This is a genomic window from Micromonospora sp. NPDC005553 (assembly GCF_042871765.1).
In the GTDB taxonomy this organism is placed as follows: Bacteria; Actinomycetota; Actinomycetes; order Mycobacteriales; family Micromonosporaceae; genus Micromonospora.
The window spans coordinates 1-222,112 of the sequence record NZ_JBIAJD010000005.1; the positions used below are offsets into that span (position 1 = coordinate 1).

Sequence of the window (222,112 nt, forward strand, 5' to 3'; positions counted from 1 at the left end):
CCCGCCCCCGGGGGGGGGCCCCCCCCCGCCCCCGGGGGGGGGGGGGGGGGGGGGGTTACCCCCCCCCCCCCCCGGGGGGGGGGGGGGGGCCCCCGGGCGCCCCCCCCCCCCCCGCCCGACGCTGTGCGGTCAGTCAGTCGTTGTCAGGAGGCGGTGCAGGTGGGCGTGATGCCGGCCCCACTGCCCGTGCCCTGGAAACCGAACTCGGTGACCTGACCCGCGCCGAGGCGGCCGTTGTAGTCCACGTTGGCGAACCGCACAGTGCCGGTCGAGCCACTGGCCGTCGCGCTCCAGGTGTTCGTGACACTGGCACCACTCGCGAGGGTGACACCGACGTTCCACCCGCTCGTGCCGGCGGAGCCGGCGGTCACCTTCACGGTGGCCACGAACCCGCCGTTCCACGAGTTCAGTGACACCGACGCCGAGCAACCCCCGGTGGTCGGCGGCGGGGTCGTGGGCGGCGGGTCGGTGGGCGGGGGCGTCGTCGGCGGCGGGTCGGTCGGCGGCGGCGTGGTGGGGATGGCCGGGCCCGCATTGAGGGCGTTCAGAACGTTGGTGTACGCGGCCTTCTTGTTGCCGTTGCAGTCGAACAGCAGCGCGTTGTCCGAACCACGCCACGAGTCACAGTCCCGCACACCCCACACCGTGATGCCGGTGCAGCGCGAGACGTTCATGCAGGCGCGGGTGACGGCGCCGTAGATGTTGGCCTGGTTGCCGCCGGTCATCACGTCCAGCTCGGTGATCTGGACGTCCACGCCGAGGTCGGCGAACCGCTGCAGGTTGGCCTGGTAGTCACCGGCCAGCGAGGTGCCCAGGTGCGACTGGAAACCCACGCAGTCGATCGGCACGCCACGGGACTTGAAGTCCCGCACCATGTTGTAGATCCCGGTCGACTTCGCGTTGACCCCGTCGGTGTTGTAGTCGTTGTAACACAACTTCGCACCCGGATCCGCCGCCCGCGCCGCCCGGAAGGCCGCCTCGATCCAGTCGTTGCCGGTGCGCTGCAAGTTCGAGTCACGCCGCCCGCCGCTGCCGCCGTCGGCGAACGCCTCGTTCACCACGTCCCAGGCGTAGATCTTCCCGCGGAAGTGCGTCGCCACCTGCGTAACGTGGTTGATCATCGCGCTGCGCAACGCGCTGCCCGACATACCCTGGGCCCAACCCGGCTCCTGCTGGTGCCACAAGAGCGCGTGACCCCGCACGCTCATGCCGTTGGCCTGCGCGTGACTGACCAGACGATCACCACCGGTGTAGCTGAACCGACCCTGCTGCGGCTCGGTGGCGTCCCACTTCATCTCGTTCTCGGCCACGACACTGTTGAACTCACGGTTCAGGATGGTCGTGTAGACGCTGGTGGAGAGCTTGTTCGTCGCGACGGCCGCGCCGAAGTAACGGCCCTTCTCGGCCGCCGAGGCCCGGAGGGTCGTGCCGGCGCTGGCCGTGGAGGTCAGCGTCATCGTCATGCCTGCGGCGAGGGCGCCGGTAACGGCGATGGTCACCGCCGCTCGCAGGGCTCTTCTGTGATTCATGCGGATTCCTTCTCTGTGGTGGTGCAGCGATGGAGACGCACGCCCGGAGCCGCTTCTGCGACACGGGGGGATGTCAGCAACGATCGCCGTCGCGGCAGCGGTGCGGGGAGTCCTGACCCGACGTCCGGCATGCCCTGGGCGGACGTCACGGGTCGAGGTGCCACAGCAGGTTCGCCCGGTGAACCACAGGTGCGGCTGCCCTCAACCATCGACTGTGAGCGATAACATGCCGTTCGTCAAGTCGTAACCAACAGCGCCGGGAAACCTGTCGCTCCGTCACGGTGGTCGGCCGGTCGCCGTGCTGCCGGAGCCGTGCCGAGCACGGCCCCGGCAGCGACAGTCACTGCAACGAGGCGTCGTCGACCAGGAGGCTGTCGGTGCCCTCGGCCGTCTCGACGTAGAAGGTGGCGCTGGTCAGCGTGCCGCTCCACGACACTGTCGTGGTGCCGGTGAGCAGGGTCCAGCCGTTGACGTTCACTCCCACAGCCGGCGTCAGCTGGAGGTAGTTCGTCGTGCCGTTCGCGGTCAGCGACAGTGTCGCCTTCGCCGACGGGGTGCCGCCCTGTGCGCGTACCCAGACGTTCGTGGTGTAGCTCCTGCCGTTGGTGAGCTTGGCGGTCACGTCCTGACCGGGACCGTTCCAGGCACCGGTCCGGCCGGTGATCGACAGCGACCCGCTGCCACCGTGCGCCACGCTCGTGTTGCGGGAGAGCGTGCCGCTGCCGTGCACTCCCCAGCCCGTCGTGCCGTTCTCCACGTCGCCGTTGGTGAGCAGGTTGGTGACGGTGCCGCCGGTACCGCCGAACTGCCACCAGTTGATGTTGAACAGGTTGCCGCTGCCGCCGGCGAAGCGCAGGTAGAGATCATGGGTGCCGGTCGCTCCGCTGATCGCGCAGGTGGTGGTGCTCCAGGTCTGCCAGCCGCCGGTGCCCCCCACGGTGCAGGTGCCCACGGTCGGGCCGTTGGCGCTGTCGAGGCGGACCTCGATCCGCCCGCCGCTGGTGGCCGACGCGACCCGGGCGCTGAACGAGGTCGCACCCGCGCCGAACGCGACACCCTTGACCTTGATGTGGTCGCCGTTCTCGATCCAGCCGACGTTCATCCCGCCCTCGCTGGACACCTCGGTCTCGATCCCCGAGCCCCAGGCGATCGTCTCGGCCTCCTGCCGCACGTACGGGTTCAGGGTGCCCACCTGCGGCGCCCCAGTGGTGGTCATGTTGATTGTCGGGAACATGCCGCTGCTGGTGTAGGTGAACTTCTCCACCGCTACCGAACGGGTGTAACCGCTACCACCGGGCAACGCCCCGTTGTGATAGAAGAAATACGAACCGCCCTGGAAGTCGATCACACCCGCGTGATTGGTGAAACTTGCTCCCTGCCGCGGCATGATCGTTCCCCGATATGTCCACGGCCCCGTCGGTCCCGTAGCCGTGGAGTACGCGATGAATTCGGAGCAGCATTCCGCCGCGAACACGTTGTAGTACAACCCGTTGCGTTTGAACACCCACGGCCCCTCCTCGTACAGCGTCGGCCGACTCGCATTACCGTTACGGGTACCGAACCCCGCGGTCGTGAGTGGAATGCGTGTCGCGCTGCCGGAGAACGAAATCATGTCCGGGTTCAACTTCACGTACCACAGACCCGGGTTCCCCCAGTACAGGTACGCCTGCCCGTCGTCGTCGACAAAGACGGTCGGGTCGATCTCGTTGTTGCCGACAAGCGGCCGGCCGAGCGCGTCGCGGAACGGCCCGGTCGGGCTGTCCGCCACACCGACGCCGATGACCATCTGCCCGTTGGAGCGCTGACGCACCGGCACGTACCAGTAGAACTTTCCGTTACGCGCGATAACCTGCCCGGCCCACGCGTTGGCGTCCGCCCACGCGAACGTCGCCAGATTCATCGGCGAGCCGTGATCGGTCCAGTTCACCATGTCGGCGGACGAGTACACCCGCCATTCGCGCATGGTGAAGTAGGTGGATCCGTCCTCGTCGTGTCCGGTGTAGAGGTAGACCCGACCGTTGTGCACCATCGGCGCCGGGTCGGCGGTGTAGATGTTCTGGACGATGGGGTTGTCGGCCCTGGCCGTACCCGGGATCAGTGCGAGGAGGCAGGCCATGCTGGCCAGCCAGGCGACGGCTCGCCTGGTCCGGCGAGCGGCCCGGGTTGCGGTTCGATCCTTCACGTTCACGATTACTCCCACAGAGAGTGCGCGGTGCTTGACGGGGGGAGCCACCGCTGTGGTGGCCGCTCGAACGGGCTTGTGGTTCGCGCGCCGGGAAGCACGACCGGCGGCCGTGTTAGCGCTAACAGCTTTTCGCCAATGCCTCCCTCCCCTATCTGGCCTGGATTTTTTCGTGGCGCTGGATGACCGTCGTAACCCCATCGCAGCATTGAGGTATCAACGTGGACATCGAAGATTTACGATGCACGGTACTGAGCGACCGGACGGGCGTCAACGGAGGGGAAGCCACCGGCAACGGTCACTCACCGCAACGCTTCGATGATCGCGAGCCCGGTGGATGTCCGTTTCGGACCACAACCGCCACCGGACCGGACGACCACGGGCCAGGTCGTCGCGAAAATGGGTCGACCAGACACTCCGGGGGTTGCGGGCGTGTTAACGACGAACTATGTTAGCGATCACATCGATGTGCCGCGATAAGCGCAGGGGTGGGCACCCGGCGTCCACGGCGACCCACGTCCCACCCACCACACCGCACCCGGCGTCGGCCCCTTTTGCCGCCGACGACCCACCGCCATCGATGGCGGCCCCGACGTACCCGGCCACCTGGAGGTTCCCCATGCCATCCCTGCCCCTCAGCCGCCGCCACCTGCTTCAGGCCGCCGGAGCCACCGTGGTGGTCTCCGCGACCGGCGTCGCCGTCTCCCCCGCAAGCGCGTCCGCCGCCATCGTGCCCCCGGCCCGGTCCGACATCGGCGTCTCGGCGTACGGATTCGACCCGGGCCAGGTACGACTCACCGCCGGTCGTTGGATGGACAACCAGACACGAACGCTGAACTACCTGCGGTTCGTCGACGTCGACCGGATGCTCTACAACTTCCGCGCCAACCACCGGCTGTCCACGAACGGCGCCGCCACCAACGGGGGCTGGGACGCGCCGAACTTCCCGTTCCGGACCCACATGCAGGGTCACTTCCTGAGCGCCTGGGCGTACGCGTACGCGGTGCTGGGCGACACCACCTGCCGGGACAAGGCGAACTACATGGTCGCCGAGCTGGCCAAGTGCCAGGCGAACAACGGTGCCGCCGGATTCGGCGCGGGTTACCTCTCCGGCTTTCCGGAGTCCGACTTCACCGCGCTGGAGGCACGGACGCTGTCCAACGGCAACGTGCCCTACTACTGCATCCACAAGACCCTCGCCGGTCTCCTCGACGTCTGGCGTTACATCGGCAACACGCAGGCCCGTACGGTGCTGCTGGCCCTCGCCGGCTGGGTCGACACCCGGACGGCCCGGCTGAGCTCCAGCCAGATGCAATCGATGCTGGGCACCGAGTTCGGTGGCATGAACGACGTGCTCGCCGACATCTACCAGCAGACCGGCGACTCCCGGTGGCTCGCCACCGCCCAGCGGTTCGACCACGCCGCCGTGTTCAATCCCCTGGCCGCCAACCAGGACCAGCTCAACGGGCTGCACGCCAACACGCAGGTGCCCAAGTGGATCGGCGCCGCCCGGGAGTACAAGGCCACCGGGACCACCCGTTACCGGGACATCGCCAGCAACGCGTGGCGCATCACCGTGGGCGCGCACACCTACGCCATCGGCGGCAACAGCCAGGCGGAGCACTTCCGGGCACCGAACGCCATCGCCGGCTACCTCAGCAACGACACCTGCGAGCAGTGCAACACGCACAACATGCTCAAACTGACCCGGGAGCTGTGGCTGCTCGACCCGAGCCGGGCGGACTACTTCGACTTCTACGAGCGCGCGCTGATCAACCACCTGATCGGCGGGCAGAACCCGGCCGACAGCCACGGCCACATCACCTACTTCACCCCGCTGCGGCCGGGCGGTCGTCGGGGCGTGGGCCCGGCGTGGGGTGGCGGCACCTGGAGCACCGACTACAACTCGTTCTGGTGCTGCCAGGGCACCGGCCTGGAAATCAACACGAGGTTGATGGACTCCATCTACTTCTACAACGGGACCACGCTGAGTGTGAACCTGTTCGCGCCGTCGGTGCTGGACTGGACGCAACGCGGCATCACTGTCACCCAGAGCACCAACTTCCCGGTCAGTGACACCAGCACCCTCACCCTCAGTGGCTCGATGAGCGGCTCGTGGAGCATCCGGGTGCGGATCCCGTCCTGGACCAGCGGCGCGACGATCGCCGTCAACGGCACTGTGGAGAACGTGGCCACCACCCCGGGCAGCTACGCCACTGTCACGCGCACCTGGGCCGCAGGTGACACCATCACCGTTCGGCTGCCGATGCAGGTCGCCGTCCGGGCCGCCAACGACAACGCCACCATCGGCGCGATCATGTACGGCCCGGCGGTGCTGGCCGGCAACTACGGCAACACGGCGCTGAGCGCCCCGCCGACCATCACCGTCTCCTCGATCACCCGGACCAGCACCAGCTCACTCGCGTTCTCCGCGAGCGCCAACGGGTCCACAGTGAACCTCGGCCCCTTCCACGACGCCCACGGCTTCAACTACACGGTCTACTGGAACACCAGCGGAAGCGGCGGCACCGGCGGCAGCTACCGACTGGTCAACGTCGGCACCGGGCTGGTCCTCGGTATCCAGAACATGTCCACCGCCGACGGTGGCCTGGCCGTGCAGTGGAGCGACAGCGGCACCGCGGACCACAACTGGGTGGTCATCACCGACGGCAACGCCGTCCGGTTCCGCAACGTCAACAGCGGCAAGGTCCTGGGCGTGGAGAACATGTCCACCGCCGACAACGCCCGGGTCCTCCAGTGGGCCGACAACGGCACCGCCGATCACCGGTGGATCCTGGTGGACAACGGCGACGGCACCTACAAGATCCGCAACGTCAACAGCAACAAGCTGCTCGGAATCCTGAACGGGTCGACCGCCTGGGGAGCGCAGGCCGTGCAGGATCCGGACAACGGCAGCGCGGACAACCGGTGGAGGCTGGTCCGCAACGCCTGACCTCCGCCCCGCTCGACGGGCTCACCGGCGCGGTCACCCGAAGGCCGCGCCGGTGACGCCGGGCGGGCGCCCGCCAGCGGCCGTACAGTGGGGAGGGTCCTGGCCCCAGTGAACGTGGCGGACGTGCCGGCTCGTGCCGCTTCCGCCCGGAAGGAGCACAGTGAACCGCCCCCTCCGCACCACGCTCGGCGGTGCGTTGACCGCTGTCATGCTGGTCACCGTCGCCGTCGCACCGGCGCAGGCGCACCCCGCAGGGCGCCCGCCGGCCGTCCTCGCCCTCCCCGACGGGTTCCAGCCCGAGGGCATCGCCACCGCCGGCCGGTACGCCTACTTCGGCTCCCGCGCCACCGGTGCCATCCAGCGCGTCGACCTGGTCACCGGCCGGGGCACGACGATCGGCGCGGCCACCGGCACGCCGTCGCTCGGCCTCAAGGTCGACACACGTGGCAGGCTCTTCGTCTCCGGTGGCACGGCTGGCGACGCTCGCGTGCTCGACACCCGTACCGGCAAGGTGCTGGCCCGCTACCAGTTCGCCACCGCCCCGACGTTCGTCAACGACGTCGTGCTGACCCGCGACGCGGCATACTTCACCGACTCGAACCGGCCGGTGCTCTACCGGCTGCCGCTCGGTCGCGGTGGCGCGCTGCCGCCCGCCGACGCCTTCACCACGATCGCGCTGACCGGCGCGTACGAGCAGGTCGGCACGGGGGTGAACCTCAACGGCATCGCCACCACACCCGACGGCCGGGCGTTGATCGTCGTCCAGTCCTCCACCGGCACGCTGTACCGTGTCGACCCGGCGACCGGGGCGAGCACCGTCGTGGACGTGCCGGGCCACACCTTCACCAACGGCGACGGGCTTCTCCTGCTCGGCCGCACCCTTTACGTCGTGCAGAACCGCCTCAACCAGATCGCGGTGGTCCGGCTGAACCACGCCGGCACCGCCGGAGCGCTGACCGGCACCATCACCGATCCGCACTTCGACGTACCCACCACCGTGGCCGAGGCGCTGGGCCGGCTCTACCTGCCCAACGCCCGGTTCACCACACCGCCGACCCCCACCACGCCCTACACGGCGGTCGCGGTCCGCGCCCACTGAGCGACCCGAGGGGGCACCCGCCGCACGGGTGCCCCCTCGGCCCACCGCTCCTGGGATCTCGATCGTCGATTCGGCCGCCAGTAGGATCACTGGCACCTCGGCGACGACTGTCGCCTCGTGCACCCCGGAGTTTGTGTGGCCGCCCGTCCGTACCGGTTCCTGCGCCGAACCCTGGCCGTGGGCTGCATCCTCGCCGCCGCCGCACTGCCCGCCAACCCGCAGGCCGCACCGCCGGTCGCACCGCCGGCCGCGCCCACCGGCGTCGCGCAGCCCACGGTCCTGCGGATGCTGCAGATGAACCTCTGCAACAGTGGCCTCGCCGGCTGCTACACCGGCCGCGCGATGGCCAGGGCCGCGGAGGTGATCACCGCCGAGGCGCCCGACCTGGTCACCCTCAACGAGATCTGCGCGGGCGACCTGCCGGCCCTGCGCCGGGTGTTCCAAACCGTCCATCCTGGCCAGCGCGTGGTGGCCGCGTTCCAGGCAGCCGGCGACCGCCCGAGCGGCGACGACACCCGCTGCCGCAACGGCCAACGGTTCGGCATCGGGTTACTGGCCCACCTGCGGACGCCGGGCACACCGAGCACCGTGTACGCCGGAACCCATCCCACGCAGGACCTCGCGGACCCCGAGGAACGCGCCTGGCTCTGCGTCGACGTCGACCGCGCCCTGCTCGCCTGCACCACGCACCTGTCGGCCAGCGGCGGCTACCGCGTCGCGCTCGCGCAGTGCGAGCACCTGCTCGGCACCATCCTGCCGACGATCAGCCGCGACGCCGGGTACGAGCCGACCGTGCTCGGCGGCGACCTCAACCTGCGCGCCGGCCCCGACCGCGACGTGCGGTCCTGCATCCCACCTGGCCATCAGCGGGTCGACGATGGCCGACTGCAACACGTCACGTCGACCGCCGACATCACCCTCTGCTGTCGCAGCCAGGTGCCCATGGACGGGACGACCGACCACCCCGGGCTGCTGGTCACCCTCACGATCAACAGCAGCCGTCCCGTCCGGCGGCCGGCCTGATCCGCCTCCGTCCGGGCACGGGACGGCCGGATCCCCGAGGTCGCCGGCAACGCGGCGCGGGCCGGCCGCACGGCGTCAGCGCGGCGGCGTGTCCCGGCGGGACGGGAACGGGGTGCCGGGCTGGCCGAGGGTGGAGCGGGCGCGCAACCCGACCGGGTCGGGGGCAGGGGTGGGCGCCGGGGCCGGCGGCTCCGAGAGCCGCAGCCCGTTCAGGTACGCGGTGGCGGCCCGGTCGTCGTCGGTCGGAGCGGCGAGCAGCGCGTAGAGCAGACCGACCACCCCGAAGATCACCGCCAGCACGATCGGCACCAGCAGGGTGCTCACCCCGGCGCCGGTCACCTCGCCCGCCCGCTCGTGGCGGTGCACCGACAGGGCGCTCATGCCGGTGAAGTGCATCCCGTTGACGGCGATCCCCATGACCAGCGCGGAGGCGAAGATCGCCAAGCCCCGCCGGACGGTCATCGCGAGCCACAGCGCGACGGTGGACGCCACCACGGCGATGACCACCGAGAGCACGACCCGGACCGTGTCGTAGCCGAGGGTGCCGTTGAGGCGCATGGCGGCCATGCCGGTGTAGTGCATGGAGGCCACGCCGACGCCGGTGAAGACACCGCCGGCGATCAGTCGTACCGGGTTCAGCCGGCCGGTGCCCACGATGGCCAGGCCGATACCGACCGCCACCACGGCGATGACCGTGCTGGCCGCGGTCAGCGGCACGTCGTAGCGGATCCGGGTGTTCTCGACGGCGAAGCCGAGCATGGCCATGAAGTGCATCGCCCAGATGGCGGTGCCGCCCAGCGCCCAGGCCGACAGCAGACCCCACCACGCCCGCTGGCCGTTCGTCCGGGCCGTACGGATGCGCCCGGCGCAGACCAGGCCGAGGATCGAGCCGAGCACGGACAGCGCGTAACTCAACGCGGGCGTGATCCACCCGTACTCAAAGTGATTGATTTCCGCCACGGCGGCTTTCTCCCCATTCGTTACCGATGCGTCAACAAGACGCCCCGGCAATGATCAGGGGTGCTTTGATCAGGCGCAATAGGCCCCCCGGGCTATTCGAGGGGTGCCGTTCAGGTAACCGTCCGCTGCGTCGATTTACCCGACAGAAGTTACTGGGTGTAACTATCACGCTGACGTGTGGTACGCGAGAACGCCTCGATTGACGGCCGCTATAGCCTGTCGAGCTGTCGACCGCAGCTCCGTTGCGGCACCACCCGAGTCGGCAATCTGACCGAGCAGATCGACGACCTGTCGGGCCCACCGGACGAAGTCACCGGCGGGCATCTCACCATCGATCTCGTGACCGCTGCCGAGCACCTTCGCCAGCGCCTCCCCCCGGGCCCACCGGTAGACGGGCCAGGCGAAACCGAGATCCGGCTCCCGGGTCGCCGTCAGCCCTCGCGCAGCCTCGTCGGCCTCGATCTCCCCCCACAGCTTCAGCGTCTCGTCCACCGCGTCGGCCACCGGCCCGCGCGGCAGCGACGCCCTCTCGTCGACATCGCGGCGCGCCTCGAACACCACCACCGACACCGCCGCGGCCAGCTCGGCCGGGGACAGCCCGTTCCACACCCCCCGGCGCAGGCACTCGGCGACCAGCAGGTCCGCCTCGGTCCAGATCCGGCCCAGCATCCGACCGGCGTCGGTGACCGCGCCGTCGCGGGCGAGGTAGCCACGCTCCGTCAGCAGCGCCACGATCCGGTCGAACGTTCGCGCGAGGGACCCGGTACGACCACTGACTCGCTCGCGCAGCTCCTCGGTGTCGCGCTCCAGCCGCCGACGCCGCTCCGCCCAGCGGGCGTGATCCTCGCGCTCCGGGCAGGCGTGGCAGGGGTGGTGACGCAGCTCGCTGCGGAGCTGGGTGATCTGGTGGTCCTCGCCGGTCGCCTCCCGGGAACGGCCCCCGCGTCGGCCCGCGTGCCGATCCAGGCCGGTGCCGCTGACCTCGGCGGCGAGATCCCGCCGGGCGCCCGGGGACCGGTGGTTGAAGTGTTTGGGCACCCGGATCCGGGCCAACACCTCGGCCGGAGTGGTGAAGTCGCCGGGGCTGACCCGCCCGGCCCAACGGTCCTGGGTGAGCACCAACGGACGGGGCTCACCGAACCCACCGGTCGCCGGGTCCAACACCACGGCCAGCCCAGCCCGCCGGCCCGACGGCACCCGGATCACGTCGCCGACCCGCAGCCGCTCCAGCGAGGCCACCGCGGCGGCCTTGCGCTGGGTCTGCCCCTGCCGGGCGATCGCCTTCTCCCGATCGGCGATCGCCACCCGCAGCGCGAAGTACTCGTCGAAGTCGCCGTGGTGGCAGGCCGCCTCCGCGCCGTACGCCTCGATGGTCTCGGTGTTGCGCTGCACCTGCCGGGCCAGGCCGACCACCGACCGGTCCGCCTGGAACTGGGCGAACGAGGACTCCAGCAGCGCCCGGGCCGGCTCCGCGCCGACCGTCCCGACCAGGTTCACCGCCATGTTGTACGACGGCCGGAAGCTGGAGCGCAGCGGATAGGTGCGGGTGGACGCGAGCCCGGCCACGTGCCGTGGGTCGGTCTCCGGGGACCACACCACGACGGCGTGCCCCTCCACATCGATGCCTCGGCGGCCGGCACGCCCGGTGAGCTGGGTGTACTCCCCCGGGGTCAGGTCGACGTGCGCCTCGCCGTTGTACTTGACCAGCCGTTCAAGCACCACGCAGCGCGCCGGCATGTTGATGCCCAACGCCAGCGTCTCGGTGGCGAAGACCGCCTTGACCAGGCCGCGGACGAACAGCTCCTCGACGACCTCCTTGAACACCGGCAGCATGCCGGCGTGGTGGGCGGCCAGGCCGCGTTCCAGGCCGTCGAGCCACTCCCAGTAGCCCAGGACCGACAGGTCCTCGCCGGGAATGGCGGTGACCCGCGACTCGACGACCCGGCGGATCTCGGCCCGTTCCTCCGCCGAGGTGAGCCGCAGCCCGGCGGCGAGGCACTGCTGCACCGCGGCGGCGCAACCGGCCCGGCTGAAGATGAACAGGATCGCCGGTAGCAGACCCTCCCGGTCCAGCCGGTCGACGATGTCCGGGCGCAACGGGCCACGCCAACGCGGGCCGCGCCGGCCGGCGCCGGGTCCGGCGCTGCGCCCCTCACCCAACTCCAGCCGCCGCGCGGTCTCCCGGGTGTAGCGCAGCAATTCCGGGTGCACGTCGTGCTTGCGGGCGGCGTCGGAGTCGTGGAACAGGTCGAACATCCGCTTGCCGACCAGCATGTGCTGCCACAACGGCACCGGCCGGTGCTCACTGACCACCACGGCGGTCTCGCCGCGCACGGTGACCAGCCAGTCGGCGAACTCCTCGGCGTTGGAGACCGTCGCCGACAACGAGACCAGGGTTACCGAAGCCGGCAGGTGGATGATCACCTCTTCCCAGACCCCACCGCGGAACCGGTCAGCCAGGTAGTGCACCTCGTCCATCACCACGTACGCGAGGCCCTGGAGGGTGCTGGAGCCCGCGTAGAGCATGTTGCGCAGCACCTCGGTGGTCATCACCACCACCGGCGCGTCGCCGTTGATCGCGTTGTCGCCGGTCAGCAGGCCGACCTGCTCGGCGCCGTACCGGGCGACCAGGTCGTGGTACTTCTGGTTGGACAGCGCCTTGATCGGGGTGGTGTAGAAGCACTTGCGTCGCACCGGTGGGGTCGTCGCGTCGGCGGCGGGCGCCGGGTCGTCGGGTCGACCCCGCAACGCGAGGTGGACGGCGAACTCCCCGACCACCGTCTTACCGGCGCCGGTGGGAGCGCAGACCAGCACACCGCTGCCCCGCTCCAGCGACTGGCACGCCTCCCGCTGGAAGTCGTCGAGGTCGAACCCCAACTCGAGGGCGAACTCGTCCAGCGCCGGAAACTGTGCGGCTTGTGCGGCCTTGCGGCGCGCCGCTGCGTACCGCTCGGCGGGGCTCGACATGGCACCAAGATTAGTGCGTGCCGCGTCATGTCACCCCACAAGGCCGTCCGGAGGCGCGGTCGGGGGCGGTCGGTAGGGTGCACGGCGTGCCGGACCATGCCGAACCGCCCCAGACCAGTCCGCCGGGCACCACCGAGCGCCGGGCGTCCCGACGCCCTGTCAAGGCGGTGCTCTTCGACTTCCACGGCACCCTGGCTCAGGTGGAGGACCCCCAGCGGTGGGTGTCGGAGGCCGCGGCGTCGTGCGGCGTCACACTGGACCGCGTCCGCGCCACCTCGCTGGCCGACCGACTGCTCACCGCCGGCCGCGCCGGCGGGCCACTGCCGGCACGGGTGCCGCCCCGACTCGCCGAACTGTGGGCCGACCGGGACCTCTACCAACACGCCCACCGGGGCGCGTACACCGGCCTGGCCGAGACCGTCGACGCCGGCATCGACGGCTTTGCCGACGCGCTCTACGAGCGGCTGCTGACCACCGAGGGCTGGCTGCCGTACACCGACACCGCCCCCACGCTGACCGCGTTACGCGATGCCGGGGTGCCGGTGGCGGTGGTCAGCAACATCGGCTTCGACCTGCGGCCACATTTCGACGCCTGGGGGCTGACCGACCTGGTCGGCGCGTTCGTGCTCTCGTACGAGGTGGGGCGCTGCAAACCCGACCCGGCGATCTTCTGGCGTGCCTGCGGCATGCTGGGCGTCGACCCGGAGCAGACCCTGATGGTCGGTGACACCCCGGCGGACGCGGGCGCGGTGGCCGCCGGCTGCTCGGCGCTGGTGCTCCCGGCAGCCGAGCCAGGCCGGGAGAACGGGCTGGGCGCGGTGCTCGACCTCGCCCTGCCAGGCTGACCGGCGGTGTGTGTGCCGTCAGTCGGCAATGTGAATCACCGGTAGCTGGCCATCGCCGTACCGAGCCTCCCCGGTGAGGATCGAAGCGTCGTGGCTCACGCGGCCGGTTGTTCGGTCGTCGCGGCGGCGGTTCCCAGCGCGTGCTGGCGGGCCAGTTCACGAAGGGCGCTGCGGCGCTCCGGCGACCGGTCGGCCTCCACTGCCGCCCGGCGGGCGCGAGCCTCGGCCACACCCTGCTCGGTGATCGGGATGCCCTGGTGGGCCAGCTCCGCGTCCAGGGCGTCCAGCCGCATCCGGTCGCGGACAGCCTGGGTGATGTAGGCGCTGGCGTTGGACTCCCGCTCCAGGCGCTCAGCCACGTCCGGCGACACAGAGATCGATAGTTTCCGCATCGCGCTCGTCATACCAGGGACCGTACGTCGGTAGCACCGTGTCGGCGAACACCACCGCTGTGTCGGCGGGTGGATGCCGCCGCAGGTTGGCCAGGGCGGACGGCCTACCGTCGTGCCCGTGACCGAGATCCTGCTGCCCACGACGGCACCGGCAGAAACGCCACCAGCCCGGGGCGGTGGCGTCGTCGCGGTGGGGCTGGTGCTCGGCGGGGCCCTGTCGGTGCAGTTCGGCGCCGCCGTGGCCGCGCTGCTCTTCCCGCGTACCGGGGTGGCCGGCGCGGTGACCCTGCGGCTGACCATCGCGGCGGTGCTGCTGCTCGTCGTGTGCCGGCCCCGCCTGCGCGGACACGACCGGTCGGCCTGGCTGGCGGCCGGCGCGTTCGGGCTGGCGCTGGCCGGCATGAACTCGCTGTTCTACCAGGCCATCGAACGCATCCCACTCGGCCCGGCGGTGACGCTCGAGGTGCTCGGCCCCCTCGCGCTGTCGGTGTTCTCCGCCCGCCGACTGGCCAGCTGGGGCTGGGCGGGGCTCGCGCTGGCCGGGGTGGCGCTGCTCGGGCAGGGCGGCTTTGACAGGCTGAACCCGGTCGGGGTGGCCTTCGCGTTCGGCGCGGGCGCCATGTGGGCCGCGTACATCGTGCTGAGCGCCCGGGTCGGCGGCCGCTTTCCCGGCGCGGACGGGCTGGCCCTGGCGCTGACCGTCGCCGCGCTGGTCACCCTGCCGCTGGGCATCGTCGACGGCGGCGCGGTACTGCTCGACCCGCAGGTGCTGGCCCTCGGCGCCGCTCTCGCCGTGCTCGCCTCCGGGCTGCCCTACACCCTGGAGCTGATGGCGCTGCGGCGGATGCCCACCGCCACCTTCGCCGTGCTGATGAGCCTCGGCCCGGCCGTCGCCACCCTCGCCGGCTGGCTGGTGCTGCGGCAGGAGTTGACAGTGCTGGAGTGCACCGCCATCGTGCTGGTGATCGCCGCCAGCATCGGCGCGGTACGGGTCAACGCAGCAGCCGCACGGCGCCCGGAACCGCGCTGATCGTCACCGGCAGCTCCAGGGAGCGTTCCCCGTCGGCGTACGACGTGATGCCCTCGGCCGCCAACTCCACGGTGCGGGCCCGGAAGCTGCGCACCAGCGGATGACTGATGTGGGTGCCCTGGTAGATGCGCGGCTTCACCCGGATCAGGGTGCGCCGGTTGACCCGACCCGCCACCACCACGTCGAGCAGCCCGTCGGTCGGGTCGGCGTCGGGGCAGATCCGCATCCCACCGCCGTACGTGGGGCAGTTGCCCACCGCCACGAGCACTGCGTCCAGGTCGTGCGGCACCCCGTCGAGGCGCAGCGTGTAGCGGCGTGGGCGCAGCCGGGCCAGCTCGACCAGGATCGCCAGGTCGTATCGGCGCGGGCTGCGGGGCCAGCGCATCCGGTTGGCCCGCTCGTTGACGATCGCGTCGAAGCCGGCCGCGAGGACCGCCCCGTACCAGCGCTCGACGCCGTCGACTCCCACCATCCGGGCCAGGTCGACCGGTTGACTGCGGCCGTCGCGTACCGCCTCGGCGATCACCGCCGCCGCAGCGAGGGGGTCGGCCGGAAAGCCGGTGTCCACTGCGAAGTCGTTGCCGGTGCCGGCCGGGATCGGGCCGAACGGCACGTCGGTCCCGGCGACCGCCTGCAACGCGCGGTGCACGGTGCCGTCCCCACCGACCGCCACCAGCGCACCCGCGCCGTCCGCGACCGCCTGACGGCAGGCCGCCTCCGCCTCGCCCGGGGTGGACGCCGACAGCACTCGAAGTGGCCGACCCGCGTCGGCCAGCCCGTCCAACAACCGGGGCAGCAGTGCGCTGTACCGTCCCCGACCGGCGGACGGGTTCGTGAGCACTGCCACCGGCCCACCGGCGAGCGGGGCGCGGTCGACGGGTTCGCCGGCGACCGGGCCGGGCAGGTGGTCGTCTTCGGTCACGGGCAGCACCGTACCGGTCGGACAACCGCCGTTCCCCAGGGGCAGGTGCCGTCACCAACAGTTCCGCCGCCTGCGCGGCAGGTGACGCGACGACGCCGCCCCCGAAAGACGGGGACGGCGTCGGTGGACCGGTCGGCGCGGAGCCGTCAGGTCATGTCGTCGTAGCGGCGTTCGATCGGCGCCGGTTTGGCGATCGGCTCGGGTTCGCCGATCGGCGCTGCCGAGTCGACCCGCTGCCCGGCCACGACCGGGTCCGCGTCGAACTCCAACGGCGACACCTCGTCGTCGTCGATGCCGGCGTAGATCTCCTTGCCGCGCCCACGCCGCTTGTCGTTGAGGAAGGCGACGCCCACCGCACCGAAGTAGAGAGCGGAGAGGCAGATCGCCAGGGCCGTCATTCCGAACGGGTCCGGCGTCGGGGTGACCACGGCGGAGAACGCGAAGAACACGAAGATCGCCACCCGCCACCAGCTGAGCAACCGCTTCGCGCTGGCGATGCCCACGAAGTTGAGCATCAGCACGACGAGCGGGAACTCGAAGGCCACGCCGAACAACAGGATCAGGTTGGTGACGAAGGAGATGTACTTGGTGATCTCCAAGGTCGTGCTGATCTCGCTGTCCGAGATGCTGAGCAGGAACTCCAGGCCCTTGGCCGTGACGAAGTACGCCAGCACCGCACCGGCCGCGAACAGCGGCGCGGCGAGGGCAGTGAAGAAGTACGCGTAGCGCCGCTCGTGCCGGTGCAGGCCGGGCGCGATGAACGCCCAGAGCTGGTACAGCCAGATCGGCGCGGCCACGATCAACCCGACCCAGAGCGCGACCTTCAGGTTGAGCAGGAACAGGTCGGCCGGGCCGAGCTGCACGAACTCGCACTTGCCGTCGACATATCGGGCCTGCGGCAGGTCACAGTAGGGCTGCTGGAGCAGGTGCAGCACCGGCTTGGCCAACCAGAAACCGAAGCCGAACCCGATGAGGATCGCCACGGACGCGCGGAACAGACGGTTGCGCAGCTCACGAACGTGCTCGATGAGCGTCATCGAGCCGTCGGCGGCCCGTTCGAACGACTTGGGGCCGCGTTTACGCAGTGCGAAGGCCACGGGAGTGGGGCCCTTCGGTCAGTTGTCGCGGACGCGGTGCACCGGGTCGACGACCGGCTGCTGCGGCGGGGCCTGCTGGTACGGGGCCTGCTGCGGCTGGCCGGTGTACGGCGCCTGCTGGCCGGTGTGCGGCGGCAGCGGCTGGTAGCCGGCCTGCGCGTCGGCCTTCTCGGCGAGGTCGCGGTCGTCATCCTGCAGGCTCTTCGTCTCGGCCTTGATGATCCGCAGCGACCGACCCAGCGAACGGGCCGCGTCGGGGAGCCGCTTCGCACCGAAGAGCAGGATCAGCACAACCACGAGAACAGCGATGTGCCACGGCTTGAGGGCACCCATGAGAAGCTCCAGTCGCTCTGTGTCCGGGGGGTGGTACGCAGCCCATCGTACGTGCGGATCGGCTGCCCGCCACCCGCTGGGTGGTGGTGGTCTGGGCGGAAGGGTGAAGTCTTGACCAACCCGCGATGATCCGTCAACCATCGCCGGGCGCGTACCCGATCAGCCGCGCTTGGCCTTGATCACCGCGAGTCGCTGGGACGTGGTGTCGAGCCGACGTTGGACTTCCTCGGCACGCTGTTGCAGCGCCTCGGCGGTGTCCCGCAGCGCCTCGGCCTCGGCGGCACGCCGCTGCAACGCCACGGCGGCGCGGCGCAGTCGGGGCAGCCGGGCCAGCACTGGGCGAACGGCCAACGCGAGCACCACGAGGGGTAGCAGCACCACCGCGAGCACGATCCAGATCAGCACGGCGGTCAGCCTACTGGGTGCGGCCGGCCACCGCCGGGTCACCCGACGGCGCGCGCTCCGGGTCGACCTCGGGCAGCCGGGGCACGGCCGCGGGCACGGCGTACGCATCCAGCGCGGCGGCCGCCGTCGCCCGCACCTGCTCGGCCAACTCCACCGGGGCGACCACTGTCACCTCCGGGCCGAGGCCCAGCACGAAACGGCGGGCCCACCCCAGGTCGGTGACCCGCAGGGAGACGAGCCACTGGTCGCCGTCGCCGGCCTCGACCCGCTCGCACGGGTAGTACTCGGTGATCCACCGTTCGCCCCGACCGATGCGCAGGGTGATCAACGGTAGGTCGGCCGAGGGGCGGAACACGCCCTCGGTGAGGTCGTGCGGGACGGCCTGCGGCGGCACCGTGCCCGGCTCGTCCAGCTCGGTGACCGCGTCGATCCGGTCTGCGCGGAACAGCCGGACGGCCTCCGCGCGCCGACACCACGCCTCCACGTACGCCCGCCCGCCGACCATCAGCATCCGCAGCGGGTCGATGACCCGCTCGGTGGTCTCGTCCCGGGCGGCCGTGTAGTAGGTGATCCGCAGGGCCCTGCCGCCCTCCACTGCGCCGCGCAGCGCCTCGACCCGCGGGGCGTCCCCGGGCAACCGGACCGCCACCGGCGCACCCACCAGGTCACCCGCGGCCTCGATCTTGGCGAGGGCCCGTTCGACGGCCTCCCGGTTGGCCACCCCGGGCGTCTCGGCCAGCATGCGCAGCGCCACCACGAGGGCCAGGGCCTCGTCGGGGGTCAGTCGCAACGGCCGGTCGATGCCGGCGTCGTAGGTGATGGTCACCCGGTCACCGTCGAACGCCATGTCGATCAGGTCACCGGGGCCGTACCCGGGGAGCCCGCACACCCAGAGCAGCTCCAGATCCTCCCGGAGCTGGCGCTCGGTGACGCCCAGGTCACCGGCCGCCTCGGCGATCTCGATGCCGGGCCGGGCCAGCAGGTAGGGCACCAGGTTGAGCAGTCGGGCCAGCCGGTCGGCGGACGCGCGGGAGCCGTTGCGGGCGGCCGGGCGGCTCACCGGGCACCCCCGCCGACGGCCAGCTCGTCGTGGCGCACGGCGATCTCCTTGAGTCGTTGGATGACCGCCTCGCGGACCTCCGGTGGGTCGATGACCCGCACGTCCGGGCCGTAGCCGACAAGATGACCGGCCAGCCCGTCCGGTTCGGCGTACGGCAGGACCAGCCAGTCGCCGTCCGGCCCAGCGGTCACCTCCACCGCCCAACGGCGCAGCCCGGCGGCCCGCCCGGGTGCGGCCAGCACGGTGGCCCGACCGGTGCGCTCCGCCGGACCCGACCAGCGGGCCACGTGGCTGATCAGGTCGACGTTGGCCGGCGGCTCGTACGCGCCGGGGGCGCCGGTCACCCGGACCGCACCGACGACCCGGGACAGCCGGAAGCAGCGGGTCGCCTCCCGGTCCTGGTCGTGGCCGACCACATACCACCGGCCGCGCCAGCAGACCACGCCCCACGGTTGCAACCGTCGCCGGGTGGGCGCGTCGCGATCGGGCACCCGGTAGTCGAATCCCACCTCGCGGCGGTCCCGGGCGGCGGCGGTCAGCGGCGCGAACGCCGGGTCGACAGTGACCATCGGCTCCAGGCCGAGGGTCGCCTGCGGGTCCACGTCCACTCCGGCGGCGCGCAGCTTGGCCAGCCCCGACGACGCGGCGGCGGCCAACCCGGCGTGCTGCCACAGCCGGGCGGCGATGCCGACCGCGGCGGCCTCGTCCGGTTCGAGGAGGATGTCGGGCAGCGCGTATTCACGGTGGGCGATCCGGTAGCCGGGCTCGGCGTCGAAGGCGCTCGCCGTGCCGGTCTCCAGTGGGACACCCAGCTCGCGAAGCTCGGCCTTGTCCCGCTCGAACTTGCGTTGGAACGCCTCGTGGTCGCGCGCGTCGTCCGGATCGTGCTCGTAACCGGGCACGGTCGCGGCGATCTGCGCGGCGGTCAGGAACCGTCGCGTGGACAGCAGGCAGATCACCAGGTTGACCAGGCGTTCGGTGCGGGTCCGCGACACGCGGTAGACGCTAGCAGCCGACCCGCCCACACCGCGCACCCGCGCGGGCGTGCCGCACACTTGTTCGGATCTGGCCTCCCCCGGCGCGTCGCCGTCAGCGGTCATAGGGTGATCCTCATGTCGCAAGCGGAGGCCAGACCCGAGAGCGAGAGCGTCGGCACCGTCGTCGTCGCCGGGGCGGCCAACCTCGCCATCGCGGTCGCCAAGCTGATCGCCGGGCTGATCTCCGGATCAGCCGCGATGCTCTCCGAGGCGGCGCACTCGATCGCCGACACCACCACCGAGGTGCTGCTCTTCCAGGCGCTGCGCCGCGGCGCCCGCCCGGCCGACCAGCGACACCCCTTCGGGTACGGCAAGGAAAGCTACGTCTGGGCGTTCTTCGCCGCCATGTTCACGTTCGTCGCCGGCGCCGGTTTCGCCGTCACCCACGGCGTCACCACGATCCTGGTGCACAAGCACAGCGGCGACTACCTGATCTCGTACATCGTGCTCGGGGTGTCGTTCGTCATCGAGTCGGTCTCCCTGGCCCGGGCCGTGCGGCAGGTCCGCCGCGAGTCGCGGCGCTGGCGGACCACGCCTCGGCGGTTCCTGCGGTTGACCGCCGACACCACAGTCAAGGCGGTCTTCCTGGAGGACAGCGCGGCCCTGATCGGTCTGGTGCTGGCGGGGCTCGGCGTCGGTCTGTCGCACGCCACCGGCGACGAGGTGTGGGACGGCGTCGCGTCGATCCTGATCGGGCTCCTGCTGCTGACCGTCGCCGGGATCCTCGCCAGCAACAACCTGTCGCTGCTGGTCGGCCGGGCCGTCCCGGAGCGGCTGCGACACGAGATCGAGCAGGATCTGGCCGGACTGCCCGAGGTGGAACGCATCGACACCCTGTTGACCATGCAGCTCGGCCCGCAGGACATCCTGGTCGCCGCGAAGGTCGACTTCCGCGACGAGGCCACCGGCGCGCAGATCGAGGCCAGCGCCGACGAGGCCGAGCGGCGGCTCACCAACCGGTACCCGGAGATTCGCTTCGTCTTCCTCGACCCGACCCGTTCGATGCCGGGCGCCACCGGCACCGCCCGGCACACCCAGGCCGGGCCGAGCCCGGACGCCGGCGGCCCCGAGCCGGCCTGACCCGCACCCGGGCGCGGGCCGCCACGCCCGCGCGGCTAGCGTGCCCGTCATGGTGCGATGGCGTACGGGGACGGTGGCGACGCTGCGACGGCAGTGGACCGGGGCGGTGGAGCTGGACGTCGACCTGCCCGACGGCACGCGGATGCGGGCCCTCGCGTACCCGGAGCTGGTCGGCACGCCCCAGCCCGGCGACCGGGTGCTGCTCAACGCGGGCGCGCTGCTGATGGGGCTGGGCACCGGCGGGTACGCCCTGGTGGTCGCCCTGCCCGACCGACTGCCGCCGGACCCGCCGGAGGTAGCCGACACCCGCGACGCCGGGCATCTGGTCAAGGCCCGCTACACGCCGTTGCAGCCGATCCTCCTCGGCGTCGACGAGGAAGCCTCCCCGCACCGCGACGTGCTGGCCGACGCGGACGACCTGGGCGGCCTGCCGGTGGTCACCGCCGACCTGCACTCCGCGCTCCCGGCGATCCTGGCCGGCATCCGGGCCGACGCCCCGCAGGCGCGGGTGGCGTACCTGCTCACCGACGGTGGGGCGCTGCCCGCCTGGTTCTCCCGTACCCTCGCCGGGCTGCGGGGCGAGTTGGTTGGCACGATCACCGTCGGGCAGGCGTTCGGTGGCGACCTGGAGGCCACCACCCTGCACGGTGGTCTGCTCGCCGCCCGCCACGTGCTCGACGCGGACGTGGCGATCGTGGCCCAGGGGCCCGGCAACCTGGGCACCGGAACCCGGTGGGGCTTCTCCGGCGTCGCCGTCGGCGAGGCGGTCAACGCGATCGCCACGCTGGGCGGGAAGCCGGTCGGCTCGTTGCGCATCTCCGACGCCGACCTCCGCCCCCGACACCGGGGCGTGTCACACCACAGCCTCACCGCGTACGGACGGGTGGCGCTCGCCGCGGCGGAGCTGGTGGTGCCCGACGACCTGGACCCGGCCCTTGCCGCCGAGGTGGACGCGGCGCTGGCGCCCCTGGCGGCCCGGCACCGGATCGTCCGCGTGCTCACCGACGGTCTGGACACCGCGCTGCGGGCCAGCGCGGTGCCGCTGTCCACGATGGGTCGGGGCCTCGACGCCGACCACGCCTACTTCCTGGCAGCAGCCGCCGCCGGCCGCCACGCGGCAACCCTGCTCCCCTGACCCCCGCCCAGTCCGCGTCGATCATGAAGTTATTGCGCTCCGCCTCGGCGTGTCATGGCAATAGCCCCATGATCATCGCGGGCTGAAGAGGGTGCGTCCGGGTCAGGCCAGGAAGATCAGGGCTAGCCAGCCGCCCACGATGAGCGCCAGCGCCAGGGCCAGCACCCACGTCGGCACTGTGTAGTCACCGCGCCGGTTACGGTCGACCTCGGCGCGGATCTTCTCCCGCCGGCGTTCGATCCAGTTCTGCCGCTCGGTGCCGCGCTCGGGGCGGTCGGAAGGTCCAGAAGTCGTCATGGCGCGCTCAGCTTAACCGCTCGGTGCGCCGGGCTGACCGGCCCCGTCGACGCAGCGCGTCGACGGGGCCGGCAACCGGTCACATGCTGGCGATCAGCCGCTCCACCCGTTCGTCGTACGCCCGGAACGGGTCCTTGCAGAGCACGGTGCGCTGCGCCTGGTCGTTGAGCTTCAGATGCACCCAGTCGACGGTGAAGTCCCGGCGCTTCTCCTGGGCGTGCCTGATGAACTCGCCCCGCAGCCGGGCCCGGGTGGTCTGCGGTGGGGTCTCCTTGGCCTCGAAGATCTCCGGGTCGGTGGCCACCCGGTCGACGTCGCCGCGGCGCTCCAGGAGCCCGTAGAGGCCCCGGCCGCGGCGCACGTCGTGGTAGGCCAGATCCATCTGCGCCACCCGGGGGTGCGACAGCGGCAGGTCGTGCTTGCGCTGGTAGCGCTCGATCAGCCGCAACTTGCTGACCCAGTCGATCTCCCGGGAGACCGGCTCCAGGTCGCCGCTCTCCACCGCGTTGAGCACCCGGCCCCACAGCTCGACGACCCGCTTGGCGGCCTGGTCGCCGCCGCGTCGCTCAACGAACTCGGTGGCCTTGGCGAGGTATTCCTGCTGGATGTCCAGCGCGCTGACCTCCTTGCCGTTGGCCAACCGCACCTTGCGCCGGCCGGTGATGTCGTGCGACACCTCCCGGATGGCCCGGATCGGGTTCTCCAGGGACAGGTCGCGCATCACCACCCCGGCCTCGATCATCCGCAGCACGATGTCGGCGGTGCCGACCTTGAGCAGCGTGGTGACCTCGTTCATGTTGGAGTCGCCGACGATCACGTGCAGCCGCCGGTAGCGCTCGGCGTCAGCGTGCGGCTCGTCGCGGGTGTTGATGATCGGGCGGCTGCGGGTGGTCGCCGAGGAGACGCCCTCCCAGATGTGCTCGGCCCGCTGCGAGAGGCAGTAGACCGCGCCGCGTGGGGTTTGCAGGACCTTGCCGGCCCCGCAGATCAACTGCCGGGTGACCAGGAACGGGATGAGCACGTCGGCGAGCCGGCCGAACTCGCCGTGTCGGGAGACCAGGTAGTTCTCGTGGCAGCCGTACGAGTTGCCGGCCGAATCGGTGTTGTTCTTGAACAGGTAGATCTCACCCGCGATGCCCTCGTCGTGCAGCCGCTTCTCCGCGTCGACGAGCAGGCCCTCCAGGATCCGCTCGCCGGCCCGGTCGTGGGCGACGAGATCGGTCACCGAGTCGCACTCCGGTGTCGCGTACTCCGGATGCGACCCGACGTCCAGGTAGAGCCGGGCCCCATTGCGTAGGAAGACATTGCTCGACCGGCCCCAGGACACCACGCGACGGAACAGATACCGCGCGACCTCGTCCGGGGACAGCCGCCGCTGCCCGCGATAGGTACAGGTGACGCCGTACTCGGTCTCGAGGCCGAAGATTCGCCGCTCCATGGTGAGACATTAGCCGCCCGGAGGCCCGGTTCGTCACTGTCAGACCACAGGTCGTGCCCCGAGCGCGGTCACATACCGGTTGAGTGCGACATTCCGTCCGGGCCGAGGCTCGCCGCGAACTGCCGGCAGCTGTCGTACTCCGGGAGCAGGCCCCGCTCGCGGACCTGCGCCAGAGTCGGCGCCGCGTCGTCGCGCGCGGACAGCAGTGGAACGTCGGCGGGCCACTCGATGCCCAACTCCTCGTCCAGCGGGTGCACGGCGTGCTCGCCGGTCGGGTTGTAGGTGGTCGAGCAGAGGTAGCTCAACGTCGCGTCGTCGGTCAACGCGCAGAACCCGTGCCCCAGCCCCTCGCTGAGGTAGACCGCCCGACGGTCGGTGTCGTCCAGCCGGACGCCCTCCCAACGACCGAAGGTCGGCGAGCCGACCCGCAGGTCCACGACCACGTCGAGGACAGCGCCCCGCACGCACGTGACGTACTTGGCCTGCCCGGGCGGGACGTCGGCGAAGTGGACGCCGCGCACCACGCCGCGCGCGGAGACCGACAGGTTGGCCTGGGCCAGCCGGAGCGGATGCCCCACCACCTCGGCGAGCTTGTCGAAGCGGTACCACTCCATGAACATGCCGCGCGGGTCACCGTGCTGCTGGGGGATGATCTCCCAGGCGCCCTCGATGCTCAGCTCCCGGATCTTCACCAGGAACCCCCGTCGTTGCCGGCCTGATCGCTGAGCAGACCGAGCAGGTAGGTGCCGTAGCCGCTCTTGGTCAGCGGCTCGGCGAGCGCGCGCAGCTGCGCGTCGTCGATCAGGCCGGCCCGCCAGGCGACCTCCTCGATGCAACCGATCTTGAGCCCCTGCCGCTCCTCGACCACCCGGACGAACTCGGCGGCCTGCATCATCGAGCTGAACGTGCCGGTGTCCAGCCAGGCGGTGCCCCGATCCAGCACCGTCACCGCCAGCTCCCCGGTCTCCCGGTACACCTCGTTGACCGCCGTGATCTCCAGTTCGCCGCGGGCGCTCGGGGTGAGCTTGCGGGCGATGTCCACCACCCGGTTGTCGTAGAAGTAGAGGCCGGGAACCGCGTAGCGGGACTTCGGCCGGGCCGGCTTCTCCTCGATCGAGAGCACCCGACCATCGGCGTCGAAGTCGACCACGCCGTACTCCTGCGGGTTGGCCACCTGATAGGCGAAGACCCGCCCGCCGACCAGGTCACTGTGGTCCGCGAGCTGCCCGCCCAGACCCACGCCGTGGAAGATGTTGTCGCCGAGGACCAACGCCACCGACTCGGCGCCGATGAAGTCCGCGCCGAGGATGAACGCCTGCGCGATGCCCTCCGGGCGCTCCTGACTGACGTACTCCAGCCGCAGCCCGAACTGGCTGCCGTCGCCGAGCAGCCGACGGAACTGGTCCTGATCGTCCGGAGTCGTGATCACCAGGATCTCCCGGACCCCGGCCATCACCAGGGTGGAGAGCGGGTAATAGATCATCGGCTTGTCGAAGACCGGCATCAGCTGCTTCGAGACCGCCCGGGTGATCGGCCAGAGCCGGGACCCGGTGCCGCCGGCAAGTAGGATTCCGCGCATCGGGGAAGCCTAGCCGCACCCGGACACGTCGTGCGGGGGTCACACACCGGGCGCCGCCCCGTCCGTCGCGTATACTTCCGGACCCGTGAGGATCCTCGTCACCGGCGGAGCCGGATTCATCGGGTCGGAGTACGTTCGCCTGCTGCTGGGCAAGCCCCTCGGCAGCGCGGAGAGCGTGCCGACGCTCGAGCCGGCCGTCGTGACCGTGCTGGACAAGCTGACCTACTCGGGCAACCTGGCCAACCTCGAGCCCGTCCGCGACGACCCGCGACTGCGTTTCGTGCAGGGCGACATCTGTGACCCGGTGGTTGTCGACGAGGCGGTGGCCGAGCACGACGTGATCGTGCACTTCGCCGCCGAGTCACACGTCGACCGTTCCATCGCGGGCGCCGCGCCGTTCGTCACCACCAACGTGCTGGGCACCCAGACGCTGCTCGACGCGGCGCTGCGCCACGGCACCAGACGATTCGTGCACGTTTCCACCGACGAGGTCTACGGCTCGATCGACGAGGGCTCCTGGACCGAGACCTGGCCACTCGCCCCCAACTCGCCGTACTCGGCATCCAAGGCCGGCTCCGACCTGCTCGCGCTGTCGTACCACCGCACCCACGGCATGGACGTGGTCGTCACCCGCTGCTCCAACAACTACGGCCCGTACCAGTTCCCCGAGAAGGTCATCCCGCTGTTCGTCACCAACCTGCTCGACGGTGGCACCGTCCCCCTCTACGGCGACGGCGGCAACATCCGTGACTGGCTGCACGTGCACGACCACTGCCGGGGCATCGCCCTCGTCCAGCAGAAGGGCCGTGCCGGTGAGGTCTACAACATCGGCGGCGGCACTGAGTTGACCAACAAGGAACTCACCGGCCTGCTCCTGGACGCCTGCGGCGCCGGGTGGGACCGGGTCGTCCCGGTCACCGACCGCAAGGGCCACGACCGCCGGTACTCCCTCGACATCACCAAGATCAGCGAAGAGCTCGGCTACCACCCCAGCATCACCCTCGACCAGGGCCTCGCCGACACCGTCCGCTGGTACCGGGACAACCGCACCTGGTGGGAACCCCTCAAGTCCGCGCCGACCGCATGACCCGACTCCTCGTCACCGGCGCGGGCGGGATGCTCGGCCGGGACCTGGTCGCCGTGCTGGGTGCACGACCTGACCTCAAGGTGACCGCCGCCACCCGCGCCGACCTCGACATCACCGACCCCGCCGCGGTCCGCACCGCCGTCGCCGGGCACGACCTGGTGATCAACGCCGGCGCGTGGACCAACGTCGACGCCGCCGAGTCCGACGAGGCCGCGGCGACGGCCGTCAACGGCCACGCCGTGGCCAACCTGGCCGCGGCATGCGCCACCGACGGAACACGGCTGATCCAGATCTCCACCGACTACGTCCTCGCCGGCAACGCGGACACCCCGTACCCGGAGGACGCGCCCATCGCGCCGGTCAACGCCTACGGCCGCAGCAAGCTGGTCGGCGAACAGGCCGTCGCGCGGCTGCTGCCCGACACCGGGTACGTCGTACGCACCGCCTGGCTCTACGGCGCGCACGGCCCGAACTTCGTGGCCACCATGCTCCGACTCGCCACCCAGCACGAACACCTCGACGTGGTCGACGACCAACACGGCCAACCCACCTGGTCGTACGCGCTCGCCGAACGGCTCGTCGCGCTCGCCGACGCGGCGCTGGCCGGTCACGCGCCGCCCGGCGTCTACCACGGCACCTGCGCCGGGCAGACGACCTGGTACGGGTTGGCGCGCGCCGCGTTCACGCTGGCCGGACTGGACCCGGACCGGATCCGACCCACCACCAGCGACCGGTATCCGCGTCCCGCTCCACGGCCTGCGTACAGTGTGCTAGGGCACAGCCGCTGGGCAGCCGTGGGTCTACCCCCGCTTCCAGACTGGCACAGCGCCCTGGTTGACGCGTTCCACTCCCCCGCTCCACCCGCCCCGTGGAAGGTCGCATGAAGCTCACCCTCGTCACCGGCCTGACCGGCCTGCTGCTCCTCGGCACCATCGTCGAGCTGTTGCGCCGCCGTCAGCTGCGCGAGAAGTACGGCATGCTCTGGCTCGCCGTACTGATCATTGTGATTCCGCTGTCCCTTTTCCCCCGGCTGCTCGACAACGTCGCCGAACTCCTCGGCGTCGCCTCCGGTGTCAGCCTGGTGCTCTTCCTCGGCATCGTCTTCCTGCTGTTGGTGTGCGTGCACCTGAGCTGGGAGGTCAGCGCTCTGGAAGAAGAGACCCGCACCCTGGCCGAAGACTTCGCCCTGCTCCGCGCTGAGATCGACGCGGACCGGGCAGCCCGAGACGAACTGGTGTCGACCGATGGTTAACGGCAAGCGCACATTGATCATCATCCCGGCTCTCAACGAGTCGGGCTCGATCGCCGACGTCGTCGGCGAGGTCCGCGGCGAACTGCCCGGCGTCGACGTGCTCGTCGTCGACGACGGCTCCACCGATCGCACCGCCGCCGTCGCCGCCGCCGCCGGTGCCCTGGTCGCCAAACTGCCGTACAACCTCGGCGTCGGTGGGGCCATGCGCCTCGGCTACCGCTACGCCCGTGACCACGACTACGACGTCGCCATCCAGATCGACGCCGACGGCCAGCACGACCCCCGGTACGTGCCGAAGCTCGTCGACCTGCTCGACGACAACGACCTCGTCATCGGCGCCCGCTTCGCCGGTGAGGGCGACTACAACGTCCGCGGCCCCCGCCGCTGGGCGATGGTCATGCTCTCCGCCGTGCTGTCCCGGGTCGCCCGCACCAAGCTCACCGACACCACCTCCGGCTTCCGGGCCGCCAACCGGCGGGTCATCGAGATGTTCGCCAGCTGGTACCCGGCCGAATACCTCGGCGACACGGTGGAGACCCTGGTGCACACCGCTCGCCGCGGCTTCCGCATCCGCCAGGTGCCGGTCGCCATGCGCAAGCGGATGGCGGGCACGCCCAGCCACTCCCCCGCCAAGGCGATGGTCTACCTCGGCCGCGCGTTCGCCGTCCTCACGCTGGCGCTCATCCGCCGGTGATCCGACGGCTACTGAGCCTGGTCCCGCCCGGCACCGTCGCTGTCGGTGCCGGGCTGGCCCTTCTCGGGCTCGCCTCCTACGTTCACCTCGCCGTCGCCGGCCACAGCCTCAGCCAGGCCGACTACTCCTCCCTGTCGGTGCTCTGGTCGATCGTGTTCACCCTCGGCATCGGCGTGTTCATGCCGATCGAGCAGGAGGTCGCCCGGGTCGTCGCCGCCCGACACAGCCAGGGGCTGCCGCCCGGGCCGGTGCTGGCCCGCGGCGTCACCGTCGCCGCCGTGATGCTCGCGGTACTGGTGTTGGCCGTCACCATCGGCCGCCAGCCGCTCGCCGACAAGCTCTTCGCCGGTGACGGCAACCTGGTCACCGTGCTGATCGGCGCACTCGCCGCGATGGCCGTCGCCTACGCCACCCGTGGCGTCCTCTCCGGCCTGCAACTGTTCCCCTGGTACGGCGCTCAACTCGGGATCGACGGCGGCCTGCGGATCATCATGGTGGCCCTGCTCGGGCTGGCCGGAGTGACGTCGCCCGTCTGGTACGGGCTCGTGCTCGTCGCCGCCCCCCTGGTCAGCGTCCTCCTCACCCTGCCACCGGTGCTGCGCGCCATCGGCGGAGGCCCGCCGGTCGCCTGGGCCACGCTGCTACGCGGCCTCGGCCTGCTCACCGCCTCCAGCCTGCTCTCCCAGGTCGTGGTGAACATCGGGGTGATCAACGTACAGCTGCTCTCCCCCTCCGACGCGGCAGCCGCCGGCGCACTGCTCTCCGCCCTCGTGCTGGTCCGCATCCCCCTGTTCGTCTTCGGCTCCCTACAGGCGTCACTGCTGCCCGGCCTGGCCACCACCGCCACCACCGGCGACCAGGAAGGCTTCCACAGCCTGCTGCGTCGGGCGCTCGGCATCGTCACCGCGCTCGGCCTCACCGGCGCCCTCGGCGCCGTGCTGCTCGGCCCATGGTTGGTCGGCACCCTCTTCGACGCACCCGGCGTTCTCGGCCACGGCGACTTCGCCTGGTTGGCGGCCGCCACGCTCGCCTACCTCTGGGCGATGGTGCTCGGTCAGGCCCTGCTCGCCCTCGACCGGCACCGCGCCCAGGCCCTCGCCTGGACCGCCGGCGTCGCCGCCCTGATCGCCGTGACGCTGATCCCGGCTCCGGTCACCCTGCGAGTCGAACTGGCGTACACCATCGGCTCCGTCATCGTGGCCGCCACCATGGCGATGCTGCTGCGCGGCGGCTTCAGCCGACCCACCACCCCCGCCCGGCCGCTCGCCGAGGCCGTTGCCCCTGCCGCATCCGGAGGCATCCGATGACCCGACCCCGGGTGAGCGCCGTCATGCTCGCCTACGGCCCGGAGCCCTACCTCGTCGACGCCGCCCAGGCGGTGCTGGCCAGCACCGACGTCGAGGTCGACCTCATCGTCGTCGACAACGGCTGCACCGGCGACGGCATCGACATCGTCAAGGGCCTGCCCGGGGTGCGGGTGATCCGACCGGAGGAGAACACCGGCTACTCCGGCGGCTGCCGCGTCGGCGCCGCCGAGGCCACCGGTGACTGGCTCGCGTTCGTCAACTCCGATGCCGTCGTCGCACCCGACGCCCTGGCCAAGACCACCGCCGTGGCCGCCGAAGCGGGCGTAGGCGCGGCCATGGCGTCGATCCGGTTGGCAGACACCCCCGAGCTGATCAACACCAGCGGCAACCCGCTGCACTTCACCGGCCTCTCCTGGGCCGGCGGCAACGGCGAGCCGGCCAGCAAGCACGCCGCACGCCGGGCCGTACCCTCCCTCAGCGGCTGCTGCTTCGTGATCAGCCGACAGCTCTGGCGCGAGCTCGACGGCTTCGCCGCCGAATACTTCGCGTACCACGAGGACACCGAACTCAGCCTGCGCCTGTGGCAGCGCGGACTACGACTGGAGTACGTGCCGGACGCCGTCGTGCGGCACCACTACGAGTTCTCCCGCAACGCCCTGAAGCTCTACCTGGTCGAGCGGAACCGGCTGGTCACCCTGCTCACCGCCTACGAGGCGCGGACACTCGTGGTGCTCGCCCCGGCGCTGCTGCTCACCGAGGCCGCCATGCTCACCGCTGCGGTCGCCGGAGGCTGGTCCCGGCAGAAGCTGCGGGGTTGGGGCTGGTTGTGGCGCAACCGCGACTGGGTTCGCGGCCGTCGACGGCAGCTACAGGCTGAACGCCGGGTGCCGGACGGGGTCATCGCGAAGCTGATGACCGGTCGGGTCACGCCCTCCGGGGTGCCGACCACACCCGGCCTGGGAGCGTTCAACGCCGTCGCCGGCGGTTACTGGGCCCTGGCACGGCCCCTGCTGCGCCGAGGATGACCGCTGGTGCCGGCCCCGGAACACGGGGCCGGCACAGGCGGGCAGAACCCTAGCGCTCGCCGCCCTCCGCGGGCCGGTCCTCCAGGTCCGCGGAACCGGCCGACGACGTCGGCTTGTGCCCCTCCGTGGTCGGCACGACCGGCTCGGCGGGACCGCCCGCCGCGTCCGCCGCCTGCCCCTCGGCCGCCGCGTCCCCGTCCAACAGAGCCGTCAGGGCGGCACCGGTGATCCGCCGGAACGTGCGTCCGATCCGCTGACGGTCCAGGACCGCCACCTCGAGCTGGTTCGCGGCGATCGTCCGGGCGGCACCGCCCTCACCACCGACGCTGCTCAACGCCTGCACCGCCACCCTGACCGCCTCGGCCAGGGACATGTCCGCCCGATGCTGCGACTTCAACACACCGGTGATCGCCTCGGCCTGACCACCCATGGCCATCCGCCCCGGCTCGTCGTTCACCGAACCGTCATAGGTCAACCGGTACAGCTCGTCCGCCTCCGGGGTGGCACCGACCTCCGCCACGCAGATCTCCACCTCGAACGGCTTCGACTGCTCGGTGAAGATGGCACCCAGGGTCTGCGCGAACGCGTTGGCCAGCGCCCGACCAGTGACGTCACGCCGGTCGTAGCTGAGCCCGTTCAGGTCGGCCATGCGGACTCCGGCGCGGCGCAGGTTCTCGAACTCGTTGTACCGGCCGACCGCGGCGAACCCGATCCTGTCGTAGATCTCGCTCACCTTGTGCAGGGCGCTGGAAAGGTTCTCCGCGACGAAGAGGACCCCGCCGGAGTAGCTGAGGACCACCGCGCTGCGACCCCGAGCGATGCCCTTGCGGGCCAACTCGGAGCGGTCGCGCATGATCTGTTCGGGAGAGGCGTAGAACTGCATGGCCACGTCGGCGGTTCTCCTTACGGCGCTGTGCTGACGACTGCTGACTGGTGAGGTGCGGGTCTCAACCGCCCGGGTTCTCCATCCGGCCGGCAACCACGCCCTCGGCGATCGCCGCCGTCTCGGGGTCGGTCAACCGGCGGGTGCCCTCGGCGGTCGCGGTCATCACCACGGGGTAGATCCGGCGGGTCAGATCCGGCCCACCGGTCGCGGTGTCGTCGTCGGCGGCGTCGTAGAGCGCCTCGACCGCCAGCCGCGTCGCGTCCTCGACGGACAACCCGGCCCGGAACCGCTTCTTCAACGCGGACTTCGCGAACAGCGACCCGGACCCGATCGCGTCGTAGCCGGTCTCCTCGTACGGGCCACCGGTCACGTCGAAGCTGAAGATCCGACCGGCTCGCGCCGGGTCGGAGGCGGCCAGGTCGAACCCGGCGAAGAGCGGCACCACGGCCAACCCCTGCATGGCCGCCCCCAGATTGCCCCGGATCATCGAGGCCAACCGGTTGGCCTTACCGTCCAACGAGAGCATCGCGCCCTCGATCTTCTCGTAGTGCTCCAGCTCCACCTGGAACAGTCGCATCAGCTCGATGCCGATACCGGCGGTGCCCGCGATGCCGACCAGCGAGTACGCGTCAGCGGGGTGCACCTTCTCGATGTCGCGCTGCGCGATCAGGTTTCCCATGGTGGCCCGTCGGTCGCCCGCCATCACCACACCCTCGGCCGCCGCGATGGCGACGATGGTGGTCGCGTGGGGCGCCAGGTCGGCGGCCATGCCCGGCGGCAGCGGTCGCCGACCGGGCAACATCTCGGGGGCCACCCGACTCAGAAACGTCGTGAAGGAGGACGTCCCCGCGTTGGTGAACACATCTGGAAGACGCCCGGATGGATCAAAGCCCGCTGCCACGTGGTTCCTCTCAGGTACGTGATCGCCCTGGCCAGCCTCATGGGACTGTCACGGAACTGGCCAAGACCACCGTTGCAGTTGAAGCAGAGTATCCCGCGCACCCATCCGGTGCGATGATCGTGGTCCAGATGTTGCGGGTCGGCGCCGCCACAGATCGCGCAGACCCCGCCCTGCTCGACCAGGAGCTCCTGAAACTCCTTCTCACCCACGCCATACCGCCGCTGCAGGTGGTACTCGCGCGTCCCGCCGTAGAGTCGCTGCGCCGTCTCCTTGCCACGGGCATTATGGCAGGGTTTGCAGTAGCTGTGCCGGCCGCTGGCCTTGGTAGTGGTGGTGGGAAAGTCGTCCAGAGCCTTGATCTGCTCGCAGTCCGGACACCACTTGAGACCTTCACCGACGGGCGTGGGCGACTTTCGCTGTGGGGCGATGCCGCGCTTGCGCCGGCTCGCCTCGGACCGGACGGCGGCACAGGCTTTGCAGTAGAAGGCGAGACCATCTACCCGTCGGCGGTCACGGTGGAACTCCGTACCGGCCAGCGTTCTCCTGCACTGCGGACACGTCTTGTCCGGGAGGCCCAGCGAATCGGACATATGCCCCTATTGACCCCCTTTCTGGACGTAGCCCCTCACGAACTCTTCTGCGTTCTCTTCGAGGACGGAGTCGATCTCGTCGAGCAGGTCGTCGACGTCCTCGGTGATCTCGGCGTGCCGCTCGGCCACCTCGGGGTTGGCCTCGGTGGTGACGTCCTCGATTTCCTCGCCCTGACGGGACTTGCCGGACTGCGACTGGCCGCCGCTGTCATGAGTGGCCATGGCTGTCTCCTCCACGATCGTCTGAGAAGAAATCTACCCCGTGCACACGACAGAAAGCCCTCACGTCCGCCGTGTTCGGGTCGGGGGCCTTCAATTGCCGTGGAGCGGTCAGCTCCGAGAAGACGAGGCGTCTGCCGGTGCCGGGCCCGGCACCGGCACCGGGACCCGCTCCGGCTCACGCTGCTCCTCCCCCGACGCCTCCGCCGGAGATGCCCCGCGCCGCAGGCGGGGTGTCCAGTCCTTGAACCGCAACGCCTGCTTCTCCACCAGATGCCAGGACAGGAACGCCAGGACGACGGTGAAGACCATGACCACCGCGAAGTAGCCGACGAACCCCCAGGCAGCCGCCCCCAGCCAGGCCAGCATCTGCTGCACGACGAAGGAGTAGATGTAGATGCCGTACGAGTAGTCGTTCTTCTGGCCCACGCGGTGCAGCAGCCGTGGCAACCGGACCGCGAGGTAGAGGATGGCGTACTCGTAGGCGAGCAACGCCGGGCCGAACAGGTGGCCCTCCAGGGTCTGCCAGCCGGTCACCACGATGGCGAGCACGCCCAGGACGTCGCTGATGGGCAGCTTGTCGCTGTAGAGGTCCGCCACGGCACCCACCAGGAACATGAAGCCGAACCGCAGGAACCAGATCTTGCTGAGTGTGCCGAGCAGCGGCAACGTGCCGACGGAGCCGCTGGTGAAGTACGTCGATCCGCCGAAGCGCAGCGCCTCGTACTGGTTCCACAGCAGCAGACCGAAGACGAGAACGGCGGCCGCGAGCACCAACCAGCGGGCACGGCGCAGCACCGCCACCACGGCCAGCGAAGCCACGATCAGGTAGCAGAAGATCTCGTAACTGAGCGTCCAGAGTGAGCCGTCGAGGACGCTCTTACGCACCAGGTCGCCGTACGGCGTGTCCCGGAAGACGTCCATGATCCCCTGTTGGCGGTAGCCACCCCACCAGTTCGCCTGCAGGAAGTTGACCACGCCGGCCGGGTGCCGCCACAGGCCGTCCAGATTGCCGCGATCGACGTACCAGACGATCGGGGCCACCACGAAGCCGATGAACAGCAGACACACCCAGAGGCCCGGCCAGATCCGCAGGGCACGGTGCCACAGGTAGCGGGGCAGGCTGGCCCGCCGGGCGCTGCGGGTGATGAGGAAGCCGGAGATGCCGAAGAAGCCGGCCACCCCCAGACCGGCCACGTCGACGACCTCGGTCAACGGTCGGGCGTACCCTGATCACCGCGGTGTGCGCGAGAACGACCGCGACGGCGAAGCAGAGCCGCAGGAAGCCGAAGCTGTTGGCACGCCCGGCGTACGCGTTCGACAGCGGTACAACGGTCATCGCACGCAGGCCAACCTGCCGGGCTGAGGGGAGCATCGCATCACCGTGTGGGTCGACGGATCGGGGGACGGCCTAGCATGCCACAGAGCGATTCCCGGCGGAGGCACCGGATCTCAGCCCCCGGTCAACGTCTCCAACAGGTCCTTGGCGCTGGCGCAGCGATCGAACAACGCCCCGACGTGCGCGCGGGTGCCCCGCTCGGGTTCCATCATCGGCACCCGGACCAACGACTCCCGGCCCACGTCGAAGATCACCGAGTCCCAGCTCGCGGCGACCACCTCGGAGGCATACTGGGCGAGGCAGCGACCGCGGAAGTAGGCCCGGGTGTCCTCCGGTGGCTCGGTCATCGCGCTGCGCGTCTCGTCGTCGGTGAGCAGCGTCTTCATCGCCCCCCGGCTGACCAGGCGGTGGTAGAGGCCCTTCTCCGGCCGGACGTCGGAGTATTGGAGGTCGACGAGCTGGAGCTTGTGCGCGCCCCAACCGAGCTTCTCCCGTTCCCGGTAGCCCTCCAGCAGCCGCAGCTTGGCCACCCAGTCCAACTCGTCGGCGCAGAGCATCGGATCCCGGCCGAGCCGGTCCAGGACGCTCTCCCAGCGGTCGAGCACGTCGATGGTCTGCTCGTCGGCGTCGGTGCCGTACCGGTCGTCGACAAAGGACCGGACCCGCTCCAGGTACGCCCATTGCAGGTCGAGGGCGGTGAGCCGGCGGCCGTCGCGCAGTCGCATGCGGTGCGTCAGGGCGGGGTCGTGGCTGACGGCGCGCAGCTCGCTGACCGGGTCGGCGATGCCGAGGTCGGCGCCGAGGGCCTTCTCCTCGATCATGGTGAGGATCAGCGCGGTGGTGCCGACCTTGAGGTAGGTGGAGATCTCGGAGAGGTTGGCGTCGCCGATGATGACGTGCAGCCGGCGGTACTTGTCGGCGTCGGCGTGCGGCTCGTCCCGGGTGTTGATGATCGGCCGCTTGAGGGTGGTCTCCAGGCCGACCTCGACCTCGAAGAAGTCGGCACGCTGGGAGATCTGGAAACCGCTCTGGCCGCCGTCCTGGCCGATGCCGACCCGACCGGCGCCGCAGACGATCTGCCGGGTGACGAAGAACGGCGTCAGGTACGCCACGATGTCGGCGAACGGCGTCTGCCGGCGCATCAGGTAGTTCTCGTGGGCACCGTAGCTGGCGCCCTTGTTGTCGGTGTTGTTCTTGTAGAGGTGGATCGGCTGGGTGCCCGGGATGGTGGCGGCCCGGCGGGAAGCCTCGGCCATCACCCGCTCGCCAGCCTTGTCCCAGCGAACGATGTCCCTGGGGGTGGTGACCTCGGGAGTGGAGTATTCGGGGTGCGCGTGGTCCACGTAGAGCCGTGCGCCGTTGGTGAGTATCACGTTGGCCAGGCCCAGGTCTTCGTCCGCGAGGGCCTCGGCGGGGTCGTACGCGGCACCGGAGTAGGTGAAGCCGCGGGCGTCGCGCAGCGGCGACTCTTCCTCGTAGTCCCACCGGGCCCGGCCGCCCCGGTTGAGTTCCGGGCGTGCCCCGTAGGCGTTGACCACCTGCGATGAGGTGACCATCGGGTTGGCTCCGGCCTGCCCGGGCACGGAGATGCCGTACTCGACCTCGGTGCCCATGATCCGTCTTACGCTCATCGACCTACCCGCTTCGCTCGCCCGACCCGGTCCACCGTCAGGTCGAGCGTAGTCCGCCCTGAGCACCTGCACTCTGTAGGTGAGTGCCGGCGGGCCGCGACAGTTCGCTGGATTCGGTGTCGGAATGCTCAGCGGGCGGCGTCAGGTCGTCGGTCGCGGCGGAGCCGGTGGTCCAGACGAGCCACCCGAACAGCACCAGGCCGACGCTTGCGCTCAGCAGCGGGATCACCGAGCCGACCACCGGGTGCCAGTCGCCGGCGAGGGGGTTGAGGCTGCTCAGCCCGATGTTGGCGGGCAGGCCGTTCTGCCAGCGGACCATCGTGTACGCCAGGCAGAACAGCTGGATCGGCAGGAGCAGCAGCACGGCGAGTCGGGTGAACGAGCGGGCCCGGGCCACCTCGAAGCCGCGTTGTTCGGCGACCCACGCGGCGTAGAGCAGAACGCCGACCAGCATGGGCAGCATGTAGCGGCCCTGGGTGACGAAGCCGCTCTCGTTGACCAGGGCGATCTGCATGAGGGAGGGAACGGCCACGCCGCCGCCGAGCAGCACGAGCAGGCGCCACCGGTCGAGCGTGCTGCCCCAGACGACCCCGATGAGCAGCAGCGCTCCGGCGACGAGCTGCCAGATCAGGTAGGGCGGGGCGGGCATCCGGGTGTCCAGCCAGGAGGTGACCCCGACGATCTGGTCGAGGTATCCCCGCCACCGGTCGGCCTCACGCAGGGCCGCCTGCCCGTAGGTGAGCCGGTCGGCGGAGTAGTTGCCGAGGTCGGAGGTCTGCTGGCGGACGGACCAGGCGAGCACGGCGAGGGTGGACAGGACGATGCCACCTGCCCAGAGCTGCGCGGCCCGGTCCCGTAGTAGGCCGAGGAGGTTGCCGCGGCGCAGCGGGAAGGCGAACGCGATGAAGGCGGTCGCCAGCCAGAGCGGGCCGGTCTGGCGCAGCACCGCGAGGAGTAGCGCGCTGATCCCGACGAGGACGATGAGGCCGCGCCGTGGGCCGGGTGGGCCGAGGAGCAGGGGGATGACCGCGCTGAAGAAGGCGATGCCGGCGGCGATCTCCAGGCCGTTCGGGTTGACCGCGCTGGCCATGTGCACGGCCATCGGGGTGGTGACGACGAGCAGGGCGCCCATCATGAGGCCGCGGCGGGACCGGTTGCGGATCACGACGTACGCGCAGGCGAGCAGCGCGGCGGAGCACAGGGCGCTGATCATGCGGGCGAGCAGGACGCCGGACCAGCCGGGCCAGAGCACAGTGGGTGCGCCGACGAGGGCGTAGTAGGCGGGGAAGTAACGACCGGCCCCGGTGCCGGCGCGAGTCGGTGTGTCGTCGCTGCCGGGGGGCTGGGCGCAGGCCGCCGAGACTTCCTTCTTGAACTGCCAGCACTGCTCGCGGACGAGACCACCGGGAACGGTCTGGAAGGCGCCGGTGCCCTTCTTCGCGTCGGCGGGCGGGGGCGCGATCTGCCCGGCGGCGACGCCGGCCGCTCGGACGATGTGCTCCCGCTCGTCCGGGGTGCCGTCGTACGGGGCGGCCATCGACCAGGCGAAGATGATCAGGAAGAATGCGGCGAAGGCGAGGGCCCAGTGTCGTCGGCCTGTGCTGATGGTGGCCGCCGGGCTTCCGCTGGTGGCCGGCAACGTCACTCTTCCGGGATCAGGCACGTCAACCTCGCGGCTCGCGCGGGCAGGCCCCGCTGGGTAGATGGACAGACGATAGACTCCCTCGTCGTCCTCACCGCTCCGGGTCCCCCCTTGGAGAACTCTTTGCTGTCACCTGTTGCCGAGTCCGTCCGCCACCTGTCCCGACACAGCGCTGTGCGGTTTCTGGTCGTCGGGGGTCTGAGCGTCGCCGTGGACACGGGATCACTCTTCGTGTACCACGGAGTTCTCCGGATCGTCCTGCCGGTTGCGGCCGGGATGTCGTTCCTGACCTCGTTCTGGGTCAACTTCGGGCTGAACCGGGCGTGGTCGTTCGGCTCGTCCGCCCAGATGGTGCCGCAGGTGGGGCGCTACTTCGCGCTGGTCCTCGCGAACCTGACCGCCAACGTGGTGCTGGTGTCCGCGTTGACCTGGGCGGGCACGCCGTACCTGCTGGCAAAGCTGTTGGTGACGGCGTCGCTGTCGGCGGCGAATTACGTGGTGTCGAAGCGGTGGATCTTCGCTGCCTGACCGCCGCTCTGGAATACCCGCAGCGAGGGTGCCCACCGGATGGTGGGCACCCTCGCTGCTGGGGTCAGAGGTACTGGCCGGTGTTGCTGGCGGTCTCGATGGACCGGCCGGCCTCGGCGCCCTTGCCGCCGGAGACGAGCGTGCGGATGTAGACGATCCGCTCGCCCTTCTTGCCGGAGATGCGCGCCCAGTCGTCGGGGTTGGTGGTGTTGGGGAGGTCTTCGTTCTCGCGGAACTCGTCGACGCAGGCGTCGAGCAGGTGCTGAAGGCGCAGCCCCTTGCGACCCGAGGTGAGGAACTCCTTGATGGCCATCTTCTTGCTCCGGTCGACGATGTTCTGGATCATCGCGCCGGAGTTGAAGTCCTTGAAGTAGAGGACTTCCTTGTCACCGTTGGCGTAGGTGACCTCGAGGAATCGGTTCTCCTCGGTTTCTGAGTACATCCGCAGCACCACGGCGTCGATCATCGCCGCGACGGTGGCCTGGGGGTCGGTGCCGTGTTCGGCCAGGTCGTCCGGGTGCAGGGGCAGCCCGGAGAGGATGTACTTGGAGAAGATGTCCTTGGCCGCCTCGGCGTCCGGTCGCTCGATCTTGATCTTCACGTCGAGGCGACCGGGGCGCAGGATCGCCGGGTCGATCATGTCTTCCCGGTTGGAGGCGCCGATGACGATGACGTTCTCCAGCCCCTCCACGCCGTCGATCTCGCTGAGCAGCTGCGGAACGATGGTGTTCTCCACGTCGGAGGAGACACCGGAGCCACGGGTTCGGAAGATCGAGTCCATCTCGTCGAAGAACACGATCACCGGCGTGCCCTCGCCGGCCTTCTCTCGGGCGCGCTGGAAGATCAGCCGGATGTGCCGCTCGGTCTCACCGACGTACTTGTTGAGCAGCTCCGGGCCTTTGATGTTGAGGAAGAAGCTGGTGTGCTTCTCCTTGCCCTGCCGCTCGGCGATCTTCTTGGCCAGCGAGTTGGCCACCGCCTTGGCGATGAGCGTCTTGCCACAGCCGGGTGGGCCGTAGAGCAGGATGCCCTTGGGTGGGCGGAGCTGGTGCTCACGGAACAGGTCCGCGTGCAGGAACGGCAACTCCACCGCGTCGCGGATCTGCTCGATCTGCGACTGGAGGCCACCGATGTCGCCGTAGTCGACGTCGGGCACCTCCTCCAGGACCAGCTCCTCGACCTCGCTCTTCGGGATCCGCTCGTACGCGTACGCCGAACGGGGCTCGATCATGAGCGAGTCGCCGGCCCGGATCGCCGAGCCGATGAGCGTCTCGGCGAGGTGCACGATGCGCTCCTCGTCGGAGTGGGAGACCACCAGCGCCCGGTCGCCCGGCCCGCCGTTCGGCCCCTCCAGGATCTCCTTGAGCATCACCACTTCGCCAACCCGCTCGTAACCGAACGCGTCGACGATGTTGAGCGCGTCGTTGAGCAGGACCTCCTGGCCGCGCCGCAGGTCACCCACATCGAGCGAGGGCGAGACCGCGACCCGTAGTTTGCGGCCACCGGTGAAGACGTCCACCGTGCCGTCCTCGTGCTTGGCCAGGAAGACTCCGTAACCGCTCGGCGGTTGCGCGAGCCGGTCGATCTCCTCCTTGAGCGTCACGATCTGCGTGCGAGCTTCCTTGAGGGTGCTCACCAGCCGGTCGTTGTTCTCGGTCAGCCGCGCCAACTGTGCCTGGGTGGCCGCCAGCCGCTCTTCGAGCTGCCGGACGTGTCGGGGGCTTTCGGTCAACTTGCGCCGCACCAGGGCGAGTTCCTCTTGCAGGAACGCGACCTGCGTGGAGAGATCGTGGGCTTCCTTCTCCCACCGTGCGGCGCGCGAGTCCGCGTCGTCGCTACGTGCTGCCACGTCCCACCTCCCCGGGGGGCTTGAACGTTCTGCCCTAACACTAGCCGCTATGAGGCCGATTCGGTCCCACGCAACACCCTCGTCACCGAACCTTGATCGCCAAGGGTGGCCTGACGGGCCGTTACCGGCGTTCGGGTACCGTCGGAGCGTGGGACGGGAGAACATGGGGGGTGCACAGGTGGCCGAGGTCGCGACCGACGAATTGCAGGTCTGGGTCGACCAGGACCTCTGCACGGGCGACGGGCTCTGCGTGCAGTACGCGCCGGAGGTGTTCGAGTTCGACATCGACGGCCTGGCCTACGTCAAGGGCGTCGACGGTGAGCTGCGGATGGCACCGGGCAGCCGGGTCGACGTCCCCGCGCACCTGCGACTCGAGGTGATCGACTCCGCGAAGGAGTGCCCGGGCGACTGCATCCACGTGGTGCGTGGCGACGGCGTCGAGGTCGCCGGCCCGGACGCCGAGGACGACTGACCCACCGGCCGGGCCGCGCGGCCCGGCCGGTTAAGAACTGGGGTACGCCTCAGAGCATCGGACGGCCGACCACCGAGGCGACCAACCGCGCGAACTCCTCCAACCGGGCGATCTGCCCGGCCCCGCCGTCGTCGAGGGTCTTGCCGAAGCGCAACGCGTCGTGCCGGGGCGTGCCGGGCATCTCCTCACTCGGCGGCGCCTCGTCCAACGAGGTGAGCAGCAGATAGACGTCGATGCTGTCGACCCGGATCTCGCCGCTCTCGGCACGGTTGAGCCGCCGCCGGCAGCCCACCTCGGTCACGGTGGAGACCGGCACCACCCGCAGCGACGACGTCATCGAGCCCGGGGGGCCCTCCTCCGGCGGTACGTCCTCACCGTGCCAGAGGATGAGCCGGCTGCCGTCGCAGACCACGACCTCCTGCCACACCCCGTTGACCTCGTTGACGAAGCGTTCCAGGGTGAAGCCGAGCACCGACGCGCCGCGCAGCACGCCGCCGAGCGCCTCCAGGGCGACGTCCGGGTCGCGCAGGTAGGCCCGCGCCGCCGACTCCAGGTCCTGGTAGGGCGACCAGTCGGGAAAGACCGCGGGGAGGTCTCCACCGCCGTAGCCCGGTCGGCTCATGCCAGCGTCTCCCCCTGCTCGGCGCTGCCGACACCCAGCTCGATGGTCACGGCCTGTCCATCTCCCCCGCACCGTTGGGTTGCGCGCCCGCCGCCTGCGCGGCGGCGGCCTGTCGGGCCGCCTCCGCCTCACGCAGGTCCTGACGGCGCTGCGCGTACGCCTCGGTGCCCTTGCTGGGCTTGCGGCGGCGCGGCGGCGCGGTGACCCCCGGGGCCAGCTTGCGGGCGGACACCAGGAAGGCGGTGTGCGCGATCATCCGGTGGTCCGGACGGACGGCGAGGCCCTCCGCGTGCCAGTCGCGCACCAGGGACTCCCAGGCCCGGGGCTCGGTCCAGCCGCCGCGCTCGCGCAGCGCCTCCACCAGCTCGGACAGCTGCGGTGTGGTGGCGACGTAGCCGATGAACACCCCACCGGGCACCAGCGCCCGCTCGACCATGTCGAGGGTCTCCCAGGGGGTCAACATGTCCAGGATGATCCGGTCGAAGCCGGTCTCCCGGCACTGCGCGACGTCGCCGACGTGCAGGTTCCACGAGGGGTGCGGCCCGTTGAAGAACGCCTCGACGTTGCGCTTGGCGATCTGGGCGAAGTCGTCGCGCAGCTCGAACGAGTGCAGCTCGCCCTCCGTGCCGACTGCTCGCAGCAGGGAGCAGCTCAGCGCGCCGGAGCCGGCGCCGGCCTCGAGGACCTTCGCGCCGGGGAAGATGTCGCCCATCGCCACGATCTGCGCCGAGTCCTTCGGGTAGATCACCTGGGCGCCGCGCGGCATGGACAGCACGTAGTCCGACAGCAGCGGCCGCAGGGCCAGGAAGGCGGTGCCCCCACCGGAGGTGGTCACCACGCTGCCGTCGGGGAGCCCGATCAGCGCGTCGTGGGCCAGGATGCCGCGGTGGGTGTGGAACTCCTTGCCGGGCTCCAGCGTCACGGTGTGCATCCGCCCCTTGGGGTCGGTCAGCTGGACCCGGTCGCCGGGCCGGAACGGCCCACGGTGCACGGGTGTCAGCGCCGGATTGGCGGGGTCGGCGGCGACGGTGGAGGGAGTTGCGGTCACGGTGTCATCTTCCGGTTGGGTTCAAGGAGCTGTGCCAGGTCCGCGATGTGCAGAATGCCGACGACATCTTCGCCTGACGTCACCACGTACTGTGCGCCCGGGTAGGTCTGTACGGCCTCCATCACCCGCTCGCCGTCCCACCCGAGCGACAACGTGGGAAGAGTGCCCAGCGACCGGGCGACGGCGTCGACCGCCAACCACGGTCGGCGCTCGACCGGCACCGCGTCGGCGGCGGCCGGGTCGACCAGCGCCACCGGTCGACCGGTGGAGTCGGTGACCACCAGCGCGGCGTCGGGCTGCACGCTTTCGGCGCGGCGGCGCTGGGCCTCGGCCAGTGGCGTACCGGTGGGCACCGGCCAGACCGGACGGGCCAGCCGGGCGAGGTCGATCAGCGGGAACCGGCGGCTGACCCGGGCCGCCCGGATCGACTGCCCGGCGCCACGCCAGAGGGTGACGGCGACCAGGAGCATCAGCGGCAGCGCCAGCGGCGCCAGTCGCCGCTCGACGGTGAGCAGCACCACCAGGGCCGCGGTGCCGACGGCGACGATCCGGCCGGCCCACCCGGCGACCTCGGTGCCGAGGTGCCGGTCGCGGGTCAGCCCCCACACCGCGGCGCGCAGCGCCCGGCCGCCGTCGAGCGGAAGCCCGGGCAGACTGTTGAACAGGGCCACGATGACGTTGCTGACCGCGAGCTGGAAGGCGAGCTGGTGCGCCACGGTCCCCTCGGGCAGGGCGAGCGTGGCGGCGACCGCCAGGACGCCGAGCACAGCGGAGACCGCCGGGCCGGCCAACGAGACCAGCAGGTCGACGCGGGGCGACGGGGCGTCGCGGTCCATCTCGGTGTAACCGCCGAGCAGCTCCAGGGTGATCCCGCGCACACCGATGCCGTACCGCCGGGCGGTGAGGGCGTGGCCCAGTTCGTGCAGCAGCACCGAGCCGAGCAGCGACACGACGAACCCGAAGCCGATCAGGTAGCCGCTGAGCTGCGACAGGTCCAGTTGTCGGCGGGCGAACTCGCCGTACAGCACAGCGATGAGCACCGCGAGCAGGACCATGGAGCCGTTGAGGTACAGCGGCACCCCGAACACCTTGCCGACGTTCAGGCCGAGACGTCGGTCCGGTCGGCGCGGCGGCCTGGTTGTCTGCTCCATCGCCACGATGCTACGGACCGTCGCTGGGCGGGGCGGGGCGGCGGTCGGTGTCATACCGGTGCCCTAACCTTTGCCGACATGACGGCGGAATCGGTCACCACCCCCCAGCCCTCCCCCGCGGCGCAGGCGCCGCCGACGGTGCGGGCCTCGCTGTCCCCGTCGCGGGCGGCGGATTTCAAGACCTGCCCGCTGCTCTACCGGTTCCGCAGCATCGACCGGCTGCCCGAGCGCACCACCATCGAGCAGGCCCGGGGCACGTTGGTGCACGCGGTGCTGGAGCGCCTGTTCGACCTGCCGGCCACCGGCCGCACGCCGGAGGCGGCCGGCGACCTGGTGGCCCCCCAGTGGGACCGGCTGGTCACCGAGCAGCCCGAGCTGGCCGGGATCTTCGACGGCGCGGAGCCGGCCGGCCCCGTGGAGTTCCTCCGCTCCGCCGCCGGGCTGTTGCAGGGTTACTTCGCGGTGGAGGACCCGACCCGGTTGGAGCCGGCCGAACGCGAGAGCCTGATCTCCGCGGTCGTCGACGAGGAGCTGCTGATCCGGGGCTACCTCGACCGGCTCGACGTCGCTCCGGACGGCGCGCTGCGGGTGGTCGACTACAAGACCGGGGGTGCGCCGCGGGAGGCGTTCGAAGCGCGGGCGCTGTTCCAGCTGAAGTTCTACGCCCTGGTGCTGTGGCGCACCCGGGGGGTGGTGCCCCGGGTGCTGCGCCTGCTCTACCTGCGCGACGCCGAGGTGTTGGATTACACCCCGGACGCCGACGAGCTGGTCCGCTTCGAACGCACCGTGGTGGCGCTGTGGCGGGCGATCGAGCAGGCCACCGCCCGGCAGGATTTCCGGCCCCGGCCGAGCCGGCTCTGCGACTGGTGCAGCCACCAGGCGCTCTGTCCCAGCTTCGGCGGCACACCGCCGCCGTTCCCGGTCGCGGCGGCGGGCGCCGACCCGCTGCGCGACTCCCGGGCGGCCACTCCGGTCGCGCCGGGTGCCGACGAGTGACGGCCTCCTAGGGCCTGCGTCAAAGTCCTCGGTCGAGCCGAGGTGGAGTCCAGGCGGCGGTCCGGCGAGGCGGAGATTCGTTCGGATACCGGTGTTGCATCCGAACGAATCTCCAACGCGGCCGGTCGTCGCCTGGGCCCGCCGCAGGCCGGCCAGGGGCTTTGACACAGGCCCTGAGCGACGCGTACGCCCGGCGCGGCGATTCAGGCCGCCGGGATCGCCTGCCGCACGTGCAACGACCCGACAGCAATGGTGCCGCCGCGGTCGGGACAGGACGACCGGCTGGCCTCTACGGTGATCCGCGACGCACCGGCTCCGGTGCGCGAGGATGACCGGTGCGCGCCAGGACGTCGGCGGGACGGGAGAGCAGATGAGCGATCAGGCGCCCTCGGCGCGGCCGGTGCGGATCCTGCTCGCCGACGACCAGCCGCTGCTGCGGACCGGGTTCCGGATGGTGCTGGGCGCCGAGAGCGACCTGGACGTGGTGGCGGAGGCCGGTGACGGCGTGGAGGCGGTGGAGTTGTCCCGCCGGCTGCTGCCCGACGTCGTACTGATGGACATCCGGATGCCCCGGATGGACGGGGTGGCGGCGACCCGGGCCATCGTCGACGCCCGGCTGCCGGTACGGGTGCTGGTCCTCACCACCTTCGACCTGGACGAGTACGTGGTGGGCGCGTTGCGGGCCGGCGCCAGCGGGTTCCTGGCCAAGGACGTGCCGGCCGAGGATCTGATCGCGGCGATCCGCACTGTCGCCGGCGGGGACGCGGTGGTGTCGCCTCGGATCCTGCGGCGCCTGCTGGACCGCTTCGCCGAACTGCTGCCCGACCCGGCGGCGGCGCCGGCGGCGGCGCTCAACGCGCTCACCGACCGGGAGCGCGAGGTGCTCGTGCAGGTCGCCCGAGGGTTGTCCAACGCCGAGATCGCGACGGTCCTGTCGGTGAGCGAGACCACCATCAAGACGCACGTCGGGCATGTGCTGACCAAGCTGCGGTTGCGCGACCGGGTGCAGGCGGTGGTGCTGGCGTACGAGTCGGGGCTGGTCCGCCCCCGGGCGTAGTTGCGCCGGCTGAGGTACCTCACCCGGCGTACTCGAAGATCCCTCCGTGGGGGGACGGCCGGCGTTGCAGTCGTCACCTACCGTGACCGGAGACGGCCTGGTTCGGTTGACCCTCCTGTGGCGTCAGGTGCAAGTGTCGGTGCTGCCGCCGCTGTGTGGGAAAACGGTCGACCGGCCGTCGACTCAGGGGCAACCCTGATGCGATATGGGGGTGCACCCGCAGCGGGAAATCCGCTCCGGGTCCCCCCAGGGTCGGACGGGGCGGGCGTATTCGGCACCGATGATTGAGCAGTCGCGCCGGACCATCGGGGGGCGGCGTGCATTTTCGGACAGACGGAAGAGGTAGATGACGTGACCGCGACGGTAGGCCAGCAGGCGCAGGCCGCGGCCCGGGCGAACGACGTGTGGAAGGTGTACGGCAGCGGCGAGGCTCAGGTCATCGCGCTGCGGGGGGTCAGCGCGGAGTTCGAACGTGGCCGCTTCACCGCGATCATGGGCCCGTCGGGTTCCGGTAAGTCGACGTTGATGCACTGCCTGGCCGGTCTGGACTCGGTGACCCGGGGGACGGTGTCGATCGGTGAGACGACCGTCACCGGGCTGGGCGACGCGGGGCTGACGAAGCTGCGGCGCGACAAGGTGGGCTTCATCTTCCAGCAGTTCAACCTGCTGCCGACGCTGACCGCCAAGGAGAACATCCTGCTGCCGCTGTCGATCGCCGGACGCAAGCCGGACCCGGCCTGGTACGACACGGTGATTGAGACGGTGGGGCTGAAGGACCGGCTGGATCACCGGCCGGCGCAGCTCTCCGGTGGGCAGCAGCAGCGGGTGGCGTGCGCGCGGGCGCTGGTCTCCCGCCCTGAGGTGATCTTCGCGGACGAGCCGACCGGCAACCTGGACTCGCGCTCCGGCGCGGAGGTGCTCAACTTCCTGCGGAACTCGGTCCGGGAGCACGGCCAGACCATCGTGATGGTCACCCACGACCCGACGGCCGCCGCGTACGCCGACCGGGTGGTCTTCCTCGCCGACGGTGAGATCGTCTCGGAGCTGATCGAGCCGACCGCCGAGACGGTGCTGGACACCATGAAGAAGCTGGACACTCCGGCCGAGGTGGGCAACTGATGTTCCGCGCGACGCTGAAGAGTCTGCTGGCCCGTAAGGTCCGGCTGATCCTGTCCGGCCTGGCGGTGGTGCTCGGGGTGATGTTCGTCTCCGGCGCGTTCGTGCTCACCGACACGCTGGGTCGCTCCTTCGACTCGGTCTTCGCCGACGGTTTCTCCGAGATCGACGTGAACGTCGCGGCGAAGCCGAAGGTGCAGGTCAACGAGCTGGAGGGCGAGCAGACCGCCGCCCCGCTGCCGGCCGCCCTGGTGGACCGGGTGAAGCAGGTGCCGGGGGCGACCTCGGCGACCGGTGTGGTCAACGCCGACGGCGCCCGGGTGATCGGCAGCAACGGCAAGGTCGTCACCTCGTTCGGCCCGCCGCAGTTGGGCGAGAACTGGACCGGCGAGAGCGATCTGCTGAAGCTGCGTGAGGGGCGGGCGCCGCAGGCCGAGGACGAGATCGTCATCAACAAGGCGTTGGCCACGGCAGCGAAGGTGCAGGTCGGCCAGAAGGTCGGCGTGCTGACCGCGTTCGAGTCGAAGAAGCGGGATTTCACACTGGTCGGCGTCTTCGGTTACAGCGGTGACCGGGACTCGATCGGCGGGGTCAACGAGGTCTTCTTCACCACGCCGGTGGCGCAGCGGCTGATGCTGGGCGAGCCGGACGTGTTCAGCAGCATCACCGTTCAGGCCGCCGCTGGGGTCTCGGACGAGAAGCTTCGCGACGACGTGGCCCGCACCCTGGGCGCGGACTTCGAGGTGAAGACCGGCGAGCAGGTGGCAGCGGACGCCTCGGCCAGTCTGAAGGAGGGGCTGTCCTTCTTCAACAAGATCCTGCTCGGCTTCGCCGCGGTGGCGCTGCTGGTGGGCACCTTCCTGATCCTCAACACCTTCTCGATCATCGTGGCGCAGCGGACCCGGGAGTTGGCGCTCATGCGCGCCATCGGGGCCAGCGGCCGGCAGATCATCGGTTCGGTGGTGCTGGAGGCCATCGCGGTGGGGTTGATCGCGTCGGTGCTCGGCCTCGCCGCCGGCATCGGGGTGGGCGCGCTGCTGGCGTTCCTGTTCGGCAAGCTCGCCGGTGGGCTCACCCTGGCCGGGATCGGCGTGCCGGCGGCAGCGGTGATCGGTTCGTTCGCCGTCGGTCTGGTGATCACCGTGGTGGCGGCGTTGCTGCCGGCGCTGCGGGCGTCCCGGATCCCGCCGATCGCGGCCATGCAGGACGTGGCCACCCCGGACCGGCCGTTGACCAAGGTCACGGTGGCCGGGTCGCTGGTCACCGGCATCGGCGCGGTGCTGCTGTTCCTCGGGCTCAGCGGCAACGCCGGCGGTCAGACGCTGTCGACCATCCTCGGTGGCGTGCTGTTCGCCTTCATCGGGGTGGCGCTGCTGACCCCGTTGATCAGCCGGCCGGTGGTGAGCCTGCTCGGGGCGATCTTCTCCTGGTCGGTGCCGGGCAAGCTGGGCCGGCTCAACTCCGGGCGCAACCCACGTCGTACGGCGATCACCGCCGCCGCGCTGATGGTCGGCATCGCGCTGGTCACCGGCGTCACGGTGATCCTCGACTCGGCCAAGGGCAGCATCAGCGCGCTCGCCCAGGACACCATCAAGGCCGAACTCGTGATCGCCGGTCAGCAGGGCGGCCCGCGTCCGCCGACCTTCGACCCGGGTGTGCTGGACCAGGCCAAGACCCTGCCCGGTGTGCGGTTGGTCGACGGCGAGTACGGCGACATGGGGCGGATCGACGGCGAGAGCACCTGGGTCGCGGCGAGCAGCGACATCGCGTCGCTGCGGCAGATCTTCGGCGCGAAGCCGACCGCCGGTGACATCGACCGGCTCGGGCCGACCCAGATGCTCGCCAGCTCGGACACGGCCACGTCCCGTGGCTGGTCGGTGGGCTCGACGGTCAACGTGCAACTGACCCGGGGCGAGGCACGCACCTACACGATCAGCGGCATCTACGAGTCGTCGCAGCTGACCAACCCGGTGACGCTGCCGGCGACCGCGGCAAAGGACTTCGCCATTCCGCAGCCCATCCAGGGCTTCATCCAACTGGACCCGGGCACCCGGGTGTCCGACGTCCAGCCGCAGGTGGAGGCGTTGCTCGCGGACAGCCCCGAGGTGTCGGTGGCCGACCGGGACGCGTTCATCAAGCAGCAGACCAGCTCGCTCGACGGGCTGCTCACGATGATCCAGATCCTGCTCGCGCTGGCCATCGTGATCGCCGTGCTGGGCATCATCAACACACTGGCCCTGTCGGTGCTGGAGCGGACCCGCGAGCTGGGTCTGCTGCGGGCGATCGGCCTGCGCCGGTCCCAGACCATGGGCATGATCACCGTGGAGGCGGTGGTGATCTCGGTGTTCGGCGCGCTGCTCGGCGTGGTGGTGGGCACCGGCCTCGGCGCCGCTGTGGTCGAGGCCCTCAAGGACGAGGGCATCACCGACCTGATCCTGCCCTGGGGGCAGATGGGTGTCTTCCTCGGTCTGGCCGCCATCATCGGCGTGGTGGCCGCGGTGCTCCCGGCCGTCCGGGCGGCCCGGATCAACGTCCTGGGCGCCATCGCCCACGACTGATCGGACAAAAAGGGAGGCCCTGCTGACGCGGTCGCGTCAGCAGGGCCTCTCCTTTCTGTTCAGGCAGCGGCCCGATCGGTCAACAGCGCCGCGAGCAGCGCCAGGTCCACACCGGTCAGGCTCTCCACCTGGTGTACGCCGACAGTGCTCGGCAACGCCACCTCCGCCGGTACGGCCAGGACCGCCGCGCCCGAGGCGAGCGCGCTGGCCACCCCCGTCGGTGAATCCTCGATCGCCACGCACCGCTCGATCGGCACACCCAGCAGCCGGGCGGCGGTCAGGTACGGCTCGGGGTGCGGCTTGGCCGCCACCACCTCGTCGCCGGCGACCACCGTGTCGAAGTTGTCCCGACCGAGGGTGTCCAGGGCGATCTCGACGAGCGCCCGAGGGCTGGAGGTGACCAGCGCGGTGGGGATTCCCGCAGCGCGGACCGCTCCCAACAGGTCGAACGCGCCCGGCTGCCACGGCAGACCGGTGCGGAACAGCTCCAGGATCCGGGCGTTGATCCACGCCGCGCTGATCTCCGGATCCCGTTCGGGCTGCCCCAGGTCGTCGTGCAGGATACGCATCGACTCGGCCATGGCGGTGCCGATGATCGACTGGCGGGCGTCGACGGAGAGTTCCCCGCCGTACTCCTTCGCGAGTTCCTGCAACGCGACGTCCCACAGCTTCTCGCTGTCGACCAACGTGCCGTCCATGTCGAAGAGCACAGCGGCGGGGTGATGGCTGCTCAGCGGAACCTCCAGGGTCGTGACCGACACCGGCGATCCTGCCAGCAGCCGCAGAGGCGGGTGGCGGCAACGGGCGTCGGGGTGATCCGGGCAACCCCGTTCAGCCCAGGTCGCACTCCTTCAGGGAGCCCTCGTAACCCCGGAAGAACCTGTCGGTGCGCTGCTCGGCGGTGCCGTGCGCCCCTTCCGCGAACCACGGCTGGTCCGGGTCGTCGCCGACCGCCGCCACGCCCTCCCGGAACTCGTCCAGGTCACCCTCGGCGAGGGTCAGGGTCCCCGAGCGCACCGAGTCGCCCAGGTACGCCCCGGCCATGCAGTCGGCCTGCAACTCCTGCTGGATGGTGAAGCTGTAGTTGATGCCCAGCCGCACCTGGATGGCGTGCGCGTACTCGTGCCCGAGCAGGTAGAACACGAACGCGTCGCCGACCTCGCGGAACGCCGCCACCGACCAGGCGACGTCGTACGCGATGAAGTCGCCCTGCGAGCAGTAGACGGCGTTGTTGCGGGGCAACGCCTGTCCGCCGCAGGACACCTCGCCGTCACGCTGGTACGGGATGATCCGCCGGATCGGTCGGAACCGCTGCCCGGATTCCTTGAACTGGGCCGCCCAGTACCGCTCGGCGATCGCCTGCGCGTCGGCGACGTCCTGCTCGAACTCGGCGACACTGGTGGTGCTGTCGGCCCGGGTGGTGTCCGGTCCCGGTGACGCTGCCGGCGGGTTCGCCCCGGGGCGCTCGGCCTCCGGCTCGGCCAGCCCACCGCCAGCGCAGGCGAGGGAGACCAGGGCGGCGATCAGCAGGCCCGCCACCGGGCCCCGCGCGTCGCGTCCGAACCGTGCCCCCACTGTGCCTCCCCAGACATCGGTGCTCGCGCTGCGATGTACCCCGACGATACGACCGCCACGCCCATCACCGGTTCTACGCAGGGTGGGGACGGACGGTTCACGCCGATCAGCTCGGTGCTGTTCTGGCGGCGCCGGGGGCGGCGGGTTCGCGCGGGCAGGGCGGCGGGTTCGCGCGGCGAAGGGGCAGCGGGTTTACGTGGCACAGGGCGGCGGATTTGCGCGGCACAGGGGCGGTTGTGTCCTGCTCAGGGGGGCGGTGCCGGGCCGGCACAATGCCAGCAGGCGGGTTGTCTCCGTCCGGGGAGGGAGGGGCCCGGTCGTGGTGCACGAGTTGGGTAGTCGCAGCCGACGTCAACCGGCGCCGGCGCACGTCCTGTGGAGGTCGCTACGCGACCCGTACGAGGCCGGCAGCCGGCCCTGGCTGGAGTTGCGCGACGACGAGGTGCCGCCCCGGGTGGTGACCGGCTACGCGCCCGTGCTGCTCGTGTGGTCGTCGCTGTGGCCGCACCGACCGTTGGACCGGATCCGCTTCGACCTGACGGCCGGGCAGCCCGGCGGGGACTGCACGCTGCGCTGGACGCTCACCACCGACGGGGACCTACCGAGCGAGAGCACCCTCGGGCACCTACGCCACCGCCTCAACTACCTGATCAACGACCGGCTCCGCCGCTCGTACGGCCAGTAGCGTCGCTCAACCGCTCGACTCCCGACCGCGATGCCAGGTGTCACCCTGGTCACCGTGCCGCTCGGCCTCGTACCTGTGCTGGCGACCCCGAGCCTCCCGCCCAGCCGCCGGATCGTCCCCGACGTCCGCTCGCCCTCGCCGAGCCACAACGCCGTACGCCACCCCCGCCGCGACGACGAAACCCCCCAGCACCACCCACACCACAGTCATGCCGCCAACCTAAGCCCCACCCACCACCCCGAACCTCGATGATCATGAAGTTGGCGTCAACCCGCTCGGCGTGTCGTGACGCTAACTTCATGATCACCGGGGTCCGGGGTGGGGTGGTGTGTCCGGAGGGCGGGGGTTGGGTTCGACGTTTCGTCGGGTGCCGGGGTGGTGCCTCGCGGAGGAGGGGAGAGATCGTGAAGTACATGATTTTGCTCTACGGGTCGCAGCAGGACTACGACGTGCTGTCGGGGCGGGCTTCGGACCGGCCGGCGATGTCGGCCGAGCAGATCGCGGCGATGCACCAGCACATGGAGACCTTCCACCAGGCGCTGGCCGAGTCCGGGGAGTTGGTCGACGCCCGAGGCCTGAGCGAGCCGGTGCACGCCCGCCGGGTGCAGGTGCGCGAGGGGGCGCCGGTGGTCACCGACGGCCCGTACCCGGAGACGCAGGAGGTCCTCGCCGGTTACACCATCGTGGAGTGCGCCAGCTTCGACCGGGCCACCGAGATCGCCGCCGGCCTGGTCGACCCGGACGCGCCCGGCGGGTACGTGGACGTGCGCCCGGTGCTCGACGGTGTCGAGGACCTGGCCGGCTGACCGGTGCCGGAGACTCCCGCCGAAGACCTGCTGCGCGAGCTGGCGCCGCAGGTCCTCGGCGCGCTGGTCCGCCGCTACGGGCACTTCGACACGGCCGAGGACGCGGTGCAGGAGGCACTGATCACCGCCGCGCACGGTTGGCCGCGCGACGGCGTACCGGAGAATCCGCGTGGCTGGCTGATCACCGTGGCGTCCCGCCGGCTGACCGACCTGCTGCGTCGCGAACAGGCCCGGATGCGACGGGAGGACACGGTGGCCCGGTGGGTGCTGCCGGAGCAGTGGAACGCCCCCGCCGCCGACCGTCCGCAGGCGGACGCCGACGACACGCTCATCCTGTTGTTCCTGTGCTGCCACCCGGCGCTGTCGGCGGCGTCGCAGATCGCGCTCACCCTGCGGGCGGTGGGCGGGCTCAGCACCGCCGAGGTGGCGCGCGCGTTCCTGGTGCCGGAGGCGACGATGACCCGGCGGATCAGTCGGGGTAAGCAGCGGATCCGTGACAGTGGGCTGCGGTTCGCGCCGCCCACCGGCCCGGAGCGCGCCGACCGGCTCGCCGCCGTGCTGCACGTCCTCTACCTGATCTTCACGGAGGGGTACGCCCGCACCGCCGGGCCCGGTCTGCTGCGCGCCGACCTGACCGCGGAGGCGATTCGGCTGACCCGGCTGGTGCGCCGGCTGGTGCCCGAGGACCCCGAGGTCACCGGGCTGCTCGCGTTGATGCTGCTCACCGACGCCCGCGCGCCGGCGCGGATCGGCCCGCACGGCGAGCTGGTGCCGATGGCCGAGCAGGACCGCTCCCGGTGGCGGGCCGACCAGATCGCCGAAGGGGTCGATCTGATCACCGGGGCACTGCCGCGCGGGGTGGTCGGGGCGTACCAGCTCCAGGCGGCCATCGCGGCCGTGCACGACGAGGCGCCCAGCGCGGCGGCCACCGACTGGGCACAGATCACCGCGCTGTACGAGGTGCTTCTCGGGATGTCCGACAACCCGGTGGTGGCGCTCAACCACGCGGTGGCGGTGGCCATGAGCCGGGGCGCGCCGGCCGGGTTGGCGCTGCTCGCCGACCTGGCCGACGACCCCCGCCTCGCCGACGACCCTCGACTGCCTGCCGCTCGCGCCCACCTGTGGGAGCTGGAGGGTGAGCGGGTCGCCGCGCGGGCGGCGTACCGGATGGCGGCGGCGCGCTCGACGAACCTGGCGCAGCAGCGCTACCTGAACGCCCGCGCGGAGCGCCTCGCGGGCGACCCGCCGCCCGCCGGCTGACCCGCACGGGCTGCGCGGGTCACGGGCTGAGCCGGCGGGCGGTGCGGATCACGGGCTGAGCCGGCGGGCGGTGCGGATCACGGGCTGAGCCGGCGGGCCGTGCGGATCACGGGCTGAGCCGGCGGGCCGTGCGGATCACGGGCTGGCGGCCAGGAAGACGAAGGCGGCCATCAGCACCAGGTGTACGCCGCCCTGCAACACGTTGGCCCGGCCGGGCACCACAGTGAGGACGGCGGTCACGGCGGTGAGCGCGAGCAGCGTGAGCTGGGTGCCGCCGAGGCCGAGCAGCAGCGGGCCGTCCAGCCAGATCGAGGCGATCGCGATGGCCGGGATGGTCAGGCCGATGCTGGCCATCGCGGAGCCGAGCGCGAGGTTCAGGCTGGTCTGGACCCGGTCTCGGCGGGCGGCGCGGGCGGCGGCCAGGGTCTCCGGCAGCAGCACGAGCAGGGCGATTATCACGCCGACGAACGCGTGTGGCAGGTTCGCCGCCGCGACCCCGGCCTCGATGGTCGGGGAGACCGTCTTGGCGTCGCCGACCACCGCGACCAGCGCCACCAGCAGCAGGCCCAGGCTGACCATCGCCGCGCGGGTGGTGGGCGGCTTGGCGTGCTCCTCCGTCTCGATGACCTTGCCCCGGCTGTCGACCGGCAGGAAGTAGTCGCGGTGCCGGCCGGTCTGCACGAGCACGAACAGCCCGTACAGGGCCAGCGACGCGACGGCGGCGAAGACGAGTTGGGCCGGGCTGAACTCCGGGCCCGGGCGGGCCGTGGTGAAGCTGGGGATGACCAGGCTCAGAGTGGCCAGGGTGATCACGGTGGCCAGGGCTCCGCCGGTGCCCTCCGGGTTGAACACCGCGACGCGGCGGCGCAGCGCCCCAAGTAGCAGGGACAGACCCAGTATTCCGTTACACGTGATCATGACGGCGGCGAAGACGGTGTCCCGGGCGAGTGACTGGGTCTTCTCCGGCCCGCTGATCATGAGCGTGACGATCAGGGCCACCTCGATCACGGTGACCGCGACGGCGAGCACGAGGGACCCGTACGGCTCTCCCACCCGGTGGGCGACCACCTCCGCGTGGTGCACCGCCGCGAGCACCGCGCCGCCCAGCAGCACCGCGACAACCACGATGACGGGCCCAGGCAGGCTCCGCCCCCAGGTGACCATCAATATCAGGACGGCGAGCACAGGTACGACGAACGTCCAGTCGGTCAGGCGGGAGCGAAGGAGGGCGGCCATGCCATAAAGAGTGCCAGGTCAAGTGATCATGTGCCCACCATCGATGCGGCGAAATGCGGCGGTCAGTGGGCTTCACCACGCCAACCCGTAACGCCTAGGTTACGCTTTCCGGGTGGACGAGGTGGCCACCGCGATCGCGGACCCGGTACGACGGCACATCCTGACCCTGCTGCGCGACGAGCCGTTGTCCGCTGGTGACATCGCCCAGCGATTCGTGATCAGCCGACCCGCGATCAGCCGCCACCTGCGGCTTCTGCGCGAGAGCGGTCTGGTGCACGACGAGATGGTCGGCCGACAGAGGATCTACCGACTCGATCCGCGCCCGCTCGCCCCGCTGGTCGACTGGCTCGCCGCGCTCGCCGCCACCGACCGGTGGGAGCGGCACCTCAACGCGCTGGAGACCGAGGTCTATCGCACCCGCCGAGAGCGCCGCGGCCGCGGCCCGGCGGAGCACCGAAGGGAGCACACGGCATGACCCGCACACCCGCCGGACGCCTGTTTCACACCGACACCGGCCACGATCTCGTCCTCACCCGAACCTTCCGCGCTCCGGCAGCGGACGTCTGGGCCAGCCTGACCGAGCCCGCGCGTACGGCCCGCTGGTTCGGCCCGTGGGAGGGCGACGCCGGCCCCGGGCGGACCATCCGGGTCCAGATGGCGTACGAGGAGCAGCAGCCCTGGTGCGAGATGCGCATCGACGCGTGCGAACCGCGGCAGCGCCTCGCCGTGTCGATGGTCGACGACCACGGCAGCTGGCTGCTGGAGCTGTCGCTGACCGAGACCGACGGCACCACCGAGCTGCGGTTCGTGCAGCACCTGAGCAGCGTGGAGGGCATCGCCGAGGTGGGCGCCGGTTGGGAGTACTACCTCGACATGCTGGTCGCCTCCCGGGACGGTTCGCCCCGCCCCGAGTTCGACGACTACCACCCGGCGATGCAGCAGTACTACCAGGGGCTGGTCGCCGTGGCCGGCTAGGGGTCGAGGGCCCGCCGCAGCCTGGCGAACTCGGCGGTCAACGCCGGCAGCGGGAAGTGCGCGTTCAGGCCGCTGGGGTTCGGCAGCACCCAGACCTGGGCCGGCCCCAGCCGGTCCGGTCGCGGGCCCAGCCCGGCCTTCGGTCGGGCGAAGGCGATGCGGTACGCGCTCACCCCGAGAATCGCCACCCAGCGCGGCCGGTAGCGCTCGGCCTTCACCGCCAGCCCGGTCACCCCGGCCACCAGTTCCTCCGAGGTCAGCTCGGCGGCGCGGGCGGTGGCCCGGTTGCTCAGGCTGGTGATGCCCAGGCCCTGCCGCAGCAGCTCGTCGCCTTCCCACGAGCGCAGCTGGCGGTCGGTGAAGCCGGCCCCGTGCAGGGCCGGCCAGAATCGGCTGCCCCGGCGGGCGAACGGCTCCCCCACGGCGGCCGAGTAGAGGCCCGGGTTGAAGCCGCAGAACAGCACGCGCAGCCCGGGACCGATGATGTCCGGCAGACCCCGGCCGGCCGCCGCGGCCACCTCCTGCGGGGTCGGCCGCCGCGCCGGCCCCGGTCTCTGCGCGTCCACCCCACCGATCCTGCCGTACGCCCCGGTGCCGGACCCGGCGCACGCTTTGACACCCTCAACGGATGCAGTCAACCGACCACCTCACCGCCAGCCGCTACGCGCGGATGCGCTGGAACACTCCACTCTCGCCGGAGCACGCCGCGTTGCTGCTGGAACGGCTCGACGTCCGGCCCGGCGCGCGTGTGCTCGACCTCGGCTGCGGCTGGGGTGAGCTGCTGCTGCGGGCGGTGGCCGCCGGTGGTGTTTCCGGCCCGGTTCCGACGCGCGGCGTCGGCGTCGACACCGATGAGGCAGCGCTCGACCGAGGGCGGCGGCTGGCCGCGGGGCGGTCGCTGAACCGGCACGTCGCCTTCGTGATGGGGGAAGCGGCGACCTGGCAGGAGCCGGCCGACCGGGTCCTCTGCATCGGCTCGGCACACGCCTTCGGCGGCACCGAGGCCGCCCTCGACGCCCTCGCCGCCGTGGTCCGACCCGGTGGGCGGCTGCTGTTCGGCGACGCGTACTGGGAGCGGTCCCCCACGGCGGAGATCGCCGAGGTCTTCGGCCCGGAGGTCCCGACCCTGCCCGGGCTGGTCGATGCCGCCCGCCAGCGGGGCTGGCGGTTGCTGCACCTGAGCACCGCCGATCAGCGGGAGTGGGACGACTTCGAGTCCACCTGGCTCGCCGGGCGGCAGGAGTGGCTGCTGGCGTACCCGGAGGATCCCCGTGCGGCCGAGGTCCGCGCGGAGCTCGACGACCGGTTGCGCGAGTACGTCGGCGGTTACCGGGGTGTCCTCGGCCTCGGCTACCTCGTCCTCGGCCGCTGACCGTCGACAGTTGACGCCGCTGGCTACGCTGCGCGTGGTGAGCGCCGGACCTCGCCCCGCCCTGCCCTGGCGGATCCTCGTCGTGACCGGCGCCGCCGTGCTGGTGTGGCTGGTCCTGGGCGCTCTGCTCGGCCCGGACTACGACCGACTGACCCATGCGATCGGGGCGGTCCTCACCACCGCTGTCGTCGTACCCCTGGTGGTCGTCGCCCGTCGTGTCCTGGACCGTCGGCCCTGGGCCGGCCTCGGGTTGCCGTCGCTGCGCGCCGGCTGGCGGCGTCTGCTGTTCGGGATGGCCTGCTGGCTCGTCCCCGCCGCGGCGGGGTTCGCGCTCTGCCTCGGTCTCGGCTGGGTGGAGATCGGTGTCCGGACGTCCGTCGCAGACGTGCTGCGGGTGGCGGCGCTGCTGGTCGTGCTGGTCCTGCTCAAGGAGGCGCTGCCGGAGGAGCTGGTCTTCCGTGGGTACCTGCAACACCACCTCGCCACCCGGCTGCCCGCCTGGCAGGCGGTCATCGGGCAGGCGGTGCTGTTCACAGTCTTCGGGTTCCTCATCGGGGCGGCCAGATCCGTCGACCGGCTGGCGCTGTTCTTCGTCTTCGCGTTGCTCTTGGGCGCCTTCCGTGCCGCCACCGGCGACATCTGGGCCGGCATCGGCCTGCACGTCGCGTTCCAGACGGTCGCTCAGCTGTTCGGCGACGTCGGGGCGGTCTTCGACGTGGTCGGCGCGAACGTCCTGGGCGTGGTGGCCATGGGGGTCGTGCCGTTCTCGGTCAGCTGGATCGTCCTGCGACACCGCTACCGCGACCACCTGAACTGGAACGCCCTCGCACCGGAGCCGGCGCAGAGCGGCTGAAGCCTGGGCATTCGACCCACCGGTCCGACCGGCGTGCGGAAGAGTGGCGGACGAGAGCTGTCGACGAGCGAGCGACGGCACGGCGTCGTGCGGAGGTTTTCGGATGAGCGACACGTCTTCGGTCCAGAGGGCCCGCAACGTCGTCCTGGTCCACGGCGCGTACGCCGACGGCTCCTCCTGGTCCGACGTCATCCCGATCCTGCAGCGGGCCGGGCTCACGGTCACCGCTGTGCAGAACCCGCTGACCTCGCTGGCCGACGACGTCGCGGCCACCAACCGCGCCCTCGACCGGCAGGACGGGCCAACGGTGCTGGCGGGCCATTCCTGGGCCGGCACGATCATCAGCGAGGCCGGCAATCATCCGACGGTTACCGCTCTGGTGTACGTCGCGGCCCGCGCGCCGGACGCCGGGGAGGACTACGCCGCGCTCGCCGCGAAGTTCCCCACGCCGCCGGCGAACGCCGGCCTCGTGCACCACGACGGGTACGCACAGTTGAGCGAGAACGCCTTCCTGAGCGATTTCGCCGGTGGCGTCGACGAGGCCCGCGCCCGCGCTCTGTACGCGGTGCAGGGGCCGATCGCCGACGACCTCTTCACGGGCCGCACGACGACGGCCGCCTGGCGGGACAGGCCCTGCTACTACTCGATCTCCACGCAGGACCGCACGACCGCGCCGGAGCTGGAGAGGTTTCTGGCCGACCGGATGAACGCCACGACCATCGAGGTCGAGTCGTCGCATCTCGCCATGGTCACCCACCCGGAGACGATCGCCGACCTCATCCTCATGGCGACCACTGGCACCAGCGGGCCCGCATAGGTGACCGGGGCCAACCGTGCCACGCCCGGTCGTCTGGGCAGGTCAGGTCAGGGCGCACGCGGATCCGCAGTACGGGCAGAACGCGCGCTTGGCGTTCGAGGTGACTTCGATGTCGCACGACAGGCAGCGGCCGTTCTCCCACAGACCCTGGTCGATCCCGAGCCCTCCGTCGTAGTAGTCGCGATCAGGCCAGGCGACCACACGTCCCACCTCCAGCGTGACGTGGGCCGTGCGCGGGCGCACCCGGGCCGCAACCGGTGGGGTTGACGGGGCGCATACATCGGAGGTTTACTGCGTCAGCGATACCAATCGATGAATTTTGACCGTCCACAGTGTTTCGGCGAGGTCATCGACTGTTTCCACCCCACCACTCCTCCATCACCCCACCACCCCGCAGCACCTCAGCCGAGCATCGGCGGCCCGGCTTCCGCACCACCGCCACCATGGCCCCTGGCCTGCCCATGCGCACCGGCCTGAGGTCGACGCTCAGCAGAGGAGCAACACCATGCGTTCCCGTCCCCGCCTGTTGGCACTCGTCACCGGCCTGGCAGTCATGCTGGCCAGTCTGGTCGCCCTGCCGACACCCGCCTCGGCGGCGCCACTGACCAAGGTGCTGGTGTTCAGCAAGACCGCCGGCTTCCGGCACTCGTCGATCCCCAACGGCATCGCCGCGATCCAGCAGCTCGGCTCGGCCAACGGCTTCACCGTGACGTCGACCGAGGACGCTGCCCAGTTCACCACCTCCAACCTGGCCCAGTACCAGGCGGTGGTGTTCATGTCGACGACCGGCGACGTCCTCAACGCCAGCCAGCAGACGGCCTTCGAGTCGTACATCGCCGCTGGTGGCGGCTACGTCGGCGTGCACGCCGCGGCCGACACCGAGTACAGCTGGCCGTGGTACGGCCAACTGGTCGGCGCGTACTTCGACTCGCACCCGGCGATCCAGAACGCGACCGTGCGGATCGAGGACAACACCAACCCGTCGACGGCGCACCTCGGGGCCACCTGGGTCCGCTCCGACGAGTGGTACAACTACCGCACCAACCCCCGGTCCACCGCTCGGGTCCTCGCCAACCTCGACGAGTCGTCCTACAGCGGCGGCAACATGAGCGGCGACCACCCGATCACCTGGTGCAAGGCGTACGGCGGCGGACGGGCCTGGTACACCGGCCTGGGGCACACCGAGGCGTCGTACACCGACCCGAACTTCACCCGGATGCTTCTCGGTGGCCTCCAGGTCGCCGCGGGCTCCGTGACCGCCGACTGCTCGCCGCGCACGACCACCCCGCCGCCCACCGTCAGCGGTTCCACCCTGCGGGCCCGCGCCAACAACCAGTACGTCAGCGCGCCCAACTCGACCACCGCTCTGATCGCCAACAAGACCTCGGTGAACACGAGCGAGCGGTTCGACCTGGTCAACCTCGCCAACGGCAACGTGGCGCTGCGGGCCAAGAGCAACTCGCAGTACGTCGCCGCCGAGAACGCCGGGGCCGCCGCTCTGATCGCCAACCGGGGCAGCGCCGGCGCCTGGGAGACGTTCCAACTGGTCCGCAACTCCGACGGCACGGTGAGCCTGCGGGCCACTGTGAACAGCCGGTACGTCTCGGCCGACAACGCGGGCGCCTCCCCGTTGATCGCCAACCGGACCTCCATCGGCCAGTGGGAGAAGTTCGACCTGGTCACCACCAGCTGACCTGCTCCCCGCCCCTTCTTCACCACCCCCACCTGGTCGTGGTGCGCCCCCGCGTGCCCGCACCCCCGGTCGTCGAGAAAGGACGATCATGCTCTCCTATCCCCGGCGCTGGTCCCGGGCCCTGGTCGCGGCGGTCACCACCGTCGCGAGCGTGGCCCTGGCCGTGGCCGCAGCCCCCACCGCCGCCCAGGCCGTGGTGATTCCCGCCAGCGACTATCAACAGGTCAAACTCGCCACCGGCTCGGCCGAGCTGGGTGAGGCCATGTCCCTGGCCGTCCTGCCCAACCGCTCGGTGCTGCACACCGCCCGCAACGGCGTGCTGCGGGTGACCGACGTGGCCGGCAACACCAAGACCTCCGGCACCCTGTCGGTCTACACCCACGACGAGGAGGGGTTGCAGGGCGTCGCAGTGGACCCCGGCTTCGCCACCAACCGGTGGATCTACCTGTACTACTCCCCCACGCTGAGCACCCCGTCCGGGGACGCGCCGACCACCGGCTCGCAGTCGGACTGGGACCGGTGGAAGGGGCACCTGCGGCTGTCGCGGTTCACCCTCAACAGCGACGACACGCTCAACCTGGGCAGTGAGAAGATCGTGCTCCAGGTCGCCAACGACCGGGGGCAGTGCTGCCACGTCGGTGGCGACCTGGACTTCGACGCCGCCGGCAACCTGTACCTGACCACCGGCGACGACACCAACCCGTTCGAGTCGTCCGGCTACGCGCCGCTTGACGAGCGGACCAACCGCAACCCGCAGTTCGACGCCCAGCGCACGGCGGGCAACACGAACGACCTGCGGGGCAAGCTGCTGAGGATCAAGCCGCAGTCCGACGGCACGTACACCATCCCGTCGGGCAACCTGTTCGCCCCCGGCACGGCCAACACCCGGCCGGAGATCTACGCGATGGGTCTGCGCAACCCGTTCCGGATGAGCGTCGACAAGGCCACCGGAGTCGTGTACCTCGGCGACTACGGCCCGGACGCGGGCAGCACGAACTCCAGCCGGGGTCCGCAGGGTCAGGTCGAGTTCAACCGCATAGCGTCGGCCGGCAACTACGGTTGGCCGTACTGCACCGGCGCCAACACGAGCTCGGAAACGTACAACGAATACACCTTCCCGTCGGGGCCGTCGCAGTCCAAGTACAACTGCTCGGGCGGGCCGACCAACAACTCGTTCCGCAACACCGGGCTCGGCACGCTGCCGGCGGCGAGGGCAGCGTGGATCAAGTACGCCGGCGACTCCGGTTCTCCGTCGGAGTTCGGCAGCGGCTCGGAGTCGCCGATGGGCGGGCCGGTCTACCGGTACGACGCGTCGCTGAACTCCAGCATCAAGTTCCCGCAGTCGCTCAACGGTCAGTTCTTCGCCGGCGAGTACGGTCGCCGTTGGATCAAGGCCATCGCTGTCAACTCCGACGGCTCCCGCGGGGAGATCTCCAACTTCCCGTGGTCCGGCACCCAGGTCATGGACATGGCCTTCGGCCCGGACGGCGCGTTGTACGTGTTGGACTACGGCACCGGGTCGAACAACCAGGCGCTGTTCCGGATCGAGTACATCGGCGGCGGCAACCGCAATCCGATCGCGGTCGCCTCGGCGAACCCGACGTCCGGGGCCAACCCGTTGACGGTCAACTTCTCGTCGGCCGGCAGCTCGGACCCCGAGGGTGGGGCGCTGAGCTACCTGTGGACGTTCGGTGACGGCACCACGTCGACGGCGGCGAACCCGACCAAGACGTACACCACGAACGGCACGTACTCCCCCACGTTGAGGGTCACCGACCCGAATGGCCTGACCGGCACGGCGAGCCTGGTCATCACCGTGGGCAACACGGCCCCGACGGTGACGCTCACCTCGCCCGCCGACGGGCAGCTGTTCAACTTCGGTGACACGGTGTCGTACCAGATCTCGGTGAGCGACCCGCAGGACGGCACGATCGACTGCTCCAAGGTGAGCCTGACGTACGCGCTGGGCCACGACAGCCACGCCCACCAGATCACCTCGAAGAACGGGTGCAGTGGCTCGATCACCCTACCGACCGACGGCGAGCACGACTCGGCGGCGAACATCTACGGGGTCTTCGACGCCGCCTACACCGACAACGGCGGGCTGACCACGCACAGCATCAAGACGCTGCAACCCAAGCACCGCCAGGGTGAGCACTTCGGCGCTCAGTCCGGCGTCCAGGCCACCGACCACACCAGCGCCGAGGGTGGCCGCACCGCCGGATTCATCGAGAACAACGACTGGATCTCGTACCAGCCGTACAACCTGGCCAACGCCAACCGCATCACCGTGCGGGCGTCGTCGGCCGGCGCGGGCGGCACCATCGAGGTCCGGGCCGGGTCGGCCACCGGCTCCCTGCTGGGCACCGTCACGGTGCCGGTGACCGGCAACTGGGAGACGTTCGTCGACGCGTCCGCCACGATCAGCAACCCGCCCACCGCGTCGACGACGCTGTACCTGGTGTTCAAGGGTGGGTCCGGCTACCTGTTCGACGTCGACGCGTTCACCTTCGCGACCGGCACCGGTAGCACCACGCCGGTGAGCACGCTGCGGGCGCAGGTCAACAACCAGTACGTGTCGGCGGTCGGCACCACCGCGTTGATCGCCAACAAGGCCAGCGTCGGTGGCACGACCGAACAGTTCGACCGGGTGGACGCCGGCAACGGCAACATCGCGCTGCGGTCGCGCGCCAACGGGCTCTACGTCTCGGCCGCGAACGCGGGCGCCAACCCGTTGGTCGCCAGCGCCACGGCGATCGGATCGTGGGAGACGTTCCAGCTCATCAGCAACTCTGATGGGACGGTGAGCCTGCGCGCCACGGTCAACAACCAGATCGTGTGCGCCGAGAACGCCGGGGCCGGATCCCTGATCGCCAACCGCACGTCGGTCGGGGCCTGGGAGAGGTTCATCCTCACCACCGGCTGACCGGGAATGTGCACGGGGCCCGGCCTGGTAACCGACCAGGCCGGGCCCTACCGTGTGAAGTAGGCGGCGCTCTCCGCGTCCGCGGGGTAGTAGGACTCGACGGCGATCTCCTCGATCGTGATGTCCGTCGGGGTGCCGAACGTGGTGATGGTCGAGAAGAGCCGCAGCTCTCGGTCACCGACCCGGAGGATCATCGGGAGCACTACGTCGGCGTCGAGGCGGTGGCTCGTCGGCTCCTCGGGCTGGGGGCTGAGCAGCTCCTCGTAGAGCGCGGCGAGCGCCGCGTCCGGAGCTGCGGCGAGCTGGCGTGAGATCCGGCTGCGGAACACCGCCCGCACGTCCGCCAGGTTGACGACCAGCGAGGCGAGCCCGCGCGGGTCCAGGCCGAGCCGGACCAGGTTCACCGGTGGCCGCAACAGGTCGGGGGCCACGTACGCGAAGAACGGGTCGACCGCACGGTTGGTCAGCAGGATGTTCCACCGACGGTCGAAGACGAGCGCCGGATACGGTTCGTGCGCCCGGAGCACCCTGCGGACCGCGCCGAGGGCACCCGACAGGGCGGCGTCGTCGAGCGGGCGCTGCGCGTACCGGGGCGCGAAGCCGGCGGCGAGCAACAGGTGGTTGCGGTCACGCAGCGGGACGTGGAGCTGCTCGGCCAGCCGGAGGATCATGTCGGCGCTCGGCGTGGACTTGCCGGTCTCGACCAGGCTAACGTGCCGAGCCGAGACGTCGGCGGCGATCGCCAGGTCGAGTTGGCTGAGCCCTCGGCGCTTGCGCCACTGCCGCAGGAGTTCCCCGACCGCATACACGATCATGACCCTACTCATCCTCGCTCGGGGCGCCATGAAGTGCGATGTCATCGACAACCGTCCGGGCCGGGGAAACACTTGCGCCCATGACCACCGAGAACAAGAGCATCGTCGGACGTGCGTTGGCGGGGCTTGTCGACACCGGCGACGTAGACACGCTCGCCTCGTACCTGAGCGAGGACTTCACCCATCACCGCTCGGATTCGACGACCTCGACCAGGGCGCAGTGGCTCGCCGCGGTCAGCGCCGCGCTCGGCCCGACCACCGGCATGCGGGTCGACATCCTGCACCTGCTGGCCGACGGTGACCACGTCGTGGTGCACTCGCGACGCCGACTCCCCGACGGAGGGCCGGAGATCGTGGTGGTCGACGTCCTGAGGATCGCCGACGGATTGATCGCGCAGGTGTGGGAAGTCATCGAACCGGCGGCCAAGGCCGCCGCCAACGACGCGTGGTGGGACGCGGATGCCTAGATCGGAAAGCGGCCGTGGCGCCAGTGCCAGTGGCCGCCGGCCCGCAGGTGGTCGATGATCGCGCGCTGGAGCACCGTGCGGCGCGGCAGCTCGTCGAACGGCGTGGTCAGGGTTCGGAACCCGAACCGCAGGACCTCGATGTCGGCGTCCGGCCCCGCGGCCTCGTCGTAGGGCTCCACCTCGAACCGGCGCTGGAACCGCACGATGTTGGAGTCCTCGGGGAGGTACTCCCGCAGCTGTGGGTCGAGCAGCCACGACGCGCAGGAGAACGCGGTGTAGCGCTCGTCGGGGAAGTGCCGGGGAAAGAACGCGCGGGCCTCGTCGAGGGACGACGCCACCGCCTCCGGGGTCAACGGCCCCGAATCGGGGACGTGCAGCCCGATCGCGCCGTCACCGCGCTGGTGCTGTAGCCGGCCCAGCTCGTAGACGCTGCCGCGCGAGTGCAGCGTCAGCCAGCTTTGCATGATCGGCCAGCCCTCGCCGCGCATCCGCCGGTCGATGGCGAGGTTGCGGCCCAGGTCAGCCAGGGTCACCCAGGTCACGGCGTCGGGGATGCCGTGGTCGCTGTGGTACCCGCGCACCACGTCGACAAGGGCCAGGTACGCGTACACGTAGAGGTGCCGCCAGGCAGGCCCGCGCTCCCGGGGCAGCTCGGGACCGGGCGGGAGCCAGTCGTAGCCCGCGAGGTCGGCGCGGACCAGGGCGATCGAGCGGTCGAGCAGCCAGCGCAGCTCCGGAGTCCACAGGGCGGAGCCGGGGTCGGGCCAGCCCGCCAGGATCTCGGCGGCGTCCTCCGGCGGCACGGTGAGCCGGTCGAGGATCGCTGGTGCGTCGGCCTTGGCCGGCAACGGAGCTGACGGACCGTCACCGGCGAGCCGGTGCACGCGGTCGACGTCCTCGACGGGCACTCCGAGCCGGCCGGCGATGTCGTCCAGATTCACGCCGACGACCCTACCGGTGGGCGAGCGTTTCAGGAGCCCGCCGGAACTCCGGCGTCGAGCTGCCCGATCATCGGCGCGAGGAGGTCGTTGAGTTCCCGGGCCAGCACCGCCACGGCCCGGCGCGCCGCCGCGGCAACCTCGTCGTCCGGGCCGTCGGGCGTCGGCGGCAGGTCGTCGAGCGGGACCGGCGCCTCCACCTGGAGCAGCGCGCGCAGATGCGGGCGGCGCGTCTGGTCCTGCTCGGTTGGTGTGGTGAACTGGCCGAACAGCCGGGGCCAGTCCTGCCAACCACGGTCGCGCTGCCACTGCTTGGTCCAGGTCAGCTCGGCCGGCCAGCGGGAGGCCACTGTCACCGCGCAGACCAGGCTGCCGTCCCACGGGCTACGCGCGCAGGTCGCCGAGATGATCCGCCGGTGCCAGCGCACGAAACCCGGCGACAGCTCGGTGGCCAGCCGCCAGGCGGTCACCGCGAACGCCACGGGCGCGAAGTCACCCCAGGTGTCGGCGAACTCGTCGATCCGGCGAAACACCTCGGCCTCGTACCGGCCACGCCCGTCGGTGCCGTGCTCACGGTCGAACTGCTCGTCCAGCCAGAAGGCGCGCGGATCCGGCATCCTCAACCCCCGTTTGTGAGAAATTCTCGGACACACGGTGGCGCATCACCCAGTCAGGCAACCGTCACTGACCGTGTGCAACATGCCTACTGTGGACCCTCCATCCGAGCCTAGCGTCTGTGCCAGGACGCCGGAACGCATCGGCCGCACCGCCCACCGAGGAGGTCCCGTGCGAAGCACGCTCGGATTCGTCTCGGCCGGTGTCACGCTGCTCGCCGCCGTCACCGTCGTGCAGCCGCAGGCTACCGAGGGCGAGCCACTGCACGGCCTGGTCGGCCAAGGAGTTCACCTCGGTGGCACTCTTGGGTTGACAGGACACCGGTTCCAGAGTGGACGATGCCACCGTGCGAATTCTTGTGGTGGGTGGCAGTGGCCTGATCGGCGCGCACGTCGTGGACGTGCTGCGGGAGCGTGGTCAGGCCGCTACCACAGTGGCGCGTACCGCCCAGCCGGGCATCGACCACCTGCTCGACGTCGGGTCCGCCCCGGTCGACGAGCTGCGGCAGTTGCTCGCCGGTCACGACGGCGTCGTCTACGCCACCCGCACCGACGAGCAACGGCCGCTACCCAAGCCGATCTATCCCGAGTTCCGTCGAGACAACGTCGACCCGGTGGTACGCCTGTTCACCGCCGCCCGCCTGGAAGGTCTCACCCGGGGCGTGGTGATGGGCTCCTACTACACCTACTTCGACCGGCTGCACCCCCAGTGGCGCCTCGCCGAACGGCACACGTACATCCGCTGCCGCCTGGAGCAGGCCCGGGAAGGGCGGGCGGCGGCCGGCGAGGGCCTGCCGGTCGCCGTACTCGAACTGCCCTTCGTCTTCGGTCGGGCCGGCGACCGGCTGCCCAACTGGGCCGGTCCGCTGGACCGGTGGGCCCGCGCGCGTACCCCGCTGGTCGCCCCGACCGGCGGCAGCGCCGCGGCCTCCGCGCGCAGCGTGGCCGACGTCGCGGTCGACGCCCTGGAGCAGGCCAGCGGCGCGGACCTCCCGGTCGCCGACGAGAACCTCACCTGGCACGACATGATCGCCCGCATCGCCGCGGCGGTGGGCCGACCCCGCCGGGTCGGTCGTCTGCCGGCCGGCGCGGCGCGGGCCGCGCTGCGACTCGGCGGCGCGGCGCAGGCCCTCGGCCGCAAGGAGTCGGGCATCAACCCCAGCCACCTCCCCGACCTGCTGCTGGCCGACCTGTTCATCGAACCGACCACCGGCCGGCCGCTGGACCCGGCCCTACGTGAGACCTTCCCGATCCGCGCCACCTGACCCCCACTACCACCGGGATGCAGGGGTCTCAGCCGCCCGCGAGGCCCTTAGGTTCCTGAGGTCGCGGGCGGGACCGAGCGGCGACGGCTGATTACGTCGTCAATGTCGTCGATGGCGAACATGATGCGCCGAATGCCAAGCGTGTTCGCCGGCACGTTCCTCGGCTCCGCCCCTGATCGACGACGGTCGGTGGAACATCGCTAACTCGACCCTGCCGTGACCGTCCGGGTCCGCAGCATCGCTCGTCGAAACGGGTGGCTGCCCCTAGTGCTGACGGTCCCCAAACGACGATGATGATACGACGTATATGCGAGGGAGAGCATGGAGATCATCAAGCTCGTGGTGGCTGCGCTAACGCCACTCTCAGTCGCGCTCATCGGGGTGATGCTCACACTCTCAACGCGACGCTTCGAACGCAGCCACTGGCTGAACCAAAAGCTCGTCGAAAAGCGCATCCAGCTGCTAAGCGAGGCACTTCCGAGACTGAATGACTTGTATTCATATTTTTACTTTGTTGGCGACTGGGCAGTCTTTTCTCCATCAACTATGCTACGCAACAAGCGAGAACTCGATCGCCTGTTTTACGGCTATCAAGCATTCTTCACATCAACTGCGGTAGCCGAATACAAGAACTTTATGGATACCCTGTTCACGACATACGTAGCACCGGAATCCGACGCCCGACTTCGGACCAGTAATTCCTCTCGCCACGGCACTCGCAGCAACGTGTATCCCGGGAAGTGGGAGGCAGCGTGGGATCTAATGTTCGTTGACGAGGCGGATCAGAGCGACTTTGATCTTATCAAAGAGCGATACCATAAATTGCTGTCATGCTTAGGCAGTGAGGTTGGCATCACAACTTCAGAGAAGAGCAAGAAATGATCGTTCAGTGGTGCTGCAAAGGCTTCGCTAACATGAGCGATGTCGATGCACGGAGCATCCTCAGCGACGGCACCGGGATTCGCTGCCGGAGTTGGCTGATTATGGATCCTGAACCATTTCCGATAGATGAGAATTTACGACGACTAACTGAAAGAAACCTCGAGCTGCACATCAACAACTACAGCTACCGCGATCCCGTCTCAAATGTGCCATTTCACGATGTGACACCATTTATCTCGCTTTCAGCGGGCTGCGTTGAACGCGACGTTACCCTAAAGACCAACGTGACCCACACAGCACTTCGAACGGCCTTAGATTTTGCTACCACCGATTACACCCAGCCCGGTCGTCCACGATGCCCTGGATGGGTCTTCTACTGCTACGTTCTGGTAAGTGCGAACCGCGCAGTTGCAATCCCGGGCGTTGCCGAGGAATATCGAGAGCTTAATCATAATCGGGCGTTCTCGCAATGGTATTGGCAGGGCGAGGTGGCGGCAAAGATAAACGTTCCATCGGCGCAAATCCTCTGCGCGGTCCACTGGACACCAACTGCCGGAGGTGACCTGATGGCGGATGACACGTTAGTGAACCTTGCGTTCACGCATCCGGCCGCCGTGATCAACGAGCGGAACATGCTGTGAGTTTGCCGCCAGAGTTGTGGGCTGCGTTGCGCCTAGAAGGCGATGTGGTCCGCGCCAGGGCCGCCTTCTTCACCGCCTATGCAAGAAGAGAGTCATTGTTCGATGCCAACATCTTAGTTCAGGCTCTGCAAGACGGGCCAATCGCTACGGGTCACGGTGCGGTCGTAAGTCTTTCAAGCTCAGAAACGGTAGGACCCGTTGCCAAGCTTCGGCAGAAAATCGATGAGGTGGGCGATAGGCCACAATACCCACCCTGGGTGGATGTCGCCGAGCGAGCCGATGCTCTTCGTCAGGCTGCCTTGGCCGAGTTGCTGTACGACACGCAAGCCGGAATCCGGACGTTGCTGCGCTCGGCGGAAGAGTACCTTCGTCTCGGGCTCCCATTTGGCGCCTTCCTCAGGGCCGCTTGCACGGAAGCAGAAGGTGATGCGTTCACGGCTGGACAGCGACTGGGCTTCATTTTAAATCCTCAGATCCCGATCGAGCCACACGAGGAGGGGATGATTTCCCTCGAGGATGCTCTCCGCGCTCCAGCACAGCAGGTTGCCGCCCTCCTGACTGCAATGTCGCTGACAGACGCTATCTACGAGTTTAGAACAATCATTGAAACTCTGCCTGCAGCCGCGCAGTCCGCAAGCTCGGCACCAATCGGTACTACGGCGCAACCGTTGGCCATCTGGTGGGAGTGCGGGCATCGCCTTTTTGAGTTGGCGCTAGGGCGCGCTGAGGCCCGGGAAGATTTCCGGATACTCGTTATGGCAATCGCAGCAGCTCACGGTAACCAGCTAAGGAATGCACAGTACGACGGCTACCACTGGTCCGCGGCAGCCGCTCGGGTGGACCTAGTCGACTTGGACCTAGCCGGGCTTGTAGCGATCTCCGCGCGGCTCCTGCGTCAACTAAGGGAGCCGAGCTGGGACATGCCACAGGACTTCGGTGGCCTACCATTTCTGTCACAGATATCAATTCAGGTGGGGCTCAACATCGCGGACGCAGGCGGTGAGCAAAGCGACCTGTTTGACCCGGACCCTCGGCCCCACCCTGGACCCGGCATTGGCCGACAAGCCACCTCCACACGAGGACAGGATTTCTACTCGTAGTCTTCCTCGTGGTCGATCCGAACGACGATTTGCGAAGTCCTGCCCGACTTTGTGGCTGACCGGGAGCCAGAAGATCCGGAGAGATCATAAGTGCCCTCGACAGCCGCAAGTATTGGCCCAACGTGACGGTGAGCAGCATCAAAACTCAATGGTTTGCCGTCACGCTCGACGTCGAGAAGAACTGCTTTGAGCTCATTGATCATGGGCGAGACCAGATTGTCACTGCCAAGTACCCCCAGCGATTCATCAGCGCACCTATCGAGGGTCCGTAGCTCGGCAGTGTTTAGTGGGTCCGAACGCCGATCTGGATCGTTGAAGTTCTCCTCAAACTTCGCCAACACGCGCACAAGGACCTTGGCACGAGCGCGCTTAGCATGCCAGTCGTCATCTCGTTGCATCGTGCCTCCGCAGTGGAGCGCAGACGGCGAACGGCCATGAACTCATTCAACATCATGGCCGCCACGAGAGGCCTCACGTGAAGCTCGACTGAAGCTGACGTAAAGATGACAGCCGGTTCACTGCTGCCCCAAGTGTTTCTTACCGACGGCACCCTACGGCTACGGGAGCAACGTGGCGTTGTTGGGTAAGAGTTGGTCGCGGATCAGGTCGCTCGGCGGTTGCGCCTGGGCTATCCCGACGGCGAGGCGATGCGGTGTTGGACGATGCAATATACACCTTGGTGTGCGCGTTGCTACTCGGAGGAGGTTGGCGCGGCAGCACCCGCGTTTCGCCTAGTACGTTCGGCCGCTTCACGGGCACCGGAGATCTTGGGAGCGAGATTCATCGATCACAGGTCTGCCGCAGCCCGGGATTCCACGGCTGAGCATGGGGCCGTCTCCGCCGCCCGCGAGGCCCTGAGGTCGCGGGCGGGACCGGGCGGCGGCGGCCCGTCAGCGCAGCTGTTCGGCCAGGCCGACGACGATGCCTTCGGGGCCCTGGACGTAGCAGAGCCGGAAGATGTCCTCGTACCGCTCCACCTCCCCGACGAGTTCGGCGCCGTGGCCGCGCAGCCGCGCGATCACGTCGTCGATGTCGTCGACGGCGAACATGATGCGTCGAATGCCGAGCGTGTTCGCCGGCGCGTTCCTCGGCTCCGCCCTGATCGCCGCCGGTCGGTGGAACATCGCCAACTCGACCTTGCCGTGGCCGTCCGGGGTCCGCAGCATCGCGACCTCCTGCCGGACGTCGTCGATCCCGATCACACGCTCCACCCAGCGCCCCTCGACCGGTCCCCGACCCTCCATCTCCATGCCGAGCTCGACGAAAAACGCGATGACCGCGTCAAGATCGTCGACAACAATGAGGACGTTGTCCATCCGCTGGATCGCCATGCTGGATCTCCCTCGTCTGGTGCGGTCGCCGTTGCCGCATCCTCCCTGAGACGGAGCCACGTCAGCGTTCTCGACATCCGGGCTGACCAACTGTGTGCCGTCCCGCCGACCAGAATCGGAGATCTTCCGCATGGCCATGCACGACGACGAGTTAGCCATCACCGATGACGTCGTCCGCGAGCTGATCGCGGATCAGTTCCCTCGGTGGGAGACGGCACCGGTCCGGCGCGTCGCGTCGAACGGCACCGTGAACGCCATCTTCCGCATCGGCGACGATGTGGCGGCCCGGTTCCTGCTGCGGCCACGCGATGTCGCCGTGGCCGCCGAGCTCCTCGAGCGGGAGGCCGAGGCCTCCCGACGCTTCGCCGGACACAGCCCATTCCCGGCTCCCCGGCCCATCGCGATCGGCAACCCCGGGAAGGACTACCCCCTGCCGTGGTCGGTGCAGTCGTGGGTACCGGGAAGCATCGCCCCCGTTGACATCGACGGGTCCGTGGAACTCGCCCGTGACCTGGCCCACCTGATCAGCGCGCTTCGGGCCACCGACACCCAGGGCCGCCGGTTTCAGGGCGACAACCGTGGTGGCGACCTACCCGACCACGACGAGTGGGTCGAGGAATGTTTCGGAAAGAGCGAGGGTCTGCTCGACGTCCCGACGCTTCGGCGTCTGTGGAGTCACTTCCGGGAACTGCCGCGCACGTCGGCCGACGTCATGTCCCATGGCGACCTGCAGCCGCTGAACGTCCTGGTGGCCGACGGCCGGCTGGTGGGTGTGCTCGACACCGGCGACTTCGCGCCGGCCGATCCCGCCCTTGATGCCATGTGTGGCTGGTACTTCTTCGACGATGCGTCCCGAGCGGTGTTCCGTGACAAGTTGGGTTGCGACGAGCTGGAGTGGGAGCGCAGCAAGGCATGGAGCTTCCAGCAGGCTCTCGGTGCCATCTGGTACTACGTCGAGACCAACCCCGTCATGTACCAGATGGGCCGTCTCGTCCTTGACCGGGTCGTGGCGAACACAAAGGTCTGAGGCGGTCAGTTGGCTGGGATCCCAAGCATCACTGCGAGCCCTTCCTGAGCCGCCAGTACTGCGCCCTCGAACTCCGCCTGCGCCGCCGCCACTGCGGCTGCCCGGTCATTGCCTGGCCAGAAGTGGGTGAGCATCAGGCGGCGGGCACCCGCCCGGCGTGCCCACAGCCCGGCCTCGGTGGAGGTCATGAGGTTCCGGCGGGAACGACCGCTCTCGCCGTCGTGGTCCGTCGCCTCGACAATGAACAGGTCGGCGTCGCGGCCCAGTTCGGCAAGCGCGGGAGTCGGCCCCGTATCCCCGGAGTAGGCCACCACGATTCCGTCGGCCACAAGCCGGATGCCGGCGTTGGGCACGAAGTGCGGCAGAGACAGCCCGGTCAGGTCGAACGGCCCGACCCGGTAGCTGCCGGGTAGTGGGTGCAGGTCGAAAACCGTGCGCAGGTCGACATCGGGCTCCAGGCCGCTGAGCCGGTCAAGCACACCGGGCGGGCAGAACAGCGGCAGCCGTGGGCCGGCGGGCTGACCGTAGAACCGCATCCTGAACAGACCGTGCAGGTCGACGCAGTGATCCGGGTGCTCGTGGGTGATGACGACGGCGTCCACCGCACCATCGGGCCAGTGCCGGAGCAACCGCGGCAGTGTGGCGTAGCCCAGGTCGAGCACCACGCGGTAGCCGTTCCAGTCCACAGCGAAGCCGCTACAGGCACGGCCTGGCTCGGGAAAGGCACCGCAACTGCCGAGCACAGTGACCTGTCGCATCCGCACAGCTTGTCATCGCCTCAGCTGGGATGGGCACCGCTGGTATGGGATGCCGCCCGCCGTGAGCTTCCGGGAGACGCACCGGCTGAACGGCGACTCTGGTCCCGGACCAGCATCGCCGTGACCTGCTGTCGGCCCGCTACGGCGTAGCTCTTGGTAACTAGTGATCTGAGCGCTGACGCCGACGCAGCAGCACGGCTGTCACCAGGTAGCCAACGCCAAGCAGTGCTGCCAGCACGGCGATGATCGCGGACCAACTGATCGGCTCCCCGATGGCGAACACCCAGTACGCCACAGCAAGTAAAGACCAGACGCCCCCGAGGATGAACCCCTGCCTGGGCGTTTTGGCTGTCTGCCACCACGGGCTACCGATCGCTCCCACGTATTGAATCCTGCCCTTGGTACGGCGAATGGCACAAGGCAGGACGGCTTCGGCGGCTGCTCGCAGCCAGGGGCCGACGTGCCCCTCGTCCGCGTTGCAACGCGCTGACCCGATGACGTCATGGTGCCAAGCCCCGACGCCAGGCCGGATAAAGCCTGAGCCCGCAGCCCTTGACCCCCATGCAACAAGCAGGCCGGAGCCGCCACCTCTCCATCACCTGGAACACCATCAACCCGTCCCGCGCAATCGAGGATCCCTACTTCCGCGAACGCCGACGAACTGCACCCGAGACCGACGATCGTCTAGCCGGAAGTGTCGGTGCGACAGTCGTCCGCCAGGTGATCTACGACAGCCGAGAGCCCGGGTCGCGGCTTGATCACCGTGCTCGACCACCGTGTGCGTTAGGTTACGTCGTCCAGTTTGTCGAGCGCGCCGTCGTGCTGGTCGTCGTATCGGTGCGGGCGCGTCCAGCAACCGCCGGCACGGGCCACAGGAGGAGACATGTCGGACGAGATCAGGCTCAGTGCGGTCACCCTGGACTGCCCGGACGCCGTCGCCTTGGCGGGGTTCTACGCCAGCATCACCGGCGGAACCCTGACACACGCCGGGGACGGCTGGGCATGCGTGCTGAGCCCGGCCGGACGGATCAACTTCCAGACTATGCCCGGATACACGCCACCCACCTGGCCCGACCCCACCTCGTCGATCATGATGCATCTCGACTTCATGGTCGTGGACCGAGACGCCGCCGAGGCCCGCGTGCTCGCTGCCGGAGCAACAAAGTACGACTTCCAGCCCAACAGCGAACAGTGTTACGTCTACGCCGACCCGGCGGGCCACCCGTTCTGCCTGACCACCTGGGAGGCCACCGCTACGCCAACTCAGCTCGGCTGACCGACCGGGCTCGGTGAGACCCTGGCCGCCGAGTTCCCTCGGGAAGAAACCGCGGTCACCGACGCCATCTGCTGCGCAGACATGGAGGCCGGACCGTCCCCACCTGGGACGGCTCCTCCACCGCTGCCGGCTACCTGCGTCTCGTCCGCTGGCGTCCATCCCGATCGTCACTCAGATCAGTCACCAGGGCGAGTTGCAAGATCCTTGCATCAGTCGTCGTCGGTGACTGTGAAGGGCGCGTAGCCCTCCCCCACCTCCGTCACGTCAAGGTCACTGAAGATGAGAGTGACGACGTGAGCGTTCATTCTGAGGCGGACCTCGTGAAAGGGGATGCCGATCTTTTCAGCCCACGACCGGGCACGCTCGGAGTCTGCCACCACCTCCGCACCTGGGTAGAGCGGCTGCCAACGCACCGCCCACACGAAGCCGTCCAGGTCCGGGCCGATCTCCCGGTCAGTCAGTCGCTCGTCGAGCGAGCAACGCCAGGTATCGGGACTCACCTCCGTATGCACCTCGGCTGCAACGCAGTACTTGAAGAGGTAGCGGAGGTGGACGGGTGGGATGCCGGTATGCGGGTCCGCGGTGACGTAGGCGATGACTTCGTAATCGCGGATGTAGTCGGTGTACCCGTGATGCACGATCGCGTCGTCGAAGATGTCATCCAACGCCTGGCTGAGCTGCGCGAACTCCATGCCCCGTTCTACCACCCGACGGAACACCGTCCTGGCCGGGACGGTCGAGCAGAGGAGTTGAACCACGTGGTCGGCAGCTCGGCTGTGATCGGACAGTTGACATGCAACGCGGTTTCGCCAGGTGATGTACGACAGGCGTGCCCGTCATCCAGGGGCGACAGTTTGCCGACGACGAAACGTCCTGCTCGGACTACCCTCGTCGGCGTGCCGGTTGATGATCTTCCGCTGCCTCCCGCGTTCGAAGCGGTGGCGGCCTGGGCTGGTACCGGGCGGGTGGTGCGTGCCACCGAGCTGGATGTGGCGAAGTGGTGGCTTCCCGACCAGCAGAAGGCCGCACTGGTCTCCTGTGGTGTACCGCTGATCGATGGCCTTGTCGGCGCGGTGTCATTCAACGCAGAACCGACGATGTACCGGTTGGCGAACTCCGACGACCCGCTCTCGGTGTACGGTGCCGCGCCGGGGACCGGCGAGGTGCAGATATGGTCGCCGGACGGCAGCGCCGAATTCGTCAACTCCACGATCGTCCACTGGCTGTGTTCGCTGCACATAGTGGGTATGTGGCTCACCAACTCAACCGTCATCGACCGCTGGGACGAGGACGGACAGGCCGAAGAGCAGGCGCTCACGGAGCTCGCCGACCTGTTGGAACGCATCAGGGACCTTGACCCGCCCGCGTTCGGGGACGGCGACCACACAACCCACTTCTGGCCCGGCGTGCTCGACCGGTGGCTCTACTGATCGATTACTGCAATAGGTGACCTGTCACGACACTGCGGGTAGCGTGGTCCACGGTGGTGCCGCCGGTAGCGGTCGGCGGCCCACCACCCAGACCGCTACCTGGGAGCACAGCCATGACGTCCCACGTCGACCCGCGCTTCGGTGCCATACTCCGGCAGCTCCGTGAGGAAACCGGCCTGTCCCTGCGGGCACTCGCGCAACTCACTCACCGGGGTAAGAGTCACCTTCACGAACTCGAAATCGGCAGCAAAGCGCCCACCGTCGACACCGCCCAACACCTCGATCAGGTGCTCAACGCCGGTGGTGCGCTCGCCCGGCTGGTCACCGCGCCCATCGACCACGAAGCTGAAGCCGACGACCTGCTGCAACGCATTGCTGCCAGCGACGTCAGCAACCACACCCTTACCCGCATCGAACAAGGCGTCGACGACCTCGCCAGCCTGTACCCCACCACCGCCCCGGCCGACCTGCTGCCCATGGTGCGCCAACACCTCGCTTACGTCGGCAGGCTGCTCGCCGGACGAGTCACCCTCGCTCAACAGCGGCGCCTCGTCGTCGCCGGTGGGTGGTTGGCCGTGCTGCGGGCCACCGTGCACATCGACCTGCAACAGCCCGGCGCCGCCAGCGCCCACCTCACCGCCGCTTCCGGGCTCGCCGACCACGCCGATCACCCGGAGATCCTGGGCTGGTGCCTCGAAACCAGGGCGTGGGAGGTGCTGACCATCGGCGACTACCGGGGTGCCCTCCGCCTGGCCCAGCAGGCGCAGGAAGTGGCCCCCGTCGGTAGTTCCGCCCATATCCAGGCGACAGCGCAGGAGGCGCGGGCGTGGGCGCGAATGGGCGACGTCCGTAAGACACGGCAGACGTTGGACCGGGTTGAACGGTTGACCGCGAACCTGCCGACACCGGAGAGGGCGGAGCACCACTACCGGTACGACCCGTCCAAGGCTCAGGCGTACATGGCCACCACGTTGGCGTGGGCGGGTGACCCGGGCGCGGAGCGGGTGGCTCGGCAGGTTCTGGCGCATCTGGATCCGCGCGGTGACGGTGGAGAACGGCCGCGACGGTCGGCGTCGGCTCGCCTCGATTTGGGGTTGGCGCTCGCCTCCTCCGGTCGCCCTGATGAGGCGTCCGTGTTCGCCGCGGAGGCGGTGGCGTCGGGGCGTGTGGTGCCGTCGAACTGGTGGCGGGCGCGGGAGGTGTTGCGCCGGGTGGAGCAGTCGGGCGCACCGGAGGCTACCGACTTGCGGGACGTGTTGGAGCAGTTCAAGCCCACCGCTGGCAGGTAGCGGACAGGTTCGGCGATCAGCGGACAGCCGTCGCCTTCAAGTCATCATTGACCGCCCGTAACGTCCCGTTTACGGACGGCGGTGACGAACATCCGAACCCGACGCGATGTGTGCGACCGTCGCCGCCGTTCCGCCGAGAGGCGGGGGCGTCCGTGCCGGGAGTGACCGGGCGCCCTCCAGCCAGTGACAGAGGGGGCAGCGTTGATGTCGGAGGTACCAACAACCGTGCGGGCGGGCAGCGCCCTTCACGCGGAACGGTCGGTGGCGGCACTGGACAGTCGACTGGGTGGCGAGCACATGCCCCGCCGGCCGCAGTGGGACTGTCAGGCATGCGAGCAGTCTTGGCCGTGCGACCCGGCGCGGGTACGCCTGGCAGAGGAATTCGGCACCAACCGGGTCAACCTGTCCATGTACGTCAGTGGCCTGCTCGATGTGGCCTTGGAAGAGTTGCCGACCGTCGCCACCGCCGACCTGTACGACAGGTTCGTGGCCTGGACCCGCTGACCTGAGCCCCGCCAGCCTGGTGAAGGGCTGGCGGGGGGTCTCGTTGCGGCCTGCTGCTGGGGAAGGGCAGGCCGCCTCGGCTGGCCTGTCCCGTCACAGGACATGCCCTCGCCTGGCGTTCCACCAGACGCCTGACATGATCGCGACACTCGCGTGAAGAGAAGTCGCCCCGTTTCCTGGCGCACCGGTCAAGGACAGTCGAGGAGGTCATGGTGCAGCCGGACAAATTCGACACTGCTCGCCGTCGCTTTCCAGTGGGCGAGCACATCAGGGGCGAGGTCGTCCTCATACCGAAGCCCGGAGCGATCGGGTTGATGGTGGACGTGGGCCAGGAAGCAGAGGGCTTCGTCGACGTCCTGGTCCTGCCGCACGAGCCGGCTGACTGGCCTGCGGTGGGCACGGTGACCACGTTCGAAGTTCTCGAACACCGAACGGGTCAGGTTCGCCTACTCCCCCTCGACGAGCGATTCCGTTCGCAGACCTACCTGCCCAGCAGCCTGAGCCACCAGCAGTGGACGTCGATCAAAGCACGATTTCCGATCGGCTCCGTGGTGACCGCGACCGTCACTCACGTCTTCGTGTCGAACAGGGAGTGCGTGGTGAGGTTCGAGGATTGCTGGTCATCCCTGGAATGGAACGGCGACGCTCCGAAGATCGGCGACACTGACAGGTACACGGTCACCCGGCACCTGGACGTCACCCGACGGGTCATTCTCACACCAAGCGCCGCAGAGCCTGGTTGACCCACTGCCTCCGCCAGGCGACCGAGACGTCGAGCACGAGGCGACGAGACACGCTGGCAACCCGGCCAGACGCCGAGCGCCGACCGACGCTCGTCGCACGACCGGGCTGCGACTGCCCACGGGGACCGCATACATGGCCACCGCGCCTAGTGACGGCCGCCCTTACTTGGCGTTGAAGTAGTTGGCCTCCGGGTGGTGGACGACAATCGCGTCGGTGGCCTGCTCCGGCATGAGCTGGAACTCCTCGGACAGCTCGACCCCGATCCGGTCCGCGCCGAGCAGATCCATGATCTTCGCCCGGTCTTCCAGGTCGGGGCAGGCCGGGTAGCCGAACGCGTACCGGCAGCCCCGGTAGTCGTTGTGCAGGATGCCGGCCAGGTCCGCCGGGTCGTCGTGCCCCAGCGGGCGGCCGTCGGGCAGTGTCATCTCGGCGCGGATGCGCTGGTGCCAGTATTCGGCAAGGGCCTCGGTGAGCTGCACAGAGAGGCCGTGCACCTCCAGGTAGTCGCGGTACTCGTTGCGGGCGAACAGCTTCGCCGCGTACTCGCTGACCGGCTGGCCGACGGTGACCAGTTGCAACGCGACCACATCGAGCTGGTCGCCCTGGGGCCTGAAGAAGTCCGCCAGGCAGAGCCGCCGCTCCTGCCGCTGCCGCGGGAAGGAGAACCGGGCGCGCTCCGCGTGCCCGTTCTCGTCGAGCACCACCAGGTCATTGCCCTCGGAGTACGCGGGGAAGTAGCCGTACACCACGGCTGCCTCAAGGACCTGGTCGGCGATCAGCCGGTCCAGCCAGTACCGCAGACGCGGCCGGCCCTCGGTCTCGACCAGCTCCTCGTAGGAGGGTCCGCTGCCACCCCGGGCGCCGCGCAACCCCCACTGCCCGGAGAAGGTGGCCCGCTCGTCGAGCAGCGCCGCGTAGTCGGCCATCGGCACGCCCTTGACGACGCGGGTGCCGAAGAACGGCGGGGTGGGCACCGACACGTCGCCGGCCACGTCGGAGCGGACCGAGGAGTCGTGCAGCTCCGGCAGCGACGTGGTGACCATGGAGCGCTGCCGTTCCCGGCGCGCCCGCCGGGCCGCGAGAGCCGCCTCCCGCTCCGGGTCGATCACCGGGGCGCCGCCGCGCTTGGCCGTCATCACCCGGTCCATCAGGGACAGACCCTCGAACGCGTCCCGCGCGTAGTGCACCTGCCCGGGGAACGTCGACCGCAGGTCGTCCTCGACGTACGCGCGGGTCAGCGCCGCCCCACCCAGCAGGACCGGCCAGCGTTCCGCGACCCCGCGCGTGGCCATCTCGGCCAGGTTCTCCTTCATGATGACAGTGCTCTTGACCAGCAGCCCGGACATGCCGATCGCGTCGGCGCGGTGCTGCTCTGCGGCGTCCAGGATGGCGCTGATCGGCTGCTTGATGCCGATGTTCACCACCTCGTAGCCGTTGTTGGACAGGATGATGTCGACCAGGTTCTTGCCGATGTCGTGCACGTCGCCGCGCACTGTGGCGAGCACGATGCGGCCCTTGCCGCCGTCCTCGATGGTCTCCATGTGCGGTTCGAGGTAGGCCACCGCGGTCTTCATCACCTCGGCGGACTGGAGCACGAACGGCAGCTGCATCTGGCCGGAGCCGAACAGCTCGCCGACCACCTTCATGCCGTCCAGCAGGATGTCGTTGATGATCGACAACGGGGACCGGCCGCCGGCCATCGCCTCGTCCAGGTCGGCCTCCAGGCCGTTGCGCTCACCGTCGATGATCCGCCGCTTGAGCCGCTCGTCGAGCGGCAACGCCGCCAACTCCTGCGCCCGGCTGGCCCGGGCGCTCGTCACGTCAACACCCTCGAAGAGTTCGAGGAAGCGCTGCAACGGGTCGTACCCCTCGCGGCGTCGGTCGTAGACCATGTCCAGCGCGACCTCGCGCTGCTCGTCGGGGATCTTCGACATCGGCAGGATCTTGCTGGCGTGCACGATCGCGGAGGTCAGGCCGGCCTGCACGCACTCGTGCAGGAACACCGAGTTGAGCACCTGCCGGGCCGCCGGGTTGAGCCCGAACGAGATGTTCGAGATGCCGAGGGTGAAGTTGATACCGGGGTAGCGGCGGGAGATCTCCCGGATCGCCTCGATCGTCTCGATGCCGTCGCGGCGAGTCTCCTCCTGCCCGGTGGCGATCGGGAAGGTCAGTGTGTCGATCAGGATGTCGGACAGGTCCATCCCCCATCGGCCGGTCAGGTCGTCGATGGTGCGCGAGGCGATGCGGACCTTGTCCGCTGCGGTGCGCGCCTGCCCTTCCTCGTCGATGCACATCACCACCACTGCGGCACCGTGCTCCCGGATCACCGGCATCACCCGCCCGTAGCGGGACTCCGGGCCGTCGCCGTCCTCGAAGTTCACCGAGTTGACCACGCAGCGGCCGCCGAGCATCTCCAAGCCGGCCTCGATGACGTTCGGCTCGGTGGAGTCCAACATGATCGGCAGGGTGGACGCGGTGGCGAACCGACCGGCCAGCTCCCGCATGTCCTGCGTGCCGTCGCGGCCGACGTAGTCCACACACAGGTCGAGCAGGTGCGAGCCGTCCCGTGCCTGACTGCGGGCGATCTCCACACAGGCCCGCCAGTCGCCGGCGAGCATCGCCTCCCGGAACGCCTTCGAGCCGTTGGCGTTGGTCCGCTCCCCCACCATCAGCACCGACGCGTCCTGGGCGAACGGCACCGGGTGGTAGACCGAGGAGACGCCCGCCTCGTGCCGCGGCTCCCGGACCGGGGCGGTGACGCCGTGCAGCCGCTCGGCCAGCACCCGGATGTGCTCCGGGGTGGTGCCGCAGCAGCCGCCGACCAGCCCCACGCCGTACTCGTTGATGAACCGCTCCAGGGCCTCGGCCAGCTCCACGGGAGTCAGCGGGAAGTACGCCCCGTCGGCGGTCAGCACCGGCAGGCCGGCGTTCGGCATCACCGACAGCGGGATGCGGGAGTGCTGCGACAGGTAACGCAGGTGCTCGCTCATCTCGGCCGGGCCGGTCGAGCAGTTGAGCCCGATCAGGTCCACGCCGAGCGGCTCGATCGCGGCGAGGGCCGCCCCGATCTCGCTGCCGACCAGCATGGTGCCAGTGGTCTCCACCGCCACGTGGCAGATGATCGGCACCGTCTGGCCCAGCTCGGCCATCGCCCGCTTCGACCCGACCACCGCCGCCTTGACCTGGAGCAGGTCCTGACAGGTCTCGATGATCAGCGCGTCCGCGCCGCCGACGATCAGACCCGCGGCGTTCTCCTGGTAGGCGTCACGCAGGGTCGAGTAGGCGGCGTGCCCGAGGGTGGGCAGCTTGGTGCCCGGCCCGATCGAGCCGAGCACGAACCGGGGCCGCTCCGGGGTGCTGGCCGCGTCGGCGGCCTCCCGGGCGATCCGGGCGCCCGCCTCGGACAGCTCGCGGATGCGGTGCGGGATGTCGTACTCGGCGAGGTTGGCGAGGTTGGCCCCGAAGGTGTTGGTCTCCACGCAGTCTGCGCCGACGGCCAGGTAGGCGTCGTGCACCCCGCGCACCACGTCCGGGCGGGTGACGTTGAGGATCTCGTTGCACCCCTCGAGCCCGTCGAAGTCGTCGAGCGTGAGGTCCGCGGCCTGAAGCATCGTGCCCATCGCGCCGTCGGCGATGAGAATGCGATCAGCCAACACATCCATCAATGAAGTCCGCACCCGTTCAGGTTAGTGCGATTCCGCCGGACTCCACGACCATCCTCGTGCGATCCCCTATTGTGTCACGGGGATCACGCTGTCTGGTTCGTTCGGGTATGACCTGCTGCCGGAGCGGCCGACCGGCGCGGCCGACGGGCCGCACCCTCGCCCTGCACGTAGGCTGGCGGACGTGAAGGACAACAGGGACGCCACCGTGCCACACGGTATGACGACCGGGCGCGGTCCCGGCGCCAGCCGCGACGAGCAGGGTGAGGTGACGGCGTGACCGAGTTCGACGGACTGCCGGTGCTGCGGTCCCCGGTAGCGATCGCCGCGTTCGAGGGCTGGAATGACGCCGCCGACGCGTCCACCGCCGCGGTCGAGCACCTGGAGCAGGTCTGGAACGCCCGGCAGATCGCCGAGCTGGATCCGGAGGACTTCTACGACTTCCAGGTCAGCCGGCCCACCATCACCATGGCCGACGGGGAGACCCGGCGGGTGGAGTGGCCGACGACCAGGTTCATGGTGGCCAGCCCGGAGGGCACCGACCGTGACGTGGTGCTGATCCGCGGCATCGAGCCGAGCATGCGCTGGCGGACGTTCTGCGAGCAGGTGCTGGAGATCTGCCACAGCCTGGAGGTGGAACGGGTGGTGCTGCTCGGCGCGTTGCTGGCCGACGTGCCGTACACCCGGCCGCTACCGATCAGTGGCAGCGCCTCCGACGCGCAGGCCGCCGAGCGCTACCAGCTCACCCCCACCCGGTACGACGGGCCGACCGGCATCGTCGGCGTGCTGCACGACGCCTGCACCCGCGCCGAGGTGGACGCCGTCTCGTTCTGGGTGCACGTGCCGCACTACGCCAACAACCCGCCCTGCCCGAAGGCCACCCTCGCCCTGCTGCACCGGGTCGAGGAGGTCGTCGACCTGCCGGTGCCGATGGCCGACCTGGCCGAGGAGTCCGCCGAGTGGGAGCAGCGGGTACGCAGCGCCGCCGAGCAGGACGCCGAGCTGGGCGAGTACGTCCGCGAGCTCGAAGAGCGGGTCGGCGACGAGGGGATCACGCCGTTGACCGGTGACGAGATCGCCCAGGAGTTCGAGAAGTACCTGCGCCGCCGGGGCGGTTCGGCCGGCCCCACCGCCGGCTCCTGGTAGCACCGTTTTCGCTGCGGGCCTTCGGACCTTCTGTGGTCCGAAGGCCCGTTTTCGCGTGTCCGGGGTGGCGCCGTCACACCCCCTAGGGCATCCTAGGAACCTAGATGTGATCAAGGAGGCGGGTGTGCAGATCAATCCCGGGGCCGCCGAGTTCCCGCACCGACAGATCGCCGCGCAGCTCAAGGTCCAGGTCCGGCGCGGGGACTGGGGGCCGGGCGAGCGGCTGCCGTCCATCCCGGCCATCGCCGAGATGTTCGGCGTCGCCAAGCAGACCGTGCAACGCGCCGTCGACCAACTGCGGGTCGAGGGCATCCTGATCACCAAACCCGGCTCCGGTACGTACGTCCGGGGCACCCGCCGCCGCCTCAACCGCCTCTCCCGAGGCCGGTACGGCGGCTTCCGCGGCTACCACACCGACCTGGCCGCCCGATACCGTCAACAGCTCGTCTCCGTGGGGCACGCCCCCGCCCCCGCCGAGGTGGCCGACGCCTTCGGCGTCTCCGACGGCACCAACCTGCTCTGCCGGCGGCACCTCGTCCGCACCGACGACTCCCCCGTCGAGGTGGGCGCCTCCTGGTTCCTGCCCCGCGACACCGCCGGAACCTCGCTGGAGCGCACCGAGGCGTTCGGCCGGCCGCTCTACCAGGAGGCCGAGGAAGCCACCGGACGACGGTACGTTTCAGCAACCGACACGATCAGCGCCCGTCAGCCGAGCCGGGAGGAGGCCGAAACGCTCCAGATCCGGCCGGACACCCCAGTGCTGCACCTGCTGCACGTCGCGTACGACGCGCACCGCAAGCCGATCGAGGTCTCCCAGGCGACCTGGCCCGGCCCGATGACCACCCTCACCGAGGAGTACAAGATCCCCGGCCCAACCCCCGACCCGGAACCCGACCCCGGCCTGGTCCTGGGCTAGCCAGCACCGCCCCGCCCGCCCCGCCCTGCCCTGCCCGGGCCCCGGCCCAGCCCCGGCCCAGCCCCGGCCCAGCCCCGGCCCAGCCCCGGCCCTGCCGGCCCGGCCCTGCCCGGCCCGGCGATCTTGCGCTTACGGTTGCACTTTTGCCCGTTCTGCACTTTTTGCTGGGACAGAAACTGCAAGATCGGCGCGATGGTCGCGCCTGGGCGACCCCTGAGAGCTCACCCGTTGTCGAAACTCATCGCCGTCGTTGCATCTATACACTCGGTATATATACTGCGGGTATATCGATGGTCGGGCGGCCTGGTTCCGGCGTCGAGCAACCCAGGGGAGGATCAATGCCAACCGTGAAACCTGTTGGTGCACGGGGGATCACGCGCCGTGGCCTTGTCGGAGCCGCGCTGGCGGTCGGGGCCGGCGTACCGTTGGGCATCGCTGGCCGCGCCACGGCGGCAACCGCCGATGCGGGCCCGGCCCGGCTCACTCTCCCCCGGCCGACCGGGCCGTACCGCGTGGGTGTGGTGTCGCTGCATCTGGTCGACCGGTCGCGGCCGGAACCGCTGGCCGGGCCGGGGCGGTATCGGGAACTGATGGTCAGCGTCTGGTACCCCGCCCGGAACGAGCGGCGCTACCCGCGCTCCCCGTGGATGACGGCCGCCTCGATGCGCGTGCTGCTGGAATCCGCAGGCTTCGACCCCCACGCCGCGCTGGCGCCGTTGACGGCCGGGCACGAGGGCGCCCCGGTGCGGCACCCGGGCCGGCGGTTGCCGGTGGTGCTGTACTCACACGGCGCCGGCAGCCACCGTTCGGACACCACCATCGTGGTGCAGGAACTCGCCAGCCACGGGTACGCGGTGGTCACTGTGGACCACACGTACGACGGGTTCAGCGAATTCCCCGACGGCCGAGTCACCGTCCAGGAGGATGACGTCGATTCCACCCCGTGGACCTACACCAGCGACGTCCGATTCGTCCTCGATCAGATCTTCGACCTCGCCGCCGGGGGCAACCCCGACGTCGACCACGCGCCACTGCCGACCGGGCTGGGTGCCGCCCTCGACCTGAGTCGGATCGGCATGTTCGGCTGGTCGAAGGGTGGCACCGCGACGGCCCTGACCATGGGCACCGACCGACGGGTCCGGGCGGGGCTGAGCCTGGACGCCCCGATGGTGTCGCAGCCGATGCCCACCACCGACCTGTACCGGCCGTTCATGCTGATGACGGCGGAGTACACCCGGGCCGCGGAGCCCGCCGTCGCCGAGTTCTTCAGGCACCTACGGGGATGGCGACTCAACGTCCAGGCCGCCGAAGCGATCCACTCGTCCTACGGCGACAACCAGTGGCTCGTGCCGCAACTGGCGAAGCTCATCGGCATGAGCGACGAGGAACTCGTGCGTTGGGTCGGCACGCTCGACCCCGCCCGCGCGGTCCGCATCGGGCAGGCGTACCCGCTGGCGTTCTTCGACCTGCACCTGCGGCACCGGGACGGCCACCTCCTGAACGGCCCGAGCCGGTCCTTCCCCGAGGTGGCGTTCATTCCGTGACCCGGCCGACAGAGCCTCTGTCGATCATGGAGTTGTGGTGCCGCGCGTAAGGGGCACAGCACCGCTTATCGCCCACCACAACTCCATGATCGACGCGAGCGGGGCGGGGCCCGGCTTGCGAGGGACTAGAGGCGGATGCCCAGGAGGGCGTCGACAGTGGTCGCGAAGAGAGCGGGGGCCTCCGGGTCGTCGGTGGCGCCGGCGAGGGTCGCCTCGGCCCAGCGGTCGGCTGCGGCCAGGGCTCCGGGGGTGTCCAGGTCGTCGGCCAGGCGTGCGCGTACCTCGGCCAGCAGCTCGGCCCCGGACGGCCCGGCGGGCGCGGCGGCGGCCCGCCGCCAACGGTCCAGGCGCTCGTGCGCGGCGGTGAGCAGGTCGTCGGTCCAGGTGCGGTCGCTGCGGTAGTGCCCGGAGATCAACGCCAGCCGGATCGCCATCGGGTCGACCTTGTCGGCACGCAGCCGGGACACGAAGACCAGGTTGCCGCGGGACTTGGACATCTTCTCGCCGTTCAGACCGATCATGCCGGCGTGGACGTAGTGCTCGGCGAACGGCGCCTGGCCGGTGAGCCGCTCGGCGTGCGCGGCGGACGCCTCGTGGTGCGGGAACAGCAGGTCGTTGCCGCCGCCCTGCACGTCGATCCGGTCGCCGAGCAGGTTGAGCGCGATCACCGCGCACTCGATGTGCCAGCCGGGGCGGCCCGGGCCCAGCTCGCCGCCCGGCCAGGACGGCTCGCCCTCGCGGGCGCCGCGCCACAGCAGCGGGTCCAGTGGGTCCCGCTTGCCGGCCCGGTCGGGGTCGCCGCCGCGCTCGGGGAAGATCTCCAGCATCTGCTCGCGGGTCAGGTTCGACTCGTAGCCGAAGCGGGGCGTGGCGGAGATGTCGAAGTAGACGTCGCCCGTGCCGTCGTCGAGCCGGTACGCGGCACCGTCCTTGAGCAGCACCTCGACCTTGTCGGCGATGTCCGGGATCGACTCGACGGCACCCACGTAGTGCGCCGGCGGGATGATCCGCAGCGCCTCCATGTCCTCCCGGAACAGCGCCGTCTCGCGCATCGCCAGGACCACCCAGTCCTCGCCGTCGCGGGCGGCCCGCTCCAGCAGCGGGTCGTCGATGTCGGTGACGTTCTGCACGTAGCGCACCGGGCGGCCGGCGTCACGCCACATCCGCTGCACCAGGTCGAACGTGATCATGGTGGCGGCGTGGCCGAGGTGGGTGGCGTCGTACGGGGTGATGCCGCAGACGTACATGCTGCCCGCGTCGGCCGGCTCACTCGGGTGGACACCCTGCCGCGCCGAGTCGTACAACGCCAGTGGCTCGCCCCTGCCCGGCAGCCGTGGCACCTCGTGTCCCGCCCAAGACTCCATGGGATCAGCCTAGCCAGCCCGCCGGCAACGCCGGAGCGCCCCACGGGTGATCAAGATGACAGCGGGTCACATGGGCGGCCAGGGCATCGCCGGCCAGTCCTCCGGAGGCTGCGGGAAGCAGCCGGTCTGGCGCAGCCGGTCGACCCGGGCGGCCACCTCGGCCACCTCGCTGATGGTCAGATGGTCGGCCAACTCCGCGCCGAGCGCACCGGCGACCTGACCGGCCAGCGCGTCGAGCATCTCCACGGCGTCCGCGGGCAGGCGCTTACCGGCCCAACCCCAGAGCACCGTGCGCAGCTTGTCCTCCACGTGGAAGCTCACCCCGTGGTCCACGCCGTAGATCCGGTCGTCGGCACCGACGAGCACGTGACCGCCCTTACGGTCGGCGTTGTTGAGCACCGCGTCGAGCACCGCGAGCCGGGCCAGCCGTGGGTCGTCGGCGTGGGCGAGGGCGTACGCGGCGCCGTCGTCGTCCCGGGCCGCGGCGATCGGGATCCAGCGTGGCGGCAACTCCCCGGCGGGCAGGAAACCGACGAGCGGTTCCGCGTCCTCCGGCTCGTCGATCCACAGCTGGCAGGAGCCGGGGCCGAACGGGCCGTCGCGCAGGACGGTGGGCGGCACCAGGTCCCATCCGGTGGCTCGGGAGACCAGGTACGCCGAGACCTCCCGACCGGCCAGGGTGCCGTCGGGGAAGTCCCAGAGTGGGCGCTCGCCCCGGACCGGCTTGTAGACGCACCGGGCGGTGGCCCCCTCCAGGGTCAGGATGCCGCGCAGCGTCGTGTTGGACGCGTCGACCAGCCGACCTTCCAGGTCGAGCACGCCGTCACGCAGCAGCCGCAGCGCGGCGTCGCCGTCCTGGCGAGGCTGGAGGCCGGACGAGGTCACCGGTGATAACCGTTGTGCCGCGGGCAGAGGTGCCCGGCGGGGTCCAACGGTTGGCCGCAGAGCGGGCACGGTGGCCGGCCCGCGTTGACCACTCGCCGGGCCCGCTCGATGAACTGGCGGGTCGCCTGCGGGGTGAGCCGGACCCGGAGCCGGTCCAGGTCCTCGTCCGGCTCTTCGTCCTCGTCGTCGTCTTCGTCCTCGTCGTCCTCGTCGCCCAGCTCGACCTCGGGCTCCACCTCACCCGCGGCGATCGCCTCGATCACCACGGTCGCGGTGTCCACGTCGAAGGCCAGCCCGAGCGTCCCGACCCGGAACTCCTCGTCGACCGGGGTGTCCAGCGGCTCGTTGTCGCCGATCACTGGTGCCAGCTCGGGCAGGTCCACCCCGAAGCGACGCTGCGCCTCGGTGAGCAGCTCCTCAAGCTTCTCGGCGAGCAGGGACACCTGGACCTTCTCCAGCGCGACGCTGACCAGCCTGCCGCCGCCGCGGGCCTGCAGGAAGAACGTGCGCTCCCCCGGCGGCCCGACAGTCCCGGCGACGAACCGCTCCGGCGGTTCGAAGGCGTGCACCTGGTGGGTCATACCCACGACCCTATCCGGCCCGCCTTGGCATCGCGCACCCCACCGACGTGAATCGCCGCAGCGGCGGCGCGCCCGGCGTACGAGGGGCTAAACCCGGGCGTGGCGGCCTTTCTGACGTGCGCCGCTCCGGTCGGGGGCGGTGTCGTGACGTGACTCACCGCGACCCGCCCGCCCCACCGCCGACGGCCGCGTCCGAGTCGGCGACGCGGTTCGCGCGCCGACGCCGCTTGGCTGGCGGCGGCACCAGCGCCGCCAGGTCGCCGCCGGTGTCGTTGAGTCGCACCAGAAACGGACGCAGCGGCGTGAACCGGATCGCCGTCACCGACGCCGGGTCGGCCACGATCCGCTGAAAGGCATCCAGGTGTACGCCGAGCGCGTCCGCCACGATGGCCTTGATCACATCGCCGTGGCTGCACGCCAACCAGACCGCCTCGGGCCCGTGCTCGGCGGTGACCCGCGCGTCCCAGGAACGCACCGCCGCGACGGCACGGGCCGCCATCGCCGCCATCGCCTCGCCACCCGGGAAGACCGCGGCGCTGGGGTGCTGCTGGACCACCGGCCAGAGCGGCTCCTTGGCGAGTTTCTTCAGCGGCTGCCCCTCCCAGCTGCCGTAGTCGCACTCGATCAGCCCGTCCTCGACCACCGGGGTGGCCTGCGGAAGCGCCAACTCCAGGGTCTGCCGGCAGCGGATGAGCGGGCTGGTCACCACGGCGGCCAGCGGCACCGGCCGCAGCCGCTCGCCGACCGCGGCGGCCTGGGCGCGCCCGGTGTCGTCCAACTCGACCGGCTGGCGGCCGGCCAGGCCGCCATCGGCGTTCGCCGTGGTACGGCCGTGTCGCAGAAGCAGAAGGGTCGCCACGGGACCACCCTATGACCTGGCCCCCGGGCCGGGCCGTCGCGGGCGGCGACCTGACGACTGCGGCCCTCGTCCCCACCCGCGGGCGCAGACGAGGGCCGTCGGCAGACCGGTCAGGTGGCGTCGATCGTGCCGGTCAGCAGCAGGGCCAGGACCAGGGTGCCCAGCGCGACCCGGTACAGCACGAAGACGTACAGGGTGTGGTGGGCGACATAGCGCAGCAGCCAGGCGATGGCCGCGTAGCCGATGCCGAACGCGATCAGGGTGGCCACGATCGTCTGGGCCACGGTGGGCACGGACGTGCCCGGGGCGGACGGTTCGAAGACGTCCCCGAGGCTGAACACGCCGGACATCACCACCGCCGGGATGGCCAGCAGGAACGAGTACCGTGCCGCCGCCTCCCGGGTCAGGTTGAGCAGCAGGCCGGCGGTGAGCGTGCCGCCGGACCGGGACACACCGGGGACCAGCGCCATCGCCTGGGCGAAGCCCATCACGATGCCGTCCTTCATCCGGAAGTTCTCCAGGGTGCGGGTCTGCCGCCCCCAGTACTCGGCGAACGCCAACACGAACGCGAACACGATCAGCGTGGTCGCCACCACCCACAGGTTGCGCCCGGCCGTCTTGATCTGGTCCTTGAACAGGAAACCGAAGAGCCCGATCGGGATCGAGCCGACGATCACGTACCAGCCCATCCGGTAGTCGAGGCTGGAGCGGACCGACTTGTCCCTGATGCCCACCAGCCAGGTGCGGGTGATCCGCCAAATGTCCTTGGCGAAGTAGATCAGCACTGCCGCTTCGGTGCCGAGCTGGGTGACCGCGGTGAACGACGCGCCGGCGTCACGGTCGAAGAAGATCGCCGAGGTGATCCGCAGATGCCCCGACGAGCTGACCGGAAGGAACTCGGTCAGTCCCTGGACGATGCCCAGGACGATGGCCTCGACCCAGGTCACTCGCCGACTCCCGAGAGGTCGAGAGCCTCGGCGACGGTACGCAGAGTCTGCACACCGCTGTCCCGGTCGGCCACGAAGAGGGTCACCGACAGCGTGGTGACCCCGGCTGCCGCGTACTCCCGCATCCGTTCGGCGATGCGCTCCTTCGGGCCGAGCAGCGAGGTGCGGTCGATGAACTCCATCGGCACGGCGGCGGCAGCGTCACGCTGCCGCTTGGCCAGGTACAGGTCCTGCACCTCGCGGGCGGCGTCGCCGTAACCCATCCGGGTGGCGAGCTGGTTGTAGAAGTTCTGCTGCCGGCTGCCCATACCGCCCACGTAGAGCGCGGCGTACCAGCGGACGAGTTCGGCGCAGGAGGCCACGTCGTCGCCGATCACCACGGGCACCGACGGCACCACGTCGAACCCGGCCAGCTCCTTGCCGACCTTGGCCCGCCCGGCGCGCACCGAGGCGAGCTGCTCCTCGGCGAACTCCGGGGCGTAGAACACGGCCAGCCAGCCGTCGGCGATCTCGCCGGCCAGCTCCAGGTTCTTCGGGCCGACCGCCGCCAGGTAGATCGGAATGTGCTCGCGCGGTGGGTGGAAGCCCAGCCGCAGGGCCTTGCCCGGGCCGTCCGGCAGCGGCAGCGTGTAGTGCTCGCCGTCGTACGCCACCTCCTTACGGGCGATGGCCAGCTTGACGATGTCGACGAACTCGCGGGTCCGGGCGAGTGGCTTGGCGAACCGCACACCGTGCCAGCCCTCGGACACCTGCGGACCGGAGACGCCCAGGCCGAGGCGGAACCGACCACCGGAGAGCGCGTCGATAGTGGCGGCGGTCATGGCGGTGGCCGCCGGCGTACGGGCGGGGATCTGCATCACCGCTGCGCCGACGTCGATCCGTTCGGTCTGGCCGGCCATCCAGGCGAGCATGCTGGGCGAGTCGGAGCCGTAGGCCTCCGCCGCCCACACCACCGAGTAACCCAGCCGGTCGGCCTCCTGGGCCAACGCCAGGTGGTCGGCCGGTGTGCTCCACGCCGTCTGATATCCGAGACTGAGCCCGAGTCGCACTGGTCCTCCCCCATCCGTGGCACAGGTCGCACCAGGTTACGCAATGCCGATAACTGACTCGATCACCGGCTCGACACCTTTGATCCCCCCTCCATCACGGCAGCCCTGGACGGCGGAACCGGCAGAACCGGCAGAGATACGGGAGCGAGGATATCTCTGACGGCAGGTTCGAAATAAGGTTCACCCATGCAACAGCGACCGCTCGGCCGAAGCGGGCTGGCGGTTTCCCGGCTCGCGCTCGGCACCATGACCTGGGGCCGGGACACCGACGCCGACGATGCGGCCGCCCAGCTGAAGAGTTACCTGGACGCGGGCGGCAACCTGATCGACACCGCCGACGTGTACGGCGACGGCGACGCCGAGTCGGTGATCGGTTCACTGCTGGGCTCCCTGGTGCCCCGCGAGGAGCTGCTGATCGCCACCAAGGCCGGGTTGCGCCCGGGCAGTGGCCGGCGCCGCGACGGCTCCCGGGGGCACCTGCTGCGGACGTTGGACGCGTCACTGCGCCGGCTCGGCACCGACCACGTCGACCTGTTCCAGGTCCACGGGTACGACCCGGACACCCCCCTCGAAGAGACCCTGGCCGCCCTGGACCACGCGGTGGCCAGCGGCAAGGTGCGCTACGTCGGGGTGTCGAACTTCTCCGGCTGGCAGACCGCGCGGGCCGCCGCCTGGCAGACCGCCTGGCCGGGGCGGGCGCCGGTGGTCGCGTCCCAGGTGGAGTATTCGCTGCTGGAGCGGGGCGTGGAGCGGGAGGTGCTGCCCGCGTGCGACGCGCTCGGCCTCGGCGTACTGCCCTGGTCGCCGCTGGGCCGGGGCGTGCTCACCGGCAAGTACCGGCACGGCCGTCCGGCCGACTCCCGGGCCGCGTCGCCGCACTTCGAGCGGTTCGTCTCGACCTACCTGGAGCCGCGCTGCTCCAGCATCGTGGAGGCGGTGGCGACCGCGGCCGGTGGGCTGGGGGTGTCGCCGCTGGAGGTGGCGTTGGCCTGGATCCGGGACCGGCCGGGTGTGACCGCGCCGATCCTCGGCGCGCGCACGGTCGGGCAGCTCCTCGGCGCGCTCGCAGTGGAACGGATCACCCTGCCCGAGGAGATCACCACCGCGCTGGACGACGTCTCCGCGGTGCCGGTCGGCTACCCCGAACGCGACGGCTGAGCGGGCTGCCGCGCCAGGGCTGGCTCCGCGCGCCGGGTCAGGTCTCAGCGGTCGTCGCGCCACCTGCCCCGGCCACATCATCAGGTGCCGCTCTCGATCTTGGCGCTCTGAGGACTGAGACTTCGTGCGTCAGGCGCCTAGGCCGGCGATGACGATCTGAACGAGAATTGTGGAGCCGCGGTGACGCGCGGTCGCGACGCAGCCGGTCACGAGAGCGTTGATGTCGTCGGCCGTGACGTCTGGACGGATGGTTCCGCGTTGCTGCGCCTCGTGCAGGAGTTCGGCGAAGGCTGCGGTGAGGGCGGCGTCAGCGTCGGCGGGTATGTGGTAGCCGCCGCCGGCCAGAGCATCCGCGATGGCGCGATTGGTGAGGCCGGCGTCCACCATGACGGTGAAGAACTCGGCGAAGTCGATGCCGGAACGGGCCTTCTCGGTCAGGGCGTGGAGGCGGTCGAGCACCACGGCCTGGATGAGCGACTCCTTGGTCGGGAAGTGCCGATACACGGTGCCGGCGCCGACGCCTGCGCGGCGGGCGATCTCGTCGATCGGCACGCCCAGGCCCTCGGTGGCCAGGATCTCGTAGGCGGCATTCAAGACGCTCTGGCGATTGCGGCGGGCATCGGCACGCATGGGGTTCTCCGGCCTGTCGACAAACGGGGCGATCGTTCCGTATAGTCAAACGGGGCGACCGTTCCGATTATAGGAGACGCCATGTGGAGTGCGCGTGACATACCCCGGCTCGACGGCACCACCGCGCTGGTGACCGGAGCCACCGCCGGCATCGGCCTGGAAATGGCAAAAGCTCTGAGCGCACAAGGAGCTCACGTGGTGATCGGCGCTCGCGACGCGGCACGCGGTGCGGAGGCCGTGCGTGCGTTGCCCGGCAGAGGCAGCGTCCTCGCACTCGAACTCGCCAGCCTCCGCGCCGTGCGGCAAGCGGCAAGCGACCTCCACAAGCGCTTCGAGCGGCTCGACATCCTGATCAACAACGCCGGTCTGTGGTGGCAGCCGGCACAGCTTACGAAGGACGGCTTCGAGTCTCAGATGGGAGTCAACCACCTCGGCCACTTCGCGCTGACCGGCCTGCTCCTCGACATGCTTGAGCGATCACCGGCCGGACGGATCGTCACGGTCAGCAGCAAGGCGGCCGCCGCAGGCTCCGTCACGGCCCTCGACCCCAGGAGCCTCGACGGGTACCGGCCAACCACGGCCTACAACGCCTCGAAACTCGCGAACCTACTGTTCGCGTTCGAACTGCAGCATCGACTCGCCGCGGCCGACTCATCGACGATCAGCCTCGCGGCTCATCCGGGCGGAGCGCGCACCAGCCTCTTTCGTGACGCATCCTCAGGCTTCCGCGTGGCCAACGCGACGCTTGGGTGGCTGTTCACCCAGCCTGCTCGGGCCGGTGCACTGTCCGTACTCCGGGCGGCCACCGATCCGCGAGCCGTCGGCGGCGAGTACTACGGACCGGGCGGTCCCGGGCAGTTCAGGGGCAACCCGAAACCGCACCGGGCCCCGGACCGTGCCTGCGACCCGGCCGCACGGCGCCGATTGTGGGCGATGTCCGAAGTGGCGACAGGCGTCGCCTACCCCTTGCCTGCCGAAGCTGCGCTTTGATCTATTCCTGCGACCCAGCGTACTGCTGGTCACGCCGACGGGTCACGGCTGAGGGCGCTGCCCGGGGAGGTCGTGGATCGCGGTAAGGAAGCGCGACTGGTCGTCGCGGAGCGCGGGCTGGGTGAGCCGGATCCAGGAGCCGTCGTTGAAGACGATCGTGGACGTCAGCTGCACGAGCCCGGTCGCGCCGCGCTCCGAGTCGACCCGGGCCACCCGGTCGCGTCGCATACTCCACAGCACCCGCGGCTGCCGTCGGTCGGGCCGGTCGGCGTCCGGGCGGGGGCCCATCCGCAGCAGGTGCAGGTGGGTGTCGGTCACCGCCAGCGGGGTGCCGCTGTAGCGCTCCAGGAAGAGCAGCAGGCTGCCGGCGAGGGTGGCGAGGTCGCCGCTGAAGACGTACCGGCGGCGATGGGCGATCTCGGCGAGCTGCTCGGCCAGCGGCCGGTACTGGCTCAGTCGGAACAACGCCCGGAACGCCTCCTGCTCCTCGGTGAGCGGGATGGGATCCCGCTGCACCCGCTGCTGTGGTGGGGCCGGCTCCGGTTCGGCTGCCTCCGGCACACCGGCGGCGATGGCGCCGGCCTTGCCCGGCAGCAGCAGCACGCCCGCGGCCAGCCGGACCGGCGTCAGCACCGCGTCCACCCAGACCACCGGGTTGACGATGTTGAGTGGCCCGAACAGCACCTTCGGATCGAGCGAGTCGACGAACTCATCGGCCATCACATCGGCGAGCTGCCGACCGGCCTTGTGGGTCTGCGGGGCGCGAACCGGGCCGAGCCCCACATAGCGCAGCTCCTGCCCGGGCAGCAGTGGCGCGACGAGAGCGCGTTCGGGTTCGTCGCTGGTGCGGAACTCGTCGCGCAGCACACGGGTCTTGTCCCGGGCGGCCCGCGCGCCGCCGAGCACCGCATCGGTGAACCGACCGAGCCGGCCACGCTCCCCTGACGTCACGCGTTCCTCCTAGCGGCCCGCCGGCTGACCCGCCGGCGGCTGCCCCAAGACATTCTGGTCGATCCAGCCCGCCCCGCCCCGTCTGGTCGATCTGGAGTCCGGCACATTGCGATCGCGGCCAGGGTGAGCGTCCGGGCGCTGCCCAGGGCGACCCAGGACGGGCCTGGCCAGCCCGTCGATCATGGAGTTGTGGTGCCCGATTGAGCTTAATAACGAGCCTTTTGTTACCCACCACAACTCCATGATCGACGGGAGTCTGCGGGAAGACGCGCGCGGCGGGGTGGGGTTTGGGGGTCCAGCGCTCGATCTTGCAGTTTCTGTTGCCGTTATGGTGCGATGTGGCTGTTTTGCCGGGACAGGAAGTGCAAGATCGACGCGGCTAGGGGGTTGGGCGGGCGCGGGGCGGTGGGAACCGGTGGGGGCGGCGTTGTTGGTCACCCTGGAGGGGGTGGCAAACGGTCGCTGGGCTGGGCAGCATGGAGGGCATGGACTACGAGTACGCGCCACTGCGGCTGCCGCCGAACGTCGACCGGTTGACCGCAGCGGCGCAGTTGGCGATCCAGGCGGAGTTCTCCGGATGGGAGTTGGCCCGGGTGCGGCTGTACCGGGACGGCACGCGGCAGGTGGTGCTACGTCGGCGGCGGGTCAACCAGCCGCAGCCGGGTCTGTCGTACTGACGACCGGGCGGTGCCGCCCGAGGCCGGAGTCGGCCCCGGGCGACACCCGGCCTAGTGCTGGTGCCCGGCGTGGTCGTGGTCGTCGTCGAGCTCCAGGAACGGGTGCTCGTCGAGCCGACCGACCAGCCGGTCGTCGGCAGCCGGCTGGAACGGGCCGACCGCGTCGTCGTCGTCGAACGACTCCAGGTCGACCGGGGTGCCCACCTCGCTGACCATGACCACCCCGTCGAGTGGCTCCAACTCGGGGACGTCCAACGCGCCGAGCGAGCCGTCACCACTCTGCAGCAGCTCCAGCACCGCCTCGCCGACGCCCTCCACCGGCGCCGGCTCGTCGTCCTCCGGGGTGCCCTCGCGGCGGGCCGCCTCGGCCACCCGCAGCAGCGCGGCGACGCTCGGCACCCGGTAGTCGCGACGCTGACGCACCGAGATCACCCGGGGGTGCGGGTCGCTGGCCTCGGCACCCTCGCCGCCGCCGAAACGCTCGTCCGCCTCGTCCGGGTCGATCGAGTCGACATCCCACGGCGTCACCTCGCCGAAGGCGTCGAGCAGTCGCTCGTCGTACGCGAAGGAGGCGTTGTTCAACGCCACGTACGCCTGCCAGACGTCGTCGTCGTCGACGCGGCCCTGCGCGGCGCGTACGGCGGCCAGGTGGTGGCGGGCCGCTTCGATCACCCGCTCGAGAGCGGCGTCCAGCTCACCATGCTGGTCGGTCATGTGGGGCAGTCCCTTCACGATGGGGAGGTTGCGCGCCGGCGGCCACCGCCGGACACGACTAGCAGGTGCGGAGGAACCGGTCGAGAACCCGCACGCCGAACTGTAGTCCGTCGACCGGAACGCGCTCGTCGATGCCGTGGAACAACGCGGAGAAGTTCAGGTCGGCGGGCAGTTGGAGCGGGGCGAACCCGAAGCAGCGGATGCCGAGCTGCGAGAACGCCTTGGCGTCGGTGCCCCCGGAGAGCATGTACGGGACGGGCCGCGCCCCCGGGTCCTCCGCGCGCAGGGCCGCCGACATGGCCTCGACCAGGTCACCGTCGAAGGTGGTCTCCAGCGCCGGCTGCCGCTGGATGTACTCGATCGCGATGTCCGGGCCGACCAGCTCGCGCAGTTGCCGCTCCAGCAGCTCGGACTGGCCGGGGAGGCTGCGGCAGTCGATGGTGGCGGTGGCCCGGCCGGGGATGACGTTGTCCTTGTATCCGGCGCTCAACCGGGTCGGGTTGGCGGTGTTGCGGATGGTCGCGCCGATGATGTTGGCGATGGGGCCGAGCTTGGCGATGGCCGTCTCCGGGTCGTCCGGGTCCAGCTCGATGCCGAGCAGGTCGGAGACCTCGGTGAGGAAGGCTCGCACGGTGTCGGTGACGACCACCGGGAAGCGGTGCCGGCCGATCCGGGCGACCGCCTCGGCGAGCGCGGTGACCGCGTTGTCGTCGTGCATCATCGAGCCGTGCCCGGGGCGGCCCTTGGCGTGCAGCCGCAGCCAGTCGATGCCCTTCTCGGCGGTCTCGATGAGGTAGAGCCGCTGACTGTCGTTGACCGAGTAGGAGAAGCCGCCGACCTCGCCGATCGCCTCGGTGCAGCCGTCGAAGAGGCCCCGGTGGTTGTCCACCAGGAAGTGCGCGCCGTACTCGCCGCCGGCCTCCTCGTCGGCGGTGTAGGCCAGCACGATGTCGCGCGGCGGGCGTACGCCGGTGCGCTGCCAGTGCCGCACCACGGCGAGCACCATCGCGTCGAAGTCCTTCATGTCGATGGCGCCCCGGCCCCAGAGGTAGCCGTCGCGAAGCTCGCCGGAGAACGGGCCCACCGACCACTCGTCGGCGTCGGCGGGCACCACGTCCAGGTGGCCGTGCACCAGCAGCGCGCCCCGGCTCGGGTCGGTGCCCGGGATGCGGGCCACCACGTTCGCCCGGCCCGGCACGGACTCGTGCACGACGGACTCCACGCCCACCTCGGCGAGCTTCTCCGCCACGTACTCGGCCGCGCGGCGCTCGCCGGCGCTGGTGTCGTTGTCACCGGTGTTGGTGGTGTCGATGCGCAGCAGGTCGCGGCAGAGGTCCACGACCTCTGCGGTGGGGTCGGGCAGGGCGGAGGCGGCGTCGCTCGTCATCGCCTCTTCATACCAGCCCGGGCCGCTCGACAGGCCGGCGCGGGTGGACGCATCGACGGGTCGGTTTCGCGTCGGCCGTGTTCGGGTACCGCCGCCCACGACCGAACGTCCCTGCCGGAGCTTCCGCCCGCCAGTCGAGGAGGGCACCATGTCCGCTGTTCCCCTGCCGCCGCTGCCGCCCGCGCCCGCACCCGAGGAGGGCTACCGACCCGCCGGTCGTAGCATCGCCGACATCGTCGACGGGGAGCACCGGCAACTGCTGGCGCTGCTGGACCAGCTCTCCGGCCCGGACACCACGCCGCAGGAGGGGTTGGCGGTGCTCACCGCCGCGCTGTCGCGGCACCTGTCCGCCGAGGAGCAGTACCTGCTGCCGGCGGTCCGCGCGGCGCTGCCGGCGGCCACCGAGCGGGTCGATGCGGAGATCAGCGCCGACGCGGCCCTGCTGAGCGCCCTGAAGGGGCTGACGGAGGAGGCGCTGACCGAGGTCGCCGAGCGGGTCCGCCGGCATGTGGAGGGCGTGGGCGCGCTGGTCACCGAGCTGCGCGCCGTCGCTACCGATGAGGAGCTGATCCGGCTGGGCAACCGGTTGGAGATCGCCGAGGAGGCCGCGCCGACCCGACCGCACCCGGGCACGCCGGCCACCCCTCCGTGGAACCGGATCGTGGAGCCGGCGGTCGGGGTCGTGGACAAGGTCCTCGACGCGGTGACCCGGCGGCCGACCTACCTGGCGGACCTGCCGGAGCCGCCGCGCGACCGGTGACCGGCAATCGCCGGCAGTGCATTCATTATCACCGATCCGCTCAGGCTATTCCGCCAGCAGACGCCTAGTCCTACCGTCACCCTATGAACCTGGAGCTGCGTCACCTGCGGGTGGTCTGCGCGATCGCGGAGACGGGAAGTGTGACGAAGGCGGCCTCGGCGCTCGGCCTGGCCCAGCCGGCGCTCACCGCCCAGCTCCAACGCATCGAACGGACGCTGGGCGGCCCGCTGTTCGATCGGGACCGGCGCGGGGCTCGACCCACAGCGCTCGGTGAGTTGGTGCTGGCCCGCGCCCGGGTGCTGCTGCCGGCGATGAAGGGGTTGCAGGACGAGGCCGCCCGGCTGGCCGGGGCGGGCGACACGCCGCCGTGCTACCGGTTCGGCGGAGTGAACAGCCCGATCCTGGGTCGGCTGGTGCACCGGTTGGCGGCCGAGCAGCCGCCCGCCCAGATCACCACGTACGCGTCCTGGTCGGTGGACGAGTTGGCGCAGTTGGTGGCCGGCGGTCGGCTGGACTTCGCGCTGGCCGGCGTGTGCGGCGACGCAAGTCCGTCGGCCGGGTTCGGGTTGAGCTGGCAGGAGGTGGCCGTCGACCCGGTGCTGGTGCTGCTGCCGGAGACCCATCCCCTCGCGGAACAGGAGGAGGTCCGCCTGGCCGACCTGCGCCACGAGCAGTGGGTCGCCGCGCCGGGTGACGGCTGCTTCGCCGACTGCTTCGCCGCCGCCTGCGCCCGCGCCGGCTTCACCCCCCGCAAGGTGTACGAGACCGACATCCGCGGCTGCGTCGACCTGGTGGAGGCCGGCGTGGCGGTGGCCCTGTGCCAGGCGACGTTCCGTCCGGTGAGTGGTCTGGTCACCCGTCAACTCGCCGGGACGCCGCTGCGCTGGCGACTGCTGCTCGGCTGGCATCCGGACTCCCCCGCTGCCCAGGGCGCGGAGCTGGTGCTGGAAACGGCGAAGGCGGCGTACGTCGACTCGTTGGCGCCGCACCCGGCGTACCTGGCCTGGCTGCCCCGCAACCCGGGGTTCGGCGTCCGGCACCCCACCGGGGTACGGCTGGGCTGAGCTGCCGGTATTCCGGGCCGCTGGCGGTGCGAACCGCCGTGGGCCGGGTATCTGGCGGACATGACCGACCTCTACCCGCCCGCCGACGACCGCGAACTGCTGCGCCAGGCGGCTGCCGCGCACACCGCCGCCACCCGTGCGGTGGAGGCGTTCCTGCGCCGCCTGCCGACGGTGCCCGACCCGGCCGACGTGACCGAGTACGCGAATCTGCTCACCCGGGAGGACCAGACCCGGGGCGACCGGGACGCCGCAGCCGACGCGGCGGGTCTGACCATCGCCAGCCTGGAGCCCGACCAGGGCCAGTAGCGCGCCGCGACGGTGCCGTCCCGGGTTCGGGACGGCACCGTCGCGGGTGAACCTCTCTCAGCGTTCAATGAGCGGGTCGTGACCCAGGTCCAGCAGGGAGTGCCGCCAGTTGTCGTCGGCGTTGCCGCGCGACGGTTTGGCGTCCATCAGCTCGCGGATCCGCTCGACTGCCTCCCGCATCACCTCGATGTCCTCCGGGGTGAGGTCCACCTTGCGCTTGTTGAGCACCTTGAGGATCTCCCGGCCGGGCTGGGGCAGGTCGAGGTTCGGGTTCGGGCTGAACGACTCCTCCCCCGAACCCCGGGTCAGCAGCCAGGTCCGCAGCTGCTCCGACGGGACGTTGACCTCGGCGTGGAAGTCCTCCCAGAGCACTTCCACCTCGGGGTCGAGCCGCGCTTCGCGTACCATCAGGTCTCCTCTCCGGGCGGCGGCCCGGACGTCTCCGGGTCGTCCTGGTCGGTCTTCGGATGCAGGCCCTCCGCGGGCACCCGCGTCCGGCGGGGGTTCGCGGTGGGCGACGCCAGGATCGGGTCGGGATGGTCGTCCTCGTCCCGGGGTTTCGCGGACTCCGCGGGCTGGTGCGGGTCCTCGTGTTCGTCCCTTCGCGCCGGCCCGCTCATCGCGGGTGTGTGGTCGTGGCGGCGGTGTACCCCCGCTCGCCCGCTGTCACGTCGAAGGTGAGCGCCCCGTCGCGGACGTCCACAGTGACCTTCTGCCCCGGCGAGATCGCCGACTCCAGCAGCATCCGGGACAGGTGGTTGTCCACCTCCCGCTGGATCACCCGGCGCAGCGGGCGGGCGCCGAACTCCGGCTGGTAGCCGTGCTCGGCGAGCCAGTCGATGCCGGCGGTGGTGAACTCCACCTGGAGGTCCTGGGCGTGCATCCGGCGGCGGGTCTCCTCCAGCAGCAGCGCGGTGATGTCGCGCAGCTGCTCGGCCTCGAGCCGGCGGAAGATGATGACCTCGTCGATGCGGTTGAGGAACTCCGGGCGGAAGTTCTCCTGCAGGCGGCGCATGAGGCGCTCGCGCAGCTCGTTGCTCTCCTGCTCGCTGCCCACGTCCCCGGTGCCGAAGCCGACCGAGCGCTGGGCGCCGGTGATCAGTTCGGAGCCGAGGTTGCTCGTCATGATCAGGACGGTGTTCTTGAAGTTCACAGTGCGACCCTGACTGTCGGTGAGCCGCCCGTCGTCGAGCACCTGGAGCAGGATGTTGAAGACGTCCGGGTGGGCCTTCTCGATCTCGTCGAGCAGCACCACCGCGTACGGGCGGCGACGCACCGCCTCGGTGAGCTGACCGGCCTCCTCGTAGCCGACGTATCCGGGCGGCGCGCCGACCAGCCGACTGACCGTGTGCCGCTCCTGGAACTCGCTCATGTCCACCCGGACCATCCGGTCCGCCTCGCCGAACAACGCCTCGGCCAGGGCCCGCGCCAACTCGGTCTTGCCGACACCGGTCGGGCCGAGGAACAGGAAGCTGCCCATCGGTCGCTCCGGGTCGGCCAGCCCGGCCCGGGAGCGGCGCACCGCCTCGGCGACCGCGGTGACCGCGTCGTCCTGACCGACCACCTTCTGGTGCAGGTGACCCTCCAGGCGCAGCAGCCGGTCGCGTTCCTCCTCGGTGAGCTGGCTGACCGGAATGCCGGTGGCCCGGGAGACCACCTCGGCGATCTCCTTGGGGCCCACCTCGGGCACCTGGGATCCGGACGAGCCGTCCTCGCCGTTGGCGCGTCGGATGTCCTCCTCCAGCTCGGAGATCCGGTCACGCAGCGCGGAGGCCCGCTCGTACTGCTCGTCGGTGACGGCCTGTTCCTTGTCCCGGCGTACCTCGTCGAGTTCCTGCTCCAGCTCGCGCACGTCGGACGCGGGGGTGCGGGTCCGCAGCCGCACCCGGGCGCCGGCCTGGTCGATGAGGTCGATCGCCTTGTCCGGCAGGAACCGGTCGGTGACGTACCGGTCGGACAGCTCGGCGGCCGAGACCAACGCCTCGTCGGTGAAGCGCACCTGGTGGTGGGCCTCGTACCGGTCGCGTAGCCCGCGCAGGATGGCGATGGTGTCGTCGACGCTGGGCTCGGGCACCAGCACCGGCTGGAACCGCCGGGCCAGGGCGGCGTCCTTCTCGATGCTCTTGCGGTACTCGTCCAGCGTCGTCGCGCCGATCACCCGCAGCTCGCCGCGGGCGAGGGCGGGTTTGAGCATGTTCGACGCGTCCATTCCGCCCTCGCTGCCGGCGCCACCGGCCCCGACCAGGGTGTGGATCTCGTCCATGAAGATGATCAGCTCGTCCCGGTGCGCCCGGATCTCGTCGATCACCTTCTTCAGCCGTTCCTCGAAGTCACCCCGGTAACGGGTGCCGGCGACCAGACCGGCCAGGTCGAGCTGGACGACCCGCTTGCCGAGCAGGGTCTGCGGTACGTCGCCGTCGCAGATCCGTTCGGCCAGCCCTTCGACGATGGCGGTCTTGCCGACGCCCGCCTCGCCGATCAGCACCGGGTTGTTCTTGGTCCGCCGGGACAGGATCTCCACGGCCTGCTCGATCTCGTCGGCCCGCCCGATCACCGGGTCGATCTGGTCGTTGCGGGCCAGGTCGGTGAGGTCCTGCCCGTACTGGTCCAGGGTGGGGGTGCCGCGGTCCGGCTTCGGCCCGGTCATCGGCCCTCGCTCGGCGTTGGCGGCCTGCAACGACTCGGGTTGGATCCGGCCGGCGGCCAGCATCCGCCCGGCCGGCGACTCCGGGTTGAGCGGCAGCGCCATCAGGATGTGCTCGGGGCCGATGTAGTTGGCGCCCATCGCGCGGGACAGCTGATGGGCGTCGAGCAGCGCCCGCTTGGCGGCGGGGGTCAACGAGAGGTTGGGCGGCACCTCCCCGCGTGGCGCGCCGTCGCCCTTTCCGCCGAGGGCGTTGAGCAGGGTGTCCGGGTCGGCCCCGGCCCGGCGTACCAGGTCACGCAGCGGTTCGCGTTGCAGCGCCGCCCAGAGCAGGTGGTCGGTGTCCAGGTCGCTGCTCTGCCGTTGCGCGGCCCGTCGGGCCGCGTCGGCCAGCATCTCCCGGGCGTCGGCCGTCATCAGTCGGGTGATGTCGACCCGGTGCGGCGGTCGGCGCCCTCCCTCGCCCCGGCCGAAGTACCTGGCCAGGAATTCGTCCCACGGGTCGGAGCCGATGTCACCGGGTCCCATCATGTCTGTCCTCCGCAGTAGGGCTCGGCACGGTCGGCAGGGGCTACCCGGCGCGCGCCCCGACAAACGCCGCAGGTGGCGGAGGACCGGCATTCCGGGAGTGGCGTCGGGCCAGGGCCGGGCGGTGGTGGCAGGCTGACCGGATGGATGAGACCCCGCTGCTGATCGTGGATGGCGCCAACGTGGTGGGCTCGCGCCCGAACGGGTGGTGGCGTGACCGTGCCGGGGCTGCTGCCCGGTTGCGCGACTCGCTCGCCCCGGTGGCGACCATCGGGTTGCCGGCCCGGCTGACCGCCCCGGTGGAGGTGGTCCTCGTGGTCGAGGGGGCCGCGCGGGGCGTGCCGGGCACCGAGGGCGTGCGGGTGGTCTCCGCCGCCGGCTCCGGCGACGACACGGTGGTCGAGCTGGTGGAGGGCGCGCCGCGGCGTCGGCGGCTGGTGGTCACTGCCGACCGGGAGTTGCGCGGCCGGGTGACGGCGCTGGGCGCCGAGGTGTACGGCCCGCGCTGGCTCCGCGAGAACCCGACCAGCAACTGAGAAATTCTCGCACTGGGACTCCCACAGATCGGACTCCCGGCACTTCCGAGGGCCTTCCGGACAGGCGGGCAGGAACACCGACAGGGCGGATGTTCTTTCGGAACCGGCGATAGGCTCTAATGGAGATCTCCCCGCCCCCAGGAGGTTCCGCCGTGGCGAGCGTCGCCGAGCTGAAGGCTGCCATCGATGTCGCCCTCCAACAGATCGGAGACGGGCAGACAGCCGTGCACGCGGCCGGCGAAAAACTCTCCGAGGCACAGCAGACCCTGGCCGGGGCGCTGGAGGGCAGCGGGCACGAGACGGTGGAGGCGGCCCAGGCGTCGCTGACCCAGGCCAGCCAGGAGCTGGAGGAGTGTCTCGCCGCGACACTTGTCGCGGTGGAGCAGGCGCAGCTCTACGTCTCCACTCTGTAGGCCGTCATGTCCATCATCGAGGATGTCGGCGGGCAGGTCCGTGCCGCCACCGAGGAGTTCCCGGTGGCGCTGCTCGGGCAGGCGCTGGAGAAGTTCGGCCTGGCCGCGGAGCGGCTGCGCTGGGTACGACAGGAGTCGGCCAACCCGATGGGGGTGCCCGAGCTCTCCGCCGCCACCGAGCACGCCGAGAGCGCCGGCTACGCGCTGCGGGTGGCCCAGGAACAGCTGTCGGCGTACCTGACCGCGATCGGGCTCGGCGCGGACGGCGCCCCGGCGCCCCGCCCTGAGCAGCAACGCGCTCCCCGACACGACACGCCACCGGTTTCCGGGCCCGCCGCGGTCGCGCCGGAGCCGGCCGAGCAGGTGCGAATGCGCCGCTGGTGGTCGGTGCGGGTGGCCGAGCTGACCGGCGGGCGCGAGGGCACCGACGACGAACCCGACGAGCGGGTCGCCGACTCCCAGGAGTTGCTGCGCCGAGTGGTGGGTGGTGTCCGCTCCGGCGACCGGGACCGGCTCCGCAAGGAGCTGCGCCGAGCCCCGGCCGACGTGGGGCTGGGCATGGCGGCGCTGGCGCCGCCGCTGCTGCGTGAGCTGGCCGGCGAGTTGCTCGGGCACCCACCTCGCGCCACCGATCTCGGGCGGCTGCGCGGCGAGTTGGACGGACGCGTGCGCGACCTGCTGCCCGGGTTGCCGCCGCCGGTACTGGAGACGTTGCTGACCCGGGTGTGCCGGATGCCGCCGCCGCGCGCCTCGGGGGAACCACCGCACGCCGCCGACTCCGCGGTGACCGCCGGGGTGGCGACCGGGCTGCTGCTCGCCCGCCTCGGCCGGGACCTGCCAGCCGGCGGCGCGAAAGAACCGGCGGGTGCGGGGCAGCGAGGCGACGTCGGGCAGCCGGCGCGGGCCGGGCAACCGGCGGGCACGCAGCAGCCGGGCGGGACCGGGCGGTCGACGGGCGGAGTTCCCCGCGTCGGCGGTGCGGTGCAGCGCTCCGGTGCTCTGCCGCAGCGCTCGGATGCGCCGCCGCCCCGCCCCGCTGGGCCGCCCCCACGCTCGGGCAGCCCCTGGCGGCACGCGCCGACGCGTCGGGACTCCGATGGCTGACCGGCGCGGTCAGCTGGCCAGCCGGGTCCGGGACACCCTCGCCGAGGCGTTGGGCGCCAGCCGCACCCGACTGTCCGCCGCCCAGGCCGACCTGACCGCCGGACGGGAACGACTGGCCCGGGTCCAGCGGGCCGCGGCTGCCGTACCGGAGCGGGTGGGCGCCCAACGGGACCGCCGCATCGCCGAGATCGACGCCCGCTACTCCACCCGGATCGCGGAGCTGGCCCGGCGGGCCGCCGACGCGGCCCGGCAGGAGGCGCCCGGCTGCGCGGGGGCCGACTGGGCCGGGTGGACGCCGACGCCCGCCCGCCGGGCCGAGCCGCCCGGCGCGCTTCGGGTCGGCACGGTCCGGATCGACGGCGTCGACCCGGTGCCCGCGCTGGTGCCGTTGCTCGACGCCGGGCACGTGCACCTCTCCGGGGACGACCGCGCCGGCTGCGACGCGGTGGTGTCCGCGTTGCTGCTGCGGGCCGTCGGCCGTGCCGACCCCGGGGTGGTACGACTGGTCGGGTACGACCCGGACCAGCTCGGCGGCGGCCTGGCCGGGTTCGCCCCGTTGGGCACGGCGGGGCTGCTCACCTTCGTCGGCCCGGGCGGGCTGGGCCCGCTGCTCGACGACCTGGTGGAGCAGATCCGCCGAATCAACGAGACGGTCCTCGCCGGCGAGTACGCGTCGCTGCGCGAACTCGCTGCGGCGACCGGCCGACGGCCCGAACCGTGGCGGGTGGCGGTGCTGCTCGGCGGGGAGGAACTGAACCGGCACGAGCGCGGGCAACTGGACCGGGTGGTGCGGGCGGGCGCCGCCTGCGGCGTACACCTGGTGGTGCACGGTGTGCCGTTGCCGGAGGATCCGACGGTGACGCGGGTGGTAGCCGGCGTGTCCGGCGCGCGGATCGGCGGCTCGGCCGGGCTGCCGGTCCGGCTGGACCCACCGCCACCGGCGGCGCTGGTCACCGAGACCTGCCGGGACGTCGCCGCCCGGGTGAACGCGGGCCCGCCACCGACTCCCTTCACCGACCTGCTGCCCCCGCCCGAGCTGATGTGGCGGGAGGACTCCGCCGACGGGCTGACCGCGCCGATCGGTGAGGGCCCACAGGGCCGGCCGGTGCGGTTGACGCTCGGCGACTACCCTCCGCACGCGCTGATCGGCGGGCCGTCCGGCACCGGCAAGACCAACCTGATCTTCGCGTGGATCGGCGCGTTGGCGGCCCGCTACTCCCCCGCCGAGCTGGAGTTCTACCTGCTGGACTTCAAGGAGGGGGTCTCCTTCGCGCGGTTCGCGCAGGGCCGGCGCGACCCGAGCTGGCTGCCGCACATGCGGCTGGTCGGCATCAACGTCAACACCGACCGGGAGTTCGGGCTGGCGCTGTTGCGCTTCCTCGCCGAGGAGTTGCGCCGACGCGCCGACGCGGCCAAGAAACACGAGGTGACCAAGCTGGCCGAGCTGCGGGCGGTCGACCCGACCGGTCACTGGCCACGCATCGTCGCCGTGGTGGACGAGTTCCAGATGTTGCTGGCCGGCCGGGACGTGGTCGCCCGGGAGGCGGCCGACCTGTTGGAAGACCTGGCCCGCCGCGGCCGGTCCCAGGGCATCCACCTGGTCCTGGCCTCGCAGGACGTGCGGGGCATCGAGGCGCTGTGGGGCCGCCCCGCGCTGGTCGCCCAGTTCGCCCTGCGCATCGCGTTGCCCAAGGCGCTGCGCATCCTCGCCGAGCGCAACGACGCGGCGCAGTCGCTGCCGCGCTGGCACGCGGTGGTCAACGCCGAGTCGGGCATGGTGGAGGGCAACGAGGTGGCCCGCATCCCGGCGGCCAGCGACTGGGAGACCTGGAGCGGGTTGCAGCACCGGCTGTGGCGGATGCGCGCCCCCGACGCGGCGCCGGCCCGGCTCTTCGACGGCGACGCGATCCCCCGGCTGGCGGACGCCCCGGACTTCCGGGCGCTCGACGTACCGCCGGACGGAACCGCGCCGCGCAACCCGGTGGCCCTGCTCGGCGAGATCATCGACGTGCAGTCCCGCTCGGCGTCGCTGCGGCTGCCGCGCGCCCCGGGCCGCAACCTCGCGGTGCTCGGCACCCGCGTCGACGAGGCGTGCGCGGTGCTCGACGCGGCGGCCCGGTCGCTGGCCCGTCAGCACCCGCCGGGCACCGCCCGGTTCTCCATCGCCTGCCTCGACCCGGACGCCGACCCGATCGCCCGCGCCCTCTACGACGACCTGGCCGACGACGCCGCCTGGTACGACGAGGAGACCGTCGGGGAGCTGATGGCCGAGACGGCCGACGGGCTCAGCGGCCCGGGAAGTCCGCACTACCTGCTGCTGTTCGCCGTCGACGCGGCAGCGGGCGCGTTGGCCGCCCGCGCGGGTCGGCGGACCGGCCTGGAGCAGCTGCGCCGGATCTTGCACGACGGGCCGGAACGACGCACGCACGTGCTGGCCTGGTGGCGGGGTGTGGCCCGGATGCGCGCCGATCTCGGTGGGCCGGCCGCCCGTACCGACCAGATCGGCGCCTGGGTGGCGCTGGACGCGCACGGCGGCGAGCTGGGCTCGTCGCTCTATCCGGGCACCGGCGGCCCGGACTGGTATCCCCGCCCCTGGCGGGGGCTCTTCTTCGACCGGGCGGTGCACCGCACCGGACAGGTGATCATCCCGTATGGACCGATACGATGAACGAACCGGTGGCCAGCGAGACGTACGCGGCGCAGCTACGGCGGCTGGCCGAGCTCAGCGCGCGGGTACGCGAGCAGCGCGCCGAGGCGCACACCTGGCACGAGCGGCAGTGCGTTGCCGCCGAGCGGGCCGTCGCCGAGGCTGCCGACCAGCTCCAGAGCGCCGAGGAGGAGCTGGTCGCTGCCCGTGAGCAGCAGGAACGGGTCGACGCCGAGGTGGCCCACCTGTGGCAGCAGGTCCGTTCGCGCCTCGGTGCCCGCCGTCTCGGTGGCCCGCCCGCCCCGGCGAACGGCGTCGGGGCCACCGACCCGGTGGTGCTGCTCGCCAAGGCCCGTGACCTGCTCGACCGGGCCGGTCAGCCGGGCGAGCTGCCGGGCTCGGTCAACCCGCTGCTGGCGCTCTGCGGGGTGGCCGGTGCCGTGCTGGCGTACGCGCTGGGGGCCGGCGCCCGCGCGCTCGGCATCGGGTACGGCGGAGACCTGGCGGTCGGGTTGCCGGTGCTGGCGCTGGTGGTGACCCTGCTCGGGCCGCTGGTCGGTCTGGTGCCGGCGCGGGTGCTGGCCGACCGCCGGCACGCGGTGCTCGGCCCCCGGCCGATCACAGTGGTCCTCGGTGCGGGGGTGGTCGCCACCGGGCTGCTGCTGGCCCTCGGCCGCTGACCCCGCGCGGCGCGGCCTCCGCCGGTCTGGCCCTCGCAGGGTCCTCCGCCGCGCGCAGCCCCGCCGCCGTTGCCCCGCGCTTCCGGCGGGATGATCGACTCGGCTTCCTGAGAACCGTGCTGTTCCGGCCTGGCGGACACCGCGACTTTCCGAGAACCGAGTCGATCACGGCCGACGAGTCCGTCCGGCCGGGACGGTCGATCATCGCCGACCGGCCGGTCAGGCCGGGACGAGCACCGCCTCGCGGAGCAGGCGGCGGGCCAGGGTGACCCGGTCGGCGTCGTCGGGCAGGCCGGGCAGGTCGCCGACCCGGGTGACCACTCCGCTGAGCAGCGCTCGGGCGGCCGGCTCGCAGTTCGCCGGAAGGGTGATGGTGCGGTCGAAGAGCCGCAGCGCCACGCTGTCCGACCCGTGCGGCACGAGCTGCCAACGCAGGCCCGGCCGCACTGTGAGCCGGGAGTCGGCGTCCAGTGTGGCCAGCGCGTCGGCCTGGGCGAGCGGCCGGATCGGCGCCGGGCGGGCGGCCGGCCAGGCGCGCTGGCGCAACCGCGCGGCGACGGCGCTCGGGTCGGCGCGCAGCAGCCAGTCCCGCAACGCCTCCACGGTCTCGGTCAGCTCCGGCTCGATGTCGTCCGGGTCGGCGACGTCGGTGCCGAACGGCAGGCTGGCCCGCAGTCGCTGGTCCTCGGCGGACAGCGCCAGCAACTCCTCGACCAGGGCGTAGCGGGTGAGCGCGCGAATGCCCACGGTCAGGTGCAGCGAGCTGGCGTCCTGTGCCTGCGCGCTGTGCAGCCAACCCCGGGGCAGGTAGAGGGCGTCACCGGGGGCGAGTACCACGTCCAGCGCGGCCGGACCCTGCGCGGTGGCGCCGACCTCGTCGGCGCGTCCACCCCACGGCTGCTTCTCCAACGGGTCGGGCAGGACCGGCGGGTGGATCCGCCAGTGCTTGCGGCCATCGACCTGGAGCACGAACACGTCGTGGGTGTCGTAGTGGGTGGCGAAGCCCTGGCTGCCGGCCGGTGTCAGGTAAGCGTTGATCTGCAGCGGCTGGTTGAGCGCGAGGCCCAGGTCGCGGGCGAAGTCGATGAGCGGCGGCCAGATCCGGTGCAACCCCTGCAACACGAGGGTGGCCCCGGACGCGTACTGCTCCAGGACCCGCTCGTCGAGCACCTGGTCGCCGATCTCGGCGCCCGCGCCGCCACCGCCGGTCCAGCGCGAAGCCGCGACCAGCTGCCCGTCCTTGGCGACGCGCAGGAACGGGGTACGCAGACCGCGCCGGCTCAGCAAGTCGTCGGCGTCGGCGGGGCTGAGCAGGTCGGTGAAGCCGGCCGGGTCGGGCAGTTCGGCGGCTCGGGACAGCAGCGGGGTGTGCCCCCAGTGCGCGGCGGCGAACTTGGCCGGTTCGACCGAGACGCAGCGGGCCAGCGCCGCGGTGGCCTCGGCGGACGCAACCGCCGGGCGGCCGTGGTGGCCGCCCGGCGGGTCGAGGTAGGTCATGGCGAGCCGCTACCGGGCGCTGCCGTCAGCGCCACCGTCCTGCTGGCCCGGGGTGGCACCACCATCGGCGGGACCCTCCGCGCCGCCATCGGCGCCACCGTCGTGCTGACCGGGAGTGGCACCACCGTCGGCGGGACCCTCCGCGCTGCCATCGGCGCCACCGTCGTGCTGACCCGGGGTGGCACCACCATCGGCGGGACCTTCCGCGCCGCCATCGGCGCCACCGTCGTGCTGACCGGGCGTCGCGCCGCCGTCGGCCGGACCCTCCGCGCCGCCGCCGCCGGTGGTCTGCATGTCGTCATCGTTGAGTGCCATCGGTACTCCCTCGGGTGTGCCGCCCCGCCGTACGCCGGGGTCCGTCGTGTTGCGGGTGGTACCCCACGCGCGATCTTCTCTAACCCTCACCGTAGACGCCGAACCGGGGCGACACGGGCAGTTCGCGAGCGGCGGCGGAGAGTGCCAGGATGGGTGGGTGATCCTGGTGGACACGTCCGGCTGGCAGTACCGGGACTGGCGCGGGCGCTTCTATCCGCAGGGGCTGCCGCAGCGGCTCTGGCTGGAGCACTTCGCAGCCGGGTTCGCCACGGTCGAGGTCAGGAGAACGCGTCTATCCCACCCTCACCGGCCGCCGCAACGGACCCCTGACCCGCCGAGCGCATGGCCTGGCGGGCTTCACTCCGATGAGCGTGATGTCTGTGAGTCATGACGATGACTCACAGACATCACGCTCATCGGTGGAAGTGGTTCCAGCGCTCGTCCCTGGCTAGCCGTTGGGCTTGGCGGCCAACAGCCCGCCGGGCCGGGCACCCGGTGTCGCGGGTGCCCGCCGCGGACGACTGAGCCCGCCCGACAGCGGTCGGGCGGGCTCGCGGTGTGTCAGACCGTCACGGCATCATCGTGGCGAGGTCCTTGGGCATGGTGTCCTTCACGTCCTGCCACTCACCCTGGGTGACGTGGCGGCGCAGCGTGTCCAGCACCACCTGCGTCACCCGCTCCGCGCCACCCTCCGCGTCGTACGGGAAGCCCTGCCGAACCTCGTAGAGGAAGTCGTCACGGTTGAGCTTGATCGGCACGTCGGACGGCACCCAGCCATCGAAGTAGATGCCCCGTACCAGCACCGGCAACTGCTGGGCGAACTCCACGCTCTCGTTCACCGGCAGCCGGTCGCGCAGCAGGTGCAGCACCGTGCGCAGGGCCGCGTACGACTGGTTGCGCCGTTCCTTCGGCCAGCCGTACGCGTTCTCGATGTCCTTGAGAATGAGGTTCGTCTTGTCCAGCGAGGACTCGAACGCCGAGATCATCGAGTCAGCCATCGGTCGACCCCCGTTCCGTGGTGTCCCACCGTCGGTCGTCGGCGCGACGCGGCGGCCCCACCGGGCCACGGCGGGCCCGCACCGGGCTGCCCTGTGGTGCGCGCCGGGCGTTGTCGGCCGTGCCGACCACGTGCAGGACGGCACCACGCCGTCGATCCGTCACCACTCGAACCGTCATCCCCGTCACCTCCGTGTCGTCTCCGGCGTCGGCCGCCCGTGGACGGCCGTACCCACCGCGTCCACCCTGCCTGTGGGTGGGGTGAGTCGTCCCCACCCTGATCGGGTGAGGTCAGTCGACGTCGAGGAGAGCCGCGAGGGTCGTGGCGTTGGTCTGCGCGTAGTCGCGGTAGCAGTTGTTCATGAGCACGTGGGTCTGGCCTGCCTCGTCGGCCAGCTCGCGCAGCTTCGGCGCCCAGTCGGCCAACTCGCGCCTGGAGTAGTGGTAGCCGAACTTCTCGTGGATGTCCTTGCTGGTCCACTTGTCGCTGTGCCCGTGGAAGCGCATGACCGCGAGGTCCGCGGTGGCGGCCAGCACCGGGGGCAGCGACGAACGGTGGCCCTGCGGCATGTCCACGCAGACGTACGGCAGTTTGTGCTCGCGCAGAAAGGCCAGGGTCTCGTCGGCGTTGTCGCCGTCGAACCAGGAGGCGTGCCGGAACTCGTACACCGGGCGCAGCGGCGCGCAGCGCTTCGCCACCTCCAGCAGGTACTGCTTGTTGGCCCGCTTGATGGTGAACCAGGGTGGGAACTGGAACAGCAGCGCGCCCAGCTTGTCGGCCTCGACCAGCGGGTCCAGCGCGCTCAGGAAACGCGTCCACACCTCCTCGTACGACTGCGCGGGCAGGTCGTCGGGGTAGACGTTCTTCTTGTCCGTCTCCGGGCGCAGGTCCTTGTAGAGCGCGCTGACCCGGGTGGGGTGCCCGGTCAGCAGGCTGAACGCCTTGACGTTGAAGGTGAAGCCGGCCGGGGTGCGTTCGGCCCACAGCCGCGCGGTCGCCTCGGCGGGCGGCGAGTAGTAGGTGGCGTCCACTTCGACCAGCGGGAACTGCTTGGCGTAGTAGGCCAGCCGCTTCTCCGGGGTGTCGGCGGTCTGCGGATACCACCCCGAGTCCAGCAGTGTGCGGTCGGTCCAGGACGCGGTGCCCACGAGGATGTCACCCATGGCTGAAGTCCATCGCGTCCCGGACCGACCGGCAACCGCTGAGGTGGCTCAGGCCGCCCGCCGCTCGCGAGTCTGCTTGCACGTCACACAGGTGGTGGCGGACGGGAAAATCTCCAGCCGCTCCACCGGAATCGCCGCCGAGCAGCCCTCGCACCAGCCGTAGGTGCCCTCCTCGAGCCGGCCGAGGGCGTGCTCGTACTGGGCGCGGCGGTCGAGGATGGTGCGCAACAGGGACTGGGCGGTGTCCCGCTCGGCCGTCTTGGTGCCGCTGTCGGCCTGGTCGTCCCCGGCGGTGTCGCCAACCTCCACCAGCCGCAGCACCTGGCTCTGGAGCACCGCGTGGTCGTACTCCGCGGTCAGCTCGTCGTAGCGTGCCTGGAGCGACTGTCGGATCTGGTCGATCTCCGTCTGGGACCGGGCCGTACCGACCGTGTCGTGGACGAGCATCGCTGCCTGCCTTTCCTGGGCCTGTGGCACAAGGTGAACCGGGTGCCGGCGGCGCGGGGCCCCGGTCACGGTCGCGTTCGGTGCGCGGGCGATCACCCGTGCTCTGTGAGCCGGGCGAGTACCCGCCGGACCAGCCGGGCAAACCGACAAATTCTCGGTTGTTGTCAGTCGTTCTCGCCGGGCTCCACGAGCGCCGGTCGGCGGGGGTCGTCGGCGCGTACCACGACGTCGGCGAAGCTCGCCGGGACGACCTCCTCGGCGTACCGGTCGAAGGCCGGCAGCGCCCACTGCTGGGCCGCTTCGGTGCGTCGGCGAAGCGCCGCCGGGGACAACTCCAGGTGGACGGTCACGTCGAACGGCAGGCCGCCGCCGAGCAGCAGCGAGCCGCTGACCAGGACGACACCGCCGGGTGCCAGGTCGACGTAGCGGGCACGGCTGGCCCGGTCGGCGTCGGCGTCCCAGAGCGACGGGAGCAGCCGGCCGCTGCCGCCCGCAGCGGCCGGGTCGAGCACCTCCCGGCGCAGCCCGGCCTCGTCGACCCAGGCCTCGTAGAAGGAGTCCGGGTTGGTGCGCCCCAGCTCGAAGCGCAGCGACGCGGGGCGCAGGAAGTCGGTGGCGCGGACGTGCAGCACCGGGTGGCCCTGCGCGCGCAGCGGGTCGACTAGCGCCGCGGCCAGCTCGTCGGCGCCGGCGGCGGGGGCGCCGTCCACTGCCACCCGCAGCCGCGCGGGCCCGGCGGCGGCGCTCGCGGCGCGGGTCGCCGCGTCGGCCAGCCGGCCGGTCAGCTCGGTGACGAGCAGGTCGGGCGAGATGGGGCGGATGCGCACCGGACCATCCTGCCCCGCGCCGGGTACGCGGGTGTCGCCGGTCAGCCGCTGCGGTCGATGGTGACCCGGGCGTCGTCGGCCAGCCGGTAACCCACGCCGTAGACGGTGGTGACCAGTGGGACGTCGACGCCGACCTTGCCGCGAAGCCGACGCACGTGCACGTCGACGGTGCGCACGCCGGCGTGCTCGTAGCCCCAGACAGCGTTGAGCAGTTGCAGGCGGGTGAACACCCGGCGCGGGTGGGCGACCAGGTGCAGCAGCAGGTCGAACTCCAGCCGGGTCAGCGGCAGCGGCTCCTCGTCGCGCAGCACCGAGCGCGACGAGGCGAGGATGTGCAGGGCGGGGATGGTCGGGCTGATCGGGCGGGCCGGCGACCGGTTGGCGGGCGCCTGGTCGGGGCGGCGTTCGGTCGGGACCGAGCCGATGATCACGCCTTCGCCCCGCTCCAGCATCTCGCGAGCGGCCTCCAACAGCCGGCGTGCCGCCGGGGTCAGCGACTCCTCACAGGCCAGCGGGATGGACAGCGTCACAGTGAGCACGGGCGCGGCGGTGTTCGCCGGGCGACGCTGGCCGCCGGGAGGTCGACCGGGCACCGCGGGTTGGGACGTATGCCATCCGGCACGCGACGAGGCGGGGCTGACCGACATGGTCCTCCTTGGGCTGGTCCGGGTATCTCCCCACGGCCCGGGACGCCGCTTCATCGATGCTTCCCGGCGCCTGGGCGAGGGTCAAGAGGCGGCTGCGTTGCATGAATGTGACAATTGACGAACGCATCGGAGCCGGATGCTCGCTCTGCGTACGAGTCCTGATGATTACAGCAGAGTCGTCGACATGCCCCGTTACGGGGGTCCCCGACCGGTTCACCAGGCGGTCACATCGCCTCTGGACCAGGGCTCAGCTGCTGTGATCCACGCTGATCAGGGCCTCGTCGGCCAGCCGGTAGCCGACGCCGTAGACGGTGGTGACCACCTCCGAGCCGGCCAGCTTGGCGCGCAGCCGGCGGACGTGCACGTCCACCGTCCGGGCCACCGCGTGCTCGTAGCCCCAGACGCTGGAGAGCAGTTGCAGGCGGGTGAACACCCGGCGGGGTCGCTCGGCCAGGAACAGCAGCAGCTCGTACTCGATGCGGGTCAGCGCGATGACCCGGTCACCCTGGCGGACCATCCGCGAGCCGGCCAGGATGCGGACGTGATCCGGTGCAGCGGGGCGCGGGGCCGGTCGCGGCCCCGACGCGGGCTCCTCCACGGCACGCAGTTGACCCTCCCCCGATTCGGCCAGCTCGCCGAGCAGTTGCACGAGCCGGGCCAGCCGGGGGCTCAGCGGCCCGGGGACGAGGTCGAGGGTGATGGTCAGGGTCGGGCTGGTGCGCGGACGGGCCGACGGGCGCACGCCGGGGTGACGGCGCGTGGGGATGGCGACGACGGACATGGTGCCTCCTGAGTGGCGGTACGCGCGCCACGCCGGGTGTGGCGTGACGGTCAGCGGCGCGCCCACCCGGCGTTGACCGGGGACGCGAGGGGTGAAGGGTGGTGCAGTGGGGTCGGGCCGAGGGCCGGTAGGCCGGCGATGCGCCAGGCCGCGAACCCACCGACCACATCGGTGGCCCGGTGCAGGCCGACGTCCTGCAACGCGGCGGCGGCGAGCGACGAGGTGTAGCCCTCCTGACAGAGGATCACCACCGGCACGTCGTAGTCGACGGCCTGCGGCAGCCGGGCCGCGCAGCGTGGGTCGAAGCGCCACTCCAGCACGTTGCGTTCGACGATGAGAGAGCCCGGCACCACGCCGTGCGCGGCCCGCTGCGCCGCCGGGCGGATGTCGACGAGCAGCGCTCCGCTCCGGTACGCGAGGTGCGCCCGCTCCGGGTCCAGCCGGCGCAGCCGGGCCCGCGCGGCGGCCAGGATCTCGTCGATGCCCCGGGAGCCCGGTGGCGGCGGCACGGGGGCGGGACAGTGCTCGGCGGTTGTCTGCATTCTCGGATTCCTTCCGGTGACAGGGGGGTTCTCGGGGCGCGCGACTACCAGGACCGACCGGCCTCGGCGACCTCGGCGACCCGCAGCCGCCCGTCGAGGAGGTGATAGCGGGTCATCCGCAGCAGCGCCGGCCGGTAGACGTGCACGCTGACCGCCGGTTCGACGCCCCGGTTGGTCACCTGGTGCACGTGCCGGGGGCCGAAGCGGCGGCCCGCACCTGCCGGCAACAGTCGGGGGCGCAGTCGGCCGGCGCTGACCGTCTCCTCGGTGAGCACGCCGCTGACCACCCGGAACGCTCCGGAGGAGCCGCCGTGGTCGTGCAGGTCGGTGCCCTGCCCGGGCAGCCAGCTCAGCGCCCACACCTCGTGTTCGTCGCCGGCGGCGAGGCGGGCGTACCAGCGCTCGGCTGGATCGAAGCGCAGCGCGACCGGCCAGCCGGCCGGGTCGGCCCACCCGGCGGCAACGGTGAGCAGGTCGGGCTCCGGACGGTGGTGCGTCATGGCGGTTCCTCGCGGGTCGTTCGGCGGGGTGCTCTCGTACTCTAGACGGCAAAGCCTATAGGTTTAGTAGGTAATTCCGTCTGATGGGACGCAGGTCATCCGCTCGGGTGAATCAGCGCAGCACCGGCGGGTCCGTGCGGTAGCCCGGCAACGAGGGCCAGCGCACTGTCAACACCACCGACGCGCGCTCGGCGAACCAGGAATGGTCCACCCCACGGGCCCACACCACGTAGTCGCCCGGAGCGGCCAGCCGTACCGTCCGGTCCGGCAGCTCCACCCGGAAACACCCCTCGACGAGTACGAGCAGAGTGGTGCGCACCTCGCCGGTCGCCCACCGCGCCCGGGCCTGCCCGGGCGGATGCACACCCCACTTCACCTCGACGTCGGTGCTGTGCCGGATCTCCCCCGGCGGCGCGAAGTGCCCGAGCAACCAACCAGCGTTGGTGGCGCCGTCGACGCCCGCGTTGCCCACGTACACCGTCTCACCCATCGGACCCCTCACCCTGCGCGCCGGCCGAGCAACCTATCAGGACCGGTGTGGCTAACCTGGACCGGTGACCGAGAACCTCGACGCCGAGACGCTGGCGTTCGCGCACCGGATGTTCGACCTGGCCCGCGCTGGCGCCACCGACGAACTGGCGGCGCAGATCGACGCCGGCCTGCCGGTCAACCTCACCAACGACAAGGGCGACACGCTGCTCATCCTGGCCGCGTACCACTCCCGACCGGACACGGTGGCCGCCCTGCTCAGCCGCGGCGCCGACCACACCCGAGCCAACGACCGAGGTCAGACCGCGTTGGCAGCGGCGGTCTTCCGCAGCAGCGCCGAAGCGGTCCGCGCGCTCCTCGCCGCCGGCGCGGATCCGGCACACGGCAACCCGTCGGCCATCGAGACGGCGCGCTTCTTCGACCTGCCGGAGATGACAGAGCTGCTGCGCGTCGGCTGACACCGGCACGGCCGGCCGGTATACAGGGTCGGTGGAAGATCCCCTGCCGGAGCAGATGCGGACGGCCGCGACCGCGCTGCTGACCGCGCTCGACCCCGCCGCCCGCGAGAGCGCCGTGCACTCGTTCGACGACGAGGCGGCCCGACGCTGGCTGGAATACCGGCCCCGACCCCGACCGGGCGTCTGCCTCGCCGAACTCGACGTCACCGCCCGCAAGGCCGCGCACCGGTTGCTGGCCACCGCGCTCAGCCACTCGGCGTACGCACAGGCGATGGCGATCATCTCGCTGGAGGAGGTGCTGGACCGGGCCGAGGGCTGGCAGCGCGGGCGGCACAGCGCCGACTACTGGGTGGCCGTGTTCGGTGACCCCGCACGCGACGACCGTTGGGCGTGGCGACTCGAAGGGCACCACCTGTCGGTGAACATGACAGTGGTGGACGGTCAGGTCTCCCCCGCGCCGATCTTCTTCGGCGCCAACCCGGCCGCGGTCCGCTACGCCGGCCGGCCGGTCTCCCGCCCACTCGGTGTCGAAGAGGACCTGGCCCGCGCCCTGCTCGACGCGCTGGGCCCCGCCGAGCGGGCCGCCGCGATCATCGCCGACGAGGCGCCGGCGGACATCATCAGCGCCACCCGTGGGCGGGTCGACGCGCCGCTGGAGCCCCTCGGCGTACCGGCACAGCGGCTGGGACCGACCGGCCGCGCCCTGCTCGACCAGGTGGTCGCCCTCTACCTCGACCGGTTGCCGCCCGAGTTGGCCATCCGGGAAGCGACCCGACTGGACTCCGGCCCGTTGCACTTCGCCTGGGCCGGCCCGACCCACCCCGGGCGGCGGCACTACTACCGGGTGCAGGGTGACGACCTGCTGATCGAGTACGACAACACCACAGCGGACGGCAACCACGCACACACCGTGCTGCGCCGTCCCGCCAGCGACTTCGGCGCCGACGTCCTGGCAACCCACCACCAAACCCACCCCCACTAACCCCACCCGGCCCTCGCCCCGCCCTGCCTCGTCCCGTCCCGCCCCGCCCCGCCCTCGTCGATCTTGCAGTTTCGGTGGTCGGATTGCCCTTCTGGACGGCTTTTGCCGGGACAGAAAGTGCAAGATCGACGCGTGCGGGGGGTGGGGGGGGCGTGGGGTGGGGTGGTTCAGGGGTGGGTGGCCTCGATGAGGAAGCGTTGGGCGTGGGCGACGAAAGGGCCCTCTTCGGCGATGCGGTGGTGGAGGTCGCGCAGAGGTGCGCGGTAGCGGTCGACAGTGAACCCGGGCACGGTCCAGATCACCTTGCGCAGGAACCAGACCACCGCGCCGATGTCGGCGAACGTCGCCCGCAGCGTGGCCCGCCGCAGGTCGACCACCCGCAGGCCAGCGGCCTCGGCGGCGGCGACCGCGTGTTCGGGGTGCCGCTGGGTCGGCGGTGGCAACGGCCCGAGGATCGCCTCACTCAGCTCCCGCATGGTGCCGGCGCCGATCTGCTGGGACAGGAACGTCCCTCCGGGCCGCAGCACCCGTGCCGTCTGAACCCAGTCGGTACGCACCGGATGCCGGCTGACCACCAGGTCGAACGAGGCGTCGCGAAACGGCAGCGGCCCGTCCGGGGCGACCGCGACCACCGTCGCGCCGACCCGACGCAGGGTCCGGCGGGCGACCTCAACGTTCGGCGGCCACGCCTCGGTCGCCGTCAGCAATTTTGGGGGACGCGGCACTTCGGCGAGCACCTCCCCGCCGCCGGTGTCCACGTCCAGCGCCGCGTCGGCCCGCGCCATCCGGTCGGCGACCAGCCGGGCGTACCCCCAGGGTGGACGCTCCTCGGTGGCCCGGCCGGCCAGCCAGTCGAAGCCCCAACCATCGACGGGCGCGGCGGCTGCCTCTGCGATCAAGTCCTCGGCGTCACGCTCAGCGGTCATGGCGGTCAGCCTCGCGGCCGGTCACCCGGCCGGCAACCCAATTGCCGCCGCCCGGCCGAGGGTGCCCGTGAGCCTCTGCTCCTCACGCGCGGACTGGAGGATCCGAGCGCCTTCGGGGCCCATGTCGTGCGGCTCGGCCAGGTCCGCCCGGGGGAAAGCCCGCGAGCTGGCGAGGCGCGGTGTAAGCGGCGCCGTGCGGTGCCTACGTGGCAGGCGCGAGATCTTCGGGAGCGAAGGTGTCAGCGGATCGTGGGCCGACCAGCCGTACGGATGCCGGCGAGCGCGTCCAGGCCGCCGGTCTCGGTACGTCCGCTGTCGAACTGACGCATCAGCCGTGCGCCCAGGTGCACGCCGACCGCGCCGACGGCCAACGCGACCAGCTCGGTGGCCAGGATCGTGACCGACGCGCCGCGTTGCGGGGAGTGTGACCGGACCAGGCAGGTGAGCAGGAACATGGCTGCCATCAGCGCGTTCACCAGGTTGAAGGCGACAGCGGTGCGGCGGGTACGGTCGCCCGGCACGTCCCACAGGTCGACCATGCCGGCCACGGCGGTCAGGGCGGCGGCGACGAGCGCGGCGACGCCCGTCCAGTAGCCGACCTCGCCGAGGAACGCGGGCCCGCCGACGACGTCGGTGAGGTCGAAAACGGTGGCGCTGACGAAGAGCCCGAGCGGGAAGGTCACGAGCATTGGTTGGATCGGGTGCCCCTGCACCCGCAGCCGGCTCTGCATCGGTCCTCCCCCGGGTCGGCGCAGCTCACCTGACCAGAGTGCTACCCGAGGGCGGTCGCGACGAAACGATGCCGCCCGACTCGCCGGCAGCAGAAAGAACGGGCACCGAAGCCGCAGCGTGACCAGCGCTGACCAACTCGGGTTCCCGGAAGTCGGGGCGTCCGCGCGACTGTGACACCGCGGGTTCAAGGACTTCGCGTCGATCACGGGCGGCGCCACGGTGGAGATGCCGGCCGGGGTCAGTTGTCGCGTTGGCGGGAGACCGTCCGGACCAGGCGCTCGGCCACCTCGCGCAGCGGGATGTCGAGCGACGAGGCGGCGGTCCGCAGCACGTCGAGGGCCTCGGCCGGAGGGCACCCGCGCTGCGTCATGATGACGCCGACGGCCTGGCCGACCACCCCGTCGTGCAGGAGTGAGGCGTCCCGAACACCTGCGAGGGTGAGCTGTCGGTTGCGGTCACGGACGGCGGCGAGCAGCAGACCGGCGTGTTCGGCGAGCAGCATCGCGGTCAACTGGTGTTGCGGGGTCAGCAGGTCCGGCGCGGCGGCGTACAGGTTGATCGCCCCGATGACCTGGTCGTCGATGTCGACCGGTGCGGAGATCACCCCGCGTACGCCGAGGTCGCGGGCGTGCGCCGTCCAGGCCGGCCAGCGGGGCTCACCGGTCAGGTCGGCGGCGAGGATCATCTCGCGGAGGTGGATCGCGCTCATCGCCGGCGTGTCCGGCCCGTGTCGCAGGTCGTCCAGCCCGGCCAGCCCCTCGTCGGAGGCGGCCACCCCGGCCGGCTCGCCGGCCCGCAGGGCGGTGAACCCGCACCAGCGCACCCCGGCGACGGCGTCCCGCGTGACGCGGACCAGGGCCAGCAGCGCCTCATCAAAGTCGGTCAGGGCGATCAGCCCGGCAGTCAGCTCCCGCAACAGTGCGGCTGCTTCCAGCACACCAAGGGTGTGCACCACCGGTTCCCGCGTGTCGAGGTTCACCGGTTCGCAGCCTCCGTGCCGTCTCGCGCCTGACCGGTACGCTTCGTCACCTGTGTCATCGTCTGCTCTCTTCCCGACTCGACCGACCAGCCCTACTACCCTGGGAAACCTGGGTCGAAACGGCGTAAATCGGGGCCCCGGTCGCGCGCGGAAGCGCGGTCGGGGCCCCGAGCGTCGAAACGTCAGCGCGAGCCGCCGCCGAGCCGCCGCCCGATCGACGCGATCAGACGGTCGAGCTCGGACCCGAACGGGTTGTCGTGCACCAGGTACGTCCAGGTCGCGGTGGGCCGGACCAGGGTGCCGTCGTCGGGCTGCCAGTCCTCATCGAATTCGGTCTCGGTGAAGGTGGCGATGGTGCGGGCCTCGATCGCCGGGATCAGGTCGTTGAACGCCGGCACCGCAGCCCGGTGGAACTCGTCCAGCGGGTCGAGCCGGCCCAGTGCGCGCAGGTGCACGCCCTCGCGGACCTCGGACAGCTCGGCCAGGTGCTCGGCCCAGAGACGGTCCAGGTGGTAGAGCGCGATCGACCGGGCGGCACGGGCGAGCAGGTCCTCGTCCATCTCGCCGGCCTTTTCGGGCTCCTTCTCCAGCAGCATCACCGCGGCCACGTCGCTGGTCAGCAGCCGCTCCCGGCGCGCGGCAAGGGCCTTGCGCTGCTGCTCGATCACCACGCTGTAGCGCCAGGTGTTGCGGTGGATCTCGTGGTTGACGCCCTCGGCGACCCGCTGGGCGTGCTCCACCGCGTAGTCGACCTGCTCGTCGGTCACCAGACCGTCGGCGTTCATCCGCGGTGACGCCGGCACCGAGTCGGCGGCGTGCCGGACGACGAGGTCGTCCTCCAGGCTGACGAAGAAGACCGAGCCACCCGGGTCGCCCTGCCGGCCGGCCCGACCACGCAACTGGTCGTCCACCCGGCGGCTGTCGTGCCGGCCGCTGCCGATCACGTAGAGCCCGCCCAGCTCGGCGACCCGCTCCTGGTCGGTCTGGTCGCTGCCGCCGAGGCGGATGTCGACGCCACGGCCGGCCATCTGGGTGGAGACGGTGACCGCGCCGTACGCGCCGGCCTCGGCGATGATCGTGGCCTCTTCGTCGTCGTTCTTGGCGTTCAGCACGACGCACGGCACCCCGGCGGCGTTCAGCCCGGCGGCGAGCCCCTCGGACTCCTTGACGTCCAGGGTGCCGATCAGCACCGGCCGCCCCTTGGCGTGCGCGCGCTGGATCTCGTCGACGAGCGCCTCGTCCTTCTCCGCCCGGGTGGCGTAGATGCGGTCCGGCTCGTCCTCGCGGATGCACGGGGTGTTCGGCGGGATCACCGCGACCTCGAGGCTGAAGAACTCCCGCAGTTGGTCGCCGACGAGCACCGCGGTGGCGGTCATCCCGCACACCTTCGGGTAGAGCGCGATGTACGCCTGCATGGCGATGGTGCCGAGCACCTCGCCCTCGGCGGTGGCGTCCAGCCCCTCCTTGGCCTCGACAGCGGCCTGGAGACCGTCCGGCCAGCGGCGGCGCTGGGCCACCCGGCCGCGCATCTCGTCGACCAGCTCGACGGAGCCGTCCCGGACGATGTAGTCCACGTCACGGTGCAGCAGGGCGTGCGCGTGCAGCGCCACGTTGACCGCGGAGAGCTGCTCGACGTGCTCCTCGTCGTACAGGTCGATGCCGAGCTTGGCCTCCATGGCGGCCAGGCCGGCGGAGGTGAACGCCACGCTGCGCCCGTCCTCGGCGACCGTGTAGTGCTTGTCCTTGCGCAGGCCACGGACGAGCGCGGCGGCGGCGTGCACCGGGTCCTGCTCGCCCGGCACCGCGCCGGCCAGGACCATCGGCACCCGGGCCTCGTCGATCATGATCGAGTCGGCTTCGTCGACGATGGCGGTGGTCAGCGCGGGCTGCACCCGGTCTTCCACGTCGGTGACCAGCTGGTCGCGCAGGTAGTCGAAGCCCGCCTCGCTGACCGAGACGTAGGTGACGTCGCAGGCGTACGCGTCGCGCCGCTCCTGCGGGGTGGAGGCCTCGTTGACCCAGCCGACGGTGAGGCCGAGCAGGGTGTAGACCGGCTCCATCCACTGGGCGTCGCGGCGGGCCAGATAGTCGTTGATGGTGAGCACGTGCACCGGGCCGTTGCCGAGCCGGACGTGCCCGTACGCGGCGATCGTCGCGGTCAGTGTCTTGCCCTCACCGGTGGCCATCTCGGCGACCTTGCCGGAGAGCAGCGACATCGCGCCGAGCAGCTGCACGTCGTACGGCCGCTGGTCGAGGCCGCGGCGGGCGGCCTCACGGCCGACGGCGCAGATCTCCTCGTAACCGGCGGCGGCACCCGCTGCCGCGGTCAGCTCGGCGTCGTCGAGCGCGGTGAGCTCAGCCTCGCGCGCCTCGATCGCCGGGAGCAGTTTCTCCAGCGGAGCAAGATCCACGGTCGAGCCGGGGCGCTGGAGGAACCGCCGGAACTTGCTCTTGAACCGTTGCGACACACCCATGAGCGGCAACGGTACGCGATTCTGGCCGGCGTGCGCGGCCCGGTCGCCCGGCAAGTTCGCCGCGGCCGGGCGTCGGTCACCCGACCAGCAGTTGGTGACTGGCGAGTTCCCGGTACAGCGGGTCGGTGGCGGTCAGTTCGGCGTGGGTGCCCACTGCCACGACCCGGCCGCCGTCGAGGACGACGATCTGGTCGGCGTCGACCACGGTGGCGAGCCGGTGCGCCACGATCAACAGGGTCCGGCGGACGGCCACGGCGTCGATGGCGCGGCGCAGCGCGACCTCGTTGCGGGAGTCGAGGTTGCTGGTCGGCTCGTCGAGCAGCAGCACCGGCGGGCCGGCGAGCAGCGCGCGGGCGATGGCCAGCCGCTGCCGCTCACCTCCGGAGAGCAGCACTCCGCCCTCGCCCACCTGCACGTCGAGGCCGAGCGGGGTGCGCTGCGTCAGGTGGCCCAGGTTGACCTCGTCCAGGACGATGCGCAACCGGTCGTCGCTGGCGTCCGGTGTGGTGATCAGAAGGTTCTCCCGCAGCGTGCCGGCCAGCACCGGAGCCTCCTGCTCGACGTAGCCGAGTCGGGCCCGCAGCGCATCGCGGGGCAGGTCCCGTACGTCGGTGCCGTCGAGGCGGACCGCGCCGGCGCTCACCTCGTAGAAGCGCTCGACCAGGGCCAGCAGTGTGGACTTGCCGGCGCCGGACGGACCGACCAGGGCGGTCCGGGTGCCGGCGGCGACGGCGAAGCTGACCTCGTGCAGCACCGGCTCGCCGCCCGGGTAGCCGAAGCCGACCCGGTCGAACTCGATCATCGGGGTCGGGCGGCGCGGGGTCGCCGTCGCGCTGCCGGGCGCCGGCCGGTCGTCCGCGCCCTCCGCGGGGACGGCAAGGATCTCCTCGATCCGCTGGAGAGCGCCCAGGCCGGACTGCAACTGGGTGTACGCCCGCAGCACCTGACCCAACGGCAGCGCCAGCAGGAACAGGTACATGACGAACGCGACCAGGTCACCGACCGAGATCGCCCCGGCCGCGACCCGCGCCCCGCCGATGCCGAGCACCAGCAGGAACGCGCCCTGCACGGTGACCGAGCCGATCGGGCCGACCACAGCCTGCACCCGGGCCACCCGCAGCCCCGCCGCGTACGCCTCGCGCGCGCTGCCGGTGACGGTCTGCGTCTCCCGGGTCTCGGCGCGGCTGGCCCGGATGGTCCGGGCCGCCGAGATGGCCCGCTCCACCGCCGAGGTCATCTCGCCGATCCGCTCCTGGGCGAGCCGGGCAAGCGCCCGGACCCGGCGGGCGAAGGTCGCGGCGAAGATCAGCCCCAGCGCCACCCCGAGCAGGGTGACGCCGAACAGCAGCGGGTCGAGCAGCACCATTGCCGTGCCGGCGCCGACCACCGTCACCGCCCCGGTGACCGTCTCGAACAGCCCGGAGGTGACGACGGCGCGCAGCAGTGTGGTGTCCGAGCCGACCCGGGAGAGCAGGTCGCCAGTGCGGCGGCGGTCGTACTCGGCGATGGGCAGCCGCAGCAGGTGGCCGGCGAGCCGGCGCCGGGTGCCCAGCACCACTCCTTCGGCGGTGCGTTGCAGCAGGTAGTCCCGCAGCCCGCCGATCGCCGCGCCGAGCACCACGAGGGCCACCAGCACCGCCACCAGCCGGGACACGCCCTGCTCGGCGCCGATCCGCTCGAGCACCGACCGGGTGAGCAGCGGCTGCGCCAGCGACGCCGCCGAGCCGATCAGCGACAGCGCGCCCACCACCACCAGGGTGCCGCGGTGCTCCCGCAGGTACGGCAGCAACGCGGCCAGGCCGACCGACCGGCCCACGGGGCTGCCGTCGGCCGGCCGGTCGGTCGAGGTGTCGCCGGGAACCGGCCGTTCCTGCACGGTGCTCATGTCGCGAACGGTAGCCGCCCCCGGCACGCGGCGAAGGCTGCTCAGGTGGCGACCACCACCTGAAGCTCCTGGCGACGACGCTCGGCCAGGTCGGTGAGGAGGGCGGGCGCCTCGTCGAACGGCACCACCGCCGAGACGAGATGCTTACGGATCGCGTCGCCGTACGTCCGGAGCAGGTCAACGGTCTCGGCGGAGAGCCGTTCGCGGTCCCAGGTGGGCGCGAGCCCGCGAGGCACCCGGCCGATCTGGGCGCAGCGCAGCGACAGCCCGTTGTGGTGGAACTCCTCACCGAGGCGGACCGCGTCCGCGCCGCCCTGGTAGAAGGCGAGGTCGATGACGGTGCCCTGGGGCCGCAGCAGCCGCAGGGCGAGGTGCAGCGCCCACGCCTGCCCCCGGCACTGGAACACCACATCGGCACCCCGGTCGCCGGCGGTGTGCGCCCAACGGGTCTTGAGCACCACCGCCGGGTCGTCCGCGTCGGGGTCGAGGGTTTCCAGACCGAGCGCCTCGGCGACCTGGCGGCGGTGCGGGGTGGGGTCGAGCACCACCACCGACGCGGCGCCGTTGCGTCGGGCGAACAAGGCCGTCAGCAGCGCCACGACACCGGAGCCGACGACGGCGACCCGCCGGCCGCGTACCCCGTCGCCGAGCGCGCGGACGTCGGTGCCGTGCAGGTCGGCGGCGGCGTGCAGCAGACCGTTGGCGCAGATCGGGCCCATGTGCGCGACGTAGACGCCGAGCAGAGGGTCCAGGTCGTCGGGCAGCGCCACGAACCGTTCGGCGACCGGGTCGGCCAGCCAGCCGGTGCGGTGCCCGTACGTCATCGCGCCGACCGTGCCCACCGCGACGGCCGGCGTCTCGCTCTCCACCACCCGGCCGACCTGCATGTAGCCGAGTCGGGTCACCGGGTAGGGGGTGCTGGCCGCGCCCGGCTGGAACAGGCCCAGGTCGGGGTTCCAGGTGACGTTCAGGTAGGGGTTCGTGCCCTTGACGTAGCTCAGCTCGGTGCCGGCGGAGACACCGCTGAACAGCGTCTCGACCCGGAACGTGCCGGGGCGCAGCGGGGCGGCGTCCTGCTCGACCAGGTCGACCCGGCCGGGGCCGGTGACCACCACGACCTTGTCACGCATCGACTGACACCCCGGTGGTGAGCACTGCCGGCGCGGTCGCGGTGGCGAGCCGCACCGTGGTGCCGGTACGGGCCGAGTCGGCGACCGCGAGGGCCAGGCGCTGGGTGGCGAGGGCCTCGGCGTACGGCACGCGCACGTCGTCGCCGATGCCACGGACGGCGTCGACGAAGGCACGGTCCACCGCCACCCGGGCGGCTTCCGGGTCGGCGGGAACGTGTCGTTCGCCGTCGGCGTCGCGGATCGACAGCCCCTCCTCGGTGATCGCGAGGGCCAGCCCGTCGGCGAGGATCTCCAGGCCGGCACGGTGCTTCCAGCCGAGGACGCAGGCGGCGCTGAGCGTGCCGACCGCGCCGTCGGCGAAGCGCAGCGCGGCGGTGGTCACCGAGTCGATGTCGGCGCCGTCGACCGGCGGTGGGGTGCCGTTGCCGTACGCGGTGACCTCGGTGACCTCGCCAGCCAGCACGCGGATCAGGTCGAGCACGTGGGCGGCCTGCTCGACCACCGGCCCGCCGGAGCGGTCCCGCCGCGACCACCACGCCACCGGGGGCACCTTGTCCAGCCAGGCGCCGCTGACCATTCGCACCGGACGGTCGGCGAGCAGGTCGCGGGCCTGGTCGAGCACGCTCAGGTAGCGCCAGTGGTGGCCGACGGCGGTGCGCAGCCCCCGCCGCGCGACCAGGTCGGCGATCCGCTCGGCGGTGCTCAGGTCCACCGCGACGGGCTTCTCCACGAACATCGGCACCCCGGCCTCGATGACCGCCTCCTCGGCGGGACCGTGCGCGAACGGTGGCACGCAGACGTACACGGCGTCCAGACCGGTCGCCAGCAGCGCGGCGACGTCGGCGAAGGCCCGCCCGCCGTGCTCAGCGGCCAGCGCGGACGCCGCCTCCGGCGCCACGTCGGTGACCCCGACCAACTCGACGTCGTCGAACCCGGCCAGCACCCGCGCATGACGCTGTGCCACGCCGCCGGCACCGACCAGCCCCACCCGACAGTTCCGCATCCCCACAACCCTTCGAAGACTTTTCATCTGCGATGGGAGCAGTCCCCTGAGCTGTGCGCAATCAAACGTTCATCGCCCGGGAACGAATTGTCGTCACCTCTGTGATCAAGCTGTTGCCGAGAATGCGGTTAGCGGGTGATGAGGAATGGGAAGAACCAAATTCGGTTTTTCCACGCACGAACGGAGGGGGTGCCCGTGCGGGATATGACATCGACTGTGTCGCCTGTGGTCGAGGCGTGGGCTACGTACCGGACGACGGCGGCGGCCGACTGGCCGACCCGTCGGCTGATGCGCGCCAAGGGTGAGACCCGGGTCAGCGTGGTGCTGCCGGCGCGCAACGAGGAGGCCACCGTCGGCGCGATCGTGTCGACGATCCGGGAGCACCTGATGGATCGGGTCGCACTGGTCGACGAGCTGATCGTGGTGGATTCCCGCTCGACGGACCGGACCGCGCAGGTGGCCCGTGCCGCCGGCGCGGAGGTGGTCAGCCAGGACGCGATGACCCGGGGGTTGCCCCGGCTGACCGGCAAGGGCGACGCGCTCTGGGCAGGGCTGGCCGCCGCCGAGGGAGACGTGGTGGCGTTCATCGACGCCGACCTGCGGGAGTTCCGGCCGCACTTCGTGAGCGGGCTGCTCGGGCCGCTGTTGACCGACCCGTCTGTCGACTTCGTGAAGGGCTTCTACCACCGCCCTCTGGTGGGCACCGCCAGCGTGGAGCAGGACGGCGGGGGCCGGGTGACCGAGTTGATGGCCCGACCGCTGCTGAATCTCTTCTGGCCCGAGCTGGCCGGCTTCGTGCAGCCGCTCGCCGGCGAGTACGCGGGCCGCCGGGACGTGCTGGCCCAGGTGCCGTTCGTCTCCGGGTACGGGGTGGAGACGGCCATGATGATCGACCTGCTCGACCTGGTCGGCCTGGACGCGCTCGCGCAGGTCGACCTCGGTGAGCGCAAGCACCGCCACCAGGACACCGCCGCCCTGGGCCGGATGTCCGCGCAGATCATGCTGACGGCCTGGACCCGGCTGCAACGGCGCGGCTGGGCGACCCCCGGGTTCGCGCCGGAGTCGTTGCTGACCCAGTTCCGTCGCGGTGGTTCCGACACCCTGCCGAACCTGGACCGCGAGATCGTGGTCAGCGACGTGTCCATCGAGGAACGCCCGCCGTTGGCCGAACTGCGCCACCGGGTGCCCCGCCGCCGGGTGGCCGCCGCGTGAGCGCCAGGAGCCTCACCGTGCTGATGAACGCCGGGCCGTGGCTGTCGGTGCCACCGCCCGGTTACGGCGGCATCGAGAACGTCATCGCCACGTTGGTGCCGGAGCTGCGGCGACTGGGCGTACGGGTGGTGCTCGCCTCGGTGGGCAGCAGCACCCTGCCGGTGGACGAGCAGATCTCGGTCTTCGCCGACGGCCAGTTCGCCGCGTTGCAGCGGCCGTACAACCAGGTCTGCGGAATCGCCCAGGCGCACCTGGCCGGGGTGGTCCGCGAGCTGCACTCCCGCGACGACATCGACCTGGTGCACGATCACGTCGAGGCGGTCGGGCTGGCCACCCTCGCCGCGATGGGGCCGTCCGGGCCGCCGACCCTGCACACGCTGCACTGGGACCTGGCCAAGCACCCGGCGCTCTACGGCAACCTGGACGGCGGCGACCGGGTCCGGGTCAACGGCGTCTCCGCGTCGCAGCTGGCCCGCGCCCCGCTGGCGCTGCGAGAGCACTCGGTGGGGCACGTGCACCTGTCCACGCCGCTCGCCGTCGACGCCGACCGGCGGCCCCGACCGGACAAGGGCGAGCACCTGCTCATCCTGGGCCGGATCAACCCGGGCAAGGGGCAGGACGTGGGTGCCCGCCTCGCGCACCGGGTCGGTATTCCGCTGGTGCTGGCCGGCCCCGTCGGCCCGTACCACCGGCCAGCCGACCTGGCCGCTGCCGGCGACGAGGCCCGGCAGAACCCGGACGTGCGGTTCTTCCTCGACGAGGTGGCACCGCACGTCGACGGTGACCTGGTCCGCTGGGTCGGCACCGTGGCCGGCCAGGAGCGCGACGACCTGCTCGCCAGCGCCCGCGCGTCGCTGTTCCCGCTGCGATGGGAGGAGCCGGGCGGCACTGCTGTCGTCGAGTCGCTCGCCCTGGGCACGCCGGTGGTGGCCACCTCCCGGGGTTGCCTGCCGGAGCTGATCGAGCACGGCCGTACCGGGCTGCTCACCACCGACGAGGAGGAGTTGGGTGACCTCGTCCTCGCCGCCGAGTTCCTCGACCCCGACGAGTGCCGGCGGGTGGCCGCGCAGCGCTTCACGCCTGCGGTGATGGCGCAGCGTTACGTCGAGCTGTACGAGCGGGTCCGGCAGTCGGCGAGCGCCCCGAGGTTGCTGCCGGCCTGACCGGGGGCGGCGCCAGCCGGTTTGCCGGCCGCACCGGCGGGTAGCCGGCAGCGCTCATGCCCGCCGCGCGACGAGGAGCCGGGAATGGTCGGACCGATGGCGCACTCCCGGGCCCGACCCAACCCGGCCGACGGCAAACCGCCGGTCCGTCGCGCCGCGGCGACGGTGGGCGTGCTGTTCCTGCTGGTCGGTGTGCTCGGTTTCGTGCCGGGGATCACCACCGGCATGGACGCGCTGCGCTTCGCCGGCCACGACTCGGGCGCGTACCTGTTCGGCGTCTTCCAGGTGTCGGTGCTGCACAACCTGGTGCACCTGGCGTACGGGGTGGTGGGTCTGCTGCTGGCCCGGACGGTCACCGGTGCTCGGGCGTTCCTGATCGGCGGCGGCGCGGTCTATCTGGTGCTCTGGCTCTACGGGCTGGCGGTGGACCACGACACCGGGGCGAACGTGCTGCCGGTCAACGACGCCGACGGCTGGCTGCATCTGGGGCTCGGCGTCGGCATGATCGCCCTGGGCGTCCTGACCGGCCGGCCTCGTCGCTGACCTGGGGTTGCGGCGACGTGACCTGCCTCGCCCCGCTGTCGGTCCGGTTTGATTGGGAGCGGCCTCGGGTAGTTGGCAGATCCCGACCCAGTGAGCAGCGAATTGAGGCGCCGATGTCGAGCGGGATCACCTGCGAGGTGCGTACCACCGCACCGGTGGCGGTCGTCCGGCTCACCGGCCCCCTGCACCTGGGCACGATGCGCTCGGTGCACCGGGCGCTCAGCGACGCGTTGGTCGACCAGCCGGAGGCGCTGGTGGTCGACATGGCCGGGGTGCGCGTGGAGGACCGGTTGGCGTTGTCGGTGTTCGCCGCGACAGCCCGCCGGGCCGAGGAGTGGCCAGCGGTGCCGGTGCTGCTCTGCTCCCCGTCGCCGATCGCCGCCCGATGGCTGGCCGAGTCGACCGCCTGCCGGGTGCTTCCGGTCTCCGCGGACTGCGCGGAGGCGACCCGGTTGGCCGGCACGACGTCCACGTTGCGGATGCGGGCCCGGCTGGAGCCGGTGGCCGGTGCCTGCCGGCGGGCCCGGGAGCTGGTCACCGACGCGTGCGCGCGGTGGAATCTGCCCGACGCGTCCGGCCCGGCCGCGCTGGTGCTCAGCGAGCTGGTCGGCAACGTGGTGCGCCACGCCGGCACGCCGATGCAGGTGACGGTGACCCTGCGCCGGCCGTACCTGCACCTGGCCGTGGTGGACGGCAGCAGCGCCGAGGCCCGTGCGGGTGGGACGGACCTGCACGCCGAGGGTGGGCGAGGGTTGATGCTGGTCCGGGAGCTGACCCAGCGGTGGGGCAGCGTGCCGGCCGGTCAGGGCAAGGCCGTCTGGGCGATGCTGCCGGCAACCTGAGCGTTCGAGGTGCTTGCAGCGGTCCTGGCGATCTGCCCGAAATTACCGTCATTGGCTGGTTACATGGTGTGAGGGTGGGTAGAGCACGCCCGTCCTTTCTGCCGTCACGACGGGGTGAGCAGCCATGCCCAAGCGGGTAACCACAGAACCCGGTCGAGATCGGGGCCCGGCGATCCTGGCACCGGCCCGCTTCGGGGGCTTCCCGGGACCGGTACGCGCACCGGTTCCCGGCAGCTCGTTGATCAAGTTCCTGGCCACGACCGACCACAAGCAGATCGGCCTGCTGTATCTGCTGACCTCCTTCGGCTTCTTCCTGTTGGCCGGCCTGGAGGCGATGGTGATGCGGGCCGAACTGGCCCGCCCGGGGATGCAGATCCTGTCCCCGGAGCAGTACAACCAGCTCTTCACCTCGCACGGCGCGGTGATGCTGCTGCTCTTCGCCACGCCCGCGGCGTTCGGGTTCGCCAACTACATCGTGCCGATCCAGATCGGCGCGCCGGACGTGTCGTTCCCCCGCCTCAACGCACTCGCCTACTGGCTCTACCTCTTCGGCGGGCTGATGGTGGTCGGCGGGTTCCTCACCCCGCAGGGGTCGGCGGACTTCGGCTGGACCGCGTACACCCCACTGAGCAGTGTCGAGAACAGCCCCGGGGTGGGCGCGAACATGTGGGTGCTCGGCCTGGTCGTCTCCGGGCTCGGCACCATCCTCGGCGCGGTCAACCTGATCACCACGATCCTGACCCTGCGCGCCCCCGGCATGACCATGTTCCGAATGCCGATCTTCACCTGGAACATGCTGTTCACCAGCGTGCTGGTGATCCTCGTCTTCCCGCTGCTGGCTGCCGCGCTGCTGGCGCTCTCGGCCGACCGGTTGCTCAACGCGCACGTGTACGACGCGGCCACCGGCGGCCCCATGCTCTGGCAGCACCTGTTCTGGTTCTTCGGCCACCCCGAGGTCTACATCATCGCGTTGCCGTTCTTCGGCATCATCACCGAGATCATCCCGGTCTTCTCCCGCAAGCCGCTCTTCGGCTACACCGGGATCGTGCTGGCCACCATCGCCATCACCGTGCTGTCCATGACGGTCTGGGCGCACCACATGTTCGCCACCGGCCAGGTGCTGCTGCCGTTCTTCAGCATCCTGAGCTACCTGATCGCGGTGCCCACCGGTGTGAAGTTCTTCAACTGGATCGGCACCATGTGGAAGGGTCAGCTCACCTTCGAGACGCCGATGCTGTTCGCCATCGGCTTTCTGGTCACCTTCCTGCTCGGTGGCCTCACCGGAGTCCTGCTGGCCAGCCCGCCGGTCGACTGGCACACCCACGACAGCTACTTCGTGGTGGCGCACTTCCACTACGTGGTGTTCGGCACCGTGGTCTTCGCCCTGTTCGGCGGCTACTACTTCTGGTGGCCGAAGATGACCGGGCGGCTGCTCGACGAGCGGCTCGGCAAGGCGCACTTCTGGACCATGTTCATCGGCTTCCACGGCACCTTCCTGGTGCACCACTGGCTGGGCGCCGAGGGCATGCCGCGCCGGTACGCCGACTATCTGCCCACCGACGGCTTCACCACCCTGAACACCATCTCCACGATCTTCTCGTTCATCCTCGGCCTGTCCACCCTGTTCTTCATCTACAACGCCTGGAAGTCCTGGCGGTACGGGGCGATGGTGACGGTGGACGACCCGTGGGGCTTCGGCAACTCCCTCGAGTGGGCCACGAGTTGCCCGCCGCCGCTGCGCAACTTCGACCGGATGCCCCGGATCCGCTCCGAGCGCCCCGCCTTCGACCTGAAGTACGGCCCGCTCGTCGCCGATCTGGGGCGCGACCTGCCGCAGCGCACCACCAAGCCGCCGCAGCAGTTCGCCGAGGAGTTCCGGCTGGAGCACCACACCCCGGAGTCGCCGGCCGCCGAGGGCGCGCACGGCGCGCGCGACGCTGTCGACTACCAGCCCGCGCCGCGCTCCGGGGCCCGGCCGGTGGACGTGCCGGAGCCCGAGGGCGTCCGCCGGCCGAGCTTCGAGCAGTCCGACCCGCCGCAGGACGCCGAGGACGCGCCGAAGCCGCACGAGCGCTGGCGCCACCCGCACAGCGACGGCAACACCGAAGAGCGCTGACCAGGGGTACGCGCGAAAGGGCCGACACCCCCGGCGGGGTGTCGGCCCTTCGCCTGTTCGTGTGCGTCAGTCCCGGGCCGGCGCCAGGCCGGCGGCGGTGAGCGAACGGCGTACCGCGGGCTGGACCCGGGTCAGCCGCAGCGGCACCCCGGTCCGCTCCGCCGCGTCCCGACCGGCCATCAGCGCGGCGATCCCGCCGGCGTCGAAGCCACCCGCGCCGACGAGGTCGACGACCACCTCGCTGGGCTGGCCGGTGACCGCCTCCAGCATGGCCCGGCGCAGCTGGTCCGCGCCGTCGCGGTCGATCTCGCCGCCGACCTCGACCACCACCGAGTCGCCGTTCTGCTTGACCGAGATCCGGGTCTTGCCCGGGTCGGGTTCGGCGGCGCCGTTCTGCCATGGCGGCGGCGCGTCGGCGAGCATCGCCTGACGCAGCCAGGTGAGCGCCCGTGACAGCAACCGGGACACGTGCATCTGCGAGATGCCGAACCGGGCGGCGATCTCGGCCTGGGTCTGGTTGCCGTAGAAGCGCATCGCGAGGATCCGTCGCTCACGCCAGGGCAGTCGGTGCAGCAGACCACTGACCGTCACCCGGTCGTCGACCGACTCCAACGCGTTGTCGGACTCGCCGACCAGGTCTCCGAACTCGGCGGAGCTCTCCCCGCCCACCGGGGCGTTCAGCGAGGCCGGGCTGTATCCGGCCGCCGATTCCAGGGCGGCGAGGATTTCCTCCTCCGGTGTCTCCAACCGGGCCGACAGCTCGGCCACGGACGGGGCCCGGGACAGTTCGCTGGTGAGCGCGGCGGTGGCCTGCCCCACCTCGAGGATCAGGTCCCGCAGCCGGCGGGGCACGTGCACGCCCCAGGTACGGTCCCGGAAGTGCCGTTTGATCTCGCCCACGATGGTGATCGCGGCGTACGCGGTGAAGGAGCCCCGTTCGGGGTCATAGCGGTCGACGGCGTTGACCAGGCCCAGCCGGGCCACCTGCTCCAGGTCCTCCAGCGGCTCCCCCCGCCCCCGGTACCGGCGGGCCAGCCGGCCGGCGAACGGCAGCGCGAAGCGCACCAGGTCGTCCCGGGCCTCCCCCCGCCGCTCCGGCGGCAGCCCGGCGATCCGGGCCGCGTACGCCATCGCCGCCGCGTCGAGGTCCTCCAGACCCCGATCGTTGGGCGGTGGTGGGGTCGTGGTCGTGGTCGTGCTCGTCTGTCCGAACATCCGCGCCTCCCTCAGGAAGGTCCCCCGCCCGGATCGGGAAACCGGTCGTGCGCGTGGTCGAGCCACGCACCGGGCCGGAAAGTGGGTCAGTGACTGGGATGCCAGCGGGCGACAACACCTCTACGCAGCGCAATCAGGCCATCGCAGCCAGCGATGTTCCCGCTCCGTAGGTACTCAATCACGGGACCCCGGGTTCGCGAGGAAGTTTCGGCGTCCTCCGTCTCAGGAGACCAACAACCCCTGGTGGCCGCCGCTGTCGCGGAGCACGGCCAGCGCCTCGGCGACCCCCAGCGGGGGCGGCGCCGGCAGGTCGTACGGCTGGGCGCGCAGCACCTCGGTGGCCCGGCGGGTGGGCACCGAGGTGACCGGGTACCCGCGGGCGGTGGTGCGGTCCAGCGCCCGACGCCGCCGGCCGAACCCGGCGACGGCCAGCCACTGCGGCAGCCCGGCCAGCGCGGGTGAGCGCACCCCGGGCGGCTCGGGCAACACGTCCACCGAGCTGAAGGGCTCGCTGCCGGCCAGCCACCACTCGGCCTCGTCGACGCTGCGGCGGGTGGCGTTCTCACACCAGTACGGCACCAGCCCCGCCCGCACCACCTGCCACGGGTCGAGCAGTCGACCGCACTCCACCACCAACCGGTCACCGGTCTTGCCGGCGCGCCGCAGCCACCGCCGGTACAGGTCGGCCACGCCCGCGCTCAGTGCCGCCGGCCGGGGCACCAACACCCGGTGCAGCGGATGCTGGTGCCGGGTGGACCAGTCCCGCGCGGCCAGCTCGAAGCCCGAGTCGACGCCGTGCTCGGCGTACGCCGACGGCACGGACACCTCCGGCGGCTCCCATCGGGTCGCGTCCCCGCCGACGGAGCGCAGCACCTGCCGCAACGCGTGGCTGTCCGGGTGGAAGTCCACCGGGTCCAGCCCACTGCCCGGGCAGCCGATTTGGAAGCTGTGCCCCGGTCCGCGCTCCAGCACCGGCCAGGTGCGTGCGTCGCGGACCAGCAGCACGGGGGCACCCGGCACCAGCCGGTCGGCCAGGAACCGCGCGTACGCGGCCGGTAGGGCCCTCCACGTGGCGGTCAGCGACACGGTCGCCCCGGTCAGCGCGCCACGGCTGGCCGGGCAGTGCACCTGGCGCAGGTGCAGGTCGGCGTTGCCGACGAGCAACCGGGCGGAGAGTGCCGCGCCATGCTCCGCGGCGTCCGCAGGGCGGTCCACCGCGCCGTTGGACCAGTGCACGGTCATCTCGAAGCCCGCCGGCAGCCACGGCACCCCGAGGGCCACCGCGAGGTGCGCGGCAGCCCCGTGCGGAGAGCCGATGAGCACCCCCGGGTAACGGCGGCGGGGGTACTGGTCGACAAACCAGCGGGCCACCCTCGCGGCGTCCACCTCGTCGATCTGGGCCACGGTGAGCGCGACCCGGCCGGCGGCGCGGGTGACCGCGGCACGGCGTACCGGTTCGGGGGCGCCGGGGAACCGCGACGTCGGCCCGGTGTGCCCGAGGTCGGCGCAGTCGACCCCGCGCAGTGCCCGGGCCGTGGCGGCGACCAGCACCCGGGCGGAGCTGCCCGCGGCCACGACCCGGTCGCCGGCGAGACCGGCGCCATCAGCCGTGAGCCCCTTGTGCACCTTGTGCACCGGCCCCACCTTGCCTCGTTCGCTCACCACGCGGCCCGGCTTCCCGTCCCGATGGGGTTCAAACGGGGCATCACCCACCCGGCGGCACATTCCGCTGGTCGGCGGGGTGCCCCGGTCATCACCGGCGTTCGGCGGCTCGGGTTTCGCCAGGGCCAGGACGGGCACTTCCGGGGCCATGCGCACCGACGACACCAGCGAGCCAGCCGCCGCCACGATCACCCCGTACGAGGACGGACCGCTGCTGGTCCGCGGCGACTTCGCGTTGGTCACCCCGAACGGTGAGCGCATCGACGCACGGCGGGGCACTGTGGCGTTGTGCCGGTGCGGCAAGTCGGCGCTCAAGCCGTTCTGCGACGGCACCCACAAGGCGATCAACTTCCGCGCCGGCACCACCCGCGAGGGCTGACACCACATCCCCGCGTCACCCAGCGAGAGGGCGCGGAGGGCCGCACCAGAGGCACGTCCCCCTTTGCTCTGCACCCGCCCATGCGCCAGTTACGGACCGTGTGCGGCGCATGGGCGGGTGCAGAGCAAAGGGCGGACCCGGGGCGGCACGTCCCCACCCGGCGGCAGGTCCCACCCGGGGCGGCACGCCCCCACCCGGGGCGGCACGCCCCCCACCCGGGGCGGCACGCCCCCCCCACCCGGGGCGGCACGCCCCAACCCGGTGACAAGCCCCCCCACCCGGCGACAAGCCCCTCGGATCAGACGAACGCGGGCGGGGCCACCTCGGGCGACGCGACGAGCAAGACCGTGGGCGGCACGGCCGGCGGGGCCGGTGTCCGCAGCGAGCTGCGGCCGGCGGCCCAGCTGTCCAGCAGGTGCCCGGCGAACAGCCGGTCCACAGCGAGCCCGGCCGCCGCGCCGAACAGCACGTCGCGGGCGAGGGCCGGCTCGACGCGGACCAGTCCGCCGCACATGTCGTGCGCGGCGATCTGCTCGTGCACCGCGTCGGCCTCGACGTGCTCGTCGTAGAAGCGGGTGGCCACCTCGTCGAAGCCGAGCCGGCGCAACCCGTTGCCGTAACGACGGTTGGGCAGCGAGGAGGTCATCTCGAACGCGGCCAGGTGCCCGAGCAGCGCGCCGCGCATCCGCCGGTGCAGCCCGAACAGCGACATCAGGTTGTTGGTCGCCAACGTCACCGCCGGTGCCACGTCGATGTGCGCGCCGTAGGCCGTGTCCAGGCCCAGTCGGTCGAGGGTGCTCCGGAACAGCTCGGCGTGCATCCGGTCCAGCCGCCCGTTGCCGTACTCGTCGGTCTGGATCTCCACGAGCGCGGCCTTGGCCGGGCCACCGAGGCGGGGCAGCGCCCAGCTGTGCGGGTCCGCCTCCCGCAGGTGGTAGACAGAGCGGTGAGCGACGAACTCGCGGAACTGGGTGAGGTCGGCGCGGCGTTGCAGCGTCGCGGCCAACGCTGGACCGTCGTCGGCAGCGACCACCTCGGCCAGGCCGGCCGCCACACCGGCGGCGGGCACCGACGGCGTGCCGACCAGCCGACGCAGCGCCGCCTCGAAGACCCGTTCGCAGCGGCCACGCAGCGCCAGCAGCGTCGGCTGCCACTCCCACGACTCGTCCACCCCGAGCCAGCCCCGGTAGTGCAGCTCATAGCAGACGAACAGCGTCAGCTGCAGATCCTCGTCAGTGATGGGGTCCGCCGGGTGGAGGTCGACGCCGAGATCGGCCGGCAGGTCGTGCGGCGGGCGCCGCAGAGCCTCCACTACCGCTGCGGAGAGCGGGCCGCGTGCCCTCGGCACTGTCGCGGGACCGTAGCGGCGGTCGGCGGGCTCGGACATGGGACCTCCAGCGTCATCGGGCCGCTACTCATGCCCTGGTCCGGGGTGGCTAAACGAGATCCTCGGCGCTCGCGGTGACCTCGACCTGCTCACGGACCTTCCGGGCCGGAGCGCCCTCGGCATACAGGCCGCGCAGGTCGGCGAAGGCGGGCTCCGGCGGTGCCAGCGACACCGCCGGGTCGACGACCGCCTCCAGTACGCAGGGACGGTCCGCGGCGAGGGCCTCGTCCCAGGCCGCGCCGACCAGCTCCGGGCGGTCCACCCGCACCCCGTGCAGCCCCAGCAGCCGGGCCCACCCGGCGTACGGCACGTCGGGGCGGCGGTGGGTGGGGTCGGACGACGGTTGTCGCCCGCCACCCATGCCGTTCTGGTCCCGGTTGTTGAGCACCAGCACGACCAGTCGCGGGTCGCGCCACTGCTGCCACAGGTGCGAGACGGTGATCAGTTCGGCGAGCCCGTTGAGCTGCATCGCCCCGTCACCCACCAGCGCGACCACCGGTTGGTCGGGCGCGGCGAGCTTGGCCGCCACCGCGTACGGCAGCGCGCAGCCCATCGAGCCGAGGGTTCCGCACAGCTGCGCGTTGACCCCCGGTGGCAGGGTGAGGTGGCGGGCGTACCAGTAGAGGACCGAGCCGATGTCGACGGCGACCGCGCCGGTGCCGGGCATCCGGGCGGACAGCTCCTGCAGGACGAGCTGCGGATTGACCGGGTTCGCGGCGGCGGCGGCCCGCTCGGCCGCGACCTCCCGCCAGCGGTCCACCGAACTTTCCACTGTGGCGCGCCACCGCTGTTCGGAGCGGCCGCGCAACCGGCTCAGCAGCGCCCGCAGCGTCTCGGCGGCATCGCCGACCAGCGGAACGTCGGCCGGGTACCGGGTGCCGATCCGGCGGCCGTCGATGTCGATCTGCACCGTACGCGCCTGCTCGGGCATCGGGAAGTAGTCGGTCCACGGGTCGTTGGTGCCGACCATCAGCAGCGTGTCGCAACCACCCATCAGCTCGGCCGCCGCCGGGGTGCCGACCTCGCCGAGCACCCCGGTGTGGAACGGCAACCGCTCGTCGAGCACCGGCTTGCCGAGCAGCGAGGTGGCCACCCCGGCGCCCAGTCGGTCGGCGATCTCGATGATCTCGGCGGCGGCGTCCCGACCGCCCTGGCCCACCAGGATCGCGGTCCGCTGGCCGCCGCCGAGCAGCTGCGCGGCGGCGTCCAGGTCCGCCTCGTGCGGCAGGACCCGGGCCAGCGGCTCGCCAGGGGTCGCCGTGATCACCCCGGCGCTGTACGACTGGAGGTCGGGTACCAGCGCCTCCTGCAACTGTCGGGGCAGCACCACGCACGTCGGGCTGCGGGTCGCCGCCGCCGTCCGGAACGCCTGGTCCAGCAGCGCCCCCACCTCGTCGGGGCTGCGGCCGTACCGGACGAACTGGTTGCACACGTCACCGAAGAGCCGGCTCAGCCCGATCTCCTGGTGCGCGCCGCCGAGCGGCCCGGAGATGTCCTCCCCGACGATGGCCACCACCGGTTTGCTGTCCAGCTTGGCGTCGTAGAGGCCGTTGAGCAGCTGGACGGCGCTGGGGCCCTGAGTGGCGAGGCAGACCCCGATGCCGCCGGTGAACTTGGCGTGCCCGGTGGCCATGAACGAGGCGGTCTCCTCGTGCCGGGCCGGGATGAACGCCGGCTCGCCGCCGGTGCGGTCCAGCGCGTTGACCAGTGGAGCGATCGCCTCGCCCGGGTACCCGAAGGCGCGGGGTACCCGCCAGGCCAGCAGCCGCTCCACCACGACGTCCGCAACCGTTCGGTCAACCATTGCCGCGCCCCGGTGTGCCGGGGTCGACGTAGCGCAGTACCGCGCCGACGCCGTCGGTGAGGTCGGGCGCCTCGTCGGCGCCGAGCACTGTCAGTGCCGCGTCGGTGCCGACGAGCGCCCGGACCAGCGCCGCGTCGGCGCGTACCCGCTGCGGGTCGGCCACCGACATGGCGGCCAGCTGCCCCGGGTCGACGGCGATCTCGGTGGGTTCCGCGCCGATCCACAACTCACCGTTGGCCGACGGGTCGTCCACGATGATCATCATGTCGACCTGGTTGCGTTGCAGGGCCGAGACGACCGCGTCGAGCCCGCCGCCCACGTCCTCCTGCACGCCGAACTTGTCCAGCGCGGCGCTGATCCGCTGGTCGGCGATCTCCGCGATGGTCTGCACAGTGAGGTCGTCCAGCATCGTCTGGTCGGCGCCGCCGGCCCGCGAACCGGCATCGGTGCGGACCACCAGGTCCTGCCAGCGTTCCGGCATCTGGGCGGCGATCATCCCGGTGGCCCGGACGTCACCGGCGACCACCACCACGTCCGCGCCGACCCGGTCGGCCAGCTGCACGGTCGCCGCGGTGACGTCGCCGGCGTTCTGGTGCCACGCCTCCATGGCCGCCCGCTGGTAGCGCGACTGGGACCAGCCGCCGGGCTTCGCCCGTCGCAGCGGATACTCGTCCCGGCCGGCGACGTGCGCTCGGCGGGGTACCCCGCCGGCGCTGACCGCCATCGCGTCGGCGCCGAGCCGGTCGGCGACCACACGTACCCAGGCCACCTGCTCGCCGCGTTGCGCGAGCAGCGGCATCACGTGTGGCAACGGGCCGACGTGGGCCAGGTCCCGCAGTGGCGGCGCGGACAGGTACTCGGAGAGCACCACCTGGCCGTGACTGGCGAAGACCGCCAGCCCGTAGTCCCCGACCATCGGATCGTGACCTCGGACCACCCGGTCCAGCGCGGCGATGTTCGCCTCGTCCGCCCCCTGTTCGGCCAGGCTGCGTTCCAGGGCACGCCAGCGCAGATCCAGTGCGGGTTTGGCGTCCTCCGTGTCCGCGGAGGCGTCCAGATACACCGAGCACCACGGCCCGGGACGGTCGTAGAGCGGGCGCAGGAAGGACAGCTGCATGCTCGACCCCTTTCCAGCTCGGCCCCCCGCTTACCCGGGTCGCGGGGGATGTCACCTCGCGGCCGTGAGCCCGTGACCAGGTTTCATTCACGTCGTTCAACCCAGGACGTCGATACGATCTGTGAACACATGCGGACTCTCGGTGGTGGAAATGGACAGCGGACTCGACACGCGACGGATCGTGCACCCGACGGAACGAATCGTCACCGGGCGGCTGATCCGCCTGCTCGACGGCTACACCCGTGAGGTACGCGTCGGTCAGCCGGTGCTGGTGGCGGTGCTCGCCGCGGCGGCGTTCGCCCGGCTGCCCGCGCTGCTGCTGCGCTCGCTCTTCTCGTTCGGCGGTGGTGGCACCCGCCGTCGCTGGAAGGAGCTGAAGCAGGGCCCGGAATACCTGGTCACGCCGGTGCGGCTACGCAACGCCGCCGGCCAGCTCTGCGAGGTGGAGCTGCACGGGCACCTGCCGCAGAGCGCCCTGCACCCGGCCGACCAGGTGCAGCTCACCCTGCGCCCACAACGCGACCCGGAGTTGCCGCCCCGGATCGAGCGGATCGTCAACCTCACCACCGGGCAGTTGCTGACCCCGCGTACGGCGACGCTCTGGTCGCATCTCGGGCCGCCACTGCTGTTGCAGGCGTTCCTGGGCACGCTGCTGCTGGCCGGCATAGCGGCCTGCTCCGCGCTGACCTGACCGGCCCCCGGCGGGTCGGCGGGTCGGCGGGTCAGCGGATCGGCGGGTCGGCGGGTCGGTTCAGCGGGGTGTGCGGGCGGTTCGGCGGCTCAGCCGACCGGGGCGGGCTCGCGGGCCGGTTGCCGGTCGACGCCGAGCATGCCCCGGCGGCGGGCCCAGCGCTCGAAGACCAGGGTGGCGAACGGCGGCACCGCGCTGGCCAGGGCCACCGCCGTGGCCAGCAGGCTCCACCGGTGCAGCCGGGCCACTGCCAGCACCAGCAGGACGTACGCGACGAACAGGCCGCCGTGGATCGGACCGAAGATCTTGACGCCCAGCTCGTTGTCCGGCGGACCGTACTTGACCAGCATGCCGACCAGCAGGGCCAGCCAGGAGCAGGCCTCGGCGATCGCCGCCGCGACGAACAGCCGGGTCACCTTCTCGCGCATCCGCACGCCACCACCTCTCGGGGCGCAATGCTATCGGTCCGCTCTGGCTGGGCTAACCGGGCTGGCAGTTGGGTAGGAAAGGGTCCTCGGGTCTTCCCCCGCCCGCCGACAACGTGCGAGGTTAGGGGGACCAGCGGTGACAGGGTGGTGACCATGGGCGAGGACGTCGGCGTACGAACCTTCAGTCGAGAGGACCGAGCCCGATACCGCGACAAGGTCCGCCGCTGCCTGGATGTCTTCGCCGAGATGCTGCGCGAGTCGCGCTTCGACCTCGACCGGCCGATGACCGGTGTGGAGATCGAGCTGAACCTGGTCGACGAGACGTCGAATCCGACGATGCGCAACGCCGACGTGCTGGCGGCCATCGCCGATGAGAGCTTCCAGACCGAGCTGGGCCAGTTCAACGTCGAGATCAACGTGCCGCCGCGCCGGCTGACCGGCACCGGCACCGCCGACTTCGAGGAGTACGTGCGGGCCAGCCTCAACGCCGCCGAGGTGAAGGCCCGGGCGATCGGCGCGCACATGGTCATGATCGGCATTCTGCCGACGCTGCGCCCCGAGCACCTGACCGCCGAGACGCTGTCGGCCAACCCCCGCTACAAGTTGCTCAACGAACAGATCTTCGCGGCTCGCGGTGAGGATCTGCCGATCGCCATCAGCGGGGTGGAACGGTTGGCGGTCACCGCCGACACGATCACCCCGGAGGCGGCCTGCACCAGCACCCAGTTCCATCTCCAGGTCAGCCCGGCCCAGTTCGCCGACTACTGGAACGCCGCCCAGGCGGTGGCCGGCATCCAGGTCGCGGTCGGCGCGAACTCGCCGCTGTTCTTCGGCCGGGAGCTGTGGCGCGAGACCCGCATCCCGCTGTTCCAGCAGGCCACCGACACCCGGTCGGAGGAGATCAAAGCCCAGGGGGTACGCCCCCGGGTCTGGTTCGGTGAACGCTGGATCACCAGCGTGTTCGACCTGTTCGAGGAGAACGTGCGCTACTTCCCGGCGCTACTGCCGGTTTGCGACCCGGAGGACCCGGCGCAGGCCCTCGCGGCTGGTGAGGTGCCCAATCTGGCCGAGCTGCGCCTGCACAACGGCACCGTGTACCGGTGGAACCGCCCGGTGTACGACGTGTCGCGGGGACGGCCGCACCTGCGGGTGGAAAATCGGGTGCTGCCGGCCGGCCCGACCGTGCTGGACACCATCGCCAACGGCGCCTTCTACTTCGGGTTGGTGCGCGCCCTCGCCGAGTCGGACCGGCCACTGTGGTCGCAGATGTCGTTCAGCGCCGCCGAGGAGAACTTCACCAGCTGTGCCCGGCACGGCATCGACGCGCAGGTCTTCTGGCCCGGTCTCGGTTACCTGCCCGTCAGCGAGTTGGTGTTGCGCCGGTTGCTGCCGATGGCGCACCACGGTCTGGACCGGTGGGGCCTCGACCCGGCCGAGCGTGACCGGTTGCTCGGCGTCATCGAGCAGCGCTGCCTGACTGGCCGCAACGGCGCGACCTGGCAGGTGGAGACGCTGCACCGGTTGGAGTCGACCGACCACCTGGACCGGCCGGAGGCGCTGCGCGAGGTGGTCAGACACTACGTCGACCTGATGCACAGCAACCGGCCGGTGCACGAGTGGCCGATCCCGTGACCACACCGGACGGGTGGCCCGATCGGCGCAGGGCTCAGCCTCGCGGGGTGGGCACACCGAAGAGGTCGATGATGCCGCCGGGAAGCTGGGCGAGCAGGTCGTGTCGCTCGTCGTCGTTCAGCGCCTCGGCGACGGTACGCAGCACCGCCTGGGCGTGTTGACGCACCTGGTCCGCGTTCGCGACCTGCTCGCGATCCCCGACGTTCTTGAGGAACTCGCCGACGTCCCACCGGCGGCCCTGCGGGTTGCGGGTGACGGACCCGTTGAGCCGTTCCGGTAGCTGTGCCGCCAGGTTGTCCGCCTCCTGTCCGGCGAGCCGTTCACCGAGCACCGACAGGACGGCCTGTATGGACCGCACGGCCTCGTTCTCACCGAGGCCCGCGCGCTGTCGTACCGTGGCGATCATCTGCTCGTACTCCATGCCCCGCTCCTTCGGTCTCGTCGGCATGCCGTCAGGCGTGCCTGTTGACGAACGGGGCGAGTTCCCAGGCTCCCCGGCGACAAACGGGGTCACGGGCGGATCCGGACTCCCCGCCATCGGCAGGCTGAGCCTCACAAAACATGCCAGTCACGCCACTCCGGTTGCGGCTGAGCCAGGGCCGGGCCGTGTCGGAGACCCGCCCGGTGGTGCAGGGGCACCGCGAGCTCGCCTGATCGTGCGTTGTCCCTTGTGGACCCCCACAGGGATCGGCGGCTGTCATAGGCTGTGGCAGCTCGCACACATCGTCTGATCACGATGAGGGGACGCAGGTGGCCACTTCTGAAACGGAACCAGCCACGATCGAGGGGCCCGCGCGAGTGCCCGTGTCCCGTCGGCACATGCTGCGGATGGGAGCGGCGGCGGCCGGTGGCGCGGTGCTCGTCGGCTCGGCGGAGGCCGCGTCCGCGCAGGCCGCGCCGGTCGGTGCGAAGCGCGTCGTGCGGGCACCGGCGCTGGCACCCGGTGACCGGGTCCGGGTGGTCTCGCCCGGCAGCACGCCCGACCCCACGAACATGGCTCGCGGCATCGAGATCCTGCGGAGCTGGGGCCTGGAGGTCGAGCTGGGCAGGCACGTCTTCACCAAGTACGGCTATCTGGCCGGCACCGACGCGCAGCGGCTGGCCGACCTGAACGCCGCGCTCACCAACCCGGGCATCCGGGCCGTGTTCGCCGCGCGCGGTGGTTACGGCACGCAGCGGATCGTCGACCAGATCGACGTGTCCGTTCTGCGCCGCGACCCTCGGGTGGTCGTCGGCTTCAGCGACATCACCAGCATCCACGGCAAGCTCTGGCGCGAGACGGGCCTGGTCACCTTCTACGGTCCCATGGTCAACTGGAGTGACGCCCGCACCGGCCCCGAGTCGGCCGAGGCCCTCCGCAGGGCGGTGATGACGACCGCACCGGTCACCATCTCGCGGGACCCGGCCGAGACAGCCGCTTCCGTTGTGGTGCCGGGGCGGGCATCGGGGCCGCTGCTCGGCGGTTGCCTGACGCTGATCTCCACCTCGCTCGGTGCGGAGGACTCTCCGAAGTTCGACGGCGCGATCCTCTTCTTCGAGGACGTGGACGAGGCTCCGTACAGCATCGACAGCATGCTGACCGAGCTGCGCCGGGTCGGCGTGCTGCGCAGGGTCGCCGGTGTGGTCATCGGCCAGATCACCGACAGTGTCGCCGAACCGGGCGAGTGGGACGCGGCAGCGGTGCTCAAGGACCGTCTGTACGACCTTGGCGTGCCGGTCCTGGGCGGGCTACGGCTGGGGCACGGCAACGGGCAGCTCACCGTTCCGCTGGGCTCGCACGCCACGATCGACGCCGCGGCAGGGACCCTGACTGTGGAGCCGGGGGTTCGTCCGCGCCAGGCCTAGGGTTCAGACCTGCGGCGTCTGGTCCCAGGGGGACGGGTCGTTGCGCAACCGGCTGTACAGATAACCGTCGCGCCACTGGCCGGCCCGAAACTCGCTGGCCCGCACGACGCCCTCGAGCTGGAAGCCGGCCTTCTCCAACGCTCGTTGCTCGGCGACGTTCTCCGGGTGCGTGCCGGCCTGGATGCGCTGGGCCGGGGTGTGGTGGAAGAGGTAGTCGCAGAGCAACGCCTGGGCGCGCCAGCCGATGCCTCTCCCCCGCCACTGCGGCAGCAGGACGATGCCGATATCCCAGTACGACGCCCGTCCGGCGTAACGCCTGGCGGTGTAGCTGACGATGCCGGCGGCGGCCTGCTCCTGCTCGACCTCCACGACGAGCCGTCCGTCGTCCTCGCCGAGGTAGCCGTCGACGGCGAACCGCCGTGCCGGCGCCCCGGCGTCGCTGAAGCCGGCCCAGTCCAGACCGATCAGGCCCGGCTCGGTGCGGAAGCGCCGGAACATCGCCAGGTCGGGCTCGGCAACCGGCCGTAGCCGGACAGTGAGATCGGCCGAGACAGACATCGACATATCGCCACTTTCCATGGCGACACGCTAGCTTACGCAGAGCCGAGGCCGGGTACTGCGCCGAACGCGCGCAGGGCGACCGGCGTTGACAGCCGAGGCTCTGGTGGGGCTCCTTTGGAGCTGATTCGTTGACGACATCAGCTCCAAAGGCAGCGCGCGAAGAACTCCCCGCCGGTAGACCTGGCCCCAGTCAGACCTTGAGCAGCACCTTCGTGCAGTCGTCCTGCTTCTTCTGGAAGATCTTGTAGCCCTTCGGTGCGTCACGCAGCGGCATCCGGTGGCTGACGATGAAGCTCGGGTCGATCTCGCCGCGCTGGATGCGCTCCAGGAGCGGCCGGGTGTAGCGCTGGACGTGGCACTGACCGGTCCGCATGATCAGCGAGCGGTTCATGAACGCGCCCATCGGGAACTTGTCGACGAAACCGCCGTACGCGCCGACGACCGAGACCACCCCGCCGGAGCGGCAGGCGAGGATCGCCTGTCGGAGCGCGAACGGTCGTTCCGTCTCGACGCGCGCGGCCTGCTTGGCCCGGTCGTACGCGTACATGGCGGCGTTGCCGTGGTGGCCCTCCAGGCCCACCGCGTCGATGCACGCGTCCGGGCCGCGGCCGGCGGTCATCTCGTTGAGGGTGTCCAGGACGTCGACTTCCTCGTAGTTGATCGTCTCGGCGTCGATGTGCTCCTCGGCCAGCCGCAGCCGGTACGGGAACCGGTCGATGACGATCACCCGCTCCGCGCCGAGCAGCCGGGCGCTGGCCGCGGCGAGCAGCCCGACCGGCCCGGCGCCCCAGACGGCGATGACCTGCCCGGGTTTGATGTCGCACATCTCGGCGCCCATGTAGCCGGTCGGGAACACGTCGGCCAGCATGACCGCCTGGTCGTCGCTGATCTCGTCGGGCACCTTGACCGGGCCGACGTCGGCGAACGGCACCCGGGCGTACTCGGCCTGGCCACCGGCGTAGCCGCCGAGCAGGTGCGAGTAGCCGAAGATGCCGGCCGGCGAGTGCCCCATGATCTTCTCGGCGATGCCGGCGTTCGGGTTGGAGTTCTCGCAGACCGAGTAGAGGCCGCGCTGGCAGGACGAGCAGTGCCCGCAGGCGATCGGGAAGGGCACCACCACCCGGTCGCCGGGGGCGAGGTTGCGGACCTGGGGGCCCACCTCCACCACCTCGCCCATGAACTCGTGGCCGAGGATGTCGCCCTTGCGCATCGCGGGGATGTAGCCGTGGTACAGGTGCAGGTCGGAGCCGCAGATCGCGGTGGTGCTGATCCGGACGATCGCGTCCCGAGCGTTCATGATCTTCGGGTCGGGTACGTCGATGACCTTGACGCTGTCGGTGCCCATCCAGGCGGTGGCCTTCATCAGCGGTCCCTTTCGACAGAGCTCGGGCGGTCAGCGGCGGGACGCGGGCAGCGGCTGGGCGGGTCGCTGCATGGCCTGTTGGCGTACGGAGATGCCGTTGGGGCTGCCCTCGGAGCGGACGACCTCGCCGGTCTCCAGCACCTGCTTGAACCGGCGCAGGTCGTCGCGGACCTGCTGCTCGGGTTCCTCGCCGAAGAGCTTCGCCACCGCTCGGCCGAGCGCGCCGGCCGGTGGCGCGTAGCGCAGCTCCACCCGCACCTCGGTCCCCCGGTCGCCGGGCGCGGGCACGAACCGGACCCGGCCGGCGTTGGGCACCCGGGTTCCTGGCAGCGACCGCCAGGTGATCGACTTGTTCGGCTGGTCGTCGATGATCTCGGCGTCCCACTCGACGCGGTGCCCGGCCGGACCACGGGCGATCCAGTGCGAACGGCGCAGGTCGTCGGCGCGGACGGACTCCAGGTGTGCCATGAACCGGGGCAGGTTCTCCATGTCCCGCCAGAACCGGTACGCCTCGGCGGGCGACCGGTTCACCGTCACCGCGATCTCCATCCGGATCACCCGCGCGCGGGCCCGTCGCGCCTGGCCGATGCGGATGGCGGCGAGCGCGTCGACGGCGGTGATGCCGGCGGTGGCGAGGGTGGTCAGCGCGACGCGGCGGCGGCGTTCACCGCCGCGGTCGGCGAGGGCCCGCCCGAGCAGCGTGAGGTCCATGGCGTCGCCGACCACCCGACTCCAGGCCCAGCCGGCGGGGCGGCGGCCGCTGAGCAGGCCCGCGGCGCTGCCCAACTCCCTCAGGCCGACGGCCGCCAGCACGGACCGCGCGGCCGGGGAGTCGTCCACCCCGGTCAGTCGCGCAACGGGTCCGGGCGCGACGAGCGCGCCCACTCCCAGGGCCAGGCTCAGCAGGCCGAGCGCGCTCGGCAGCGTCGCCGGCACCGGCCCGTCCAGCTCCGGCAGGAGCACAGTGTCGACACGACTCATGTCCCGTTCCTTCCGGTGGGGCGTCGCCGCCGGTCCGCTGGCGGGGGCGGCGGTGGTTCCGTCCCCGTGACGCTATGCGGTACCCGTGAGTCAGCATCGCGACATTGACCGATATAGATCAAATACTGACCGTTACCGTCTGCTCACCGTCGCCGCGACACCGGACGGACCACGCCAGTGAGCCGCACACTCCTGCGCCACCTGACCGCCACCATCGCCGTCGCCCTGCTCGTCGTCGAAGCCGCCGCGCCGGCCGCTGCGCGTACCCCCGAATCGCCCGCGCCCGGCGGCGTCCGCACCGTCGTGCGCGACGCGGCGACCGGCGCGCCGGTCCCCAGGGCCTGCGCCGCGCTCGTCCCGGTGGACGCCGCGGCGTTGGCGGCGGTCACCCTCGGCGAGGACCAACTCGGCCGGTACGGAGACTGCGCCGACGAGCTGGGCGTGCTGGTGAGCACGAACGTCGCCCCGGGAAGGTACCGACTGCTGGTGCGCCCCTACGACACGACGACGCACGGCTGGCAGTGGGTGGGCCGGCACGGCGGCACCGGCGACCGTGAGCGGGCACAGGTGGTCCAGGTCCGGGCCGGCGCGGTGACCGACGCGCCGACCGTCCGGCTCGACCCGCCGGGCACCATCGTCGGAGTGGTGACCGACGCGGCGACCGGCGCACCGGTCAACCGCGCCCTGGTCATGGTCGTGCCGTACGTGCCGCATCCCAAGTACGACGACCACGGCCCGACCACCGACGAGGACGGCCGCTACACGATCACCGGCCTCGGGCCGTACCACTGGCCGGTGCAGTTCGCCGCCTACGGGCTGGCGACCGTGTGGTCCGGTGGGGTGGGCAGCCGGCAGCAGGCACGGCCGGTGCGGGTCCGCGCGCACCAGACGGCGACCCTGAACCAGGCGCTGCCCGCCGGCATACCGCTGGGTGGAGCGGTAGTGGTCGATGAGCTGGCCACCTACGCCCAGGTGATCGCGTTCGACGCGGCGACCGGGGACCTGGCCGGCGTGGCGGACGCGGGCAGCGCTTACGCCCTGCGCCTGCTCCCCGGGCAGCGGGTGAAGCTGCGCTGCGACTGTGCGTACGCCCCGCCGGTGTGGCACCGCGACGCAGCCGGCTTCGACGCCGCGACCCCCGTGCGGGTCCGCCGGGCGCCGGTCGTGGTGGACTTCAACCTCGACTGACCCGGATTCTGGCCGGCCGCCGGAACCTTCTCCCGGGCCCGTGGGTGGGAGTGGTGGAGAAGGGGGGTGACGGTGTCCGACGGCGATCCGATCTCCGAGCTCTACGCCAGCTGTTTCCGACGCCTCGTCGTTCAGCTGTACGCGGTGACCGGTGACCTGACCGAGGCGCAGGAGGCGGTCCAGGAGGCGTTCACGCGAGCACTGATGGCGCCAGGGCGGTTCGCCGAACTGGAGAACCCGGAGGCCTGGTTGCGTCGCGTCGCGGTGAACTGGGCCCGCAGCCGGTACCGCCGCCGTCGGGTGCTCGACGGGCTGCTGCGCCGCATCGGTCCACCGCCGGCCGTCGCCGACCACTCCCCGGAGCACCTCGCCCTGCTCTCCGCGCTGCACGTGCTGCCCGAGGGGCAGCGACATGCGCTGGCCCTGCACTACCTCGTCGACCTGCCGGTGGACGAGGTCGCCGCGACGCTGGGCGTCTCGTCCGGGACGGTGAAGTCCCGGCTGTCGCGGGGCCGGGTCGCTCTGGCGGCCTTGCTCGCCGACACCGACACCACGGAAACCGGGAGGATCGATGTCCGGTAGTGAGTTCTCCGGGTTCGACGTCGACACCGTCACCGAGGCCGTGTCGCAGCCGCCCCTCGACGAGCTGCGCACCACTGCCCGATCCCGTCGGCGCCGGTCGGTCGCGACGGTGACCACCGCACTGGTCGTCCTGGCCGGGCTGACGGTCGTACCGCTGGTGGTCGAGCCGGACCGGGGCGCGCCGGCCGACCCGCCGACACCGTCAGGTGCGCAGTTCAGCGAGTTCACGCTGACCGGGCCCGACTCCGGGGTCGACGTGCGGCAGGACGGCTGCGTCGTGCGCTTCTCGTACACCGGCGACGCCGGCCGCAGCTGGTCGGACTGGGACGCGGCGCGCTTCGAGGGCACCCGATGTGCGGCCGACACCGCCGCAGCGACGCCGAGCAGCAGCATGGACTTCTCCGTGCTCGGTGAGCGGTCCTATCTGGTCACCAACGACGGGCTGGCCCACCTCTCCACCGACTACGGCCGCACCTGGCGGGACGCGGACTCCGCGATCGTCGCCGTTCCCACGTTCCCGGCGACGGCCCGACCGGTCCTGTGCGGGTTCGGCTGTGCGCCGGTGGTGGAGCCGCTCGCGGTGGACCCGTTGAGCGGAACGGTGTACCGCCTCACCGCCACGGCGCCGAGCCTGCTTCCGCTGTTCAGCCTCTACCCGGCGGCGGACGGCAGCATCTGGGCCACGTACCACGGCGGCCAGGAGTCGACAGTCGCGCGCAGCGCCGACCGAGGCGCGACCTGGACCACCTGGGATGTGGGCGACGACGCGTACGTGATCACGGCGGTGGGGCTCGACGACCGGGAGGGGTACGTGCTGACCCAATCGTCGGCGGGTGGCGAGGTGCGGCTGCTGCGGACCACCGACGGCGCGAAGAGCTGGACGGACACCGGCGTCGACCTGCCGGATCAGCTGCACTACGACCTCACGGTGGGGTCGGACCGGTCCCTGCTGGCGATCACCGCCAGTGGGGGCACCGAAGCCGACCGCCGTGCGCGGCTGCTGGTCAGCCGGGACGATGGGCGAAACTTTACCGTCGTCCGGGAGTACGGTCGGCTCGTCGGGTCGGTCAGTGTCGCGCCGGGCTACGCCTGGCTCTTCGGGCGTGACGACGGGTCGACGGGCGAGCCGGACCACGTCCTCGTCACCACCGACGCGGCCACCTGGACCCGCTTCTCGCTCGCACCCTGAACAACGGGGCACCACCGGCGTTAGTAGTGCGCGGCAGCGGGTAGCCGGCATCCGCTCTTACCAGCGTCCGGGGAGGTGGGATGTCGGAGACCAGCGCCTTCTTCGAGCGATTGACGGTCGCTGGCCAGGATCCACTGTTCAGCAAGGTCTGTGGCAGGGTGCGATTCGACATCGGCGACGACGGCGACCTGGAACAGTGGCTGCTGGACATCGATCACGGCCGGATGCGGGTGACCCGAAGCGGGGCCCCCGCCACCACTGTGATCCGGGTGTCCGCGCAGCTCGCGGACGCGATGGCGCGGGGCGAGGTGAACGGGCTGGCGGCGATCACCCGGGGCGAGATCATGGTCGACGGCGATCTCGCCCTGGCGTTGCGCCTCGGGCGACTGTTTCCGCGAGAGCCCGGGCGGCTTCGGCGCGAGGATCCCGACGGTGGGACGTGACCGATGAGGGACATCGCGGGCACGGTGGCGTGCATCGACGGCAACACCTTCATGGTGTCCGACGCCAGCGGCGACGTGCAGTCGTCCCCGAGCACCCCGGTCGGCCTCTTCGCCGCCGACACACGCTTCCTGTCCCGCTGGAGGCTCACCGTCAACGGCGAGTGCTTGACAGCGCTGTCGGTCGACGACAGTCAGTACTTCGAGGTCACGTTCTTCGCGGTGCCGGGCGCGGCGGTGGACTACGTGGAGGCCGACGTGTCGGCCATTCGGCGCAGGCGCATCGGCCCGGACCTCACCGAGTCGCTGACGATCTTCAATTACGGCGACCGGGACATGACGCTCGACGTACGTCTGGAGGTGGCCGCCGACTTCGCCGACATCTTCGAGATCAAGTTCGACACCGGCGCCAAGAGCGGCGCGTACTACACGCACGTCGGCCCGAACGAGTTGCGCCTGGGCTACCGGCGCGGCACCTACCGCCGTGAGGTCGTCGTGTCGGCGAGTGAGCCCGCGGAGTTCGACCCGGGCGGCCTCCGGTTCACGGTCCGGCTGCGCCCCGAGCAGCAGTGGTCGACCCAGTTGCAGGCCGTCATGCTGGCGTTGCGTCCGGACGGCGTCGACCTGCGCGCCGCCCTGCGCGCCCAACGGCCGGACGAATCCACCCTGCCTGCCAGCGTGCGGTCCTGGGTCGCGGCGGCCCCGACCCTGGACACCGAGAGCGTCGGCCTCCAGCAGGTCTACCACCGCAGCCTGGTGGACCTGGCGGCGGTGCGCTTCGCCCCGCTCTCGCTCAGCGGCGCGAGCGTACCCGCGGCCGGGTTGCCCTGGTTCATGACCCTGTTCGGCCGCGACAGCCTGCTGACCTGCCTGCAGACCCTGCCCGTCACCCCGGCGCTGACCCCACCGACGCTGCGCATCCTCGCGTCGCTGCAGGGCGTCCGGACCGACGACGTGTTGGAGGAGGACCCGGGCCGGATCCTGCACGAGCTGCGCTACGGGGAGTCGGCCGCGTTCGAGGAACAGCCGCACTCGCCCTACTACGGCACTGTGGACGCCACACCGCTGTTCGTGGTGCTGCTCGACGAGTACGAGCGGTGGAGCGGCGACACGGCGCTGGTGATGGAGTTGGAGCAGGAAGCCCGCGCGGCCCTGGCCTGGATCGATCGGTACGCGGACCTCACCTCCACCGGCTACGTCTGGTACCAGCGACGCAACCGCGTCACCGGCCTGGACAACCAGTGCTGGAAGGACTCCTGGGACAGCATCTCCTATGCCGACGGCCGACTGCCGGGCTTCCCGAGGGCCACCTGCGAAACCCAGGGGTACGCCTACGACGCGAAGATCCGGGGGGCACGACTGGCCCGCACCTTCTGGGGCGACACTGCCTACGCCGAGCGGCTGGAGAGCGAGGCCGCGGCCCTGTACGACCGGTTCAACCGGGACTTCTGGCTTGAGGACCGCGGCTTCTACGCCCTCGCGCTCGACCACGACGGCACCCCCGTGGACGGCCTGTCGTCCAACATCGGGCACCTTTTGTGGAGCGGCATCGTGCCACCGGAGCGGGCTGCCCGGGTGGTCGAGCACCTGATGGGTCCGGCCCTCTTCTCCGGGTGGGGGGTGCGGACGTTCGCCGAGGGGCAACGCCGCTACAACCCGCTCGGCTACCACAACGGCACGGTCTGGCCGTTCGACAACTCGTTCATCGCCTGGGGTCTGCGCCGTTACGGGTTCGGCAACGAGGCGGCCCGCATCGCCGAGGGCATCCTCTCCGCCGCCACCTACTTCGAGGGTCGTCTGCCCGAGGCGTTCGGCGGGTTCGACCGGGACACCACCCGGTTCCCGATCCGGTATCCGACCGCGGGCAGCCCGCAGGCGTGGTCCAGTGGGGCCTGCATGCTGCTGATCCGCACCATGCTGGGGATCAACCCGCACGACGACCACCTGGCCGTGGACCCGGCGCTGCCGTCGGCGTTCGGGCGGATCGCGCTGCTGGACATCCCCGGCCGGTGGGGCAAGCGCGACGCGTTCGCCCGGCAACGCCCGGACAGCGGTGGCGGCCCGGTCAGTTGACGGTGAAGCCGCCGTGGGCGCGTGTCTCGCGCAGCCAGCCGAGCCAGCCCACCCACAGCGCGTCGGTCTCCCACTCGGCGCGCGGGGTGGTCGGCGACGCCTCGTAGAGGACCAACGCCTGTTCGATCTCGGTCCTGCCCACCACCCAGGGACCGTTGCTCGTCAGCTTGAACTCGGGGATCCCCACCCTGCCGGGGCGGGTCTGCGCGGATGCCGCCCGTTCGGCCTCCCGGTAGGCCGTTCGTCGGCGCTCGTCGCTGGTGCGCCAGTCGTCGACACTGTCGAACGGCCAGTCCGGAAAGGGATGTGGGGTCGCCTGGTAGGTCATGCCGGCGGACCGCATGCGCTCCCGACAGAACGCCATGCCGACGATGTTGAGCGCGAACTGGTAGGCGGCCGCGAGCGACGAGTACTCGTTGTAGCACTGTGGCCAGTTGCCGCACGAACCGTTCAGCTCCATGCACTCTTCAGCCTGGGCGCGCGCGATCGCGGCGGGCTCGGGCAGATCGACGTACTCGAAGTTGTAGCCCATCGGATCCCCCCCGAGCACCGGCAGAGCAGGAGCTTGGCATTCTGCCCGACGTCGGCGAGCGACGCCTTCCCGCGTACCCCCGGTCAGGATTCAGCCGACGGTGGACCTGGTGGCCCGGAAGGTACGCCGGTACGCGTCCGGGGGCACGCCGACGGTGCGGTGGAAGTGTCGACGCAGTGTCGCGGCGGTGCCCATGCCGGCCGCCTCGGCGACGGCGTCGATGCTGTCGTCGGTGTTCTCCAGCAGCTCCTGGGCACGGCGGACGCGCTGCGTCGACAGCCACAGCAGTGGGGTGGTGCCGGTGGCCGAACGGAAGTGGCGGGCCAGGTTGCGTGAGCTCATGTTCGCCTGCCGAGCCAGGTCCTCGACGGTCAGCGGCCGGTCCAGGCGGGCCAGGGCCCAGGGAAACAGGGTGGCCAGCGGGTGGTCGTCACGGGCGGGCACCGGGGTGGTGACGTACTGGGCCTGACCACCGGCGCGGTGCGGCGGCACGACCAGGCGCCGGGCGACGGCGTTGGCGACCGTCGAGCCGTGGTCGCGGCGGATCAGGTGCAGGCACAGGTCGATCGCGGCGGCCTTGCCGGCGGAGGCGAGCACGGTGCCGTTGTCGACGTAGAGCACGTCAGGGTCGACGCGGACCCGGGGATAGCGGGCGGCCAGCGCCTGGGTGTGGGCCCAGTGGGTGGTGGCCCGCTGCCCGTCCAGCACCCCAGCGGCGGCCAGCACGAACGCGCCGGTGCACAGCGAGACCATCCGGGCGCCCGCCAGGTGGGCCGCGCGGACCGCGTCGAGCAGGTCGGGGGGTACGTCCCCGTCGACGTCCTCGACCGACGGGATGATCACGGTGTCGGCGCGGGCGAGGCGGTCCAACCCGTCGTCGGGTGCCAGCAGGAAGCGGCCGACCCGGACCGGGCCGGGACCGCAGATCGCCACGTCGTACCAGGGATCGGCCAGGCCGGAGGGGTCGTGGGCGAAGACCTCGCAGGCAAGGGCCAGCTCGAAGTGGAGCATCCCGTCGGTGGCGGCGATCGCGACAAGGGTCATGTCCGAAACTATACGAGGGTTGGCGTTCCCGACACTGGTCGGTCGCTGGACGCCGCGGGAGGCTGGACCCAGACGATCTTCCGAGGGGGCAGCGATGGGTTACAACGTGGCGGTGTTCGGGGCGTACGGGCACACCGGACGGTTCGTGATGGCGGAGCTGCGTGAGCGCGGGTTCGGCGCGCTGCCGGTGGGCCGTGACCCGCGCCGGCTGGCGGCGTTCGGGCCCGGCTACCGGGTGGCGTCGGCCGACGATCCGGCCTCGCTCGACGCGGCGCTGGCCGGTGTGGACGCGGTCATCAACTGCGCGGGTCCGTTCGCGTCGACCGCCGCCGGTGTGATCGAGGCCGCGCTGCGCGCCGGGATCCCGTACGTGGACGTGGCGGCCGAGATCGAGGCCAACCTCGACACGTTCACCCACTTCACCGAGCGCGCCCGGGCCGCCGGTGTCGCGGTGGTCCCGGCGATGGCCTTCTTCGGCGGGCTCGGTGACCTGCTGGCGACGACGGCGATGGGCGACTGGACGTCGGCCGACGAGGCGCACGTCGCGTACGGACTGAGTAGCTGGCACCCGACGGCCGGGACGGTCGCCGCGGGCGTCGTGTCCCGCGAGCGCCGCGCCGGCCGTCGGGTCCGCTACACCGGCGGCCGGTTGGAGTACCAGTCCGGCGGGGACCTGCCGAGGGTGGACTGGGACTTCCCCGCGCCGCTGGGTCGCCGCAGCGTCCTCGGGGAGTTCAGCATGGCCGACGTCGTCACCATCCCCCGTCACCTGGTCATCCCCGAGGTCCGCACCTACATGACCGTCGACGCCGCCAGCGACCTCACCGCCGCGGCGGCGCCGGTAGCGGTCGACGGGCGGGGCCGGTCCGCGCAGACGTTCACTGTCGACGTCATAGTGCGTCGCGGCGACGAGCGCCGCCGTGTCGTGGCCAGCGGCCGGGACATCTACGCCGTCAGCGCACCACTGGCCGTGGAAGCGGTCGGGCGCGTGCTCGATGGTCGGACGAGGACCAGCGGCGTCGCCTCCGCCGGCGAGATGTTCGACGCGCCCGACTTCCTGCGCGCGCTGTCGCCGGCCATCCGCGTCGAACCGGTCAGCGACTGAGACCGAGAATTCGCCGACAATTCGTTACTGAAAATTCGTAATCGTCGCACCGTAACCGGGCGGCAGGACTTAAAGGAAACTTAAGGCTGGACGAGCGAAAAATTGTCATCCGGAGCCGTCGCGCCGGCTGCCAGGGCGCTTGCCGACCGGCCTCCTTAATTCTTTTCCCGCGAGTTGATGCAGGCCTCTGACGTGCACATACTCCTTCCGACAGAGCTTCACCGTCGACTCGAAGGAAACCACTGGTAATGCGGACTCCCCCCGCGCACGTCGCACCGCCGGATCGGGCGCGAAAGCGTCGTCGCCTCACTCGCATCACGCTCGCCTCCGCGGTTGCCGCCGCGCTGGCCGGCAGCGGCATCTACATCGCCGGCGCTCAGGCCGAAGAGGTCGCCGTGCCCGGCCGCGTGCAGGCAGAGGCCTTCGCGGCACAGTCCGGGGCGCAGACCGAGGGCACCGGCGACGCCGACGGCGGCCGTAACGTTGGCTGGCTGGCCAGCGGCGACTGGCTGCGCTTCGACAATGTGTCGGTGACGGGCGCCGACCTGACCGCCCGGGTCGCCTCGCACAACGCCGCCGGCGGCACCGTCGAGTTGCGCCTCGGCGCGCAGGACGGTCCACTGCTGGCCGGCTTCCCGATCGCCCAGACCGGCGGTTGGCAGAAGTGGACGACCGTCACCGCGAAGGCGTCGGCCGTGCCGTCCGGCGCGCAGACCGTCTTCGCGGTCATGAAGAGCGCCTCGAAGTCGGACTTCGTGAACCTGAACTGGTTCACGTTCGGGCCCGCGACGGGCACGTCGCCCAGCGCGTCGGCCACGCCGAGCACATCGGCCGCCCCTTCGGCCACGCCGAGTTCCACCGCGTCCGCGTCCCCGTCGACGTCCGTCCCGCCGAGCCCGCCGGCCGGCGGCTGGGTGCCCGTCGACCAGGCACAGTGGAGCAGGGAACTGGCGGCCTTCAACGCCATGAAGCCGAAGGCGGTTCCGCCGGGCACCACCCGGGTGCCGGAATTCCACACCGACTGCGGCGTCGCGAACTCGGCCCCGGACGATCCGATCGTCCTGCCTGGTCTCGCTGGCGCCTCGCACATGCACACCTTCTTCGGCCCGAAGATCGACGCCTTCACCACGACGGACAAGCTGTTCGACGCGGCGAACACCTGTAACGCCCCCGGTGACAAGAGCGCCTACTGGACCCCGGAGCTGCGCAAGGACGGCAAGGCGGTGCCGATCAAGAGCATGCGCATCTACTACGGCTCGCGGGTCAAGGACCCGTCGACCGTCAAGCCCTTCCCGCCGGGTCTGAGGGTGGTCGAAGGTGACGCCAAGCGGCAGGTGGACACCCCGAAGAACGCCGGTAGCAACCAGTTCTGGTGCGCGGGTAGCGCGGAGATCGGCCGCAGCGCCGACGGCAACTGGCCGAAGTGCGCCCCCGGCGGCAACCTGATCTTCCAGCTCGTCTTCAAGGACTGCTGGGACGGCAAGAACATCGACTCACCCGATCACAAGTCGCACATGGGCGACCCGGTGAACGGCGTCTGCACCGGCAAGTACCCGGTGGCCGTTCCGGATCTCTCCTTCATGGTCAACTATGAGTCGCTGGGGGGTGACGGCCTCAGCCTCTCCTCCGGCAAGCCGTCATCCATGCACGGCGACTTCATGAACGCCTGGGAACCGGAGCGTCTCGGCGACCTGGTGAAGTCCTGCCTCAACCAGAACGCCAAGTGCGGCGTCGACACGACGTTCGCCGGCGGCTGACCACCGCCTGCGATGCGACGGCCCCCACGCTGAGGCGTGGGGGCCGTCCGTCACCGCACCCGGTGCGACCGGGACACGAGGGTCAGATGACCAGCGTGAATCCCGCCGCCTTGCACGCGGCAGAGATGTCCTTGCCGGCCTTCTCGAAGGCCGGGTTGTCGGCGGCGGTCGCCGGGTCCGCCGCAGCCGCGGCCTTGGCCGCCTCCGCGCCGAACGCCCGCAGGGCAGTGGCCACCTTGCCGTCGCCGGTCGAGGCGACCACGGCGATCTTCTTGTCCAGGTCGTTCAGGATCTTCTGGTAATCCGCCGCCGACGCCTCGCCGGTCGTGGCGACCTTGACCAGCTCGGCCTTCATCTCGTCGCTGACCTTCTTCGCCGACTCGCAAAGCTCCTTGTCGCTCGCGGCGCCCGCCGCAGGCGACGAGGCCGGCGTGGCGGCAGCGGAGGTGGCCACTGCGGACGGGGCTGCGGTGGTGGCAGCGGGCGTGGTGGATCCGGCGGTCGTCGCCTTGTCGGCGTCGCCACAGGCGGCGAGGGTCGTCGAAACGGCAAGGATCAACATGGCGGAGGCAAGACGGGAAGATTTCACGGACGCGGACGATATCCGAAGTCCAAACGTTGATCAATTCGCTCGGCGATCGGCCACTTCGCGTGCTGTCAGCGGCGATGTCACCGTCGCCCACTGGCCACCGCACGGTAACCACCAATGTGGACGGGAGCTGGTAGGAAGAGGCGAGTTGCCTCACCTCAGGGAGATGATCGTGGCACGTTCGCACCTGTCCCGTCGTTCGCTGCTGACCGCCGGTGGCGCCGCCGCTGTGGCCCTCGGCGCGGCCGCAGCCAGCCCGTCCGCCGCCTCCGCCGCGCCAGCCGAAAGCCCGATCGACACGCCGACGGAGGCGCTGCGTCGGCTACAGGCCGGCAACCGGCGGTTCACCTCCGGTCACGGCCGGCACCCGCACCAGAGCCTGTCCGACCTGCACCGGCTCGCCGCCGGCCAGCACCCGTTCGCCATCACGGTCGGCTGCGCGGACTCCCGGGTGGCCCCCGAGGTGCTCTTCGACCAGGGGCTGGGTGACCTGTTCGACAACCGGGTGGCCGGCAACATCGTCGACGACCTGCTGCTCGGCAGCGTCGAGTTCGCCGTGGAGGAGTTCGGCAGCCTGCTGGTCGTCGTCCTCGGCCACGAACGCTGCGGCGCGATCACCGCCACCATCGACGCCATCCACACCGGCGGTACGGCGCCCGGGCACATCGGGACCATCGTGGACGCCCTGCGCCCGATCGTCGAGCCGGTGCTGAACCAGCCCGGCGACCCCGTGGAGAACGGGGTGCGCGCCAACATCGCCGCCCAGGTGGAGGCGCTCAGCGCACGCAGCACCATCATCGCCGAGAAGGTGCACGAGGGCGCGCTGCGGGTGGTGGGCGCCCGCTACGACCTGGACAACGGGCGGGTTTCCCTGGTCGCCTGAAATTGTCACCCGATTCTGGGCCACCGGGACGGCGACGCTGGTCGGTCATCCACTGCCGCCGACCAGCGCCGCCGGTCGCGTCGCGGCCGACGGGTACGGCGGTAGTAGGACCATTCGGCCAGTGGCAACGCGATCGTCCAGGCCAACAGGAGCGGGAGACCGATCAGGACGCCGGTCGGGGTGAAGATGTCCTCCGTGCCGGGCTCCCTCAGGTCCGCCGCGAACTGCCAGGGCAGGGTCGCCGAGTAGCCGATCATCAGGGCGTATCCCAGCACCGTTGGCGTCAGCGGCAACCACTGTGGCACCCGACGTCCGCGCAGCCATGGCACCCACCGGGGGAAGACCACGCCCCAGTCCTTGATGAGCCCCAGCGCCAGTACGCCGCCGAGCCCGGCGAGGACGCACAGCAGGCCCAGGTAGAACGCGCCGGGCGGCAGGCCCAGAAAGCCGTCGACCGGGTGGTCCCCCCACGCCGGGCCCACGACCGTGGTACCACTCGCGGAACGGACCGGGATGGGCGAACACCGGGATGCCGAGGATCCATGGCACGTGCAGCGGGATGAAGCCCAGTACGGGGGCCATCCACGCCACGTGCCCGGCTCGGCGGGCCCAGGACGGCGGTGGTGGCGGGGCGGGCATGGCATTCGTGTGCGGTGTTCAAGTCACGGCGTCGTCTCCATCAGCGGCGGGCGTTGGCACATCCGAGATCACCGTCGCCGAACGGCGCGGCGAGCGGATCGCCGCGCGGAGGGAGTCGTCTCCCCCGCCGTAGGAATGGCGCCCTTTCGTCACAACGGTGCGTGTGACGAAAGCACTTCCCGGCAGCGGGCCGCGTTCCGGAGGCTGGACACCATGAATGTGACCCGGCTCGACCCACCGGGCGACGGCCACCCACAGCCCTCGCCCGGGGACACCCGCGCCCGCATCACCGTCGTGGACGCACTGCGCGGCTGCGCGCTGCTGCTCATCCTGCTGGTGAACATCGCGTTCTTCAGCTCCGGCTACGACTTCCACCTGGTCGAGGACCCGACGCACGGCGCGGTGGACGTGCTGATCGCCGGCGCGGTGGAGCTGTTCTTCGCGATGAAGGCCTACCTGCTGTTCGCCTTCCTGTTCGGTTACAGCTTCACCCTGCAACTCGACTCCGCGGCTCGGCGCGGAGCGGCGTTCCGCCCGGCGTTCCTGCGGCGGCTCTCGGGGTTGTTCGTTCTCGGCGTGCTGCACGCGGTGCTGCTGTTCCACGGCGACATCCTCACCACGTACGCGCTGCTCGGTCTCGTGCTCCTCGCGGTCCGGCGGATCGAGCCCCGCACCGCGCTGATCGCGGCGGCGACCATCATCGGCGGCATCGCCGTGGTGGTCGGGGTCGCCGCGGTCCTCGGCGCCACACTGGTTCCGGACGAGGCCGCCGCGCTCGGCGCCGGCGCGCGTTCCACGCTGGCTCTGGGCGGCGGCTTGGACGATGTCGTCCTGGAGCATCTTCGGTCGATGCCAGCGATGATCGGCGGCCTCGCCGTGCAGGGGCCGCTGGCGTTCGCGGCGTTCCTGGTCGGTCTCGCCGCCGGCAAGCAGCGGCTCCTCGCCACCCTGCCCGCCCACGAGGGCCTGCTACGCCGGTGCGAGAAGGTGGGGTACCCCATCGGTCTGGCCGGCGCCGCCGTGTTCGCGGTCGGTGGTTCCACCGCGAACCTGACCGGACTGATGGTCAGCATCGTCACCGCGCCGTTCCTGGCCGCCGCCTACGCCGCGACCCTGCTGCGACTGTTCACGCGGCGGCCGCGCCTCGCGGACGCGTTCGCGCCCGCCGGGCGGATGGCCCTGACCAACTACCTGGCCCAGTCGCTGGTGTGCGTGCTCGTCTTCACCGGCCTCGGGTGGGGCCTGGTCGGCCGCACCTCGCCGGCACAGACACTGCTGATCGCACTGGTGATCTTCGCGGGGCAACTGGTGGTCAGTGCGTGGTGGCTACGGCGGTTCCGGTACGGCCCCGTCGAATGGGCGCTGCGCGCCTGGACCCACCGGGCGCGCCGCCCCAACTAGGGTGCTGACATGGTCGATCGGCACCAGGTGATGAACTTCCGGGTCCGGGCCCAGCAGCTCGACCGCGACGAGGGCACAATCGCCGACACCGCCGTCCTGGACCTCGGGGTGCAGAACACCGGTCCGGACGGCGCACGGTGGGCGCTGGCGGTACGCGGGGTCGACGTGACCACGTTGTCCGACACCGACCTGGTCCTGCTGTGGACGGTGCGGGGCGCTCCCCACCTCTACCGCCGGGCCGACGTTGCCAAGGTGGCGGCGGCGGTCGAACCCTTCTCCGAGGCCGACGCGGGCAAGCGCATCTACGACGCCGCGAAACCGTTGAAGGCCGCCGGCATCGACACCCTCGAGGCCCTGGACGAGATCGCCGACCGGATGCGTGCCATCGTCAGCACGCCCACCGTCAAGGGGGACGTCTCCGGCCGCCTGGCCACCATGCTGCCCGAGCCCTATCTGCGGTTCTGCCGGCCCTGCGACGCCACGCACCTCTACGAGATGCCGTTCCGGCTCGCCGCCGTGCGGGCCGGAGTGGAGCTGCAGCTCGACACCTCACCACCGGTCCTGCGGCGCATCACCGGCTTCAGGAAAGCAGGCACCGCTGGTGACCGCTTCGACCTCATCCGCGCCTATCTTCGCCTGCTCGGCCCGGCCACCCCGAAACAGGTCGCCGACTACCTCGACTCCCCCGTGAAGGACGTGAAGGCGCACTGGCCCGACGATGTGATCGAGGTGACGGTCGACCGCGAGGTGCGCTCACTGCTGGCCGCCGACGAGGAGGCGCTGGCGTCCGCCGACGGCACTGTCACCCGACTGCTCGGCCCGTTCGACCTGTTCCTCCAGGCCAAGGACCGGGCAACGCTGGTGCCGGACGCCACCCACGCCAAGGAGCTGTGGCCGGTGTTGGGTCGCCCCGGCGCCGTCCTGGTCGACGGCGAGCTGGTGGGCACCTGGCGGCCCCGCAAGTCCGGCAGGACGTTCACCGTCGCCGTCCAGCCGTGGCAGCGGTTGTCGGACGCCACACGTAAGGCCATCACCGTGCAGGCCGAACGCCTCGCGGCGTACCGTTCCGTCTCCCTCAGCGGCGTCGACTTCGGCAGCTAGACGGCTACTCACTCCACCGTCCACGAGATCGCGGGCGGGTGCACCCGAGCGCAGACGGGCTCACCGGCGGCATCGGTCAACCCGACCCGGCCGACCAGCGTCCCGTTGTCCTCATGGGCGGCGCGCAGCAGTTCGGTCGGCACGTCGGTGAACATCAACTTCGCTCGTCGGAACATGGCGAAGCCGTCAGGGGTCAACGCGCCCCAGCTCAGATAGAGAAACCGCGCCCCGGGGCGGCCGTGCACCCAGGGGCCGCCGACGTCGAGCGCACCGTCGACCTCACGGCTGGACACCTCGAAGGACCAGGTGGCGCTGGCCGCGTCGGCCGGGACCTGATGGACCACCTCGGCCTTGCGCTGAACCCCGACGTGTACGTTGCCCCGCCGCAGCGCGTCGGCCTCCGCACCGGGACGCTGACCTGGGAGATCGCTGCCGTCGATCCGGATCCGCATGGCACCGACTCTAGTTAGTCGGCCGGTTGCCCAGCGGTGTCGTCCTCGCCGTACTCGCCGCGGATGGGCAGGTAGTAGGCGGGCAGGAACCCAGCGATGATGGCGACGCCGGCGATCGGCACGAACGCGCCGACGAGGATGCCGGAGCCGATCCAGACCAGCGCGAGCGCGAACCGGCGACCGATGGCCCGCGCACCGATGGGACCGAGGCCGGGGTCCAGCAGTCCGGCCCGCCGAAGGTGCGCCCACACGATGTTGAAGAGAGCCGCCGCCGTCCACAGTGTGCCGCCGTAGACGACGACCGACGCGCGCAGCCCCTGCTCCGCGCGCAACGCGTCGGCGAGCAGTGACGTGGAGAACGGCAGGAACGCGATGACCATCAGGAGCAACGTGTTGAGGAACAGGACCCCTCGGTCGACGTGCCGGACACGGTCGAACATGACGTGGTGATTCACCCACACCTGCCCGATGAGCAGGAAGCTCAACGCGTAGGCCAGGTACGACGGCCAGAGCGCACCGAGCCCCTGAACGAGGCGCTCGAAGTCGTCGGGCGGTTGGATCTCCAGCACGAGGAGCGTCACGGCGATCGCGAAGACAGCGTCGCTGAAGGCCAGCAACCGGCCCGGGCTACGGGTGAGCCGTGAAGTTTCCCTTTTGGGAGGCACGTAGCGAATTATGCAATAAATCAGCTTCCGTCATTGACGGAGCGACGCCAGAACTGGCGTGGCGCAAAACCTTCACGTCGCAGCCAGTGCTCGGTGTAGACGATCCGCTCTGCCTCGACGACCACGAGTGTGTTCTCGGGTGGCTCGGACAGCGCCCGCCCCTGCTCGGCGTGCTCGTTCTCCCACCGAACCGCTTCCCAGTAGTGCGCGCGGTCCGGATGCTGCGGCGCAAGTACCCTGGCCGTCCCGAACAGTTGGGCGCCGCGGCTGCTGGCCAACCCGACCAGCGGCGCGAAGATGCCGATGGACACGCGCGGGTCGGCGGCGATGTTGCGGATCTTCGGAGACCGTGGCGCGGCGGTGAAGAGCACCGCGAAGCCGAGCGGGTAGTACCGCACCGGGGTGGCCAACGGACCGTCCGGCCCTGCGGTCGCGAGCACGCACATGTTCTGCGACGACAACAGGTTGAGCAGGCGCTCCTCAAGCCGTTCACGATCGAGCCGCTTGGCTGGTGTGGGCTCCGACAGCCAGGGATTCGTCAACGGCATACGACGTCCTCGATCATGGCGAGCACCCTAACCGCGTGACCCGCCGTCGAGATCGGCAGGTCGCGCCCTACGCCGTTCTGCGCAGGTAGGTCTCGGCCAACTGGCGAAGGCGCGTGCGCTCGAAGCTGTCCCCGTGGCCGGGATGGACGAGGGACACGTCGAGGTCGACGAGGGCCTGCATGCTTCGGCGGTACGCGGCCACATCGGAGTTCGGCAGATTGTCGATCAGGGCACCCTCGTAGATGATGTCGCCCGAGTACAGCGTCCCGGTGTGTTCCTCCAGCAGGGCGATGCTCCCGGGCGTGTGGCCGGGAAAGTGCAGCACTGTCAGCACCCGCCCGCCCAGGTCGATGCGGTCGCCGTCGCCGAGCAGACGGTGCAGGGTCATCGGTGCGACGCGGTAGGCAGCCGGGTCGTAATCGGGATCGGGCAGAACATCGATCATGAGATCCGGAATGTCTTCTCCGGCACCGGCGATGCCCAGCTTGTCGAAGAGTTCCACCCCGTACAGGCTCGCCGGTACGCCCGCTGCCAGGATCCCCGCCTCGGCCGGGTGGGCGGCCCGGTCCCCGAACTCCGACGCCCCGCCGACGTGATCCAGGTGCGCGTGGGTGAGCACGACCATCGGATCACGCTCGAACAGGCTCGGAATCGCCTCCCGCAGAGCGACGACACCGAGCCCGGCGTCGATCACGATGTCCCGATCGTTGCCCCGCAACCACCAGAAGTTCGCCGACAGCAGTTCGTTGACGTGTGGTTCCGAGACCCGGACGACGTCGCCGTCCGTTTCGGCCCGCGTGTACCAGTCGACCATGACCGAGAGTGTGCCAGCGCGGAGATGCCTCTTCTATCCCTGACCGACGGCCTGAGCGATGGCGAGGGTGTGCTGGTACTCGCGCCAGTGGGCCAGTTTGCCGTCCCGGGTCCGCAGCACCCCGATGAATGGCGCCGAGGCGGTCAGCCCGGTCGCCGTGTGGGTGCCGACCAGTTCGTATTCGACCACGATCACCTCGGGATCAGCGGTCTCGTGCAGGAGCACGTTGCGACAGTCATCGAACCGGACCGGGAACATCGCCCTGCCGGCCTGGGTGTGTTCAAGGACCTGCTGCTTCCCTTCGATACGGGTAGGGCGGCCGGGTGCGGCAAACGGCGTCTCGAGCACCACGTCGTCGGCGAGCGAGTCGGCCTCGTAGGTGGGCAGGTTCGCGAGCCACCGGGCGCGCATGCTGTCGAAGATCTCGCTTGGTGTCACGTCGTCCTCCTGGATAATGAGTCATGACTCGACTTATCCGTACGAGAATAATGAGTGGAGACTCACTTTGATAGAGGGGTCGCCGCTGCGTGCCGACGCGCAGCGCAACCGGGCACGCATCCTCGACGCCGCCGAGGCGATCTTCGCCGAGTTCGGTACCCGTGCGTCCACCGAGGAGGTGGCCCGCAGGGCCGGCGTTGCCATCGGTACGGTCTTCCGGCACTTTCCCACCAAGGACGACCTGCTTGCCGCGATCATGAAGCGACTGCTCGCGCAACTCGTCGAGGAGGCCGGAAAACATGACCTCTTCACGTTCTTCACCCACCTGGTGGCGCAGGCCGCCGCGAAGAAGACCGTCGTCGACCTGCTCGCCGGGTCCGGGGTGGACATCCGGCTTCCCGACGCGGTGAGTCACCTGGAGGAGGCGGTGGGCAGGCTGCTGGAGCAGGCGCGAGCCGCCGGAGCCGTCGCCGACTCGGTACGGCTACCCGAGACGATGGCGCTCCTCAGCAGCCTGTGCCAGGGCGCTCTGCATGGTGGGTGGAACCAGCAGTTGCAAGCCCGAACGCTCACGGTCGTCTTCGCCGGCCTGGAGCGCGACTGACCGCAGCAGACGGGGCCAGCACCGCTCCGGCACAAGGGCCGGGAACGCCCGAACCGCCAATCCGGACGAGTACGACATGAAAGACTCGCCCGGCTGGCGGAAGGGGCGGGGATGCAACCAACCTGGCTCGTGGCGCTCTCCTGGGCTTCGCTGGCGGTCGGCGTCGTCAGCTTCGCGGTCGTGCTGGCCGACACCTATCTGCGCGGGCACCGTCAGCCGGTCCGGGTCATGGAGATCGTCTGGCTGGTGACCGTCCTCTACATCGGCCCGGCCGCCGTCCGCCTCTACTGGAACTGGGGCAGGCCCGAGGCGTTCTCTCGACGGCGGCAGGAGGGGCAACCGCGACGGCCCCGTCGGGGCATCGTCGTGACCCACGTGTCCCGCTGCGGCGCGCACTGCGCTCTCGGGTTCATCGTTGCCGAGATCGCCCTGTACGCCGTGAGATTCGACCCGGCCGAGGACCCGCTGTGGGTCGACTACGCCGGCGACTACCTGATGGCGGTGACGATCGCCGTGCTCTTCCGGTACTTCGCCGGGCCGGGTCGCAGCCTCGGAAAGGTCTGGCACGCGCTGTCGAAGGTCGGCAGGATCGAGCTGCTGACCATCACCGCGTTCGAGGTGGCGCTGTTCGCGTGGCTGACGCTCGCCCATCGGGTGGTCCTGCCGGAGCCACCCCTGCGACCCGACAGCGCCACGTTCTGGTTCGCCGGTCAGCTCGGGCTGATAGCTGGATTCATAGCGGCCTGGCCCACCGCCTCCTGGCAGCTCGGCCGAGGGCTGAAAATCGAGCAGCGCCGACTTCCCTACGACTGAGCGGGGGCCTGATCGCCCGTTCGGCCGCCCCGCCAAGAACAAACGGCAAGGAGATCACTCTCCCTGCCACTTCTAACGTATACCGCACCTGGGGGCTTGCGGCAAGACCCCGGTCGTGGCGCAGAATCGGCGGCCGGACCAGCACAAACGAGGTAACGGGGGCGCGACGTGGGTGTGTTGTCGATGGACGGGGACCGCGGCGACCGGGCACCACTGTTGGATCTTCGAGAGGTCGACGAGACGCAGGTGTCGGTGGTCGGCGGCAAGGCCGCGCACCTGGGCGCGCTGTCCCGGATCGACGGTATCCGGGTGCCGGCGGGGTTCTGCGTGACGACGGCGGCCTTCCGGAAGGTCATGGCGCAGACGCCGTCGATCGACGATCGGCTCGATCAGCTGTCGCGGTTGAGCCCGGACGACCGGGAGGCGATCAGCACGCTCAGCGCGGAGATCCGCCGCAGCGTCGAGGAGACACCGGTTCCGGGCGACCTGGCCGCCGCGATCACCGGCGCGCTCGCCCGGTTCGGCGAGCAGGCCGCCTACGCTGTACGGTCCAGCGCGACGGCGGAGGACACGCCCACCGCGTCCTTCGCCGGCCAGCAGGACACCTACCTGAACGTGGTGGGGCCGGAGGCGGTTCTGCGGCACGTCAGCCGGTGCTGGGCGTCACTGTTCACCGAGCGGGCCGTCATCTACCGCCTGCGCAACGGCATCGACCACCGCACCGTCCAGATGGCTGTCGTCGTACAGCGGATGGTTCTTCCGGATGCCTCCGGCATCCTGTTCACGGCGGACCCGGTGACGGGCGACCGGAAGGTCGCGACAGTCGACGCCAGCTTCGGCCTCGGCGAGGCCCTGGTGTCCGGTCTGGTGAACCCGGACGTCTTCACTGTGCGCGACGGTGAGGTGGTCGCCAGCACGGTCGCCGCGAAGGAGCGTGCCGTCACCGCGCTGCCCGGCGGCGGGACGCGGGAAGTGGCGATCGATCCGCAGCGGCAGGAGCTGCCGGCGCTGACGCAGGCTCAGGCGCTGCGGCTGGTGCGGCTCGGGCGACGGATCGAGGCGCACTTCGGCCGCCCGCAGGACATCGAATGGTGCCTGGTCGACGACGACTTCCAGATCGTGCAGAGCCGGCCGATCACTACGCTGTTCCCCGTCCCGGCGACCGACGACCAGGAGAACCACGTCTACCTCTCGGTCGGTCACCAGCAGATGATGACCGACGCCATGCGGCCGTTGGGCCTCTCCATGTGGCAGCTGACCGCCATGGCCCGGATGTTGGCGGCCGGCGGGAGGTTGTTCGTCGACGCCACCCGGCTGTTGGCCTCCCCCACCAGCCGCGCGGGCTTCCTCAAGATGGCGGGGCGCGACGATCCGCTGATGCGCGACGCGTTGGAGACCCTGCTCGACCGCCGGGACTTCGTTCCGACGCTGCCGGACCAGGCCGGTCCGGGTGGGCCGACGACCGGCGGCCCGTCCACCTCGGGCGAGGCCGACCCGGCGATCGTGACCGAGCTGATCGAGCGCAGCGAGGCGTCCATCGCCGCCCTGCGACGCGACATCGCGACGGTGACCGGTACGGCGCTGTTCGACTTCCTGCACGAGGCGTTCCAGGAGCACAAGCGGGTCCTCAGTGATCCGTTGAACATGCAGGCGATCATGGCGGGCATGGAGGCCACCTGGTGGCTCAACGACCGGCTGCACGAGTGGCTGGGCGAGAAGAACGCCGCGGACACCCTCACCCTCTCCGCCCCCGGCAACGTCACGTCGGAGATGGGGCTGGCGCTGCTCGACGTCGCCGACGTGATCCGTCCGTATCCGGAGGTGGTGGCGCTCCTTCAGGACGGCGCGCATGACGACTTCCTCGACGATCTGCCGAAGGTCACGGGCGGGGCCGAGGCGCGCGCCGCCATCGAGGCGTACCTCGATCGGTACGGAATGCGCTGCGTCGGCGAGATCGACATCACCAGGCCACGGTGGAGCGAACGCCCCGCCACGCTCGTGCCCGTACTCCTCGACAACGTCAAGCTCTTCGAGCCGGGCGCGGCCCGGCGGCGCTTCGAGCAGGGCCAACAGCGGGCGCGGCAGCAGGCACAAGAGGTGTTGACGCGCCTGCGGGCGCTGCCGGACGGGCAGCAGAAGGCCGACGAGACCGCGCGGATGATCGACCGGGTGCGGGCCTTCATCGGCTATCGGGAGTACCCGAAGTACGACATCGTCAGCCGCTACTTCCTGTACAAGCAGGCACTGCTGGCGGAGGCCGAGCGGCTGGTGCACGCCGGGGTGCTCGCCGAGCAGGAGGACGTCTTCTACCTCACGTTCCAGGAGTTCCACGAGGTGGTCCGCACACACCGGGTGGACGCCGAGCTGATCCGGCAGCGTCGCGACGAGTTCCGGGCGTACCAGGCGCTCACCCCGCCCCGGGTGCTGACCTCCGACGGCGAGGTCATCACCGGCGCGTACCGACGCGACGACCTGCCGGCCGGTGCCCTGGCCGGTGTGCCGGTGTCCGCCGGGACTGTCGAGGGACGTGCCCGCGTCATCCTGGACATGGCGCAGGCCGACCTCGAAGCGGGTGACATCCTCGTCACGGCCCACACGGACCCGAGCTGGACGCCGCTGTTCGTCGGCATCGCCGGCCTGGTCACGGAGGTCGGCGGGTTGATGACGCACGGCGCGGTGATCGCGAGGGAGTATGGCCTGCCGGCTGTCGTCAGCGTGCTCGACGCCACCCGGCTGATTCGCGACGGGCAGCGGATCCGCGTGCACGGCAGTGACGGGTACGTCGAGATCCTGCCCTGACCGACGGCACCCGCAGGAGGAGTGACATGGCGTTCCCGGCCCGGCGTCTGGCCACAGTGGTGGCCACGGCGGTGACAGTGGTGTCGCTGGCGGGGTGCAGCGGCGGCGGCAACCGCGACTCCACCGAGGCACGGACGACGCCGAGCCCGGAGGTGACCCTCGCACCGTCGCCGGCCGCCGATCAGGAGTTCCGTCGGCTGGAGGAGCAGTTCGGGGCGAGGCTGGGGATCTACGCCGTCGACACGGGCACCGGTCGCACCGTTGAGTACCGCGCCGACGAGCGGTTCGCGTACGCCTCGACGTGGAAGGCCCTCGCTGCCGCCCAGGTGCTCGACGGCACCACCGACGCCCAACTGGACCGGGTGGTGCGGTATCCGGCGCGGGACCTGGTGGCGCACTCCCCTGTCACCGAGAAGCACGTCGGCGAGGGCATGAGCCTGCGCGCTCTGGCCGACGCCGCCGTGCGCTACAGCGACAACACGGCCGGCAACCTGCTGCTGCGCCACCTCGGCGGGCCGGCGGGGTTCGAGGCGAAGCTGCGCGCGCTCGGCGACACGGTCACCGAGGCGGCCCGCTACGAGACCGCGCTGAACGAGGGAACACCTGGCGACGAGCGGGACACCAGCACCGCGCGGGCCCTGGCCGGCGACCTGCGGGCGTACACAGTGGGGGTTGCTTTGGAACCGGCGGACCGCGACGTGCTGCGCGGCTGGTTGCGGGGCAACACCACCGGCACGGCGCTGGTCCGCGCCGGGGTGCCGGCCGGCTGGGTGGTCGGGGACAAGACCGGGACCGGCGGGTACGGCACCCGCAACGACATAGCGGTGATCTGGCCGCCCGACCGGGCCCCGATCGTGCTGGCGGTGCTGTCCAGTCGCGACACGAAGGACGCCACCCCCGACGACGCGCTCATCGCCCGGGCCACCCGGGTGGTCGTCGCCCAGCTGTGAACGCCAGGAGGCAACACCGCCGATGTTAGGTTCGCCGACATGACTGCGCAGATCACTGCCGCGCATTTCCACGCGGCCGACGGGGTCGAGGACTGGCGCTCCCTCTACCACCTGGTTTCGGCCCACTTCCCGACCGGCTCACTGGCCGAGGGCATCGCGCTCGTCGACGAGATCGGCCGGCTCACCGACGAAACCCAGCAGCAGTACCTCAGCGTCGACCTGCGCGCCACCGGCGTGACAGTGAGCCTGGCTCGGCGCGACATCGCGTTGGCGCGGCGGATCTCGGCCGCAGCCAAGGAACTGGACATTCACGCCGATCCAACCGCCGTCCAACTCGTCAACATCACCCTCGACGCACTCGCCAGCGCGGACGTTCTGCCGTTCTGGCGGGCGCTGCTCGGCTACCGCCAGATCGGCGACGAATACCTGTTCGATCCGTTACGTCGCGGCCCGGGCTTCGGGTTGCAGCACATGGCCGAGGCGCGTCCACATCGCAACCGCATGCACCTCGACATAGCTGTCCCGCACGATCAGGCGGAGGCTCGCATCGCCGCTGCCCTGGCCGCCGGCGGCCGCCTGGTGTCCGACGCGCACGCGCCCATGTGGTGGGTCCTGGCCGACGCCGAAGGCAACGAGGCGTGCGTCGCTACCTGGGTCGGCCGCGACTGAGGCGGCCCGAACTACGCGCGGGCGGTCACCTGCCGTCGGCGGCGCCGTTGGAGAAGCTCGTGGATGACGCCCCACAGCCCGACGAACGCGAGCGCTGTCCCGCCGAGCGCGGGCAGGAACTCCGCCCCGTCTCGGGACACCCACAGCCGGCCATCCTCCGGGGCATCCGGCGAGTAGAGGACCGTGACGGAGTCACCGTCACGATTGACGGAGCCGCTGCGGGTGACCATCTCGCTGAGGACGACCTGCCGTCCACCGGGTACGGCGTACTGGAAGTCGTAGTGCGTCCCCTGGCGCTTCGCGCCCAACGGCGTCTCGGATGAGCTGATCAGCGTGGCGGTGTCGTAGACCTCCCCCGGCCAACCTCGACCATTCCAGATGATGGTGACGCCGATACCGGTCAGCAGGATCCCGCACAGGACTGCCGTCAGTGCGGCCCGCAGCGCCGAGACACCTGTGATGTTGCGGTATTCAGCCATGGCCGAGAGGATATTCGTGGCCTGCAAAGGGTTGCCGGGTAGGCGCAACGCTCGGCACTGTCACGCCGCGACGGCTGCCCGGCCCACCGGGAATCGCACGCCGGTGAGGTCCTCCGAGACATCCCAGAGGCGTTGCTGCACGCTCACGTCGTAGGAGTCGGGGCTGGAAGTGACAAGCCTCGGGTAACCGCGCGCCTCGCCGAGGCCGTCGGGGCCGTAGTACTGCCCGCCGAGGACTGACGGGTCGGTGGCGGCCCGCAGGATGGGCAGCGCGCCGGCCGACGGGGACTGGGTGATCGCCGGAGCGAGCCAGGTGATCGGTCCGCGGACGAGCGGCGGGGAGTTGCGCATCAGCTCGGTGTTGGAGACGCCGGGGTGTGCGGCCACCGCGACCGTGGTGCCGTGCGCGGCGAGCCGGCGCTGCAACTCGTAGGTGAACATCAGGTTGGCGAGCTTCGACTGGCCGTAGGCGCCGACCCGGCTGTACGAACGCTCCCACTGCAGGTCGTCGAAGTGGATGGCGGCGCGGATGCGGTGGCCGACGCTGCTGACCGTGACCACTCGCGAGCCGGGCACGGGCAGCAGCAGGTCGAGCACCAGGCCGGTGAACGCGAAGTGGCCCAGGTGGTTGGTGCCGAACTGCATCTCGAAGCCGTCGCGGGTGCTCTGCTTCGGGGTGTACATCACGCCGGCGTTGTTGATCAGCAGGTCGATCCGCGGGTGGGTGGCGCGCAGGCCCGCCGCGGCATCTCGCACCGATTCCAGCGAGGTCAGGTCCAGTTCCCGTACGGAGACGTCGCCGTTGATGCGGGCGGCGGCCAGTTTGCCCTTGCCTGTGTCGCGTACGGCCAGCACGACCGACGCCCCGCGCTCGGCGAGCCGCCGGGCGGTCTCGAAGCCCAGCCCGGTGTTGGCGCCGGTGACCACGGCCACCCGGCCGTCCTGGCGCAGAATCTGCTGCTCGGTCCACTTCATGTCAGGCTCCTTAGGTACCGCCGGTAACTTATGCCTGAACGGTAAGGTACCGGCGGTACACTGTCAAGGGACCGGCGGTACCTAAGCTAGGGTTGGTGTCATGACGTTCCAGCGGGCGCGCAGCGAGGAGCAGCGTGAGGTCCGACGCCGGGCCATTCTGGAGACGACCTCGGCGATGCTCGACGAGATGCCGGTGGCCGAGGTGACCCTGAACGAGCTGAGCCGGCGGGTCGGCCTGGCCAAGACGGCGGTGCTGCGCTATTTCGAGTCTCGCGAGGCGATCCTGCTCGACCTGCTGGACGACCGGACGGCGACCTGGCTGGCCGAGCTGGAGCAGGAGCTGGCCGACGGTGTCGACCTGAGCCGGCCGGCGATGGAACGGGTGGAGCAGACGGCCGACGTGCTCAGCCGATCGCTCGCCGCCCAGACGGTGCTCTGCGATCTGTTCGGCGCGCAGGGCGGGGTGCTCGAACACAACGTCTCGGTCGAGGTGGCCCGCCGGCACAAGCGGGCCGCACTGGGCAAGCTGGCGGTGATGGCCGGCCTCGTCCGGCGGCACCTGCCCGAGGCCGGCGACAACGCCGAGCTGTTCTGCCTGCACACCCTGATCATGGGTGGCGCACTGTCCGCCTACACCACACCGCCGCCGAGCCTGCTCGCCGTCTACGAGTCCGAGCCGGCGCTCGCGGTCCACCACGTCGACCTACGGACAGCCCTGCGGGTCGCCATCATCACGTCGCTCGTGGGCATGCTGCCGCGCTCCTGAGCCGCTGCGCGGAACTCGCTGGTCTTGACGCTGTTCGCGGTCTAACGTGGCCCGTCGTGCTCTCACACGAACAGATAATTGGACAGGCCCTGGATCGGATCGGGGCGGGCTATGTCTTTCCCGAGAAGGTCGCTGACATCGACGCCGCGATCCGGCGTCGTCTCGCGGCGGGCGAGTACGACGGCCTGGACGGGCCGGCGCTCTGCGAGACGGTCACCGCTCATCTTCAGCAGGTGTGCCCGGACAAGCATCTGCGGCTGTTGTGGTCGGAGCAGCCGCAGTCGCTTGACCCAGCGGACGAGGACGGCGGGCGGGCGGCGTTCCTCGCGCTGCTCAGGGCGGAGAACCAGGGCATCCGCAGGGTCGAGCACCTGGACGGCAACGTCGGGTTCATCGACGTGCGGCGCATCGCGTACGCCGACGAGGGCGCTGCCGCGATCGGCGCGGCCATGCAACTGGTCGCCCTCAGCTCCGCGCTCATCCTGGACCTGCGCGCCTGCTCCGGCGGAACACCGGAGGGAGCCGCGATGTGGTGCAGCTACTTCTTCCGCGACGACCAGGTGCACCTCAACGACTTCTACGAGCGGTCCACCGGCGCGACCCGCCAGTTCTGGACCACCGCGCACCTTCCCGCGCCGCGCTACGCCGACCGCCCGGTGTACGTGCTGACCAGCGCGACGACGTTCTCCGGGGGCGAGGACGTGGCGTACACCCTTCAGGCGCACGGCCGGGCCGTCGTCGTCGGTGAGACGACACGCGGCGGCGCGCATCCCACAGCCCGTCACCCGGTCACCGAACACATCCTCGTGACCGTGCCGACCGCCCGCACCATCAACAGCGTCACCGGCACCAACTGGGAGGGCGTCGGAGTGGTCCCCGACGCTCTCGTCCCGGCGGACCAGGCACTCGACACCGCGCTCAAGGCCATCATGGGCGCATAGACACGACAACCGGGCCTCACCTGGCTGCCCGGAGGCAGCACCGTTCGGCCGCGGCGGGACCTTCCGGGCCCGCCGCGGTCTCGTATTCTCGGCCGGCAGCACGCCGACCGGGACCACCCTCGTCAGGCAGTCGCCATTCCTCGGACGGCCAGCTCGCTGAGCGACGCGACGCCAGTGTCGCCGAGCGCCTTCCGAGCCACGGCGGGCTCGCTCAGCTCGAACACCTCGACGAGGAGGGTCGGCGATCCGGACCGGCGGCGGATCCCGTCGATCTCCTGCCGGTCAGGGTTGAACGGCAACGTCGGCCACTGTTTCGCGGTCTCCTGCCAGTCGGTTGAGATGGTCGCGACCAGGCCGTCGAGCAGGGTCGTGTAGTCCTCCGGGCTGATCGCCCGACCCAACCCGTACCGCTCCCGCAGGGCGAGAATCTCGGCCGGGACCTCCTCGGCGGAGTAACTGTTGTTGATTCCGAGCCACCAGTGGGCGAAGTAGGTGCCCTGGTAGCCCTGGGCCAGGTAGCGCGACCCGTCGCGGTGCACCTCGATGATGAAGTTGTGCACCTGCGGAAACTGGCAGTCGAGCAGCAGGACGGTAGCGTCGCTGGCCGGCGTGGCGAGGAGCGCCTTCTTGAGCGCTTCGCCGCCTCCAGCCCCATAGGTATCGTGCGACAGTCGGGCCGGCTTGCCGCCCGCGGTGCGCAACTGCTCGCGAATCTGGAACGCCGCCATTCCGCAGTTGGCCCACCTGCGGCTCTCGTCGCGCAACGCGATCTGCGGGTCGCCGGTCTTGCCCGTACTTCCCACCGCCGCGTTGAGCTTCACCAGGTCGACCCCGTCAGTGGCCTGGTCACGACGCCGCTGACTGCTCTCGGTGGCACGCGCGGCATCGCGCTGCGCGTAGCCGGTCGCGGCGGTGACGGCTTCGGCCCACGTACCGAAGCTCTGATCGGGCTTCAGCGCGCTCTCCGACCGGTTGATCAACGCACCGACCACCTCATCGCGCAGGTCGGCGGGCATGAGCGGTTGGATCCTGGTCAGGATGTCGACGCACGCCTTCTCGTCGGTCTCCAGGTTGGGGATCTGACCGTTCGGTGGGTAGGCGTCCTTCTCCTCCGCGATGATCAGCATCCGAACCTCCACTGTCCACTGTGAACCGGCTGCCCCCACGGCGAGCCGGCTTCCAGATTGGACCCTCAGTGAACGAGCGAACACGCAACGTCGGACTTCCGTCCCGGATCGCGGCGCTCAGCGCGCGGTCCGCGCCACACCTGTCGGAGGTTTGACCCGGGAGCACGTCGGCTCTAGCTGGCGGCCTTGTCAGAGAGGGATCGCGGGTACCGGAAGGCGCTCAGCAGGGCGGTGACCAAGCCAGCCACCAGCAAGATCCTCACCACGTGGAACACCACCGCGTCGCCCGTGGAATCCGGCGGAAAGGCGTCCTTGACGAGCATGCCGACGCCCAGTCCCAGCCCCAGACAGGCATGCATCGCGGCCCGCAGGCGTAGCAGGGGCTGCGGGCGACCGAAGATCCGGGGCACGGCCACGCCCCCGCGGCTTCCGACGAGCAGCACGGTGGCCATGGCTAGGTTGGCCGCGGCGCACACGACGGCCAGGACCACGTCCACGGGTTCCATGAGGCCAGACGCTAGCGCACCCGCGCCCGCGAGCGCCGAGCCGGCTCGCGGGGAACACTGTGGCAGCGCCCCTCCTGCCCTAATCTATGGGTGTCGATTGTTACCGCCAGCTCCGTTCGAGGAGAGGTGTTCCGATGGTGAACGTCGATAGCCGAACCCTTCCGCGATTCCTCTCCATCCTGCTGGCCGTCGTGCTCGCCACCGGCCTGTCCCTGGTCGGCGTCGCACCGGCGGCGGCCGGGCAGACCGGCCTGCGCGCTGCCGACCCGAGCGTGATCCGCGTCGGTGGCACCTACATCTCCGTCCAGTCGGTCAACGGCGGGATCGCCGTGCGGCAGGCGGCCTCCCCCGACGCGCTGGCCGCCGCGTCCGCGCGGCAGGTCTGGACGGACAGCCGCAACCTCGGTGAGGTCTGGGCCCCGGAGATCGTCACCGATGGCGGGCGCTACTACATCTACTTCTCGGCCGGGCGCGGCGCCGCCCACCGGATGTACGCGATCCACTCGGCGTCACCGGCCAGCGGCTACACGGACGAACGGCAGCTCGCACTGCCCGACGGCAGGTGGGCCATCGACGGCAGCCTGTTCACCTTCAACGGGCAGCGGTGGTTCGTCTGGTCCGGTTGGGCCGGGGACACCAACGTCGAGCAGAACATCTACCTCAGCCGGATGAGCGACCCGCTCACCCCGACCGGTGGCCGGTACGTCATCTCCCAGCCGCGCGAGAGCTGGGAGCGCGTCGTCGGCAACCCGTTCATCAACGAGTCCCCCGAGGCGATCCGGGACCCCAACGGGCAGCTGCACATCGTCTACTCGGCCAACGGCAGTTGGAGCGACCAGTACTGCCTCGCCGACCTGCGGCTGCGCGCCGGCGGCGACCCGACGTACGTGTGGGACTGGTACAAGTCGAACGGCTGCCTGTTCGGCTCGAACCGGGCCACCATGATGGCCGGCTGGGACCCCACCCTGCACGTGAACGGACCTGGCCACCACAGCTTCGTGCTGCTCAACGGCGACATCGCGACGAGCCCGCCCGCCGGGCCGAGGTTCCCGCTGATGTACCACGGGGTGCCCAAGGGCACCGCGTACTCCTGGGCGAACCGGCACTGGTACACCGGCACCTTCTGCTGGTGGGGCAACACCACCTACCGCCGCGCCAACGTACCCGGCCCGACGGTCGACACCGGGTTCAGCATCAAGTTCTTCGAATGATCCGGACGTACGACCCGGCCCTTCGCCGACCGCCCCGTCCCGATTGGCGTGCATCGATGATGATCGTCTAGCCTTGGCGTCTCTCCACTGTGGACGATGAAGGGCTTTAGATGAAGCGCAAGACGATGACCGGCCTCATGGCGGTGCTCACCATGATCGCGGCGATGCTGGTCGGCACCAGCAGCCCGGCGGCGGCTGCCTCCTCCGGCCCCTGGCGGATCCAGCCCTTCACGAACGACTTCTGCCTGTCGCCCGAGGCCTACTCGTCGGGGCTCAATGTGGTCGTCGACCAGCATCTCTGCGAGAGCGGACCGGACCGCGACTGGACCTTCACCACGACCAGCTCGGGCTACTACCGCATCTCCTACAACAACGGTGGACGGTGCATGGCCGTCCGCGGCGCGGTGACCACCGAGCGGGCGAAGATCGTCACGCAGGTGTGCGGCGACGCCCGCCTCAACGACCAGTGGCTGCCGATCAAGCTCTTCACCTCCGGGGGTGCTGACTACTACCAGCTGAAGAACCGGGGCACCGGCAAGTGCATGGCGGTGGAGGCCAACTCGAGGTTGAACGGCGCCGACATGATGCAGTTCACCTGCTACACGACGTCGGAGAACCAGGCCTTCACCTGGGACCTCGTCTAGGCAACGCTCTTCGGCCGCGGCGGGACCTCTCCCGGCCCCGCCGCGGTTCCCCCCTGTGGAACTGAATCGTTTGCAACATCGGTCTCACGCTCTGTCGACACGGACACCTGCCGGAGGTTTGGCCGCACACAACTTCGAGCACTACCGAAGAGGTCAAGCCCACGTGCCACAGAGGAGTGAGCCCAGTGAAGAAGCCGCCTCTCGGCATTCTCCTCGTCATCCTCGGCACCATCATCGGATTCGTGCTCGCCGACACCATCGGTGAGCGCCATCCGGACGCCTTCGTCGCCACGTCGGCCGGCATCATCATCCTGGCAATGATTGGCCTGCTCGCGCACCTGCTGCGCCAGCGGCGACAGCGGGATTGACGCAGCCGCCGGAATGCACAGGGAGAAGAGGGGGGACACACGATGCTGCGTCGACAGGCAACGCTTGCACTGGTCGTACTCGCGTTCTTCGCGATGGTCATGGTGGCGAGATTCACCTGGCCGGAGATATCACCAGCGCTTCGGTATCTGAGTGGCGCTTTGATCGCGGCCGGCCTGCTTCTCATAGCCGTCGGCTTCGTGCTGAGGAAACGACGACGACGTTCTGACGGCTGACACCGCGAGGTCGGCAGCTCAGGCGGATCCCCGCGCGGAGTGGGCGCCGTCCCCGGACCCGGCGGGTCGCTCATCAGCGTCGACGTCGCCCGCTGGAGATCGCGCCGGTCTCTGGCGCCTTCCCGTTCGTCACCCGTCGTAGCGCCCACTCGGCCGGCCCGTACCGGTTATGGCGCAGCCCCCACGCGCTCACCGCGAGCTGCGCCGCGTAGATCAGCAGCGCGAGCCCGGTCGTCCCCACCGGCGACACGCTCCCGGCCAGGCCAAGCCCGATCCCGCTGAAGATGAGCAGCCCCAGCAGCGATTGCCCCAGATAGTTGGTGAGTGCGATCCGCCCCGCCGGTGCCAGGGCCGAGCGCACGAACCCGAACCGCGGGCTGTGCATCATCCGCAGCAGCGTGGCCACGTACGCAGCCGTCAGCAGCGGCGCGGTCGCCGCGCTCACGCCCACGGCCAGCGGCTGGCCGTTGCCGCCGCCGAGCGCGTACACCAGACCGCCCGCGATCCCCACGGGGAAGCCGACCCACTGGATCCACCGCAGCACCGGCTCGTGACCGCTGACACCGGCGAGCAGTCGCCGCCGGCCGGCGACCATGCCGAGCAGGAACATCGCCAGCGCCGTCGGCCCCTGGAACGTCGCGGACTGGAGCACCAGGAAGGGAAGCCCGGAGAGGTGGTGGCCAATGACGTCACCCCATCCGCCGAGCATCGCGGCCGTCGCCTTCTCGGCGTTGGCCAGTGCCTCGGCTCGGGTCGGCAGGAACGCGGAGGAGTTTGTGAGGAGCCCGCTGGCCAGCAGGCTCAGCAGCACGATCCCGTAGAGCACGCTTGCGACGCGCAACGCCGTCCGGTCGCGGACCCGGCGCATCCCGAGCAGGACCACGCAGACCACCGCGTAGGTCATCAGGATGTCGCCGCCGTACAGGAGCGCGGTGTGCAGGGCACCGAGGATGAAGAGGCCGGCGATCCGGCGCAGCATCCGCGGCCCGAACGCGGCGCCCGCGCGCCCAGCCGCCTCCATCTGCAGCGTGAAGCTGTACCCGAACAGGAACGAGAAGAGGATGTAGAACTTCATGTCGACGAACACCGCGGACAGGCACCGCGCCACGTCGTCGAGGACCGACGAGAACGCCGGGTCCGTGATCAGGTTGCCCGGATAGCCGGAGGCCATAAAGGTGATGTTCACGACGAAGATCCCGAGCAGCGCGAACCCCCGCAGCGCGTCGATGTCGTGGAGGCGCTGGCCGGCGGGTGCCCGGCTCGCCGTGGCGCCGATCGTGCCCGCTGACACGTCCATATGCTTCTTCTTCCGTCCGGCCCGACGACAGCATTTAATATACGGGAGATACTATCTATGGGACACAATGCGCCGTCAATGGCCGACGACGTGCCTGCCGACCTCGCGCGTCTCTGGCGACTGCCGACGTCCGCACGCCGCGGCCGGCCCGCCGAACTCGACGTCGAGCGGGTCGTCGGCGCCGCGGTGGACCTGGCGGACCACGAAGGCCTGGACGGGGTGACCCTGCAGAAGGTCGCGGAGACTCTCGGCTTCACCAAGATGTCGCTGTATCGGCACGTAGGCTCGAAGGAGGAACTCGTCGAACTGATGGCCGACCACGCCACCGGGTCCGCCCCCAGGTTGGACGCGGACGGCTGGCGTGCTGGCGTGCATCGCTGGGCAGCGGCGATCCGGACCCGGTACGCCCAGCACCCGTGGCTCGTGGAGGTTCCGATCGCGGGCCCGCCCCGAGGGCCGAATGCCATCGGCTGGATGGACACATTCCTGCGGGTCCTGCACGACACTGGCCTGGATCCGAGGACGAAGGCAGGCATACTCGTCGTCGTCAGCGGCTATGTGCGCAACGCGATCCTGCAGAGCCGGCAGATGGCGGCGGGCCGCAGCGGCACCGGGCTGAGCCAGTCGGACGTCGAGCAGAACTACGGCCTCGCCCTCGCCGCGCTCGTCCACCCGGAGCGCTTCCCCGAGGCCGCGCCACTGTTCGCGGCGGGCGCGTTCGAGAGCGAACCGGGCGAGGATCCAGAGGAGCAGGACTTCGTCTTCGGCCTCAACCTGATCCTCGACGGCGTCGAGGCCGCCATCGCACGGCGTACCCGCTGAGCGTCGACAGCTCGCCGCTGTCCACAGCCTCGTCCCGCCGCTGGCCGCCGTACGCCCGGCTGACGCTGCCGCCGATCAGGATTCGCGCTTGGCCTTGCTGCGACGGACCCGCCGACGAGGCGTGTCGTCGCCGCCGGCCAGCCGGGTGAAGGTGAGCATGTTCGCCAGCGCCACGGCGATGATCGCGAGGCCGACCTGGATCGCGAGCACGACCCAGTCCCAGCGCAGCACCCACACCTGCACGTTGGCCCCGTCGTCGATGTTGAGCGCCCGGGCGACCACTGTGCCCAGCACCGCCGAGCCGACGCCGATGACGAACGTGGCGAAGACGCCGATCCGCTGCCTCCCCGGCAGGATGAGTCGTCCGAGCAGGCCGACGAGGGCGCCGATGAGCACCGCGCCGAGATAACCACTTACCAGCATTGCTGTCTCTCCCCTCCAGCAGTACCGAGATACATGCCCGGGTCTCACGTTGTCGGAAACCCCGCCCCGATCAGGGCCGCAGGCATGTCACCCCGACCCACTACTCTGGCGGAGCTTTCACCCCTGAACGAAGGACACTCATGGCCCGCCCCTACCAGCCCGGCCCGAAGCAGTTCGTCTTCGCTGGCGGTGACGGCAACGATCAACACGTCTCGGTGGGCGACCCGCAGGAGGCGTACGTGGCGTTCTCCGCGTTCTTTCGAGGTCGAGAGTCCGACACGTACACCATCACTGACGAGCCGGCGAGGCAGCGCCTGGTGCTCATGCCCAGCCTGGGGGTGATCTCCCGGATCACGGAGGCGGACCATCCTCGGTCGGAACACCTCCGGATCGACAGGCCCAACCGCTACCTGCCCAGCGCGATGCTGTTCTTCGAGAACGGGTACGCCGGCCTCGACCACTTCGGCCAGTGGCTTGCCGACCTCTCCGACCTCGACGCGTCACCGGAGGCGCGCGGTGCCGCGCGCGCCGCCACGATCACGACGGAGGCAGCGGCGATCGAAGAAGTGGGCCGGATCTGGGCGGATTCCGGCTACGTCGACCCGACCGACAGCTACTACATCTTCTTCGACTCCAAGGACATCGACGATGATCGGGCCGACCGAGCCGAACTGCTCCAGTTGATCGAGTTCCTCGGTCTCGAACGGGTCGACGCCCCTGCCGAGGCTGCCGCGGGCGAAGTCTGGGTGCGCTCCGACCCACGCCTCGACGCCGAATCTGAACAGTGGGCGTGACGAGATGAGAGACATCGTTTTCACCCGGAGCAGCGGCTGGATCCCGACCGTCATCCGCGAGGACGGCGAGCTGAAGCTGATGCTTGGCGCCGGAGCCGACGCCAACCACGAGCCCCGCACGTTCACGATCCCGATCTCCGAAGCTCATGTCGCGGTGATCCGGGAAGACCTGGCCCGACACCTACTGCTGTGGAGTGCGGTCCTACCGCTGTGCGAGGCCGCCGGGACCCGGGGCCAGCTCGACGAAAACGCTGCCGTCTTACTCTTGGACCCGATCCTGCTCTCCCCGCCCGCAGACGTCGACGCGCTGTTTCGGCGCATCCCCTGGGACCGGAGCCGACTCGTCGCCCACGGCGCCACCATCCGTCTCCTGGAGCGCGGTCAGGTCTGCGAGGCGATGCGCACGGCGACGGAGGCGGCGGACGAGAAGCGTGCCCAGGAGCATCACGCGGACCGCCGCCGCACCGAGCGGGGAGCGGTCCTCGGGCCACTCGACGCGCAGACCCTGAAGTACACGGGCCAGTACCTGCACGGCGCGACAATTCCACGGCGGAACCCCGATGCCGTCGACCCCGCGCTGCTGCCCCAGGTCATGCGGGTGATCGCCACCGCCGAGCAGGCGTGCGCCGGGATGCGGATCGGTCTCGACCCACGGCGGGGACACCGGGCCACTGACAAGCGCGACTGGAAGCGGATGGAGGCGACCGTCGACGCGGCATTGCGCCACGCGTACCCCGGGCTCGTCGATGACGCGGTGCGGACGGTGACTTTTCTGATGTGCTCGGAGGCCGCGGACCGCGCCAGGAGCGCGCCACCGGAGGACGACGACTCTGGTGCGAGTGCGACGAAGGCGGCCCTGACCTTCACCGACGACAAGGGCGGCGAGAAGAAGTGGCGACGGGACGGCCCTCGCAGTGCGTCCGCCGAGTTCTGGGAGTTCGTCGCCGATCGCTCGGCCGGGGACAACGAGGTGTTCACCATTGAGGACGAGGAGATGGGCGAGGGGGTCCAGCTGCAGTTCTACGCGGACTGCATCGCCCGGATCACGACGGTGCGGCCCGGTGAAGCCGGGTCGGATCCGCAGTACCAGGTCGAGTACAGCCTGGTCGACGGGATGGGTGGGTACCGGCACCTGGTGAGCGCCTTCGTCCAGGGCGGCTGCGCCGCACTCGACCAGCACGGTCAGTGGATGTCGGATGCCGCCGAGTTCGAGCGCGCGCGTCGCCAGCGCAAAGCCCGGTAGTCCCAGGCCCCTCCCAACGGTCTGCTGCCAGCTCGTCTTTCATTGACCCGAGGCGCCAGGCCGATGCCGGGTCGAGCGGCCGTCAGCGGGTGAGGCCGACCACCGTGGCCAGTCGCGCCACGCCGGCCGACGCCGGCTGCGCGCGGGCGACATCGGCGATGACGGTACGCGCCAGAGGCCGACACCGAACCTCAGCCGGCGCGACGCTGTCCGCGTCCACCAGGGCCCGCGCCGCCCCGCGCAGGTCACCCATCTGCAGGTACGCCCGCGCGACATCAACCAGGTAGGCACCCCGGTACTCGGCCGGCAATCGCCGCCACCCCTCCCGTCGCACCACGGCCGAGTGCCTTCGTAACGCCTCGGCAGCGTCCCCCCGTTGCGTTGCCACGAGAATCCGGGCCAGCTCGACGGCGACCTGCCCGAAGCTGGTGCGGTGCGTGTCGTCGTATCCCCTCAGGCTTCCGGCGATCCCTGCGGCCCGGTGGGTCAGCTCGTCGGCGCGGCGGTACTCGCCGCACCCAGCGGCGGCCAATGCCGCCTGAACCAGCAACGTCCCACCCACCGCCCTCCCCCGGTGTTCGCCCTGCCCCTCGCCCCCGCTCCCGCCTCCGTGATCAAGAGGTTTGCGGCAACTTTGATCTCCACTAGCGCCGCAAACTTCTTGATCACCATGCTGTGTTGCCGGCGGGAGCACGCGGTTGGCGGCAGGGAGCAGCGCGGCCAGGGCAAGGCGGTCGCGGTTCTGCGCGCGGAGCGCCTGGGCTACCGAGATGGTTGCGCTTGCCGCGAGGGCCGGGTCGTCGCCGGCGGTGGACATCGCGCGGTCGGCGGCCAGCCAGGCCAGGTCGGCCTCGCCGAGCTTGACCAGCAGCGACGAGGTGATCCGGTACGCCTGCACCAGCAGCACCCGTGATCGCCCTCCCCGGGCGGCGTCGAGCAGACCCGGCAACACCCGCACCAACTGCCCGTAGTGCGCGTGCTGGTAGGTCAACCAGGCATACCCGATCTGCCTTCGCAGCTCGTCCGTCTGCGGTGGAGTCTTCGGGGTGTCGTAGCGGGCGAGCGCGGCGCGGATGTCGTCCACCCCGTCCGGTGGGTCAGCCGGGGTGCTCCGCGGCTGGCCGAGCAGCACCTCCGGGTCGACCCGCAGGACGTGGGCCACTTCCTGGATCACCGAGTACCGGTCCAGGGTGCGGGCACCCCGCTCAATCTTGTCCACCCAACTCTTCGACCTGCGCAACCGGTCGGCAAGCATCTGCTGCGTCATCGACCGCCGCACCCGCCACCGGGCCACCCGCCGACCGATCGGGACGTCATCGTTGGTCACGCCGCCACCGCCGGTCCGGGACCGCGCGGGTCGTGTCCTCCAGGGGTACGCGCTCCGCCTCGGCCTGGGCCAGGAGGCGCTGTTTGGCAGCCTCCCGCTCGGCCGCCTCGCTGTTGGTCTCCGGAGCGCTGTCGTCCCGACCACTCATCCCCGCCTCCTCCGGTCTAGGCCCAGCAGCTCAGGGTCGACCGTTGCCGCGCTGGACCATCAGGACGTAGTCACGTCCCAAACCGGACAGTAGGGTGGATTGGTGATGCGATGATTACTGGCAGTTATGCGGCCAGGTTGATGCCGATACGGCCAGCGAGCAGGCGCAGCTCGTCGGGGATGGCCCGCCGCTGGGCACGCTGGGCCAGGGTCACTACGGCATCTCGCGCGAGGGGGTTGATGGCGAACGGAATCGGCGCAGCCCGCTCGGCTTGCACGAATGCAGCCAGTGCCTCAACGTCACGGCGACCGCCGTCCGCCAGGGCACGGCCGAGGTCGAGCCAGTAGGACTGCTGGCGGATCGACGCTGCAAGCACCTGCGGTCGAACCGTCCTCGACAGCTCGATAACTCGGCCGGAATCGCCCTGCTCGGCGGCGATGGACATCTCCCACAGTCCGACGTTCGTTGGTCCGAACCCACAGCCGTTGAAGCCAGCGCCGTCGGTCGGGTCTCCGAGGGTTGCCGCCTCGCGGGCCGCCTCTGCGAGGTGGTCGTGCGTGACGTCCAGTCGCCCACTCACTGCCGAGGTCAACGCAGCGGAGAGGTGGAGCTGACCGAGCATCTGTCGGACTCGTGGGTCGGCAGCGTCGGCTTGAAGTTCGGTCAGAGACCGGTCAGCAGCGCGAGCCGCCACAGCGGCCGACTCGATCGGCAGGCTCTGCGCGTAGGCGAACCGAGATGCAGCGATCCACGCTGGATCCTCGGCGTGTTCGGCGACCGCCCCGGAGAGCCGGGCAGCGTTGAGGGCAAGGTGGCGGTATCCGAGGTTCCGCAGGCAGGTGGCGGCTTGGTAGGCCACCTGGACGAGCACGGTGCCGCCAACAGCGGCGGCCTCAAGTAGAAGACTGGGCAGCATACGAGCCATGGCCGGGTAGTTGCACGAATTGCGGAGCTGATCGGCGCGGGCGATCTCGGCCGCCAGTTGCTCCGCTGTGTAGGTCGACGGGCGGCGTTCGCCGTCCTCGATCTCGATCAGGGCTGACCAGATGGCCGGCACACACTCGGCGGCGCTCTCACGGGCCGGGTCGCCGGACTCGGTGCCCTGGCCGAGCAGGTCGGCCACGGTGACCTGGAGGGCAGCGGCGAGTGCGACCAGGGTGGAACGACGGTCGATGGTCTTCCGCCCCGACTCGACCTGCGACACGTACGACTGGGTGACGCCGGCGAGCCCCGCGAGGACGGCCTGGGTCATCCCGCCACGGCGCATCCGCCAGTACCGGATCCTGGCTCCGATGGTCTCCGGCTTCGTCACCATGCCTTCGCCAACCTCCAGGTAGAGGAGCATGGCAGCGGCCACGCGTTGTCACTCCGCACGTTCGGACGGTACACCGACGGAGCGTTCCCGTGACGGCGGCGACTGCCTCGACGACCATCGCGACGGGTCCGGTCAGTCATCGACGCCCGCGAGAAATGCGCACGGCGGAGGTTGCGGAAACCGTTGCCCATCAATAGTTTGACGGCCATGATTCTCCCGAGCGAGCCAATCGGAAGCTTTCCCCGGCCGCCGGCGCTGCTGGCCGCCATCGCCGATCACGCCGCCGGACGGATCGGGCAGGCCGCGCTGGACGAGCAGTACGACGCCGCTGTACGGGACACCATCGCCACCCTTGAGCGGCTCGGCTCACCCGTGGTCACCGATGGCGAACAGCGCAAGTCGAGCTTCGCGACGTACCCGCTGTCGGGTCTGGACACACTGGCGCCCGACGGTGCTGTCATCCCGTTCGCCGACGGCCACACGCGGCAGCTTCCCCGCCTCACCAGGGGACCGTTCCGCTATGCGACGCGATCGCAGGCGTACCTGATTGCCGCGCGACAGCACGCGACAGTGCCGGTCAAGCAGGCGGTCATCGCGCCGTCCGCGCTCAGCCTGCTGTACCCCGAGCATGGCATCGAGGGGTACCCCCGAGAGGCGTTCCTCGATGACCTTGTCGACGAGGCGGAGGCCGACATCCGCGGCGCGCTGGACGCCGGCGCTCAGACCGTGCAGCTGGACTTCACCGAGGGCCGTCTCTCGATCAAGCTCGACCCCTCCAAGGGCCTGCTGGAGACATTCGTGGCCCTGAACAACCGTGTGCTCGAACGGTTCACTCCGCAGGAGCGGGCGCGCATCGGTGTGCACACGTGCCCCGGCGGCGACCAGGACTCCACGCACAGCCTCGACGTGGATTACGTCGAGCTGCTGCCGAGCCTCTTCGCGATCGACGCCGGCGTCTTCTACGTGCAGCTCGCCGGAGAATCCGAGCCGGAACGGGTGCTCGCGGCGATCGCTGAGCACGCCCGACCGCACCAGCGGATCTTCGTCGGCGTGACCGACCCGGTCGACCCGGCGGTGGAGACCGCTGACCAGGTGCGCGACCGCGTACTACGAGCCGCTGAGTACATCTCGCCCGACCGGCTGGGCACGTGCGACGACTGCGGGTTCGCGCCGTTCGCCGACGACCTGTCCACGTCGCGGGACACGGCGTGGGCCAAGGTACGCGCCCGGATCGAGGGAACCGCCCTGGCCGCCGAGCACCTGGCCGGCTGAGGCGGGGCCGGCGGCGGTCGGCGCCCCCGCCCGGCCTACAACGCGACGATCGCCGCCGTCTCCGCCGGCAACTGGATCCGGTCCCGCATAACCGTGACGCCCTCCCCGGTGGCCAGCAGCACTCGCCGAGCCACCCCGGGCAGCGACACCCCCTGCCCCCGCCCAGCGAAGTTCGCCACCACAAGCGTGTCCCCCCGCCGCATCACCAGGAACTGGTCCCCGTGCTGCACGGACACCTCGTGCATCCGAGGATCGGACAGGTCCGAAGTCGAGCGCCGCAGAGCAATCAACCGCTGATAGAACGACAGCATCGACGCATGGTCAGGCTTGTCCAGCTCGGCCCAGTCCAACCGGGACCGCACGAACGTCTCCGGGTCCTGCGGGTCCGGCACGTCCCCTTCCGGCCACCCGTGCGAGGCGAACTCCCGCCGCCGGCCGTTCCGCACCGCAGTGGCCAACTCCGGCTCCGGGTGCGAGGTGAAGAACTGCCACGGCGTAGAGGCAGCCCACTCCTCCCCCATGAACAGCATCGGAGTAAACGGCGCGGTCAACAGCAACGTAGCCCCAACACGGAGCAGCGCAGGCGACAGAGACGCGGAGATCCGGTCCCCGGTGGCCCGGTTCCCGATCTGGTCGTGGTTCTGCAGGTAGGCGACCAGCCGATGCCCAGGCACCCGCGAATCCAAAGGCCGCCCATGGTGACGGTTCCGGAAGCTGGACCAGGTCCCCGCGTGGAAGAACCCACCCGTCAGCACGTCCGACAGCGTCTCCAGAGCGCCAAAATCGCCGTAGTAGCCCTGCCGCTCCCCCGTCAGCAACGTGTGCAGCGCGTGGTGGGCGTCGTCGTTCCACTGGGCGTGCAGCCCGAACCCACCGGCCTCCCGAGGGGTGATCAGCCGCGGGTCGTTGAGGTCCGACTCGGCGATCAGCGACAGCGGTCGCCCGAGGTGCGTCGACAGCGACTCGACCTCGATGGCCAGCTCTTCGAGCAGCGGGATCGCCCGGGTGTCCGGCAGCGCGTGCACGGCGTCCAGGCGTAGGCCGTCGACGTGGTAGTCGCGCAGCCACATGAGCACGCTGTCGATGATGTAGCGGCGTACCTCGTCGGAGTGCGGGCCGTCCAGGTTGACCGAGCGGCCCCAACTGTTGCTCTGCTCGGCGAGGTACGGACCGAACTGCGGCGCGTAGGCCCCGGAGGGCCCGAAATGGTTGTAGACAACGTCGAGGATCACCCCCATCCCGCGAGCGTGGGCGGCGTCGACGAACCGTTTCAGGCCGTCGGGGCCGCCGTAGGGCTCGTGGGGGGCGTACCAGCAGACGCCGTCGTACCCCCAGTTGTGTTCGCCGTTGAAGGCGTTGATCGGGAGCAGCTCGATCAGGTCGACGCCCAGGGAGACGAGGTGGTCGAGGCGGTCGATGGCCGCGTCGAAGGTGCCGTCCGGGGTGAAGGTGCCGATGTGCAGCTCGTAGAGGATGCTGCCGGGCAGCTGCCGGCCCGTCCACGCGTTGTCGGACCACGCGTAGGCAGCGTGGTCGTAGCGGCGGCTCGGCCCGTGCACTCCCGCAGGTTGCCACGGGGACCGGGGGTCGGGCAGTGGGGTTTCGTCGTCGTTCAGCAGAAAGGAGTAGTCGGGGCCGGCGTCGGGCACGTCGACCTGCCACCAGCCGTCGGCGGCGGTGTGCATCTCGTGGTCGGTGTCGCCGGCCAGGCGCAGCCGCACCCGGGTGGCGTCCGGAGCCCAGACGGAGAATTCGGTCATGAAACGGCCTCCTCGGCAGCGGTGGGAGGAGCCAGCAGAGCGACGGGGTAATCGGCCAGGAGGGTGTCCAGCGGCGTCTCTCCGCCACTGTAGACCCGCCCGGTGAACAGGTCCTTCATCTCGTGAACGGGAAGTGACAGGGCTGTGTCACACCACCCGCCGACACGTGCCAACCGGAGCGGCAGTCGGGTCGCCACGGCGATCACGCCGCCCCGGTCGAAGGCCACCGCGTGCCGGCTCACCGGCCCCTGCGCCGGGAGCGGCCGGTAGGTGGTGAACAGCTCCGGGTGCGCGCGGCGCAACCGCAGGGTCCGCGACACGACGAGCAGCTTCGCCGCTCCGTCGGTGTCGACCGGGGGGCGCCAGCCGCCGTCGATGCGGGCCAGCATCTCTCGGCGTACGTCGAAGTCGACAGGGCGGCGGTTGTCGGGGTCGACCAGGGAGTTGTCCCACAGCTCGGTGCCCTGGTAGGTGTCCGGCACACCGGGCATGGTGAGCTGCACGAGCTTCTGCCCCAACGAGTTGGACCAGCCGGCCGGGGTGATCGCGGCGGCGAGTTCGGTCAGCTCGTCGTGCAGGCTCGGGTCGTCGTACATCCTGTCGACCACGTCGTGCAGCGCCTGCTCGAAGGCCGGGTCCGGTTCCGCCCAGCTGGTCGAGGCCCCGGCCTCCCGGGCGGCCTTCTCGACGTACGCGTGCAGCCGCTCCCGTTCGATCGGCCACGCGCCCACTGCGGTCTGCCAGAGCAGGTGGGCGAACGCCGGGTCGGGCAGCGGCGCGTACTCCATCCAGCTCTTGACCTGCTCCGCCCAGCGGCCCGGCAGTTCGCTGAGCACGGCGAGGCGGGCGCGGACGTCCTCACCCCGTTTGGTGTCGTGGGTGGAGAGGGTGGTCATGCTGGCCGGCCAGCGGACCTGTTGGGCGGTGGCGAAGCGGTGGAACTCCGCGGGTGGCACGCCGAAGCGGACCGGGCTGTCGCCGACCTCGTTGAGCGCCACGAACCGGGTCCACCGGTAGAAGGCGGTGTCCTCCACGCCCTTGGCCATCACCGCGCCGGTGAGCTGCGGGAACCGCATGCCCAGCTCGTCGTCGGGGTTGCGCAGCCGGCGGGTGACCGCGTCGAGGGCGCCGGCCAGGTCGGGGCGGCGGCGGCCGGCCTCGGAGCGGGCGGCGGCGAGCAGCCGGGCGCCGTGCGGCGGGTAGCCGCGGTAGACGGCGAACGCGGCGGCCAGCTCGGCGAGCGCCGCGCGGGCCTGCTCGGTCGGCACCTCGGGGGCGAGTGCGGCCAGCCGGGTCAGCTCGGCGGCGAGCAGCCGGGTGGCGGCGGCCAGTTTGGTGGCGTGGGTCAGGTCCTCCCAGGAGGTGTGCCGGCCGGTCACGTGAGTGTCCAGCACCGTGAAGTCGCCCTCGGCGTCGATGTCGATGAAGAGCCCACCGGCCATGGCCAGGGCGTCGTAGCCGGTGGTGCCGTCCACCGGCCAGTCCGGCAGCTCCTCGCCGTACTCCAGGATCTTCTCCACCACGAGCCAGGCGTCCGGCGCGGCCTCCCGCAGGCGGGCCAGGTACCCGGCCGGGTCGCGCAGGCCGTCGGGGTGGTCGACGCGGATGCCGTCGACCTCCCCGGCGGCGGCCCAGCGCAGGACCAGCTCGTGGGTGGCGGCGAAGACCGCCGGGTCCTCCACGCGCAGGCCCGCCAGGCCCGCGATGGCGAAGAACCGGCGGTACGTCAGCTCGGCGTCACCGCGCCGCCAGGAGATCAGCTCGTAGTGCTGCCGGTCGTGGACCTCCCGGGCGGTGCCGTCGCCGGTGCCGTCGGCGACCGGGAAGCGGTGCTCGTGGTAGCGCAGCTCCCCGTCGACAAGCTTGAGGTCGTCCAGGGCGGCCGGGTCGTCGGCGAGCACCGGCAGCAGCAGCCGGCCCCGGTCCCAGTCGATGTCGAACCAGTCGGCGTACGACGAGTCGCGCCCCCGGCGCAGCACGTCCCACCAGGCCGGGTTGGCGGCCGGGACGGCGACCCCGGCGTGGTTGGGCACGATGTCGACGACCAGGCCGAGCCCTCTGTCACGCAGGGCGGCCAGCAGCCGCTGCCGGGCGGCCTCCCCGCCCAGCTCCGGGCTGACCGCCCGGTGGTCGACCACGTCGTAGCCGTGCTGCGAACCGGGGGTCGCGGTCAGCAGCGGGGCGCTGTAGAGGTGGCTGACGCCGAGGTCGTCCAGGTAGTCGACGATCGCGGCGGTGGCGTCGAGGTCGAAGCCGGGGCGGACCTGGATCCGGTAGGTGGCCTTGGGAGGGGTGGCCGGCATGTCAGATCATCCTCTCCAGCACGACGAGGGACCGGTCCGGCACCCGGATGGTGCCGCCCGCGCTGATCACCGTGGCGTCGTCCGGCTGGGGTTCGGCGGTGCTGATCACCCGTTCCCACTTCTGGCCGTACTCACTGCCGGGCATGGTGAAGTCCAGTGGCGCGTCGTGGGCGTTGAAGCACAGCAGGAACGACGCGTCGTGGTGTTTCTGGCCGTACTGGCCGCGCTCGCGGATGCCCTCGCCGTTGACGAAGAGCGCCACCGAACGGCCGAAGTCGTTGCCCCAGTCCTCGCCGGTCATCTCGCGCCCGTCCGGGGTGTGCCAGGCCAGGTCGGGCAGCGGCTCGTCGATGCCGCGCCCGTTCACCGGCAGGCCGGTGAAGAAGCGGCGACGCCGGAACACCTGGTGTCGTTTCCGGAACGCGGTGAGCGTCTGCACGAACTCCAGCAGCTGCTCGTCGACGTTGTCCCAGTCGACCCAGGAAAGCTCGCTGTCCTGGCAGTAGACGTTGTTGTTGCCGTGTTGGGTGCGGCCCAACTCGTCACCGTGGCCGATCATGGGCACGCCCTGCGACAGCATCACCGTGGCCAGGAAGTTGCGCCGCTGCTTGGCCCGCAGCGCGAGGACCGCCTCGTCGTCGGTGTCGCCCTCGACCCCGCAGTTCCAGGAACGGTTGTGGCTCTCGCCGTCCCGGTTGTCCTCGCCGTTGGCCTCGTTGTGCTTGTCGTTGTACGACACCAGGTCGTTGAGGGTGAACCCGTCGTGCACGGTGACGAAGTTGATGCTGTGGAACGGTCGGCGGCCGTCGTCCTGGTAGAGGTCGGCGGAGCCGGAGATGCGGGACGCGAACTCGGCGAGGGTGGCCGGCTCACCGCGCCAGAAGTCCCGCACGGTGTCGCGGTACTTGCCGTTCCACTCCGTCCACAGTGGCGGGAAGTTGCCCACCTGGTAGCCGCCGGGGCCGACGTCCCACGGTTCGGCGATCAGCTTCACCTGGCTGACCACCGGGTCCTGCTGGACCACCTCGAAGAAGGTGGAGAGCCGGTCCACCTCGTAGAACTCGCGGGCGAGGGTGGCGGCAAGGTCGAACCGGAAGCCGTCGACGTGCATCTCGGTCACCCAGTAGCGCAGTGAATCCATGATCAGTTGCAGCGAGTGCGGGCTGCGTACGTTGAGGCTGTTGCCGGTGCCGGTGTAGTCGACGAAGTAGCGCCGGTCCTCCTCGCTGAGCCGGTAGTAGCTCGGCGCGTCCACGCCCTTGAAGCTCAACGTCGGCCCGAGGTGGTTGCCCTCGGCGGTGTGGTTGTAGACCACGTCGAGGATGACCTCGATGCCGGCCGCGTGCAACGCCTTGACCATGCCCCGGAACTCCTGCACCTGCTGGCCGAGGCGGCCCAGCGCCGAGTAGCCGTGGTGCGGGGCGAAGAAGCCGATGGTGTTGTAGCCCCAGTAGTTGCGCAGCCCCAGGTCGTCGAGGCGGTTGTCGTGGATGAACTGGTGCACCGGCATCAGCTCGATCGCCGTCACCCCGAGCCGGGTCAGGTAGTCGATCATCGGCGGGGAGGCGATGCCCGCGTACGTGCCACGCAGCTCCTCCGGGATGTCCGGGTGCCGCATGGTCAGCCCGCGAACGTGCGCCTCGTAGATCACCGAGTGGTGGTAAGGGGTGCGCGGCGGCTTGTCGTTGCCCCAGTCGAAGTACGGGTTGACCACCACCGACTTCGGCATGAACGGCGCCGAGTCGGTCTCCGACATCCGCTCCGGCTCGTTCATGTCGTAGTCGTAGACCGCCGGGTCCCACTGGACGTCACCGTCGATGGCCTTGGCGTACGGGTCTATCAGGAGCTTGTGCGGGTTGCAGCGCAGCCCGTTCGCCGGGTCGTACGGGCCGTGCACCCGGTAGCCGTAGCGCTGCCCCGGCTCGATGCCCGGCAGGTACGCGTGCCACACGTACGCGTCCACCTCGCGCAGCTCGACGCGGCGCTCCGCGCCGGTGTCCCACTCGTCGAAGAGGCACAGCTCGATCCGCTCGGCCACCTCGGAGAAGATGGCGAAGTTGGTGCCCATCCCGTCGTAGGTGGCGCCAAGGGGATACCGCTCGCCCGGCCAGACCTGCATGTCGCTCCTTCAACCCATGGTGATGTGCGCACCGGCCGAGACCGCCCGCACGCAAGCAGGTAGTGCCCCCGGCCCGGGCGCGCCAATCCATCCTTCCAGGCGCCGCCCGGAAACCACCCGTCTGAGCGTGCAACACCACTCAGGTGTCCTCCGTCACGATGACCCTTTTCGAGGTGCGTTCTCGGGCCGGATGGACTTTCCTTGATCGGGGACAAGCGTTCGCGCGTGCCCGCCAGGCCCTCGGCCACCCCTTACACCTCTCGCTCCGCCGCCATCGACGCCGGCGCGCACCACCATGCACGGACGGAGATTGATGTGACGACCCTGCGGGTCGACGAGCAGCTCGCTGCCACCAAGGACCGGGCCCACCGGCCCACCCTGACCTCCCGGCCCCAGCTCCCGACCCAGCCCGGTCTTCCCGCGCTGTCCGGCCTGTCCGCGCAGCCCGGCGCGGTCGTGCCAGCGCAGCCCGGCCCCGGGGTGCCCCCGCAGACCCGTCGCATCCTCATGCTGTCCTGGGAGTACCCGCCGGTGCTCGTCGGCGGCCTCGGCCGACACGTGCACGCCCTCTCCGTCGCCCTCGCCGCCGCCGGCCACGAAGTCACCGTCGTCACCCGCCACAGCGAAGGCGCACCCCTGGAGGAGTACGCCGACGGCGTCCGCATCCTGCGCGCTCCCGAAGACCCGGTCACCTTCCCCCTCGCCACCGGCTCGCTGCTGGCCTGGACCATGGCCTTCAACCACACCCTCACCCGCACCGCGCTGCGCGCCACCCAGGCCGGCGCCTACGACGTCATCCACGCCCACGACTGGCTCGTCGCCCACACCGCGATGACGTTGCGCGACCACCTGGACATCCCGCTGGTCAGCACCATCCACGCCACCGAGGCCGGCCGGCACCAGGGCTGGCTCCCGGAGGAGATGAACCGCACCATCCACGGCGTCGAGCAGTGGCTCAGCAGCGAGTCCAACCGGGTAATCGTCTGCTCCGGGTACATGCGTGACGAGGTCAACGCACTGTTCGGCGTACCGGCCGGACGGGTCGACGTTGTCGCCAACGGCGTGGAGCCGCACCGCTGGCAGGCGCCCGCCCGTGCCGTGGCCGCCGCCCGCGCCCGCTTCGCCGGGGACGGCCCGCTCGTCACGTTCGCCGGCCGCCTCGTGTACGAGAAGGGCGTCCAGCACCTGATCGCGGCGCTCCCCCGACTGCGCGAGCGGCACCCCGGCCTGCGTGCCGTGATCGCCGGCGACGGCCCGTACCGCGCCGAGTTGGAGGCCGAGGTGCACCGCCGCGGCCTGGGCGGCATGGTCACGATGCCGGGCTTCCTGGGCGGCACCGACCTGCCTGCGCTGATGGCCGCGTCCGACTGCTTCGCCGTTCCGAGCATCTACGAGCCGTTCGGGATGGTGGCCCTGGAAGGCGCCGCGGCCGGCGCTCCCCTGGCCGTCGCCGCCACCGGTGGCCTCGGCGAGATCGTCGAGCCGGGCGTCACCGGGATGACCTTCCGCCCGCACGATCCGGACAGCCTCACCGACGCCGTGGACGCGCTCCTGTCGGACCCCGACCGCGCCCGCGTCATGGCCCGCAACGCCCGCCGGACGGTCCGCGACCAGTACGGCTGGGCCGCGATCGCCCAGCGCACCGCCGCCAGCTACGCCGCCGCCATCCACCACGACGCCGCGTTCACCGCCGAGCGCGCCGAGCAGCGGATGTCGCAGGGTCGCGCCCTCCCGGCACTCCCCGAGGGCAACCTGCTCGCCGCCGCCGGCCTGCGCTGACCCTGCTGGCCCGGCTCGGTCTGGGCCCGGCCCGGTCTTGGCCCGGCTCGGTCTGGGCCCGGCCCGTTGATCGACTCGGCTTTCTTGAAGTCGGGGTGTCCCAGTGCCGGGGACACCCCGACTTCCTGTAACGCGAGTGGTCCACTCCGACGACCTGGCGGTGAGCATCGGCGTACCCACGCCGGAGTTCCCGGCGGACGTCTTCGAGCCCGTGCGCGACCTGCTGGTCCGCCTGGCCGTCCGCCGCCGTGGCCAGGCCGCGCTGATCAGCGCACTCAGCCGCACCGAGCGGGCCCAGGACATCTCCGCCTTCTGACGGGACGGGACGGGGCAGCGCAGCGCGGAAACGCGGCAGGCCGCCGACCCGGTGGGGTCGACGGCCTGCTGGTGAAGCGAGGAGCGGGTCAGCGCTCGTTGAAGGGGACGTAGTCCCGCTCGGCGGAGCCGACGTAGACCTGCCGCGGACGGCCGATCTTGGTCTCCGGGTCGTTGATCATCTCGCGCCACTGGGCGATCCAGCCGGGGAGCCGGCCGAGCGCGAAGAGCACGGTGAACATCTTGGTCGGGAAACCCATGGCCTTGTAGATCAGGCCGGTGTAGAAGTCCACGTTCGGGTAGAGCCGACGGGAGACGAAGAAGTCGTCGGCGAGGGCGATCTCCTCCAGCTCCATGGCGATGTCCAGCAGCGGGTCCGGCTTGGCCATCCGGCCCAGCACGTCCTGCGCGGCCTTCTTGACGATCGCCGCCCGCGGGTCGTAGTTCTTGTAGACCCGGTGGCCGAAGCCCATCAGCTTGACGCCGTCCTGCTTGTCCTTGACCTTGCGGACGAAGGACCGGACGTCGCCGTCACCGGCGTGGATCTGCTGGAGCATCTCCAGCACCGCCTGGTTCGCGCCACCGTGCAGGGGGCCGAACAGCGCGTTCACGCCGGCCGAAACCGAGGCGAACAGGTTGGCGTTGCTGGAGCCGACCAGGCGGACGGTCGACGTGGAGCAGTTCTGCTCGTGGTCGGCGTGCAGGACGAAGAGCATGTCCAGCACCTTCGACATCACCGGGTCGACCTCGTACGGCTCCGCCGGCACGCCGAACGTCATCCGCAGCAGGTTGTCCACGTACCCCAGCGAGTTGTCCGGGTACAGCAGCGGCTGACCGATGGACTTCTTGTACGCGTACGAGGCGATGGTGGGGACCTTCGCCATCAGCCGGACCGTGGAGATCTCCACGTGCTCGGAGTCGAACGGGTCCAGGCTGTCCTGGTAGAAGGTGGACAGGGCGCTCACCGCGGACGAGAGCACCGCCATCGGGTGGGCGTCCCGGGGGAAGCCGTCGAAGAAGCGGCGCATCTCCTCGTGCAGCAGCGAGTGCCGCCGAATCCACTCGGTGAACTCGGTCAGCTGCTGCTCGGTCGGCAGCTCACCGTAGATGAGCAGGTAGGAGACCTCCAGGAAGGAGGACTTCTCGGCCAACTGCTCGATCGGGTATCCCCGGTAACGCAGGATGCCCGCGTCGCCGTCGATGTAGGTGATCGCGGATGAGGCAGCGGCGGTGTTGACGAAACCGGGGTCGTACGTCGTCATCCCGGTTTCCTTCAGCAGCTTGCTCACCCCGACACCGGCGGGGCCCTCGACCGCAGGATGCACCGGCATCGACAGCTGCCCACCGGGGTGATCGAGCTTGACTTCCGTCATGTGGTTCCTCGCTTCGCCGGCAGATCTACGTTGAATTGCCTTCGCTTCTACCGTAATTGCGGCTCGGGGGACAACGCCCGCCGTGGTTCGGCGGTGAGGTATGCGTCACCCGATTCCCGACCGGGCGGCCGGGAAACCCGGTATCCCGCCAGACGGGACCGGACCGGCCCGAACCCGGAAGCACGGGCTGGACCAACCCCGGAGACCAGGCCGGACCGGGCCCGGAAGCCAGGTCAGGAGAGGGTGAGGCGTCGCAGCGTACCGTCCGTCGCGACCTGGAAGACGTCGAGCTGGTTGGTGCCGGCGTGGAACAGCTTGTCGTCGGCGAGCAGCGCGGCGAACCGGCGTCCGCCGGGGTCGGCCGGCACCACCGGGACGACGGCCCCGATGCGGCCGTTGACGGCGACGGCGAGGAGGGTGCCGTCCGGGATCCGGTCCGGGACGTCGCCCCAGACCAGTGCCGGGAGGGTGCCGGTGTCCGGGTCGGTGGCGGTGAACGCCGCCAGGTCGGCGACCCGGGCGCTGCCGGCGGCGGGGCCGGCGCGTACCTCGGTGCCGACCAGGGGGTGGGGTGTCGGCAGGGGCGGTGGGGCGGGCACGCCACCGGGGAAGGTGACCGGTTCGCCGGGGCGGTCGTAGAAGTGCTTCGTACCGTCGGTGCGGGGGGCCTGCCGGGCGGAGCGGCCGTCGACAGCCCAGGGCAGCCGGATGCCGGCCTCGTCGGCCACGGTCGGCAGCAGGTCGACGTGTTCCCAGTTGCGGTCGTCCACCCGGCCGGTCTGTTGCCGGGGTTCCTTGACGAACGTCGGCACCCAGGCGACCTCGCCGGCGGCGGCCTTGATGGCGTCCATGCCGCGGCCCTGCGCGCCGGGGCGGAAGCTGACCCCGTGGTCGGCGGTCACCACGACGAGGGCCTGGTCGTAGAGGCCGTTGGCGCGCAGCGTCCGCAGCGTCTCGCCGATCAGCCGGTCGGTGTAGCCGAGCTGGGCGAGGTGCCGCGCCCGGGCCAGGTCGACCCAGCCGGCGCCGTCGTTGGGCAGGTCCTCGGGGGCGTCGTAGCGCGCCCCGGACGGCAGGTACGCCCACGGTGAATGCGGCATCAGCAGGTGCAGGAAGTGCAGGGTGGGCCGGGTTGTCGGCTTCAGCCCGGCCAGGAAGCTGGTGAACCGGGCCGGTTGGTTGTCGTCCAGGCTGTCCCAGCGGAACTTCGGGTCGGCCGGCACCGGTTCGGCGGCGTCCAGGCCGGCTTCGGCGCGGGTCTGCTCGCGGTAGGAGTCCTCCGGGTCGACAGCGCTCTCCGTGGGCCCGGCGACCCGGCCGAGCAGTTTGCCGGTCTCCCGGACCAGGACGCCGAGCCCCTGTTCAGGGGTGACCGGCTGCTCGCAGCGGCTGGGTGGGCAGAGCCGGGTGATGCTCTCCTCGGCGCGGATGTCGTACAGGCCGCCGAAGGCGGTGAAGATGTTGTCCGGGTACTGCGAGTAGTGCGGGGCGACCGGCTTGGCCGGGTAGCGGCCGGTGAGCATCGCCGGCAGCGCGTTGGGCGTCCACCCGCTGACCCCTGTCGAGTTGCGGTACCAGGTGGAGCCGCCGGCCAGCTCGGCGAAGTGCGGGTACCGCCCGGCGTCGATCTTCCCGTCCGCGCCGAGCAGGCTGACCAGTGGCAGCTCGTCGAGGATCAGCATGACCACCGGCGGGTGCACGGCCGAGCCCTGCGCGGTGCCGGCCGCTCCGCCGTCGCCGCGCGGCAGGACCACCGCCGAGGTCGGCGAGGCGAGCAGGAAGAGCGCCACGAAGGCCACCGGGCCGGCGGCGGCCACTCGCAGCACCCGGCCCGGCGCCCGCCACCGCCGGTGCGCGGCCGCGCCGGCGGCTCCGGTCAGCACGGCCACCAGCAGCAGGGGTACGCCCCGAAGTGGCGTGACGTGTCGGCCCACCTGCACGGCGAGGGCGGCGACCAGCAGCCCGACCAGCCCGGTGTGGGTGACGGCGCGGGTGGTTCGGCCGGCCAGTCGGCTGAGCGCGCCGAGCAGCGCCACAGCGGCCGTGGGCAGCACCGTCACCAGGGCGAGCAGCAGCAGGATCTGGGCCGGGTCGGCGCGGTGGAAGAGGAAGAAGTCGGGGCTGCGGCCGAGCACGTCCAGCAGCGGTTGGGTGACCACGAGACCGACCAGCGCGACGATCTCCAGCAGCCGGCCCAGTTCAGCGCGCCAGCCCCGGTCCCACCGCACGGCGGCCGGCGGCGGGTCGTCCGCCGTCGACGGGGCGGCGGCGACCGGTTCAGCCACCGATCACCGTTCGGTAGAGCGTGCGGGTGCCCGAGGGCAGTTCCAGCCGGTCGGTGATCCGTCCCCGGGCGGCGAGCAGCGCCTCGAAGGTGTCGCGTCGGTAGTCCGGGAAGAGACCGGCGGGCTTGTTGGCCAGCAGCCGGGTCGCCATCGGGTCCTCCGGGTGGACGAACTCCACCACCACCGCGCCACCCGGCGCGGTCAGCCCGGCCAACCAGTCGATGACCTCCGGCAGCGGCACGTTGCGCCCGATCGCCAGGTGGTGCACCACGGCCAGGGCGAGCACCACGTCGGCGGACGCCCGCTCGGCGAAGCCGGCCCGCTCGACGCCCCGCCAGCCGCCACCCGGCGAGGGATCGGCCAGATCCAGCACCAGCGGCAGGATGCGGCGCTGCCCCTCGGAGCGCAGCTGTCGGTACAGCTCGTCGACGACGGTGGGGTCCTGCTCGACGGCGACCACGTAGTCGGCGTGCCCGGCCGCCAGCCGGGAGTACCGGCCGTCGTTGGCGCCGAGGTCGAGCACCAGGCGAGGGCGGGTGCCGGTGGCCACCGCGACGGCCACGAACTGCTCCTTCGCCACCCGGTCGCGGGCCGAGTAGCCGCAGGTGCGTTGGTAGTCCGACCAGTGGCTCTCGGGCGGGCGGCGGTCCAGCTTGCGGACCAGTTTCTCGATGCCGCGGACGGTGGCGAGCAGCAGCTCCCGGGAGAAGCCGGCGGCCCGCAGTTGGTCGCGTACCTCGGTGGTGCTGGCGGCGGCGTTGCGTTGCTGCATTGCCCCGTGCAGGTGCAGGTGGGTCAGCACGCCGGGGCGCAGCCGGCGGGCCCCGCCGAAGAGCGGGCGCAGCTCGTCGGCCTCGATGCCGTCGACCCGGGCGCGCAGCCACGGTTGGAAGTCGACGCCCAGGTGGGCGGTGAGCATCAACGGGTAGAGCACTGTCTGGCAGAACTGGCGGTAGCCGGCCCACGGTTCGCCGTCGCGGACCGGCTCGAAGGAGCCGATGTCGATGAAGACGGGTTCGGCGCCGCGCCACTGGAGGTTGTACGCCGAGCCGTCCTTCGTGGTGAAACCCTCGCCGAGCGCGGCGGTCAGGATCTCCAGATGCAGCAGGGCCGCGTCGCGCAGCATGCTGAACGACCACTCGTACGGGTGGGAGACGAACGGGATGCGCTCGTGGCGCAGCACAGCCGCCCACGGCGTTCCGGTCGCGGCCGGCACCAGGGTGGGCGGGGCATCCTCGGTGGCGCAGACCTTGCGCGCGGCGACGAGCGCCGGGAAGAACGTGCTGCCGGTCAGTGCCCGCCAGTGCTCGGCGGCCTGGGGATCCAGCCCGCGCAGCACCTCGTCGCCGACGTGGAAGACCCGGTTGGCGGGGTCGCGGAAGGAGGCCGGCTCGGGCCGCACCTCGGTGGGTGAGATCGCCATCGTCGGAGCAGGCCCGTTCAGCGCTGGTCGGTGGGTTGCCGGCGGAACCGGTCGACCAGCCGTCGCCAGTAGAGTTTCGCGGCGACCGCGGCGCCAGCCACCCCACCGACGACCGCCTGCACGATCAGGCTGCCGGACCCCGCGTCCAGGTAGGCCAGATGTTCCACCGATCGCTCCTTGCCTCGCCGCCTCGACACCGGCGTCGCAGGGCGTACACCGATGAGGCTTTTGACCCAGAAAGCCGGACTTGTCCCTCACCGTACGCCGGTCCCTGTCGCTGTCGCGGGCACATCGGCGTACTCCCAGCCTCGCCACAGAATGTGGCCGGGACCGGCCGATCCCGCCGGTACGCTGCGGACGTGCGCTGGATGATCGTGGACGCGCCGCTGGACTCCTCCGGAGCCGGGCGCGGCGAGGAGCGGGCCCCGGCCGCGCTGCGCCGCGCCGGCCTGCGCGAGGCCCTCGCCGCCGACGACGACGGACAGATCGACGAGGCGCGGTTGCGCGACCCGAACCGCGACCCGGCGAGCGGGGTGATCGGCGCGGCGGGCCTGGTCCGGGCCGGCGGCGCCATCGCCGCGCGCATCGGCGCGCTGATCGCGGACGGCCACCGACCACTTGTGCTCGGCGGCGACTGCGCGATCCTGCCCGGCATCTGCCGGGCCCTACCCCCGGCGACCGACCTGTGGTTCGTCGACGCCCACCCGGACTTCCTCGACGGCACGACCTCACCGACCGGTGAAGCCGCCGACATGGACCTCTCGGTGGTCACCGGTCACGGACCGGTCGCCGTCGGCCCCGGCGGCACGCTGATCGAGCCCGGCCGCGTCCACCTGCTCGGGCACCGCCCGGCCACCGACGAGAGCAGCCGGGTCGAGGCGGCCCGGATCGACCCGGCGATCGACCAGATCAACGCCGCCGAGTTGCGGCGCCGGGGCGCGGCGACGGTCGGCGCGGGTCTGGCCGCCGACGGGGACGGACCAGCCTGGCTGCACCTCGACCTGGACGTGGTGGACCCGCGCGACCTGCCCGCGGTGACCTACCCCGAACCGGACGGCCCGCGCTGGGCGGATCTGATCGCGCTGGTCACACCGCTGGCCCGCACCGACCGGCTGCTCGGGATGAGCGTGACCGACCTGAACACCGATGAGGACCCCGACGGGCGGCACACCCGACGCGTCGTCGAGGTCCTCACCGAGATGCTGGTCGACTGACCGGCCGGTGACTCAGGTACGGCGGTGGTGCATGCCGAGGCGCAGCAGCACGAAGCGCAAGACGGTGGCGGCCAGGTTCGCGGCCACCAGCACGGCCAGTTCGACCGGCCGGGCCGGTACGGCAGAGACGAGGTGCAGCACCGCCAGAGCGCCGCTTGTCAACGCCAGACCGAGCGCGAAGGCCAGCAACCCCTGCGCGTGATGCCGGGCTGCGTGTCGGCGTCCGCTGATGCCGAACGTCAGCCGCCGGTTCGCCGCCGTGTTCGCCACCGCGGTCAGCAACAACGCCAGGAGGTTCGCCGGTTGCGCGCCGAGCACGCTCCGGGTAGCCAGGAACAGCAGCAGGTACGCGAGCGTGCTCGCCGCCCCGACCGCCGCGAACCGGACCACCTGCCGGGGCAGCCCGACCGGCACCTGTCCTGGCAGCGCCGTTCCTGGCCGGGCACCCGGCCCGGCCAGCGGCGTCCCACCCGGCCCGGCCAGCGGCTGGGCACGTGGCGCGGTCAGCGGTGCCCGGCCGAGCTGCGCGCGCAGGTCGGCCAGAGGCAGCGTCCCGGTCAGCAGCGCCCGGCCCAGCCGACCCACGCCGCGCAGGTCGGCCAGGGCGGTGGCGACGATGTCCACGCGGCTGTCCGGGTCGTCGACCCAGTCCACCGGCACCTCGTGGATGCGCAGCCCCGCCCGCTGGGCCAGCACCAGCAGCTCCGTGTCGAAGAACCAGCCGGTGTCGCGCACCACCGGCAGCAGTTCCGTGGCCACGTCGGCCCGGATCGCCTTGAACCCGCACTGCGCGTCGGAGAACCGCGCCGCCAACGCACCGCGCAGCAGCAGGTTGTAAGCCCGGGAGATCACCTCCCGCTTGGTGCCACGCACCACCCGGGAGGTACGCGCCAGCCGGGTGCCGATCGCCAGGTCCGAGTGGCCGGAGATGAGCGGCGCGACAAGTGGCAACAGCGCCGCCAGGTCGGTCGAGAGGTCCACGTCCATGTACGCCAGCACCGGTGCTGACGACGCCGACCAGGCGGCCGACAGCGCCCGCCCCCGCCCCTTGGCGTCCAGGTGCAGCACCTCGACGCCGGGCAGTTCACCGGCCAGTCCGTCGGCCACCTTCAGGGTGTCGTCGACGCTTGCGTTGTCGGCGACAGTGATCTGGAACGGGTACGGGAAGTGTGCGCTCAGGTGGGCGTGCAGTCGTCGTACGCACGGCCCGAGGTCGACCTCCTCGTTGTGGACCGGGATGACCACGTCCAGCACGGCGGCGGTGGGTCGAGCCTGGATGGCGGGCCGTGGTCCGCCAAGCATGGTCACGACGCCCCCGCAGCGGCGGTGAGGTCGTAGAGGGTGACCCCGTCGACGGTCTGCGCGGTGAACGTCTCCGCGACCCAGGCGGCGATCTCCTGGGAGGCCGCGCTGCCGCCGTTGGCTCGGAAGCCACCGCCTCCGACGAAGTAGTGGACCTTCCCGTCGGCCACGTAGCGCTGAAACTGCGCCAGCGTCGGTGACGGGTCACTGCCGTTGAACCCGCCGATCGCCATCACCGGTTCACCGGTGGCGAGCTGGTAACCGGACGCGTTGTTCGAGCCGATGGTCGCGGCCACCCACGTGTAGTCCGCGCTGTCGCGCTCCAGCAGCTCGCGCAGTGCGGCGCTCGGCTCACGGGCGTCGAGCAGCCCGCCCATGCCCCCACCGGCCGAGCGCCCCTGCCCGCCGGTGGCGCCGGGGCCCTGACCGCCCGGGAAACCGGGTGCGCCGTTACGACCACCGCCCGGGAAGTCGGGCCCCTGGCCGCCATTGCGGCCGCCGTTCTGGCCGCCGCCGTTCTGGCCGCCGCCGGGGAACTGGCCGCCGCCGGGGAACTGGCCGCCGCCGGGGAACTGGCCGCCGCCCGGGAAGCCGCCCGGGAACTGGCCGCCGCCGGGGAGTTGGCCGCCGGCCGGCAGTTCCATGCCACCGGGCGGTCGCCCGCCGGGGAAGCCGCCCCGGCCGAACCCGCCCGCCACGAACGGGCCGGCGCTCGGGATCGACCCGGTGTGGGGGGTCGCGGCGGTCTGCACCGCGTACGCCACCGGGCCGGCGAGGGCCGCCGCCGCGCCCAGGCCCAGCACCACCGGCACCAGGCGGCGGGGCAGTCGGGTGACCAGCAGGAGCAGCACCGCGCCGACCAGGCCGGCGACGAGCAACGCGGTCCGCAGCCACGGGTACCACTCGGGGCTGCGTCCGAGCAGCACCCACGCCCACCACACGGTTACCGCGAGCGTGCCGGCGAGCGTCGCCGCGGCGGCCAGCGGACTCCACCGCTGCCAGCGCGTGCCGCCACCGTCGCCGGGCGCAGGCTGCAGTCGGCGGTGCCGCCAGAGCAGCGTCACACCGATGCCGACGAGCGCGCCGATCGCCGGTGCGAGGGCCACCGTGTAGTAGGCGTGGAAGATCCCGGACATGAAGCTGAAGATCAGGCCGGTGACCAGCAGCCAGCCGCCCCAGAGCAGGAGCCCGGCCCGGGTGCGGTCGGTGCGGGCCGCCCGCCCGGCCATCAGCAGACCGGCGACCAGCAGGATCAGCGCGGCTGGCAACAGCCAGGAGACCTGACCGCCGATCTCGCCACCGAACATCCGCAGCACACCGTTCTGCCCGGAGAACGGGCCACCCCCGCCGCCCAGGCGGGGGCCACCGCCGCCGACGCTGCCGACCTCCTCGCCGGTGATCCGGCCGAGGCCGTTGTAGCCGAGGGTCAACTCCAGGATGCTGTTGCCCTGCGAACCGCCGATGTACGGGCGGGCGCTCGGCGGCACCAACTCGACGAGCGCCACCCACCAGCCGGCGGCGACCACCACCGCCAGCCCCGCCAGCAGCAACTGCCGGACCCGCCGCCACAGCCCGGTCGGCGCGGCCAGCAGGTAGACACCGGCGAAGACCGGCACCACAAGGAACGCCTGCAACATCTTGGTGAGGAAGCCGAAGCCGACGAGCACACCGACGAGCACGATCCACCGGGTGCTTGCCGTCTCCAGCGCGCGCACTGTGGCGTACGCCCCGGCGACCAGCAGCAGGACCAACAGCGCGTCGGGGTTGTTGAACCGGAACATCAGCGTCGCCACCGGGGTGACCGCGAGGACCGCGCCCGCGATCAGACCGGCGGCCGGCCCGTACCAACGCTTCACTGCCGCGTGGAGCAGGCCCACCGAGGCGACCCCGCAGAGCGCCTGCGGTACGAGCATCGCCCAGCTGTTCAGACCGAAGATCCGTACGGACAGGGCCATCAGCCACAGCGACGCGGGTGTCTTGTCGACGGTGATGGAGTTGGCGGCGTCCGACGAGCCGTAGAGGAACGCCTTCCAGCTCACCGAGCCGGCCTGCACGGCCGCCGCGTAGAACGAGTTCGCCCAGCCCGACGCGCCCAGCGCCCACAGGTAGAGCAGGCCGGTGGCGAGCAGCAGGATCACCAACGCGGGCCTGGCCCAGGCCGGCGGGCGGCGCGTCGGCGGCGAGTGCTCGTCGGGGTGGGCGGCCGTCGACGGCTCGGATGCGGCGGGTGCCGTCGGCAGGGCCTCGGTTCTGTCCATGCGGCCAGCCTCGGCGGCCAGGCTGGCGCGACCCCGTGCGCAGACTATGCGTCAGCTGTGGGATTCGGCAGCCGGACGGTGAACACTGTCCGACCTGGACGGCTCTGCACCCCGACCGTGCCGTGGTGGGCCTCCACCACCGCCGCGACGATGGCCAGGCCCAGGCCGGTGCTGCCGTGTTCGCGGGACCGGGAGCTGTCGCCCCGGGCGAACCGCTCGAACATCTCCGGTTGCAGCTCCACCGGCACGCCCGGCCCGTCGTCGGCGACGGTGAGCACGGCGCTGGCGGCGTCGACGGCAAGGGTGGTGGTGACAGTGCTGCCGGGCGGGGTGTGCACCCGGGCGTTGGTGAGCAGGTTCGTCACCACCTGGTGCAGCCGGGCGGCGTCGCCCGGCACCCGGATCGCCACCTCGGGCAGTTCGAGCTGCCAGCGGTGTTCGGGGCCGGCGACGTGCGCGTCACTGACAGCGTCCACCACCAGAGCGGTCAGGTCCACCGGTTCGACAGCGAGCGGCCGGCCGGTGTCGAGGCGGGCCAGCAGCAGCAGGTCGTCGACGAGGCTGGTCATCCGGGTGCTCTCCGACTCCACCCGGCGCAGGGCGTGCGCCACGTCGGGGGGAACCTCGTCGCGGCCACGGCGGGCCACCTCGGCGTAGCCGCGGATCGCCGCGAGAGGCGTCCGCAGCTCGTGGCTGGCGTCGGCGACGAACTGGCGTACCCGGGTCTCGCTGGCCTGCCGGGCGGAGAGCGCGTCGGCGACGTGGCCCAGCATCCGGTTCAGCGCCGCGCCGACCTGACCAACCTCGGTGCGTGGGTCGGTGTCGGCGGCCGGGACCCGGACGGCGAGCGCCACCTCCCCGCGGTCCAGGGGCAGCTCGGTGACGCGGGTGGCGGTGGCGGCCACCCGGTTGAGCGGTCGCAGGGTCGCCCGCACGATTAGCGCGCCCGCCACACCGGCGAGCAGCAGCCCGACCGCGGCCACCCCGGCCTGCGCGGCGACCAGCGCCCAGATGGTCTCCTGGACGCCGGAGAGGGGGATCGCGACGACGCGTACCCGGCCGTCCCAGTACTGGCGGGCCACGGCCCGGTAGTCACCGCGATCGCCGAGGTCGACGGTGCGCGGTCTGGCGTCGACAGGTAGGTCCGCCAGCACGGCGACCTCCCCCACCTGGACGGGCTGCGGGTCGGGGAACGCGTTGGAGACGCTGTTGGTCAGGATCCGGGCGCTGGTCACGCGGCCATCGCTGATCTCGGCGGCCACAGCGCCGGACGGCAGCCCGAATGGGATGCCCGGTCCGTCACCGGGAAAGGCCGGACGTCCCGGACGGTCGCCCCGCATGGCCGTCGCGGGGGCCAACTGGGCGTCCAGCCGGTCGATCAGGAAGTGCCGCAGCGCCACAGTGGTCAGGCCCCCGATCGCGACGCTCACCAACGCGAGAAGCGCGAGCAGGGCGAACACCAGTCGGGTACGCAGGGAGCGCCCGGCCAGCCACTCGCGGGCGGCGCGCAGTGGGCGGCGCCTACTCGGCGGGTTTGAGGACATAACCCGCGCCGCGCAGCGTGTGGATCATTGGTGCCCGGCCGGCGTCGATCTTCTTGCGCAGGTACGAGATGTACAGCTCCACCACGTTGGCCTGGCCCCCGAAGTCGTAGTTCCACACCCGGTCGAGGATCTGCGCCTTGCTGAGCACCCGGCGCGGGTTGCGCATCAGGTAACGCAGCAGCTCGAACTCGGTAGCGGTGAGAGTGACGAGCTGGCCGGCCCGGCGGACCTCGTGGCTGTCCTCGTCGAGGCTGAGGTCACCCACGGTCAGCACCGCCTCCTCCTGCGCGGCGATCGCCAGCCCGGAGCGGCGCAGCAATGCTCGCAGCCGGGCGATGACCTCCTCCAGGCTGAACGGTTTGGTGACGTAGTCGTCGCCGCCGACTGTCAACCCCGCGATGCGTTCCTCGACCGCGTCGCGGGCGGTCAGGAAGAGCACCGGCACGGTGGGGGCGTGCTCGCGCAGCCGGCGCAGCACCTGGAAGCCGTCCAGGTCGGGCAGCATCACGTCGAGCACCACGGCATCCGGCTGGAACTGTCGGGCGGTGCTCAACGCCGCCATGCCGTTGCCGGCGGTGCGGACCTGCCAGCCCTCGTAGCGCAGGGCCATCGACAGCAGGTCGGTGAGCGTGGGTTCGTCGTCGACCACCAGCACCCGGACGGGTTCCCCGTCGGGGCGACGCAGCTCGATCCGGCTCGGCGCGGCCTGCCCGTTCATGACCATGGGCCCCATGGTGGCCGCCACGCCTGTGCCGCGCCCCTGCGGAAGCTGTGCGCGGGCTGTGCGGGCGGGCCGACGCGACGCCGGCGACACCATCGGTCAGCCCCGCCTCGTGGTCACTCGGACACCCCGTACGCGTCGGTGCGCACGAACCGCATGCTCCAGCCGCCGGCCTCGTCGGGCCGGTCGCGTTCGTAGAGGTGGTCGGGGCCGGGCTGCACCGGCCCCGTGCCGTCCGGGTGCCGCATGATCCAACGCTGGGGTGGGGCGCCGTCCGAGCCGGCCGGCAGCAGCCGAACCAGGCCGTCCGCGGGCCCGCCGACGAAGCGTACGGTGACCTCGCTCATCGCGGCGCCCCCTCGGGTGACCGTGCCGGCACAATCGGTGACACCGGCTCTGGCTCGCAAGCTACCGCACCCACCGCCCTCGCGCAGCGAGGTGCGCGGGGCCCGTTCGCCCCGAGTCGGGCTCCGGTTTGCCCAGCTCGGCGCTCGGGTACCGGCACCTGAGCATCCGCCGTCGGCGGGGCGAGGACGAGGAGTGGTCGATGCGGATGCTGGACGGGCGGTACCGGCTCGAACAGCGCATCGGTGTGGGCGGGATGTCCGAGGTGTGGCGGGCCTACGACCAGGTGCTGGACCGGCCGGTCGCGGTGAAGCTCATCTCGCCCGGTCGCGAAGATCGGAACGGTACTGTGGACCGGATCCGGGCGGAGGCCCGGTCGGCGGCCCGCCTGGAGCACCCCAACGTGGCGAGCGTGCACGACTTCGGCATTTCCTCGACGTGGCCCGGCCGCACCGTTCCGTACATCGTCATGGAGCTGGCCGAGGGTGAGACGCTCGCCGTGCACCTGCGCGCCGGCCCGCTGGACTGGCAGATCGCGGTGCGGGTCTGCGCGGAGGTCGCCGCCGCGCTGGCCGCCGCGCATGCCGAGGGCATCGTGCACCGGGACGTCAAGCCCGCCAACGTCATCCTCACCCCGGCCGGGGTGAAGGTGCTCGACTTCGGCATCGCCATCGCCGCCGGAGAACCCGACCCGATGCCGACCGGCATGGTGCTCGGCACCCCGGCGTACCTGGCGCCCGAACAACTGGACGAGGCGCCCGCCACCCCCGCCGCCGACATGTACGCCCTCGGCGTGCTGCTCTACTACAGCCTGACGGCCCGCCTGCCCTACCGCGCGACGACCTCCAGCGAGTTGCTCCTCGCACGCCGCCGTCAGCCACCGGAGCCGCTGCCCGACATCGCCGGGCTCCCACCGGAGGTCGCCGAGCTGTGCCACTCCTGCCTCGCGGAGGACCCCGGGCAGCGTCCGACGAGCCTGGTCGCCGCGCTGCTGCTGGCCGAGGCAGTGGACGCCCGGGTGTACGTGCCGATGACGATGCCGACGACCCGCCGGCCGGCCCCGACGTCGCCGTGGACCGAACGAGCCGCCGCGGAGGCCACCGAGGCGGTGGTGCTGGTGGACGAGCCGAACCTGCCCGCCGGGCGCTGACGGCGCGACCCCGTGGCGTTCGACGGCGCGACCCCGTGGCGTTTCGCCGGGCTGCGAAGGGGTAGCCGGCCTGGTGAGCGACGGGAGAAACGCGATGCCGGATCAGAGTTCCTGGCTGCGTGAGGCCACAGCGACCGCCGAGGGCGGTCACGTACGCACCGACGATGGCGGGCTCTCCACCGCGCTGGCCTCACCGCTGGCGCCGCACTGCACCGGACTGACCCCGGAACAGTTGCTGGCTGCGGCCTTCGCCTCCTGCCTGCATCACGCGGCGGTGGAGGTGGCCGGGGAGATCACCGACGAGGCGCACACCGTGCAGGTCAGGGCGGAGGCGAAGCTGGGGCGGGACAACGACGGCCGGTACCGGGCCGACGTCCATGCGGAGATCTCCTCAGCCGGGCTGAGCCGGGATCAACTGGCCGACCTGGTCGAGTACGCCGACCGCCTCTGGCCGTTCTCCAGCAGCGACGCCAGTCGTCACCGCCTGACCGTCACCCCAGCCGAGAACGGCCGCCACTGACCCAGGCCCCAGGCTGCCCGCCCACCGCGCCGACCTTGCACCTTCGGTCGCCCCACCGCGCCGATCTCGCGCACGCGCGCCTCATCGCGCCGATCTTGCACTTTCGGTCGTCGAAATGAGGGACGTGCCCCTTATGCCGCGACAGCAAGTGCAAGATCGGCGAGCTGGGTCGGGATCCTGGGGCGGTGCGGGCGGTGCGGGCGGCGGGTCGGCGGGGGGCCGGTTGGTGGAGGTGCGCCTCGGCTGTTCGGCTGACCCCTGACGGCGGCCGGAGATGCGGCCGGCGCAGGGGCGGGGCGAGCGGATTCACCCGGCAAGTCGGGAATAACCGTCTGGCGTGAGTCGCGAGGTTGGTCAAGTCTGCTCCCGCTTTGCCCATTGAAGTCGGCATGATCAGGGCAAATTGTGGCGCATGCCACCGTACGGGCTGGTGGCATCGGGCATTCAGCTCTTTAGCCTCGTCAGGTGCACCCCGACGACCCCTCCGCCCAGAAGCTGACCGACGCGCGCCTGACCACCCCGTCGGACGACGCCGCCTCAACCGAACGGACGATCGGCCGTCACCGCGCTGCGGAAGCGCCGCGGCGGGCCCTGCTGGGCTCGACCCCGGTGCGGGTGGCGCTGGCCACCGGCGTCACCTGCTGCCTCAGCCTCGTCGCGGTCGCCACCGCGCGAGGCAACGACGACACCCCCCGTACGGTCGAGCCGCTCGCCGAGGCGGTGGCCGACCGCGCCGCCATCGCCGACGAACGCGCCTCCCGGTCGCTGGATCGCGACGCCGCCCCCGCCCGGATCCTGCCGCCCAGCCCGACGGCGAAGCCCACGCCGACCCCCACCGTCGTCCGCAAGGCGCCCAAGAAGCCTGTCAAACCCCGCCGCCCCCGGCCGGTCGCCGGCCTCGACCAGGCGCAGATGGACAACGCAAAGATCATCGTGGACGTCGGCCTGGAGATGAAGATGCCGCGCCGCGCCCTGGTGGTGGCACTGTCCACCGCCATGCAGGAGAGCAACCTCTACAACCTGGCCAGCGACGTCCTGCCGGAGTCGGCGGAGTACCCGAACCAGGGCAGCGGCTCCGACCACGACTCGGTCGGGCTGTTCCAGCAGCGGCCCAGCAGCGGTTGGGGCACGGTGGCCCAGCTGATGCGCCCGTCGTACGCCGCGCGGGCCTTCTACAGCGCGCTCAACGAGATCCCCGGCTGGCAGGACATGAGCGTCACGGCAGCCGCCCAGTCCGTGCAGATCTCCGCCTACCCGGACGCGTACGCCCAGCACGAGGATCGGGCGACCACCATCGCGGCGGCGCTCACCGCCTGAGCCGGGCTCCCACGCCGCGCGTCTCAGCGACGGCCCGGCGGAGGCTGCGCACCCTCGTCCACGCCGCCGACCCCGACCCGGCTGCCCGGCACCCCGGCGGCTGCGGTGGGGGTGTCGGCGGGCACCTGCTCGACGGTCACCTGGCCGAGGATCTCGTCCACCCGAACCTCGCGCCGTCGGCGAGCGTCCAGCGCCGCCTCGAAGTCGCGTCGGGCCTGCACGGCCTCCGCGTACGCCCGCTCCCGCACCCGCCGTGCCTCGTCGCGGGCCTCGTCCAGCTCGGCGCGGGCCTGGGCCAGCAACTCGGCCGCCTCGTGGCGCACCGCGTCACCGGCGGGCCGGGTGGCGGTGGCGTCGCCCAGGTCGAGTCGTCGCAGGAGGCCGCCGAGCGCGGCTGCCTCCTGACGAATCTCGTCCCATTCCCCGGCCGCCCCGGCTGCGCCCTCGGCGCGCGCCGCGAGCCGGGACAACCGAACCCCCAACTCGTCCAGGCAGTAATCCACCTGTCGCTGGTCGTAACCGGTCTCAACGACGGAGAACCTCATACTGTCGCCCCCCAGGCAGCTGCTGTTACTTCCCCACCTGGATCCTCGGCCGCGACCGCTCGCGCCGAGGGGGTTCGAGGAAAATGTTCAGCATGCGCGCAGGTGGCGCGAGGCTCAGACCCGCTTGGGCAGCACGACGACCCGGCCGAAGAACTCATCGATGCGGCGCACCACGTCGTTGAAGTCGTCCAGGTCGATCGGCTTGGTGACGTACGCGTTGGCCTGCAACGTGTAGCTGCCGACGATGTCGGTGTCGGCGTTGGATGTGGTCAGCACGACGATCGGGATGGTCCGCAGATCCTCGTCCTGCTTGACCGCCCCGAGCACCTGGCGACCGTCCATGCGCGGCATGTTCAGATCCAGCAGGATCACGTCGGGTCGGCGGGCATCTTCGTGGCGGCCCTCGGCGCGGAGAAACTCCATCGCCTCCTCGCCGTCACTCACCACGTCGATGATCTTGTCGACGTCGGAGTCCGCCAGCGCCTCCTCGATCATCAGCACATCACCCGGGTCGTCGTCGACCACCAGGATGCGTACCGGCTGCGGGCTGTCTGCGCCCATCACTACCTGCCTCGGAGTCGACGGGGACGGGACCCTGACGGTCACCGCGTTGGCGGGGAAAATGCTGGCGGGGAAATCTAGCCCATCAGGAAGCACTGCGGGACGCGGGGTCGACCGACTCCGGTTCGTACCGCAACACGTCGGCGAGGCCGGTCACCCGCAGCACCCGCTCGACCCGCCCGTGGGCACCGGTGAGCCGCAGCCACCCCCCGTCGGCCGCCGCCTGGTTGTCGCCCCGGACGAACACGGCCATCCCGGTGGAGTCGCAGAACGTGAGGTCGGTCAGGTCGAGCAGCACCCGGGTCTCGCCCGCCGCCGTGAGCCGCTCGATCGCGGCGGTCAGCTCGGGGGCGGTGCTCAGGTCCAGCTCGCCCACGAGCCGCAGGCAGGCGCCACCCCCGTCGCGCTCGACGTAGTTGACGCTGAACGTCACCGTTCTCCCCCTCGCTCCACCACGAGGGTGGGACGTTTGCAGTCCGGCAAGTATACGCAGAGCTGACCCGTCCGCCGCCGAGCGCGGTGATCGATCCGGATGCCCCCGACGGTTCGGTCAGCGGGCGGTGCCGGGCAGCGCCGCGCATCCCAGCGCCAGCGCCCGCGCCGCCCGGGGAAAGTCCCGCAACGCGACGGCGTAGTGCTCCAGCGGCAGGACAACCGCCCCGGCGGGCACCCCACGACTTTCCAGAATCCCCGACAGCCACTCCACGAACTCCGTGAACAGGGAGGGGTCGTCGACGTAGACCGCCGCGGCCAGGAAATCCACCATGTGGCCCAGGTCGCTCACCGTCGAGTCGAGCTGCGCGGCCGTGTACGCCCGTGCCGCCGGCACCCGCTCCCGCAGCTCCGCCAACGCGCTGTCGATCAGCTCACCGCGACGGCGCACCAGGCTGGCGTACTCGTCGTCGGCCAGGTGGGCCAGCCGCGCCGGCGGCGCCGCGCGCAGCGCCCGCTCGTCGGCGATCAGCTCGGCCGCCGAGGGCGCGTCCGGTGCCCAGGCCACCCCGAGGCGGCGCGCCCACCGGCCGTCCGTGCCGAACCCACGCCCGCCCACCACCACCGGGACGTCCGAGCGGCGGCAGGCCTCGATCATGCGGTGGGCGTACGGCAGGCGCATCGGCAGCGCGCACGCCAACGCGACCGCGTGCGCGTCGTAGCGGTGCAGGTACGACACGAGGTGCGCCGCGGGGACGCTGGCGCCCAGGAAGGTCACCTGCCACCCGCGTAACCGCAGCACCTCGGTCACCAACCGGGGCGGCAACGCGTGCCACTCGCCGTCCATGCAGGCGACCACGACCCGGCCGTTGATCGGCTGCGGTCTCGCGTGCGCGGAAACCGCCGCCACCACCTGCTCGCTGATGTGGGTGGCCGCGTGCTCCTGGGCGACGCTCCACTCGTTGCGGGCCCACCGCTCACCCACCTCGGCCTGCGCGGGCGCGACCAGGTCGAGCAGCACCCGCTCCGCTGGGACGCCCGCGTCGAGCAGACCGATCGCCAGGTCGGTCGCGGCGTACTCGTCAGCGTCCGCGAGATGCTCCAGATATCCGGAGTACGCCTCGCCGAGGTCATTGGCGGCCGTGGCGGCGGTCACGCGTCAGGTTCCCTCACGTGGTCGACGCCGGCGGGCACCGAGTGCAGGTGCCGTGTCCCGCGCCCGCCCAGGCCGGCCGCCCGCAGCGCCAGCACGGCGATGTCGTCGTGGTCGCCCTGTGCCAGCCAGTCGCAGGTGATCTGCTCGACCCGTTCGGCCAGGGCCGGCGCGGGCATCCGATGGCAGCCGGTCAGCGCGCTGATCAGCCGCTCCGGGCCGAACTGCTCGTCCCCGCGCCGGCCGCCCCGGGCCTCGGTCACCCCGTCGCTGTAGAGCAGGCAGGTCTCGCCCGGCGCCAGCCGCACCGTCACCTCGCCGACGCGGGGGTCGGGCACCACCCCGATCAGCATGCCGCGCAACGGCACCGTCTCCACCTCACCGGAGGCGCGCAGCACCAGTGGTGGCAGATGCCCGCCGCCGGCCATGGTGAGGGTGAGGCCGCCGTCGCGCTCCGGGCGGGCCACGCCGAGCACGATGGTGGCGAAGCGGCCCTCACCGTGCGCCTGGGTCGTCTCCAGCAACGCGTCGTTGAGCAGCCGCAGCAACCGCGCCGGGTGCGACTCCAACCGGTGCAGCGCCTGCAGACACTGGCGCAGCTGACCGGTGAAGACGGCGGCTTCGACGCCCTTGCCGGACACGTCGCCGAGGAAGAACACCGAACCCCCGTCGGGGAGCCGGTGCGAGCCGTAGAAGTCGCCGCCGATGCGCAGTCCCGACTGCGCGGGCCGGTACGCGGTGCCCCACTGCACACCGGTCGCCTCGACCGGCTCGACCGGCAGGAGGCTGGCCTGGAGGGTGTCGGCCACCTCGGCCTGGTCGCGGTAGAGCAGCGCGGTGGTCAACGCCGCGCCCGCGCGGGCCGCGAACGCGCGGACCAGCTCCACGTCGTCCTCGTCGTACCAGCGGGTGGCGCGACGGGCCACCAGCAGCACACCGACCGGCGCGTCGCGACCCGGCAGCGGAACGACCCGGGCGGCGCTGTCGGTGCCGGCCAGCCCCGGCAGCCAACCGGCGTCGACCGCCTGCTCGACCAACCAGTCCACCGCGTGCGGCTCGGCCCCGGTCAGCCCGTCGGCGATGGCGGTCGGCAGCTCGCCGCCAACCAGTACGCCGCTGTCCACAGTCGGCACCTCGTCGTCGGTGCGCGAGGCCCGCCACCAGCGGGCGCGCCCGGCCTTCGGGGCGAGCACCAGCACCGCCACCTCGGCCAGGGTCGGCACAGCGAGTCGGACGACAGCGGCGGCAGCCCGGTCCGGGTGCAGTGGGTTGCCCAGCTTGTCGCCGACCACGGCCAGGAACGCCGAGCGAGCCCGTTCGGCGAGCAGCGCGTCGGCGCGGCTGACGCTGTCGGTGACGTCCTCGACGTACCAGCAGCAGCGGTCACCGGAGAGCGGCACCTGGCGCGCGGTGAGCCGGCGCCCGCGATGGGTGAAGCTCCCGGGGACACCGTCGCTCAACCCGGGCACACCGGCCGCGCCGAGCAGCTCGCCGGGAGTCACCTCGGGCAGCAACCGCTCAGCCACCGGGCTGACGTGCCGCACGACGCCATCGGCGTCGCAGACCACCAGACCCTCCCGGAAGTGCTCGACGACTTCCAACCAGTCGGGCGTGGCCTGCCCCCGGTCGGGTGCCAGCGGCGGCAGGGCCGCGGTGGGGCGGCGAACGTCGGCGGACCACGCCGAGGGTCGTGTCGTGCTCGGCGTGGAGAGCCGTCCGTCGCCCGGGTCCCAGTCCCTGACGTCGGAAGCAGTCACCAGCTGAGCCTCACTCCTTTTGTCGTTCACCGAACCCGTGCCGGAACCGGCGTCCATGGTCAAAACTCTCCCGTCACCCTACGCCGGAACCCGGAAAGCGGCATCTCACGGCAGGTGGCCGGCACCGCCACGGCGGGGCGTCGGACGAGGGACACGGGGGCGCGTCACCGCCCCCGCTTTGCGTTTTGTGGCTCGACAAGGAGAATGGTGGGATGCCCGACCAGCTGTTGACCATCGAGACAATCCGGCTCGCCGCCGGAAACGTCCGACTCCGGCTGACCGGCGAACTCGACTACGACAGCGCACCGGAGCTGATCGCCGCGGCGGCCGGGCTGCGCGGCGGCGACGACGCCCCGGTTCTGGTCGACCTGACCGGGGTGACCCTCTGCGACTCCTCAGGGCTCAGCGCGTTGCTGGTGGTGCACCGCGCCGCCGGGGCGATCCGACTGACCGGGGTCAGCCCTCAGCTTCAGCGGATGCTGGACCGCACGGGCCTGACCGAATTGCTCGCCGAGGCGTACGCCGCCGACGACAGGCGCGCCACCGGCTGACCCACCGGCCACCCCGCACCAGACGGGGTGGCCCCCGACCCTGGGACCTGGGGTCGGGGGCCGGAGGAATGTCTAGGGTGCCGTCATCGGCTGGAGCCGGGGGCCGTCCTCACGCAGCTCGCCGATCGGGGCCGGGTGAACGTCCTCGGGCTCCCCCGAATCGGGCGTCTGGTACAGGTAGCGGACGAACTGCCCACCCGCCTCGTTGTCGTCCGCACCGGGCCACTGACCGATGCAGTCCATCCCGATCACCTCGCGGCCCGTTCCGTCGGCCTCCTCCACCAGCGCCCACAGGCTCACCGGGTAACACCTGGTGACCTCGGGTGTGAGTTGCCAGCGGGCGTACCAGCCGGGTCGAGCGGGGACGATCTCGACAACTTCCTTCATGACGACCTTCCTTCCGCGTACCTCGGAAGAACTCCGGTCCTGACCCGATCGTGCGGGCCGTGCGGGTGAGCACCCCTCACCCCCGCCGGATGAAGCGTGGCGCAGGTTGGTCCGACCCGGCCGGCGGCCTCCGTTTCCTTCTCCGGGACGGCGGGAAGGCGACTGGCGCAGCCACGATCCCCAGCGGAAGGGATGCAACCATGCGCAAGCAGATGGAGGGCGACAACCAGAGGCGCCGGGCCCTGGCCCGGCAGGCCCGGGAACAGAATCGCCAGCCCAGCGAGATCGGCGCCAGCCTGAGCGCGTCCAAGCAGCTCACGAGCCTCGACGCGGGTAAGCGGGCCGGCCCACCAGCGGCCGGACCGCACAAGTCGGACACCACGCGTGGGGGGCCGGCACCGCCGCCGGTCGGTAGCGCCGACAACCCGCGACCGCAGCCGTCCCCGCCGAGCGGCGCGGCCGGTGTGAACAGCATGGGCTACCACGACCTGGTCGACGAGGTTCGGCGTCGCGCCGGGGTCGACTTCAAGACCGCCAAGGTGGGCACCGAGGCGACAGTTCTGGTCCTCGCGTTCGCCCTGGAGGCCGCCGAGCGGCAGCGGCTGCTCGCCGCGGTGCCGGCGTCGCTGCACGACGTGCTGCCGGTCGACGGCATCGAGCGGCACCAGGACCTGCCCGGCTTCCTGGCCGAGGTGGGCCGGATCAGCGGCAACACCCCGGAGCAGGCCCGTTACCAGGCGGAGGCGACGATCGCCGCGCTCGTCGAGCAGGACGGCGACCTGGTCGAGTCGTTGCACGTACCCGACGGGTTGCGCGACCTGCTGAACCCGCCGGAGGCCGGCGGCGGCCTGGTGGGCGCCTCCACCACCACACCCACGCTGGACGCCGACGAGATCAGCGCGGCGCTGGACGACCTGCCCTACTGGTCCGGCGACAGCCAGGGCCTCTACCGGGTGGTCGCGCTGCCGCCCGACAACCTGGACCGGGTGCTCGCCCGGCTCGACCGGCTTCGCCAGGACAACGGCCGCGGCCCGAGCATCGGACGTCCGGGCGACACCGCCGCCGTGTTGACAGTGCGAACCAACCAGGCCAACGGGGTCACCGCGCTCGACGTGGACCTCGCCCGCCAGATCGACGACGCGATCGACGAGGTGGGGGCCGGGATGGCCGGCGGCTGACCGGCCACCACGACACCGTCGGGCCGGCGGAGCGGGGACGAACCCGCTCCGCCGGCCCGTCCGCCGTGCCGGGTGCACGGTGGGCTCGGCTAGCGTGCCGGGCATGAACCGCGCCGCCGACCGGCTGGAACTGGTCGCCGATCCGGTCCGCCGGACCGGGCGGACACTGCTGTCCGCCGGGGTCGAGCAGTCGTACGTGGATGTCGAGGATCCCCGGCACCTGCACTTCGAGTACGTCCGGCGGATCGCCTCGGCCGTTGAGGTGGCGGCCCCGGCCGGCGCGCCGTTGAACGTCCTGCACCTGGGCGGCGGCGCGTTGACGTTGCCCCGTTGGCTGGCCGCCACCCGGCCCGGCTCCCCGCAACGGGTCGTCGAGCGGGACGCGGCGGTGGTCGAGCTGGTGGCCCGGGAGTTGCCGCCGCTGCCGCCGGAGGTGCGGGTGGAGGTCGCCGACGCCCGGGACGCCCTGACCGGCACCCCGGACGGCCGCTATGACCTGGTGATCGCCGACATCTACCGCGCGGCCCGGATGCCCCGGCACGTGCGCACCGTCGAGTTCGCCGCCGAGGTCGCCCGCGCCCTGCGTCCCGACGGGTTGTACCTGGTCAACGTCACCGATCTGCCTCCGCTGGTCGGTACCCGGGTGCAGGTGGCCACCTTGCGGGCGGTCTTCGCCGACGTGTGCGTGGTCGGCGACCGGCGGATGTTACGCGGCCGCAGGTACGGCAACCTGGTGCTGGCCGCGACCTCCCGCCCCGGCGGGCTGCCGGTGGCCCGGCTGGCGGTGGCCGCCCTGCGCGACCCGGTGCCCGGTGGGCTGCTGCACGCCGGCGCGCTCGACACGTTCGCCGCCGGCGCCCACCCCGTCAGCGACGCGGACGACAACTCGCGCCACTAATCGATGTTGTGCCCCGCATTGCCGGGTTTCCGACGGCGTGCGCGGGGAAGGCCCGCCGGATGAGCAACGTCGACGATCGGGTGACCGGCCGCCGAACTCTGATCGTGATCGGTCTGGTGCTGGCGACCGCGCTCGCGCTGGGGTTCGTGTACGCGACCCGGCGGGTGCTGGTCTGGGCGGTGGTCGCAGCGTTCTTCGCCGTCGCGCTCAAGCCCCTCGTCGACCGGCTGCAACGCCGTTTCGTCCGGCGTCGGGCGCTGGCCACACTGCTGGTGTTCCTCGCCGCGTTCGTCCTGCTGGCGATCCTGGCCGCGCTCATCCTGGTGCCGCTGTTCGGGGAGTTGGGCCGCTTCGCCGACCGGGCACCCGAGCTGCTGCGGGAGGCCCGCGCCGGGCGGGGCCCGGTGGGGCAGCTACTGGAGCGCACCGGGGCGCGGCGCTACGTCAGCGACCACTCGGGGCAGCTACACGACCTCGGCGGTCGCCTGCGCCAACCCGCTGTCGGTGTGCTGCGCGGCGTCGTCGAGTCGGTCGCCGGGCTGGTCACGGTCATCGTGCTGGCGTACCTCATGGTGTTGGAGGCGCCGCGGATCACCAGCGGCCTGCTCACGGCGGCCGGGGACGGTCGGGGCGAGCGGCTGCGCCGGGTGGGCCGGGAGGTGTCGCGCACCGTGACCGGCTATCTCACCGGGAATCTGCTGATCAGCGTGATCTGCGGGGCGTTGACCTACGCGGTGCTGGCTCTCACCGGGGTGCCCTTCGCGGCCGTGATCGCCCTCCTGGTGGCGGTGGCCGACCTGATACCGCTGGTCGGGGCGACCCTCGGCGCGGTGATCGCGGCCGGCGCCGGTTTCCTGCACTCCCCCACCGCCGGGGTGGTGGTGCTGGTCTTCTTCGTGGTCTACCAGCAGCTGGAGAACCACCTGCTCCAGCCACTCATCCTGTCCCGCGCGGTCCGGCTGAACCCGTTGACGGTGCTCGTCAGTCTGCTGCTCGCGGCGGAGCTGGCCGGTCTGCTCGGCGCGCTGCTGGCCATCCCCGCCGCCGGCATCGTCCAGACCCTGCTGCGCGAATACGGCCCGCGCCGGCTGCGGCCCGCCCCGCCCGCCGGTCCGGCCGCGCGGTCCGCGCGACCGGCCGGCTCCACCGACTGACCATTCCGGTACGGCCGGCGCCGCCACCTGCCCGCTCAGCGGGACCGGGACGCCACCTCGGGAGACGTGCTCTCCAACGGCACCGCGTTCGCCGGCACCAGCCCCAACTGGACCGCAGAGCGGGTCAACGCCGCGTCCAACGCCCAGTCCGCGCTGACCCGCGTGCGGTTTCCCGGCATCGCCATCAGGTGGTACGCCCGGGTGACCGCCTTGGCCGGCAGACCGGCCAGGTTGACCTGCAACGGGTTCGCCGCCGCGTCCTTGCCACCCAGGTCGACGACCCAGCCGAGGTCGTGGTGCTTGTACGGCTTGCGGCGGCCGAACCCGTACGACGCGGCGATGTTGTGCGCCGCGCGCTTGCCCTGCCGCTGCGCGTGCTGAGCGGTCATCCCGCAGACCTTGCCCGGGTTGACCAGGTCGGGCACCGCGGCGGCGTCGCCGATGGCGTACACCTCCGGATAGCCGGGGACGTTGAGGAACTCGTCGGTGACCAGCCGACCCCGGTCGGTCCGCAGGCCCAGCTCGTTGACGAACGGGTCGGGGCGCACCCCCACACACCACACCAGGGTGCAGGTCGGCACGTACTCACCGTCGGTGAGCTTCACCCCGTCGCAGGTCGCCTCGGCCACCGAGGTGCCCATCCGCACGTCCACCCCACGCCGGTTGAGCACCTTGTGCGAGGTGTCCGACATCCGCTTGTCCAACTCCGGCAGCACCCGGGACGCCACGTCGAGCAGCATCCAGCGGGGCCGGACGGTGAGCCGGGGCCGTTGCGCGTGCAACGCGTCGGTGAACAGCTGCCCGTGCGCCGCGACCTCGGTGCCGGTGTAACCCGCTCCGACCACCACGAACGTGGAGCGGGCCTGCTGCTCGGCAGGGTCCTCGGCCTGCTCGGCCAGTTCGACCTGCCGGACGATGTGATCATGCAGGTAGACGGCCTCGGGCAGGCCACGGAAACCGTGCGCGTACTCGGTCACCCCGGGGATGGGCAGCAGCTTGTTGACGCTGCCCACCGCGAGCACCAGCCGGTCGTACGCCAGCCGGTTCTTCTCCCCCTCGGCCTGGGTGAAGCCGACCCAGCGGTTCTGCAGGTCCACGTGGTCCGCCTCGCCGATCACCACCCGTACGCCCTTGAGCGTCCCGGTCAGCGGCACGGCGATCCGTCTGGGTTCGACCACCCCGGCCGCCACCTCGGGCAGCAGCGGCAGGTAGAGGAAGTAGTCGGTGGAGTTCAGCACCACGATCTCGGCCCGGTCCCGGGCGATCCGGCTCAACGTCTTCGCCGCGTGGTAACCGGCGAACCCGGCCCCCACGATCACCACACGAGGTTTCGTCATTGCGGGCCGTTTCCCGTCGAAGCCCGCGACAAACGTCTGGCGTGCCAGCCGCGCTCGGCTGGCCTCCCTCGCCAGCCGTGCTCAGCTCGGCTGGAGCCGGACGTGGCCGCTGCGACCGATCGCCTCGACCTCCCACTGTTGGCCGAACGCCCGGACCCGCTCGGCGACGATCCGGCCCAGTTCCTCCGGGACGTCCGGATCGAGGACCAGCCGGCCCTCGACCGGATTGATGCCGAGCATGGCGCGGATCAGGGCCAGCGGCGTGCCGGCCGCCCACGCCTGCGGGCTGCACGCGGTCGGGTACGGCACGGCGAACAGCAGCCGCTCCCGGTCGAAACCGCTGAGCGCCTCCGGCAACCGGTAACCGAACTGCTCGGCGGCCTCGATCATCGCCAGACTGATCCGGTTCGACTCGGCCCGGTAGCCGTACCGGGCCAGGCCGAGCGCGGCGATCGAGTTGTCGTGCGGCCAGACCGTGCCGAGGTGATAGCCGAGGGCGTTGTAGGGCCGTTCCTCCCGGGACAGGGTGCGGATGCCCCAACCGGAGAACATGTCTGGTGACATGAGTTGTCGCACCACCGCGTCGGCCCGCTCCGGTGGCACGATTCCGCTCCACAGCAGGTGACCCATGTTCGAGGTCTTGGAGTCGACGCGGTTCTTGTCGCCGTCCAGGGCGACCGCGTAGTAGCCGCCCCGTTCCTCGATCCAGAAGTCCTGGTTGAACCTCTCGTACAGGGTGTTGGCCTGCTCGCGCAGCCGGTGCGCCGACGCGGGGTCGTCCAACGGCCCGTCGAA

Annotated in this window: 218 protein-coding genes (1 of these 218 cut by a window edge); 98 read left to right on the forward strand and 120 right to left on the reverse strand. The window is 71.1% G+C overall.

What is annotated here, in order from left to right; all coding sequences use genetic code 11:
- Window positions 1-143: 143 nt before the first annotated feature.
- Together ACFYPG_RS20720 and ACFYPG_RS20725 are read right to left on the reverse strand one after the other, a co-directional pair.
- Window positions 144-1,529, reverse strand: a complete 1,386-nt coding sequence (locus ACFYPG_RS20720) for an endo-1,4-beta-xylanase (protein WP_387353468.1) — start codon at window positions 1,527-1,529, stop codon at window positions 144-146.
- 340 nt (window positions 1,530-1,869) lie between these two features.
- The gene (locus ACFYPG_RS20725) at window positions 1,870-3,645 is read right to left on the reverse strand and encodes a family 43 glycosylhydrolase (protein ID WP_387353925.1); all 1,776 of its coding nucleotides are present in this window, start codon (window positions 3,643-3,645) and stop codon (window positions 1,870-1,872) included.
- 685 nt (window positions 3,646-4,330) lie between these two features.
- On the opposite strand from ACFYPG_RS20725, the gene ACFYPG_RS20730 reads away from it, so the two are divergent.
- The 3 genes from ACFYPG_RS20730 to ACFYPG_RS20740 all read left to right on the forward strand — a co-directional run bounded on the left by ACFYPG_RS20730 (window position 4,331) and on the right by ACFYPG_RS20740 (window position 8,786).
- Complete coding sequence (locus ACFYPG_RS20730) at window positions 4,331-6,664, forward strand: beta-L-arabinofuranosidase domain-containing protein (RefSeq protein WP_387353470.1); 2,334 nt, start codon at window positions 4,331-4,333, stop codon at window positions 6,662-6,664.
- A gap of 160 nt (window positions 6,665-6,824) precedes the next feature.
- On the forward strand, window positions 6,825-7,763 hold the full coding sequence (locus ACFYPG_RS20735) for an SMP-30/gluconolactonase/LRE family protein (RefSeq protein ID WP_387353471.1): 939 nt from the start codon (window positions 6,825-6,827) through the stop codon (window positions 7,761-7,763).
- A 135-nt stretch (window positions 7,764-7,898) separates the two neighbouring features.
- The gene (locus tag ACFYPG_RS20740; RefSeq protein WP_387353473.1) at window positions 7,899-8,786 is read left to right on the forward strand and encodes an endonuclease/exonuclease/phosphatase family protein; all 888 of its coding nucleotides are present in this window, start codon (window positions 7,899-7,901) and stop codon (window positions 8,784-8,786) included.
- A gap of 75 nt (window positions 8,787-8,861) precedes the next feature.
- On the opposite strand, the gene ACFYPG_RS20745 is transcribed toward ACFYPG_RS20740, so the two are convergent.
- Together ACFYPG_RS20745 and ACFYPG_RS20750 are read right to left on the reverse strand one after the other, a co-directional pair.
- Window positions 8,862-9,746 carry an MHYT domain-containing protein gene (locus ACFYPG_RS20745; protein ID WP_355007968.1) on the reverse strand — a complete coding sequence of 295 codons (885 nt, stop codon included), beginning with the start codon at window positions 9,744-9,746 and terminating at the stop codon, window positions 8,862-8,864.
- 165 nt (window positions 9,747-9,911) lie between these two features.
- Entirely contained in the window at window positions 9,912-12,713 is a 2,802-nt protein-coding gene (locus ACFYPG_RS20750) for a DEAD/DEAH box helicase (protein WP_355007967.1), read from the reverse strand.
- Between the two features lie 86 nt (window positions 12,714-12,799).
- Between ACFYPG_RS20750 and ACFYPG_RS20755 the strand changes: the two genes are divergently transcribed.
- Complete coding sequence (locus ACFYPG_RS20755) at window positions 12,800-13,558, forward strand: HAD-IA family hydrolase (protein ID WP_355007966.1); 759 nt, start codon at window positions 12,800-12,802, stop codon at window positions 13,556-13,558.
- Between the two features lie 95 nt (window positions 13,559-13,653).
- Here ACFYPG_RS20755 and ACFYPG_RS20760 read toward each other — a convergent pair whose 3' ends face one another.
- A complete protein-coding gene (locus ACFYPG_RS20760) occupies window positions 13,654-13,917 on the reverse strand; it encodes a hypothetical protein (protein ID WP_387353475.1) in 264 nt (87 codons plus the stop codon).
- 151 nt (window positions 13,918-14,068) lie between these two features.
- Here ACFYPG_RS20760 and ACFYPG_RS20765 point away from each other — a divergent pair, with 151 nt between their 5' ends.
- Entirely contained in the window at window positions 14,069-14,980 is a 912-nt protein-coding gene (locus ACFYPG_RS20765) for a DMT family transporter (RefSeq protein ID WP_387353477.1), read from the forward strand.
- Here ACFYPG_RS20765 and ACFYPG_RS20770 read toward each other — a convergent pair.
- From ACFYPG_RS20770 to ACFYPG_RS20795, 6 genes are all read right to left on the reverse strand, one after another.
- Window positions 14,943-15,884 carry a diacylglycerol kinase family protein gene (locus tag ACFYPG_RS20770; RefSeq protein WP_387353926.1) on the reverse strand — a complete coding sequence of 314 codons (942 nt, stop codon included), beginning with the start codon at window positions 15,882-15,884 and terminating at the stop codon, window positions 14,943-14,945. The genes ACFYPG_RS20765 and ACFYPG_RS20770 overlap by 38 nt on opposite strands.
- 164 nt (window positions 15,885-16,048) lie before the next feature.
- On the reverse strand, window positions 16,049-16,999 hold the full coding sequence (gene tatC, locus ACFYPG_RS20775) for a twin-arginine translocase subunit TatC (RefSeq protein WP_355007963.1): 951 nt from the start codon (window positions 16,997-16,999) through the stop codon (window positions 16,049-16,051).
- 18 nt (window positions 17,000-17,017) lie between these two features.
- A complete protein-coding gene (gene tatA, locus ACFYPG_RS20780; RefSeq protein ID WP_387353479.1) occupies window positions 17,018-17,332 on the reverse strand; it encodes a Sec-independent protein translocase subunit TatA in 315 nt (104 codons plus the stop codon).
- Between the two features lie 159 nt (window positions 17,333-17,491).
- On the reverse strand, window positions 17,492-17,737 hold the full coding sequence (locus ACFYPG_RS20785; protein ID WP_357201176.1) for a hypothetical protein: 246 nt from the start codon (window positions 17,735-17,737) through the stop codon (window positions 17,492-17,494).
- Between the two features lie 10 nt (window positions 17,738-17,747).
- Window positions 17,748-18,797 (reverse strand): helix-turn-helix transcriptional regulator, encoded by a 1,050-nt coding sequence (locus tag ACFYPG_RS20790; protein WP_387353481.1) that lies wholly within the window; start codon window positions 18,795-18,797, stop codon window positions 17,748-17,750.
- Window positions 18,794-19,792, reverse strand: a complete 999-nt coding sequence (locus ACFYPG_RS20795) for a WYL domain-containing protein (protein WP_355007960.1) — start codon at window positions 19,790-19,792, stop codon at window positions 18,794-18,796. The genes ACFYPG_RS20790 and ACFYPG_RS20795 overlap by 4 nt, the downstream gene beginning before the upstream one ends.
- 117 nt (window positions 19,793-19,909) lie before the next feature.
- Here ACFYPG_RS20795 and ACFYPG_RS20800 point away from each other — a divergent pair, with 117 nt between their 5' ends.
- Window positions 19,910-20,914, forward strand: a complete 1,005-nt coding sequence (locus ACFYPG_RS20800; RefSeq protein WP_355007959.1) for a cation diffusion facilitator family transporter — start codon at window positions 19,910-19,912, stop codon at window positions 20,912-20,914.
- A gap of 49 nt (window positions 20,915-20,963) precedes the next feature.
- Window positions 20,964-22,049, forward strand: coding sequence for a DUF3866 family protein (locus ACFYPG_RS20805; RefSeq protein ID WP_387353484.1), 1,086 nt, complete (start codon window positions 20,964-20,966; stop codon window positions 22,047-22,049).
- A 102-nt stretch (window positions 22,050-22,151) separates the two neighbouring features.
- On the opposite strand, the gene ACFYPG_RS20810 is transcribed toward ACFYPG_RS20805, so the two are convergent.
- From ACFYPG_RS20810 to rfbA, 4 genes are all read right to left on the reverse strand, one after another.
- The gene (locus ACFYPG_RS20810) at window positions 22,152-22,346 is read right to left on the reverse strand and encodes a hypothetical protein (protein WP_355007957.1); all 195 of its coding nucleotides are present in this window, start codon (window positions 22,344-22,346) and stop codon (window positions 22,152-22,154) included.
- 79 nt (window positions 22,347-22,425) lie between these two features.
- On the reverse strand, window positions 22,426-23,784 hold the full coding sequence (gene pafA, locus ACFYPG_RS20815; protein WP_210781723.1) for a Pup--protein ligase: 1,359 nt from the start codon (window positions 23,782-23,784) through the stop codon (window positions 22,426-22,428).
- 68 nt (window positions 23,785-23,852) lie between these two features.
- The gene (gene rfbC / locus ACFYPG_RS20820) at window positions 23,853-24,476 is read right to left on the reverse strand and encodes a dTDP-4-dehydrorhamnose 3,5-epimerase (RefSeq protein ID WP_355007956.1); all 624 of its coding nucleotides are present in this window, start codon (window positions 24,474-24,476) and stop codon (window positions 23,853-23,855) included.
- Window positions 24,473-25,363, reverse strand: coding sequence for a glucose-1-phosphate thymidylyltransferase RfbA (gene rfbA, locus ACFYPG_RS20825; protein ID WP_355007955.1), 891 nt, complete (start codon window positions 25,361-25,363; stop codon window positions 24,473-24,475). Before rfbA ends, rfbC begins: the two co-directional genes overlap by 4 nt.
- A gap of 85 nt (window positions 25,364-25,448) precedes the next feature.
- On the opposite strand from rfbA, the gene rfbB reads away from it, so the two are divergent.
- The 6 genes from rfbB to ACFYPG_RS20855 are packed head-to-tail and all read left to right on the forward strand — an operon-like array spanning window position 25,449 to window position 30,728.
- The gene (gene rfbB, locus ACFYPG_RS20830; RefSeq protein ID WP_355007954.1) at window positions 25,449-26,450 is read left to right on the forward strand and encodes a dTDP-glucose 4,6-dehydratase; all 1,002 of its coding nucleotides are present in this window, start codon (window positions 25,449-25,451) and stop codon (window positions 26,448-26,450) included.
- Entirely contained in the window at window positions 26,447-27,334 is an 888-nt protein-coding gene (gene rfbD, locus ACFYPG_RS20835; protein ID WP_387353486.1) for a dTDP-4-dehydrorhamnose reductase, read from the forward strand. The genes rfbB and rfbD overlap by 4 nt, the downstream gene beginning before the upstream one ends.
- Window positions 27,331-27,702, forward strand: a complete 372-nt coding sequence (locus ACFYPG_RS20840; protein WP_112587313.1) for a DUF2304 domain-containing protein — start codon at window positions 27,331-27,333, stop codon at window positions 27,700-27,702. Before rfbD ends, ACFYPG_RS20840 begins: the two co-directional genes overlap by 4 nt.
- Complete coding sequence (locus ACFYPG_RS20845; protein ID WP_355007952.1) at window positions 27,695-28,396, forward strand: glycosyltransferase family 2 protein; 702 nt, start codon at window positions 27,695-27,697, stop codon at window positions 28,394-28,396. Before ACFYPG_RS20840 ends, ACFYPG_RS20845 begins: the two co-directional genes overlap by 8 nt.
- On the forward strand, window positions 28,393-29,703 hold the full coding sequence (locus tag ACFYPG_RS20850; RefSeq protein WP_355007951.1) for a polysaccharide biosynthesis protein: 1,311 nt from the start codon (window positions 28,393-28,395) through the stop codon (window positions 29,701-29,703). Before ACFYPG_RS20845 ends, ACFYPG_RS20850 begins: the two co-directional genes overlap by 4 nt.
- Window positions 29,700-30,728 (forward strand): glycosyltransferase family 2 protein, encoded by a 1,029-nt coding sequence (locus ACFYPG_RS20855; protein ID WP_355007950.1) that lies wholly within the window; start codon window positions 29,700-29,702, stop codon window positions 30,726-30,728. Before ACFYPG_RS20850 ends, ACFYPG_RS20855 begins: the two co-directional genes overlap by 4 nt.
- Before the next feature lie 49 nt (window positions 30,729-30,777).
- On the opposite strand, the gene prcA is transcribed toward ACFYPG_RS20855, so the two are convergent.
- From prcA to ACFYPG_RS20890, 7 genes are all read right to left on the reverse strand, one after another.
- Window positions 30,778-31,617: a proteasome subunit alpha gene (gene prcA / locus ACFYPG_RS20860; protein WP_355007949.1), complete on the reverse strand. Its 840-nt coding sequence runs from the start codon at window positions 31,615-31,617 to the stop codon at window positions 30,778-30,780.
- Between the two features lie 58 nt (window positions 31,618-31,675).
- Window positions 31,676-32,515, reverse strand: a complete 840-nt coding sequence (gene prcB / locus ACFYPG_RS20865) for a proteasome subunit beta (RefSeq protein WP_355007948.1) — start codon at window positions 32,513-32,515, stop codon at window positions 31,676-31,678.
- The gene (locus tag ACFYPG_RS20870) at window positions 32,434-33,105 is read right to left on the reverse strand and encodes an endonuclease VII domain-containing protein (protein ID WP_387353489.1); all 672 of its coding nucleotides are present in this window, start codon (window positions 33,103-33,105) and stop codon (window positions 32,434-32,436) included. Before ACFYPG_RS20870 ends, prcB begins: the two co-directional genes overlap by 82 nt.
- Window positions 33,106-33,111: 6 nt before the next feature.
- Window positions 33,112-33,327: a ubiquitin-like protein Pup gene (locus tag ACFYPG_RS20875; protein ID WP_030332902.1), complete on the reverse strand. Its 216-nt coding sequence runs from the start codon at window positions 33,325-33,327 to the stop codon at window positions 33,112-33,114.
- Window positions 33,328-33,435: 108 nt separating this feature from the next.
- Window positions 33,436-34,539: an acyltransferase family protein gene (locus ACFYPG_RS20880; RefSeq protein ID WP_387353491.1), complete on the reverse strand. Its 1,104-nt coding sequence runs from the start codon at window positions 34,537-34,539 to the stop codon at window positions 33,436-33,438.
- A gap of 237 nt (window positions 34,540-34,776) precedes the next feature.
- Window positions 34,777-36,294, reverse strand: coding sequence for a depupylase/deamidase Dop (gene dop / locus ACFYPG_RS20885; protein WP_372432995.1), 1,518 nt, complete (start codon window positions 36,292-36,294; stop codon window positions 34,777-34,779).
- 37 nt (window positions 36,295-36,331) lie between these two features.
- Entirely contained in the window at window positions 36,332-37,957 is a 1,626-nt protein-coding gene (locus ACFYPG_RS20890; protein ID WP_387353493.1) for a DUF2142 domain-containing protein, read from the reverse strand.
- A 102-nt stretch (window positions 37,958-38,059) separates the two neighbouring features.
- Here ACFYPG_RS20890 and ACFYPG_RS20895 point away from each other — a divergent pair, with 102 nt between their 5' ends.
- Complete coding sequence (locus ACFYPG_RS20895) at window positions 38,060-38,464, forward strand: GtrA family protein (protein WP_355007942.1); 405 nt, start codon at window positions 38,060-38,062, stop codon at window positions 38,462-38,464.
- Window positions 38,465-38,528: 64 nt separating this feature from the next.
- Here ACFYPG_RS20895 and arc read toward each other — a convergent pair whose 3' ends face one another.
- On the reverse strand, window positions 38,529-40,313 hold the full coding sequence (gene arc, locus ACFYPG_RS20900; RefSeq protein ID WP_030332887.1) for a proteasome ATPase: 1,785 nt from the start codon (window positions 40,311-40,313) through the stop codon (window positions 38,529-38,531).
- A 178-nt stretch (window positions 40,314-40,491) separates the two neighbouring features.
- Between arc and ACFYPG_RS20905 the strand changes: the two genes are divergently transcribed.
- The gene (locus ACFYPG_RS20905) at window positions 40,492-40,785 is read left to right on the forward strand and encodes a ferredoxin (RefSeq protein WP_266242041.1); all 294 of its coding nucleotides are present in this window, start codon (window positions 40,492-40,494) and stop codon (window positions 40,783-40,785) included.
- A gap of 49 nt (window positions 40,786-40,834) precedes the next feature.
- Here the strand turns inward: ACFYPG_RS20905 and ACFYPG_RS20910 are convergent, their stop codons facing one another.
- From ACFYPG_RS20910 to ACFYPG_RS20920, 3 genes are read right to left on the reverse strand one after another with little or no spacing between them, the layout of a single operon-like run.
- Window positions 40,835-41,407, reverse strand: a complete 573-nt coding sequence (locus ACFYPG_RS20910; protein ID WP_355007941.1) for a hypothetical protein — start codon at window positions 41,405-41,407, stop codon at window positions 40,835-40,837.
- Between the two features lie 46 nt (window positions 41,408-41,453).
- The gene (locus ACFYPG_RS20915; RefSeq protein ID WP_387353495.1) at window positions 41,454-42,455 is read right to left on the reverse strand and encodes a tRNA (adenine-N1)-methyltransferase; all 1,002 of its coding nucleotides are present in this window, start codon (window positions 42,453-42,455) and stop codon (window positions 41,454-41,456) included.
- Entirely contained in the window at window positions 42,452-43,543 is a 1,092-nt protein-coding gene (locus tag ACFYPG_RS20920) for a site-2 protease family protein (protein ID WP_387353927.1), read from the reverse strand. The genes ACFYPG_RS20915 and ACFYPG_RS20920 overlap by 4 nt, the downstream gene beginning before the upstream one ends.
- Window positions 43,544-43,684: 141 nt before the next feature.
- Between ACFYPG_RS20920 and ACFYPG_RS20925 the strand changes: the two genes are divergently transcribed.
- The 4 genes from ACFYPG_RS20925 (at window position 43,685) to ACFYPG_RS20940 (ending at window position 49,333) form a co-directional block, all read left to right on the forward strand.
- Window positions 43,685-44,602: a PD-(D/E)XK nuclease family protein gene (locus tag ACFYPG_RS20925; protein ID WP_357223810.1), complete on the forward strand. Its 918-nt coding sequence runs from the start codon at window positions 43,685-43,687 to the stop codon at window positions 44,600-44,602.
- 370 nt (window positions 44,603-44,972) lie between these two features.
- Window positions 44,973-45,659: a response regulator gene (locus ACFYPG_RS20930; RefSeq protein WP_387353497.1), complete on the forward strand. Its 687-nt coding sequence runs from the start codon at window positions 44,973-44,975 to the stop codon at window positions 45,657-45,659.
- A gap of 351 nt (window positions 45,660-46,010) precedes the next feature.
- Entirely contained in the window at window positions 46,011-46,778 is a 768-nt protein-coding gene (locus ACFYPG_RS20935; protein WP_030332873.1) for an ABC transporter ATP-binding protein, read from the forward strand.
- Window positions 46,778-49,333 carry an FtsX-like permease family protein gene (locus ACFYPG_RS20940; RefSeq protein ID WP_355007937.1) on the forward strand — a complete coding sequence of 852 codons (2,556 nt, stop codon included), beginning with the start codon at window positions 46,778-46,780 and terminating at the stop codon, window positions 49,331-49,333. Before ACFYPG_RS20935 ends, ACFYPG_RS20940 begins: the two co-directional genes overlap by 1 nt.
- 59 nt (window positions 49,334-49,392) lie before the next feature.
- Here the strand turns inward: ACFYPG_RS20940 and ACFYPG_RS20945 are convergent, their stop codons facing one another.
- Complete coding sequence (locus ACFYPG_RS20945) at window positions 49,393-50,043, reverse strand: HAD family hydrolase (protein ID WP_387353928.1); 651 nt, start codon at window positions 50,041-50,043, stop codon at window positions 49,393-49,395.
- A gap of 121 nt (window positions 50,044-50,164) precedes the next feature.
- On the reverse strand, window positions 50,165-50,908 hold the full coding sequence (locus tag ACFYPG_RS20950) for a neutral zinc metallopeptidase (protein WP_387353500.1): 744 nt from the start codon (window positions 50,906-50,908) through the stop codon (window positions 50,165-50,167).
- Window positions 50,909-51,227: 319 nt separating this feature from the next.
- Between ACFYPG_RS20950 and ACFYPG_RS20955 the strand changes: the two genes are divergently transcribed.
- Window positions 51,228-51,593, forward strand: a complete 366-nt coding sequence (locus ACFYPG_RS20955; protein WP_387353502.1) for a hypothetical protein — start codon at window positions 51,228-51,230, stop codon at window positions 51,591-51,593.
- Between the two features lie 6 nt (window positions 51,594-51,599).
- On the opposite strand, the gene ACFYPG_RS20960 is transcribed toward ACFYPG_RS20955, so the two are convergent.
- Entirely contained in the window at window positions 51,600-51,803 is a 204-nt protein-coding gene (locus tag ACFYPG_RS20960) for a hypothetical protein (RefSeq protein ID WP_387353504.1), read from the reverse strand.
- Between the two features lie 203 nt (window positions 51,804-52,006).
- Between ACFYPG_RS20960 and ACFYPG_RS20965 the strand changes: the two genes are divergently transcribed.
- Window positions 52,007-52,399 (forward strand): YciI family protein, encoded by a 393-nt coding sequence (locus ACFYPG_RS20965; RefSeq protein WP_238680394.1) that lies wholly within the window; start codon window positions 52,007-52,009, stop codon window positions 52,397-52,399.
- A gap of 3 nt (window positions 52,400-52,402) precedes the next feature.
- Window positions 52,403-53,659, forward strand: a complete 1,257-nt coding sequence (locus ACFYPG_RS20970) for an RNA polymerase sigma factor (protein ID WP_387353506.1) — start codon at window positions 52,403-52,405, stop codon at window positions 53,657-53,659.
- Window positions 53,660-53,794: 135 nt separating this feature from the next.
- On the opposite strand, the gene ACFYPG_RS20975 is transcribed toward ACFYPG_RS20970, so the two are convergent.
- A complete protein-coding gene (locus tag ACFYPG_RS20975) occupies window positions 53,795-54,895 on the reverse strand; it encodes a calcium:proton antiporter (RefSeq protein ID WP_112673580.1) in 1,101 nt (366 codons plus the stop codon).
- 112 nt (window positions 54,896-55,007) lie between these two features.
- Between ACFYPG_RS20975 and ACFYPG_RS20980 the strand changes: the two genes are divergently transcribed.
- Together ACFYPG_RS20980 and ACFYPG_RS20985 are read left to right on the forward strand one after the other, a co-directional pair.
- Window positions 55,008-55,370, forward strand: coding sequence for a metalloregulator ArsR/SmtB family transcription factor (locus ACFYPG_RS20980; protein ID WP_355007932.1), 363 nt, complete (start codon window positions 55,008-55,010; stop codon window positions 55,368-55,370).
- Window positions 55,367-55,870, forward strand: a complete 504-nt coding sequence (locus tag ACFYPG_RS20985) for an SRPBCC family protein (protein ID WP_355007931.1) — start codon at window positions 55,367-55,369, stop codon at window positions 55,868-55,870. The genes ACFYPG_RS20980 and ACFYPG_RS20985 overlap by 4 nt, the downstream gene beginning before the upstream one ends.
- Here ACFYPG_RS20985 and mug read toward each other — a convergent pair.
- The gene (mug, locus tag ACFYPG_RS20990) at window positions 55,867-56,436 is read right to left on the reverse strand and encodes a G/U mismatch-specific DNA glycosylase (protein WP_355007930.1); all 570 of its coding nucleotides are present in this window, start codon (window positions 56,434-56,436) and stop codon (window positions 55,867-55,869) included. The genes ACFYPG_RS20985 and mug overlap by 4 nt on opposite strands.
- Before the next feature lie 62 nt (window positions 56,437-56,498).
- Here mug and ACFYPG_RS20995 point away from each other — a divergent pair, with 62 nt between their 5' ends.
- The 3 genes from ACFYPG_RS20995 to ACFYPG_RS21005 all read left to right on the forward strand — a co-directional run bounded on the left by ACFYPG_RS20995 (window position 56,499) and on the right by ACFYPG_RS21005 (window position 58,912).
- On the forward strand, window positions 56,499-57,242 hold the full coding sequence (locus tag ACFYPG_RS20995) for a methyltransferase domain-containing protein (protein WP_355007929.1): 744 nt from the start codon (window positions 56,499-56,501) through the stop codon (window positions 57,240-57,242).
- A 37-nt stretch (window positions 57,243-57,279) separates the two neighbouring features.
- Entirely contained in the window at window positions 57,280-58,095 is an 816-nt protein-coding gene (locus tag ACFYPG_RS21000) for a type II CAAX endopeptidase family protein (RefSeq protein ID WP_355007928.1), read from the forward strand.
- Between the two features lie 103 nt (window positions 58,096-58,198).
- Window positions 58,199-58,912: an alpha/beta hydrolase gene (locus ACFYPG_RS21005; RefSeq protein ID WP_355007927.1), complete on the forward strand. Its 714-nt coding sequence runs from the start codon at window positions 58,199-58,201 to the stop codon at window positions 58,910-58,912.
- 42 nt (window positions 58,913-58,954) lie between these two features.
- Here the strand turns inward: ACFYPG_RS21005 and ACFYPG_RS21010 are convergent, their stop codons facing one another.
- Window positions 58,955-59,113 carry a hypothetical protein gene (locus tag ACFYPG_RS21010; RefSeq protein ID WP_387353509.1) on the reverse strand — a complete coding sequence of 53 codons (159 nt, stop codon included), beginning with the start codon at window positions 59,111-59,113 and terminating at the stop codon, window positions 58,955-58,957.
- Between the two features lie 352 nt (window positions 59,114-59,465).
- Between ACFYPG_RS21010 and ACFYPG_RS21015 the strand changes: the two genes are divergently transcribed.
- The gene (locus ACFYPG_RS21015) at window positions 59,466-60,605 is read left to right on the forward strand and encodes a ThuA domain-containing protein (protein ID WP_387353929.1); all 1,140 of its coding nucleotides are present in this window, start codon (window positions 59,466-59,468) and stop codon (window positions 60,603-60,605) included.
- Window positions 60,606-60,693: 88 nt separating this feature from the next.
- Window positions 60,694-63,531: a PQQ-dependent sugar dehydrogenase gene (locus ACFYPG_RS21020; RefSeq protein ID WP_355007924.1), complete on the forward strand. Its 2,838-nt coding sequence runs from the start codon at window positions 60,694-60,696 to the stop codon at window positions 63,529-63,531.
- A gap of 47 nt (window positions 63,532-63,578) precedes the next feature.
- Here ACFYPG_RS21020 and ACFYPG_RS21025 read toward each other — a convergent pair whose 3' ends face one another.
- The gene (locus ACFYPG_RS21025) at window positions 63,579-64,346 is read right to left on the reverse strand and encodes a helix-turn-helix transcriptional regulator (protein ID WP_355007923.1); all 768 of its coding nucleotides are present in this window, start codon (window positions 64,344-64,346) and stop codon (window positions 63,579-63,581) included.
- An 80-nt stretch (window positions 64,347-64,426) separates the two neighbouring features.
- Here ACFYPG_RS21025 and ACFYPG_RS21030 point away from each other — a divergent pair, with 80 nt between their 5' ends.
- Entirely contained in the window at window positions 64,427-64,813 is a 387-nt protein-coding gene (locus ACFYPG_RS21030) for a nuclear transport factor 2 family protein (RefSeq protein WP_355007922.1), read from the forward strand.
- Here ACFYPG_RS21030 and ACFYPG_RS21035 read toward each other — a convergent pair.
- Complete coding sequence (locus ACFYPG_RS21035; RefSeq protein WP_387353512.1) at window positions 64,810-65,754, reverse strand: acyltransferase domain-containing protein; 945 nt, start codon at window positions 65,752-65,754, stop codon at window positions 64,810-64,812. The two genes, ACFYPG_RS21030 and ACFYPG_RS21035, sit on opposite strands and share 4 nt — an antisense overlap.
- A gap of 29 nt (window positions 65,755-65,783) precedes the next feature.
- Window positions 65,784-66,368: a hypothetical protein gene (locus ACFYPG_RS21040; RefSeq protein WP_355007920.1), complete on the reverse strand. Its 585-nt coding sequence runs from the start codon at window positions 66,366-66,368 to the stop codon at window positions 65,784-65,786.
- A gap of 344 nt (window positions 66,369-66,712) precedes the next feature.
- Here ACFYPG_RS21040 and ACFYPG_RS21045 point away from each other — a divergent pair, with 344 nt between their 5' ends.
- The 3 genes from ACFYPG_RS21045 to ACFYPG_RS21055 all read left to right on the forward strand — a co-directional run bounded on the left by ACFYPG_RS21045 (window position 66,713) and on the right by ACFYPG_RS21055 (window position 69,153).
- A complete protein-coding gene (locus tag ACFYPG_RS21045) occupies window positions 66,713-67,630 on the forward strand; it encodes an NAD-dependent epimerase/dehydratase family protein (protein ID WP_387353514.1) in 918 nt (305 codons plus the stop codon).
- Window positions 67,631-67,951: 321 nt separating this feature from the next.
- Window positions 67,952-68,512, forward strand: a complete 561-nt coding sequence (locus ACFYPG_RS21050; RefSeq protein WP_387353516.1) for a hypothetical protein — start codon at window positions 67,952-67,954, stop codon at window positions 68,510-68,512.
- Window positions 68,513-68,544: 32 nt separating this feature from the next.
- Window positions 68,545-69,153 carry a hypothetical protein gene (locus tag ACFYPG_RS21055; RefSeq protein ID WP_387353518.1) on the forward strand — a complete coding sequence of 203 codons (609 nt, stop codon included), beginning with the start codon at window positions 68,545-68,547 and terminating at the stop codon, window positions 69,151-69,153.
- Window positions 69,154-70,243: 1,090 nt separating this feature from the next.
- Here the strand turns inward: ACFYPG_RS21055 and ACFYPG_RS21060 are convergent.
- Together ACFYPG_RS21060 and ACFYPG_RS21065 are read right to left on the reverse strand one after the other, a co-directional pair.
- On the reverse strand, window positions 70,244-70,651 hold the full coding sequence (locus tag ACFYPG_RS21060) for a hypothetical protein (protein ID WP_387353519.1): 408 nt from the start codon (window positions 70,649-70,651) through the stop codon (window positions 70,244-70,246).
- Between the two features lie 492 nt (window positions 70,652-71,143).
- Window positions 71,144-71,584, reverse strand: coding sequence for a VOC family protein (locus tag ACFYPG_RS21065; protein WP_387353520.1), 441 nt, complete (start codon window positions 71,582-71,584; stop codon window positions 71,144-71,146).
- A gap of 130 nt (window positions 71,585-71,714) precedes the next feature.
- Between ACFYPG_RS21065 and ACFYPG_RS21070 the strand changes: the two genes are divergently transcribed.
- Window positions 71,715-72,611, forward strand: coding sequence for an aminoglycoside phosphotransferase family protein (locus ACFYPG_RS21070; protein ID WP_387353522.1), 897 nt, complete (start codon window positions 71,715-71,717; stop codon window positions 72,609-72,611).
- Window positions 72,612-72,616: 5 nt separating this feature from the next.
- Here the strand turns inward: ACFYPG_RS21070 and ACFYPG_RS21075 are convergent, their stop codons facing one another.
- On the reverse strand, window positions 72,617-73,369 hold the full coding sequence (locus tag ACFYPG_RS21075; RefSeq protein WP_387353524.1) for an MBL fold metallo-hydrolase: 753 nt from the start codon (window positions 73,367-73,369) through the stop codon (window positions 72,617-72,619).
- An 883-nt stretch (window positions 73,370-74,252) separates the two neighbouring features.
- Here ACFYPG_RS21075 and ACFYPG_RS21080 point away from each other — a divergent pair.
- On the forward strand, window positions 74,253-74,645 hold the full coding sequence (locus ACFYPG_RS21080) for a VOC family protein (RefSeq protein ID WP_387353526.1): 393 nt from the start codon (window positions 74,253-74,255) through the stop codon (window positions 74,643-74,645).
- Between the two features lie 209 nt (window positions 74,646-74,854).
- On the opposite strand, the gene ACFYPG_RS21085 is transcribed toward ACFYPG_RS21080, so the two are convergent.
- Window positions 74,855-75,337: a hypothetical protein gene (locus ACFYPG_RS21085; RefSeq protein ID WP_387353527.1), complete on the reverse strand. Its 483-nt coding sequence runs from the start codon at window positions 75,335-75,337 to the stop codon at window positions 74,855-74,857.
- Between the two features lie 66 nt (window positions 75,338-75,403).
- Between ACFYPG_RS21085 and ACFYPG_RS21090 the strand changes: the two genes are divergently transcribed.
- From ACFYPG_RS21090 to ACFYPG_RS21105, 4 genes are all read left to right on the forward strand, one after another.
- Window positions 75,404-76,075, forward strand: coding sequence for an SUKH-4 family immunity protein (locus ACFYPG_RS21090; protein ID WP_387353930.1), 672 nt, complete (start codon window positions 75,404-75,406; stop codon window positions 76,073-76,075).
- 113 nt (window positions 76,076-76,188) lie between these two features.
- Window positions 76,189-77,364, forward strand: coding sequence for a helix-turn-helix domain-containing protein (locus ACFYPG_RS21095; RefSeq protein WP_387353529.1), 1,176 nt, complete (start codon window positions 76,189-76,191; stop codon window positions 77,362-77,364).
- A 204-nt stretch (window positions 77,365-77,568) separates the two neighbouring features.
- The gene (locus ACFYPG_RS21100) at window positions 77,569-77,868 is read left to right on the forward strand and encodes a hypothetical protein (protein ID WP_387353530.1); all 300 of its coding nucleotides are present in this window, start codon (window positions 77,569-77,571) and stop codon (window positions 77,866-77,868) included.
- Between the two features lie 209 nt (window positions 77,869-78,077).
- A complete protein-coding gene (locus tag ACFYPG_RS21105) occupies window positions 78,078-78,611 on the forward strand; it encodes a hypothetical protein (RefSeq protein ID WP_387353531.1) in 534 nt (177 codons plus the stop codon).
- 162 nt (window positions 78,612-78,773) lie between these two features.
- On the opposite strand, the gene metH is transcribed toward ACFYPG_RS21105, so the two are convergent.
- A complete protein-coding gene (gene metH, locus ACFYPG_RS21110; RefSeq protein ID WP_387353931.1) occupies window positions 78,774-82,274 on the reverse strand; it encodes a methionine synthase in 3,501 nt (1,166 codons plus the stop codon).
- Between the two features lie 276 nt (window positions 82,275-82,550).
- Between metH and ACFYPG_RS21115 the strand changes: the two genes are divergently transcribed.
- The 3 genes from ACFYPG_RS21115 (at window position 82,551) to ACFYPG_RS21125 (ending at window position 85,880) form a co-directional block, all read left to right on the forward strand.
- On the forward strand, window positions 82,551-83,420 hold the full coding sequence (locus ACFYPG_RS21115; RefSeq protein ID WP_030332815.1) for a PAC2 family protein: 870 nt from the start codon (window positions 82,551-82,553) through the stop codon (window positions 83,418-83,420).
- Between the two features lie 124 nt (window positions 83,421-83,544).
- Window positions 83,545-84,336, forward strand: coding sequence for a GntR family transcriptional regulator (locus ACFYPG_RS21120; protein ID WP_355007909.1), 792 nt, complete (start codon window positions 83,545-83,547; stop codon window positions 84,334-84,336).
- 338 nt (window positions 84,337-84,674) lie between these two features.
- Window positions 84,675-85,880, forward strand: a complete 1,206-nt coding sequence (locus tag ACFYPG_RS21125) for an alpha/beta hydrolase family protein (protein WP_387353534.1) — start codon at window positions 84,675-84,677, stop codon at window positions 85,878-85,880.
- A gap of 125 nt (window positions 85,881-86,005) precedes the next feature.
- Here the strand turns inward: ACFYPG_RS21125 and mshC are convergent, their stop codons facing one another.
- From mshC to ACFYPG_RS21155, 6 genes are all read right to left on the reverse strand, one after another.
- Window positions 86,006-87,244, reverse strand: coding sequence for a cysteine--1-D-myo-inosityl 2-amino-2-deoxy-alpha-D-glucopyranoside ligase (mshC, locus tag ACFYPG_RS21130; protein WP_355007907.1), 1,239 nt, complete (start codon window positions 87,242-87,244; stop codon window positions 86,006-86,008).
- A 66-nt stretch (window positions 87,245-87,310) separates the two neighbouring features.
- Window positions 87,311-88,129: an SCO1664 family protein gene (locus ACFYPG_RS21135; RefSeq protein WP_387353536.1), complete on the reverse strand. Its 819-nt coding sequence runs from the start codon at window positions 88,127-88,129 to the stop codon at window positions 87,311-87,313.
- On the reverse strand, window positions 88,126-88,710 hold the full coding sequence (locus ACFYPG_RS21140; RefSeq protein WP_088948067.1) for a DUF3090 domain-containing protein: 585 nt from the start codon (window positions 88,708-88,710) through the stop codon (window positions 88,126-88,128). Before ACFYPG_RS21140 ends, ACFYPG_RS21135 begins: the two co-directional genes overlap by 4 nt.
- A 154-nt stretch (window positions 88,711-88,864) precedes the next feature.
- A complete protein-coding gene (locus ACFYPG_RS21145; RefSeq protein ID WP_355007904.1) occupies window positions 88,865-89,569 on the reverse strand; it encodes an MSMEG_4193 family putative phosphomutase in 705 nt (234 codons plus the stop codon).
- Between the two features lie 110 nt (window positions 89,570-89,679).
- Window positions 89,680-90,516, reverse strand: a complete 837-nt coding sequence (locus ACFYPG_RS21150) for an undecaprenyl-diphosphate phosphatase (RefSeq protein WP_387353539.1) — start codon at window positions 90,514-90,516, stop codon at window positions 89,680-89,682.
- Window positions 90,513-91,565 carry an LLM class F420-dependent oxidoreductase gene (locus ACFYPG_RS21155; RefSeq protein ID WP_030332780.1) on the reverse strand — a complete coding sequence of 351 codons (1,053 nt, stop codon included), beginning with the start codon at window positions 91,563-91,565 and terminating at the stop codon, window positions 90,513-90,515. Before ACFYPG_RS21155 ends, ACFYPG_RS21150 begins: the two co-directional genes overlap by 4 nt.
- A 186-nt stretch (window positions 91,566-91,751) precedes the next feature.
- On the opposite strand from ACFYPG_RS21155, the gene ACFYPG_RS21160 reads away from it, so the two are divergent.
- Window positions 91,752-92,723, forward strand: a complete 972-nt coding sequence (locus ACFYPG_RS21160; protein WP_112587412.1) for an aldo/keto reductase — start codon at window positions 91,752-91,754, stop codon at window positions 92,721-92,723.
- Between the two features lie 129 nt (window positions 92,724-92,852).
- On the opposite strand, the gene ACFYPG_RS21165 is transcribed toward ACFYPG_RS21160, so the two are convergent.
- The gene (locus tag ACFYPG_RS21165; protein WP_387353540.1) at window positions 92,853-93,353 is read right to left on the reverse strand and encodes a TetR/AcrR family transcriptional regulator; all 501 of its coding nucleotides are present in this window, start codon (window positions 93,351-93,353) and stop codon (window positions 92,853-92,855) included.
- Between the two features lie 81 nt (window positions 93,354-93,434).
- Here ACFYPG_RS21165 and ACFYPG_RS21170 point away from each other — a divergent pair, with 81 nt between their 5' ends.
- Window positions 93,435-94,343, forward strand: coding sequence for an oxidoreductase (locus ACFYPG_RS21170; protein ID WP_387353542.1), 909 nt, complete (start codon window positions 93,435-93,437; stop codon window positions 94,341-94,343).
- Between the two features lie 42 nt (window positions 94,344-94,385).
- On the opposite strand, the gene ACFYPG_RS21175 is transcribed toward ACFYPG_RS21170, so the two are convergent.
- Window positions 94,386-95,294, reverse strand: a complete 909-nt coding sequence (locus ACFYPG_RS21175; RefSeq protein WP_387353544.1) for a hypothetical protein — start codon at window positions 95,292-95,294, stop codon at window positions 94,386-94,388.
- A 485-nt stretch (window positions 95,295-95,779) separates the two neighbouring features.
- Here ACFYPG_RS21175 and ACFYPG_RS21180 point away from each other — a divergent pair, with 485 nt between their 5' ends.
- Window positions 95,780-95,971, forward strand: coding sequence for a DUF5703 family protein (locus ACFYPG_RS21180; protein ID WP_013734349.1), 192 nt, complete (start codon window positions 95,780-95,782; stop codon window positions 95,969-95,971).
- 51 nt (window positions 95,972-96,022) lie between these two features.
- Here ACFYPG_RS21180 and ACFYPG_RS21185 read toward each other — a convergent pair whose 3' ends face one another.
- Together ACFYPG_RS21185 and ACFYPG_RS21190 are read right to left on the reverse strand one after the other, a co-directional pair.
- Window positions 96,023-96,685, reverse strand: coding sequence for a hypothetical protein (locus tag ACFYPG_RS21185; protein WP_091408864.1), 663 nt, complete (start codon window positions 96,683-96,685; stop codon window positions 96,023-96,025).
- A gap of 58 nt (window positions 96,686-96,743) precedes the next feature.
- Complete coding sequence (locus ACFYPG_RS21190) at window positions 96,744-98,072, reverse strand: M20/M25/M40 family metallo-hydrolase (RefSeq protein WP_355007901.1); 1,329 nt, start codon at window positions 98,070-98,072, stop codon at window positions 96,744-96,746.
- A gap of 148 nt (window positions 98,073-98,220) precedes the next feature.
- Here ACFYPG_RS21190 and ACFYPG_RS21195 point away from each other — a divergent pair, with 148 nt between their 5' ends.
- The 3 genes from ACFYPG_RS21195 (at window position 98,221) to ACFYPG_RS21205 (ending at window position 100,202) form a co-directional block, all read left to right on the forward strand.
- Entirely contained in the window at window positions 98,221-98,832 is a 612-nt protein-coding gene (locus ACFYPG_RS21195) for a hemerythrin domain-containing protein (protein WP_387353545.1), read from the forward strand.
- 83 nt (window positions 98,833-98,915) lie between these two features.
- The gene (locus ACFYPG_RS21200; RefSeq protein WP_387353547.1) at window positions 98,916-99,896 is read left to right on the forward strand and encodes a LysR family transcriptional regulator; all 981 of its coding nucleotides are present in this window, start codon (window positions 98,916-98,918) and stop codon (window positions 99,894-99,896) included.
- A 60-nt stretch (window positions 99,897-99,956) separates the two neighbouring features.
- The gene (locus tag ACFYPG_RS21205; RefSeq protein ID WP_210818733.1) at window positions 99,957-100,202 is read left to right on the forward strand and encodes a hypothetical protein; all 246 of its coding nucleotides are present in this window, start codon (window positions 99,957-99,959) and stop codon (window positions 100,200-100,202) included.
- A 57-nt stretch (window positions 100,203-100,259) separates the two neighbouring features.
- Here the strand turns inward: ACFYPG_RS21205 and ACFYPG_RS21210 are convergent, their stop codons facing one another.
- Genes ACFYPG_RS21210 through ACFYPG_RS21220 form a run of 3 tightly spaced genes read right to left on the reverse strand, consistent with a single transcriptional unit; the run spans window position 100,260 to window position 103,377 of the window.
- Complete coding sequence (locus tag ACFYPG_RS21210; RefSeq protein WP_210794129.1) at window positions 100,260-100,610, reverse strand: DUF3140 domain-containing protein; 351 nt, start codon at window positions 100,608-100,610, stop codon at window positions 100,260-100,262.
- Window positions 100,610-100,822 carry a hypothetical protein gene (locus tag ACFYPG_RS21215; RefSeq protein WP_355007898.1) on the reverse strand — a complete coding sequence of 71 codons (213 nt, stop codon included), beginning with the start codon at window positions 100,820-100,822 and terminating at the stop codon, window positions 100,610-100,612. The genes ACFYPG_RS21210 and ACFYPG_RS21215 overlap by 1 nt, the downstream gene beginning before the upstream one ends.
- The gene (locus ACFYPG_RS21220; RefSeq protein WP_355007897.1) at window positions 100,819-103,377 is read right to left on the reverse strand and encodes an ATP-dependent Clp protease ATP-binding subunit; all 2,559 of its coding nucleotides are present in this window, start codon (window positions 103,375-103,377) and stop codon (window positions 100,819-100,821) included. Before ACFYPG_RS21220 ends, ACFYPG_RS21215 begins: the two co-directional genes overlap by 4 nt.
- A gap of 140 nt (window positions 103,378-103,517) precedes the next feature.
- Between ACFYPG_RS21220 and ACFYPG_RS21225 the strand changes: the two genes are divergently transcribed.
- From ACFYPG_RS21225 to ACFYPG_RS21245, 5 genes are all read left to right on the forward strand, one after another.
- Entirely contained in the window at window positions 103,518-103,910 is a 393-nt protein-coding gene (locus ACFYPG_RS21225; RefSeq protein ID WP_355007896.1) for a hypothetical protein, read from the forward strand.
- A 152-nt stretch (window positions 103,911-104,062) separates the two neighbouring features.
- Window positions 104,063-104,323, forward strand: a complete 261-nt coding sequence (locus ACFYPG_RS21230) for a hypothetical protein (protein ID WP_355007895.1) — start codon at window positions 104,063-104,065, stop codon at window positions 104,321-104,323.
- Window positions 104,324-104,329: 6 nt separating this feature from the next.
- Window positions 104,330-105,427, forward strand: a complete 1,098-nt coding sequence (locus ACFYPG_RS21235) for a hypothetical protein (RefSeq protein ID WP_387353551.1) — start codon at window positions 104,330-104,332, stop codon at window positions 105,425-105,427.
- Window positions 105,420-108,095 carry an FtsK/SpoIIIE domain-containing protein gene (locus ACFYPG_RS21240; protein ID WP_387353553.1) on the forward strand — a complete coding sequence of 892 codons (2,676 nt, stop codon included), beginning with the start codon at window positions 105,420-105,422 and terminating at the stop codon, window positions 108,093-108,095. The genes ACFYPG_RS21235 and ACFYPG_RS21240 overlap by 8 nt, the downstream gene beginning before the upstream one ends.
- Complete coding sequence (locus ACFYPG_RS21245) at window positions 108,092-108,754, forward strand: hypothetical protein (RefSeq protein ID WP_355007892.1); 663 nt, start codon at window positions 108,092-108,094, stop codon at window positions 108,752-108,754. Before ACFYPG_RS21240 ends, ACFYPG_RS21245 begins: the two co-directional genes overlap by 4 nt.
- A gap of 219 nt (window positions 108,755-108,973) precedes the next feature.
- Here ACFYPG_RS21245 and ACFYPG_RS21250 read toward each other — a convergent pair whose 3' ends face one another.
- From ACFYPG_RS21250 to ACFYPG_RS21305, 12 genes are all read right to left on the reverse strand, one after another.
- Window positions 108,974-110,251 carry a cupin domain-containing protein gene (locus ACFYPG_RS21250; RefSeq protein ID WP_387353556.1) on the reverse strand — a complete coding sequence of 426 codons (1,278 nt, stop codon included), beginning with the start codon at window positions 110,249-110,251 and terminating at the stop codon, window positions 108,974-108,976.
- A 9-nt stretch (window positions 110,252-110,260) separates the two neighbouring features.
- Window positions 110,261-110,566 (reverse strand): hypothetical protein, encoded by a 306-nt coding sequence (locus ACFYPG_RS21255; RefSeq protein WP_091408405.1) that lies wholly within the window; start codon window positions 110,564-110,566, stop codon window positions 110,261-110,263.
- 569 nt (window positions 110,567-111,135) lie between these two features.
- Window positions 111,136-111,564, reverse strand: a complete 429-nt coding sequence (locus ACFYPG_RS21260) for a DUF2267 domain-containing protein (RefSeq protein WP_091408397.1) — start codon at window positions 111,562-111,564, stop codon at window positions 111,136-111,138.
- Window positions 111,557-111,742, reverse strand: a complete 186-nt coding sequence (locus ACFYPG_RS21265; protein WP_112676583.1) for a hypothetical protein — start codon at window positions 111,740-111,742, stop codon at window positions 111,557-111,559. The genes ACFYPG_RS21260 and ACFYPG_RS21265 overlap by 8 nt, the downstream gene beginning before the upstream one ends.
- A gap of 111 nt (window positions 111,743-111,853) precedes the next feature.
- On the reverse strand, window positions 111,854-112,726 hold the full coding sequence (locus ACFYPG_RS21270) for a DUF72 domain-containing protein (RefSeq protein ID WP_355007890.1): 873 nt from the start codon (window positions 112,724-112,726) through the stop codon (window positions 111,854-111,856).
- A gap of 48 nt (window positions 112,727-112,774) precedes the next feature.
- A complete protein-coding gene (locus ACFYPG_RS21275; RefSeq protein ID WP_355007889.1) occupies window positions 112,775-113,173 on the reverse strand; it encodes a TraR/DksA C4-type zinc finger protein in 399 nt (132 codons plus the stop codon).
- A 164-nt stretch (window positions 113,174-113,337) separates the two neighbouring features.
- Window positions 113,338-114,000: a uridine kinase gene (locus ACFYPG_RS21280; RefSeq protein WP_355007888.1), complete on the reverse strand. Its 663-nt coding sequence runs from the start codon at window positions 113,998-114,000 to the stop codon at window positions 113,338-113,340.
- 41 nt (window positions 114,001-114,041) lie between these two features.
- The gene (locus tag ACFYPG_RS21285; RefSeq protein WP_355007887.1) at window positions 114,042-114,647 is read right to left on the reverse strand and encodes a winged helix-turn-helix domain-containing protein; all 606 of its coding nucleotides are present in this window, start codon (window positions 114,645-114,647) and stop codon (window positions 114,042-114,044) included.
- Between the two features lie 247 nt (window positions 114,648-114,894).
- A complete protein-coding gene (locus tag ACFYPG_RS21290; protein WP_357204212.1) occupies window positions 114,895-115,428 on the reverse strand; it encodes a winged helix-turn-helix domain-containing protein in 534 nt (177 codons plus the stop codon).
- Window positions 115,429-115,478: 50 nt separating this feature from the next.
- A complete protein-coding gene (locus ACFYPG_RS21295) occupies window positions 115,479-115,970 on the reverse strand; it encodes a rhodanese-like domain-containing protein (RefSeq protein ID WP_387353560.1) in 492 nt (163 codons plus the stop codon).
- Window positions 115,971-116,014: 44 nt separating this feature from the next.
- Complete coding sequence (locus ACFYPG_RS21300) at window positions 116,015-116,470, reverse strand: cysteine dioxygenase family protein (RefSeq protein ID WP_355007884.1); 456 nt, start codon at window positions 116,468-116,470, stop codon at window positions 116,015-116,017.
- Between the two features lie 112 nt (window positions 116,471-116,582).
- The gene (locus ACFYPG_RS21305; RefSeq protein WP_357204206.1) at window positions 116,583-116,960 is read right to left on the reverse strand and encodes a signal peptidase I; all 378 of its coding nucleotides are present in this window, start codon (window positions 116,958-116,960) and stop codon (window positions 116,583-116,585) included.
- Window positions 116,961-117,024: 64 nt separating this feature from the next.
- Between ACFYPG_RS21305 and ACFYPG_RS21310 the strand changes: the two genes are divergently transcribed.
- Together ACFYPG_RS21310 and ACFYPG_RS21315 are read left to right on the forward strand one after the other, a co-directional pair.
- A complete protein-coding gene (locus ACFYPG_RS21310; RefSeq protein WP_387353561.1) occupies window positions 117,025-117,417 on the forward strand; it encodes an ankyrin repeat domain-containing protein in 393 nt (130 codons plus the stop codon).
- Between the two features lie 31 nt (window positions 117,418-117,448).
- Complete coding sequence (locus ACFYPG_RS21315) at window positions 117,449-118,399, forward strand: DUF3500 domain-containing protein (RefSeq protein ID WP_387353563.1); 951 nt, start codon at window positions 117,449-117,451, stop codon at window positions 118,397-118,399.
- Between the two features lie 167 nt (window positions 118,400-118,566).
- On the opposite strand, the gene ACFYPG_RS21320 is transcribed toward ACFYPG_RS21315, so the two are convergent.
- The 7 genes from ACFYPG_RS21320 to ACFYPG_RS21350 form a co-directional block, all read right to left on the reverse strand.
- On the reverse strand, window positions 118,567-119,325 hold the full coding sequence (locus tag ACFYPG_RS21320; RefSeq protein WP_387353565.1) for a class I SAM-dependent methyltransferase: 759 nt from the start codon (window positions 119,323-119,325) through the stop codon (window positions 118,567-118,569).
- A 239-nt stretch (window positions 119,326-119,564) separates the two neighbouring features.
- Complete coding sequence (locus ACFYPG_RS21325; protein WP_387353566.1) at window positions 119,565-120,056, reverse strand: DUF2231 domain-containing protein; 492 nt, start codon at window positions 120,054-120,056, stop codon at window positions 119,565-119,567.
- A 239-nt stretch (window positions 120,057-120,295) separates the two neighbouring features.
- Window positions 120,296-121,036, reverse strand: coding sequence for a GAF and ANTAR domain-containing protein (locus tag ACFYPG_RS21330; RefSeq protein ID WP_355007878.1), 741 nt, complete (start codon window positions 121,034-121,036; stop codon window positions 120,296-120,298).
- Between the two features lie 182 nt (window positions 121,037-121,218).
- Window positions 121,219-123,510 (reverse strand): accessory Sec system translocase SecA2, encoded by a 2,292-nt coding sequence (gene secA2 / locus ACFYPG_RS21335; RefSeq protein WP_387353568.1) that lies wholly within the window; start codon window positions 123,508-123,510, stop codon window positions 121,219-121,221.
- Between the two features lie 76 nt (window positions 123,511-123,586).
- A complete protein-coding gene (locus ACFYPG_RS21340) occupies window positions 123,587-125,395 on the reverse strand; it encodes an ABC transporter ATP-binding protein (protein WP_387353570.1) in 1,809 nt (602 codons plus the stop codon).
- Between the two features lie 41 nt (window positions 125,396-125,436).
- Window positions 125,437-126,525, reverse strand: a complete 1,089-nt coding sequence (locus ACFYPG_RS21345) for a zinc-binding alcohol dehydrogenase (protein ID WP_387353572.1) — start codon at window positions 126,523-126,525, stop codon at window positions 125,437-125,439.
- Complete coding sequence (locus tag ACFYPG_RS21350) at window positions 126,518-127,528, reverse strand: Gfo/Idh/MocA family protein (RefSeq protein ID WP_387353574.1); 1,011 nt, start codon at window positions 127,526-127,528, stop codon at window positions 126,518-126,520. The genes ACFYPG_RS21345 and ACFYPG_RS21350 overlap by 8 nt, the downstream gene beginning before the upstream one ends.
- A 204-nt stretch (window positions 127,529-127,732) precedes the next feature.
- On the opposite strand from ACFYPG_RS21350, the gene ACFYPG_RS21355 reads away from it, so the two are divergent.
- The 5 genes from ACFYPG_RS21355 to ctaD all read left to right on the forward strand — a co-directional run bounded on the left by ACFYPG_RS21355 (window position 127,733) and on the right by ctaD (window position 133,404).
- Window positions 127,733-128,740, forward strand: coding sequence for a glucosyl-3-phosphoglycerate synthase (locus tag ACFYPG_RS21355; RefSeq protein ID WP_387353932.1), 1,008 nt, complete (start codon window positions 127,733-127,735; stop codon window positions 128,738-128,740).
- A gap of 23 nt (window positions 128,741-128,763) precedes the next feature.
- Window positions 128,764-129,903 carry a glycosyltransferase gene (locus ACFYPG_RS21360; RefSeq protein WP_387353933.1) on the forward strand — a complete coding sequence of 380 codons (1,140 nt, stop codon included), beginning with the start codon at window positions 128,764-128,766 and terminating at the stop codon, window positions 129,901-129,903.
- A gap of 84 nt (window positions 129,904-129,987) precedes the next feature.
- A complete protein-coding gene (locus ACFYPG_RS21365) occupies window positions 129,988-130,446 on the forward strand; it encodes a DUF4383 domain-containing protein (protein ID WP_328654569.1) in 459 nt (152 codons plus the stop codon).
- Between the two features lie 113 nt (window positions 130,447-130,559).
- On the forward strand, window positions 130,560-131,288 hold the full coding sequence (locus tag ACFYPG_RS21370; RefSeq protein ID WP_387353577.1) for an ATP-binding protein: 729 nt from the start codon (window positions 130,560-130,562) through the stop codon (window positions 131,286-131,288).
- Window positions 131,289-131,412: 124 nt separating this feature from the next.
- Window positions 131,413-133,404, forward strand: a complete 1,992-nt coding sequence (gene ctaD / locus ACFYPG_RS21375) for a cytochrome c oxidase subunit I (RefSeq protein ID WP_387353579.1) — start codon at window positions 131,413-131,415, stop codon at window positions 133,402-133,404.
- 66 nt (window positions 133,405-133,470) lie between these two features.
- On the opposite strand, the gene ACFYPG_RS21380 is transcribed toward ctaD, so the two are convergent.
- On the reverse strand, window positions 133,471-134,619 hold the full coding sequence (locus ACFYPG_RS21380; protein WP_091408326.1) for a SigB/SigF/SigG family RNA polymerase sigma factor: 1,149 nt from the start codon (window positions 134,617-134,619) through the stop codon (window positions 133,471-133,473).
- A 222-nt stretch (window positions 134,620-134,841) separates the two neighbouring features.
- Window positions 134,842-136,284, reverse strand: a complete 1,443-nt coding sequence (locus tag ACFYPG_RS21385; RefSeq protein WP_355007869.1) for a hypothetical protein — start codon at window positions 136,282-136,284, stop codon at window positions 134,842-134,844.
- A gap of 145 nt (window positions 136,285-136,429) precedes the next feature.
- Here ACFYPG_RS21385 and ACFYPG_RS21390 point away from each other — a divergent pair, with 145 nt between their 5' ends.
- On the forward strand, window positions 136,430-136,660 hold the full coding sequence (locus ACFYPG_RS21390) for a CDGSH iron-sulfur domain-containing protein (protein WP_355007868.1): 231 nt from the start codon (window positions 136,430-136,432) through the stop codon (window positions 136,658-136,660).
- A gap of 298 nt (window positions 136,661-136,958) precedes the next feature.
- Here ACFYPG_RS21390 and ACFYPG_RS21395 read toward each other — a convergent pair whose 3' ends face one another.
- The 3 genes from ACFYPG_RS21395 to ACFYPG_RS21405 are packed head-to-tail and all read right to left on the reverse strand — an operon-like array spanning window position 136,959 to window position 140,968.
- On the reverse strand, window positions 136,959-138,047 hold the full coding sequence (locus tag ACFYPG_RS21395) for an iron-containing redox enzyme family protein (protein ID WP_387353582.1): 1,089 nt from the start codon (window positions 138,045-138,047) through the stop codon (window positions 136,959-136,961).
- A gap of 49 nt (window positions 138,048-138,096) precedes the next feature.
- Complete coding sequence (locus tag ACFYPG_RS21400; protein ID WP_387353584.1) at window positions 138,097-139,851, reverse strand: thiamine pyrophosphate-binding protein; 1,755 nt, start codon at window positions 139,849-139,851, stop codon at window positions 138,097-138,099.
- Window positions 139,844-140,968, reverse strand: a complete 1,125-nt coding sequence (locus tag ACFYPG_RS21405) for a Vms1/Ankzf1 family peptidyl-tRNA hydrolase (protein WP_355007865.1) — start codon at window positions 140,966-140,968, stop codon at window positions 139,844-139,846. The genes ACFYPG_RS21400 and ACFYPG_RS21405 overlap by 8 nt, the downstream gene beginning before the upstream one ends.
- A gap of 142 nt (window positions 140,969-141,110) precedes the next feature.
- Between ACFYPG_RS21405 and ACFYPG_RS21410 the strand changes: the two genes are divergently transcribed.
- Window positions 141,111-141,659 (forward strand): hypothetical protein, encoded by a 549-nt coding sequence (locus ACFYPG_RS21410; protein WP_355007864.1) that lies wholly within the window; start codon window positions 141,111-141,113, stop codon window positions 141,657-141,659.
- Between the two features lie 89 nt (window positions 141,660-141,748).
- Here ACFYPG_RS21410 and ACFYPG_RS21415 read toward each other — a convergent pair whose 3' ends face one another.
- Complete coding sequence (locus tag ACFYPG_RS21415; protein ID WP_355008027.1) at window positions 141,749-142,087, reverse strand: DUF3817 domain-containing protein; 339 nt, start codon at window positions 142,085-142,087, stop codon at window positions 141,749-141,751.
- A 153-nt stretch (window positions 142,088-142,240) separates the two neighbouring features.
- On the opposite strand from ACFYPG_RS21415, the gene ACFYPG_RS21420 reads away from it, so the two are divergent.
- A complete protein-coding gene (locus ACFYPG_RS21420; protein ID WP_355007863.1) occupies window positions 142,241-143,719 on the forward strand; it encodes a glutamate--cysteine ligase in 1,479 nt (492 codons plus the stop codon).
- A 34-nt stretch (window positions 143,720-143,753) separates the two neighbouring features.
- On the opposite strand, the gene ACFYPG_RS21425 is transcribed toward ACFYPG_RS21420, so the two are convergent.
- Window positions 143,754-144,140, reverse strand: a complete 387-nt coding sequence (locus ACFYPG_RS21425; protein ID WP_350863431.1) for a DUF2267 domain-containing protein — start codon at window positions 144,138-144,140, stop codon at window positions 143,754-143,756.
- A 398-nt stretch (window positions 144,141-144,538) separates the two neighbouring features.
- Between ACFYPG_RS21425 and ACFYPG_RS21430 the strand changes: the two genes are divergently transcribed.
- A complete protein-coding gene (locus tag ACFYPG_RS21430; protein ID WP_387353587.1) occupies window positions 144,539-145,564 on the forward strand; it encodes an LD-carboxypeptidase in 1,026 nt (341 codons plus the stop codon).
- Window positions 145,565-145,567: 3 nt separating this feature from the next.
- Here ACFYPG_RS21430 and ACFYPG_RS21435 read toward each other — a convergent pair whose 3' ends face one another.
- From ACFYPG_RS21435 to ACFYPG_RS21445, 3 genes are all read right to left on the reverse strand, one after another.
- Window positions 145,568-146,143 carry a GNAT family N-acetyltransferase gene (locus ACFYPG_RS21435; protein WP_387353589.1) on the reverse strand — a complete coding sequence of 192 codons (576 nt, stop codon included), beginning with the start codon at window positions 146,141-146,143 and terminating at the stop codon, window positions 145,568-145,570.
- 172 nt (window positions 146,144-146,315) lie between these two features.
- Window positions 146,316-147,488: a zinc-dependent alcohol dehydrogenase gene (locus ACFYPG_RS21440; protein WP_145787991.1), complete on the reverse strand. Its 1,173-nt coding sequence runs from the start codon at window positions 147,486-147,488 to the stop codon at window positions 146,316-146,318.
- A gap of 30 nt (window positions 147,489-147,518) precedes the next feature.
- Window positions 147,519-148,469, reverse strand: coding sequence for an SRPBCC family protein (locus tag ACFYPG_RS21445; RefSeq protein ID WP_387353591.1), 951 nt, complete (start codon window positions 148,467-148,469; stop codon window positions 147,519-147,521).
- Window positions 148,470-148,646: 177 nt separating this feature from the next.
- Between ACFYPG_RS21445 and ACFYPG_RS21450 the strand changes: the two genes are divergently transcribed.
- From ACFYPG_RS21450 to ACFYPG_RS21470, 5 genes are all read left to right on the forward strand, one after another.
- The gene (locus tag ACFYPG_RS21450; protein ID WP_387353592.1) at window positions 148,647-149,657 is read left to right on the forward strand and encodes a carboxypeptidase regulatory-like domain-containing protein; all 1,011 of its coding nucleotides are present in this window, start codon (window positions 148,647-148,649) and stop codon (window positions 149,655-149,657) included.
- Between the two features lie 66 nt (window positions 149,658-149,723).
- Complete coding sequence (locus ACFYPG_RS21455; protein WP_387353594.1) at window positions 149,724-150,239, forward strand: sigma-70 family RNA polymerase sigma factor; 516 nt, start codon at window positions 149,724-149,726, stop codon at window positions 150,237-150,239.
- Window positions 150,229-151,428 carry a WD40/YVTN/BNR-like repeat-containing protein gene (locus ACFYPG_RS21460; protein WP_387353595.1) on the forward strand — a complete coding sequence of 400 codons (1,200 nt, stop codon included), beginning with the start codon at window positions 150,229-150,231 and terminating at the stop codon, window positions 151,426-151,428. The genes ACFYPG_RS21455 and ACFYPG_RS21460 overlap by 11 nt, the downstream gene beginning before the upstream one ends.
- Before the next feature lie 80 nt (window positions 151,429-151,508).
- Window positions 151,509-151,871: an SCP2 sterol-binding domain-containing protein gene (locus ACFYPG_RS21465; protein ID WP_387353597.1), complete on the forward strand. Its 363-nt coding sequence runs from the start codon at window positions 151,509-151,511 to the stop codon at window positions 151,869-151,871.
- 3 nt (window positions 151,872-151,874) lie between these two features.
- Complete coding sequence (locus ACFYPG_RS21470) at window positions 151,875-153,941, forward strand: glycogen debranching N-terminal domain-containing protein (RefSeq protein WP_387353598.1); 2,067 nt, start codon at window positions 151,875-151,877, stop codon at window positions 153,939-153,941.
- Here ACFYPG_RS21470 and ACFYPG_RS21475 read toward each other — a convergent pair.
- Both ACFYPG_RS21475 and ACFYPG_RS21480 read right to left on the reverse strand, forming a co-directional pair.
- The gene (locus ACFYPG_RS21475; protein ID WP_387353600.1) at window positions 153,934-154,473 is read right to left on the reverse strand and encodes a hypothetical protein; all 540 of its coding nucleotides are present in this window, start codon (window positions 154,471-154,473) and stop codon (window positions 153,934-153,936) included. The two genes, ACFYPG_RS21470 and ACFYPG_RS21475, sit on opposite strands and share 8 nt — an antisense overlap.
- Window positions 154,474-154,563: 90 nt before the next feature.
- Entirely contained in the window at window positions 154,564-155,517 is a 954-nt protein-coding gene (locus ACFYPG_RS21480) for a helix-turn-helix domain-containing protein (RefSeq protein WP_387353602.1), read from the reverse strand.
- Between the two features lie 94 nt (window positions 155,518-155,611).
- Here ACFYPG_RS21480 and ACFYPG_RS21485 point away from each other — a divergent pair, with 94 nt between their 5' ends.
- On the forward strand, window positions 155,612-156,622 hold the full coding sequence (locus ACFYPG_RS21485; RefSeq protein ID WP_387353604.1) for a saccharopine dehydrogenase NADP-binding domain-containing protein: 1,011 nt from the start codon (window positions 155,612-155,614) through the stop codon (window positions 156,620-156,622).
- A gap of 248 nt (window positions 156,623-156,870) precedes the next feature.
- Window positions 156,871-158,379, forward strand: a complete 1,509-nt coding sequence (locus tag ACFYPG_RS21490; RefSeq protein ID WP_387353606.1) for a DUF1996 domain-containing protein — start codon at window positions 156,871-156,873, stop codon at window positions 158,377-158,379.
- Between the two features lie 82 nt (window positions 158,380-158,461).
- Here ACFYPG_RS21490 and ACFYPG_RS21495 read toward each other — a convergent pair whose 3' ends face one another.
- Window positions 158,462-158,968, reverse strand: a complete 507-nt coding sequence (locus ACFYPG_RS21495; RefSeq protein ID WP_387353608.1) for a hypothetical protein — start codon at window positions 158,966-158,968, stop codon at window positions 158,462-158,464.
- Between the two features lie 166 nt (window positions 158,969-159,134).
- Here ACFYPG_RS21495 and ACFYPG_RS21500 point away from each other — a divergent pair, with 166 nt between their 5' ends.
- A complete protein-coding gene (locus ACFYPG_RS21500) occupies window positions 159,135-159,851 on the forward strand; it encodes a carbonic anhydrase (protein ID WP_387353610.1) in 717 nt (238 codons plus the stop codon).
- A 5-nt stretch (window positions 159,852-159,856) separates the two neighbouring features.
- Here the strand turns inward: ACFYPG_RS21500 and ACFYPG_RS21505 are convergent, their stop codons facing one another.
- Window positions 159,857-160,333 (reverse strand): hypothetical protein, encoded by a 477-nt coding sequence (locus ACFYPG_RS21505; RefSeq protein ID WP_387353612.1) that lies wholly within the window; start codon window positions 160,331-160,333, stop codon window positions 159,857-159,859.
- Window positions 160,334-160,703: 370 nt separating this feature from the next.
- Between ACFYPG_RS21505 and ACFYPG_RS21510 the strand changes: the two genes are divergently transcribed.
- Both ACFYPG_RS21510 and ACFYPG_RS21515 read left to right on the forward strand, forming a co-directional pair.
- A complete protein-coding gene (locus ACFYPG_RS21510) occupies window positions 160,704-161,891 on the forward strand; it encodes a DUF418 domain-containing protein (protein WP_387353614.1) in 1,188 nt (395 codons plus the stop codon).
- Window positions 161,892-161,900: 9 nt separating this feature from the next.
- Window positions 161,901-162,992 (forward strand): winged helix DNA-binding domain-containing protein, encoded by a 1,092-nt coding sequence (locus tag ACFYPG_RS21515; protein WP_387353616.1) that lies wholly within the window; start codon window positions 161,901-161,903, stop codon window positions 162,990-162,992.
- A gap of 8 nt (window positions 162,993-163,000) precedes the next feature.
- Here the strand turns inward: ACFYPG_RS21515 and ACFYPG_RS21520 are convergent, their stop codons facing one another.
- The 5 genes from ACFYPG_RS21520 to ACFYPG_RS21540 form a co-directional block, all read right to left on the reverse strand.
- Window positions 163,001-163,444, reverse strand: a complete 444-nt coding sequence (locus ACFYPG_RS21520; RefSeq protein WP_387353618.1) for a DUF5990 family protein — start codon at window positions 163,442-163,444, stop codon at window positions 163,001-163,003.
- 14 nt (window positions 163,445-163,458) lie between these two features.
- Window positions 163,459-164,109 carry a TMEM175 family protein gene (locus ACFYPG_RS21525; RefSeq protein ID WP_387353619.1) on the reverse strand — a complete coding sequence of 217 codons (651 nt, stop codon included), beginning with the start codon at window positions 164,107-164,109 and terminating at the stop codon, window positions 163,459-163,461.
- Window positions 164,110-164,129: 20 nt separating this feature from the next.
- On the reverse strand, window positions 164,130-164,657 hold the full coding sequence (locus ACFYPG_RS21530) for a pyridoxamine 5'-phosphate oxidase family protein (protein WP_355007842.1): 528 nt from the start codon (window positions 164,655-164,657) through the stop codon (window positions 164,130-164,132).
- A 67-nt stretch (window positions 164,658-164,724) separates the two neighbouring features.
- Window positions 164,725-165,471 (reverse strand): MBL fold metallo-hydrolase, encoded by a 747-nt coding sequence (locus ACFYPG_RS21535; protein WP_387353621.1) that lies wholly within the window; start codon window positions 165,469-165,471, stop codon window positions 164,725-164,727.
- 33 nt (window positions 165,472-165,504) lie between these two features.
- Window positions 165,505-165,909, reverse strand: a complete 405-nt coding sequence (locus ACFYPG_RS21540) for a nuclear transport factor 2 family protein (protein ID WP_387353623.1) — start codon at window positions 165,907-165,909, stop codon at window positions 165,505-165,507.
- Between the two features lie 67 nt (window positions 165,910-165,976).
- Between ACFYPG_RS21540 and ACFYPG_RS21545 the strand changes: the two genes are divergently transcribed.
- The 5 genes from ACFYPG_RS21545 (at window position 165,977) to ACFYPG_RS21565 (ending at window position 171,744) form a co-directional block, all read left to right on the forward strand.
- On the forward strand, window positions 165,977-166,513 hold the full coding sequence (locus ACFYPG_RS21545; protein WP_387353625.1) for a TetR/AcrR family transcriptional regulator: 537 nt from the start codon (window positions 165,977-165,979) through the stop codon (window positions 166,511-166,513).
- 111 nt (window positions 166,514-166,624) lie between these two features.
- Window positions 166,625-167,326, forward strand: a complete 702-nt coding sequence (locus tag ACFYPG_RS21550) for a DUF4396 domain-containing protein (protein ID WP_387353626.1) — start codon at window positions 166,625-166,627, stop codon at window positions 167,324-167,326.
- Between the two features lie 183 nt (window positions 167,327-167,509).
- The gene (gene rph, locus ACFYPG_RS21555; protein WP_387353628.1) at window positions 167,510-170,125 is read left to right on the forward strand and encodes a rifamycin-inactivating phosphotransferase; all 2,616 of its coding nucleotides are present in this window, start codon (window positions 167,510-167,512) and stop codon (window positions 170,123-170,125) included.
- 26 nt (window positions 170,126-170,151) lie between these two features.
- On the forward strand, window positions 170,152-171,075 hold the full coding sequence (gene bla, locus ACFYPG_RS21560) for a class A beta-lactamase (RefSeq protein ID WP_387353629.1): 924 nt from the start codon (window positions 170,152-170,154) through the stop codon (window positions 171,073-171,075).
- Between the two features lie 39 nt (window positions 171,076-171,114).
- Window positions 171,115-171,744 carry a VOC family protein gene (locus tag ACFYPG_RS21565; protein ID WP_355007835.1) on the forward strand — a complete coding sequence of 210 codons (630 nt, stop codon included), beginning with the start codon at window positions 171,115-171,117 and terminating at the stop codon, window positions 171,742-171,744.
- An 11-nt stretch (window positions 171,745-171,755) separates the two neighbouring features.
- Here ACFYPG_RS21565 and ACFYPG_RS21570 read toward each other — a convergent pair whose 3' ends face one another.
- Together ACFYPG_RS21570 and ACFYPG_RS21575 are read right to left on the reverse strand one after the other, a co-directional pair.
- Complete coding sequence (locus ACFYPG_RS21570) at window positions 171,756-172,223, reverse strand: DUF3592 domain-containing protein (protein WP_387353631.1); 468 nt, start codon at window positions 172,221-172,223, stop codon at window positions 171,756-171,758.
- A gap of 60 nt (window positions 172,224-172,283) precedes the next feature.
- Window positions 172,284-173,198, reverse strand: a complete 915-nt coding sequence (locus ACFYPG_RS21575; RefSeq protein WP_387353633.1) for an SDR family NAD(P)-dependent oxidoreductase — start codon at window positions 173,196-173,198, stop codon at window positions 172,284-172,286.
- A 100-nt stretch (window positions 173,199-173,298) separates the two neighbouring features.
- Here ACFYPG_RS21575 and ACFYPG_RS21580 point away from each other — a divergent pair, with 100 nt between their 5' ends.
- Together ACFYPG_RS21580 and ACFYPG_RS21585 are read left to right on the forward strand one after the other, a co-directional pair.
- Window positions 173,299-173,964 (forward strand): TetR family transcriptional regulator, encoded by a 666-nt coding sequence (locus tag ACFYPG_RS21580; protein ID WP_387353634.1) that lies wholly within the window; start codon window positions 173,299-173,301, stop codon window positions 173,962-173,964.
- Between the two features lie 56 nt (window positions 173,965-174,020).
- Window positions 174,021-174,905, forward strand: coding sequence for a S41 family peptidase (locus ACFYPG_RS21585; protein WP_387353636.1), 885 nt, complete (start codon window positions 174,021-174,023; stop codon window positions 174,903-174,905).
- A gap of 122 nt (window positions 174,906-175,027) precedes the next feature.
- Here the strand turns inward: ACFYPG_RS21585 and ACFYPG_RS21590 are convergent, their stop codons facing one another.
- Together ACFYPG_RS21590 and ACFYPG_RS21595 are read right to left on the reverse strand one after the other, a co-directional pair.
- Window positions 175,028-176,032: a hypothetical protein gene (locus tag ACFYPG_RS21590; RefSeq protein ID WP_387353637.1), complete on the reverse strand. Its 1,005-nt coding sequence runs from the start codon at window positions 176,030-176,032 to the stop codon at window positions 175,028-175,030.
- 173 nt (window positions 176,033-176,205) lie between these two features.
- A complete protein-coding gene (locus tag ACFYPG_RS21595; protein ID WP_387353639.1) occupies window positions 176,206-176,538 on the reverse strand; it encodes a hypothetical protein in 333 nt (110 codons plus the stop codon).
- 134 nt (window positions 176,539-176,672) lie between these two features.
- Here ACFYPG_RS21595 and ACFYPG_RS21600 point away from each other — a divergent pair, with 134 nt between their 5' ends.
- The 3 genes from ACFYPG_RS21600 (at window position 176,673) to ACFYPG_RS21610 (ending at window position 178,761) form a co-directional block, all read left to right on the forward strand.
- The gene (locus tag ACFYPG_RS21600) at window positions 176,673-177,749 is read left to right on the forward strand and encodes a glycoside hydrolase family 43 protein (protein WP_387353640.1); all 1,077 of its coding nucleotides are present in this window, start codon (window positions 176,673-176,675) and stop codon (window positions 177,747-177,749) included.
- A 110-nt stretch (window positions 177,750-177,859) separates the two neighbouring features.
- Window positions 177,860-178,393, forward strand: a complete 534-nt coding sequence (locus tag ACFYPG_RS21605) for an RICIN domain-containing protein (RefSeq protein ID WP_355007827.1) — start codon at window positions 177,860-177,862, stop codon at window positions 178,391-178,393.
- Window positions 178,394-178,578: 185 nt separating this feature from the next.
- A complete protein-coding gene (locus ACFYPG_RS21610) occupies window positions 178,579-178,761 on the forward strand; it encodes a hypothetical protein (RefSeq protein WP_387353642.1) in 183 nt (60 codons plus the stop codon).
- A gap of 307 nt (window positions 178,762-179,068) precedes the next feature.
- On the opposite strand, the gene ACFYPG_RS21615 is transcribed toward ACFYPG_RS21610, so the two are convergent.
- A complete protein-coding gene (locus ACFYPG_RS21615; protein ID WP_387353644.1) occupies window positions 179,069-180,292 on the reverse strand; it encodes a DUF418 domain-containing protein in 1,224 nt (407 codons plus the stop codon).
- 78 nt (window positions 180,293-180,370) lie between these two features.
- On the opposite strand from ACFYPG_RS21615, the gene ACFYPG_RS21620 reads away from it, so the two are divergent.
- On the forward strand, window positions 180,371-181,114 hold the full coding sequence (locus ACFYPG_RS21620) for a TetR/AcrR family transcriptional regulator (protein ID WP_387353646.1): 744 nt from the start codon (window positions 180,371-180,373) through the stop codon (window positions 181,112-181,114).
- A gap of 75 nt (window positions 181,115-181,189) precedes the next feature.
- Here ACFYPG_RS21620 and ACFYPG_RS21625 read toward each other — a convergent pair whose 3' ends face one another.
- Window positions 181,190-181,537 carry a GlsB/YeaQ/YmgE family stress response membrane protein gene (locus ACFYPG_RS21625; protein ID WP_387353648.1) on the reverse strand — a complete coding sequence of 116 codons (348 nt, stop codon included), beginning with the start codon at window positions 181,535-181,537 and terminating at the stop codon, window positions 181,190-181,192.
- 140 nt (window positions 181,538-181,677) lie between these two features.
- Between ACFYPG_RS21625 and ACFYPG_RS21630 the strand changes: the two genes are divergently transcribed.
- Together ACFYPG_RS21630 and ACFYPG_RS21635 are read left to right on the forward strand one after the other, a co-directional pair.
- Window positions 181,678-182,331: a hypothetical protein gene (locus ACFYPG_RS21630; RefSeq protein WP_387353650.1), complete on the forward strand. Its 654-nt coding sequence runs from the start codon at window positions 181,678-181,680 to the stop codon at window positions 182,329-182,331.
- 4 nt (window positions 182,332-182,335) lie between these two features.
- Window positions 182,336-183,574 (forward strand): DUF6357 family protein, encoded by a 1,239-nt coding sequence (locus ACFYPG_RS21635; protein ID WP_387353652.1) that lies wholly within the window; start codon window positions 182,336-182,338, stop codon window positions 183,572-183,574.
- An 82-nt stretch (window positions 183,575-183,656) separates the two neighbouring features.
- On the opposite strand, the gene ACFYPG_RS21640 is transcribed toward ACFYPG_RS21635, so the two are convergent.
- From ACFYPG_RS21640 to ACFYPG_RS21650, 3 genes are all read right to left on the reverse strand, one after another.
- Window positions 183,657-184,901 carry a helix-turn-helix domain-containing protein gene (locus ACFYPG_RS21640; protein WP_387353654.1) on the reverse strand — a complete coding sequence of 415 codons (1,245 nt, stop codon included), beginning with the start codon at window positions 184,899-184,901 and terminating at the stop codon, window positions 183,657-183,659.
- Window positions 184,888-185,049: a hypothetical protein gene (locus ACFYPG_RS21645; RefSeq protein WP_387353656.1), complete on the reverse strand. Its 162-nt coding sequence runs from the start codon at window positions 185,047-185,049 to the stop codon at window positions 184,888-184,890. The genes ACFYPG_RS21640 and ACFYPG_RS21645 overlap by 14 nt, the downstream gene beginning before the upstream one ends.
- Window positions 185,050-185,173: 124 nt before the next feature.
- Entirely contained in the window at window positions 185,174-186,364 is a 1,191-nt protein-coding gene (locus tag ACFYPG_RS21650; protein WP_355008025.1) for a helix-turn-helix domain-containing protein, read from the reverse strand.
- 207 nt (window positions 186,365-186,571) lie between these two features.
- Between ACFYPG_RS21650 and ACFYPG_RS21655 the strand changes: the two genes are divergently transcribed.
- Window positions 186,572-187,636: a cobalamin-independent methionine synthase II family protein gene (locus ACFYPG_RS21655; RefSeq protein WP_387353658.1), complete on the forward strand. Its 1,065-nt coding sequence runs from the start codon at window positions 186,572-186,574 to the stop codon at window positions 187,634-187,636.
- A gap of 35 nt (window positions 187,637-187,671) precedes the next feature.
- Here ACFYPG_RS21655 and treZ read toward each other — a convergent pair whose 3' ends face one another.
- The 3 genes from treZ to glgX are packed head-to-tail and all read right to left on the reverse strand — an operon-like array spanning window position 187,672 to window position 193,818.
- Window positions 187,672-189,396 (reverse strand): malto-oligosyltrehalose trehalohydrolase, encoded by a 1,725-nt coding sequence (gene treZ, locus ACFYPG_RS21660; RefSeq protein ID WP_387353660.1) that lies wholly within the window; start codon window positions 189,394-189,396, stop codon window positions 187,672-187,674.
- Complete coding sequence (gene treY / locus ACFYPG_RS21665) at window positions 189,393-191,699, reverse strand: malto-oligosyltrehalose synthase (RefSeq protein WP_387353662.1); 2,307 nt, start codon at window positions 191,697-191,699, stop codon at window positions 189,393-189,395. Before treY ends, treZ begins: the two co-directional genes overlap by 4 nt.
- Window position 191,700: 1 nt before the next feature.
- Window positions 191,701-193,818 carry a glycogen debranching protein GlgX gene (gene glgX, locus ACFYPG_RS21670; protein WP_387353664.1) on the reverse strand — a complete coding sequence of 706 codons (2,118 nt, stop codon included), beginning with the start codon at window positions 193,816-193,818 and terminating at the stop codon, window positions 191,701-191,703.
- Window positions 193,819-194,133: 315 nt separating this feature from the next.
- Here glgX and ACFYPG_RS21675 point away from each other — a divergent pair, with 315 nt between their 5' ends.
- Window positions 194,134-195,597, forward strand: a complete 1,464-nt coding sequence (locus ACFYPG_RS21675; protein WP_387353665.1) for a glycosyltransferase family 4 protein — start codon at window positions 194,134-194,136, stop codon at window positions 195,595-195,597.
- Between the two features lie 136 nt (window positions 195,598-195,733).
- Window positions 195,734-195,913, forward strand: a complete 180-nt coding sequence (locus ACFYPG_RS21680) for a hypothetical protein (protein ID WP_387353667.1) — start codon at window positions 195,734-195,736, stop codon at window positions 195,911-195,913.
- 88 nt (window positions 195,914-196,001) lie between these two features.
- Here the strand turns inward: ACFYPG_RS21680 and ACFYPG_RS21685 are convergent, their stop codons facing one another.
- The 4 genes from ACFYPG_RS21685 to ACFYPG_RS21700 all read right to left on the reverse strand — a co-directional run bounded on the left by ACFYPG_RS21685 (window position 196,002) and on the right by ACFYPG_RS21700 (window position 201,160).
- Window positions 196,002-197,285 (reverse strand): citrate synthase, encoded by a 1,284-nt coding sequence (locus ACFYPG_RS21685; RefSeq protein ID WP_355009019.1) that lies wholly within the window; start codon window positions 197,283-197,285, stop codon window positions 196,002-196,004.
- Between the two features lie 233 nt (window positions 197,286-197,518).
- Window positions 197,519-199,513, reverse strand: a complete 1,995-nt coding sequence (locus tag ACFYPG_RS21690; RefSeq protein WP_387353934.1) for a sulfatase-like hydrolase/transferase — start codon at window positions 199,511-199,513, stop codon at window positions 197,519-197,521.
- A gap of 49 nt (window positions 199,514-199,562) precedes the next feature.
- Window positions 199,563-200,993 carry a class I SAM-dependent methyltransferase gene (locus tag ACFYPG_RS21695; protein WP_387353669.1) on the reverse strand — a complete coding sequence of 477 codons (1,431 nt, stop codon included), beginning with the start codon at window positions 200,991-200,993 and terminating at the stop codon, window positions 199,563-199,565.
- A 17-nt stretch (window positions 200,994-201,010) separates the two neighbouring features.
- On the reverse strand, window positions 201,011-201,160 hold the full coding sequence (locus ACFYPG_RS21700) for a hypothetical protein (RefSeq protein WP_165947858.1): 150 nt from the start codon (window positions 201,158-201,160) through the stop codon (window positions 201,011-201,013).
- Between the two features lie 201 nt (window positions 201,161-201,361).
- On the opposite strand from ACFYPG_RS21700, the gene ACFYPG_RS21705 reads away from it, so the two are divergent.
- Window positions 201,362-202,207, forward strand: coding sequence for an arginase family protein (locus ACFYPG_RS21705; RefSeq protein WP_355009136.1), 846 nt, complete (start codon window positions 201,362-201,364; stop codon window positions 202,205-202,207).
- A gap of 12 nt (window positions 202,208-202,219) precedes the next feature.
- Here the strand turns inward: ACFYPG_RS21705 and ACFYPG_RS21710 are convergent, their stop codons facing one another.
- From ACFYPG_RS21710 to ACFYPG_RS21730, 5 genes are all read right to left on the reverse strand, one after another.
- Window positions 202,220-203,509 carry a dolichyl-phosphate beta-glucosyltransferase gene (locus tag ACFYPG_RS21710; protein ID WP_355009137.1) on the reverse strand — a complete coding sequence of 430 codons (1,290 nt, stop codon included), beginning with the start codon at window positions 203,507-203,509 and terminating at the stop codon, window positions 202,220-202,222.
- Window positions 203,510-203,511: 2 nt separating this feature from the next.
- Window positions 203,512-205,767, reverse strand: a complete 2,256-nt coding sequence (locus ACFYPG_RS21715; RefSeq protein ID WP_387353671.1) for an ArnT family glycosyltransferase — start codon at window positions 205,765-205,767, stop codon at window positions 203,512-203,514.
- 44 nt (window positions 205,768-205,811) lie between these two features.
- Window positions 205,812-207,311, reverse strand: coding sequence for a sensor histidine kinase (locus ACFYPG_RS21720; protein WP_387353673.1), 1,500 nt, complete (start codon window positions 207,309-207,311; stop codon window positions 205,812-205,814).
- Window positions 207,289-208,029 carry a response regulator transcription factor gene (locus ACFYPG_RS21725; RefSeq protein WP_387353935.1) on the reverse strand — a complete coding sequence of 247 codons (741 nt, stop codon included), beginning with the start codon at window positions 208,027-208,029 and terminating at the stop codon, window positions 207,289-207,291. Before ACFYPG_RS21725 ends, ACFYPG_RS21720 begins: the two co-directional genes overlap by 23 nt.
- A 119-nt stretch (window positions 208,030-208,148) precedes the next feature.
- Window positions 208,149-208,379, reverse strand: a complete 231-nt coding sequence (locus tag ACFYPG_RS21730) for a hypothetical protein (RefSeq protein ID WP_091408172.1) — start codon at window positions 208,377-208,379, stop codon at window positions 208,149-208,151.
- A 200-nt stretch (window positions 208,380-208,579) separates the two neighbouring features.
- On the opposite strand from ACFYPG_RS21730, the gene ACFYPG_RS21735 reads away from it, so the two are divergent.
- The 3 genes from ACFYPG_RS21735 (at window position 208,580) to ACFYPG_RS21745 (ending at window position 211,364) form a co-directional block, all read left to right on the forward strand.
- On the forward strand, window positions 208,580-209,527 hold the full coding sequence (locus tag ACFYPG_RS21735; RefSeq protein ID WP_387353675.1) for a serine/threonine-protein kinase: 948 nt from the start codon (window positions 208,580-208,582) through the stop codon (window positions 209,525-209,527).
- A 94-nt stretch (window positions 209,528-209,621) separates the two neighbouring features.
- Window positions 209,622-210,047, forward strand: coding sequence for an OsmC family protein (locus ACFYPG_RS21740; protein ID WP_124819422.1), 426 nt, complete (start codon window positions 209,622-209,624; stop codon window positions 210,045-210,047).
- A 465-nt stretch (window positions 210,048-210,512) separates the two neighbouring features.
- Window positions 210,513-211,364, forward strand: coding sequence for a hypothetical protein (locus tag ACFYPG_RS21745; protein ID WP_355009024.1), 852 nt, complete (start codon window positions 210,513-210,515; stop codon window positions 211,362-211,364).
- Window positions 211,365-211,387: 23 nt separating this feature from the next.
- On the opposite strand, the gene ACFYPG_RS21750 is transcribed toward ACFYPG_RS21745, so the two are convergent.
- From ACFYPG_RS21750 to ACFYPG_RS21770, 5 genes are all read right to left on the reverse strand, one after another.
- Window positions 211,388-211,909 (reverse strand): ATPase, encoded by a 522-nt coding sequence (locus ACFYPG_RS21750; protein ID WP_387353676.1) that lies wholly within the window; start codon window positions 211,907-211,909, stop codon window positions 211,388-211,390.
- Between the two features lie 114 nt (window positions 211,910-212,023).
- Window positions 212,024-212,470, reverse strand: a complete 447-nt coding sequence (locus ACFYPG_RS21755) for a response regulator (protein WP_355009026.1) — start codon at window positions 212,468-212,470, stop codon at window positions 212,024-212,026.
- A gap of 85 nt (window positions 212,471-212,555) precedes the next feature.
- Complete coding sequence (locus ACFYPG_RS21760) at window positions 212,556-212,903, reverse strand: STAS domain-containing protein (protein WP_355009027.1); 348 nt, start codon at window positions 212,901-212,903, stop codon at window positions 212,556-212,558.
- 117 nt (window positions 212,904-213,020) lie between these two features.
- The gene (locus ACFYPG_RS21765; RefSeq protein WP_355009028.1) at window positions 213,021-214,058 is read right to left on the reverse strand and encodes a cobalamin-dependent protein; all 1,038 of its coding nucleotides are present in this window, start codon (window positions 214,056-214,058) and stop codon (window positions 213,021-213,023) included.
- On the reverse strand, window positions 214,055-215,812 hold the full coding sequence (locus ACFYPG_RS21770; RefSeq protein ID WP_387353679.1) for a PP2C family protein-serine/threonine phosphatase: 1,758 nt from the start codon (window positions 215,810-215,812) through the stop codon (window positions 214,055-214,057). The genes ACFYPG_RS21765 and ACFYPG_RS21770 overlap by 4 nt, the downstream gene beginning before the upstream one ends.
- Window positions 215,813-216,024: 212 nt before the next feature.
- On the opposite strand from ACFYPG_RS21770, the gene ACFYPG_RS21775 reads away from it, so the two are divergent.
- Window positions 216,025-216,363, forward strand: coding sequence for an STAS domain-containing protein (locus tag ACFYPG_RS21775; RefSeq protein WP_387353680.1), 339 nt, complete (start codon window positions 216,025-216,027; stop codon window positions 216,361-216,363).
- 72 nt (window positions 216,364-216,435) lie between these two features.
- On the opposite strand, the gene ACFYPG_RS21780 is transcribed toward ACFYPG_RS21775, so the two are convergent.
- Window positions 216,436-216,750, reverse strand: a complete 315-nt coding sequence (locus tag ACFYPG_RS21780; protein ID WP_355009031.1) for a hypothetical protein — start codon at window positions 216,748-216,750, stop codon at window positions 216,436-216,438.
- A gap of 200 nt (window positions 216,751-216,950) precedes the next feature.
- On the opposite strand from ACFYPG_RS21780, the gene ACFYPG_RS21785 reads away from it, so the two are divergent.
- The 3 genes from ACFYPG_RS21785 to ACFYPG_RS21795 all read left to right on the forward strand — a co-directional run bounded on the left by ACFYPG_RS21785 (window position 216,951) and on the right by ACFYPG_RS21795 (window position 219,980).
- Window positions 216,951-217,928 carry a DUF2267 domain-containing protein gene (locus ACFYPG_RS21785; RefSeq protein ID WP_355009032.1) on the forward strand — a complete coding sequence of 326 codons (978 nt, stop codon included), beginning with the start codon at window positions 216,951-216,953 and terminating at the stop codon, window positions 217,926-217,928.
- A 103-nt stretch (window positions 217,929-218,031) separates the two neighbouring features.
- Window positions 218,032-218,826, forward strand: coding sequence for a fused MFS/spermidine synthase (locus ACFYPG_RS21790; protein WP_355009033.1), 795 nt, complete (start codon window positions 218,032-218,034; stop codon window positions 218,824-218,826).
- A gap of 59 nt (window positions 218,827-218,885) precedes the next feature.
- Window positions 218,886-219,980 (forward strand): AI-2E family transporter, encoded by a 1,095-nt coding sequence (locus ACFYPG_RS21795; protein WP_387353681.1) that lies wholly within the window; start codon window positions 218,886-218,888, stop codon window positions 219,978-219,980.
- Window positions 219,981-220,015: 35 nt separating this feature from the next.
- On the opposite strand, the gene ACFYPG_RS21800 is transcribed toward ACFYPG_RS21795, so the two are convergent.
- Both ACFYPG_RS21800 and ACFYPG_RS21805 read right to left on the reverse strand, forming a co-directional pair.
- Window positions 220,016-221,317 carry an NAD(P)/FAD-dependent oxidoreductase gene (locus tag ACFYPG_RS21800; protein ID WP_357264326.1) on the reverse strand — a complete coding sequence of 434 codons (1,302 nt, stop codon included), beginning with the start codon at window positions 221,315-221,317 and terminating at the stop codon, window positions 220,016-220,018.
- A gap of 81 nt (window positions 221,318-221,398) precedes the next feature.
- A protein-coding gene (locus ACFYPG_RS21805) for an amylo-alpha-1,6-glucosidase (protein ID WP_387353936.1) crosses the window boundary here: on the reverse strand, window positions 221,399-222,112 show its final stretch. It continues 750 nt past the right edge of the window; 714 of the gene's 1,464 nt are visible here — the last part of the coding sequence; its start codon lies beyond the right edge, outside the window; it ends in the stop codon at window positions 221,399-221,401.

Excerpts from the sequence above, each read along its gene's own strand:
- treZ (WP_387353660.1), bottom strand. The coding sequence starts at position 189,396 with ATGACCGAATTCTCCGTCTGGGCTCCGGACGCCACCCGGGTGCGGCTG.
- ACFYPG_RS21600 (WP_387353640.1), top strand. The coding sequence starts at position 176,673 with ATGGTGAACGTCGATAGCCGAACCCTTCCGCGATTCCTCTCCATCCTG.
- ACFYPG_RS21190 (WP_355007901.1), bottom strand. The coding sequence starts at position 98,072 with ATGACGAGCGACGCCGCCTCCGCCCTGCCCGACCCCACCGCAGAGGTC.
- ACFYPG_RS20870 (WP_387353489.1), bottom strand. The coding sequence starts at position 33,105 with ATGTCCGATTCGCTGGGCCTCCCGGACAAGACGTGTCCGCAGTGCAGG.
- ACFYPG_RS21160 (WP_112587412.1), top strand. The coding sequence starts at position 91,752 with ATGCAACAGCGACCGCTCGGCCGAAGCGGGCTGGCGGTTTCCCGGCTC.
- ACFYPG_RS21205 (WP_210818733.1), top strand. The coding sequence starts at position 99,957 with ATGACCGACCTCTACCCGCCCGCCGACGACCGCGAACTGCTGCGCCAG.
- ACFYPG_RS21185 (WP_091408864.1), bottom strand. The coding sequence starts at position 96,685 with ATGACCGACCAGCATGGTGAGCTGGACGCCGCTCTCGAGCGGGTGATC.
- ACFYPG_RS21050 (WP_387353516.1), top strand. The coding sequence starts at position 67,952 with ATGGAGATCATCAAGCTCGTGGTGGCTGCGCTAACGCCACTCTCAGTC.
- ACFYPG_RS21730 (WP_091408172.1), bottom strand. The coding sequence starts at position 208,379 with ATGAGCGAGGTCACCGTACGCTTCGTCGGCGGGCCCGCGGACGGCCTG.
- ACFYPG_RS21750 (WP_387353676.1), bottom strand. The coding sequence starts at position 211,909 with ATGAGGTTCTCCGTCGTTGAGACCGGTTACGACCAGCGACAGGTGGAT.
- mshC (WP_355007907.1), bottom strand. The coding sequence starts at position 87,244 with ATGGAGTCTTGGGCGGGACACGAGGTGCCACGGCTGCCGGGCAGGGGC.
- ACFYPG_RS21490 (WP_387353606.1), top strand. The coding sequence starts at position 156,871 with ATGCGGACTCCCCCCGCGCACGTCGCACCGCCGGATCGGGCGCGAAAG.
- ACFYPG_RS21510 (WP_387353614.1), top strand. The coding sequence starts at position 160,704 with ATGAATGTGACCCGGCTCGACCCACCGGGCGACGGCCACCCACAGCCC.
- ACFYPG_RS20930 (WP_387353497.1), top strand. The coding sequence starts at position 44,973 with ATGAGCGATCAGGCGCCCTCGGCGCGGCCGGTGCGGATCCTGCTCGCC.
- tatA (WP_387353479.1), bottom strand. The coding sequence starts at position 17,332 with ATGGGTGCCCTCAAGCCGTGGCACATCGCTGTTCTCGTGGTTGTGCTG.
- ACFYPG_RS21445 (WP_387353591.1), bottom strand. The coding sequence starts at position 148,469 with ATGAGTCGTGTCGACACTGTGCTCCTGCCGGAGCTGGACGGGCCGGTG.
- glgX (WP_387353664.1), bottom strand. The coding sequence starts at position 193,818 with ATGCAGGTCTGGCCGGGCGAGCGGTATCCCCTTGGCGCCACCTACGAC.
- ACFYPG_RS21030 (WP_355007922.1), top strand. The coding sequence starts at position 64,427 with ATGACCACCGAGAACAAGAGCATCGTCGGACGTGCGTTGGCGGGGCTT.
- ACFYPG_RS21355 (WP_387353932.1), top strand. The coding sequence starts at position 127,733 with ATGACATCGACTGTGTCGCCTGTGGTCGAGGCGTGGGCTACGTACCGG.
- ACFYPG_RS21685 (WP_355009019.1), bottom strand. The coding sequence starts at position 197,285 with ATGACGGAAGTCAAGCTCGATCACCCCGGTGGGCAGCTGTCGATGCCG.
- rfbA (WP_355007955.1), bottom strand. The coding sequence starts at position 25,363 with ATGCGCGGAATCCTACTTGCCGGCGGCACCGGGTCCCGGCTCTGGCCG.
- ACFYPG_RS21635 (WP_387353652.1), top strand. The coding sequence starts at position 182,336 with ATGAGAGACATCGTTTTCACCCGGAGCAGCGGCTGGATCCCGACCGTC.
- ACFYPG_RS21210 (WP_210794129.1), bottom strand. The coding sequence starts at position 100,610 with ATGGTACGCGAAGCGCGGCTCGACCCCGAGGTGGAAGTGCTCTGGGAG.
- ACFYPG_RS21080 (WP_387353526.1), top strand. The coding sequence starts at position 74,253 with ATGTCGGACGAGATCAGGCTCAGTGCGGTCACCCTGGACTGCCCGGAC.
- ACFYPG_RS21140 (WP_088948067.1), bottom strand. The coding sequence starts at position 88,710 with ATGACCCACCAGGTGCACGCCTTCGAACCGCCGGAGCGGTTCGTCGCC.
- ACFYPG_RS21215 (WP_355007898.1), bottom strand. The coding sequence starts at position 100,822 with ATGAGCGGGCCGGCGCGAAGGGACGAACACGAGGACCCGCACCAGCCC.
- ACFYPG_RS21615 (WP_387353644.1), bottom strand. The coding sequence starts at position 180,292 with ATGGACGTGTCAGCGGGCACGATCGGCGCCACGGCGAGCCGGGCACCC.
- ACFYPG_RS21340 (WP_387353570.1), bottom strand. The coding sequence starts at position 125,395 with ATGAGCACCGTGCAGGAACGGCCGGTTCCCGGCGACACCTCGACCGAC.
- ACFYPG_RS21300 (WP_355007884.1), bottom strand. The coding sequence starts at position 116,470 with ATGACGCACCACCGTCCGGAGCCCGACCTGCTCACCGTTGCCGCCGGG.
- ACFYPG_RS21735 (WP_387353675.1), top strand. The coding sequence starts at position 208,580 with ATGCGGATGCTGGACGGGCGGTACCGGCTCGAACAGCGCATCGGTGTG.
- ACFYPG_RS21755 (WP_355009026.1), bottom strand. The coding sequence starts at position 212,470 with ATGGGCGCAGACAGCCCGCAGCCGGTACGCATCCTGGTGGTCGACGAC.
- ACFYPG_RS21165 (WP_387353540.1), bottom strand. The coding sequence starts at position 93,353 with ATGCGTGCCGATGCCCGCCGCAATCGCCAGAGCGTCTTGAATGCCGCC.
- ACFYPG_RS21645 (WP_387353656.1), bottom strand. The coding sequence starts at position 185,049 with ATGAGTGGTCGGGACGACAGCGCTCCGGAGACCAACAGCGAGGCGGCC.
- ACFYPG_RS21095 (WP_387353529.1), top strand. The coding sequence starts at position 76,189 with ATGACGTCCCACGTCGACCCGCGCTTCGGTGCCATACTCCGGCAGCTC.
- ACFYPG_RS21625 (WP_387353648.1), bottom strand. The coding sequence starts at position 181,537 with ATGCTGGTAAGTGGTTATCTCGGCGCGGTGCTCATCGGCGCCCTCGTC.
- ACFYPG_RS21265 (WP_112676583.1), bottom strand. The coding sequence starts at position 111,742 with ATGACGGTTCGAGTGGTGACGGATCGACGGCGTGGTGCCGTCCTGCAC.
- ACFYPG_RS21295 (WP_387353560.1), bottom strand. The coding sequence starts at position 115,970 with ATGCAGACAACCGCCGAGCACTGTCCCGCCCCCGTGCCGCCGCCACCG.
- ACFYPG_RS21235 (WP_387353551.1), top strand. The coding sequence starts at position 104,330 with ATGTCCATCATCGAGGATGTCGGCGGGCAGGTCCGTGCCGCCACCGAG.
- ACFYPG_RS21015 (WP_387353929.1), top strand. The coding sequence starts at position 59,466 with ATGCTGGCCAGTCTGGTCGCCCTGCCGACACCCGCCTCGGCGGCGCCA.
- ACFYPG_RS21655 (WP_387353658.1), top strand. The coding sequence starts at position 186,572 with ATGATTCTCCCGAGCGAGCCAATCGGAAGCTTTCCCCGGCCGCCGGCG.
- ACFYPG_RS21040 (WP_355007920.1), bottom strand. The coding sequence starts at position 66,368 with ATGCCGGATCCGCGCGCCTTCTGGCTGGACGAGCAGTTCGACCGTGAG.
- ACFYPG_RS21420 (WP_355007863.1), top strand. The coding sequence starts at position 142,241 with ATGGGCGAGGACGTCGGCGTACGAACCTTCAGTCGAGAGGACCGAGCC.
- ACFYPG_RS20965 (WP_238680394.1), top strand. The coding sequence starts at position 52,007 with ATGATTTTGCTCTACGGGTCGCAGCAGGACTACGACGTGCTGTCGGGG.
- ACFYPG_RS21005 (WP_355007927.1), top strand. The coding sequence starts at position 58,199 with ATGAGCGACACGTCTTCGGTCCAGAGGGCCCGCAACGTCGTCCTGGTC.
- ACFYPG_RS21405 (WP_355007865.1), bottom strand. The coding sequence starts at position 140,968 with ATGCAGCTGTCCTTCCTGCGCCCGCTCTACGACCGTCCCGGGCCGTGG.
- ACFYPG_RS21595 (WP_387353639.1), bottom strand. The coding sequence starts at position 176,538 with ATGGAACCCGTGGACGTGGTCCTGGCCGTCGTGTGCGCCGCGGCCAAC.
- ACFYPG_RS21565 (WP_355007835.1), top strand. The coding sequence starts at position 171,115 with ATGACTGCGCAGATCACTGCCGCGCATTTCCACGCGGCCGACGGGGTC.
- ACFYPG_RS20995 (WP_355007929.1), top strand. The coding sequence starts at position 56,499 with ATGCAGTCAACCGACCACCTCACCGCCAGCCGCTACGCGCGGATGCGC.
- ACFYPG_RS21705 (WP_355009136.1), top strand. The coding sequence starts at position 201,362 with ATGATCGTGGACGCGCCGCTGGACTCCTCCGGAGCCGGGCGCGGCGAG.
- ACFYPG_RS21460 (WP_387353595.1), top strand. The coding sequence starts at position 150,229 with ATGTCCGGTAGTGAGTTCTCCGGGTTCGACGTCGACACCGTCACCGAG.
- ACFYPG_RS21105 (WP_387353531.1), top strand. The coding sequence starts at position 78,078 with ATGGTGCAGCCGGACAAATTCGACACTGCTCGCCGTCGCTTTCCAGTG.
- ACFYPG_RS21575 (WP_387353633.1), bottom strand. The coding sequence starts at position 173,198 with ATGAAGTGGACCGAGCAGCAGATTCTGCGCCAGGACGGCCGGGTGGCC.
- ACFYPG_RS21720 (WP_387353673.1), bottom strand. The coding sequence starts at position 207,311 with ATGTCCTCAAACCCGCCGAGTAGGCGCCGCCCACTGCGCGCCGCCCGC.
- ACFYPG_RS21365 (WP_328654569.1), top strand. The coding sequence starts at position 129,988 with ATGGTCGGACCGATGGCGCACTCCCGGGCCCGACCCAACCCGGCCGAC.
- ACFYPG_RS21380 (WP_091408326.1), bottom strand. The coding sequence starts at position 134,619 with ATGTTCGGACAGACGAGCACGACCACGACCACGACCCCACCACCGCCC.
- ACFYPG_RS21580 (WP_387353634.1), top strand. The coding sequence starts at position 173,299 with ATGACGTTCCAGCGGGCGCGCAGCGAGGAGCAGCGTGAGGTCCGACGC.
- ACFYPG_RS20940 (WP_355007937.1), top strand. The coding sequence starts at position 46,778 with ATGTTCCGCGCGACGCTGAAGAGTCTGCTGGCCCGTAAGGTCCGGCTG.
- ACFYPG_RS21795 (WP_387353681.1), top strand. The coding sequence starts at position 218,886 with ATGAGCAACGTCGACGATCGGGTGACCGGCCGCCGAACTCTGATCGTG.
- ACFYPG_RS21225 (WP_355007896.1), top strand. The coding sequence starts at position 103,518 with ATGGATGAGACCCCGCTGCTGATCGTGGATGGCGCCAACGTGGTGGGC.
- ACFYPG_RS21470 (WP_387353598.1), top strand. The coding sequence starts at position 151,875 with ATGAGGGACATCGCGGGCACGGTGGCGTGCATCGACGGCAACACCTTC.
- ACFYPG_RS21200 (WP_387353547.1), top strand. The coding sequence starts at position 98,916 with ATGAACCTGGAGCTGCGTCACCTGCGGGTGGTCTGCGCGATCGCGGAG.
- ACFYPG_RS20985 (WP_355007931.1), top strand. The coding sequence starts at position 55,367 with ATGACCCGCACACCCGCCGGACGCCTGTTTCACACCGACACCGGCCAC.
- ACFYPG_RS21780 (WP_355009031.1), bottom strand. The coding sequence starts at position 216,750 with ATGAAGGAAGTTGTCGAGATCGTCCCCGCTCGACCCGGCTGGTACGCC.
- rfbD (WP_387353486.1), top strand. The coding sequence starts at position 26,447 with ATGACCCGACTCCTCGTCACCGGCGCGGGCGGGATGCTCGGCCGGGAC.
- ACFYPG_RS21630 (WP_387353650.1), top strand. The coding sequence starts at position 181,678 with ATGGCCCGCCCCTACCAGCCCGGCCCGAAGCAGTTCGTCTTCGCTGGC.
- ACFYPG_RS21075 (WP_387353524.1), bottom strand. The coding sequence starts at position 73,369 with ATGCGACAGGTCACTGTGCTCGGCAGTTGCGGTGCCTTTCCCGAGCCA.
- ACFYPG_RS20810 (WP_355007957.1), bottom strand. The coding sequence starts at position 22,346 with ATGACGACTTCTGGACCTTCCGACCGCCCCGAGCGCGGCACCGAGCGG.
- ACFYPG_RS21415 (WP_355008027.1), bottom strand. The coding sequence starts at position 142,087 with ATGCGCGAGAAGGTGACCCGGCTGTTCGTCGCGGCGGCGATCGCCGAG.
- ACFYPG_RS20960 (WP_387353504.1), bottom strand. The coding sequence starts at position 51,803 with ATGACTGTGGTGTGGGTGGTGCTGGGGGGTTTCGTCGTCGCGGCGGGG.
- ACFYPG_RS21125 (WP_387353534.1), top strand. The coding sequence starts at position 84,675 with ATGCCAACCGTGAAACCTGTTGGTGCACGGGGGATCACGCGCCGTGGC.
- ACFYPG_RS20845 (WP_355007952.1), top strand. The coding sequence starts at position 27,695 with ATGGTTAACGGCAAGCGCACATTGATCATCATCCCGGCTCTCAACGAG.
- ACFYPG_RS21620 (WP_387353646.1), top strand. The coding sequence starts at position 180,371 with ATGGCCGACGACGTGCCTGCCGACCTCGCGCGTCTCTGGCGACTGCCG.
- ACFYPG_RS21020 (WP_355007924.1), top strand. The coding sequence starts at position 60,694 with ATGCTCTCCTATCCCCGGCGCTGGTCCCGGGCCCTGGTCGCGGCGGTC.
- ACFYPG_RS21535 (WP_387353621.1), bottom strand. The coding sequence starts at position 165,471 with ATGGTCGACTGGTACACGCGGGCCGAAACGGACGGCGACGTCGTCCGG.
- ACFYPG_RS21270 (WP_355007890.1), bottom strand. The coding sequence starts at position 112,726 with ATGGGTGACATCCTCGTGGGCACCGCGTCCTGGACCGACCGCACACTG.
- ACFYPG_RS20910 (WP_355007941.1), bottom strand. The coding sequence starts at position 41,407 with ATGAGCCGACCGGGCTACGGCGGTGGAGACCTCCCCGCGGTCTTTCCC.
- ACFYPG_RS21475 (WP_387353600.1), bottom strand. The coding sequence starts at position 154,473 with ATGGGCTACAACTTCGAGTACGTCGATCTGCCCGAGCCCGCCGCGATC.
- ACFYPG_RS21725 (WP_387353935.1), bottom strand. The coding sequence starts at position 208,029 with ATGAACGGGCAGGCCGCGCCGAGCCGGATCGAGCTGCGTCGCCCCGAC.
- metH (WP_387353931.1), bottom strand. The coding sequence starts at position 82,274 with ATGGATGTGTTGGCTGATCGCATTCTCATCGCCGACGGCGCGATGGGC.
- ACFYPG_RS21740 (WP_124819422.1), top strand. The coding sequence starts at position 209,622 with ATGCCGGATCAGAGTTCCTGGCTGCGTGAGGCCACAGCGACCGCCGAG.
- ACFYPG_RS20805 (WP_387353484.1), top strand. The coding sequence starts at position 20,964 with ATGGTGCGATGGCGTACGGGGACGGTGGCGACGCTGCGACGGCAGTGG.
- ACFYPG_RS21530 (WP_355007842.1), bottom strand. The coding sequence starts at position 164,657 with ATGCCGTTGACGAATCCCTGGCTGTCGGAGCCCACACCAGCCAAGCGG.
- ACFYPG_RS21695 (WP_387353669.1), bottom strand. The coding sequence starts at position 200,993 with ATGGCGATCTCACCCACCGAGGTGCGGCCCGAGCCGGCCTCCTTCCGC.
- ACFYPG_RS21255 (WP_091408405.1), bottom strand. The coding sequence starts at position 110,566 with ATGGCACTCAACGATGACGACATGCAGACCACCGGCGGCGGCGGCGCG.
- ACFYPG_RS20800 (WP_355007959.1), top strand. The coding sequence starts at position 19,910 with ATGTCGCAAGCGGAGGCCAGACCCGAGAGCGAGAGCGTCGGCACCGTC.
- ACFYPG_RS21180 (WP_013734349.1), top strand. The coding sequence starts at position 95,780 with ATGGACTACGAGTACGCGCCACTGCGGCTGCCGCCGAACGTCGACCGG.
- ACFYPG_RS21085 (WP_387353527.1), bottom strand. The coding sequence starts at position 75,337 with ATGGAGTTCGCGCAGCTCAGCCAGGCGTTGGATGACATCTTCGACGAC.
- ACFYPG_RS21425 (WP_350863431.1), bottom strand. The coding sequence starts at position 144,140 with ATGGAGTACGAGCAGATGATCGCCACGGTACGACAGCGCGCGGGCCTC.
- ACFYPG_RS21650 (WP_355008025.1), bottom strand. The coding sequence starts at position 186,364 with ATGGTGACGAAGCCGGAGACCATCGGAGCCAGGATCCGGTACTGGCGG.
- ACFYPG_RS21550 (WP_387353626.1), top strand. The coding sequence starts at position 166,625 with ATGCAACCAACCTGGCTCGTGGCGCTCTCCTGGGCTTCGCTGGCGGTC.
- ACFYPG_RS21345 (WP_387353572.1), bottom strand. The coding sequence starts at position 126,525 with ATGCGTGACAAGGTCGTGGTGGTCACCGGCCCCGGCCGGGTCGACCTG.
- ACFYPG_RS21060 (WP_387353519.1), bottom strand. The coding sequence starts at position 70,651 with ATGCAACGAGATGACGACTGGCATGCTAAGCGCGCTCGTGCCAAGGTC.
- ACFYPG_RS20855 (WP_355007950.1), top strand. The coding sequence starts at position 29,700 with ATGACCCGACCCCGGGTGAGCGCCGTCATGCTCGCCTACGGCCCGGAG.
- ACFYPG_RS21305 (WP_357204206.1), bottom strand. The coding sequence starts at position 116,960 with ATGGGTGAGACGGTGTACGTGGGCAACGCGGGCGTCGACGGCGCCACC.
- ACFYPG_RS21605 (WP_355007827.1), top strand. The coding sequence starts at position 177,860 with ATGAAGCGCAAGACGATGACCGGCCTCATGGCGGTGCTCACCATGATC.
- ACFYPG_RS21465 (WP_387353597.1), top strand. The coding sequence starts at position 151,509 with ATGTCGGAGACCAGCGCCTTCTTCGAGCGATTGACGGTCGCTGGCCAG.
- ACFYPG_RS21500 (WP_387353610.1), top strand. The coding sequence starts at position 159,135 with ATGATCGTGGCACGTTCGCACCTGTCCCGTCGTTCGCTGCTGACCGCC.
- ACFYPG_RS21220 (WP_355007897.1), bottom strand. The coding sequence starts at position 103,377 with ATGATGGGACCCGGTGACATCGGCTCCGACCCGTGGGACGAATTCCTG.
- ACFYPG_RS21485 (WP_387353604.1), top strand. The coding sequence starts at position 155,612 with ATGGGTTACAACGTGGCGGTGTTCGGGGCGTACGGGCACACCGGACGG.
- ACFYPG_RS20925 (WP_357223810.1), top strand. The coding sequence starts at position 43,685 with ATGACGGCGGAATCGGTCACCACCCCCCAGCCCTCCCCCGCGGCGCAG.
- ACFYPG_RS21055 (WP_387353518.1), top strand. The coding sequence starts at position 68,545 with ATGAGCGATGTCGATGCACGGAGCATCCTCAGCGACGGCACCGGGATT.
- ACFYPG_RS21395 (WP_387353582.1), bottom strand. The coding sequence starts at position 138,047 with ATGTCCGAGCCCGCCGACCGCCGCTACGGTCCCGCGACAGTGCCGAGG.
- treY (WP_387353662.1), bottom strand. The coding sequence starts at position 191,699 with ATGCCGGCCACCCCTCCCAAGGCCACCTACCGGATCCAGGTCCGCCCC.
- ACFYPG_RS21245 (WP_355007892.1), top strand. The coding sequence starts at position 108,092 with ATGAACGAACCGGTGGCCAGCGAGACGTACGCGGCGCAGCTACGGCGG.
- ACFYPG_RS21790 (WP_355009033.1), top strand. The coding sequence starts at position 218,032 with ATGAACCGCGCCGCCGACCGGCTGGAACTGGTCGCCGATCCGGTCCGC.
- ACFYPG_RS21360 (WP_387353933.1), top strand. The coding sequence starts at position 128,764 with ATGAACGCCGGGCCGTGGCTGTCGGTGCCACCGCCCGGTTACGGCGGC.
- ACFYPG_RS20720 (WP_387353468.1), bottom strand. The coding sequence starts at position 1,529 with ATGAATCACAGAAGAGCCCTGCGAGCGGCGGTGACCATCGCCGTTACC.
- ACFYPG_RS21435 (WP_387353589.1), bottom strand. The coding sequence starts at position 146,143 with ATGGAAAGTGGCGATATGTCGATGTCTGTCTCGGCCGATCTCACTGTC.
- dop (WP_372432995.1), bottom strand. The coding sequence starts at position 36,294 with ATGAGCGTAAGACGGATCATGGGCACCGAGGTCGAGTACGGCATCTCC.
- ACFYPG_RS21400 (WP_387353584.1), bottom strand. The coding sequence starts at position 139,851 with ATGGTTGACCGAACGGTTGCGGACGTCGTGGTGGAGCGGCTGCTGGCC.
- ACFYPG_RS21065 (WP_387353520.1), bottom strand. The coding sequence starts at position 71,584 with ATGGCGATCCAGCGGATGGACAACGTCCTCATTGTTGTCGACGATCTT.
- ACFYPG_RS20975 (WP_112673580.1), bottom strand. The coding sequence starts at position 54,895 with ATGGCCGCCCTCCTTCGCTCCCGCCTGACCGACTGGACGTTCGTCGTA.
- ACFYPG_RS21370 (WP_387353577.1), top strand. The coding sequence starts at position 130,560 with ATGTCGAGCGGGATCACCTGCGAGGTGCGTACCACCGCACCGGTGGCG.
- secA2 (WP_387353568.1), bottom strand. The coding sequence starts at position 123,510 with ATGGGTGTGTCGCAACGGTTCAAGAGCAAGTTCCGGCGGTTCCTCCAG.
- ACFYPG_RS21480 (WP_387353602.1), bottom strand. The coding sequence starts at position 155,517 with ATGACCCTTGTCGCGATCGCCGCCACCGACGGGATGCTCCACTTCGAG.
- ACFYPG_RS21195 (WP_387353545.1), top strand. The coding sequence starts at position 98,221 with ATGTCCGCTGTTCCCCTGCCGCCGCTGCCGCCCGCGCCCGCACCCGAG.
- ACFYPG_RS20750 (WP_355007967.1), bottom strand. The coding sequence starts at position 12,713 with ATGTCGAGCCCCGCCGAGCGGTACGCAGCGGCGCGCCGCAAGGCCGCA.
- ACFYPG_RS21520 (WP_387353618.1), bottom strand. The coding sequence starts at position 163,444 with ATGCGGATCCGGATCGACGGCAGCGATCTCCCAGGTCAGCGTCCCGGT.
- bla (WP_387353629.1), top strand. The coding sequence starts at position 170,152 with ATGGCGTTCCCGGCCCGGCGTCTGGCCACAGTGGTGGCCACGGCGGTG.
- ACFYPG_RS21320 (WP_387353565.1), bottom strand. The coding sequence starts at position 119,325 with ATGACCGCTGAGCGTGACGCCGAGGACTTGATCGCAGAGGCAGCCGCC.
- ACFYPG_RS21025 (WP_355007923.1), bottom strand. The coding sequence starts at position 64,346 with ATGATCGTGTATGCGGTCGGGGAACTCCTGCGGCAGTGGCGCAAGCGC.
- ACFYPG_RS21570 (WP_387353631.1), bottom strand. The coding sequence starts at position 172,223 with ATGGCTGAATACCGCAACATCACAGGTGTCTCGGCGCTGCGGGCCGCA.
- ACFYPG_RS21250 (WP_387353556.1), bottom strand. The coding sequence starts at position 110,251 with ATGACCTACCTCGACCCGCCGGGCGGCCACCACGGCCGCCCGGCGGTT.
- ACFYPG_RS21430 (WP_387353587.1), top strand. The coding sequence starts at position 144,539 with ATGCTGCGGATGGGAGCGGCGGCGGCCGGTGGCGCGGTGCTCGTCGGC.
- ACFYPG_RS21775 (WP_387353680.1), top strand. The coding sequence starts at position 216,025 with ATGCCCGACCAGCTGTTGACCATCGAGACAATCCGGCTCGCCGCCGGA.
- ACFYPG_RS21715 (WP_387353671.1), bottom strand. The coding sequence starts at position 205,767 with ATGGACAGAACCGAGGCCCTGCCGACGGCACCCGCCGCATCCGAGCCG.
- ACFYPG_RS21785 (WP_355009032.1), top strand. The coding sequence starts at position 216,951 with ATGCGCAAGCAGATGGAGGGCGACAACCAGAGGCGCCGGGCCCTGGCC.
- ACFYPG_RS20725 (WP_387353925.1), bottom strand. The coding sequence starts at position 3,645 with ATGGCCTGCCTCCTCGCACTGATCCCGGGTACGGCCAGGGCCGACAAC.
- ACFYPG_RS21275 (WP_355007889.1), bottom strand. The coding sequence starts at position 113,173 with ATGCTCGTCCACGACACGGTCGGTACGGCCCGGTCCCAGACGGAGATC.
- ACFYPG_RS21440 (WP_145787991.1), bottom strand. The coding sequence starts at position 147,488 with ATGAAGGCCACCGCCTGGATGGGCACCGACAGCGTCAAGGTCATCGAC.
- ACFYPG_RS21170 (WP_387353542.1), top strand. The coding sequence starts at position 93,435 with ATGTGGAGTGCGCGTGACATACCCCGGCTCGACGGCACCACCGCGCTG.
- ACFYPG_RS21710 (WP_355009137.1), bottom strand. The coding sequence starts at position 203,509 with ATGCTTGGCGGACCACGGCCCGCCATCCAGGCTCGACCCACCGCCGCC.
- ACFYPG_RS21590 (WP_387353637.1), bottom strand. The coding sequence starts at position 176,032 with ATGCTGATCATCGCGGAGGAGAAGGACGCCTACCCACCGAACGGTCAG.
- ACFYPG_RS21100 (WP_387353530.1), top strand. The coding sequence starts at position 77,569 with ATGTCGGAGGTACCAACAACCGTGCGGGCGGGCAGCGCCCTTCACGCG.
- ACFYPG_RS21390 (WP_355007868.1), top strand. The coding sequence starts at position 136,430 with ATGCGCACCGACGACACCAGCGAGCCAGCCGCCGCCACGATCACCCCG.
- ACFYPG_RS21325 (WP_387353566.1), bottom strand. The coding sequence starts at position 120,056 with ATGCAGAGCCGGCTGCGGGTGCAGGGGCACCCGATCCAACCAATGCTC.
- ACFYPG_RS21240 (WP_387353553.1), top strand. The coding sequence starts at position 105,420 with ATGGCTGACCGGCGCGGTCAGCTGGCCAGCCGGGTCCGGGACACCCTC.
- ACFYPG_RS21350 (WP_387353574.1), bottom strand. The coding sequence starts at position 127,528 with ATGCGGAACTGTCGGGTGGGGCTGGTCGGTGCCGGCGGCGTGGCACAG.
- ACFYPG_RS21290 (WP_357204212.1), bottom strand. The coding sequence starts at position 115,428 with ATGTCCGTCGTCGCCATCCCCACGCGCCGTCACCCCGGCGTGCGCCCG.
- ACFYPG_RS21260 (WP_091408397.1), bottom strand. The coding sequence starts at position 111,564 with ATGGCTGACTCGATGATCTCGGCGTTCGAGTCCTCGCTGGACAAGACG.
- ctaD (WP_387353579.1), top strand. The coding sequence starts at position 131,413 with ATGCCCAAGCGGGTAACCACAGAACCCGGTCGAGATCGGGGCCCGGCG.
- rph (WP_387353628.1), top strand. The coding sequence starts at position 167,510 with ATGGACGGGGACCGCGGCGACCGGGCACCACTGTTGGATCTTCGAGAG.
- ACFYPG_RS21800 (WP_357264326.1), bottom strand. The coding sequence starts at position 221,317 with ATGACGAAACCTCGTGTGGTGATCGTGGGGGCCGGGTTCGCCGGTTAC.
- ACFYPG_RS21285 (WP_355007887.1), bottom strand. The coding sequence starts at position 114,647 with ATGTCGGTCAGCCCCGCCTCGTCGCGTGCCGGATGGCATACGTCCCAA.
- ACFYPG_RS20840 (WP_112587313.1), top strand. The coding sequence starts at position 27,331 with ATGAAGCTCACCCTCGTCACCGGCCTGACCGGCCTGCTGCTCCTCGGC.
- pafA (WP_210781723.1), bottom strand. The coding sequence starts at position 23,784 with ATGGAGCGGCGAATCTTCGGCCTCGAGACCGAGTACGGCGTCACCTGT.
- ACFYPG_RS21070 (WP_387353522.1), top strand. The coding sequence starts at position 71,715 with ATGGCCATGCACGACGACGAGTTAGCCATCACCGATGACGTCGTCCGC.
- ACFYPG_RS20730 (WP_387353470.1), top strand. The coding sequence starts at position 4,331 with ATGCCATCCCTGCCCCTCAGCCGCCGCCACCTGCTTCAGGCCGCCGGA.
- ACFYPG_RS20875 (WP_030332902.1), bottom strand. The coding sequence starts at position 33,327 with ATGGCCACTCATGACAGCGGCGGCCAGTCGCAGTCCGGCAAGTCCCGT.
- ACFYPG_RS21515 (WP_387353616.1), top strand. The coding sequence starts at position 161,901 with ATGGTCGATCGGCACCAGGTGATGAACTTCCGGGTCCGGGCCCAGCAG.